The 230686-nt window shown below is 71.2% G+C and carries 203 protein-coding genes, 2 tRNA genes, 3 pseudogenes and 1 riboswitch (2 of these 209 cut by a window edge); of the genes and pseudogenes, 91 read left to right on the top strand and 117 right to left on the bottom strand.

The annotated features are described in order from the left end of the window. Together PZB75_RS22330 and PZB75_RS22325 are read left to right on the top strand one after the other, a co-directional pair. Positions 1-882 carry the end of a PQQ-binding-like beta-propeller repeat protein gene (locus PZB75_RS22330; protein ID WP_275537070.1) on the top strand. 1686 nt of this gene lie to the left of the window's left edge, so the window shows 882 of its 2568 coding nt (coding positions 1687-2568); the start codon falls outside the window, past its left edge; the stop codon is at positions 880-882. Positions 883-1114: 232 nt separating this feature from the next. Continuing rightward, positions 1115-2407 carry a C40 family peptidase gene (locus tag PZB75_RS22325; RefSeq protein WP_275537069.1) on the top strand — a complete coding sequence of 431 codons (1293 nt, stop codon included), beginning with the start codon at positions 1115-1117 and terminating at the stop codon, positions 2405-2407. A 109-nt stretch (positions 2408-2516) separates the two neighbouring features. On the opposite strand, the gene PZB75_RS22320 is transcribed toward PZB75_RS22325, so the two are convergent. From PZB75_RS22320 to PZB75_RS22300, 5 genes are read right to left on the bottom strand one after another with little or no spacing between them, the layout of a single operon-like run. Next, a complete protein-coding gene (locus PZB75_RS22320; RefSeq protein ID WP_275537068.1) occupies positions 2517-3761 on the bottom strand; it encodes a styrene monooxygenase/indole monooxygenase family protein in 1245 nt (414 codons plus the stop codon). A 13-nt stretch (positions 3762-3774) separates the two neighbouring features. Further along, the gene (locus PZB75_RS22315; protein ID WP_275537067.1) at positions 3775-4464 is read right to left on the bottom strand and encodes an ATP/GTP-binding protein; all 690 of its coding nucleotides are present in this window, start codon (positions 4462-4464) and stop codon (positions 3775-3777) included. After that, positions 4445-4858, bottom strand: a complete 414-nt coding sequence (locus PZB75_RS22310) for a DUF742 domain-containing protein (RefSeq protein ID WP_275537066.1) — start codon at positions 4856-4858, stop codon at positions 4445-4447. Before PZB75_RS22310 ends, PZB75_RS22315 begins: the two co-directional genes overlap by 20 nt. Beyond that, positions 4855-5337: a roadblock/LC7 domain-containing protein gene (locus PZB75_RS22305; RefSeq protein WP_275537065.1), complete on the bottom strand. Its 483-nt coding sequence runs from the start codon at positions 5335-5337 to the stop codon at positions 4855-4857. Before PZB75_RS22305 ends, PZB75_RS22310 begins: the two co-directional genes overlap by 4 nt. After that, a complete protein-coding gene (locus PZB75_RS22300) occupies positions 5334-8621 on the bottom strand; it encodes a nitrate- and nitrite sensing domain-containing protein (RefSeq protein WP_275538819.1) in 3288 nt (1095 codons plus the stop codon). The genes PZB75_RS22305 and PZB75_RS22300 overlap by 4 nt, the downstream gene beginning before the upstream one ends. Positions 8622-8979: 358 nt before the next feature. Here PZB75_RS22300 and PZB75_RS22295 point away from each other — a divergent pair, with 358 nt between their 5' ends. Further along, entirely contained in the window at positions 8980-9765 is a 786-nt protein-coding gene (locus tag PZB75_RS22295; protein ID WP_275537064.1) for a protein phosphatase 2C domain-containing protein, read from the top strand. Positions 9766-9930: 165 nt separating this feature from the next. Here the strand turns inward: PZB75_RS22295 and PZB75_RS22290 are convergent, their stop codons facing one another. After that, a complete protein-coding gene (locus PZB75_RS22290) occupies positions 9931-10413 on the bottom strand; it encodes a MarR family transcriptional regulator (RefSeq protein WP_275537063.1) in 483 nt (160 codons plus the stop codon). A gap of 245 nt (positions 10414-10658) precedes the next feature. Here PZB75_RS22290 and PZB75_RS22285 point away from each other — a divergent pair, with 245 nt between their 5' ends. The 7 genes from PZB75_RS22285 to PZB75_RS22255 all read left to right on the top strand — a co-directional run bounded on the left by PZB75_RS22285 (position 10659) and on the right by PZB75_RS22255 (position 17223). Next, complete coding sequence (locus tag PZB75_RS22285) at positions 10659-11498, top strand: lysozyme (protein WP_275537062.1); 840 nt, start codon at positions 10659-10661, stop codon at positions 11496-11498. 328 nt (positions 11499-11826) lie between these two features. Beyond that, positions 11827-12507, top strand: a complete 681-nt coding sequence (locus tag PZB75_RS22280) for a polysaccharide deacetylase family protein (RefSeq protein ID WP_275538818.1) — start codon at positions 11827-11829, stop codon at positions 12505-12507. Positions 12508-12863: 356 nt separating this feature from the next. Next, entirely contained in the window at positions 12864-13052 is a 189-nt protein-coding gene (locus PZB75_RS22275) for a hypothetical protein (protein WP_275537061.1), read from the top strand. A 10-nt stretch (positions 13053-13062) separates the two neighbouring features. Next, a complete protein-coding gene (locus PZB75_RS22270; RefSeq protein ID WP_275537060.1) occupies positions 13063-13896 on the top strand; it encodes a hypothetical protein in 834 nt (277 codons plus the stop codon). Next, entirely contained in the window at positions 13893-15053 is a 1161-nt protein-coding gene (locus PZB75_RS22265; RefSeq protein WP_275537059.1) for a hypothetical protein, read from the top strand. Before PZB75_RS22270 ends, PZB75_RS22265 begins: the two co-directional genes overlap by 4 nt. Continuing rightward, complete coding sequence (locus PZB75_RS22260) at positions 15050-15976, top strand: hypothetical protein (RefSeq protein ID WP_275537058.1); 927 nt, start codon at positions 15050-15052, stop codon at positions 15974-15976. The genes PZB75_RS22265 and PZB75_RS22260 overlap by 4 nt, the downstream gene beginning before the upstream one ends. Continuing rightward, on the top strand, positions 15973-17223 hold the full coding sequence (locus PZB75_RS22255) for a serine hydrolase domain-containing protein (protein WP_275537057.1): 1251 nt from the start codon (positions 15973-15975) through the stop codon (positions 17221-17223). Before PZB75_RS22260 ends, PZB75_RS22255 begins: the two co-directional genes overlap by 4 nt. A 99-nt stretch (positions 17224-17322) precedes the next feature. On the opposite strand, the gene lon is transcribed toward PZB75_RS22255, so the two are convergent. Then, positions 17323-19746: an endopeptidase La gene (lon, locus tag PZB75_RS22250; protein WP_275537056.1), complete on the bottom strand. Its 2424-nt coding sequence runs from the start codon at positions 19744-19746 to the stop codon at positions 17323-17325. A gap of 477 nt (positions 19747-20223) precedes the next feature. On the opposite strand from lon, the gene PZB75_RS22245 reads away from it, so the two are divergent. Beyond that, positions 20224-20883 carry a zinc ribbon domain-containing protein gene (locus PZB75_RS22245; protein WP_275537055.1) on the top strand — a complete coding sequence of 220 codons (660 nt, stop codon included), beginning with the start codon at positions 20224-20226 and terminating at the stop codon, positions 20881-20883. A 204-nt stretch (positions 20884-21087) separates the two neighbouring features. Here PZB75_RS22245 and PZB75_RS32075 read toward each other — a convergent pair whose 3' ends face one another. Continuing rightward, positions 21088-22173: a rhomboid-like protein gene (locus tag PZB75_RS32075; RefSeq protein ID WP_343286257.1), complete on the bottom strand. Its 1086-nt coding sequence runs from the start codon at positions 22171-22173 to the stop codon at positions 21088-21090. 202 nt (positions 22174-22375) lie between these two features. Here PZB75_RS32075 and PZB75_RS22235 point away from each other — a divergent pair, with 202 nt between their 5' ends. The 5 genes from PZB75_RS22235 (at position 22376) to PZB75_RS22215 (ending at position 29552) form a co-directional block, all read left to right on the top strand. Continuing rightward, the gene (locus tag PZB75_RS22235; RefSeq protein ID WP_275537054.1) at positions 22376-23065 is read left to right on the top strand and encodes a spermidine synthase; all 690 of its coding nucleotides are present in this window, start codon (positions 22376-22378) and stop codon (positions 23063-23065) included. Between the two features lie 222 nt (positions 23066-23287). Next, on the top strand, positions 23288-24025 hold the full coding sequence (locus PZB75_RS22230; protein WP_275537053.1) for a response regulator transcription factor: 738 nt from the start codon (positions 23288-23290) through the stop codon (positions 24023-24025). Beyond that, positions 24022-25098 carry a HAMP domain-containing sensor histidine kinase gene (locus PZB75_RS22225; protein ID WP_275537052.1) on the top strand — a complete coding sequence of 359 codons (1077 nt, stop codon included), beginning with the start codon at positions 24022-24024 and terminating at the stop codon, positions 25096-25098. The genes PZB75_RS22230 and PZB75_RS22225 overlap by 4 nt, the downstream gene beginning before the upstream one ends. 257 nt (positions 25099-25355) lie before the next feature. Then, the gene (locus PZB75_RS22220; protein ID WP_275537051.1) at positions 25356-29210 is read left to right on the top strand and encodes a multifunctional oxoglutarate decarboxylase/oxoglutarate dehydrogenase thiamine pyrophosphate-binding subunit/dihydrolipoyllysine-residue succinyltransferase subunit; all 3855 of its coding nucleotides are present in this window, start codon (positions 25356-25358) and stop codon (positions 29208-29210) included. Between the two features lie 159 nt (positions 29211-29369). After that, complete coding sequence (locus PZB75_RS22215; protein ID WP_019075209.1) at positions 29370-29552, top strand: DUF6104 family protein; 183 nt, start codon at positions 29370-29372, stop codon at positions 29550-29552. 76 nt (positions 29553-29628) lie between these two features. On the opposite strand, the gene PZB75_RS22210 is transcribed toward PZB75_RS22215, so the two are convergent. Then, entirely contained in the window at positions 29629-30600 is a 972-nt protein-coding gene (locus PZB75_RS22210) for a hypothetical protein (protein WP_275537050.1), read from the bottom strand. Positions 30601-30751: 151 nt separating this feature from the next. Here PZB75_RS22210 and PZB75_RS22205 point away from each other — a divergent pair, with 151 nt between their 5' ends. Next, the gene (locus PZB75_RS22205) at positions 30752-31609 is read left to right on the top strand and encodes a DUF4097 family beta strand repeat-containing protein (RefSeq protein WP_275537049.1); all 858 of its coding nucleotides are present in this window, start codon (positions 30752-30754) and stop codon (positions 31607-31609) included. A gap of 1 nt (position 31610) precedes the next feature. Next, positions 31611-32633 (top strand): PadR family transcriptional regulator, encoded by a 1023-nt coding sequence (locus PZB75_RS22200; RefSeq protein ID WP_275537048.1) that lies wholly within the window; start codon positions 31611-31613, stop codon positions 32631-32633. Positions 32634-33428: 795 nt separating this feature from the next. On the opposite strand, the gene PZB75_RS22195 is transcribed toward PZB75_RS22200, so the two are convergent. The 4 genes from PZB75_RS22195 to PZB75_RS22180 all read right to left on the bottom strand — a co-directional run bounded on the left by PZB75_RS22195 (position 33429) and on the right by PZB75_RS22180 (position 36655). Beyond that, positions 33429-34007, bottom strand: a complete 579-nt coding sequence (locus PZB75_RS22195) for a Clp protease N-terminal domain-containing protein (RefSeq protein WP_275538817.1) — start codon at positions 34005-34007, stop codon at positions 33429-33431. Continuing rightward, positions 34007-34216 carry a helix-turn-helix domain-containing protein gene (locus tag PZB75_RS22190; protein ID WP_275537047.1) on the bottom strand — a complete coding sequence of 70 codons (210 nt, stop codon included), beginning with the start codon at positions 34214-34216 and terminating at the stop codon, positions 34007-34009. The genes PZB75_RS22195 and PZB75_RS22190 overlap by 1 nt, the downstream gene beginning before the upstream one ends. A 93-nt stretch (positions 34217-34309) precedes the next feature. Continuing rightward, positions 34310-35275: a zinc-binding dehydrogenase gene (locus tag PZB75_RS22185; protein WP_275537046.1), complete on the bottom strand. Its 966-nt coding sequence runs from the start codon at positions 35273-35275 to the stop codon at positions 34310-34312. Positions 35276-35374: 99 nt separating this feature from the next. Then, on the bottom strand, positions 35375-36655 hold the full coding sequence (locus PZB75_RS22180) for an NADP-dependent malic enzyme (RefSeq protein ID WP_275537045.1): 1281 nt from the start codon (positions 36653-36655) through the stop codon (positions 35375-35377). 536 nt (positions 36656-37191) lie between these two features. On the opposite strand from PZB75_RS22180, the gene PZB75_RS22175 reads away from it, so the two are divergent. From PZB75_RS22175 to PZB75_RS22160, 4 genes are all read left to right on the top strand, one after another. Next, positions 37192-38163, top strand: a complete 972-nt coding sequence (locus PZB75_RS22175; RefSeq protein WP_275537044.1) for an ABC transporter substrate-binding protein — start codon at positions 37192-37194, stop codon at positions 38161-38163. A gap of 35 nt (positions 38164-38198) precedes the next feature. After that, positions 38199-39134, top strand: coding sequence for an amino acid ABC transporter permease (locus PZB75_RS22170; RefSeq protein WP_275537043.1), 936 nt, complete (start codon positions 38199-38201; stop codon positions 39132-39134). After that, a complete protein-coding gene (locus tag PZB75_RS22165) occupies positions 39131-39898 on the top strand; it encodes an amino acid ABC transporter ATP-binding protein (protein WP_275537042.1) in 768 nt (255 codons plus the stop codon). The genes PZB75_RS22170 and PZB75_RS22165 overlap by 4 nt, the downstream gene beginning before the upstream one ends. 220 nt (positions 39899-40118) lie before the next feature. Then, positions 40119-40769, top strand: coding sequence for a TetR/AcrR family transcriptional regulator (locus PZB75_RS22160; protein WP_275537041.1), 651 nt, complete (start codon positions 40119-40121; stop codon positions 40767-40769). 37 nt (positions 40770-40806) lie between these two features. On the opposite strand, the gene PZB75_RS22155 is transcribed toward PZB75_RS22160, so the two are convergent. Continuing rightward, positions 40807-41568, bottom strand: coding sequence for a class I SAM-dependent methyltransferase (locus PZB75_RS22155; RefSeq protein WP_275537040.1), 762 nt, complete (start codon positions 41566-41568; stop codon positions 40807-40809). A 94-nt stretch (positions 41569-41662) separates the two neighbouring features. On the opposite strand from PZB75_RS22155, the gene PZB75_RS22150 reads away from it, so the two are divergent. Continuing rightward, positions 41663-42313, top strand: a complete 651-nt coding sequence (locus PZB75_RS22150; RefSeq protein WP_275537039.1) for a CGNR zinc finger domain-containing protein — start codon at positions 41663-41665, stop codon at positions 42311-42313. Here PZB75_RS22150 and sodX read toward each other — a convergent pair. Then, positions 42196-42633 carry a nickel-type superoxide dismutase maturation protease gene (gene sodX / locus PZB75_RS22145; protein ID WP_275537038.1) on the bottom strand — a complete coding sequence of 146 codons (438 nt, stop codon included), beginning with the start codon at positions 42631-42633 and terminating at the stop codon, positions 42196-42198. The genes PZB75_RS22150 and sodX overlap by 118 nt on opposite strands. Before the next feature lie 176 nt (positions 42634-42809). Here sodX and sodN point away from each other — a divergent pair, with 176 nt between their 5' ends. After that, positions 42810-43205 carry a superoxide dismutase, Ni gene (gene sodN / locus PZB75_RS22140; protein ID WP_136203216.1) on the top strand — a complete coding sequence of 132 codons (396 nt, stop codon included), beginning with the start codon at positions 42810-42812 and terminating at the stop codon, positions 43203-43205. A 1-nt stretch (position 43206) separates the two neighbouring features. Here the strand turns inward: sodN and PZB75_RS32070 are convergent. After that, positions 43207-43356: pseudogene (locus tag PZB75_RS32070) on the bottom strand (site-specific integrase); the annotation flags it as partial. Between the two features lie 654 nt (positions 43357-44010). Here PZB75_RS32070 and PZB75_RS22135 point away from each other — a divergent pair. From PZB75_RS22135 to PZB75_RS22125, 3 genes and pseudogenes are all read left to right on the top strand, one after another. After that, a complete protein-coding gene (locus tag PZB75_RS22135; RefSeq protein ID WP_275537037.1) occupies positions 44011-44550 on the top strand; it encodes a hypothetical protein in 540 nt (179 codons plus the stop codon). A gap of 367 nt (positions 44551-44917) precedes the next feature. Further along, positions 44918-46458, top strand: a pseudogene (locus PZB75_RS22130) (ISL3 family transposase). A 68-nt stretch (positions 46459-46526) separates the two neighbouring features. Continuing rightward, a complete protein-coding gene (locus PZB75_RS22125; protein ID WP_275537036.1) occupies positions 46527-47024 on the top strand; it encodes an NUDIX domain-containing protein in 498 nt (165 codons plus the stop codon). A gap of 123 nt (positions 47025-47147) precedes the next feature. Here the strand turns inward: PZB75_RS22125 and PZB75_RS22120 are convergent, their stop codons facing one another. Both PZB75_RS22120 and PZB75_RS22115 read right to left on the bottom strand, forming a co-directional pair. Beyond that, a complete protein-coding gene (locus tag PZB75_RS22120; RefSeq protein WP_275537035.1) occupies positions 47148-48239 on the bottom strand; it encodes a macro domain-containing protein in 1092 nt (363 codons plus the stop codon). A gap of 11 nt (positions 48240-48250) precedes the next feature. Further along, complete coding sequence (locus PZB75_RS22115) at positions 48251-48898, bottom strand: DUF4433 domain-containing protein (RefSeq protein WP_275537034.1); 648 nt, start codon at positions 48896-48898, stop codon at positions 48251-48253. A gap of 709 nt (positions 48899-49607) precedes the next feature. Between PZB75_RS22115 and PZB75_RS22110 the strand changes: the two are divergent. Next, a pseudogene (locus PZB75_RS22110) lies at positions 49608-50213 on the top strand (GNAT family N-acetyltransferase); the annotation flags it as partial. Between the two features lie 247 nt (positions 50214-50460). On the opposite strand, the gene PZB75_RS22105 reads toward PZB75_RS22110, so the two are convergent. The 3 genes from PZB75_RS22105 to PZB75_RS22095 form a co-directional block, all read right to left on the bottom strand. Beyond that, positions 50461-51486, bottom strand: a complete 1026-nt coding sequence (locus PZB75_RS22105; protein WP_275537033.1) for a hypothetical protein — start codon at positions 51484-51486, stop codon at positions 50461-50463. Beyond that, the gene (locus PZB75_RS22100; RefSeq protein ID WP_275537032.1) at positions 51483-52952 is read right to left on the bottom strand and encodes a phenylacetate--CoA ligase family protein; all 1470 of its coding nucleotides are present in this window, start codon (positions 52950-52952) and stop codon (positions 51483-51485) included. The genes PZB75_RS22105 and PZB75_RS22100 overlap by 4 nt, the downstream gene beginning before the upstream one ends. Before the next feature lie 61 nt (positions 52953-53013). Beyond that, positions 53014-53148 carry a hypothetical protein gene (locus tag PZB75_RS22095; RefSeq protein ID WP_275537031.1) on the bottom strand — a complete coding sequence of 45 codons (135 nt, stop codon included), beginning with the start codon at positions 53146-53148 and terminating at the stop codon, positions 53014-53016. Between the two features lie 393 nt (positions 53149-53541). Between PZB75_RS22095 and PZB75_RS22090 the strand changes: the two genes are divergently transcribed. Together PZB75_RS22090 and PZB75_RS22085 are read left to right on the top strand one after the other, a co-directional pair. Continuing rightward, on the top strand, positions 53542-53715 hold the full coding sequence (locus PZB75_RS22090) for a hypothetical protein (RefSeq protein ID WP_275538936.1): 174 nt from the start codon (positions 53542-53544) through the stop codon (positions 53713-53715). A 208-nt stretch (positions 53716-53923) separates the two neighbouring features. After that, positions 53924-54868, top strand: a complete 945-nt coding sequence (locus PZB75_RS22085; RefSeq protein WP_275537030.1) for a trypsin-like peptidase domain-containing protein — start codon at positions 53924-53926, stop codon at positions 54866-54868. A gap of 29 nt (positions 54869-54897) precedes the next feature. Here the strand turns inward: PZB75_RS22085 and PZB75_RS22080 are convergent, their stop codons facing one another. The 4 genes from PZB75_RS22080 to PZB75_RS22065 form a co-directional block, all read right to left on the bottom strand. Then, entirely contained in the window at positions 54898-55791 is an 894-nt protein-coding gene (locus tag PZB75_RS22080) for an SDR family oxidoreductase (RefSeq protein ID WP_275538816.1), read from the bottom strand. Positions 55792-56179: 388 nt separating this feature from the next. Further along, complete coding sequence (locus PZB75_RS22075; RefSeq protein WP_343286256.1) at positions 56180-57454, bottom strand: choice-of-anchor A family protein; 1275 nt, start codon at positions 57452-57454, stop codon at positions 56180-56182. Positions 57455-57603: 149 nt separating this feature from the next. Continuing rightward, positions 57604-58674, bottom strand: a complete 1071-nt coding sequence (locus PZB75_RS22070; RefSeq protein WP_275537028.1) for an NAD-dependent epimerase/dehydratase family protein — start codon at positions 58672-58674, stop codon at positions 57604-57606. 290 nt (positions 58675-58964) lie between these two features. Further along, on the bottom strand, positions 58965-59951 hold the full coding sequence (locus PZB75_RS22065) for a LysR family transcriptional regulator (protein ID WP_275537027.1): 987 nt from the start codon (positions 59949-59951) through the stop codon (positions 58965-58967). Positions 59952-60179: 228 nt separating this feature from the next. Here PZB75_RS22065 and snpA point away from each other — a divergent pair, with 228 nt between their 5' ends. Beyond that, positions 60180-60872, top strand: a complete 693-nt coding sequence (gene snpA, locus PZB75_RS22060) for a snapalysin (protein ID WP_275537026.1) — start codon at positions 60180-60182, stop codon at positions 60870-60872. A 179-nt stretch (positions 60873-61051) separates the two neighbouring features. Here snpA and PZB75_RS22055 read toward each other — a convergent pair whose 3' ends face one another. The 6 genes from PZB75_RS22055 to PZB75_RS22030 all read right to left on the bottom strand — a co-directional run bounded on the left by PZB75_RS22055 (position 61052) and on the right by PZB75_RS22030 (position 67147). Beyond that, positions 61052-61414, bottom strand: coding sequence for a GntR family transcriptional regulator (locus PZB75_RS22055; RefSeq protein WP_275537025.1), 363 nt, complete (start codon positions 61412-61414; stop codon positions 61052-61054). 2 nt (positions 61415-61416) lie between these two features. Then, positions 61417-62385 (bottom strand): DUF1648 domain-containing protein, encoded by a 969-nt coding sequence (locus PZB75_RS22050; RefSeq protein WP_275537024.1) that lies wholly within the window; start codon positions 62383-62385, stop codon positions 61417-61419. A 628-nt stretch (positions 62386-63013) separates the two neighbouring features. Then, a complete protein-coding gene (locus tag PZB75_RS22045) occupies positions 63014-63682 on the bottom strand; it encodes a DUF6304 family protein (RefSeq protein ID WP_275537023.1) in 669 nt (222 codons plus the stop codon). A gap of 159 nt (positions 63683-63841) precedes the next feature. After that, positions 63842-64438 carry a GNAT family N-acetyltransferase gene (locus PZB75_RS22040; protein WP_275537022.1) on the bottom strand — a complete coding sequence of 199 codons (597 nt, stop codon included), beginning with the start codon at positions 64436-64438 and terminating at the stop codon, positions 63842-63844. 100 nt (positions 64439-64538) lie between these two features. Continuing rightward, positions 64539-65582, bottom strand: coding sequence for a family 2 encapsulin nanocompartment cargo protein polyprenyl transferase (locus tag PZB75_RS22035; RefSeq protein WP_275538815.1), 1044 nt, complete (start codon positions 65580-65582; stop codon positions 64539-64541). Positions 65583-65740: 158 nt separating this feature from the next. Further along, on the bottom strand, positions 65741-67147 hold the full coding sequence (locus PZB75_RS22030) for a family 2B encapsulin nanocompartment shell protein (RefSeq protein WP_275537021.1): 1407 nt from the start codon (positions 67145-67147) through the stop codon (positions 65741-65743). Between the two features lie 184 nt (positions 67148-67331). On the opposite strand from PZB75_RS22030, the gene PZB75_RS22025 reads away from it, so the two are divergent. From PZB75_RS22025 to PZB75_RS22010, 4 genes are all read left to right on the top strand, one after another. Further along, positions 67332-67781 carry an Rrf2 family transcriptional regulator gene (locus PZB75_RS22025; protein ID WP_275537020.1) on the top strand — a complete coding sequence of 150 codons (450 nt, stop codon included), beginning with the start codon at positions 67332-67334 and terminating at the stop codon, positions 67779-67781. 211 nt (positions 67782-67992) lie between these two features. Then, the gene (locus tag PZB75_RS22020) at positions 67993-69189 is read left to right on the top strand and encodes a globin domain-containing protein (protein WP_275537019.1); all 1197 of its coding nucleotides are present in this window, start codon (positions 67993-67995) and stop codon (positions 69187-69189) included. A gap of 192 nt (positions 69190-69381) precedes the next feature. Continuing rightward, the gene (locus PZB75_RS22015; protein ID WP_275537018.1) at positions 69382-69972 is read left to right on the top strand and encodes an N-acetylmuramoyl-L-alanine amidase; all 591 of its coding nucleotides are present in this window, start codon (positions 69382-69384) and stop codon (positions 69970-69972) included. 64 nt (positions 69973-70036) lie between these two features. Next, positions 70037-70951, top strand: coding sequence for a pyridoxal-phosphate dependent enzyme (locus PZB75_RS22010; RefSeq protein WP_275537017.1), 915 nt, complete (start codon positions 70037-70039; stop codon positions 70949-70951). A 19-nt stretch (positions 70952-70970) separates the two neighbouring features. Here the strand turns inward: PZB75_RS22010 and PZB75_RS22005 are convergent, their stop codons facing one another. Continuing rightward, positions 70971-72578: a Na+/H+ antiporter gene (locus PZB75_RS22005; protein WP_275537016.1), complete on the bottom strand. Its 1608-nt coding sequence runs from the start codon at positions 72576-72578 to the stop codon at positions 70971-70973. A 35-nt stretch (positions 72579-72613) separates the two neighbouring features. Here PZB75_RS22005 and PZB75_RS22000 point away from each other — a divergent pair, with 35 nt between their 5' ends. The 3 genes from PZB75_RS22000 to PZB75_RS21990 all read left to right on the top strand — a co-directional run bounded on the left by PZB75_RS22000 (position 72614) and on the right by PZB75_RS21990 (position 74473). After that, a complete protein-coding gene (locus PZB75_RS22000) occupies positions 72614-72874 on the top strand; it encodes a UBP-type zinc finger domain-containing protein (protein ID WP_275537015.1) in 261 nt (86 codons plus the stop codon). Positions 72875-73106: 232 nt separating this feature from the next. Beyond that, positions 73107-73520: an anti-sigma regulatory factor gene (locus tag PZB75_RS21995; RefSeq protein ID WP_275537014.1), complete on the top strand. Its 414-nt coding sequence runs from the start codon at positions 73107-73109 to the stop codon at positions 73518-73520. A gap of 23 nt (positions 73521-73543) precedes the next feature. Further along, complete coding sequence (locus tag PZB75_RS21990) at positions 73544-74473, top strand: RNA polymerase sigma factor SigF (protein ID WP_275538814.1); 930 nt, start codon at positions 73544-73546, stop codon at positions 74471-74473. A gap of 71 nt (positions 74474-74544) precedes the next feature. Here the strand turns inward: PZB75_RS21990 and PZB75_RS21985 are convergent, their stop codons facing one another. Beyond that, complete coding sequence (locus PZB75_RS21985; protein ID WP_275537013.1) at positions 74545-74997, bottom strand: hypothetical protein; 453 nt, start codon at positions 74995-74997, stop codon at positions 74545-74547. A 174-nt stretch (positions 74998-75171) separates the two neighbouring features. On the opposite strand from PZB75_RS21985, the gene PZB75_RS21980 reads away from it, so the two are divergent. Together PZB75_RS21980 and PZB75_RS21975 are read left to right on the top strand one after the other, a co-directional pair. Further along, positions 75172-76140, top strand: a complete 969-nt coding sequence (locus tag PZB75_RS21980; protein WP_275537012.1) for a diacylglycerol kinase family protein — start codon at positions 75172-75174, stop codon at positions 76138-76140. Positions 76141-76457: 317 nt separating this feature from the next. Next, on the top strand, positions 76458-76715 hold the full coding sequence (locus PZB75_RS21975; RefSeq protein ID WP_003953983.1) for a WhiB family transcriptional regulator: 258 nt from the start codon (positions 76458-76460) through the stop codon (positions 76713-76715). Between the two features lie 204 nt (positions 76716-76919). Here PZB75_RS21975 and PZB75_RS21970 read toward each other — a convergent pair whose 3' ends face one another. After that, on the bottom strand, positions 76920-78386 hold the full coding sequence (locus PZB75_RS21970; protein WP_275538813.1) for a PAS domain-containing sensor histidine kinase: 1467 nt from the start codon (positions 78384-78386) through the stop codon (positions 76920-76922). 389 nt (positions 78387-78775) lie between these two features. Next, positions 78776-79846 (bottom strand): SIS domain-containing protein, encoded by a 1071-nt coding sequence (locus tag PZB75_RS21965; RefSeq protein WP_275537011.1) that lies wholly within the window; start codon positions 79844-79846, stop codon positions 78776-78778. A gap of 211 nt (positions 79847-80057) precedes the next feature. Here PZB75_RS21965 and nagB point away from each other — a divergent pair, with 211 nt between their 5' ends. Continuing rightward, positions 80058-80843, top strand: coding sequence for a glucosamine-6-phosphate deaminase (gene nagB / locus PZB75_RS21960; protein ID WP_275537010.1), 786 nt, complete (start codon positions 80058-80060; stop codon positions 80841-80843). Between the two features lie 203 nt (positions 80844-81046). On the opposite strand, the gene PZB75_RS21955 is transcribed toward nagB, so the two are convergent. The 4 genes from PZB75_RS21955 to PZB75_RS21940 all read right to left on the bottom strand — a co-directional run bounded on the left by PZB75_RS21955 (position 81047) and on the right by PZB75_RS21940 (position 85766). Next, the gene (locus PZB75_RS21955; RefSeq protein ID WP_275537009.1) at positions 81047-82570 is read right to left on the bottom strand and encodes a glycoside hydrolase family 3 protein; all 1524 of its coding nucleotides are present in this window, start codon (positions 82568-82570) and stop codon (positions 81047-81049) included. Between the two features lie 10 nt (positions 82571-82580). Next, positions 82581-83411 (bottom strand): carbohydrate ABC transporter permease, encoded by an 831-nt coding sequence (locus PZB75_RS21950; RefSeq protein ID WP_275537008.1) that lies wholly within the window; start codon positions 83409-83411, stop codon positions 82581-82583. Continuing rightward, the gene (locus tag PZB75_RS21945) at positions 83408-84388 is read right to left on the bottom strand and encodes a sugar ABC transporter permease (protein WP_275537007.1); all 981 of its coding nucleotides are present in this window, start codon (positions 84386-84388) and stop codon (positions 83408-83410) included. Before PZB75_RS21945 ends, PZB75_RS21950 begins: the two co-directional genes overlap by 4 nt. A 91-nt stretch (positions 84389-84479) precedes the next feature. Beyond that, positions 84480-85766, bottom strand: coding sequence for an extracellular solute-binding protein (locus PZB75_RS21940; protein WP_275537006.1), 1287 nt, complete (start codon positions 85764-85766; stop codon positions 84480-84482). Between the two features lie 282 nt (positions 85767-86048). Here PZB75_RS21940 and PZB75_RS21935 point away from each other — a divergent pair, with 282 nt between their 5' ends. The 5 genes from PZB75_RS21935 to PZB75_RS21915 all read left to right on the top strand — a co-directional run bounded on the left by PZB75_RS21935 (position 86049) and on the right by PZB75_RS21915 (position 92881). Beyond that, complete coding sequence (locus PZB75_RS21935; protein WP_275538812.1) at positions 86049-86813, top strand: GntR family transcriptional regulator; 765 nt, start codon at positions 86049-86051, stop codon at positions 86811-86813. Positions 86814-87118: 305 nt separating this feature from the next. Next, on the top strand, positions 87119-87385 hold the full coding sequence (locus PZB75_RS21930; protein ID WP_275537005.1) for a DUF3311 domain-containing protein: 267 nt from the start codon (positions 87119-87121) through the stop codon (positions 87383-87385). Then, a complete protein-coding gene (locus PZB75_RS21925) occupies positions 87382-89016 on the top strand; it encodes a sodium:solute symporter family protein (RefSeq protein WP_275537004.1) in 1635 nt (544 codons plus the stop codon). The genes PZB75_RS21930 and PZB75_RS21925 overlap by 4 nt, the downstream gene beginning before the upstream one ends. Before the next feature lie 141 nt (positions 89017-89157). Continuing rightward, positions 89158-89300, top strand: a riboswitch (cobalamin riboswitch). Between the two features lie 144 nt (positions 89301-89444). Further along, the gene (locus PZB75_RS21920; protein WP_275538811.1) at positions 89445-91856 is read left to right on the top strand and encodes a ribonucleoside-diphosphate reductase subunit alpha; all 2412 of its coding nucleotides are present in this window, start codon (positions 89445-89447) and stop codon (positions 91854-91856) included. Beyond that, positions 91856-92881, top strand: a complete 1026-nt coding sequence (locus tag PZB75_RS21915) for a ribonucleotide-diphosphate reductase subunit beta (RefSeq protein WP_275537003.1) — start codon at positions 91856-91858, stop codon at positions 92879-92881. Before PZB75_RS21920 ends, PZB75_RS21915 begins: the two co-directional genes overlap by 1 nt. Here the strand turns inward: PZB75_RS21915 and PZB75_RS21910 are convergent. Then, complete coding sequence (locus PZB75_RS21910) at positions 92833-93090, bottom strand: hypothetical protein (RefSeq protein WP_275537002.1); 258 nt, start codon at positions 93088-93090, stop codon at positions 92833-92835. The genes PZB75_RS21915 and PZB75_RS21910 overlap by 49 nt on opposite strands. 82 nt (positions 93091-93172) lie before the next feature. On the opposite strand from PZB75_RS21910, the gene PZB75_RS21905 reads away from it, so the two are divergent. Next, positions 93173-94171, top strand: a complete 999-nt coding sequence (locus tag PZB75_RS21905; protein ID WP_275537001.1) for a helix-turn-helix domain-containing protein — start codon at positions 93173-93175, stop codon at positions 94169-94171. A 9-nt stretch (positions 94172-94180) separates the two neighbouring features. On the opposite strand, the gene def is transcribed toward PZB75_RS21905, so the two are convergent. The 7 genes from def to PZB75_RS21870 form a co-directional block, all read right to left on the bottom strand. After that, positions 94181-94819: a peptide deformylase gene (gene def / locus PZB75_RS21900; RefSeq protein ID WP_275537000.1), complete on the bottom strand. Its 639-nt coding sequence runs from the start codon at positions 94817-94819 to the stop codon at positions 94181-94183. An 83-nt stretch (positions 94820-94902) separates the two neighbouring features. After that, complete coding sequence (locus tag PZB75_RS21895) at positions 94903-95895, bottom strand: hypothetical protein (RefSeq protein WP_275536999.1); 993 nt, start codon at positions 95893-95895, stop codon at positions 94903-94905. Positions 95896-95986: 91 nt separating this feature from the next. After that, a complete protein-coding gene (locus PZB75_RS21890; protein WP_275536998.1) occupies positions 95987-96232 on the bottom strand; it encodes a hypothetical protein in 246 nt (81 codons plus the stop codon). Positions 96233-97184: 952 nt separating this feature from the next. Beyond that, the gene (gene rsrA, locus PZB75_RS21885; RefSeq protein WP_275536997.1) at positions 97185-97511 is read right to left on the bottom strand and encodes a mycothiol system anti-sigma-R factor; all 327 of its coding nucleotides are present in this window, start codon (positions 97509-97511) and stop codon (positions 97185-97187) included. Further along, positions 97508-98164, bottom strand: coding sequence for a sigma-70 family RNA polymerase sigma factor (locus PZB75_RS21880; RefSeq protein ID WP_275536996.1), 657 nt, complete (start codon positions 98162-98164; stop codon positions 97508-97510). Before PZB75_RS21880 ends, rsrA begins: the two co-directional genes overlap by 4 nt. A 522-nt stretch (positions 98165-98686) precedes the next feature. Further along, entirely contained in the window at positions 98687-99301 is a 615-nt protein-coding gene (locus PZB75_RS21875) for an alpha/beta family hydrolase (RefSeq protein WP_275538810.1), read from the bottom strand. A 109-nt stretch (positions 99302-99410) separates the two neighbouring features. Beyond that, positions 99411-100226 carry an SOS response-associated peptidase gene (locus PZB75_RS21870; RefSeq protein ID WP_275536995.1) on the bottom strand — a complete coding sequence of 272 codons (816 nt, stop codon included), beginning with the start codon at positions 100224-100226 and terminating at the stop codon, positions 99411-99413. A gap of 53 nt (positions 100227-100279) precedes the next feature. On the opposite strand from PZB75_RS21870, the gene PZB75_RS21865 reads away from it, so the two are divergent. From PZB75_RS21865 to hisN, 5 genes are all read left to right on the top strand, one after another. Next, the gene (locus tag PZB75_RS21865) at positions 100280-100993 is read left to right on the top strand and encodes a M50 family metallopeptidase (RefSeq protein WP_275536994.1); all 714 of its coding nucleotides are present in this window, start codon (positions 100280-100282) and stop codon (positions 100991-100993) included. A 96-nt stretch (positions 100994-101089) separates the two neighbouring features. After that, complete coding sequence (aroA, locus tag PZB75_RS21860) at positions 101090-102406, top strand: 3-phosphoshikimate 1-carboxyvinyltransferase (RefSeq protein ID WP_275536993.1); 1317 nt, start codon at positions 101090-101092, stop codon at positions 102404-102406. 4 nt (positions 102407-102410) lie between these two features. Continuing rightward, entirely contained in the window at positions 102411-103427 is a 1017-nt protein-coding gene (rsgA, locus tag PZB75_RS21855; RefSeq protein WP_275536992.1) for a ribosome small subunit-dependent GTPase A, read from the top strand. A 129-nt stretch (positions 103428-103556) separates the two neighbouring features. Next, complete coding sequence (locus PZB75_RS21850) at positions 103557-103880, top strand: multidrug efflux SMR transporter (RefSeq protein WP_275536991.1); 324 nt, start codon at positions 103557-103559, stop codon at positions 103878-103880. A 96-nt stretch (positions 103881-103976) separates the two neighbouring features. Continuing rightward, positions 103977-104777, top strand: coding sequence for a histidinol-phosphatase (gene hisN / locus PZB75_RS21845; RefSeq protein ID WP_275536990.1), 801 nt, complete (start codon positions 103977-103979; stop codon positions 104775-104777). A 37-nt stretch (positions 104778-104814) separates the two neighbouring features. On the opposite strand, the gene PZB75_RS21840 is transcribed toward hisN, so the two are convergent. From PZB75_RS21840 to PZB75_RS21820, 5 genes are all read right to left on the bottom strand, one after another. After that, the gene (locus PZB75_RS21840) at positions 104815-106047 is read right to left on the bottom strand and encodes a site-specific integrase (protein WP_275536989.1); all 1233 of its coding nucleotides are present in this window, start codon (positions 106045-106047) and stop codon (positions 104815-104817) included. A gap of 520 nt (positions 106048-106567) precedes the next feature. Continuing rightward, positions 106568-106789: a helix-turn-helix domain-containing protein gene (locus PZB75_RS21835; protein ID WP_275536988.1), complete on the bottom strand. Its 222-nt coding sequence runs from the start codon at positions 106787-106789 to the stop codon at positions 106568-106570. A 251-nt stretch (positions 106790-107040) separates the two neighbouring features. Beyond that, on the bottom strand, positions 107041-108717 hold the full coding sequence (locus PZB75_RS21830) for an ATP-binding protein (protein ID WP_275536987.1): 1677 nt from the start codon (positions 108715-108717) through the stop codon (positions 107041-107043). Continuing rightward, positions 108714-109298 carry an HNH endonuclease signature motif containing protein gene (locus PZB75_RS21825; protein ID WP_275536986.1) on the bottom strand — a complete coding sequence of 195 codons (585 nt, stop codon included), beginning with the start codon at positions 109296-109298 and terminating at the stop codon, positions 108714-108716. Before PZB75_RS21825 ends, PZB75_RS21830 begins: the two co-directional genes overlap by 4 nt. Continuing rightward, positions 109295-110065 (bottom strand): sigma-70 family RNA polymerase sigma factor, encoded by a 771-nt coding sequence (locus PZB75_RS21820; RefSeq protein WP_275536985.1) that lies wholly within the window; start codon positions 110063-110065, stop codon positions 109295-109297. The genes PZB75_RS21825 and PZB75_RS21820 overlap by 4 nt, the downstream gene beginning before the upstream one ends. Before the next feature lie 471 nt (positions 110066-110536). Between PZB75_RS21820 and PZB75_RS21815 the strand changes: the two genes are divergently transcribed. Further along, a complete protein-coding gene (locus PZB75_RS21815; protein WP_275536984.1) occupies positions 110537-111667 on the top strand; it encodes an XRE family transcriptional regulator in 1131 nt (376 codons plus the stop codon). Here the strand turns inward: PZB75_RS21815 and PZB75_RS21810 are convergent. Next, entirely contained in the window at positions 111651-112454 is an 804-nt protein-coding gene (locus PZB75_RS21810; RefSeq protein ID WP_275538809.1) for an NUDIX domain-containing protein, read from the bottom strand. The genes PZB75_RS21815 and PZB75_RS21810 overlap by 17 nt on opposite strands. A 679-nt stretch (positions 112455-113133) precedes the next feature. Continuing rightward, positions 113134-113472 (bottom strand): bifunctional DNA primase/polymerase, encoded by a 339-nt coding sequence (locus tag PZB75_RS32065; protein ID WP_343286254.1) that lies wholly within the window; start codon positions 113470-113472, stop codon positions 113134-113136. A gap of 898 nt (positions 113473-114370) precedes the next feature. Between PZB75_RS32065 and PZB75_RS21805 the strand changes: the two genes are divergently transcribed. Continuing rightward, positions 114371-114772 carry a CBS domain-containing protein gene (locus tag PZB75_RS21805; protein WP_275536983.1) on the top strand — a complete coding sequence of 134 codons (402 nt, stop codon included), beginning with the start codon at positions 114371-114373 and terminating at the stop codon, positions 114770-114772. A gap of 78 nt (positions 114773-114850) precedes the next feature. Here PZB75_RS21805 and PZB75_RS21800 read toward each other — a convergent pair whose 3' ends face one another. After that, positions 114851-116302, bottom strand: a complete 1452-nt coding sequence (locus PZB75_RS21800) for a catalase (protein WP_275536982.1) — start codon at positions 116300-116302, stop codon at positions 114851-114853. Positions 116303-116446: 144 nt separating this feature from the next. On the opposite strand from PZB75_RS21800, the gene PZB75_RS21795 reads away from it, so the two are divergent. Continuing rightward, on the top strand, positions 116447-116866 hold the full coding sequence (locus tag PZB75_RS21795) for a Fur family transcriptional regulator (RefSeq protein ID WP_275536981.1): 420 nt from the start codon (positions 116447-116449) through the stop codon (positions 116864-116866). 140 nt (positions 116867-117006) lie between these two features. On the opposite strand, the gene PZB75_RS21790 is transcribed toward PZB75_RS21795, so the two are convergent. The 4 genes from PZB75_RS21790 to PZB75_RS21775 all read right to left on the bottom strand — a co-directional run bounded on the left by PZB75_RS21790 (position 117007) and on the right by PZB75_RS21775 (position 122599). Beyond that, positions 117007-117080, bottom strand: a tRNA-Met gene (locus PZB75_RS21790). A gap of 56 nt (positions 117081-117136) precedes the next feature. After that, on the bottom strand, positions 117137-119281 hold the full coding sequence (locus PZB75_RS21785) for a tetratricopeptide repeat protein (protein ID WP_275536980.1): 2145 nt from the start codon (positions 119279-119281) through the stop codon (positions 117137-117139). Positions 119282-119495: 214 nt separating this feature from the next. Beyond that, a tRNA-Met gene (locus PZB75_RS21780) sits at positions 119496-119569 on the bottom strand. Positions 119570-119611: 42 nt separating this feature from the next. Further along, positions 119612-122599 carry a UPF0182 family protein gene (locus tag PZB75_RS21775; protein WP_275538808.1) on the bottom strand — a complete coding sequence of 996 codons (2988 nt, stop codon included), beginning with the start codon at positions 122597-122599 and terminating at the stop codon, positions 119612-119614. A gap of 136 nt (positions 122600-122735) precedes the next feature. Between PZB75_RS21775 and PZB75_RS21770 the strand changes: the two genes are divergently transcribed. Then, entirely contained in the window at positions 122736-123296 is a 561-nt protein-coding gene (locus PZB75_RS21770) for a PPA1309 family protein (RefSeq protein WP_275538807.1), read from the top strand. A gap of 46 nt (positions 123297-123342) precedes the next feature. Here the strand turns inward: PZB75_RS21770 and PZB75_RS21765 are convergent, their stop codons facing one another. The 4 genes from PZB75_RS21765 to PZB75_RS21750 form a co-directional block, all read right to left on the bottom strand. Then, positions 123343-124431 (bottom strand): PDZ domain-containing protein, encoded by a 1089-nt coding sequence (locus PZB75_RS21765; RefSeq protein ID WP_275536979.1) that lies wholly within the window; start codon positions 124429-124431, stop codon positions 123343-123345. Positions 124432-124701: 270 nt separating this feature from the next. After that, positions 124702-124872: a hypothetical protein gene (locus PZB75_RS21760; RefSeq protein WP_275536978.1), complete on the bottom strand. Its 171-nt coding sequence runs from the start codon at positions 124870-124872 to the stop codon at positions 124702-124704. 173 nt (positions 124873-125045) lie between these two features. Continuing rightward, on the bottom strand, positions 125046-125507 hold the full coding sequence (locus PZB75_RS21755; protein WP_275536977.1) for a molybdenum cofactor biosynthesis protein MoaE: 462 nt from the start codon (positions 125505-125507) through the stop codon (positions 125046-125048). Positions 125508-125588: 81 nt separating this feature from the next. Then, positions 125589-126749, bottom strand: coding sequence for an SDR family oxidoreductase (locus PZB75_RS21750; RefSeq protein ID WP_275536976.1), 1161 nt, complete (start codon positions 126747-126749; stop codon positions 125589-125591). A gap of 192 nt (positions 126750-126941) precedes the next feature. On the opposite strand from PZB75_RS21750, the gene PZB75_RS21745 reads away from it, so the two are divergent. Together PZB75_RS21745 and PZB75_RS21740 are read left to right on the top strand one after the other, a co-directional pair. Further along, positions 126942-128492, top strand: coding sequence for a zinc-dependent metalloprotease (locus tag PZB75_RS21745; protein ID WP_275536975.1), 1551 nt, complete (start codon positions 126942-126944; stop codon positions 128490-128492). Beyond that, positions 128489-129079 (top strand): NUDIX hydrolase, encoded by a 591-nt coding sequence (locus tag PZB75_RS21740; RefSeq protein WP_275536974.1) that lies wholly within the window; start codon positions 128489-128491, stop codon positions 129077-129079. The genes PZB75_RS21745 and PZB75_RS21740 overlap by 4 nt, the downstream gene beginning before the upstream one ends. A 152-nt stretch (positions 129080-129231) precedes the next feature. Here PZB75_RS21740 and PZB75_RS21735 read toward each other — a convergent pair whose 3' ends face one another. The 4 genes from PZB75_RS21735 to PZB75_RS21720 all read right to left on the bottom strand — a co-directional run bounded on the left by PZB75_RS21735 (position 129232) and on the right by PZB75_RS21720 (position 133084). Continuing rightward, positions 129232-129987 carry an AIM24 family protein gene (locus PZB75_RS21735; protein WP_275536973.1) on the bottom strand — a complete coding sequence of 252 codons (756 nt, stop codon included), beginning with the start codon at positions 129985-129987 and terminating at the stop codon, positions 129232-129234. A 19-nt stretch (positions 129988-130006) separates the two neighbouring features. After that, positions 130007-130687 carry an AIM24 family protein gene (locus PZB75_RS21730; RefSeq protein ID WP_275536972.1) on the bottom strand — a complete coding sequence of 227 codons (681 nt, stop codon included), beginning with the start codon at positions 130685-130687 and terminating at the stop codon, positions 130007-130009. Positions 130688-130698: 11 nt separating this feature from the next. After that, entirely contained in the window at positions 130699-132354 is a 1656-nt protein-coding gene (locus PZB75_RS21725; protein ID WP_275536971.1) for a TerD family protein, read from the bottom strand. Between the two features lie 106 nt (positions 132355-132460). Then, positions 132461-133084 carry a M48 family metallopeptidase gene (locus PZB75_RS21720; RefSeq protein WP_275536970.1) on the bottom strand — a complete coding sequence of 208 codons (624 nt, stop codon included), beginning with the start codon at positions 133082-133084 and terminating at the stop codon, positions 132461-132463. A gap of 283 nt (positions 133085-133367) precedes the next feature. Here PZB75_RS21720 and PZB75_RS21715 point away from each other — a divergent pair, with 283 nt between their 5' ends. Together PZB75_RS21715 and PZB75_RS21710 are read left to right on the top strand one after the other, a co-directional pair. After that, complete coding sequence (locus PZB75_RS21715) at positions 133368-134513, top strand: ThiF family adenylyltransferase (protein ID WP_275536969.1); 1146 nt, start codon at positions 133368-133370, stop codon at positions 134511-134513. 41 nt (positions 134514-134554) lie between these two features. Then, a complete protein-coding gene (locus tag PZB75_RS21710; RefSeq protein WP_275536968.1) occupies positions 134555-136228 on the top strand; it encodes an AarF/ABC1/UbiB kinase family protein in 1674 nt (557 codons plus the stop codon). A 135-nt stretch (positions 136229-136363) separates the two neighbouring features. On the opposite strand, the gene PZB75_RS21705 is transcribed toward PZB75_RS21710, so the two are convergent. The 6 genes from PZB75_RS21705 to PZB75_RS21680 all read right to left on the bottom strand — a co-directional run bounded on the left by PZB75_RS21705 (position 136364) and on the right by PZB75_RS21680 (position 140559). Continuing rightward, complete coding sequence (locus tag PZB75_RS21705) at positions 136364-136567, bottom strand: hypothetical protein (protein ID WP_275536967.1); 204 nt, start codon at positions 136565-136567, stop codon at positions 136364-136366. 134 nt (positions 136568-136701) lie between these two features. Continuing rightward, positions 136702-137061 (bottom strand): hypothetical protein, encoded by a 360-nt coding sequence (locus PZB75_RS21700; RefSeq protein ID WP_275536966.1) that lies wholly within the window; start codon positions 137059-137061, stop codon positions 136702-136704. Next, a complete protein-coding gene (locus PZB75_RS21695; protein ID WP_275536965.1) occupies positions 137058-137426 on the bottom strand; it encodes a WhiB family transcriptional regulator in 369 nt (122 codons plus the stop codon). The genes PZB75_RS21700 and PZB75_RS21695 overlap by 4 nt, the downstream gene beginning before the upstream one ends. Positions 137427-137597: 171 nt before the next feature. Continuing rightward, positions 137598-137924, bottom strand: a complete 327-nt coding sequence (locus PZB75_RS21690) for a hypothetical protein (protein ID WP_275536964.1) — start codon at positions 137922-137924, stop codon at positions 137598-137600. A 165-nt stretch (positions 137925-138089) separates the two neighbouring features. Then, entirely contained in the window at positions 138090-140297 is a 2208-nt protein-coding gene (locus tag PZB75_RS21685) for an ATP-dependent DNA helicase UvrD2 (RefSeq protein ID WP_275536963.1), read from the bottom strand. 4 nt (positions 140298-140301) lie between these two features. Further along, positions 140302-140559 carry a hypothetical protein gene (locus tag PZB75_RS21680; RefSeq protein WP_275536962.1) on the bottom strand — a complete coding sequence of 86 codons (258 nt, stop codon included), beginning with the start codon at positions 140557-140559 and terminating at the stop codon, positions 140302-140304. Between PZB75_RS21680 and PZB75_RS21675 the strand changes: the two genes are divergently transcribed. Continuing rightward, a complete protein-coding gene (locus PZB75_RS21675) occupies positions 140558-140815 on the top strand; it encodes a glutaredoxin domain-containing protein (protein ID WP_275536961.1) in 258 nt (85 codons plus the stop codon). The two genes, PZB75_RS21680 and PZB75_RS21675, sit on opposite strands and share 2 nt — an antisense overlap. Before the next feature lie 410 nt (positions 140816-141225). Here the strand turns inward: PZB75_RS21675 and nudC are convergent, their stop codons facing one another. From nudC to PZB75_RS21660, 3 genes are read right to left on the bottom strand one after another with little or no spacing between them, the layout of a single operon-like run. Beyond that, positions 141226-142173, bottom strand: a complete 948-nt coding sequence (gene nudC, locus PZB75_RS21670) for an NAD(+) diphosphatase (protein WP_275536960.1) — start codon at positions 142171-142173, stop codon at positions 141226-141228. Between the two features lie 43 nt (positions 142174-142216). Further along, on the bottom strand, positions 142217-143611 hold the full coding sequence (locus PZB75_RS21665; protein ID WP_275536959.1) for a dipeptidase: 1395 nt from the start codon (positions 143609-143611) through the stop codon (positions 142217-142219). Positions 143612-143620: 9 nt separating this feature from the next. Continuing rightward, positions 143621-147298, bottom strand: coding sequence for a UvrD-helicase domain-containing protein (locus PZB75_RS21660; RefSeq protein WP_275536958.1), 3678 nt, complete (start codon positions 147296-147298; stop codon positions 143621-143623). A 242-nt stretch (positions 147299-147540) separates the two neighbouring features. On the opposite strand from PZB75_RS21660, the gene PZB75_RS21655 reads away from it, so the two are divergent. Continuing rightward, positions 147541-148506 carry an SAM-dependent methyltransferase gene (locus PZB75_RS21655; RefSeq protein ID WP_275536957.1) on the top strand — a complete coding sequence of 322 codons (966 nt, stop codon included), beginning with the start codon at positions 147541-147543 and terminating at the stop codon, positions 148504-148506. 51 nt (positions 148507-148557) lie between these two features. Here PZB75_RS21655 and PZB75_RS21650 read toward each other — a convergent pair whose 3' ends face one another. Continuing rightward, positions 148558-152289, bottom strand: a complete 3732-nt coding sequence (locus PZB75_RS21650) for a UvrD-helicase domain-containing protein (RefSeq protein ID WP_275536956.1) — start codon at positions 152287-152289, stop codon at positions 148558-148560. Positions 152290-152423: 134 nt separating this feature from the next. Beyond that, entirely contained in the window at positions 152424-152951 is a 528-nt protein-coding gene (locus PZB75_RS21645) for an MGMT family protein (RefSeq protein WP_343286253.1), read from the bottom strand. Between the two features lie 222 nt (positions 152952-153173). Here PZB75_RS21645 and PZB75_RS21640 point away from each other — a divergent pair, with 222 nt between their 5' ends. The 3 genes from PZB75_RS21640 (at position 153174) to PZB75_RS21630 (ending at position 159431) form a co-directional block, all read left to right on the top strand. After that, positions 153174-155993 (top strand): lysylphosphatidylglycerol synthase transmembrane domain-containing protein, encoded by a 2820-nt coding sequence (locus PZB75_RS21640; protein WP_275536954.1) that lies wholly within the window; start codon positions 153174-153176, stop codon positions 155991-155993. 192 nt (positions 155994-156185) lie between these two features. Further along, on the top strand, positions 156186-157784 hold the full coding sequence (locus tag PZB75_RS21635; protein ID WP_275536953.1) for an alpha/beta hydrolase: 1599 nt from the start codon (positions 156186-156188) through the stop codon (positions 157782-157784). A gap of 72 nt (positions 157785-157856) precedes the next feature. Beyond that, a complete protein-coding gene (locus tag PZB75_RS21630) occupies positions 157857-159431 on the top strand; it encodes an alpha/beta hydrolase (RefSeq protein WP_275536952.1) in 1575 nt (524 codons plus the stop codon). A 106-nt stretch (positions 159432-159537) separates the two neighbouring features. On the opposite strand, the gene moeZ is transcribed toward PZB75_RS21630, so the two are convergent. From moeZ to PZB75_RS21610, 4 genes are all read right to left on the bottom strand, one after another. Next, positions 159538-160716 carry an adenylyltransferase/sulfurtransferase MoeZ gene (gene moeZ / locus PZB75_RS21625; protein ID WP_275536951.1) on the bottom strand — a complete coding sequence of 393 codons (1179 nt, stop codon included), beginning with the start codon at positions 160714-160716 and terminating at the stop codon, positions 159538-159540. Between the two features lie 198 nt (positions 160717-160914). After that, on the bottom strand, positions 160915-161880 hold the full coding sequence (locus tag PZB75_RS21620) for an NAD-dependent epimerase/dehydratase (RefSeq protein WP_275536950.1): 966 nt from the start codon (positions 161878-161880) through the stop codon (positions 160915-160917). 713 nt (positions 161881-162593) lie between these two features. Then, positions 162594-164189 (bottom strand): DUF3152 domain-containing protein, encoded by a 1596-nt coding sequence (locus PZB75_RS21615; RefSeq protein ID WP_275536949.1) that lies wholly within the window; start codon positions 164187-164189, stop codon positions 162594-162596. Then, positions 164174-165139: an alpha/beta hydrolase gene (locus tag PZB75_RS21610; protein ID WP_275536948.1), complete on the bottom strand. Its 966-nt coding sequence runs from the start codon at positions 165137-165139 to the stop codon at positions 164174-164176. Before PZB75_RS21610 ends, PZB75_RS21615 begins: the two co-directional genes overlap by 16 nt. Before the next feature lie 233 nt (positions 165140-165372). Here PZB75_RS21610 and PZB75_RS21605 point away from each other — a divergent pair, with 233 nt between their 5' ends. From PZB75_RS21605 to PZB75_RS21590, 4 genes are all read left to right on the top strand, one after another. Beyond that, positions 165373-165588, top strand: coding sequence for a hypothetical protein (locus PZB75_RS21605; RefSeq protein ID WP_275536947.1), 216 nt, complete (start codon positions 165373-165375; stop codon positions 165586-165588). 167 nt (positions 165589-165755) lie between these two features. Beyond that, on the top strand, positions 165756-166397 hold the full coding sequence (locus PZB75_RS21600) for a TetR/AcrR family transcriptional regulator (protein WP_275536946.1): 642 nt from the start codon (positions 165756-165758) through the stop codon (positions 166395-166397). Between the two features lie 156 nt (positions 166398-166553). Continuing rightward, a complete protein-coding gene (locus tag PZB75_RS21595; protein ID WP_275536945.1) occupies positions 166554-166781 on the top strand; it encodes a DUF3107 domain-containing protein in 228 nt (75 codons plus the stop codon). 317 nt (positions 166782-167098) lie between these two features. Further along, positions 167099-167368 (top strand): hypothetical protein, encoded by a 270-nt coding sequence (locus tag PZB75_RS21590; protein WP_275536944.1) that lies wholly within the window; start codon positions 167099-167101, stop codon positions 167366-167368. A gap of 59 nt (positions 167369-167427) precedes the next feature. On the opposite strand, the gene PZB75_RS21585 is transcribed toward PZB75_RS21590, so the two are convergent. Next, complete coding sequence (locus PZB75_RS21585; protein WP_275536943.1) at positions 167428-168174, bottom strand: ferritin-like fold-containing protein; 747 nt, start codon at positions 168172-168174, stop codon at positions 167428-167430. Positions 168175-168649: 475 nt separating this feature from the next. Here PZB75_RS21585 and PZB75_RS21580 point away from each other — a divergent pair, with 475 nt between their 5' ends. Both PZB75_RS21580 and PZB75_RS21575 read left to right on the top strand, forming a co-directional pair. Then, entirely contained in the window at positions 168650-170767 is a 2118-nt protein-coding gene (locus PZB75_RS21580) for a DEAD/DEAH box helicase (RefSeq protein WP_275536942.1), read from the top strand. A gap of 170 nt (positions 170768-170937) precedes the next feature. Then, positions 170938-171864: an alpha/beta hydrolase gene (locus PZB75_RS21575; RefSeq protein WP_275536941.1), complete on the top strand. Its 927-nt coding sequence runs from the start codon at positions 170938-170940 to the stop codon at positions 171862-171864. A gap of 227 nt (positions 171865-172091) precedes the next feature. Here the strand turns inward: PZB75_RS21575 and PZB75_RS21570 are convergent, their stop codons facing one another. Then, on the bottom strand, positions 172092-172979 hold the full coding sequence (locus PZB75_RS21570) for an NYN domain-containing protein (RefSeq protein WP_275536940.1): 888 nt from the start codon (positions 172977-172979) through the stop codon (positions 172092-172094). A gap of 209 nt (positions 172980-173188) precedes the next feature. Here PZB75_RS21570 and PZB75_RS21565 point away from each other — a divergent pair, with 209 nt between their 5' ends. Then, complete coding sequence (locus PZB75_RS21565) at positions 173189-173341, top strand: hypothetical protein (RefSeq protein ID WP_275536939.1); 153 nt, start codon at positions 173189-173191, stop codon at positions 173339-173341. A 120-nt stretch (positions 173342-173461) separates the two neighbouring features. On the opposite strand, the gene PZB75_RS21560 is transcribed toward PZB75_RS21565, so the two are convergent. From PZB75_RS21560 to PZB75_RS21550, 3 genes are all read right to left on the bottom strand, one after another. Beyond that, complete coding sequence (locus tag PZB75_RS21560) at positions 173462-174067, bottom strand: MarC family protein (RefSeq protein ID WP_275536938.1); 606 nt, start codon at positions 174065-174067, stop codon at positions 173462-173464. 135 nt (positions 174068-174202) lie between these two features. After that, the gene (locus PZB75_RS21555) at positions 174203-175069 is read right to left on the bottom strand and encodes a PHP domain-containing protein (protein ID WP_275536937.1); all 867 of its coding nucleotides are present in this window, start codon (positions 175067-175069) and stop codon (positions 174203-174205) included. A gap of 108 nt (positions 175070-175177) precedes the next feature. After that, positions 175178-175828 (bottom strand): DUF6758 family protein, encoded by a 651-nt coding sequence (locus PZB75_RS21550; protein WP_275536936.1) that lies wholly within the window; start codon positions 175826-175828, stop codon positions 175178-175180. A gap of 167 nt (positions 175829-175995) precedes the next feature. Here PZB75_RS21550 and PZB75_RS21545 point away from each other — a divergent pair, with 167 nt between their 5' ends. Further along, the gene (locus PZB75_RS21545; RefSeq protein ID WP_275536935.1) at positions 175996-177228 is read left to right on the top strand and encodes an MFS transporter; all 1233 of its coding nucleotides are present in this window, start codon (positions 175996-175998) and stop codon (positions 177226-177228) included. A gap of 199 nt (positions 177229-177427) precedes the next feature. Here the strand turns inward: PZB75_RS21545 and PZB75_RS21540 are convergent, their stop codons facing one another. After that, a complete protein-coding gene (locus tag PZB75_RS21540; RefSeq protein ID WP_275536934.1) occupies positions 177428-178012 on the bottom strand; it encodes a suppressor of fused domain protein in 585 nt (194 codons plus the stop codon). 424 nt (positions 178013-178436) lie between these two features. On the opposite strand from PZB75_RS21540, the gene PZB75_RS21535 reads away from it, so the two are divergent. Together PZB75_RS21535 and PZB75_RS21530 are read left to right on the top strand one after the other, a co-directional pair. Continuing rightward, positions 178437-179552, top strand: a complete 1116-nt coding sequence (locus tag PZB75_RS21535; protein ID WP_275536933.1) for a magnesium and cobalt transport protein CorA — start codon at positions 178437-178439, stop codon at positions 179550-179552. Between the two features lie 189 nt (positions 179553-179741). Then, the gene (locus tag PZB75_RS21530) at positions 179742-180284 is read left to right on the top strand and encodes a hypothetical protein (RefSeq protein ID WP_275536932.1); all 543 of its coding nucleotides are present in this window, start codon (positions 179742-179744) and stop codon (positions 180282-180284) included. A 485-nt stretch (positions 180285-180769) separates the two neighbouring features. On the opposite strand, the gene PZB75_RS21525 is transcribed toward PZB75_RS21530, so the two are convergent. Beyond that, positions 180770-181525: a hypothetical protein gene (locus PZB75_RS21525; RefSeq protein ID WP_275536931.1), complete on the bottom strand. Its 756-nt coding sequence runs from the start codon at positions 181523-181525 to the stop codon at positions 180770-180772. A 224-nt stretch (positions 181526-181749) separates the two neighbouring features. Here PZB75_RS21525 and PZB75_RS21520 point away from each other — a divergent pair, with 224 nt between their 5' ends. The 3 genes from PZB75_RS21520 to PZB75_RS21510 all read left to right on the top strand — a co-directional run bounded on the left by PZB75_RS21520 (position 181750) and on the right by PZB75_RS21510 (position 184784). After that, positions 181750-183024, top strand: a complete 1275-nt coding sequence (locus PZB75_RS21520) for a CBS domain-containing protein (RefSeq protein WP_275536930.1) — start codon at positions 181750-181752, stop codon at positions 183022-183024. A gap of 70 nt (positions 183025-183094) precedes the next feature. Further along, positions 183095-183607, top strand: coding sequence for a DUF1003 domain-containing protein (locus tag PZB75_RS21515; RefSeq protein ID WP_275538806.1), 513 nt, complete (start codon positions 183095-183097; stop codon positions 183605-183607). 43 nt (positions 183608-183650) lie between these two features. Further along, entirely contained in the window at positions 183651-184784 is a 1134-nt protein-coding gene (locus PZB75_RS21510) for an Mrp/NBP35 family ATP-binding protein (protein WP_275536929.1), read from the top strand. Positions 184785-184967: 183 nt separating this feature from the next. On the opposite strand, the gene PZB75_RS21505 is transcribed toward PZB75_RS21510, so the two are convergent. The 5 genes from PZB75_RS21505 to sigE all read right to left on the bottom strand — a co-directional run bounded on the left by PZB75_RS21505 (position 184968) and on the right by sigE (position 190069). Further along, positions 184968-185627, bottom strand: a complete 660-nt coding sequence (locus PZB75_RS21505) for a hypothetical protein (protein ID WP_275536928.1) — start codon at positions 185625-185627, stop codon at positions 184968-184970. Between the two features lie 122 nt (positions 185628-185749). Then, entirely contained in the window at positions 185750-186283 is a 534-nt protein-coding gene (locus tag PZB75_RS21500; protein WP_275536927.1) for a sec-independent translocase, read from the bottom strand. Between the two features lie 97 nt (positions 186284-186380). Further along, a complete protein-coding gene (locus tag PZB75_RS21495; protein WP_275536926.1) occupies positions 186381-188192 on the bottom strand; it encodes a trypsin-like peptidase domain-containing protein in 1812 nt (603 codons plus the stop codon). A 111-nt stretch (positions 188193-188303) separates the two neighbouring features. Then, positions 188304-189311 (bottom strand): zf-HC2 domain-containing protein, encoded by a 1008-nt coding sequence (locus PZB75_RS21490; RefSeq protein ID WP_275536925.1) that lies wholly within the window; start codon positions 189309-189311, stop codon positions 188304-188306. Next, positions 189308-190069 carry an RNA polymerase sigma factor SigE gene (sigE, locus tag PZB75_RS21485; protein ID WP_275536924.1) on the bottom strand — a complete coding sequence of 254 codons (762 nt, stop codon included), beginning with the start codon at positions 190067-190069 and terminating at the stop codon, positions 189308-189310. The genes PZB75_RS21490 and sigE overlap by 4 nt, the downstream gene beginning before the upstream one ends. A 185-nt stretch (positions 190070-190254) precedes the next feature. On the opposite strand from sigE, the gene PZB75_RS21480 reads away from it, so the two are divergent. Then, positions 190255-190920 carry an O-methyltransferase gene (locus PZB75_RS21480; protein ID WP_275536923.1) on the top strand — a complete coding sequence of 222 codons (666 nt, stop codon included), beginning with the start codon at positions 190255-190257 and terminating at the stop codon, positions 190918-190920. A 300-nt stretch (positions 190921-191220) separates the two neighbouring features. Here the strand turns inward: PZB75_RS21480 and PZB75_RS21475 are convergent, their stop codons facing one another. Beyond that, on the bottom strand, positions 191221-191388 hold the full coding sequence (locus PZB75_RS21475; protein WP_003966491.1) for a DUF3117 domain-containing protein: 168 nt from the start codon (positions 191386-191388) through the stop codon (positions 191221-191223). A 340-nt stretch (positions 191389-191728) separates the two neighbouring features. Between PZB75_RS21475 and PZB75_RS21470 the strand changes: the two genes are divergently transcribed. Beyond that, the gene (locus tag PZB75_RS21470) at positions 191729-192550 is read left to right on the top strand and encodes an enoyl-CoA hydratase-related protein (protein ID WP_275536922.1); all 822 of its coding nucleotides are present in this window, start codon (positions 191729-191731) and stop codon (positions 192548-192550) included. A 191-nt stretch (positions 192551-192741) separates the two neighbouring features. Here PZB75_RS21470 and PZB75_RS21465 read toward each other — a convergent pair whose 3' ends face one another. Both PZB75_RS21465 and PZB75_RS21460 read right to left on the bottom strand, forming a co-directional pair. Then, positions 192742-193338: a DNA-3-methyladenine glycosylase I gene (locus tag PZB75_RS21465; RefSeq protein WP_275536921.1), complete on the bottom strand. Its 597-nt coding sequence runs from the start codon at positions 193336-193338 to the stop codon at positions 192742-192744. Beyond that, entirely contained in the window at positions 193335-193835 is a 501-nt protein-coding gene (locus PZB75_RS21460; RefSeq protein ID WP_275536920.1) for a cell division protein DivIVA, read from the bottom strand. Before PZB75_RS21460 ends, PZB75_RS21465 begins: the two co-directional genes overlap by 4 nt. 130 nt (positions 193836-193965) lie before the next feature. Here PZB75_RS21460 and folP point away from each other — a divergent pair, with 130 nt between their 5' ends. Beyond that, complete coding sequence (gene folP, locus PZB75_RS21455; RefSeq protein ID WP_275536919.1) at positions 193966-194838, top strand: dihydropteroate synthase; 873 nt, start codon at positions 193966-193968, stop codon at positions 194836-194838. Positions 194839-194991: 153 nt separating this feature from the next. Here folP and PZB75_RS21450 read toward each other — a convergent pair whose 3' ends face one another. Next, the gene (locus tag PZB75_RS21450; protein WP_275536918.1) at positions 194992-195741 is read right to left on the bottom strand and encodes a TIGR00730 family Rossman fold protein; all 750 of its coding nucleotides are present in this window, start codon (positions 195739-195741) and stop codon (positions 194992-194994) included. 85 nt (positions 195742-195826) lie between these two features. After that, complete coding sequence (gene dapE / locus PZB75_RS21445; protein ID WP_275536917.1) at positions 195827-196906, bottom strand: succinyl-diaminopimelate desuccinylase; 1080 nt, start codon at positions 196904-196906, stop codon at positions 195827-195829. Between the two features lie 92 nt (positions 196907-196998). Here dapE and PZB75_RS21440 point away from each other — a divergent pair, with 92 nt between their 5' ends. Beyond that, positions 196999-198102 carry a hypothetical protein gene (locus tag PZB75_RS21440; RefSeq protein ID WP_275536916.1) on the top strand — a complete coding sequence of 368 codons (1104 nt, stop codon included), beginning with the start codon at positions 196999-197001 and terminating at the stop codon, positions 198100-198102. A 287-nt stretch (positions 198103-198389) separates the two neighbouring features. Beyond that, the gene (locus PZB75_RS21435; protein WP_275536915.1) at positions 198390-198791 is read left to right on the top strand and encodes an ATP-binding protein; all 402 of its coding nucleotides are present in this window, start codon (positions 198390-198392) and stop codon (positions 198789-198791) included. A 414-nt stretch (positions 198792-199205) separates the two neighbouring features. Here PZB75_RS21435 and dapC read toward each other — a convergent pair whose 3' ends face one another. After that, positions 199206-200312: a succinyldiaminopimelate transaminase gene (dapC, locus tag PZB75_RS21430; protein ID WP_275536914.1), complete on the bottom strand. Its 1107-nt coding sequence runs from the start codon at positions 200310-200312 to the stop codon at positions 199206-199208. Positions 200313-200428: 116 nt separating this feature from the next. Beyond that, a complete protein-coding gene (gene fdxA, locus PZB75_RS21425) occupies positions 200429-200749 on the bottom strand; it encodes a ferredoxin (RefSeq protein WP_014048159.1) in 321 nt (106 codons plus the stop codon). Positions 200750-200866: 117 nt separating this feature from the next. Here fdxA and PZB75_RS21420 point away from each other — a divergent pair, with 117 nt between their 5' ends. Continuing rightward, positions 200867-201883 (top strand): GNAT family N-acetyltransferase, encoded by a 1017-nt coding sequence (locus PZB75_RS21420; protein WP_275536913.1) that lies wholly within the window; start codon positions 200867-200869, stop codon positions 201881-201883. Further along, a complete protein-coding gene (locus tag PZB75_RS21415) occupies positions 201880-202962 on the top strand; it encodes a tetratricopeptide repeat protein (RefSeq protein WP_275536912.1) in 1083 nt (360 codons plus the stop codon). The genes PZB75_RS21420 and PZB75_RS21415 overlap by 4 nt, the downstream gene beginning before the upstream one ends. 288 nt (positions 202963-203250) lie before the next feature. Here PZB75_RS21415 and PZB75_RS21410 read toward each other — a convergent pair whose 3' ends face one another. Both PZB75_RS21410 and PZB75_RS21405 read right to left on the bottom strand, forming a co-directional pair. Beyond that, the gene (locus tag PZB75_RS21410) at positions 203251-205620 is read right to left on the bottom strand and encodes a helicase (RefSeq protein WP_275536911.1); all 2370 of its coding nucleotides are present in this window, start codon (positions 205618-205620) and stop codon (positions 203251-203253) included. 176 nt (positions 205621-205796) lie between these two features. Then, positions 205797-206300, bottom strand: coding sequence for a MarR family transcriptional regulator (locus tag PZB75_RS21405; RefSeq protein WP_275536910.1), 504 nt, complete (start codon positions 206298-206300; stop codon positions 205797-205799). 98 nt (positions 206301-206398) lie between these two features. Here PZB75_RS21405 and PZB75_RS21400 point away from each other — a divergent pair, with 98 nt between their 5' ends. Beyond that, positions 206399-207886, top strand: coding sequence for an MFS transporter (locus PZB75_RS21400; protein WP_275536909.1), 1488 nt, complete (start codon positions 206399-206401; stop codon positions 207884-207886). Positions 207887-207970: 84 nt separating this feature from the next. Here PZB75_RS21400 and PZB75_RS21395 read toward each other — a convergent pair whose 3' ends face one another. The 8 genes from PZB75_RS21395 to PZB75_RS21360 form a co-directional block, all read right to left on the bottom strand. Beyond that, entirely contained in the window at positions 207971-208582 is a 612-nt protein-coding gene (locus tag PZB75_RS21395; protein WP_275536908.1) for a response regulator transcription factor, read from the bottom strand. Between the two features lie 53 nt (positions 208583-208635). Continuing rightward, positions 208636-209811: a histidine kinase gene (locus tag PZB75_RS21390; protein ID WP_275536907.1), complete on the bottom strand. Its 1176-nt coding sequence runs from the start codon at positions 209809-209811 to the stop codon at positions 208636-208638. Then, the gene (locus PZB75_RS21385) at positions 209808-210563 is read right to left on the bottom strand and encodes an ABC transporter permease (RefSeq protein WP_275536906.1); all 756 of its coding nucleotides are present in this window, start codon (positions 210561-210563) and stop codon (positions 209808-209810) included. The genes PZB75_RS21390 and PZB75_RS21385 overlap by 4 nt, the downstream gene beginning before the upstream one ends. Further along, positions 210560-211495 carry an ABC transporter ATP-binding protein gene (locus PZB75_RS21380; protein WP_275536905.1) on the bottom strand — a complete coding sequence of 312 codons (936 nt, stop codon included), beginning with the start codon at positions 211493-211495 and terminating at the stop codon, positions 210560-210562. Before PZB75_RS21380 ends, PZB75_RS21385 begins: the two co-directional genes overlap by 4 nt. Before the next feature lie 172 nt (positions 211496-211667). Further along, positions 211668-213998: a hypothetical protein gene (locus PZB75_RS21375; protein ID WP_275536904.1), complete on the bottom strand. Its 2331-nt coding sequence runs from the start codon at positions 213996-213998 to the stop codon at positions 211668-211670. 430 nt (positions 213999-214428) lie between these two features. Next, positions 214429-214878: a DUF6113 family protein gene (locus PZB75_RS21370; protein WP_275536903.1), complete on the bottom strand. Its 450-nt coding sequence runs from the start codon at positions 214876-214878 to the stop codon at positions 214429-214431. After that, positions 214875-215984: an N-acetyl-1-D-myo-inositol-2-amino-2-deoxy-alpha-D-glucopyranoside deacetylase gene (gene mshB / locus PZB75_RS21365; protein WP_275536902.1), complete on the bottom strand. Its 1110-nt coding sequence runs from the start codon at positions 215982-215984 to the stop codon at positions 214875-214877. Before mshB ends, PZB75_RS21370 begins: the two co-directional genes overlap by 4 nt. A 154-nt stretch (positions 215985-216138) precedes the next feature. After that, positions 216139-216333: a hypothetical protein gene (locus tag PZB75_RS21360; protein WP_275536901.1), complete on the bottom strand. Its 195-nt coding sequence runs from the start codon at positions 216331-216333 to the stop codon at positions 216139-216141. 169 nt (positions 216334-216502) lie between these two features. Here PZB75_RS21360 and PZB75_RS21355 point away from each other — a divergent pair, with 169 nt between their 5' ends. Then, on the top strand, positions 216503-218641 hold the full coding sequence (locus PZB75_RS21355; RefSeq protein WP_275536900.1) for an alpha/beta fold hydrolase: 2139 nt from the start codon (positions 216503-216505) through the stop codon (positions 218639-218641). Between the two features lie 87 nt (positions 218642-218728). Here PZB75_RS21355 and PZB75_RS21350 read toward each other — a convergent pair whose 3' ends face one another. From PZB75_RS21350 to PZB75_RS21325, 6 genes are all read right to left on the bottom strand, one after another. Then, complete coding sequence (locus tag PZB75_RS21350; RefSeq protein ID WP_275536899.1) at positions 218729-219952, bottom strand: hypothetical protein; 1224 nt, start codon at positions 219950-219952, stop codon at positions 218729-218731. 102 nt (positions 219953-220054) lie between these two features. Next, positions 220055-221359: a dipeptide ABC transporter ATP-binding protein gene (locus tag PZB75_RS21345; protein ID WP_275536898.1), complete on the bottom strand. Its 1305-nt coding sequence runs from the start codon at positions 221357-221359 to the stop codon at positions 220055-220057. Further along, a complete protein-coding gene (locus tag PZB75_RS21340; RefSeq protein ID WP_275536897.1) occupies positions 221349-222326 on the bottom strand; it encodes an ABC transporter ATP-binding protein in 978 nt (325 codons plus the stop codon). The genes PZB75_RS21345 and PZB75_RS21340 overlap by 11 nt, the downstream gene beginning before the upstream one ends. 13 nt (positions 222327-222339) lie before the next feature. Then, on the bottom strand, positions 222340-223311 hold the full coding sequence (locus PZB75_RS21335) for an ABC transporter permease (RefSeq protein ID WP_275536896.1): 972 nt from the start codon (positions 223309-223311) through the stop codon (positions 222340-222342). After that, positions 223304-224227: an ABC transporter permease gene (locus tag PZB75_RS21330; RefSeq protein ID WP_275536895.1), complete on the bottom strand. Its 924-nt coding sequence runs from the start codon at positions 224225-224227 to the stop codon at positions 223304-223306. Before PZB75_RS21330 ends, PZB75_RS21335 begins: the two co-directional genes overlap by 8 nt. A 103-nt stretch (positions 224228-224330) precedes the next feature. Beyond that, positions 224331-225977, bottom strand: coding sequence for an ABC transporter substrate-binding protein (locus PZB75_RS21325; protein ID WP_275536894.1), 1647 nt, complete (start codon positions 225975-225977; stop codon positions 224331-224333). 384 nt (positions 225978-226361) lie between these two features. Here PZB75_RS21325 and PZB75_RS21320 point away from each other — a divergent pair, with 384 nt between their 5' ends. From PZB75_RS21320 to PZB75_RS21305, 4 genes are all read left to right on the top strand, one after another. Beyond that, positions 226362-227390, top strand: a complete 1029-nt coding sequence (locus PZB75_RS21320) for an ABC transporter permease (RefSeq protein ID WP_275536893.1) — start codon at positions 226362-226364, stop codon at positions 227388-227390. Positions 227391-227468: 78 nt separating this feature from the next. Next, on the top strand, positions 227469-229259 hold the full coding sequence (locus PZB75_RS21315) for an ABC transporter substrate-binding protein (RefSeq protein WP_275536892.1): 1791 nt from the start codon (positions 227469-227471) through the stop codon (positions 229257-229259). Positions 229260-229352: 93 nt separating this feature from the next. Continuing rightward, the gene (locus PZB75_RS21310; RefSeq protein WP_275536891.1) at positions 229353-230333 is read left to right on the top strand and encodes an ABC transporter permease; all 981 of its coding nucleotides are present in this window, start codon (positions 229353-229355) and stop codon (positions 230331-230333) included. Between the two features lie 10 nt (positions 230334-230343). Then, positions 230344-230686: the 5' portion of an ABC transporter ATP-binding protein gene (locus tag PZB75_RS21305; protein WP_275536890.1), read on the top strand. Its footprint extends 683 nt past the window's final position; the window shows 343 of its 1026 coding nt (coding positions 1-343); it begins with the start codon at positions 230344-230346; its stop codon lies beyond the right edge, outside the window.

Here is a 230686-nt window from a genome sequence, read left to right as displayed (position 1 = left end):
GACGGCCGGGTCGAGCACCGGGTCGGATACGCCGACCAGTTCGCCGGGGCTCTCGGCCTCCGGGTCGGCCCCCTCGCCGGCCGGTCCGGACCGGTCATCTGGTTCACCGGCTCGTATCCCGTCCCGGTCGCCGGGAAGCCCACCCTGACCTCGTACTTCTTCGCGTACGACATCGTGCGGCGCAAGGAGCTGTGGCGGGCCGCCGTGCCCAACGGCCGCGCCCCCTACACCCCCGGGTACGAGCTCGTCGCGGTCCGGCCCACCGACCTCGTCGTACGGCAGAACGCGGGGACGCTCACCCCGGCGGACGTCAAGGCGGCGAAGGGCCTGGCGTCCTTCCGCTGCTTCGACCGGCGGACGGGGAAGCCGCTCTGGCAGAAGCCGTTCGGCGCGCTGGCTCCCACCGGGGCCGCCCTGGGCGACGAGGAGGGGCGGCTGTTCGGCGCGGTGGGCGCCGGGCTCCAGGCGTTCCTGACGAGCACCGGCCGGCCGGTCTGGCAACTGACCGGCGCCGCCGGGTCCGTCTTCGGCCGGCCCGTGGCCGCCGGGCCGCTGCTCCACACCGTCAACCGTGCCCAGGAGGTCGGCGCTGTCGAGCGGGCCACCGGGCGGCCGGTCTGGCACCGCTCCACCGAGGTGGCCCCCTCGGCCACCGTCCCCGTACTCGGCGTGTCCACGACCGGCGCCACGGTGCTCGCCGCGGACACCGCGCAGGTCACCGCGTTCGCGGGGGCGGACGGACGGCGGCTGTGGAAGTTCCAGGACGCCGGGGCCCTGGACCCGAAGGGGCCGGACGTCGTCACGCCGTACCGGGTCCTCACCGCCGGGACCACGGCGGTCGTCCAGCGCGACCGCACCTTCTACGCGCTCCCGGTGACGTAACCCCGCCCCACCCGCCACGCCCCTCCGTACCCGTCGCGTCCTCCCGCGCTCCTCACACCCTCCGGGCCCGTCGCGCCCCGCCGTCCCGGGGCCGCCCACCCGCCTTTCGGGCGAACACGTGGGGCGCCACGCCGCGCGGTCCTTGCATCACCTGGCACCGAATGACCGGATTGAGCTGTTTCGCTCACTTGTGGGGTATTCGCATCATAGCCCCGATACCGGAGGTGATGACGTGTCAGGCAGAGTCTTGCGTACGGTCTGCGCGGCCACGCTCGCCGCGGCCGTCGCGACCTCTCCCGCCGTCGCCGAGCCCGCCGATCCCGCCGGCGCCCCGCCGCCGGCCGCCGGCTCGGGGACGGCGCCCGGCACGGACCGCACCGGGTCGCAGGACCCGGCCGCCGAGCCCGGCGCCGGACCGGGGACATCCCCCCTGAACGTCCTGCGAACGGACCGGGGGACGCCTCCCGTGGCCGGCCCCGCGGCCTCGGCGCCCAGGAGCGTCCACGAGCTGCTGACCCAGTTGCAGTCCCTCTACCGGCAGGCCGAGGAGGCCGGCGAGACCTACAACGGCACCGCCGAGCAGCTCAAGAAGCAGTCCGCCGAGGTGAAGCGGCTCACCCAGGACCTCACCCGGGCCCGGATCATCCTCGACCGCAGCCGGGGTGAGGCGGGGCGGCTGGCCCGCGCGCAGTACCGGGGCCGCTCCGATCTCTCCGCGTACATGCGGCTGCTGCTGGCCCGCGACCCCGAACGCGCCCTCAGCCAGGGCCATGTGATCCAGCACGCGGCGGAGAACCGGGCCGCGGTCGTCGCCCGGTACGCCGCCGCGGAGAAACACGCCGACGAGCTGGCGACCCGGTCCCGCAGGGCGCTGGACCAGCGGCAGGCGCTGGCCACGAAGCAGCGCCGCCAGCGCGACGCGGTACGGGCCCGGCTGAAGAGCGTCGAGAAGATGCTCGCCACCCTCTCCGCCGACCAGCTCGCCGAGCTGTCCCGGCTGGAGCAGAAGGGCGTGGACAGGGCTCAGCACGACCTCGTGGCGTCGGGCGCCCTCAGCTCGGTCCGGACGCCCTCCGAACAGGGCGCCGAGGCGGTGAGGTACGCGGTCAGGCAGGTCGGCAAGCCGTACGTGTGGGGCGCCCAGGGCCCGAACTCCTTCGACTGCTCGGGGCTGACCTCCCGGGCCTGGTCCACGGCGGGCCGGTCGATCCCGCGCACCTCGCAGGAGCAGTGGCGGCAGCTGCGGAAGGTCCCCGTGCGGGCGCTGCGCCCCGGGGACCTGGTCATCTACTTCCCGAAGGCCACGCATGTCGCCATGTACATCGGCAACGGGATGGTGGTGCAGGCGCCCCGGCCCGGGTCCCGGGTGAAGATCTCGCCGCTGGCGTCCAATCCGCTGCTGGGGGCCGTCCGGCCGGACCCGGAGAGCGCCCCGGTCGCCTCGTACAGGGGACCGAAGCTGCCGCGCGGCGCGTCGTCCGGATCGGACACCGGATACAGCTCCTCGTCGGCGCCCGGCGCGTAGGACGTCGTCCGGCCCGGAGCGCGTCCGCACCGGACGCGAAGCGGCCGGGCCTCCCCGGCGACGTACCGACGGGGTGGCCCGGCCGTCAGGTCCGGGCGCGGGAGGGCGATCAGCCCGCCGACGCGGCGGACACCCGCGCGAGGTACGCGTTCGTCCTCTCCGGTTCGAAGAAGAAGTTGTCGAAGTCCGCCGGATCGTCGAAGCCGTTGGCGAAGCGGTCCGCGACCGGCTGGAACTGACCGGCGGCGCCGATCAGGTTCAGCACGTGCTCCGGCGGCGCGCCGAGCATCGCGTTCGTCCACTTGACGACGTGCCGCGCGGTGTCCCAGTAACGGTCGAAGGCGGACTGCATCCAGTCGGCGTCGAACTCGCGGTCGCCGTGCTCGACGATCGACTCCAGATACGAGTGCGCGCACTTGGACGCGGAGTTGGAACCCTGCCCGGTGATCGGGTCGTTGGCGACGACCACGTCCGCGACACCGAGCACCAGGCCGCCGCCGGGCAGCCGGCCGATCGGCTTGCGGACGGTCGGTGCGTAACGGCCCGCCAGGGTGCCGTTGGCGTCGGTCAGTTCGACCTTCGTGGCGCGTGCGTACTCCCACGGGGTGAAGCGCTCCATGAGTTCGAGCGTCCTGGCCAGGTGCTCGGACGGGTCCTTGATGCCCTGGAAGACATCGAGCGGGCCGCCGGGGACGCCTTCCCAGAACAGGATGTCGGCGCGGCCCGAGACGGTCAGGGTCGGCATGACGAAGAGTTCGCCGACGCCCGGGACGAGATTGCAGCGGACGGCGTAGAAGTCGGGGTGCTCGGGGCGCGGGCCCATGCCGTGGACGTAGGCCACGGACAGTGCGCGCTGTGGGGCGTCGAACGGCGAACGTGAGGCGTCCCGGCCGAACATCGAGACCAGCTCGCCCTTGCCGGCCGAGACCAGCACCAGGTCGTACGCGCGGGAGAAGTAGTCGAGGTCGGAGACCGCCGCGCCGTGGATGACGAGCTGCCCGCCCCGCTGGGCGAACGTCTCCATCCAGCCGGCCATCTTCACGCGCTGGTCGACGGACTGGGCGATGCCGTCCAGCTTGCCGACCCAGTCGACGGCGCGCGAGGAGTCGGGGCCCGCGACCGAGACGCCCAGCCCCTCGATGCGCGGGGCCTGGGACTCCCAGAAGTTGAGCTGGAGGTCACGTTCGTGCTGGAGCGCGGTGTGGAACATGCACTGGGTCGACATGACCCGGCCGGTCCGGATCTCGTCCGCGGTGCGGTTGGACATCAGGGTGACTTCGTACCCTCCGGACTGAAGTCCGAGGGCGAGCTGGAGTCCGGACTGCCCGGCTCCGACTATGAGTATCTTCCGCATCACGGTTCTCCGTCTACGTGTACGTGGACATGGCGTGCCCGGTCCCCCCGGTCTGGGCCGGGGTGGCGTCGAGCGCGTGGGCCACCAGGGCCAGCAGCGAATCGACGACCGTGGTCCGGTCACGGGCGTCCATGATCACAACAGGTACCCGCGGGGCCACGGTCAGGGCCTCCCGGACGTCCTCGGGCTCGAACCCGGGCGTGCCCTCGAAGTGGTTCACGGCGACGACGTACGGCAGTCCGCAGCTCTCGAAGTAGTCGAGGGCGGGCCAGCAGTCGGCGAGCCGGCGGGTGTCGGCGAGGACGACCGCTCCGATCGCGCCGCGCACCAGGTCGTCCCACATGAACCAGAACCGCTGCTGTCCGGGGGTGCCGAACACGTACAGCACGAGATCGTCGTCGAGCGTCAGCCGGCCGAAGTCCATCGCGACGGTCGTGGTGACCTTGTCGGGCGTCGCGCTGAGGTCGTCGGTCTCCTCGCTGGCCTGCGTCATCAGGGCTTCGGTCCGGAGCGGGGTGATCTCGGAGACGGAACCGACGAAGGTCGTCTTGCCCACGCCGAACCCGCCCGCCACCACTATCTTGGTCGCGGTCGGTGCGCGCGTGTGGTCCAACTGCCACGCCTGCAACGACTCTTCGGCCTGATCCTGCGGTTCCGGCCGATGCGGTCCGGACAGGATCGGGTCAGAGACGGCGGAGTCCATTCAGCACCCTTTCGAGCAGTGCGCGGTCGGGCCGGCCGGTGTCGTGACCGGTGCCGTACACACGGATCTTTCCCTGGTCGGCCAGGTCGCTGAGCAGTACGCGAACCACGCCGAGCGGCATCTTCAGAAGGGCCGAGATCTCCGCGACCGTACGCATGCGGCGGCAGAGCTCGACGATGGCCTGGAGCTCCGGCATCACCCGCGAGGCGAGGTTGCCGTTGGTCAGCTCACGGCGCTCGTCCGGCGCCTCGATCGCGGCCACGAACGTCTCGACGAGGAGGACGTGGCCGAAGCGGGTGCGTCCGCCGGTCAGCGAGTACGGACGGACCCGGGCCGGCTTGCGGTCGGAACCTCGGACGGGCAGCCTGCGGGCGGGTTCAGCGGCGGGGGTCACTGGGCGCTCTCCATCGATTTGCGCAGTTCCCTGCGGAGTTCGGGGGTGAGTACGTGTCCGGCGCGGCCGACGAAGAGCGCCATGTGGTAGGCGACGACGCTCATGTCGCAGTCGGGCGTGGCGTGCACGCCGAGCAGTGAGCCGTCGCTGATCGACATGACGAAGACGCTGCCCTCGGTCATGGCGACCATGGTCTGTTTGACGCCGCCGCCGTCCATCAGCTTCGCGGCGCCGACGGTGAGGCTGCCGATGCCGGAGACGATGGTGGCCAGATCGGCGCTGGACCCCCTCGGGCCGCTCTCCTGTGCGTCGGCGGCCGGGGCGGTCAGCCGGCCGGGGTCGGAGGAGAGCAGCATCAGTCCGTCGGACGAGACGACGGTGACCGAGTGGACCCCTGGCACCTCCTCCACCAGATTGCTCAGCAACCAGTGAAGGTTACGGGCCTCGGAACTCAGCCCGAACGTGCTGGGCGCAGTCAACTGCGTGCCTCCTCGACTGTGTCCCCCGTCTCTTCGGTACGGCTGTCGGCGCGGCCATCGGTACGGCCACCCGGTTCAGTGTGCTCGGTCTCGGCGGTGCGTACACCGTGTTCGGCGATCCTGGTGTTCGCCGTGCTCTCGGCGATCTCGGCCTCGACGTCCCGGCGGCCGTCCTTCGCGCCCTGGTGGAAGCCCCCGAGGCGGCGCCTGAGCGCTTCCTTGTCCAGGACTCCGGCGGATTCGGTGCCGGACGCGGCGGCGGGGGCCACGATCCTGGGGGTCCGCTTGGGCAGACCCTTGTCGGTGACCCGCCCGGCCGGCTGCCGGGGCCCGGGGACGCAGCCGCCGTCCGGCTCGGAGCCGTCGGGCTCGGGCCCGGCGGGCCCAGGGGCGTCCACCGGGGCGGAGGCGTCCGAAGGAGCGGAGGCGGCTGGGGACGTGGGGTCCGCGGCGGGCGCGGCGGGCGCGGGCGCGGTGTCCGCGGCGGGCGGGGCGGTCGCCTCCGGCTCGGGGGCCGGCCGGGTGGGAGCCGGGACGGAGGACGGATCGGGGATCGATCCGGTGGACAGCTCGGGGATCGATCCGGTGGACGGCTCGGGGCGGGCGCCTGAGCGGGTGCCGGAGCCGATGTCGGGCGTGCGCTCATGGCGGTCCGGGCCGATGGCGTACGGGCCTGGGGCCTCGGGGGCCGGGACGACCCGGACCTGCATCGTGGTCTCGGCCTCGCGCTCGGTCGCCTCGGCCGTCGGGGGCACACCGGTCGTCGCCTTCTCGGCGCGGTCAGCGGTCGTCGGCCCCGGGACGTCGTCGACACCCGGGGCGGGCGCCTCCTCGACGTTCTCGACGTTCTCGACATCCTCGCGGCCTGCCTCGGCCGGGTGATCGGCGCTCGCCAGGTCACCGGCGCTCGCCGGTTCTTCGGCGGTCACGGTGTCCTCGTCCGCGCCCGCGCCGTTCCCGGACTCGCGCAGAGTCCGCTCGGCCGCCGTGATCAGCGGGTCTCCCGAGGGGGTGGACGCGCGTGGCGGCAGGGCGTTGGAGTTGGCCTCGGCCACCGAACCCGGCAGGTTCAGCGTCGGCGAGTCGCCGCCCTTCGGCGCCGCGCCCGTGGTGGGCACGGACGGCGGGGTGGCCGTGGGCAGCAGGGTCTGCGGCAGGACGACGACCACCGTCACCCCACTGCCCTTCTGCTCGCGCAACTGGATGCGCACCCCGTGCCGGGCGGCGAGCAGCGACGCGACCTGGAGTCCCAGACCGGCCCCGTCCGCGCTCTCCGCGCCCGCCTCGAACGAGGCGGGGTCCGCGAGCCGGGCGTTCAGCTCGTCCATCCGTACCGACGACATCCCGATGCCCTGGTCCTGCACGGACAGCATCACCTCGCCGGTCTCCAGCAGCCAGCCGGAGAGTTCCACCTGGGAGTCGGGCGGCGAGAAGGCGGTCGCGTTCTCCAGGAGTTCGGCGACCAGATGGCTGAGGTCGTCGGCGGCGAACCCGGCGATCTGGACGTGCGGCGGCAGGGACTGGATGGTGACCCGCTCGTACCGCTCGATCTCACTGACGGCCGCGCGCGCGACGTCGACCAGCGGGATCGGTCCCGCGTGGCCGTGGCCGTGCTCGGCGCCCGCGAGGACCAGCATGTTCTCGCTGTGGCGGCGCATGACGGTGGCCATGTGGTCGAGCTTGAAGAGCGTGCCGAGCCGTTCCGGGTCCTGCTCGCGTTCCTCCAGGCCCTCGATGACCCCGAGCTGCCGCTCGACCAGGCCGAGGGTACGCAGCGAGAGGTTGACGAAGGTGTGGTCGACGGAGTTCTTCAGTTGTTCCAGCCGGGCGGCGAGGTCGGCGGTGTGGGCCTGGAGTTCGGCGCGCTCGGCGGCGAGCGCGTCGCGTTCCGCGGTCAGCGCCTCACGCTCGCCGTGCGCGTTCCTCGACCGGGTGTCGACGTCGTCGAGCAGACCGCGCAGCTTGCCGTGCAGGGCGTTGACGGACCGTACGACCTGGGCGAACTCGTCGTTGCGGCCGGTGTAGCGGACCGGTTCGGCGCTCCTCGGGTCGGCGGCGAGGCGGCCCGCACCGATCCGCAGCACGGCGAGCGGCTGGGTGAGCGTCCGGGCGACGGCGGTGGAGACGGCGACGGCGATCAGCAGACAGCCGCCGAGCAGCGCGATCCGCAGTTCGAGCGCGGTGACGTCGTCGTCGCGCAGTTGCTCCAGGCGCTGTACCTGACCGGCGCCGAGTGCGGACTCCACCCCGCGCATCCGGTCGATCCGGGCGGACAGCGCGGCCCCGACCTTCTTCTTGCTGCTCTTGAGGTCCGCCTTGGACAGCTCGGGCCGGTCGGTCAGGCGGGAGAGGTACGTGTCCGCGCTGTTGACCTCGGGCCCGGTGACAGTCGAGGAGAGCTTCTCGCGGGCGGCGGGGTCGGCCGCCTGGTCGAAGTCGCCGAGTGCGGCCAGCTCACGGACCCGGGCCAGCTGGGCGGCGGCGCTCAGCTCGTCGCGGGCCCTGCCGCCGTCGGCCTTGTCGTCGTTCCCGTCCTCGGTCCGCACGGGCAGCCCGGTGTCCGGGTCCACCTCGGTGCCGTCGGTGGTGTCGGAGTTCCCAGCGTTCCCGTCACTCCCGGAGTTGCCGGTGTTCTTCCCTTGCACGGACAGCGCGGCGAGGAGCAGTCCGCGGGTGGCGGACGCCTGCTCGACGGCGCGGCCGAGCGCGAGGGGCGCCCGGGTGTCAGCGGTGGCCCGGGGCGGGGTCTTGTCCGCGAGTTCGTCGGCGAGACCCTGGAGCTTGGCGATGACCTCGGTGTACGCCTGGTGGGCCTCCAGCGCCGAGCCCTTGCCGCTCAGCGCGTCGCGGCGCAGCGCGGGGACCGTGCTGAGGTCGCGGCGCAGCGCGGCGGGCGCCGCCGCGTCGATCTCGTCGATCTGCTGGTCGACGCGGGCGCTGCCGCTGCCCGGACCGTTCTCCTTGTCGTTCTTCGCCTCCTCGTCGCGGCCCGCCGCGATGTAGGCGGTGACGTCGTCGCGCTCGTCGGCGAGCGAGTGCGCGAGCACGACGGCCTGCTGGTTCAGCTCGGCGAGCGTGACGAGTCGCTGGGACTCGGTCAGGTCGGAGGACGCGCCGAGGGCCGCGGGAGCACCCGCGGCGATGACGATGACGCCGACGACGGCGACGCCCGCCACCAGTCGGGTCCGCACCCGCACGGTGCGCCCGCCCGTCTCCGGCGCCACGGGCACCGCCCCGGAACCGTCGCGCTCAGGGCCCTTGCTCCGAGGCCGCTTCTTCTGCACCGGTGCTCGCAATCTTGATTCGTCCACCCATGAAGCAGAGGTGACGCGCGGTCACATGAGGCGGCGCTCCCCTGGTACGGCTTCCGACCATTCCAGTGCTTTTGAGAGGGGAGCGTGCATCAAGCGCTGCGCCACCCGAACGAGTGAACATCACTCTGGAGTTGACGAACAAGTCTCCCCACGCACACTGTCGGCCATGCCTCGGACGCCGGGTGGAACTTCCGTCCAGCCTTTGGCAAGATGCCCGCCCGCAGGTCCCCCGGAGCCGATCGTTCCTCCGCGAGCACCCCGCTGACCTGCTGGTACCGGCCAATGGCCGAAACGTGTGGGCGCCGTGAAGGTCATGCAGACTGGCCGTATGCGCATCGAACTGGCCACGGTTCCCGGCAGCCGGGAACGGCCCAACGAGGACTGGGCGGTCACCGCCCTTCCCGCTTCCGGACAGGGCGGAACAGCGATCCTCCTCGACGGGGTGACGCCACCACCGGGCGCGTACGGCTGTGAGCATTCCGTGCCGTGGTTCACCGCCCGGCTCGGCGGGGCCCTGGTCGAACTGTCGGTTTCGCAGCGAGATCTGACACTTGGCGAGATCCTGGCGGAGGCCATCCGACGCACCGGGGACACACACCGTTCCCTGTGTGACCTTTCTCACGTGCGCACGCCTCAGGCGACCGTCGTCATGGCACGTTGGGACGACCAGGAGATCGAACACCTGGTGCTCTCCGACTCGGTGCTGCTGTTCGAGGCGCCCGACGGGACGGTCCGTCCGCTGCTCGACGACCGGCTCGACCGGCTGCCACCCGGCTCGCTGGCCTCCGACGAGATCGCCGACTCGCTCGCACGCAACAAGGAGGGCGGCTTCTTCACGGCCGCCGCCGATCCGGCCGTGGCGGACCGCGCGGTGACGGGCCGCACACCGCTCTCCGAGGTACGGGCGCTGGCCGCGCTGACGGACGGGGCGGGGCGCTGGACGGAGATGTTCCGCGAGGGCGACTGGACGGACTGCTTCGCCGTGCTCCGCGAGGAGGGACCGCGGGGTCTGATCGACCGGGTACGGGCCCTGGAGGACGCGGACACCGAGCGCGTACATCTGGGGCGGGGCAAGGCACATGACGACGCCACAGCACTTCTGGTCGAGCTGTGACCGACGCGGCGCGGCGGCGGGTCCGGGGCCGCCGTCGCGCCCCGGCGCGCGGAAGCCGGGCGCCGGGGCACGGACCCACTCCCCCGCGCGGGCGCCGAACCCGGCCCAGTCCTCCGTACGGGCGTTGAACCCGACTCGGTCCCCCGCGCGGGCGCCGAACCCGGCTCAGTCCTCCGCACGGGCGTTGAAGTGGTGCAGCAGCCGGGCCAGTTCGGCCACCTCACGCCGGTCCCAGTCGGCCAGTTTGCGCACGTACGTCTCGCGCCGGGCGTCCCGGACCCGGCGGAAGCGGGCCAGCCCCTCACCGGTGAGCCGCACGAGCGAAGCGCGGCCGTCGGCCGGGTCGGGTTCCCGCGCCACCAGCCCGAGGTCCTCCAGGGCCCGGAGTTGACGGCTCACCGTCGCCTTGCCGACTCCGAAGTACGCGGCGAGATCGGTGGCGCGCTGCCGGCCCGCCGACTCCAGCCGTACGAGCAGTCCATAGGCGGACGCCTCCAGCTCGGGATGGACCTCACGCGCCATCTCCCCCGAGTTGGCCCGCGCCCGGCGCAGGAAAACAGCCAACTCACGTTCCAGCGCCAGGAATTCGTGGTCCACACCACTCGTCCCCGACACGCCGGGTTCACTCACGCTTTCGCTCCCGTGCACGTCAGCACCCCTCAAAGCTTTCCCGCCGCTGAAAGTTTCCTTCACCACGGGCCATCGCCGCAGCTCCGCCAGTATTTCGCAGGCGTAGACCAACGGCGGCTCACCGGGGACCTTCCCGGTACGGGTCTACGTGCGTAGCGTCATGAGTGTCATGGTTGGCATGTTCACACCATGACGGGCCGGCCGGGAGCGTACCCACACGCTGCCCGTTCAGCGAATCCCCCCTCACGCCTCGGAGGCACGCGATGTCCGTGCACAGGTCCGGTTTTCCCCGAATCCCCCACCTCCTCCTTCGCCGCTCGACGGCGGCGGCCGCCCTTCTCGCCGCCCTCTCGCTCCTGCTCACCCTGCCCGTCCCCGCCACCGCCGCCGGTACACCCGCCCGCGGCTCGGCCAGGATGGGCATGGGTGTCGTCGCCCACGACGGCCAGGGCGGGCAGCCCGTCCCCGTCCTCGCCACCCAGACCGAGGGAGTGGACGTGAGCGGCCATCAGGGCAACGTCGACTGGACGACCCTCCGGAACAGCGGCGTGCGATGGGCCTACACGAAGGCCACCGAGGGGACGTACTACACGAACCCCTCCTTCGCGCAGCAGTACAACGGCTCCTACAACGTGGGCATGATCCGGGGCGCGTACCACTTCGCCACCCCCGACACGACGAGCGGCGCCGCCCAGGCGAACTACTTCGTGGACCACGGCGGCGGCTGGTCGAGGGACGGGAAGACGCTGCCCGGCGTGCTGGACATCGAATGGAATCCGTACGGCGCCCAGTGCTACGGGCTGAGCCAGACCGGCATGGTCAACTGGATACGCGACTTCGCGAACACGTACCGCGCCCGCACCGGGCGCGACGCGGTCATCTACACCGCGACCAGCTGGTGGCAGAGCTGCACCGGCGACAACGCGGGCTTCGCGAACACCAATCCCCTCTGGATCGCCCGCTACAACAGCACCGTCGGAGAGCTGCCGGCCGGCTGGGGCTTCCACACGATCTGGCAGTACACCTCGTCCGGCCCGTACGTCGGCGACCACGACCGCTTCAACGGCGCCTACGACCGCGTACAGGCCCTCGCGAACGGCTGAGAATCCCCGCACGCGCACCCCGTGTCCCCGCGTGCGGCCACCGCGCTCCCGCGACGGCGCCCCGGCCCCCAGCTCCACGGCCGGGGCACCACCGTGAACGGAAGTCGCCGCGGTCCCTCGCCCTCGCGAGCTGTGCGTCCGTGCCCCCGCGCACACCGACCCCCTATACACCGCGTGTATACGCCATGTGTACATTCTTCGGAGTGCCGCACGGACGTGTGCGCCCTCAGCCACGAAGGAGTGACCTGCCTTGTCCAGGAAGACGAAGACGTTCGGTACGGGGTTGGCCGCGGCCCTGGTGGCGGTGGTCACTCTCGCCGGGTGCTCGATGGACACCACGGCGCCGGGGTCGGCGCGCGGCAAGGCCCCTTCCGACGCCAAGGGCGAGTTCGGTCCCGTGGACTGCCGCGAGGCCAAGTGCATAGCCCTCACCTTCGACGCGGGTCCGGGTGAGGACACCCCGAAGCTGCTGGACATCCTCAAGGAGAAGAAGGTGCACGCCACCTTCTTCCTGCTGGGAAAGAACCACGTGGTCGAACACCCCGACACCGTCCGCAGGCTCGCGGCCGAGGGGCACGAGGTGGCCAACCACACCTGGTCGCACGAGATCCTGACGGACAAGAAGCCGGCCGAGATACGTGCCGAGCTGGAGAAGACGCAGGACGCGATAGCGAAGATCACCGGCAAGAAGCCGCGGCTGATGCGCCCGCCGCAGGGCCGCACCGACGACACCGTCTCCGAGATCAGCAAGGATCTCGGGCTCTCCCAGATCCTGTGGAGCACCACCGCCAAGGACTACTCCACGAACGACTCCGCGCTGATCGAGAAGCGGACCCTGGACCAGGCGGGCAAGGACGGCATCATCCTGCTGCACGACATCTACAAGGGGACCGTGCCGGCCGTGCCGGGCATCATCGACGCCTTGAAGGAGCGCGGCTACACCTTCGTGACGGTGCCTCAGCTCATGGCCCCCGCCGAGCCGGTACCGGGCACCATCTACCGCCCCTGATACGGCCCTTCCCCGGCCTGGGGCGCGGGACCGGTCCTCCCCACGGATGTCACGCCTGCGCCGCGCACCCCTCGCGCCCGTCCCCATTCCGGCTGTCGCCGATTCCGGCCGTCTCCCGATTCCGGCCGTTTTCCGCGAACCGAGGGATGTCGAGAGCCCCGTGCCGTGCGGTAAAGCCGAGGTCTCCCGTCGCGAACCCACCCGAGAACCCGGGCTCCGAATGAATTCAAGGTTCAATTGAAGAATTGAGCTTTTACGTCCCGCATGACGCCGTTCCTCCTTTTGCGCGAATGCCCGTCCCGGGTTTCACTGAGATGGCAAGGAAGAAACTGACCCCCACAGGATGGGACGGCGTCATGTATTCGACTGAACCCCTGACCGACAGCGTGGCCACCGACCTCGACATCGACATCGAGGCAGCTCTGAACCCGGGCGAAGCCGAAGGCTTCTACCGCGACTCTCGCGAGTGCGCGTTCCTCGCGCTGTTCGCAGGGGGCGGCGCACTGCTGCTCTCCCCGCCGACTCCTCGCCCCAAGAAGGCGTAGCCAGTCGCACATGGACCAGTCAAACACGTCGTCCCGCCTCGCGGGTGCGGTGCGAGATCTGGCCTCAGAGGTGGTCTTCGCTCTTCGGAGCGGAGACCACTTCGCCACGGTCTGCGGCGCCGCCGGAATCGGCGAGGACGACAGAACGGGAATCGCGGCGGTACGGGTCATCGGGGCCGACCTGCTGCTGCCGAGCATTCTGTACGGACGTGTTCCGCACCCCGGTGACATGGCGGTGCTCCAGCGGGCGGTACGGGAATTCCCGCCCCGGGCCGACGGGCCCGCGGCGACCGCGTGGAGCCATTGGGCCATGACGTCGGCACTGCACCGGCTGACCCGGCCGGAAACCTCCCCTGTCACCGGCACGGCGGAAACTCCCGAGACCGCCGCGTTCACCGGCACGACAGCGTCCGAGGGAATCACCCGAGCCGGTGGGACGGCCGGGAATTCGGTGTTCCCGGACAATCCCACGGCTCTGGGAATCACGGTGGAACCCGGAAACGAACCCGATGTCGGCTGGCTCGAAGAAGCGCCCTGGCAGTCACTGACCCATCAGCTGTCGATCCTCGCCCCGCTCGCCGTGCCCGGTGGCGCGTCGGCGGTCCAGCGGGCCGCCGACCGCCGGTCGGTCGACGTGGCGCGCGGTTTCGTCCGCGCCGTCCGCAGACGCGACTGGCTCCAGGCCGCCGGCGCGGGCCGGTGGCTGACCGTGCTCCACTCGGTGCCGGACACGCTCGGCCTGGACACCGGACTGGAGTTCGTACAGCTCATGGGCGGCCAGGACCCCCGGGTCGCCCTGCATCTGCGGGCGGCCGGGCTGATCAGGTCCGGGACGCCGAGGTGACGGCCCGCCTGGACGAGGGAGCGGCGTCGGCGGCCGTGGCCGGACCCGGTGCGCTCCTGCGCGACGTGGCGGGAGCGGCCCTGGGCTGGGTGCACGACAACCGGTCCGGGTTCCGGCTCCCCGACGACGTACTGGAACCGCACGTCGACGTCAACAGCACCCTGAAACCGCTCGGTGAGCTGGTCCAGCTCTGCTCCACGGTCCGCCGCCGCACCCTCCCCGGCGACCCCCACCACGAGATCGCGACCGCGCTCGTGCGGTACGCGTGGGAGGAGACCCGCGAGGGCGACCTGCTGCTGGACCTGCTGCGCGGGGAGCCCTTCGCCACGTACCCGTTCGAGATCTACGCGGCCTTCGCCGGGGACGGGATGCGCCACGCCGGATTCGAGGGTCTGGCGTCGGTCGTGGCCTCCACCCGCAGCTGGGCGCTGACCGAACAGCACGCCAACCGCGAACTCGGGCTGCTCAACTGCGAACGGCGGGTGGGACTGCCGCGGCACACGGACCCCGGCCCGGCGCTGCGCCGCACCTGGCTCGGCGGGCTGCCCGAACCCTGGACCTTCGAGCGCGCGTCCGGGTACTCCCTGACCCACGTCGTCTACCACCTCACCGACTGGGGCAACACGCCGCGTCTCGTGCCGCCGGACGTCGCGGAGTACCTCTCCGTCTGGCTGCCCTGCTGGGTGGACGGCTGTCTGGAGAACGGGCAGTGGGACCTGGCGGCCGAGCTGCTGGCCGTCGGGGCGTGTCTGCCCGAGCCGCCGCCCGCGGCCCTCGTGACGGCCCCCTGGACGATGATCGCCGCCGTGCAGGACCGTACGGGGGCGGTCCCCGAGACGGGCCCGGTGCCCACCTCGGCCCGTACGGCGAGCGGGCCTCCGCCGGGCGCCGGTCCGGGCCGTCCGCAGCACGGGCCGGGCCCCGCCGAGGGCGCCACGAACGGGGACGGCAAGACCGAGGACGGTACGACCGGGGACCCGTTCGGTGCGGAGACGTCCGCCTCCGGCTCCCGTGCCCCGTACCCCTTCCTGCACTGCTACCACTCGACGCTGGTGACGGCGTTCGCGGCGTCCCTGACGCTCGCCCGGCTCCGCCCCGGCCCCCCGCCGGACGGGGACCGGCAACCGGCCGGCCGACAGGACGGAGACACCGCATGACCGCGATCCAGCAGATCCACGAGGTGGGAGCACGCGCGCTGGAATGGCTGCACACCCACCGGGACGGCTTCCGGCTGGAGGACGATCCGGACCCGGAGGTCGGCATGCTGGAGCGTTTCAAACCGCTCGGCGAGCTGGCCATCATCGGGAAGGTCATCTTCCGGGAGGGCGTCGCGGGATCGAGGCAGGCCGCCACGGCCCGGAAGCTCCTGGATCACGCCTGGCACGAACTGCTCGGCTCCGGCGCCAAACTGATGGAGGGTCAGCGACGCGAGCCGCTGTCCCCGGTGCCGCTTGAGGTGTACGTACCGTTCAAGGAGATCGGCTACGACGTGCCCGACTTCGAAGCCGCGGCGCGCCTCAACCACCGGCTCGGCAGCTGGGCGGCCGTGGAGGTCCTGCCGGTGCGACGGCTGGGGATCTCCGCGATCGAGCGGCGTTTCGGTGTCCGGCCCAGCGTTCCGGAGGCGGAGGTGGCCGGCCGCACCTGGCTCGCCCACCGGCCCGAGCCGTGGACGGTCGAGGGTCACATCGGCTACGACATCACCCACACGGTGTTCCATCTGACCGACTGGGGCGAGAACCCGGCCGGTCTGCCGCCGGAGATCGCGGACTATCTGGCCACCTGGCTGCCGGTCTGGCTGGACGACTGGCTCGACCTCCGACGGTGGGACCTGCTGGGCGAGTTGCTGGTGGTGGACGCCTGCCTGCCGCACCCCACGCTGGACCCGGCGGCCTGGCAGGGTTTCGCCGCGGCCCAGCAGCGGGACGGCGCGATGCCCGTCCGGGCGGAGATGCCCGAGGGTGACGAGGAGGAGATCTTCGACCTCGTCTACCACCCCACGCTGGTCGCGGCGTTCGCCTCCACCCTGGCGGTCTCCCGGGCCATGACGGATCTGACCACCGCGCCGACCCCGGCATGACGGCCGACGACACCGCCCCGGGGGCCGGGCGGGCCCTCCGGTCCGGCGCCCCGGCCCCGCCCCGCCCCGGACCCGCGGCACCTCCCGCACACATCCACGCGCGGAGGGCCGGCACGCGGATCGCCGAGCGGCTGGCGGACGCCGCCGACGCGCTCGGCGCCCCCGACATCGTCCTCGCGGTCAGCCGCCGGGGCCACCGCACGGTCCACTGCGGGGGCGTCGCTCAGCCGCCCCGGGGTGTCCCCCGTGACCAGTGGCGTTACGAGATCGGCTCGGCGTCCAAGACGTTCACCGGACTCCTGCTCGCCGACCTGGTCGCGGCGGGCCGGTTCGCGTACGACGATGTCGCGGCCACCCGTCTGGCACCCCACCGGCCCGCCGGTCCGCCCGGGAATCCGGCGACCCTGCTGCACCTGATCACCCACACGTCGGGGCTGCCCGCCTTCCCCGCCGACTTCTATCCGCAGGCACTCCCCCACTGGTCCACCGCACCGTACGCGGGCTATTCCGCCGAACGCGTCGTCGCCGCGTACCTCCGCGCCCGGCCGCGTCACCGGCCTGGCACCCGCTGGCACTACTCCAACTTCGGTGCGTCCGTGCTCGGCCACACCCTGGCCGCCGCCACCGAAACCCCCTGGGAAGACCTGATCGGCCACCATGTGCTGGCCCCGCTCGGCCTGACCGGCGTCCGGCTGCACCCGTGCGCGGAGCGCCCGGCGACCCCGACTTCCCCTTCCGCTCCCACCTCCGGGCATCCCTTCGCACCCGCTCCCACGCCTGCTCCCGGTGCGGACACCTCGCACGCCGCCGAGGCCCACGCCTCCGCCGAGGCCATCGCCGACGCACGCGGGTACCGCCGGGACGGCGTCACGCCCGTGCCCGCCCTCCGCATGGGCGGCTTCCAGGCGGCGGGCGCCGTCCGGGCCACCCCCGGGGATCTGCTCAGCTATCTGGAAGCCCACCTGGACCCGTCCCGCACCCCGCTGTCCGCCGCCCTGGAGGCCGTTCGCCGGCCCCTGCTGCGGCGGGGCCGGGGTCACCGGCACGTCCACACCCTGACCTGGTTCCAGCACCTCTCGTCGCGCGGGCCCCTCTACTTCCACGGCGGCGCCACCCCCGGTCAGCAGGCGTTCCTCGGCTTCCGCCCGGCCACCGGGACGGCGGTGGTGGCGCTCGCGACCCGCCGGGTCAGCCTCCGGGACCCGTTCATCGCGACGGCGTACGCCCTGCTCGACGAGATGGAGTGACGCCGGGCGGACCCGGGACCGCACACGCGGGACGGCCCGCCCGCCCCGGGAGGGGGCGAACGGGCCGCGAACAGGTCGGACGAGGAGCCGGACGGCCGCTCAGGCCGCCGCGGCCGGAACCCGCTCCCCGGCCCGGGACGAGGCGGGCGCGAGGGCGATCTCCAGCACCTGGCGGACATCCGTCACCGGGTGCACCTCCAGCTTGTCCAGGATCTCGGCGGGGACGTCGTCCAGGTCGGCCTCGTTCCGCTTGGGGATCACCACGGTGGTGATCCCCGCCCGGTGCGCGGCCAGCAGCTTCTGCTTCAGACCGCCGATCGGCAGCACCCGCCCGGTCAGCGACACCTCACCGGTCATCGCCACGTCCGTGCGGACCAGCTGGCCCGACAGCAGCGAGGCCAGCGCCGTCGTCATCGTGACCCCGGCGCTCGGGCCGTCCTTGGGAACCGAGCCCGCCGGGAAGTGGATGTGCGCGCCCCGGTCCTTGAGATCGGCGACGGGCAGCTCCAGTTCAGCGCCGTGCGACCGCAGGAAGCTCAGCGCGATCTGGGCGGACTCCTTCATCACGTCACCGAGCTGACCGGTCAGGGTCAGTCCGGACGCGCCGGTCTCCGGATCGGCGAGCGACGCCTCCACGAAGAGCACGTCACCGCCGGCCCCGGTGACCGCGAGCCCGGTGGCCACCCCGGGCACCGCTGTACGGCGCTCGGCCGGGTCCTGCGCCGACTCGGGCACATGGTGCGGCCGTCCGACGAGAGCGCGCAGGTCCCCGTCCGTGACGGTGAACGGGAGTTCGCGGTCACCCATCTCGTGCTGGGCCGCGATCTTCCGCAGCAGCCGGGCGACGGACCGCTCCAGGTTCCGTACGCCCGCCTCACGGGTGTACTCACCGGCCAGCTTGCGCAGCGCGGACTCGTCGAGCGTCACCTCGTCGGTTTCGAGCCCGGCCCGCTCCAACTGGCGCGGGAGCAGGTGGTCGCGGGCGATGACGACCTTCTCGTCCTCGGTGTAGCCGTCGAGCCTGACCAGCTCCATCCGGTCGAGCAGGGCTTCCGGGACGGCCTCCAGGACGTTGGCGGTGGCGAGGAAGACGACATCGCTGAGGTCCAGCTCGACTTCCAGGTAGTGGTCACGGAACGTGTGGTTCTGCGCCGGGTCGAGGACTTCGAGGAGCGCCGCGGCCGGGTCGCCCCGGAAGTCGGAGCCCACCTTGTCGATCTCGTCGAGGAGGATCACCGGGTTCATCGAGCCGGCCTCCTTGATGGCGCGGACGATGCGTCCGGGGAGCGCGCCGACGTATGTACGCCGGTGGCCCCGGATCTCCGCCTCGTCCCGTACACCGCCGAGCGCCACCCGCACGAACTCGCGTCCCATGGCGTGCGCGACGCTCTCGCCCAACGAGGTCTTCCCGACCCCGGGGGGCCCGACGAGCGCGAGGACCGCGCCGCCGCGCCGGCCCCCGACGACCCCGAGACCCCGGTCGGCGCGCCGCTTGCGCACCGCGAGGTATTCGGTGATGCGTTCCTTCACGTCCTCCAGACCCGCGTGCTCGGCGTCGAGGACGCGCCGGGCTCCGGGGATGTCGTACGCGTCCTCGGTCCTTTCGTTCCAGGGCAGTTCGAGGACGGTGTCGAGCCAGGTCCTGATCCAGGAACCCTCCGGGCTCTGGTCGGAGGCGCGTTCCAGCTTCTCGACCTCCTTGAGGGCGGCCGCGCGGACGTGTCCGGGGAGGTCGGCGGCCTCGACGCGGCTCCGGTAGTCGTCGGACTCGTCGTCCGGGTCGCCGTTGAGCTCCGACAGCTCCTTGCGCACCGCTTCGAGCTGACGCCGCAACAGGAACTCGCGCTGCTGCTTGTCGACGCCCTCCTGGACATCCTTGGCGATGGACTCGGCGACGTCCTGTTCGGCCAGGTGCTCCCCGAGCCACTGGATCGCGAGCCGCAGCCGGGCGACGGTGTCGGGGGTCTCCAGGAGCTGGAGCTTCTGGGCGGTGGTGAGGAAGGGGAAGTAGCCGGAGTTGTCGGCGAGCGCGGAGAGGTCGTCGATCTGCTGCACCCGGTCCACGACCTGCCAGGCACCGCGCTTCTTCAGCCAGCTGGTGGCGAGGGCCTTGTACTCCTTGGCGAGTTCGACGGCCGCGCCGGGCGGCGGCTCGGGCAGCGATACGTCGACCGGGGTCCCCTCCACCCAGAGGGCCGCGCCGGGCCCGCTGGTCCCGGCCCCGATCCGCACCCGGCCCCTGCCCCGGATGAGCGCGCCCGGGTCCCCGTCGGAGAGCCGGCCGACCTGCTCGACGACACCGAGCACACCGGTCCCCGCGTACGTCCCGTCGATCCTCGGCACGAGCAGCAGCTCGGGCTTGCCCCCACCGCTCCGCACGGCGGCCTGAGCGGCCTCGACGGCGGCTCGCACCTCGGCGTCGGACAGATCCAGGGGCACCACCATCCCGGGCAGCACCACTTCGTCGTCGAGCGGCAACACGGGCAGGGCGAGCGGTGTGAACGGCTTGGACTCAGTAGCCATGATCTCCCCTTCGGCAGTCAAGTTGAGTTATACCGACTCAATGCTCCTGAGCCCTCGAATGTTCCCCCCAGGGTGTTCGCTCTGAGCGATCAACTTGGGCCCGCGTCAGGCTGTCCGTGACTCCGCATGGGCACGACCGGCGGACGAGGACCGGAGACGGGGACTCGCGCTCTCATGAACGGGGAGGCGTCCCGGAACCTCGGGCGGCGCCAGACGACCGCTGAGCATGTCGGGGGCGGACCACGCCACCGCGCAGGGACCGACTGGGGACCGCGCGTCGGATACGACGCGTTCCGGCAAGGGACGACAAGACCGCCGATGTCGTACGAGCAGGCCGGCGGCGGATTCTCCACGGTGAGCGGCGAGTTCGCGATCACGACCGACCGGGTCCGAACCGTGACCCACTCCGGATCACAAAGCGACTGATCATTGCCATCATACGAGGCGAAATTCCGATCGTACGAACGAGGTTCAGACGTGAGCGACGAGATCTACTTCAGCAACAACCACAGCGATCTGTCCCAGCAGCACGGAACCGGGGCCGGGTTCCAGTTCGAGTTCCGGTGCTCCCGCTGCTCGGACACCTGGCGCTCACCGTTCGAACCGTTCAGATCCGGCCAGGCGGCCAGTTGGGTGGGCAAGGGGGTCAACGCCGCCTGGGGGCTCCTGGGCGGCAGCGCCAACACCATCGGCACCGCGGTCGACGGGGTGGCCGGTGCCACCTGGGGAGGGGCCAGGGACACGGCGTTCAAGCGCGCGATCGGCAACGCGCAGGGCCACTTCAACCGCTGCGCCCGCTGCACCTCGTACGTCTGTGGACGGTGCTGGAACGCCGACATGGGGCTCTGTCTCCAGTGCGCCCCCGACACCGCCGCCGAGGCGGAGGCGGCTCGTCGGCGCGGGCTCAACGCCTTTGTGACGGATCAGGCGTATGCCGCCGGGCAGAGTGCCGGGCAGGGCTACGACGTCGGGACGGCGCGGCAGTTGGTCTGTCCCCAGTGCCGTACCGAGACCCATGGTGGCGCGTTCTGCCCGGGATGCGGCCACCAGCTCGCCCGGAACCCGCAGTGCGGGTCGTGCGGCGCGGCCGTGCCACAAGGGTCCGCGTTCTGTCCGGGATGTGGAACGCGGCAGTAGAAAGCAGTAGGAAACCCGGGGAACCCGCCACCGGGCGGCGGGACGCGGAACGGCGGAACGGCCCAGGCCGGACGAGCGAGTCGGCCGGGCCGCGCCGGGCCCCCAGCGCCCAGGGCGCTGCCGCAGGGCGTGCGGGCGGACCGCCGGACCGCGGCACGGCGGCCCTGCTCGCTGCTCATGGGCCGGTACCGCGCGCCCACGCCGTCATGAGCAACCACGCCCGGGGGCAGGGTCCAGCCGCGCGCTCCGCGCCCGGACGCCCCTCCTGAGGAACGGCCCGCAGGCCAGCCCCGCCAGCAGGGCCAGCGGATGCCCCCAGTCGGTCAGCGGATCGGCCAGGGCCACCAGGTCATGGAGCAGCATCACGCCGATCACGGCCGGCACGAGGACGCGGGGCAACGGGGCCAGGAACGCCGCGAGCGCGCCCACACTGGCCAGCAGGCCGAAGCTGATGCCGTAGTCGAGCCGGTGCAGCGACGAGTCGGGCAGATGCCCGGTCGCCACGGAGAGGCCGATGGGCAGTTCGGTGCCGAGGGTCGCCGTGACATGTCCGAAGAGGAACACCCCGGCCGCGCGCCAGGCCCCGACGCGACGTTCCAGCGCCGTGAGGACGAGGGCGAAGGCCAGGGCGTACGGGGAGGTGAGGCCGCCCGCGATCCACAGAGCGCTGGCGACCAGGACCAGCGCCGGGCGCTCGGCCAGATGGGCGACATCGGTACTCGAACCGCGCAGGAGGGCGGAGACGGTGGCCTGGTCGCCGTACGCGGCGTAGAGGGAGGTGCCCAGGAGCACCAGGAGGTAGCCGAAGGTGAACGGCGTACCCCGGGGCGTCGGAAACGCCTGACGCCGGAAACCGGCCGATGAACGGGCCCAGCGGGTCGAGATCCGGGCCGAGGCACGATCCGAGGCGGGCGCCGGGGTACGGGCCGGGCGGGCCGGTGTACGGGCCGGTGTACGGGCCGAGCGGGCCGGACACGCCAGGGGACGGTCCGCGAAGAGGCCCCGCCTTCCGGCCCCGCCCCCCGGGCGGACGTCGCCGGCGGCCGGGCGCGGCCGTGGGGCTGCGGGCGGGCGGCGGGTGTCCGCCCCGCGCCGCTGGCACGGCACGGCGGACAGCAGCGAAGGGGACTCGCTCCCGGCTGGACCCGGCCCCGGACCCGAAACCGGAGCCTGGGGCTGAGCCTCCGGCTGGGGCCGGTCCGAAGCCGAAGCCGAAGCCGCAGCCGCGGCCGGAGCCGGTATCCGTATACGGGCCTCGCCGTCGGGCCCCTCGCGTCGTCCGTCCACCATGCGGGGACCCTTCCGTTCAACCCCCGAAACGATCAGTTCCGAAGCACGCCCCGTCGTCCGTGATCAGATCCGCACCGGCCGGCACAGGTCCCACGCGGCCGGACGCGGCCGTGGTGACGAACTCGTTTGTCCGGTGTCGTGCCGCCCGGCCAGGATGGCCGGGAGAGCGTCTGTCAGCCACCGGAGAACGGAGTACGCCGCCATGCCCGATCATCCTCCCTACGCCTACGCCCCCGTCACACTCGACCGGCGCGAGGGACCGTACGGCGAGGTCGTCCTCCGGGAGCGTGGGGCCGACTTCGAGATCATCGCCAACGGCTGTTTCCTGATGGACACCTCCGACGGCCGCTCGGAGCGGCTGCTGATCGACGCGGCGCTCGACGCGCTGCCCGCGACGAGACCGGCTCCGGCCGTCCTGATCGGTGGGCTCGGGGTCGGGTTCTCGCTCGTACGGGCCGCCGAGGAGCCCCGGTGGGGGCGTATCCATGTCGTCGAGCGGGAACCGGCCATTGTCGACTGGCATCTGGACGGGCCGCTGGCCGCGATCTCCGGTGCGGCGCTCGCCGATCCCAGGACCGCGATCCTCCGCGCGGATCTGGTCGCCCACCTCCGTACCACTACGGAGCGTTACGACGCACTGTGTCTGGACATCGACAACGGCCCGGACTGGACCGTCACCGAGGACAACAACAGCCTCTACTCCCCCGCCGGTCTCGCGGACTGTCTGCGTCGGCTCGCGCCGGGCGGCGTGCTCGCCGTCTGGTCCGCGCGGCCGTCCACCGCCTTCGAGCAGGCGCTGCGGGACGCCGGATTCGACGGGGTACGTACGGAAGAGATCGCCGTTGCCCGAGGTGTGCCCGATGTCGTGCATCTCGCGCTCCGGCCGCTCTGAGCGGACCGCCGGACGCGCCCCCGCGCGGGACGTTCGAGGCCGAGCGGCGCAGAGGGCCGTGCGGGACGGCCGGCTCCGATCGCCCCGCACCCTGCGTAGCCGGGACCCGTCCGCTGCCTCTACGCTGCTGATCTGCACAGCTGATCATCCACGGAAATCCACCAGAGAAGTCCGTGCGTTCCGGGGGGAGTGACCCCCGCGAAAACGGGCAGGGGCGGGGCGATGGAACAAACACACACCACCCAGAACGGCGTCGCGGCCACTCCGGGCGCCCAGCGGCGCGTGCTGGTGGTCGAGGACGACACGACGATCGTCGACGCCATCTCCGCCCGGCTGCGGGCCGAGGGATTCCTGGTGCAGACCGCGCTCGACGGCCCCGCGGCCGTCGACGCGGCCGACGCGTGGCAGCCCGATCTGATGGTCCTCGACATCATGCTCCCGGGCTTCGACGGTCTGGAGGTGTGCCGCCGGGTGCAGGCCCGGCGGCCGGTGCCGGTGCTGATGCTCACGGCGCGTGACGACGAGACCGACATGCTGGTGGGCCTCGGGGTCGGTGCCGACGACTACATGACCAAACCGTTCTCCATGCGGGAGCTGGCCGCCCGGGTCCATGTCCTGCTGCGCCGGGTGGAGCGGGCCGCACTGGCCGCCGTGACGCCTCGCAGCGGCATCCTGCGCCTCGGGGAGCTGGAGATCGATCACGCGCAGCGCCGGGTCCGGGTGCGCGCCGACGACGTGCATCTGACGCCGACCGAGTTCGATCTGCTGGTCTGTCTGGCCAACACCCCACGGGCGGTGCTGTCCCGTGAGCAGCTGCTGGCGGAGGTGTGGGACTGGGCGGACGCCTCGGGCACCCGGACCGTCGACAGTCACATCAAGGCACTGCGCCGGAAGATCGGCGCGGAGCGCATCCGTACGGTGCACGGCGTCGGGTACGCCCTGGAGACACCCGCTCCATGACCCCGCCCCGGTCGGGACTGCGGCCCTTCTCCATCAAGGCCAAGCTGGGCACGCTCGTCGTGGTCTCGGTGTTCATCACCACCGGATTGCTGATGGTGGCCGTGCGGACCCGGACGGAGCTTCGGTTCATCACCGTCTTCTCGGTGATCGCCACCCTGCTCATCACCCAGTTCGTGGCGCACGGGCTGACCGCGCCGCTGGACGAGATGACGACCGTGGCGCGCTCCATCTCGCACGGGGACTACACCAGACGGGTGAGCGGCGCGGACCGGCGCGACGAGCTGGGCGACCTCGCGCAGACGATCAACCGCATGGCGGACGATCTGGAGGCCGTGGACCGGCACCGCAAGGAGCTGGTCGCGAACGTCTCGCACGAGTTGCGCACACCCATCGCGGCGCTGAGAGCCGTACTGGAGAACGTGGTGGACGGGGTGTCCGCCGCTGATCCGGAGACGATGCGGACGGCGCTGAAGCAGACGGAACGGCTGGGCAGGCTGGTGGAGACGCTGCTGGACCTGTCCCGTATCGACAGCGGCGTGATGCCGTTGAAGGCCCGCCGCTTCGAGGTGTGGCCCTATCTGTCGGGGGTGCTGAAGGAGGCGAACCTCGCCGCCGCGCACCGCCGGCTGTCCTCGGGTTCGGGGAACCACACCCGTACGGATGTTCATCTGCATCTGGACGTCTCACCGCCCGAGCTGACCGCGCACGCGGACGCGGAACGGCTGCACCAGGTGGTCGCGAACCTGATCGACAACGCCGTCAAGCACAGCCCGCCGCACGGCCGGGTGACGGTGAGGGCCCGGCGCGGGCCGCGTCCGGAGTCGCTGGACCTGGAGGTGGTGGACGAGGGTCCGGGCATTCCGGAGGCCGAGCGGCACCGGGTCTTCGAGCGTTTCAACCGCGGTGACGAGCAGTCCCCGCACGGTCCCGGCAGCGACGGCGGTACGGGACTCGGCCTGGCCATCGCCCGCTGGGCGGTCGATCTGCACGGCGGACGCATCGGGGTGGCCGAATCCTCGCGCGGCTGCCGCATCCAGGTCACCCTTCCGGGGATTCCGCAGCCTCGCGGTTGACATAGGGTTCGAACCGGAAGGGCACGTTCTGCGTGTCGTCCCTCATGGAGACGGTCCACCGGGCCGTAACCGTGGTGTCGTGTACCCGAAGCAAAGCGGAACCCCGCTTGTTTCCCGCCATTTCCCGCACCGAAACCCTTCTTCAGATGTGACTTGCGCGACGAAGAGCGGCCCGGCCTGCGTGGAACGGTCGGGGAGGCGTAGCCTTGATTTCCGCTGTCCATCACCTTGTGAAGCGGAAGAGGGCGGTTGCCGCCGTGTCGTCTCAGTCCCCCAGTAACTCGAGCATCTCGACCGACCAAACGGGGCAGGGGAACAACCCTGCTGCCGCTTTCGGCCCCAATGAGTGGCTAGTCGACGAGATCTACCAGCAGTACCTCCAGGACCCCAATTCGGTCGACCGCGCCTGGTGGGACTTCTTCGCCGACTACAAGCCGGGTAAGACCGGCACGGCGGACAAGCCCACGGTCACAGGAGCCGCGGTGACCCCGGCCCCGGCCGCAGCCGCACCGACCACCACCCCTGCCGCACCGCCCGCCCAGGCACCGGCGCCCGCCGCGGCCCGGCCCGCGGCCGCCGCTGCCGCACCCGTGCGGGCCACCGCCGCCGCCCCGGCGGCTCCGGCGAAGGCCGCCGCCGCTCCGGCCGCGCCCGCGCCCGCCAAGGCTGCCGCCCCCGCCGCGCAGCCGGCGGAACCCGCCAAGGCCGCCCCGGCCAAGGAGGCTCCGGCCACCGAGGCCCCGGCGGGCCCGGAGTACGTGACGCTGCGCGGCCCCTCGGCCGCCGTCGCGAAGAACATGAACGCCTCGCTGGAGCTGCCCACGGCCACGTCCGTGCGCGCCGTCCCGGTGAAGCTGCTCTTCGACAACCGCATCGTCATCAACAACCACCTCAAGCGCGCCCGGGGCGGGAAGATCTCCTTCACGCACCTCATCGGGTACGCGATGGTGCAGGCCCTCAAGGCCATGCCGGGGATGAACCACTCCTTCGCGCTGAAGGACGGCAAGCCGACCCTGGTCAAGCCGGAGCACGTGAACCTCGGTCTGGCCATCGACCTGGTGAAGCCCAACGGCGACCGCCAGCTCGTCGTCGCGGCCATCAAGAAGGCCGAGACGCTCAACTTCTTCGAGTTCTGGCAGGCGTACGAGGACATCGTCCGCCGCGCCCGCAACGGCAAGCTCGGCATGGACGACTTCACCGGCGTCACCGCCTCGCTGACCAACCCCGGCGGGATCGGCACCGTCCACTCGGTGCCCCGTCTGATGCCCGGACAGGGCCTCATCGTGGGCGTCGGCGCGATGGACTACCCGGCGGAGTTCCAGGGCACGTCCCAGGACACCCTGAACAAGCTGGGCATCTCGAAGGTCATGACCCTGACCTCGACGTACGACCACCGGGTCATCCAGGGCGCCGCGTCCGGCGAGTTCCTGCGCATCCTCAGCCAGCTCCTCCTCGGCGAGAACGACTTCTACGACGAGATCTTCAAGGCGCTGCGCATCCCCTACGAGCCGGTCCGCTGGCTCAAGGACATCGACGCCTCGCACGACGACGACGTCACCAAGGCCGCGCGGGTCTTCGAGCTGATCCACTCCTACCGGGTCCGCGGCCACGTCATGGCCGACACCGACCCGCTGGAGTACCGCCAGCGCAAGCACCCCGACCTGGACATCACCGAGCACGGCCTCACCCTCTGGGACCTGGAGCGGGACTTCGCGGTCGGCGGGTTCGCCGGCAAGACGCTGATGAAGCTCCGCGACATCCTCGGTGTGCTGCGTGAGTCGTACTGCCGCACCACCGGCATCGAGTTCATGCACATCCAGGACCCGAAGGAGCGCAGGTGGCTCCAGGACCGGGTGGAGCGCCCGCGTCCCGCGCCCGAGCGTGAGGAGCAGCTGCGCATCCTGCGCCGCCTCAACGCCGCCGAGGCGTTCGAGACCTTCCTCCAGACGAAGTACGTCGGTCAGAAGCGGTTCTCGCTGGAGGGCGGCGAGTCCGTCATCCCGCTGCTCGACGCCGTGCTCGACTCGGCCGCCGAGGCCCGTCTCGACGAGGTCGTCATCGGCATGGCCCACCGCGGCCGGCTGAACGTCCTGGCGAACATCGTCGGCAAGTCGTACGCGCAGATCTTCCGCGAGTTCGAGGGCAATCTCGACCCGCGGTCGATGCACGGTTCCGGCGACGTGAAGTACCACCTGGGCGCCGACGGCACCTTCACCGGTCTGGACGGCGAGCAGATCAAGGTCTCGCTGGCCGCCAACCCCTCGCACCTGGAGGCGGTCGACCCGGTCCTGGAGGGCATCGCCCGCGCCAAGCAGGACATCATCAACAAGGCGGGCACGGACTTCACGGTCCTGCCCGTGGCGCTCCACGGCGACGCGGCCTTCGCGGGCCAGGGCGTCGTCGCCGAGACGCTGAACATGTCGCAGCTGCGCGGCTACCGCACCGGCGGCACCGTGCACGTCGTCATCAACAACCAGGTCGGCTTCACCGCCGCCCCCGAGGCGTCCCGCTCCTCGATGTACGCCACGGACGTGGCGCGCATGATCGAGGCGCCGATCATCCACGTCAACGGCGACGACCCCGAGGCCGTGGTCCGGGTCGCGCGGCTGGCCTTCGAGTACCGGCAGACGTTCAACAAGGACGTCGTCATCGACCTCATCTGCTACCGCCGCCGCGGTCACAACGAGGGCGACAACCCGGAGTTCACCAACCCGCAGATGTACACCCTGATCGACAAGAAGCGCTCGGTGCGCAAGCTCTACACCGAGTCCCTGATCGGTCGCGGTGACATCACGCTGGAGGAGGCCGAGCAGGCGCTCCAGGACTTCCAGGGGCAGCTGGAGAAGGTCTTCGCGGAGGTCCGCGAGGCGACCTCGCACCCGGGCCAGACCCACGTCCCGGACGCGCAGGCGCAGTTCCCGGTGGCGGTCACCACCGCGGTCTCCGAGGAGGTCGTGAAGCGGATCGCCGAGTCCCAGGTCAACATCCCCGAGCAGATCACGGTCCACCCGCGTCTGATGCCGCAGATGCAGCGCCGCGCGGCCTCGGTGGAGAACGGCACGATCGACTGGGGCATGGGCGAGACCCTGGCCATCGGTTCACTGCTGATGGAGGGCACCCCGGTCCGGCTCGCCGGCCAGGACACCCGCCGCGGCACGTTCGGCCAGCGGCACGCGGTCCTCGTCGACCAGGTGACCGGCGAGGACTACACCCCGCTGCTCTACCTCTCCGACGAGCAGGCCCGCTACAACGTCTACGACTCGCTGCTCAGCGAGTACGCGGCGATGGGCTTCGAGTACGGCTACTCGCTGGCCCGTCCGGAGTCCCTGGTCATCTGGGAGGCCCAGTTCGGTGACTTCGTCAACGGCGCGCAGACCGTCGTGGACGAGTTCATCTCCTCGGCCGAGCAGAAGTGGGGCCAGACGTCCGGCGTCACCCTGCTGCTGCCGCACGGTTACGAGGGCCAGGGCCCGGACCACTCGTCCGCCCGCCCGGAGCGTTTCCTCACCCTGTGCGCGCAGAACAACATGACGGTGGCCATGCCGACCCTGCCGTCGAACTACTTCCACCTCCTGCGGTGGCAGGTGCACAACCCGCACCACAAGCCGCTGGTGGTCTTCACCCCGAAGTCGATGCTGCGCCTCAAGGCCGCCGCGTCGAAGGTGGAGGAGTTCACCCAGGGCGGTTTCCGTCCGGTCATCGGCGACGAGTCGGTCAAGGCGGAGGACGTCCGCAAGGTCGTCTTCTGCGCGGGCAAGCTCTACTACGACCTGGACGCCGAGCGGCAGAAGCGTGGCGACACGGAGACCGCGATCATCCGTCTGGAGCGTCTGTACCCGCTGCCGGGTGCCGAGATCCAGGCCGAGATCGCCAAGTACCCGAACGCCGCGAAGTACCTGTGGGCCCAGGAGGAGCCGGCGAACCAGGGTGCCTGGCCGTTCATCGCGCTCAACCTGATCGACCACCTGGACCTGGCCGTCGGCGCCGACGTCCCGCACGGTGAGCGGCTGCGGCGCATCTCGCGTCCGCACGGCTCGTCGCCCGCGGTCGGCTCCGCCAAGCGCCACCAGGCCGAGCAGGCGCAGCTGGTCACCGAGGTCTTCGAGGCCTGACCGGCGGTTGTACGCACGAAGGGTCCGGCCCCCGCGGTGATCGCGGGGGCCGGACCCTTCGGCGTGGCCGGCGCGGGCGCTGGGCCCGGAACGCCACCCGGCTCCCCGGCCGCCCGGCTCGGATGTCTTCCTCGCTCCCCCGGCGGATACGCTTCTGCCATGTACTTCACGGACCGTGGCATCGAGGAGCTGGAGAAGCGGCGCGGCGAGGAGGAGGTCACCTTCGAGTGGCTGGCCGAGCAGTTGCGGACGTTCGTCGATCTCAATCCCGACTTCGAGGTGCCGGTCGAGCGGCTGGCGACCTGGCTGGCCCGGCTGGACGACGAGGACGACGACGAGTAGTCGGCGGCCCCCTCCCCCGGCCGCGGCCCACGCGTGACGCCGTACCGCTCCCCTCGCCAGCCCCGTACCGACCCGGTCAGTACGACGTTCCGCCATGGCGCGCCCCGGCCGCCGTCGCGTCCTCCGGGCCGTCACCGCCCCGCATCCGGTCGTACGCGAGTCCGAGCGCTCCCTGCGCCAGCAGCAGCGCCCCCGCGAAGGCCCATCCGCCGCTGCGGCGACGGATGCCCCAGAGGGTGAGCGGCAGGCCCGCCGCGAGCTGTGCCGTGGCGACGGCTCGGGCCCTGGGACCCCGCATCCAGGGACCGGCCCTGCCGCTCTCGACGGCGTCGAGTTCGGTCCTCACCGCGTCGCGCCAGCCCGCCCAGGCGATCCGCCGGGTGTCGGGCAGCACGTCCGCGACGCTGTGCAGACGATCGGCGGACTCACCCGGAGTGAGACCCGTCGGGAGGGAGAGACCGGTGCCGGTGAGGAGCGCGAGCAGGGCGATCAGCCGGGCGCGGGCGTCGGTCCCGGGGTCGGGACGGGTCAGCACTTCGAGGGCCTGGACGTCGAGCACCGGATCGAGGCCGAGCCGGGCCGCGAAGGTCCGCATGGCCTCGTCCTCGCCGACCGGGGTGCCGTCGGTGAGCCAGACGTAGCCGACCGGGCGGCGGAATCCGGCGGCGAGGGTGAAGCCCGCCCGGTCGGCGTCCCACCACAGGGCCAGGACCGGCCAGGTGGAGCCGACCGCGAGTGCGGTGGCCCAGCCGCCGAGGACCCGGTCGACCGGGTCCGCGACTCCGTCACCGGCCCGGCCGTCCCCGTACCCGCCGTTCCCAGCGCCGCCGCTCACGTCACCGCCGTGCCGGGGCCGCGCTTCGGGGGCGGCCTGCCAGGGCTTGCCCCCGGAGGTGTCCTGCCAGGGTTTTCCCTCGGGGACGAGCACGCTCCACCCGTCACCCGCCCGCGCGAGCAGCATCGGCTCGCGCAGCAGATGGGCCACGGGCCGCACGGCCTCGGGTGCGGCCCGGCACAGCAGCAGTGCTCCCACGGGTGTCGCGTTCATGCCTCACACGCTAGGGCACTTTGTGCGTATATGACGTAATTCGATCGGCCGACGGGTTCACGTTCGCCTTGACTTCCCCTATCCGCGATATATCGTGTTCGAGAAGAGACGCGATATGTTGCGTCACGTCCGCTCTCCGGAGGTCAGTTCCATGCCTGTGTCGACGTGGGCCGTCGCCGTGCCTCAGAAGCTCACCTTCGATGACCCTGTGACGACGCTGAACGTGCGGATCGTCAACGGTACGGTCAACGTCGTGGGCACCGAGGAACCGACCGCCCGGCTGGAGGTCTCCGAGATCGACGGCCCACCGCTGATCGTGACCCAGCAGGACGGTGTCCTCACGGTCTCCTACGAGGACCTGCCCTGGCAGGGCTTCCTCAAGTGGCTGGAGGGCAAGGGGCGTCTCCGGAGTGCCGTCGTCTCGCTCACCGTGCCGGCCGGCGCGGCGGTGGAGGTCGGAGTCGTCGGCGCCGGAGCGGTGATCTCCGGCATCCATGGCCGTACTGCCGTACGCGGCGTCACCGGCGACACCGCCCTCGTCGGGCTCTCGGGCGAGGTCCGGGCCGACACGGTCTCCGGGAACCTGGAGGCGCAGTCCGTCACGGGCGACCTCCGCTTCAAGTCGGTCTCCGGCGATCTGACGGTCGTCGAGGGGTCGGCCGCCTCCCTGCGGGCCGAGTCGGTCAGCGGCAGCATGGTGCTCGACCTGGGACCGGACGGCGGGCCCACGGACATCCGGCTGACCACGGTCTCCGGGGAGATCGCCATCCGGCTGCCGCACCCGGCGGACGCGAAGGTCGAGGCGAACACCGCGAGCGGTTCCGTCTCCAACGCGTTCGAGGACCTTCGGGTGGGCGGCCAGTGGGGCGCGAAGAAGATCACCGGCACGCTCGGGGCCGGGACCGGGGCGCTCCGGGCGACGACGGTCTCCGGTTCGATCGCCCTGCTGCGCCGCCCACCGACCGAGGAAGATCCGCGACCGGCCGAGCCGACCGGAAAGGTGCTCTGACATGCCCCCCGTATTCGCCCATGGGCGCCTGCGCCTGTATCTGCTCAAACTGCTCGACGAGGCCCCCCGCCACGGGTACGAGGTGATCCGGCTGCTGGAGGAGCGCTTCCAGGGCCTGTACGCGCCTTCGGCGGGCACGGTGTACCCCCGCCTGGCCAAGCTGGAGGCGGAGGGCCTGGTCACCCACGCCACCGAGGGCGGCCGGAAGGTCTACTCGATCACCGATGCCGGACGGGCCGAACTGGCCGGAAGGAGCGGCGAGCTGGCCGACCTCGAACTGGAGATCCGCGAGTCGGTGTCGGAGCTGGCCGCCGAGATCCGCGACGACGTGCGCGGCGCGGCGGGCAAGCTGCGCAGCGAGATGCGGGCGGCGGCGACGGAGACCCGGCAGACGGCCGACGGCTCCCGGTCCGCCGACTCCGGCTCCGGCTCCGGCTCCGGCTCCGGCAAGAAGGGGGAACGTACGTCGCCCTTCGCCGACTTCCCCGACTTCACCGAGCACGAGGCGTGGCGGACGGCGAAGGAGGAGCTGCGCCGGGCCAGGCAGGAGTGGAAGGAGCAGGCCCGCCGGGCGAAGGACGAGTCCCGGCGCGCCCGCGAGGACGCCCAGCGGGCCCGCCGCCAGGCCAAGGAGGCCCAGGAGAAGGCGCGCGAGCAGATGCAGCACGTCGCCCAGCAGGTGCAGGAGCACTTCGCACGGGGCGACTGGCCGGCCGGGGTGCGGGAGGGGCTGGCCGAGATCGGCGGTCAGCTCGGCGGCTTCGCCCGGACGGGCACCTGGCCGCCGTACGCCAAGCCGGAGCCCGCCGACGCGGCCCCGGAGTGGGCCGCCGACACGGCGTCCACCGGCGATCCGGCCCGCGACCTGGACCGGCTGCTCGACCGCTTCCGGGACGACATCCGGGACGCGGCGCGGGACCGGGGCGTCACCGAGGAGCAGATGACGGAGGCCCGGAACCACCTCGCGACCGCGGCGGCCCGGATCGACGCGCTGCTGCGCCGGGACGACGACGGCGAGAGGTGACCCGCGAGGAGGTCCGCACTCCTGGGCCTCCTGGCCGAGGGAGGGCGCTCGCGCACCCGGGTCTCCTCACCGGGGAGCGCGCTCACGCCATCCGGGCCCCCTACCGCTGAGGGAGCGGGCCGGGCGGTGGCGCCACCCCGTGCGCCACCGCCCGGCCCGCTCCTCACCGCGCCTCACCCGGCCTTCACGTGATCGGCCACGCACCCGCACCCCGCCCCGGCAAGGGAACGGGCCCGGCAGAGCGCCGCCGCCCCGCACACCCACGCCCGGCCTGCGGTCTCCCCACTCCCGGCCGGACCCTCACCGCGCCTCACCCGGCCCGCAGGGGCCGGTCCACCACTCGGCCCCTCCCCGCACGGAGTCCGGTCCGGCGGAGCAGCGCCCCGCGTGCCCACGCCCGGTCCCCGGTCCGCCCCCGCCCGCACCTCACCTGGCCTTCGCCGACTGGCCACGCCCCGGACCCCGCCCCGGCAAGGAGCGGGCCCGGCGGAGCGTCGCCGCCTTGTACACCCACGCCTCGGCACGCGGTCTGCCCCGGTCACGCCCACGCCTCGCCCCGGCCCCGGCCCCGACCGGCCGGTCGCCCATCCGGCCCCCTCCCGCCACGGGGCCCGGTCCGGCGGAGCAGCGCCCCGTGCGCCCACGCCCGGTCCCCGGCCTGCCCACGCCTCACCCGGCCCTCGCCCGGCCCGGTCACGCACCCGCACCCCGCCCCGGCAAGGGAGCAGGCCCGGCGGAGCGCCGCCCCCGCACACCCACGCCCGGTCCCCGGCCTGCCCCCGCCCACGCCTCGCCTCATCCAGCCTTCGCCCGGCCCGCCGCGCCCCCGTCTCCGTACAGGGCGCGCTCCACCGTCGGGTAGGTCGCGTCGTGTTCGGCGAGCACGTCGGCGACCACCCCGCCCGGCCTGGCCGTGAGGGCCAGCAGGAGGTGTTCGTCGCCGATCGACCGGTCCCCGCGTCCCACGGCGATGCGCAGCGACTTCTCCAGGACCTTCTTCGCGTCCCGGGTGAACGGGCGGCGGCCGGACCCGCGCGGCGCCGCTGCCCCCGCGTCCCGGAGCGCGCCCTCGCCGTGCGCCTCCTCGACGCGGGCGACGATCTCGGAGACATCGATGCCGAACTCGGCGAGGGCCTCGGTGTCGGCGTCGGTCAGCCCACCGCGTCTGCGCGTCCGCGCGAGGGCGGCCTCCACCGAGGCGCGGCGGTCGGTGATGCCCAGGGCCGTGAGGGCGAACGCGGCGCGGGTGCCCTCGCGGTCGAGCAGGGCGAGCAGCAGGTGCTCCTCGCCGACCGTGCCGGAACCCGCCCGCTCGGTGTGGCCCACGGCTCCGGTGACGACGGCCCGGGCGGCCCGGGTGAATCGCTCGAACATCATTGCCTCCCGTACTTCTTGTGCGCCGCCTGGCGGCTGACGCCCAACTCGGCCGCGATCTCCTGCCACGACCACCCCTGGGCGCGGGCGCTTCTGACGTGTACCGCCTCCAGCCGCTCCAGCAGCCGCCGCAGCGCGGCGACGGCGCGCAGCCCGGTCCGGGGATCACGGTCACCGGCACGTGCGGCGAGATCCGTTGCATCGGTCATGACGTCAACGTACGTTGACAGTTCGGTTACGTCAATCCAAGTTGACAGGAGGTCGGGGGCGAGCCGCCGAGGGCGGGTCCGTCGCGCGTCCGCTCACACCGAGGTCAGCACGATCTTCCCGAAGTGGTCGCCCGACGCCAGCCGTTCGAAGCCCTCGCGGGCCCGGTCCAGCGGCAGCACCTCGTCGATGACGGGCCGCACCCCGGTCGTCGCGCAGAACGCCAGCAGATCCTCCAGCTCGTCCTTGGTGCCCATCGTCGAGCCGACGACCCTCAGCTCCAGGAAGAAGATCCGGGTCAGTTCCGCGTGCGAGGGGCGGTCACCGCTGGTCGCGCCGGAGATCACCAGGGTGCCACCGGGGCGCAGGGACTTGACGGAGTGCGACCAGGTCGCGGCGCCGACGGTCTCGATGACGGCGTCCACCCGCCGGGGCAGCCGCGCGCCGGGCTCGTACGCCTCGATCGCGCCCAGTTCCACGGCCCGTTCGCGCTTGGTCTCGTCCCGGCTGGTCGCGTACATCCGCAGGCCCGCCGCACGGCCGAGCATGATCGCGGCGGTGGCCACCCCGCCACCCGCGCCCTGCACGAGGACCGAATCCCCGGGGCGGACACCGGCGTTGGTGAAGAGCATCCGGTACGCGGTCAGCCAGGCGGTGGGCAGACAGGCCGCCTGCTCGAAGGTCAGCTCGCGGGGCTTGGGCAGGACGTTCCAGGACGGTACGGTCACCCGTTCGGCGAAGGTGCCCTGGTAGCGCTCGGTGAGGATGGAGCGGGGCTCGTCCGGGCCGACGCCGTGCCCGGTCTGTCCGATGACGGAGTGCAGGACGACCTCGTTGCCGTCCTCGTCGGTCCCGGCGGCGTCACAGCCGAGGATCATCGGCAGCCGGTCCTCGGTGAGGCCGACGCCGCGCAGGGACCAGAGGTCGTGGTGGTTGAGGGAGGCGGCCCTGACGTCGACGGTGGTCCAGCCGGGGCGTGAACCGGGCGCGGGGCGCTCGCCCAGCTCAAGGCCGTCGAGGGGCTGGTCGCGGTCGATACGGGCGGCGTAGGCGGCGAACATGCCACCGACCATAGGGCGGCCGGACGTCCCGCGGAACCGCCCCGCGGTGTGACACGCGCCGCGGGGCGGGAGCCGGACCCGTCCGGCTCCCGCGTGGCGTCAGCGCCGCGCGACACCCTCCGCGCGGGCGGCGGCGGCGACCGCCGCCGTGACCGCCGGGGCGACGCGCTCGTCGAACGGCGACGGGATCACGTAGTCCGCGGCCAGCTCGTCGCCCACGACGTCCGCGAGCGCGTTCGCCGCGGCGATCTTCATGCCCTCGGTGATCCGCGAGGCCCTGACCTGGAGGGCGCCCGCGAAGATGCCCGGGAAGGCGAGGACGTTGTTGATCTGGTTCGGGTAGTCCGAACGCCCGGTCGCCACGACCGCCGCGTACTTGTGCGCGATGTCGGGCTGGACCTCGGGGTTCGGATTGGCCATGGCGAAGACGTACGCGCCGGGTGCCATCGAGGCGACGGCGGCCTCCGGGACCGTACCGCCGGAGACCCCGATGAAGACGTCGGCGCCGGCCAGCGCCGACTCCAACGAGCCGGAGAGGCCCGCCTTGTTGGTCAGCTCGGCCAGCTCGCGCTTGACGTCCGTCAGGTCGCCCCGGTCCCGGCTGACGATGCCCTTGCGGTCGGCCACGGCGACATCGCCGATGCCCGCCGCCAGCAGGAACTTGGCGATGGCGACGCCGGCCGCTCCCGCACCGGAGATGACACCGCGCAGCTCGCCCAGGGTCCGCCCGGAGAGCTTCGCCGCGTTGCGCAGCGCCGCCAGGGTGACGACGGCCGTGCCGTGCTGGTCGTCGTGGAACACCGGGATGTCCAGGCGCTCCTGGAGCCTGCGCTCGATCTCGAAGCAGCGCGGCGCCGAGATGTCCTCCAGGTTGACGCCCCCGAAGGACGGCGCGAGCCGCACGACGGTCTCGACGATCTCGTCCGCGTCGGTGGTGGCGAGCGCGATCGGCACCGCGTCGACGCCACCGAACTGCTTGAAGAGGATCGCCTTGCCCTCCATCACCGGGAGCGACGCCTCGGGGCCGATGTCGCCGAGGCCGAGCACCGCGGTGCCGTCCGTCACGACGGCGACGACCTGTGACTTCCAGGTGTAGTCGTGGACCAGCTCCGGGTTCTCGGCGATCGCGCTGCACACCTTCGCGACCCCGGGCGTGTAGGCGAGGGACAGGTCATCCTTGTCGCGCACGGGCACGGTGGCCTGGATCGCCATCTTCCCGCCGCGGTGGAGGGCGAAGGCCGGATCGAAGGGCTCGTCCGGAGCCCCGCCCACGCGGACCGGCCCCGTACCGGCGCTCAGGTCCGCCGCGCTCACGCTGTTCGCACCGTCCGCGTATGTCGTTTCACTGTCGCTGCGAGGATTGACGATCTCCGCTGCCATGGTGTGTAACCCCTTAAGTCTTCAATGATTGAGGGTGGCCGCTCCTGGTCGAGGAGGGGTGGGCGGGCACCGCGTCCGCGTCCCGTCCGGCCGATCGGCTCGCCGGGCGGCGGGAAGGACACGCACGCGCGGACGCGCCGCACACGCGTCCTGGGCCCCGGGTGAGGGGTGTAAGGATCTTTCTTACCCGAAGGACCGTGTCATGGACGAGTCCATAATGAGTCGATCGCATGACAGTGGCATGGCTCATAGTCGACTTGTCGCGACAAGTCGACCGAGAGGCTGCAAAGTCGTCCACCGCCCGGGACGTCCCGGAAGATCTTGCGTCGATCACGCGAAAGCCGACAGATGATCCGGTCCTGGTCCACCGGGTCCTGAGGTTCGGGGGTCGCCCGTTATCCGATTTTGACATGGTCAGCCCCTTGGAAGAGCCCGTCCGAATGGCAAGATGCCCTAATCACACCAGGTGGCGGGCGCACGAAGGCGCGTACCCGCCCCACCGGCAACGTCTCCCTCACCCGCGGAGGAACCCGACCATGACCGCAAGCACCAGGCGTCACACGGCCGCGAAGTCACGGATAGCAGCGGTCGGCGCGATCGCGGTCGCCGGCACCATGCTGCTGACCGCCTGCGGCGACCAGACGAAGAGCGGTTCCCCGGACTCCGGCTCGGTGTCCAGCTCCGGCAAGGCATCCGCCCAGGGCGCCCCGCTGGCCGATCTGCTGCCTCCCGAGATCAAGGCGAAGGGCGTCGTCAAGGTCGGTTCGGACATCGCGTACGCGCCGGTCGAGTTCAAGGACGACAGCGGCAAGACCGTCGGCATCGACCCCGATGTGGCCGATGCCCTCGGCAAGCAGCTCGGCGTGCGGTTCGAGTTCGAGAAGGGCACCTTCGACGCGCTGCTGACCGGCCTGCGGTCCAAGCGCTACGACGTGGCCATGTCGGCGATGACCGACACGGCGGCCCGCCAGAACGGCGTCGACGCCGACACCGGCAAGAAGGTCGGCGAGGGTGTCGACTTCGTCGACTACTTCCACGCCGGGGTGTCGCTCTACACCCTCAAGGGGAAGACCCGGTCCATCCAGGGCTGGGACGACCTCTGCGGCAAGAAGATCGTCGTCCAGCGCGCCACGATCTCGCACGACATGGCCAAGGAGCAGGCCAAGAAGTGCGGTGCGAAGAAGCTCTCCATCGAGCCGTTCGACGACGACCAGCAGGCCCAGACCCGGCTGCGCGGCGGCGGCGCCGACGTCGGCTCCTCCGACTTCCCGGTCGCCGCGTACGCGGTCAAGACCTCGGGCGGCGGCAAGGACTTCGAGATCGTCGGCGACCAGGTCCAGGCCGCCCCCTACGGCATGGCGGTCAGCAAGTCGAACACCAAGCTGCGGGACGCCATCAAGGCCGCGCTCGACGCGATCATCAAGAACGGCGAGTACGGCAAGATCGTCACCAAATGGGGTGTCGAGGCCGGAGCGGTGACCGAGGCCGCCGTCAACGGCGGCAAGTGACCGGACCCGTACCGCGTCACTGAAAGGCAGTACCCGTGTCTGTTGACATCACCGAACGGGACCCGGAAGGCACCCCGAGCGCCGGACCGGCGGTCATCAAGGCCGTCCCGGTCCGGCACTACGGGCGATACCTCTCCGCGGTCATCGCCATCGCCGCTCTCGTCGCGATCGTCTACGCCTTCGGGCAGGGCAAGATCAACTGGGGGGCGGTCCCCGACTACTTCTTCGACGACCGGATCGTCAAGGGCGTCGGCCAGACCCTGCTGCTGACCGTGCTGTCCATGGTCATCGGCGTGGTCGGCGGCATCCTGCTGGCCGTCATGCGGCTGTCGAAGAACCCGGTCACGGCGTCGATCGCCTGGTCGTACATCTGGTTCTTCCGCGGCACCCCGGTCCTGGTCCAGCTGTTCGTCTGGTTCAACCTGGGCCTGGTCTTCGAGTACATCAACCTCGGTCCGATCTACAAGGACTACTGGTCGAGCTTCATGACGCCGCTCCTGACGGCGCTGCTCGGCCTCGGCCTCAACGAGGCCGCGTACATGGCGGAGATCTGCCGGGCCGGTCTCCTCTCGGTCGACGAGGGCCAGACCGAGGCGTCGCACGCGCTCGGCATGAGCCACGGCAGGACGCTGCGCCGCATCGTGATCCCGCAGGCCATGCGCGTCATCGTGCCCCCGACGGGCAACGAGGTCATCAACATGCTGAAGACGACCTCGCTCGTCTCGGCGGTGCAGTTCTCCGAACTCTTCAGATACGCCCAGGACATCGGCCAGACGTCCGGGGCCCCGGTGGAGATGTACTTCCTCGCCGCGGCCTGGTACCTCGTCATGACCTCGGTGCTGAGCGTCGGCCAGTTCTATCTGGAGCGGTACTACGCACGCGGTTCGAGCCGGAGCCTGCCGCTGACCCCGCTGCAGCGGATCAGGGCCGGCGTGTTCTCGCTGGGCCGTCCGAAGGGAGGGATGGCATGACCACCACCGCCATGGTGAAGGCCGAGGGCGTCCACAAGTCCTTCGGGGCCGCGCACATCCTCAAGGGCATCGACCTGGAGGTCGCCCCGCGTGAGGTCTTCTGTCTGATCGGCCCGTCCGGTTCCGGCAAGTCGACCTTCCTGCGGTGCATCAACCACCTGGAGAAGATCAACGCCGGGCGGCTGTACGTCGACGGCGAGCTGGTCGGCTACCGCCAGAAGGGCGACAAGCTGTACGAGCTGAAGGACAGCGAGGTCTCCCTGAAGCGCCGGGACATCGGCATGGTCTTCCAGCGCTTCAACCTCTTCCCGCACATGACGGCGATCGAGAACGTCATGGAGGCCCCGGTCCAGGTCAAGCGCGAGGCGAGGGCCGTCGCCAGGGCCCGCGCGGAGCGGTTGCTGGACCGGGTCGGTCTCGCCGACAAGGCGGCCAACTACCCGTCCCAGCTCTCCGGCGGCCAGCAGCAGCGGGTCGCCATCGCGCGGGCGCTGGCGATGGAGCCGAAGCTGATGCTCTTCGACGAGCCGACGTCGGCCCTCGACCCGGAGCTGGTCGGCGACGTCCTGGACGTCATGCGCGGACTCGCCGAGGACGGCATGACGATGATCGTCGTGACGCACGAGATGGGCTTCGCCCGTGAGGTCGGGGACGCGCTGGTCTTCATGGACGACGGCGTGGTGGTCGAATCGGGCCACCCGCGCGACGTACTGACCGATCCGCAGCACGAGCGGACGAAGTCGTTCCTGTCGAAGGTGCTGTAGCGGCACGGGACGGCCACCGGACACGGGCGCGCGAGTGGCGCGGGACGGGTGGTACGGACGTACGGGTCGCCCCGTACGTCCGTACCACCCGTCCCCGTATCCCCGCTCCTGTCCCCTTTCCCCGCCCGGCCGCGGCGCCCGCCACCGCACGTATATTGGGCCCCCGCCTAGAGCTACTAGGTTTTTTCGTCCGGGTTTCCCGGTGAAACGGAGGTGGGGCATGGCACGTGCCGGTCTTACGAGAGACCGTGTGGTGGAGGCCGCGGCGGACCTGGCGGACGCCGTGGGGTTCGACAACGTCACGGTGTCCGCCCTGGCGCGGGGCTTCGGCGTCAAGGACGCCAGCCTGTACTCGCACATCAGCAACCTGCGGGACCTGCGGACCGGGGTCGCGCTGCTGGCGTCCTCGGAGTTCGCCGACCGCATCTCAGCCGCCGTGGCGGGCCGGGCCGGCAAGGACGCCCTCGTGGCGTTCGCCGACGCCTACCGGGCGTTCGTACTGGAGCGGCCGGGACGGTACGCAGCGACCCAGTTCCCGGTCGACCCGGAGGTGGCCACGGCGTCCCCGGCCTACGCCAGGACCCTGGACGTCACGTACTCGATGATGCGCGCGTACGACCTGCCCGAGCCGGATCTGACGGACGCGGTACGGCTGCTGCGCAGCACCTTCCACGGCTACAGCGCCCTGGAGGCCAACGGCGCCTTCCACGACTCACGTGATGTGCGGGCGTCCTGGGAGCGGGGGGTCGAGGCCCTGCACGTACTGCTGGAGCACTGGCCCCCGGCACGGGAGTCCGCGCCGCCCGCGTCGCGCGTACCCGCCCCGCCGGCCCGGTCCACCCCCGTCCGGCGGCCGATGACCAGGAGATGACCCGACCGGCCGATGCCCCGGCAAGGACCCCGACCGGCTACTTGACGGCGAGTACGAGACTGTCGGACGGCGAGCTCCACACCGTCCGCGCCTCCGCGAACCCGGCCCCGCGCAGCGTCTCGGCGTGCCAGCGCACGGAGGGCATGTCCCCGTCGGCGTGCTCTCCGTAGATCTCGAACCGCTCGGCGGTCGGCCCGGCCAGCACCGGGTCCTCGGCGGCGAGCGCCCACCAGTCCGCCCAGTCGAGCGCGCCCCCCGCCTTGGCCCGGTCCATCACGGCGTGCCGGTGGGCGCGTTCGGCGGCGTTGATGCGGGGGGTCTCGGGGTCGATCATGTGGTCCGCGTTCATGAACACCCCACCGTCCCTGACCAGCCGCCCGATCCGGCGGTAGAGCCCGGCCAGCGGCTCGGCGTGCAGCCAGTGCAGCGCGGTGGCGGTGAGAACGGCGTCGTACGAGTCGTACGGCAGCCGCTCGGTCCAGTCGGGGTCCTTGAGATCGGCGGTGACGAAGGTGACCCGCCCGTCGCCGTCGAAGGAACCGCGCGCGATGGCGAGCAGCGCCGGGTCGAGGTCGACGCCGGTACTGGTGGCCCGGGGGAACCTCTTGAGCAGCCGGTCCGTGATACTTCCGGTACCGCACGCGAGATCGAGCACCCTGGGCTCGGGCCCCACGAGGGCTTCGACCATGTCCAGCATCACCCGGAACCGCTCCTCGCGGTCGGGCATGTACCACTCCTGCTGCCGGTCCCAGCTCTCCTGCCAGGACTGCCAGTTGGTGCCCTGCTCGGCTGCCGTCATCCGAAACCCTCCACAGCGTAATACTCTCGAAGCACAGTCGGCCGTTACAGCACCGATGGTACCGACTTTAGACCGACGCCCGTAAGGACTACAAGTGGAACTGGCCTATTACTCGGACTACGCCGTGCGCCTGGTCAACACCGAGGAGCCGGCCCGCGGCAAGGACTCCCTGACGTCCGTCGAGGCGGTCCGCGACCTGTTCGGCGCCAACCGCCAGGCGGCCCGGCGCACGACCGACTCGGACGTGACGCGCTTCCGGTCCGTACGGGGGCGGCTGCGCGCGGTCTTCGAGGCGGCCGACGCGGGCGACGAGACACTCGCCGTCGACCTGCTCAACTCACTGCTGCTGGAGTTCCCGGTCAGCCCGCAGATCTCCGGCCACGAGGTCCGCGACGACAACGGCAGACCCGACTGGCACATGCACCTGGCCGACCACCCGTCGAACGCGACGGCCGGGTACGCCGCCATCGCGGCGATGGGCCTGGCGTTCCATCTGACGACGCACGGCGTGAACCGGCTCGGCCTGTGCGAGGCGGCCCCGTGCCGCAACGCCTATCTGGACACCTCGACGAACCGCTCTCGCCGCTACTGCTCGGACCGCTGCGCGACCCGCGCCAATGTCGCCGCCTACCGGGCCCGCAAGCGTCTGGAGACGGAACGGTCGGCGAGCACCGGCCGCAGCGCCGACACCGCCCAGCCCAGCACCGCGCGCACCGACCGCCGGTCGGACGTCAGCGGCCGGTAGCGGACGCGCACCCGGGCCAGCACCAGTTCCTCCGGCACGGCCCCGTAGTCGGTGCTGTCCCCGCCCGCGAACGTGTTGTCGGCCAGCACCCACCAGCCGCCCTCCCGCCGCTCGGCGGCCCGCTTCACGACGAGCAGGTCCTGCTGGAACGGATGGCGCAGGATCACCACGTCACCCGGGCGCACCGGCGCCCCGTACTGCACCAGCAGCCGGTCCCCGTGGTAGAGCGTGGGCACCATGGACGGCCCCGTCACCTCCACCACCTGGAACGGCACTCGCCCCGCCAGCCCGCGTCGGGGCTCCTGCGTCAGCTCCGGCATCTCCGGCACCTCCCCGGTCCTTCGGTACATCCGTCCAGTACACCGTTGCGCACATCGCGCCTCTCAGTCCCTATCCGCCCCGGACTTTTGGCCTAAGCCCATGGGCCAGCCGCGAAAAGGCGTGCCTCACGGAGTAATGTCCCACCTGAGAAGACGATCACGAGGAAGGACAGCTCATGCTCTCCCGCCTGTTCGCCCCCAAGGTGAAGGTCAGCGCCCACTGCGACCTTCCCTGCGGCGTGTACGACCCGGCCCAGGCCCGCATCGAGGCGGAGTCCGTCAAGGCCGTCCAGGAGAAGTACCAGGCCAACGAGGACGCGGACTTCCGCACCCGCGCCATCCTGATCAAGGAACAGCGCGCGGAGCTCGCGAAGCACCACGTGTCGGTGCTCTGGAGCGACTACTTCAAGCCCCCGCACTTCGAGAAGTACCCGGAGCTGCACCAGCTGGTCAACGACACCCTGAAGGCGCTCTCCGCGGCCAAGGGCTCGAACGACCCGGCGACGGGCCAGAAGGCGCTCGACCTGATCGCGCAGATCGACAAGATCTTCTGGGAGACCAAGAAGGCTTGATCTATGGCCAGGCCGTCTGACCTGCGGTTTCGCTGATCAGATCGCCCACCTGTCCGCACCCGGTCCGCAGGCCGCCGAGAACGGCGTCCATGACGGAGCGGGTGCGGTCTTGTTCTCCCGGCCGCAGGTGCGCGTAGATCCGGAGGGTTATACCCACCTATTGCCTGGATACCGAACTCACCAGACGGACCGATCAGCCAGCATCATGCCGCATCAGCAACCAACCACGTGAGACATCCTCTTAGAACCACCACCCCGCAGAATCTGCTTCGGGCGATTCCGAATCGAGGCACTTGGAGCCTCTGTCGCACTGCGGTGTGGGCGGCAAGAGCAGACCGCCCCATCGCTCTCGTAGGCCACCAGTCGATCGATTACCACTGCTGGGATGTCCCGCTCAAGTCACCACGCCTGTGCCCCTCGACGGGACGAACGACGACACTGACGCCATGCGCGGCGACAAAGGATCGTGCTCGTCGGGTCAGTCCGTCGGGCACATCGTTGATATGAACATTCACCCGAGGGACGCTACCCAGTGGCCGCGGTGTGAGCATGCCCGGGACCAGCCTCCGTTCCCAGAAGCAGCCTCACCGGTCCACGACCCTGTTCCGCACGTCTGAGTGTCCGAAACTGCCGATAGACGATAGCGGACAAGCCCACGTGCTCCTCCGTACCCGGCCCACCGCCACCTATCCGCCGGGCACTGACACCAGCCGGTCTTCCGGTATCCGCACGCACTGCGACATCACAGTGCAATAGTTCTGCGACCTGATCAACGCACTCAAACCCGCCACACTTCGGAGCCGTCATGCGTAAGACCGCCCTGTCCGCTGTTGCCCTCGTCATCGCCTTGGCGGCCATGACGGCATGCGAGTCGGGGAGTGATCAGACGAACGACCAGTCGAAGAACACCACCACTGCAACCGCTGACGTCCCGACCAAGCCGGCAGCGAAGGAGCCCACGGCCAGCGACGCCTTCAAGGCCCTTTCCCACAAAGTCGCGTCCGCCAAGCTCTCGGGCGTTGTCACCGAGGACGACGACCCGAACCATCTCCTCGGCCGCCCCAACCAGTACACCAGCAAGGTCACGTTCACGGACCTCCGCATCAAGGTCGACGACGTCGCCGACGCGGAGCCCGGCAGCGTCGGGCTCGGCGGAGCGATCGAGGTCTTCACGACCGCAGCCGACTCCCAGGCCCGCGCCGACTACATCCAGAACGTCACCAAGGGCATGCCCACGCTCGCCGAGTACGATTTTGTCAGCGGCACCGTACTCATCCGCGTCAGCCACTACCTCACCCCGACCCAGGCTGCCGGCTACAAGGCCGCTGCCGCCGCCCTCGGGTAGGCGCCACCACGTCGGCGGACCTGCTGATCGCTCCCCGCCAGCCGGACACTGCAAGGAGCCCGAACCGTTCGTCGACACGACGGAGGCCGGCCCCGGCGGGCAATGGCCGACGAAGGCGGCGTCAGCTCCGACGGCTGATCACGGAAGCGGATACGCCCGGACACACTGGCATGGTGCAACTTCTTCCGTGGCGCAGGCGCGCCCAGAGCGCATCCCGATGCCCTCGCTGCTCGTGGCAGCGAGGGCATCATTCGTCAGACGGCGCGAGCTGTGAGTAACTGTGCGACCCACCTCGTGGCCTGGGTCTGTAAAACGTTCGGCTCTGTCTCACATTCGGTGGTGACTCTGCGTGGTGAGTGTCGTTGACATCGATGTGATGGATGTCAACCAGCTTGCGCAGATGGTATTTGCGGGGATATCTCCGCTGGTCATTGAGGATGTGGTCGACGAGGGCGAGCGGGTCGTGGTGAGGGCGCGGACTCCGCAGAAGACCGCGCCCTGCCCCGTGTGCGGGGCCTCGTCGGGGCGCGTTCACGGGTATCACTGGCGGACCGTGGCCGACGTACCGGTCGACGGCCGACGAGTGGTGGTCCGTGTACGGGTGCGGCGTCTGGTCTGTCCGACACACGGCTGCCGCCACACCTTCCGCGAGCAGGTGCCCGGGGTGCTGGAGCGTTATCAGCGACGCACCACCCGCCTGACCGCGCAGGTCAAGGCGGTAGTCAAGGAGTTAGCGGGCCGGGCAGGGACGCGCGTACTGGCGATACTCGCGGTAGGCCTGTCGCGTCACACGGCTCTGCGGGCCCTGTTGCGGATTCCGTTGCCCACGGGACGGGCGCCCCGCGTGATCGGCGTCGACGATTTCGCTCTGCGCCGGCGGCACCGCTATGCCACCGTGGTGATCGACGCCGAGACCCATGAGCGGATCGACGTGCTGCCCGACCGCACGGCTGACACTCTGGAAGCCTGGCTGCGCGAACATCGGAGCGTCGAGATCGTGTGCCGTGACGGCTCGGCGACCTACGCCGAGGCCATCCGCCGCGCTCTGCCCGATGCAGTGCAGGTCGGTGACCGCCGGCATTTATGGCACAACCTGTGCGAAGCCGCCCTGAGCGAGATCAAGGCGCACAGCACCTGCTGGGCCACCGTGCTGGAGGCGCCCCTGTATGACGGGCCCCGCGCACGGACCACCCTGGAGCGCTGGCACCAGATTCACGACCTCCTCGACCAGGGCGTGGGTCTCCTCGAGTGCGGCCGCCGTCTGCATCTGGCCCTGAATACCGTCAAACGCTATGCCCGAGCCGACCGGCCCGAGCGGATGCTCCGCGTCCCGAAATACCGCGCCAGCCTCGTCGATCCCTACCGCGAGCACCTGCGCAAACGCCGGGCTGACGACCCCGCCGTCCCCGTCCAGCACCTCTTCGGAGAGATCAAGGCCCTTGGCTTCACGGGCTGCCTCAACCTCCTGCACAAGTACATCAACCAAGGGCGCGCGGACGCCGACCGCAGCCATATCTCCGCACGCAGACTCGCCGGATGCTCCTCACCAGGCCCGACAACCTCAAGGCCGAGCACCACGACCTCCTGGCCCGGCTCACCGCCGCCTGCCCCGAGTTGACCCAACTGGCAACCCACATCCGGACCTTCGCTCTACTTCTGAAGCCTCAGCCAGAAAACGCCGATGCACTCGACCGATGGGTCGCCCAGGTCCGCGCGGCCGATCTGCCGTATCTGCACGCCTTCACCCGCGGTCTCGAGCGAGACCGCGACGCTGTGATCGCCGCATTCACACTCCCGTACAGCAACGGCCCGACCGAGGGCGTCAACACCAAGACCAAGCGGATTGCCCGCCAGATGCACGGACGAGCAGGCTTCACCCTCCTTCGCCACCGCATCCTCCTCGGATAACACCACGCAGAGTCACCACCGAATGTGAGACAGAGCCGAACGTTTTACAGACCCACGAAGGGAACCCCGTGGCTCAGCAGACCGACGACCAGCCGAAGGCGCTCAAGCCGGCCCTCGAATCCATGACCCTGCTGGTCGCCGCCGTCATCGTCCACGACAAGGCCACCAACCGAGTCGTCCTCCTCCAGCGCAGCGAGAACGCCAAGTTCGCCCAGGGCATGTGGGACCTCCCGGTCGGCAAGAGCGAACCAGGCGAGCCCATCACGGAAACCGCAGTCCGCGAGCTCTACGAGGAGACCGGCCTCACGGTGAAGCCCGAGTCCCTTAAGGTCGCGCACATCATTCACGGGGCCTGGGGCGTTGAGTCCCCCAATGGATTCCTCACGGTCGTATTCGCCACCCACGAATGGACCGGCGAACCCGAAAACCGCGAGCCCCGCGAGCACGCGCAGGTCCGGTGGGTCGACGCCGACGCAGTACCCGAGAATTTCGTCGACACCACGGCCAGTGCCCTCTACCGATACCTGGCGGGAGGCCCGGAAGTCTACCTCGACGGCTGGGATTAGAAACGTCAACTGCGGACCAACTGGCTGCCAGGATGGCCCTTCGCCATGATGGCGATGCGGCGAACGATAGTCATTGGTCTTTTGGTTGACGACTCAGCTTCCGCCGCCACTCATCTGGGCTACTCAGACAGAGAGCGCACCCAGCTGCTTCTCTTGCAGGCGCTTCCGGGCAATCGAAACGTGTCGTTCAGTAAAGATCTCCGCCTTACGGCGACTCCACTTCTGGAGCGTGTCAATTACGGCACTTTGTGGCGCATCAGCCCCCAGCTCATGAATGACCCAGTGCGTCGTGCACAGCAGTTCAAGGCCGTACGGAGAGGCAAATCCATCGATCACCTCAAGAACCTTATCGATAGATTCCTTGAGCTGCACATCGCGATGCTCTTCGATCCAAGAATCCGCAGATGCCTTTGCATCCCGCGTAAGCGTGACAGGATGAAAATCGAGCACGCGCTGAGTTCGGTCGCCATACCCTCGGACCAAATGGCCTTCCATACGCTGAAGCTGATGATTCAAATTCTCGGCGTAAGGTCCGTATTGCGCTTTCTCATAGCGCAGCCGCATAGGCGTTCCGACAGCCTGAAGCAGATACATGAGTTTCTGGAGTTCGAGCAGCGATGCTCCACCAGGGGCCTCAACACGCTCTGATCTCGCCTGCTCGACGTAGCCACTCAGTAGAGCCACTAGAGCGGCCCTTCCCCGGGTCATATTCGGTGCGCCGGTATGGACCGGCATCAAATCAGGCGCCGGTGCACCCGCTGGCGGGAACACCAGCACCTTAACCGTCGACAAGGGTTCAAAAGCAGCTTGGATCATGGGACGGACGTCGCCCCAATCAAGCCCACCATTCCCGCACCCCAAAGCGGGAACCGCAACGGATTCAATATTGTATTTCTTCACCACTTCAACCAGCGCATCGAGACCTGCTTGAATATCCTCGATGCGCGACTTACTGCGCCAGTGACGTTTCGTCGGGAAGTTCAGAACGTATCGACGGGGGCCTAGGTGGTGAGCGTCATGGACGAAAATTTCACCGACCCTCACTTCGCTTCGGTCACAGGCAGCCTTGTACTGCTTGAAATTCTCAGGGAAAGCCTGCTTGAACTGCAGGGCAATACCCTTCCCCATGACACCAACAGTATTGACAGTGTTAACGATGGCTTCCGCGTCCGCTTCAAGCAGGTTGCCTTGCGATTCCTGGATCACCGTCGCCACCCCTCCACTCATTAGTAGTACCACTCAGGATACACCACGACGGGAATTGAAACACCGCGTTCGGTGAGAATAGCCCGAGCTTCATCGGCCCGGCGCTCGTCATGAACAACTATTGAAGCCACGAGTGAGATTGGGAAGAATTTGTGCACTAGATATTCGGCCTGACGTCGACTCGCCCGGTTCGGATCTTCGGGTATGTCATTCCACCACTTCTGAGTCATCAGCTGCCAGTCGATGAGCTTCTCACAGAGTTCGACATCATCGGAATGGAAATCAACGAATGTAGCCCCTGCGTTCCCTTCGGTAAATACAGCAGGGAGGCCAGAGCTTCTTACTGCAGTTAGGCTTGAGGTCAAGTAGACGACCGGGTCTTGCCCCTCACGATAGGTCGGAACATTGCCGTAATTAATAGAGGCAAGCATGGGAGATCGATTGCAGAAATAAAATGGGACATAGTCTGCAGGCGTGCCTCCAGGTCCACAATCGACCGATGTTGTGCGTCGACGCTGCTTGATGCCAGGCATTCCGATATCCGTGTCGGTAAGGTTCTGCCGGGCAGCGGAATTGTCACTGAACAGCCCGCCTTGAGCGAGAATCCTTGGTAAGTTACGAATATGCGTGATGTGATAAATTGGCCTGTTCGGTACCGCATTTGGCACGTCCGCAACTCCTTTGGCCAACTGTCCGCCATGACCAGGTCATTCTACTACTTAGAGTGCAAGTCCCACCACGATCCGCAATACTCCATCCAAGGGGCTACGTGGCGCCCCATAGCCGTCCGAGTGGGGCCAGCACAGTCAAGGCGCCTGTGCGGCAATGTACTTGATGGCTCGGACATCGCTTCGGTTCGAGAACCGCCGAAGGGCACCGCGTCGGCAGACCCAGGGCCGTCCTTGGCTCGCTACCACTGCATACCCGTGACGACCACCAACAACGACCGGGTCGGCAACCGGTGAGGGCACATCCGTCGGAAAGCTGCTGGTGGCCGGGGCAGCAGCACAGGGGGGCTCTCATGGAGAACCGCCGCTTCGCCGAGCGTGAGGATTCCAACCGCCGCCGCACCGAAGCCCCAGAAGCCAGACTCAGCGCCCGCATCCGGGTACCCCTCTCCGACACTCAGCTCTCGCTCTCTGAGCCGGAACGAGTCCGCACATAGTCCGCAGGACACCTGATCAGGACCGTCAGGGCCCATCGCTGGCCAACGACAAAAGGCCAGGTCAGCGGCCCACAGGGAAGATCCCCGCAGGTCACCGACCCGGCCCATTACTTGGAGACCAAGAAGGCTTGATCGTCCCGCTCTGACGGCCTGGCTGCGCCGCAGGCCGCCGTGAACGAAGAGACCCGACCGCTTCGTGCGGCCAGGTCTCTTCGTTCACGGCGGCCGACACCGACCACCTGCTCGCACTGGACAACGACCACGCGGTCATGCGCTTCGTCAACGGTGGCCGTCCCACCAGCCGCCAGGCGATCGAGACGTGGACCCTGCCCCGGCTCCTGCACGATTACCCATGCTGGGAGACCTGCGGCTACTGGGCCGTCCCGGAGAAGGCCACCGGTACCTTCCTGGGCTGGTTCGCGTTCCGGCCGTTGGAGGAGCACAGCACAGCCGTAGTCGAACTCGGCTACCGGTTGCGCCAGGCAGCGTGGGGACATGGTTACGCCACCGAGGGGTCCCGGGCCTTGATCCACAAGGGGTTCACGGGTCCGGGAGTCGACCGGGTCACGGCGAACACGATGGCCGTCAACACCCGTTCTCGTCGCGTCATGGAGAAGTCGGGACTGTCCTTCGTCCGCCCCTTCACCGGTGACTGGCCGGAGGTGATCGAGGGCTCCGTGCACAGTGAAGTCGAGTACGAACTCACCCGGAACGAGTCGGAGCAGTCCCGATGGACGTCAACAGCACGATCCACAACCCTTGACGACTACTCCGGTCCGTACGAGGTGTTCGCGGGTGGGGAAGGGTCCGGGTTGTAGGGCGGCAGACAGCAGGAAGCGCCGTCGTACGGCTTCGCGTCACCGCCGTGGCCCACACGTACTGGATCGGCGGCATCCCCGCGTTGCGCCGGCAGGACCCCTCGCCTGACCGCCAGGACCACCAGGACTGGCAAGACCGGGCAGGACCGGGCAGGACAGGCAGGGCCGGCCGAGGATGCCCGGCCGTCACCCGCCCCATCCCCCCCGCGTCGCGGACGTCACTCGCGGAGCGGGCCCTGTGGGCGCGTCAGGTCTGTCGGACCACGGGCGGCACCTCCGTCTCGCGCAGTCCGGCGTCCCGGCGGGCGAGGCCCGGAGTGCTGCCCGTGCCGATGAGGCGGCCGTCGTTGACGGCCAGCCAGGTGCCCTCCGGCAGTTCCTCGGGCACGTTCACGGCCAGTGCAGCCGTGATCTGCGGGTCGGGGCGGCGGCGGTCCGGGCGGGTGGACGGGGTCGCTGAGCCGCTTCGCCAGGACGCCGTGGTGCGTTCGCCGCCCGTACGTCGTGTCCAGATCAGGTGCTGCACCACGATCAGCGGGCCGAGCACGGTCAGCAGGGGGAAGCCCGCCGTCAGCGTCCCGAGCGCGAACAGCAGACCGATCACGCTGGTCACGACCACTCCGACGCCCGCCGCGAGCAGTGCGGCCGGCCTGCCGAAAGCCTTGGCCGCGACCAGTGGGAAGACCAGGAGCAGCAGCAGGTCCCCGAGGCCCACGGCCACCGGAAGGCGGCCGCCCGTCAGGGCGAGCAGCGGGGCGAACGGCCGGTCCTGCACCTGGGTGACGAAGTCCGACGTGACGTGGGTGAGGGCGGTGGCCACCAGGTCGTAGCAGGAGAGGGCCGCCGCGAAGGCGGCCACGTGCGCCGAGCGCATCCCGCTCTGCGCCCACAGGTTGGCCACGCCCACCACGGCGACGGCGAGCAGGACGTCGGTGCACACGCGCACCGCGACGGGCCGGCCGACGAGGGCCACGGTCAGCGCCGTCGCAGCGAGGGCGACCCACCAGGCCCAGCGGTTTCCGCAGACCGGGGCCAGTGTGAACTGCGCGGCCAGACACAGGACCAGACCGAACAGGGCCGAGACCGCCAGCCCCGGCAGTGCCAGGTAGAGCAGCGGGGCCAGCACGACACAGACGCTCAGTACGGCGATGTCACCGGAGACGTACACACCCACCGGCGGTCTGGGCATGCGGACCCGGACCAGGTACCAGCCCGCGGCGGCCATCAGCGCGGCCGCGCAGCAGCTCAGTGCGACGAGCGCGATCACGTTCATGCGCCACTCCCCATCCGTGCGGCGGCCTGCGGAACCGGCTGGAAGGCGTGTTCGCGCAGATCCGCGCGGACCGGGCCGGTCGGCGGCATGGCCGACCGGTCGTCGTACAGCACGAGGCCGGTCACGGCCATCCCCGACGCCGCGATCCGCCCCTCCAGGGCCCGTCGCAGCGTCGCGGCGGGCAGGGTCCGGACCAGCAGATGCAGCAGTACGCCGCCGTCCGGCTCTTCGGTCAGGGTGTACCGGGCGGGCAGCGGAACGTCCGGTTCCGCCTCGATCACGTCGAGGACGTCCCTGGTCGGGACGGTGGCGCTGAGCGGTCCCGACCAACGGCCCAGGATGGTGGAGGTGGCCGGAAGGTGCGCCAGTTCGCAGTCCGGCTCCGCGTCGGGCAGGCGGACGAGGTCGCCGGTGGCGTACCGCAGCAGGAGTGTGCACTCCCGGTACGGGACGTACGGGGTGTGCACGACCATGCCTGTTCCGCCCGGTCCGGTCGGGCTCCAGGTCAGGGGGTCCAGCACTTCCAGGTGCCCGAACTCGGTGGTGTGGTGCAGATGGCCCCGGGAGCACGGGGTGCCGCTGGAGGGCAGTGTCTCGGTCATCAGGTAGGACGTCGACACGGGGGCGCCGAAGGCGGCCTCGGCCCGCTCGCGCAACGGTCCGGACAGCACCTCGCCGCCCACTCCGATGCTCTCCAGCCCGAAGTCGGCGGGGCGCCAGCCGTCCTGTTCGGCGTGCTGCACGAGCGCGGAGAGGTAGGACGCGGACGTGGTGAGGTGGGTGATCTGCGGGGCCTTGCCGGGCAGGCCGAGCGGCGCCGCGAGACGGTCGAGGGCGACCACGGGGTCGATCGTGCCGAACTGGACGAACGAGGCGCCGACCCGGGTGGTCGACTCCTCGGCGTTGATCAGCGGCAGGGTCGCTCTGGAGCAGCCCGCGTAGGCCATGGTGTGCCGGGGGCGCAGGCCGAGTCCCAGCGCGGCGGAGATGGTGCTGAAGGCGATCGTGGTGTCCAGTTCGGCGCGGGAGTACCAGACGGCGGTGGGGGTTCCGCTGGTTCCCGTGGTCAGCGCCATCAGGGCGGGTGTGGCGGCCGTGGAGACGAAAGCGGTCGGCAGTCCGCGCAGCGCCTTCTTCGGTGTGACGGGCACCTGCGACCAGGTCTCGGTGGTGAGGGAGTCGGGGTCGAGTCCGAGTTCACCGAAGATCCGGTGGTAGTAGGACGTGTGCCGGACGGCCGCGCGTGCGGTGGCCCGCAGGCTTCTCCTGGTGACGGTGCGGCGTATCTCGGGGTCGACCTGCCCGGCCTGGCCGGGGAGCAGCGCCGAGTCGGCCCCCGGTTCACCGAACTCGGCGAGGGTGGCGACCAGGTCGCGGGCGATCCGGTCGAGGTCCTGGGGGCGGATGCTCCGGTTGCGGAGGATCGCCATGCCGTAGCGGAGTTGACTCAGGGCGGTACCGAACAATGAGGGCTCCTGAAGCCTGGGCCGGTGATACGCACCCGGCCCAGGCCGGGGCCGGACGGGATCAGGCCATGCTGACGAACATGGCGGCGGTGAGCGTGCTCAGGGCGTACTTGAAGTAGTGCTTGACCATGGCGGTTCCCTCCCTCTGCGCGGTGGCGACGCTGCTGTCGAACGCGCGTGCCGATGGCGTGCCCACGGCCGAACTGGCCGTCGAGCAGCGGCAGTTTAGGGAAGCACCGACTCCCGCACCAGACTCTGCGCAACACCGTTTTTCCACACATATACGTGTGCGGTGGTCCGCCGGGTGGCCGGGGAAGCCGCCGTGACGCCCGGCCGGCGGGGGACGCGCAGGCCGGAGGGCGTACGGGTGCCGGAGGGCGTGGGTGGGGGCTCCGGGCCGGTACGTTCCGTGGGCGACGCGGCGTCCGTCGTCCGCACCACGCCGGTCGGTGGGTGTAGCGGGCTACACCCCCGAAACGGGAGCCGGCTCCGCTGTGCGCGGCCGGGGCTCCGAGGAGAGTGGAACACGCAAGCAAGGCCGCCCGCACAGGGCCGGCCGGTCACTTCCCCGCACAGGAGAACGTCCCCCGTGAAGCCCATGCTCTGGATTCTGCTCGTAGCCGCTCTCGCCGCGGGCCTCTACTTCACCAACTTCGCCGACCTCACCGGCACCACGTCGATCCTCGCCCGGGTGGGCAGCGGGGTCGTCGCGATCGGCGCCGGGGTCGGCCTGTGGCTGACGCGGAGCGACGAGCCGGCCTGACGGCGGCCCGCGGTGCGCCGATCGCGTGTGGTGTGTGGCCATCCGGGTCGTGTGCGCTGCGTCGCGGCCAGGGTTCGAGCGGCCGTCCGCATACAGTCCACTGAGCACCCGCTCGCCACTTCTCCGCACGTCCGAGCGCCCTGCCCGGCCCCGTCCGACCGCCCCGCCCGGCCCCGGCGGTCCCGCCGCGAAAGGCTTTCGTCCGCCCATGCGTCGTCGCTCCGCTTCCCGCCGCGCGGGGGTCGCGCTGTCCGTTGCCGCTCTGCTCGTGCTGGGGGCGGCCGGGTCACCCGCGCCCAGGGTGAGCCGTCCCGCGGATCTCGACCGCTGGTCGTCCGCCGACGCGACCGCGTACCTCACGGACGAACGGATGGCGACGGCGCGGGTCTGGCCGGGGAGCGAGAAGTCGGCCGTCGTGCGGTCCGGCGCCGCCGGGACGCCCAGTGGCCGGTCGGCGGGTCCGCCGTCCGTGGGAACGCTGTTCCGGGTGGAGCGGCGGAGCATCTACTTCTGCACCGCGAGCGTCGTGTCCAGCCCGGGACGGAATCTCGTCGTCACCGCCGCCCACTGCGTGACCGGGCACGAGAACGCCGAACGGCTCGCGTTCGCCCCGGGCCTGCGGAGGGACGGATCGGGCAGACTCGTCGCCCCGTACGGTCTGTTCACGGTGGTGCGGGACAGCGGCCGGGCGCGGGTCTGGATGGACGGGCGCTACCCGACCGACAAGCAGAGGTACGCCCAGTACGACGTGGCGTTCCTCCAAGTGGGACCGGGCGCCGACCACCGGCAGGTGGAGCGGACCGTGGGCGGCAACCGCCTCTGGACGGACACCGGGTTCCGGCACTCCGGGGTACGTCTGGTCGCCTACCCCGGCGCCGACCCACCGCCCAGGAACTGTACGAGCGGCACCCGGCCCGCGGCTTTCCCCGGCTGGCCGGGCACGTATCTGCGCATCGACTGCGACGGGTACAGCGGCGGTTCGTCCGGCGGTCCCTTCCTCGCCGACTTCGACGAACGGACCGGGAGCGGTGACCTCATCGGCGTGATCGGTGGCTACCGGACCGGCGGGCCCACCGACGACATCTCGTACAGCGCGTACTTCGGGCGGAACGTCAAGGCCCTGTACGAGTCCGCCGTCCGGGGCGTGCGCTGAGGCGTACGGGAGGGGCGGCTTCCCGGCGGTCAGCCCGAGGACGGCAGCAAGTGGGCGTAGCTGTCCGGGTTCTCCCGGAGGTACGTCGCCAGGTCCTTCGCCGGGCGGCCCGTCAGTCGGGGTACGGCGTCCGAGACCGTCGCCAACTCCCCCGCTCCGATGGCCTCGTAGGACGTGACCCAGCCGGCCAGCTCCCAGTCCGGTGCGCCGTGGCGCATCCGTGAACCGTACGCCTGCGGCCGGGTCTCCGCCTCGTAGCGGACCGGGCGTCCGGCGAACCGGCCGAGCACACCGGCCACTTCGTCCAGGGTCAGCGCCTCGGGTCCGGTCAGGTCGTACGTCCGCCCGTCGTGGCCCGTACCTCCGTCGGCGCGGTCCAGCAGCACCGCCGAGGCGGCGTCCGCGATGTCGTCGTGGGCCACGGCGGAGACCCTGCCGTCGCCCGCCGGTCCGCGCAGCACCCCGTCGGCGCCCGTCATCGCGGCGAGCGCGGCGAAGTAGAAGCTGTCGCGCAGGAAGGTGTGGCGCAGACCGGTGGCCCGGATGTGCTGTTCGGTGTACCAGTGGTCGCGGGCGAAGGTGAACGTGGCATCGGGCGCGGCGCCGAGGAACGACACGTACACGATGCGCTCGATGCCCGCCGCGACGGCGGCGTCCACGGCGACGGTGTGTTCGCGGACGCGGTCGGCACTCTCGCGCGCGGAGACCAGGAACAGGGTGTGCGCGTCTTCGAGTGCGGTGCGCATCGCCTTCGGGTCGGCGTAGGAGACGGGGGGCGCGGCGACCGCACCGGGCAGTTCGGGGAGCCGGGAGGGATCACGGCCGAGGAGGCGTACGGGGGCGCCGGCGCGGGTGATCCGCCGGGCGACCCGGCCGCCGATCCTGCCGCTCGCACCGGTCACCGCGATGACCGCGCTTTTCACGGGCTCGGGCCCGGGAGCCGGGGTGGGCGCGGGTGTGGGCACGGTCATGGGACGCTCCTCTCGCGGGTCCCGCCGCGGCACGGCGGAGCCGCGACGCGACGGGGGCGTGCCCGGCCGAGGTGTGGGCGCGGCCGGGGATTCCGTGGGGCGGCGGGGCTCTTTCCCCGTCCCGGGTGCCACGGCCCTTCGGACCCCCCACCGTACGGCGCGGGAGTGTCGGAGGCCGTACGGGGGCGGCGAAGGCGAAGCCGTACGGGGGCGGCCGGCGTGCCGGGACGCCGGCTCCCGTACGGGGAGAGCGGAGGCCGTAGGGGGACGAGGCGGGGGCGGCGACCCGGAAGTTCCGCGCCTCCGCCCCCGCCCCCGTACGGCCCCTCGATCACACTCGTCAGTGACGGCGGCGTACCCTTCGGGCCGCCATCGTCATCGCGGCGCCGCCCGCGAAGAGGGTCCCGGCGATGCCACCGAGAATCCATTCACCGTCGTGCGGCCCGGTGTCCGGGAGGCTCGGAGAGCTGTGGGTCGGGGTCGGGGTCACAGGGGGCGTCGGCGTCCCGTGCGTCGGCGTCGGTGTCGGGGTGGGCGTCTCGGTCGGGGTGGGAGTGGGGGTGGGGGTGGGGGTGGGCGATTCCGTGGGGGTCGGCGACGGGCTTGCCGCACAGCTCGGCAGATCGCCCTCGAAGGGATACGCGTGAAGTTCCGCGCCGCCGGACTGGCCGCTTGAGGTGTGGGTCAGCGAACCGGCCGTGTAGAAGCGGCCGTTGGTGCCGCTCATCGACAGTGATGTGACGCTCGACTGCTGGCCCACGAGCACGCTGCCCTGGAACTGGCCGCTGCCGGACAGACCGATCGAGGTGGCGTCCGGGAAGTTCCACAGCAGATGTTCGCGCAGACCGGCGTTGGGGAGGTTCCCCATGAAGGTCTTGATGTTGCGGTCACTGCCGTAGATGTTGACGAGCACGGTCGCGCCTGCCGGGATGGCGTCGAACTGGAAGCCCGCTTCCCCGTCCGCCGCCGACACCAGGTCGGCGTCGACGGAGAAGATCTGGATCGCCGACTGCCCGTCCCCGGTGAAGACGATGTCGGAACCGGTCCGCTGCCACGTACCGGTGGCCGCCCGGCGCTGGTTGCCGTCGTAGGCGTAGCAGTGGCTGGCCTCGGTCAGCTCAGGGCGCAGTGATGTGTACGGGGCGGCGGCGTCCGGGTCGTGGATGGCCGCCGGGATCACGGTCCCCGAGAGGTTCCCCCCGTATCTGACCACGCCGATGTTCGTCCCCTCCTCGGCGAGCAGCCGCTGGCCGGGTGCCACGGTCAGGTCGTCACCGACGATCAGGTAGTCGTCGTCGTTGGGCGGCGGAACGCGTGAACCCACTCCCGCGACGCCGACGTTGTAGATCATCGACGCGCCCGCGCGCTTGTTCATGTCGAACGAGCCGAGGGTGACGACCTTGCCCTCGGCCTCGGCGGCGGCCTCCCGTACCAGGAAGTCGCCGCCGACGAAGACGTTGACGTTGCTGTCGTGGTAGGTGACGGGCCCGTTGTTCGGGTCCGGCCAGACCGAGGGGCAGTTGCCGATGCAGGGCCCGAGACCACCGGGCAGCGGATCGGCGAGGGCGGTGGGCGCGAGCATGCCCACCAGTGCCGCGGCCGCCGCGACCGCCACCGCCGTTCTGGTTCCTTTGCCGCGCCTACGCGCTTGTGTTCCCATACAGCGCAATATGCATCTTATGTTCCCAATTCGTGCACATGCCACGCCGGGCGTCACCCATGCGTCCGCCTACTGTCCTCATGACGGGGCGTCATGAGAACGCGTCACGAGGGGGAAGGGCGACTGCGGGCGGACTCCCCCGTGCCCATCGCGTGACCAGTGACCGGACCGGCCAGCAGCCGCTCCTCCGTCCGCGGGTCGAGCCCCACCTGCGGCCGGTCGGGCCGCCGGGGCGCGGTGCCGCCCAGCGACATCAGCCAGTGCCAGGTGTCGGTGACCGTTTCCGTGACGGGCCGACAGGTCAGCCCGGCAGCCAGGGCCTTGTCGACGTTCCCCGCGTGGATGGTGTCGTACAGCTCCCCCGGCGGCAGCCAGACCGGCAGATCGGTCCATGGTTCGACGCCCGCCGCGAGGATCGGCTCGGGGTCCGTCCAGCACAGCTCGGCCCGTGATCCGGTGGCGTGCGCACAGGCGTCCAGCAACTCGCCCATGGTGGCGTGGCCCGGTGGACCGACCAGGTTGTACGGCCCGTGCAGCCCGTCCTCCGCGGCGCGCAGGACCCAGGCCGCGAGGTCGCGGACGTCGATGTACTGGAGGGCCGCCTCGCGCGGCCCCGGGGCCAGCACCCGGCCGCCGCGGGCGATCCGGGTCAGCCACCAGGGCAGCCTGCCGATGTTCTCGCCGGGGCCGAGGATCAGTCCGGCGCGGGCGAGGAGCGCCCGCTTCCCGAACGCGTCGAGCACGGCCAGTTCACCGCCTCGCTTGGCGAGCGCGTACGGAAGATCACCGGTGGCATCGGGGGAGGCGCCGCTCACCAGTGGCCCGTCCTCCGGCAGCCCGGCCGGGGCCGGGTGGTCGTACACGGAACGGCTGGAGATGTACGTGTAGTGCCCGACCCGTCCGGAGAGCAGCCGGGCGGCGTCCCGTACGGCTGAGGGGGCACCGCTCCAGGTGTCGACGGCCAGGTCCCAGGTCCCGGCGTCGCCGCGGCCGCCTCCCGGGGTGAGGGCGGCGAGGCCGTCGTCGGCGGTGCGGTCACCGCGCAGCGCCGTCACGCCCGGCGGCGCCGGGTGGTGGCCCCGGTGAAGGACCGTGACCTCCCAGCCTCGGGAGAGGGCGGATTCGGTGATCGCGCGACCGACGAATTCGGTTCCGCCGAGCATCAGGAGCTTCATGTGTCCGACCCTGCCCGGACCCGGGCCGCGCGGGAACGGTTCTCGCTGTCGGCGGAACGGTTCTCGCCCTCGGCGAAATGCCCTCGGCGGGACGCCCTCGGCGGAACTCCGCACAGGCGGGCGTGTCGGCCGGTCCGTCGCCGCCGGTCAGGCGCTGGACGTCATCCACAGGGGCCGATCCGTCGTCCACCGGTCAGGGGCCGGCCGTCGTCCGCCGCCGAGAGGCCGACCGGGCTGTCGGCCCCCTCGACCCCTGGCCGATACCGGTGCCGGTGCCGGCGCCGGTGCCGTCAGGGGCTGTACGCCGGGGACGGTGTCACGCCCGTCCCGGGGTCGGCGAGCGGGCTGCGGTGGCGCAGCAGCCACTGGTGGTACTCGGCCGCCCGCCGCGCCGCGTCCCGGTAGGCCGACTCCAACTCCCCGTACGCCACGTCGATGTCGGTCCCCGGCCGGGACACCAACAGCAGCCGTACGCCCAGCGGGTCGTCCCGCAGGGGGCGGATCGCCATGTCGTCGCGCGGCCCGGAGGTGGGCTGGCAGGGGGCCACCACCTCGCCGAGCACGACGAGGGAGGCCGCGGTGAGGTAGTCGCCGTGCAGCATGGTCGGGGCGAGGCCCGCCGCGCCGAGGACCCGGCGCAGGCCGTCCCATTCGCCGTCCACGGTGGGGTCGACCATCCACCGGTCGGTGGCCAGGTCACCGAGGTCGACCACCGGCAGGGAAGCGGCCGGGTGGTCCCGGGCCAGGGAGATGAACTGCGGTTCGCGGTCCACCAGTACGCGCTGTTCCAGTCCTTCCGGGATGGTGAGCGGACTGCCCTCCACCTCGTGCACGAACGCGACGTCGAGGCTGCCGACCTCGACCGTGCGCAGCAGGACGTGGGCGGAGACGTCGACGCGCAGCGAGATGTCCGTGCCGGGCAGCCGTGTGCGCAGCCGGCGCAGCCAGTCGCCGATGACCCGGCTCGCGGTCGAGCCGATGCGCAGCCGGGGGCCGCCGTCGCGCGCGCCGTCGGCCTCCGCCTTGGCCTCGCTGACCAGGGCGGTCATTCCGTCGACGAGGGGACGGGCACGGCTGAGGACGGCGCGGCCCAGGAGGGTCGGGCTGCAACCGGTCCGCTCGCGTCGGAACAGTTCGGCGCCGAGGGAATGCTCGATCCGGCGCAGTTGGGTGGTCAGGGAGGGCTGGCTCACGCCCAGCCTGCGGGCCGCTCGATGCAGGCTTCCCGCGTCGGCGATGGCGCAGAGCGCCCTGAGGTGCCTCACCTCAAGCTCCATGCCGCTGAGCCTAGGGCGGCCCGAGGCCGTCGCACCAGGGGCCACAATCGCACGAAACCCCACCAATTCATGGGCTGTTGGGGTGGGCGATACGGTTGTGTTATCGCGGGTTGGCATCATCCGCCGCGGCCGTATCTCCTCAACACTCTCTCCGTACCGCACCCGTACCGGGTCCGTTCACCGGACCTCACCCGGACGGGTTCATCGGATTGGTAGGAGAACCCCCACATGAGACACCCCAGGACAGTCCTGTCGGCCGTCGTCGGCCTCGGCCTCGGCCTCGCCGCCGCGCTGGGCACCACTCCCGCGATCGCCGCTCCGGCCCCTGCTGTGCCCGCTCCCTCCGTACCGGCTCCCCAGGCCGGTTACATACAGTCCGCCGGCTACACACAGACCGTCGGCTCCCGCGAGGACGCCGCCGCGAACGAGGCGTTCTTCCAGGCGGTCGTGAAGTCGGTCGCGCAGAAGCGCGCCGCGAACCCGGGCGCCCAGTCGGTCACGGTCGTCTACAGCTCGGCCAACGCGCCCAGCTTCCGGAGCCAGATAGCGAGCAGCGCGCAGATCTGGAACAGCTCGGTCTCCAACGTCCGTCTCCAGGAGGGGTCGAACGCCGACTTCCTCTACTACGAGGGCAACGACTCCCGTGGCTCGTACGCGAGCACGAACGGTCACGGTCGGGGCTACATCTTCCTCGACTACGCGCAGAACCGGCAGTACGACTCGGTCCGGGTCACCGCGCACGAGACCGGGCATGTGCTCGGTCTTCCGGACAACTACTCGGCGCCGTGCAGCAAGTTGATGTCCGGTGGCGGCCCCGGCCCGTCGTGCACCAACCGGTACCCGGACACGACCGAGCGCAACCAGGTGAACCGCCTGTGGCAGAACGGCTTCGCCGCGGCTCTCGCCAAGAGCCTGCGCTGACGCCACATCGGCCGACGTCGGCATGAGTACGCGAGGGGTCGCTCCGCGGCAGCGGGTGACCCCTCGCGGGTGTCGGCGGTACGGGTACGGGAGCGGGCCCGACGCGGACACGGGTACGGGCCGGGGGCGGCCGCCCCGGGTCGGTACGGCTCAGGCCCATCCGTTCAGTTCGGTACGGCTCAGGCCCGTCCGTTCAGTTCGGTACGGACCAGGGTCAGCAGCTCGTCCTCCGACATGCCCAGCTCCCGCGCGTCGGAGACCACGTCCCGTACCCGCTCCAGCAGCCGGGCCCGGTGCGGGGACGCCCCGCCGGTGACGACCGCGCCCCGGCCCCGGCGCAGTTCGATCAGCCCTTCCTCGCGCAGCCGCTGATAGCCGCGCAGGACCGTGTGCACGTTGACGCCCAGCGATTCGGCGAGCATCCGGGCCGCGGGCAGCCGCTCCCCGGGGATCACCGCGCCTTCGGCGACGGCCCGGCGGACGGAGGCCGCGATCTGGTCGCCGAGCGGCACGGTGGACGTGGGGTCGACGCGGAACAACATGGTCAGTGCCCCGCCCTGCGCCGGTCGACGAGGGTGTTGAGCAGCGCCGCGGCCGTCGCCGAGTCGTCGACCGTGACCGCGAAGTCCCGGCCGCTCTCCAGCCGTACGACCACTCCCTCGCCGGAGCGGATCATGACTCCCGAGCGGCCCGGTCGGACGCGGTATCCCCAACCCCCGTACTCAGCCAGGGCGTTGATGTCGCGGCTGACGGCTCCGTCGATCCGGTCGAGCGACACCCGGGCCCGCGGCCAGGGCAGCAGCCCGGAGACCGTGAGGCCCCGACGGTCCGCGCTCACGTGCAGGCGCACGAAGTTCAGCGTCAGCAGGCCGATGACCAGCGGTGCGAGCGCCGCGGCCCAGCCGGACACGAACAGGACGACGACCGCGACCGCGACGAGCGTCAGCGCCACGAGCGGCAGCCACCAGGCCCCCATGCTCCGGGTCCAGCCGGCGACCTCACCGTCCCGCAGGGTGATCCGTTCGGCGTCCCCCCGCTCGGGCTCGGGCGGCGGCTCCGGTACGGCGACCAGCCGGATCAGCAGGAGGCCCAGGCCCGTTCCGAGCGCGGCGGCGCCGACGGCCACGGCGATGTGCCACATCGGGAACTCGACATCCGCCGCGCCCTCGGGGGCGTCGAGGTTGGCGAGAAGCGTGGCGCCCATCAGATAGCCGAAGAACGCCGCGAAGGCGTATCCCCCGGCGAACATCCAGAGGTACGACCTGCCGTGGAACCTCCCCTTCGCGATCATGAGCGGCCACAGGGCCGCCATCGCGACGAGCGGCACGGTCGTGGTGACGACGAACGACGTGTGGCTCGCGTGGCCGTCCACCTGGCCGGTGCCCCCGAAGTGACTGGCCAGCCGGTCCGGCAACCGGTCCCCGAAGGCGACGAGGAGCGCGAGGTCGACGGCGAGCGCGAGCAGAAACGGCAGGGCGGCGAGGATCGCGCCACCGAGGTTCTTGCGGTTCATTGAAACCTCCATTGTTCGCATGTTAGTAGAACAATGAGACTGTGGCAATGTCGTGCGCACAGGGCAGGACGATCAGTGGAACGCCTTCCGGCCGCACGGACCGCCGCGCCCCGGACCGGGACCGGGGCCGGACGCCGGGCCACACTCCGGACCGGGCCCCGGGCCGGACACCGGGACGGACGCCGGGCCACGCTCCGGACCGCGACCCAGGCCGGACACCGGGCCACACTTCGGACCGGGCCCCGGGCCCCGGGCCGCGACCCCGGCCGGACGCCGGACCACACACCGGACCGCGACCCAGGCCGGACACCGGGCCACACACCGGACCGGGCCCCAGGCCGGACACCGGGCCACACTTCGGACCGGGCCCCGGGCCGCGACCCCGGCCGGACGCCGGACCCCTTCGCGGGCCGGACGCCGGACCTGATCGCGGGCCGTACGCCGCCGCGCTCACCGGCCGTGTCCGACGAACCCATGGACCGCCCGGTGGAATCACTCGTGGACGACCGCTCGTACGGCGGCCCGCTCCCGGGCCCTGACCGACGGTCATCCCTGGAGGGCGGGCGGCGCGGCTCGGAGCCGTCCGCGTGAGCTCATCGCGAGCTCATGGGGTCCGGGCCGTCACCCGTCAGACCGCTTCGAGGGGGAACGCCCCTCGGTGGCCGGTGCCCGCGCCCTCGTCGGGGCGGGGCTCGAACTCGCGGCAGCTCCAGATCTCCTGGACGAACCCGGTCCGCCGGTCCCACAGATCGAGGACGTCGTCCTCGCCCGCGGCGCCCCGGTAGGCGTCCTTCGCGCCCCGGAAGCAGGCCAGGCCGCCGGAGAGACCGCGGTCGGTGGCCGGGAAGTAGTCCGAGAAGGCGCAGGCGATGCAGGACTGGAGCCGGATACCGGGCGGAAGCACCCGCTGGATGGTGGCGAGCGCGGCGGCGAAGTCGCACTCGGCCCTGCGGGATTCGTACACGGCCCCCGCGAGATTCAGCGTGAGTCCGAGGTCCGGCTCCTCGCGGCGCAGGGAGAGCAGACAGCTGAGGGTCGCCTGGTGCACCAGACCGTCCACGACGACCGGGAGCGGCAGGTCCCACTCCAGTACGCAGTCGGTGAGCGCGCCGTCCGCCAGGGCGAACATTCCGCTCTCCGGGGGGATGCCGGCCACCGGTCCGAGATCGTCGAAGCTTTCGCCCTCGAAGTCGACACCGCGTATGCGGATGCTCAGTCGCTGTCCGTCTGTGGTGAGAATGACGGCATCGGAACCCTTGCGGTCCCGGTACCAGCCTGCCCATGACTCATCTGTCATGGGCACGGACTGTAGCTCGTGCCCCTGACAGTCCGGGGGTCGCCCTCCGCTTCCTCCCTCGCGCGTCCCCCGCTCCTCCCCCGCCCGTACGACGGCCCGGCCTTCGGGACGAGGCTGGCCCGGGGCCCCCGGATCGGGCCGGGCGGGGGCCGCGTCGGATCAGGCCGGGCGGGGCTCGCGCCACATCGGCCACATCGTGGGGCCCTCCGGCAGTTCGACGGTCCGGTCCATAAGGGCGAAGCCCAGCCGTTCGTAGAGTCCGCGGCTGCGCTCGCTGCTCGCCTCCAGATAGACGGGGACGCCCTCGCGGTCGCAGCGGTCGAGCACGTCGGCCATCAGCGCGACGCCGAGACCCTGGCCCTGCCGGCCGGGAAGGACACCGATCATGAGCAGGTACTCGTGGGCCCGGTGATGGGGATGGACCGCGCCCGTGAGCTTCCCGACCAGTTCGGCGCGCTCGTTGTCGGGATCGGCGGTCCGGCGCATCAGGGCCGGGGTCGGGTCCTCCTCCGTCGGCTCCCCCTCCGGCACCTGGAGCCAGAGCGCGGCGGCCGTGCCGTCCTCCAGCAGGTCGATGTGCCCCTCGGCGAGCGCCACGTCGACGAAGACGCCGAGGAACGCGCCGTGCACCGCCCGGCGGTGGATCTCGTCGGGGAACACCCAGCCGCTGACCGGATCGTCGTGGAACGCCTCTTCCAGGATGCGGACCACCTGCGCCCTGTCGCCCCGGTCCGCCCGTCGTGCCCGTACGCCCATGGCGTGGCTCCCGCCCTGTTGTGGCCGATGTCAACCGTCGTACGGAATCCTAGAGTTGACGGCCGTCCCGGCGAACGGGGGCCATGCTCACGACCCGCGCTCAGTGCGTCCTGCGGGTGACGAACTCGGCCAGTGCCAGCAGGTCCCCCGCCGCGGCGAGGTCCGGCACCGCCCTGGACAGATGGTGCACCGCGCGTGCCATCCGGTCCGCCGCGCCGGTCTGCGCCCAGTCCCGGCCCCCCGCCCGCTCGACCGCGTCGGCGGCGCGGGCGATCTCGCCGGGGGTGTCCATCGTGCCCCGGTAGAGCGTGGCGAGATCGGTGGCGGCCGGGGTGCCCGAGGTGAGCGCGGCGACGACCGGCAGCGACTTCTTGTGCGCCGCCAGATCGGCCCCGACCGGCTTCCCGGTCTGCGCGGGATCGCCCCAGATCCCGATCAGGTCGTCGATCAGCTGGAAGGCGAGGCCGGCCTCCCGGCCGAAACCGTCCATGGCCGTCACCGCCTCGTCCCCCGCGTCGGCGAAGAGGGCGCCGAGCGCGCAGGCGCATCCGAGGAGCGCGCCGGTCTTGGCGGTCGCCATGGTGAGGCATTCGTCCAGCGACACCTCCTCCGGTCCGCGTCGCTCGAACGCGCAGTCGGCCTGCTGTCCGGCGCAGAGTTCGACGACGCAGGAGGACAGCCGGGCGGACGCCCGCGCCGCCGCCGGATGGGGGTCGTCCGCGAGCAGCCGCTGGGCGAGGGCGAGCAGGGCGTCGCCCGTGATGATGGCGTCCGGGACGCCGAAGACCGTCCAGGCCGTGGGCCGGTGGCGGCGGGTCGGGTCCTCGTCGATGACGTCGTCGTGCAGCAGGGTGAAGTTGTGTACGAGTTCCACGGCGACGGCGGCCGTCACGGCACGGTCGGGGGCACCGCCCAGGGCGCCGCCCGCGGCGAGGACGAGCGCGGGTCTGATCGCCTTGCCGGACTGTCCGGTGGCCGGGGAGCCGTCCGCGTGCTCCCAGCCGAAGTGGTACATCGCGACCCGGCGCAGCGGGCCGGGCAGCGACTCCACGGCGGAGCGCAGCCGCGGGTCGACGAGGGTACGGGTCCGCTCCAGGAGGGCCGCGGCCTCATGGCCTTGGGCCGAGGCGTCCGTACGGGTCATGGTCACGTTCTGACTTCCTCCGGGCATGCGTGCGTGCTGCGGACGGGCGGGGCGGGGGCTGGGACCGGGCGGGGCGGTGGCTGGCGGGGCGGGGGCTGGGACCGGGCAGGGCGGGTCCGGGCGCACCGCGGTGTCACGACGCACCCGGACCCCTCGGCTCACCGCCAGCGGCTGACCTCGACGTTCTCCAGCACCCCGAGGGCGTCCGGCACGAGCACGGCCGCGGAGTAGTAGGCCGTCACCAGGTAGGAGATGATCGCCTGCTCGTCGATGCCCATGAAGCGCACGGAGAGGCTGGGCTCGATCTCGTCGGGGATGCCGCTCGCCTGGAGACCGATGACCCCCTGGTCCGCCTCGCCGGTCCTCATGCAGATGATCGAGGTGGTGCGGGCGTCACTGACCGGGATCTTGTTGGAGGGGAAGATCGGCACCCCGCGCCAGGCGGGCACACGGTGGCCGCCGACCTCCACGCTCTCCGGCACCAGCCCCCGCTTGTTGCATTCACGGCCGAACGCGGCGATGGCGCGTGGATGGGCGAGGAACAGCTTGGAGCCGCGCCGCCGCGAGAGCAGTTCGTCCATGTCGTCCGGGCCGGGCACGCCGTCGTGCGGCTGGAGACGCTGCCCGTAGTCGCAGTTGTTGAGCAGCCCGAACTCGCGGTTGTTGATCAGCTCGTGCTCCTGGCGCTCGCGCAGCGCCTCGACCGTGAGCCGCAACTGCTGCTCGGTCTGGTTCATCGGCTGGTTGTACAGGTCGGCGACCCGGCTGTGGACCTTGAGGACGGTCTGCGCGACGCTCAGCTCGTACTCCCGGGGCGCGGCCTCGTAGTCCACGAAGGTGTGCGGGACGACCGCCTCGCCGACATGCCCGGCGGACAGGTCGATCTCCGCCTCGCCGTACTTGTTCGTCCGCTGGTGCGGAATGGAGAGCAGTCCCGCCAGATGCGCGCGGAGGGAGTCGGCGCGCTCGGCGAGGTTGAACACATCGGCCCTGCTCAGGGTGAGCACCGTGCAGTCGGTGACGGCACGGACGGTGTACTCCCAGGTCGCGTCGGCGTCGATCAGGGAGTGATCGCCGAAGTAGGCGCCGTCCGCGAGCACCCCGAGGACCATCTCGCCCCCGTACGCCCCGGCGCCGAGCTTCTCGACCTTGCCGTGCGCCAGCAGGTGGACCCGGTCCGCCGTCTCCCCCGCGCCGGCCAGCACCTCCCCCGCCGCGACTTCCCGCTGCTCACACCGGCGCGCCAGTTCGGCGAGCGCCTCGTGGTCGCCGAAGTCACGCAGCGCGGGCAGCTCGCCGAGCTCGGCGGGGATGACCGTGACCCGGTCACCGGTCTGCACGAAGGTCACCCGGCCGTCCCCGACCTGATAGCTCAGCCGGCGGTTCACCCGGTACGTGCCGCCCTGCACCGGCACCCACGGCAGCATGCGCAGCAGCCACCGGGAGGTGATCTCCTGCATCTGCGGCACGGACTTCGTGGTCGTCGCGAGGTTCCTGGCCGCCGCCGTGCCAAGACTCTGCTGCGGCGGGACCTGTGTGTCACGAACCTCTTCACCAACGGACATCTGACGCCCTTTCGATCACTAGATCATCGGCTGGCCTGTGCGAAGAAGCCTTTCAGCGGGGGACCCCGGCACGCCATTACACAAAAGAGTGTGACTAATCGGCTTTGGGCTGGGCACTACGCTGCGCCATGTTGACCAGCCCCGTTAATTTGCATCGCTCATGCCACTTACTTACGGTGCCTCCATGCGGTTGACGAGATTCACGGATGTGGCGCTGCGGGTGCTGATGCGCCTCGCCGTCACGGAGACCGGTGCGCCGCCGACCACCCGGGAGGTCGCGGCGACCATGGAGGTCCCGTACACGCACGCCGCGAAGGTCGTCGCCAGGCTCCAGCACCTGGGCATGGTGGAGGCGCGCCGGGGCCGCGGGGGCGGACTCACCCTCACCGAGGCCGGCCGGTCCGCGTCGATCGGCGGGCTCGTGCGCACCCTGGAGGGTCCGGGTGACGTCGTCGACTGCGAGGGCAGCGCACCCTGCCCGCTGCGTTCCGCCTGCCGGCTGCGCGGCGCCCTGCGCGAGGCGGAGGAGGCCTTCTACGCCTCGCTCGACCCGCTCACCGTCGCCGGACTCGTCGCGTCCCCCACCGGGCCGCTGCTGATCAGCATCAGCAGGCGTCACCCGGACGCGGACTGACCGCCGCCGCCTCGACGCCTGCCCGCCCCGACGCCCGCCCACCCCAACGCCGCTCCCCTGCGGGGCCGTTGGCCATGCCACCCCCTGAGCCCGGCCCGGCCCCCGCGACAGAGGGACCACCGCGACGTCCCACCCCCCGCCCCCTCAGGGACATTTCGGACGGCACATAATATGAATGTCAGATACCAATTCACGATCCGAGGGGTTCCCTGTGCTCTCCGAGACCTCCACAGCCACCGTCCGCGCCACCCTCCCCGCCGTCGGAGCCGCCATCGGGGACATCGCCGACCTCTTCTACCGCAAGCTGTTCGACGCCCACCCCGAACTGCTCCGCGACTTCTTCAACCGGGGCAACCAGGCGTCCGGCGCCCAGCGCCGGGCACTCGCCGGCTCCATCGCCGCCTTCGCCACCCAACTGGTCGAACACCCCGGCATCCGGCCCGATGTGATGCTCGGTCGGATCGCCCACAAGCACGCCTCGCTCGGGGTGACCCCGGACCAGTACCCCGTCGTGCACACCCACCTCTTCGCCGCCATCGCCGAAGTCCTCGGCGACGCCGTCACCCCGGAGGTCGCCGCCGCCTGGGACGAGGTCTACTGGCTGATGGCCAACGCCCTCATCGCCATCGAGGAACGGCTGTACGCGCAGCAGGGCGTCGTGGCCGGTAACGTCTGGCGCGACTGGGAGGTGACCGGCCGGGTCGAGGAGACCGCGGACGTCGCCACCTTCCAGATCCGCCCCGCCGACGGCGCCCCCGCCCCCGCCTTCCGTCCCGGCCAGTACGTCTCCGTACAGCTGGAACTCCCCGACGGCGCCCACCAGATACGCCAGTACAGCCTCTCCTCCGCCCCCGGCTCCGAACTGCGCTCCATCACCGTCAAGCGGGTGCGCGGCGAGGGCACCCCCGACGGCGAGGTGTCGGCGCACCTGCACGCGCGCCTGCGCGCGGGCGACCGGCTGCGCGTCTCCGCCCCGTACGGCGACCTGGTCCTCAGCGACACCGAGGGTCCGTTGCTGCTGGCGTCGGCCGGGATCGGCTGCACCCCGATGCTGTCGATGCTGGAACACCTAGCGGCCACCGGCCACCGCGCCCCGGTCACCGTCGTGCACGGCGACCACTCCCCCGACGACCACGCCCTGCGCACCGACCACGCCCGGCTCACCGGCAAACTCCCGGACGCCACCGCGCACTTCTGGTACGAGACCCCGGCGCCCGGACAGCCCGCGGACCGCACCGGCCTGGTCGATCTGAGCGGCGTCCCGGTCGCGTCCGGCACCCACGCCTACCTCTGCGGACCGCTGCCCTTCATGCGGGCCGTCCGCACCCAGCTGCTGGCCAAGGGCGTCCCCGCGTCCGACATCCACTACGAGGTGTTCGGCCCCGACCTCTGGCTCGCCCAGGGCTGAGGCCACCCGGACCGTGGTACCGGGGCGCCCCCGTCGCCCCGGGACCACCACCCGCCACCCGGGCGGACCCGGCCAGGTGACCGGAACGACTCGCACACTGTCCGAACAAAAGACCAGAACATGGCCCGATGGCCGACATTCCGGTACAAGCGCAGTACAGGCAAGCCACCCTGACGCGCAAAGGAGCCGGTCATGTCCTCACCCATGTCCGCGAGCACGTTCCTCGACATCCTGAAGAGCGAAGGCCTCACCGTCGTCCAGGTCGGTGACTGGCGCACGCACAACCGCAACCAGGCGGGGGCCTGGGGCCCGGTGCACGGTGTGATGATCCACCACACGGTCACGCGGGGCACCGACACCACCGTCGAGCTCTGCCGCGACGGCCATCCGGACCTGCCCGGTCCGCTCTGTCACGGGGTGATCGCCAAGGACGGCCGGGTCCACCTCGTCGGCTACGGCCGCGCCAACCACGCCGGGCTCGGCGACGACGACGTACTGCGTGCCGTCATCGCCGAGAAGGGCCTCCCCAAGGACAACGAGGCCAACACCGACGGCAACTCCCACTTCTACGGCTTCGAGTGCGAGAACCTCGGCGACGGCAAGGACCCCTGGCCCGACGTCCAGATCCAGGCGATCGAGAAGGCGGCGGCCGCGATCTGCCGTCACCACGACTGGGGCGCCCGCTCGGTCATCGGCCACCTGGAGTGGCAGCCGGGCAAGTCCGATCCGCGCGGCTTCACCATGGACTCGCTGCGCGAGCGGATTCACAGCCGCCTCAAGTGACGGGCACCGGCGGGCCCCGCCCCCGGGAGGACGCCCCCGTCCCGCCCCCGGCGACAATGGAGCCATGCCCCACGAAGCGCCCGCTCCAGCCCCGCTGCGGCCGGTGGTCCCGTCACCCCTGCGACCGGCCGAGGACGAGCGCTTCGCGCGGTACGGCGTCCGCCTGCTGCTCAAGCGCGACGACCTGATCCACCCCGACCTGCCCGGCAACAAGTGGCGCAAGCTCTCCCCCAACCTGTCCGCCGCCTCCGGCCGAACCGTACTGACCTTCGGCGGGGCGTACTCCAACCATCTGCGGGCCACCGCCGCCGCGGGCCGGCTCCTCGGCTTCCCGACCGTCGGCGTCGTACGCGGCGACGAACTGGCGCACCGCCCGCTCAACCCCTCACTCGCCCGATGCGCCGCCGACGGCATGCGTCTGCACTTCGTGGACCGGGCGACCTACCGCGCGAAGGCCGACCCAGGGGTCCTGGCCGGGCTGCTGAGCGCCTTCGGGGACTGCCAGGTGATCCCGGAGGGCGGCAGCAACGCGCTCGCCGCACAGGGCTGTGCGGCGCTCGGCCGGGAACTGCGCGGCCGGGCCGACGTGGCCGCCGTCGCCTGCGGTACGGGCGGCACCCTCGCCGGCCTCGCGGCGGGCCTCGGCCCCGGGCAGCGCGCCCTCGGCGTCCCGGTGCTGCGCGGCGGCTTCCTGGGCGAGGCGGTCCGGGGGCTGCAACGGGACGCGTTCGGCGGCCCGGCGGGCCGGTGGTCCCTGGACGAGCGCTTCCACTTCGGCGGCTACGCCCGCACACCCCCCGGGCTGCACGCCTTCGCCGACGACTTCGAGGACCGGCACGGACTGGCCGTCGAGCGGCTGTACGTGGCCAAACTGCTGTACGGGCTCACCGCCCTCACCGCGGAGGGCGCCTTCGCCCCGGGCATCACGCTCGCTGCCGTGATCACGGCGGGGGGCGATCCCGAACGGTCCCGCGCCTGACGCGGCCGGGCCCGGCCCCTCAGTCCGACCGGTCCGGTTCCTCGCGGTAGGCCGCCGCCTCCTCCAGGTCCAGTCTGCGCAGCAGCGTCCGCAGCATCTCGTCGTCGATGCGCCGCTCGTCACGGAGCCGCACGAAGACCGAACGCTCGGTCTCGATCATTTCCCCGGCCAGCCGCCGGTACGTCTCGTCCGCGGACTCGCCGGTGACCGGGTTGGGCGCGCCGAGCCGTTCCCACACGGCGTTGCGACGGCGTTCCAGCACGGAGCGCAGCCGGTCGGTGAGCGGCGGCGGCAGCCGGTTGCGCTCCTCGTCCAGCAGCTCGTCCAGCCGCGCCTCGGCGGCCGTGGACGCCTCGCTCTGGGCCTGCGCCTCGGCCAGGGTCTCGGCCTGCGGGTCGCGGCCGGGGAGCTTCAGCACCCGGACCAGCAGCGGCAGGGTGAGCCCCTGGACCACCAGGGTGCCGATGACGGTCGTGAAGGTCAGGAACAGCAGCAGGCTGCGCGAGGGGAACGGTCCGCCGCCGTGCGTGACCAGCGGGATCGAGAAGGCGACGGCGAGCGAGACCACACCCCGCATCCCCGCCCAGCCGACGATCAGGGGCGAGGTCCAGTCGGTCCCCGGCTCGCGTTCCCTGATCCGCTTCGACAGCCATCTCGGCAGATACGTCGCCGGGTAGACCCAGAGGAAACGGACCACGACGACCGTGACGAAGACGGCGACCGCGTACCCGACGGCCTGTCCGGGGGTGTAGGCACCGAGGTCCTTCAGCACGACGGGCAGCTGGAGCCCGATGAGGGCGAAGACCGCCGACTCCAGCACGAAGGCGACCATCTTCCAGACGGCCGCCTCCTGGAGCCTGGTCGCGAAGTCGACCTGCCAGGAGCGGTGGCCCAGGTAGAGCGCGACGACGACCACGGCGAGCACCCCGGACGCGTGCACCCGTTCGGCCGCCGCGTACGCCACGAAGGGGATCAGCAGCGACAGGGTGTTCTGGAGCAGGGCCTCCTTGAGGTGGGTGCGGAGCCAGTGCAGCGGGACCATCAGCACCAGGCCGACCCCGACCCCGCCGAACGCGGCCAGCAGGAACTCCCCGATGCCCGCGCCCCAGCTCATCCCCTCGCCGACGGCTGCGGCCAGCGCCACCTTGTAGGCGGTGATCGCGGTGGCGTCGTTCACCAGGGACTCGCCCTGGAGGATCGTGGTCACCCGGGCGGGCAGTCCCACCCGTCGGGCGATCGCGGCGGCGGTGACCGCGTCCGGCGGGGCGACGACCGCGCCCAGCACCAGCGCCGCGGTGAGCGGCAGACCGGGCACGAACAGATACGCGAGCCAGCCGACCGCGAACGTCGCGAACAGGACATAGCCGACGGACAGCAGCGCGACCGGCCGGGCGTTGGCCCGCAGATCGAGGTACGAACTGTCCACGGCCGCCGTGTGGAGCAGGGGCGGCAGCAGCAGCGGCAGCACGATGCGCGCGTCGAGCGTGTACGCGGGTACGCCGGGCAGGTACCCGGCGACCAGCCCGGCCGCCACCAGCACGAGCGGGGCGGGCACGGGGGTCCGGCGGGCGGCCCCGGCGACCGCCGCACTGGCCGCCACCAGTGCCACCAGCGGCAGTGCGTCCATCCCGTGGCCCTCGCATCCGTCGTAACCTGGCCCTCATGAGTGAGTGCACGCATGTTCTCGCACTGCCGCGCCCCGAGCCCACTGCGCTGAGCGACACCTGCCCGGAGTGTCTGGCGGCCGGCAGCCATCCCGTGCAGCTGCGCCTCTGTCTGGTCTGCGGCCATGTCGGCTGCTGCGATTCCTCACCGATGAGGCACGCCACGGCGCACTTCCGGGAGACCGGACATCCGGTGATGCGGAGCTTCGAACCGGGTGAGACCTGGCGCTGGTGCTTCGAGGACGGTTCGATCGTCTGACGTCTGGGTACGTCAAACCGGCGCCGGTTCTTCGTAATTGAGCGACGCGGATCGTCGACCACGGTGTGTCGCGCACGGCTCTACCATGGGTGACACCCATGGGGGCGGGTCCCGACGACACGGCATCATGGGGAGCGATAGCGTCGCCGGACGAAGAACCGACGACGAACCGCATGGTTCCGGGGACTCTTCCCGGAACCTCGAAAGAGTTTGTGCCACCTTGGAGGTGAGGGTGTCCCAGATCGCAGGCGAGCCCGGGAATCAGGACTTCGTGGAAGTCCGGCTGCCCGCTGCGGGTGCCTACCTGTCGGTGTTGCGTACGGCCACGGCCGGTCTCGCAGCGCGTTTGGACTTCACTCTCGACGAGATCGAGGATCTTCGCATCGCGGTCGACGAGGCCTGCGCGATCCTGCTTCAGCAGGCCGTGCCGGGCTCCGTCCTCAGCTGCGTGTTCCGGCTCGTCGACGATTCCCTTGAGGTGACGGTCTCGGCCCCCACGACGGACGGCCGGGCACCGGAGCGCGACACCTTCGCCTGGACGGTGCTCTCCGCACTGGCCGGCAAGGTCGACTCCTCCGTCGCCGCTGACCGGACGGTCAGCATCAGCCTGTACAAGCAGCGCGGCGCGGGACCCGGGCCGGCGTGAGCGACGGGAACGGGGACGGGCCTGTGCGGGACGAGACGATCCGACCAGGGGCGGTGCCCGTATCGGGCATCCCGGAACAACAGGCCCTGCCGCACCCGGAGGGCGGGGCGGACGGGGCGGACGGCCGCGAGGGGCGGGCGGCCGTGGTGGAGCACGCGGAGCGGGCGAGCCGGATGAGTGAGCACGGGCACCACGACCCACATGACCGCAGCAACGCGCGCGCGCTGTTCGTGGAGTTGCGCGCGCTCCCCGACGGCTCACCCGAGCGGGCCGAGCTGCGCAACCGGCTGGTGCGGATGCACCTGCCGCTGGTGGAGCACCTGGCCCGCAGGTTCCGCAACCGGGGTGAGCCGCTGGACGACCTGACCCAGGTGGCGACGATCGGGCTGATCAAGTCCGTGGACCGGTTCGACCCGGAGCGCGGGGTCGAGTTCTCGACGTACGCCACCCCGACGGTCGTCGGCGAGATCAAGCGCCACTTCCGTGACAAGGGGTGGGCCGTCCGGGTGCCGCGGCGGCTTCAGGAGCTGCGGCTCTCGCTGACCACGGCCACCGCCGAGCTGTCGCAGCAGCACGGCCGCTCGCCGACCGTGCACGAGCTGGCGGAGCGGCTGGGCATCTCCGAGGAAGAGGTCCTGGAGGGGCTGGAATCGGCCAACGCCTACAGCACCCTCTCGCTGGACGTGCCGGACACCGACGACGAGTCCCCGGCGGTCGCGGACACGCTGGGCTCGGAGGACGAGGCGCTGGAGGGCGTCGAGTACCGGGAGTCGCTGAAGCCGCTGCTGGAGGACCTGCCGCCACGGGAGAAGCGGATTCTGCTGCTGCGCTTCTTCGGCAACATGACGCAGTCGCAGATCGCCCAGGAGGTGGGCATCTCGCAGATGCACGTCTCGCGACTGCTGGCCCGTACGCTCGCGCAGCTGCGCGAACGGCTGCTCATCGAGGAGTGATCCGGTGCCGGGGCGGCCGTCGGCCCGGCAGCCCCGGCGCACCGGACCGCCCGGCCCCCGCCCGGCCCCCGTCAGGCGTCGTCGCGGGGCGCGCCCGGGGCGCGGATGCCGAGCGCGGCGGTGGTGGTGGGGTTGATCAGCAGCACCAGGCCCGTGACGGCGACGACGGCGAGGACGATCCCGGCCGGGATCAGGGCGCCGTGCGACCGCAGCAGTGTCCACGCCACCGGCAGCGCGATGATCTGGGTGATGAGCGCCGGGCCCCGGCTCCAGGAGCGCCGCAGCAGCAGGCCCCTGGCCGCGAGCAGCGGGATGAGCCCGAGCGCGATGATGGTGATTCCGCCCATCTCCGCCTGCTGCGGACTGTCGGGGCGGCCGAGCAGTCCCATGACCAGCATGTAGATCCCGCCGACGGCGAGCGCCGCCCCTTCGAGGGCGTTGAGTCCGGCCACGAGGGTGATCCTGTCCCGTTTCGCCGGTCCGGCCGGGGCCGGCGCGGGGGACGCGTTCTGCTGAGTGCTCACCCTTGCAGGTTGGCATCCTCGGGCGGCGAACGCGAAGCCGGGGTCACTCCCCCGTGTGCCGCGCGCGGGTCGTGCCGCACCGGCGCGACCGATCCGTCACGGAGAGTAGGAGCCAGGGGGCGGGCTCGGGTCACCGCTTCGGGCACGTACCCCCCGGTGGGTAGTCTGGCGGTCATGCGCGCACTTCTCGTGGTCAACCCAGCTGCTACCACCACCAGTGCGCGGACCCGTGACGTACTCATCCACGCGCTGGCCAGCGAGATGAAGCTGGAGGCGGTGACCACGGAGTACCGGGGGCACGCCCGGGACCTGGGGCGGCGGGCCGCGGACTCCGACGACATCGACCTCGTCGTGGCCCTCGGCGGCGACGGCACGGTCAACGAGGTCGTGAACGGTCTGCTGCACCGGGGGCCCGACCTGGACCGGCTGCCGCGCCTCGCGGTGGTTCCCGGCGGCTCCACCAATGTCTTCGCACGGGCGCTCGGACTGCCCAACGACGCGGTGGAGGCGACCGGCGCGATCCTGGACGCGCTGGCCAACCGCAGCGAACGCACGGTCGGCCTCGGACTGGCAGCGGGCACCCCGGGAACCGAGGACGAGGCGGTCCCGGAGCGCTGGTTCACCTTCTGCGCGGGATACGGCTTCGACGCGGGCGTGATCGGCCGCGTCGAACAGCAGCGGGAACGCGGTAAACGGTCGACGCACGCGTTGTACGTACGCCAGGTGATCCGGCAATTCCTGAACGAGCCGCACCGCCGGCAGGGCACGATCACGCTGGACGTGCCGGGTCAGGAACCCGTCACCGATCTCGTGCTCTCCATAATCTGCAACACCGCGCCCTGGACCTACCTGGGGAATCGTCCGCTGTACACGTCTCCGCAGGCCTCTTTCGACAAGGCCCTGGGTTTCCTCGGACTGAAGCGTCTGTCCACCGCGGCGGTCACCCGGTACGCCACCCAGCTGCTCACTTCGAGCCCCGAAAAAGGGCTCCACGGCAAGCACGCGGTTTCACTCGACGACCTCACGGACTTCACCTTGCATTCAAAGGCCCCACTGCCCTTTCAGATGGACGGCGACCATCTGGGACTGCGTACGAGTGTGACGTTCACAGGCGTTCGCCGTGCACTGCGTGTGATTGTGTGAGTGGGAGGGCCTAAAGTCCTTTAACTCGAACGTTTGGGCTGGTTCCCACCCCATGGAAGTACGGCTGTGACCTACCCGACACCGAGGAATCAAAAAAAACTTTCCAGAAGGGGTTGTATCCGCAGCCCAGGTTTGCGAATCTCTACATGGCGATCGGGACGGCCCGCAACACCAGCCTCCACTGAGAGCCAGAACCCCTCCTCATGACACAGACCACACCCAGTTCATCTGGGCGTAGGCCTGTCACCTGCGGGGGGATTCGTGAAAGCGTTCACATTCACAAGCACCGTATGTAGTACCAAGGAGAGGTAGCAGCCATGGACTGGCGTCACAACGCCGTTTGTCGTGAGGAAGACCCCGAGCTGTTCTTCCCCATCGGCAACACCGGTCCTGCGCTGCTGCAGATCGAGGAAGCCAAGGCCGTCTGCCGTCGCTGCCCCGTCATGGAGCAGTGCCTGCAGTGGGCGCTCGAGTCCGGCCAGGACTCCGGCGTCTGGGGTGGCCTCAGCGAGGACGAGCGCCGCGCGATGAAGCGCCGCGCCGCCCGCAACCGGGCGCGTAACGCCAGCGCCTGACGACGCCCCCCGCGAAAAGCCTCAGCCCGGCGGCGCGTACGGAGTGTACGCACAACCCCGCCTTCGAGTCGCAGCGCGCAGTACCCCCGAAGCGCATCGCAACGTGAACACGCGGCGAGCCCGGACCGTCACCACGGTCCGGGCTCGCCGTCGTTCACGACCACACCCTCCGCGCTCCCCCGCGCCCGGACGCCGTGACGAGGACTACTTCACCGTGCGGACCGGGACGTCGAGCACCACCCGGGTGCCGCGCTCCGGTGCCGGAACCATGCCGAACGTCCCGCCCAGCTCACCCTCGACCAGGGTGCGGACGATCTGGAGCCCCAGATTGCCGGCGCGCTGCGGGTCGAAGCCCTCGGGCAGACCGCGCCCGTCGTCCTGAACGGTGATCAGCAGCCGTCCGTCGGTGCGCGAACCGCCGCGAACCGCCGAGACCTCGACCGTGCCCCGCTCGGCCACGGTGAAGGCGTGCTCCAGGGCGTTCTGCAGAACCTCCGTGAGCACCATCGCGAGCGGAGTGGCCACTTCCGCGTCCAGGATGCCGAACCGGCCGGTACGGCGGCAGACGACCTTGCCCGGTGAGATCTCGGCGACCATCGCGATGACCCGGTCGGCGATCTCGTCGAACTCGACCCGCTCGTCCAGATTCTGGGACAGCGTCTCATGGACGATCGCGATCGAACCGACGCGGCGTACCGCCTCGTTGAGCGCTTCGCGCCCCTGCTCGGAATCCATTCGCCGGGCCTGGAGACGCAACAGGGCCGCCACCGTCTGGAGGTTGTTCTTCACCCGGTGGTGGATCTCCCGGATGGTGGCGTCCTTGGTGATCAACTCCCGCTCCCGGCGACGGAGTTCGGTCACGTCACGGAGCAGGACCAGGGAGCCGATGCGCACGCCCTTCGGTTTGAGCGGGATCGCCCGGAGCTGGATCACCCCGCTCGCGCACTCGACCTCGAACTCCCGGGGCGCGTAGCCGCTGGCGACCGTGACCAGCGCCTCGTCCACCGGGCCCCTGGACGGGGCGAGTTCGGCGGTGGTACGGCCCAGGTGGTGGCCGACCAGGTCGGAGGCGAGGCCGAGGCGGTGGTACGCGGAGAGGCCGTTGGGGCTGGCGTACTGGACGACCCCGTCGGCGTCGAGCCTGATCAGTCCGTCGCCGACCCGGGGCGACGCGTCCATGTCGACCTGCTGGCCCGGGAACGGGAACGATCCGGCGGCGATCATCTGCGCCAGGTCGGAGGCCGACTGGAGGTAGGTGAGCTCCAGCCGGGACGGCGTACGGACCGTCAGGAGGTTCGTGTTGCGGGCGATGACGCCGAGGACGCGCCCCTCGCGGCGTACGGGGATCGACTCGACCCGTACCGGCACCTCCTCGCGCCACTCCGGGTCGCCCTCGCGCACGATCCGGCCCTCGTCCAGCGCGGCGTCCAGCAGCGGCCTGCGGCCACGCGGGACCAGATGGCCGACCATGTCGTCCTGGTAGGAGGTGGGGCCGGTGTTGGGCCGCATCTGGGCGACGGACACATAGCGGGTGCCGTCGCGGGTGGGGACCCACAGGACGAGGTCGGCGAAGGACAGGTCGGAGAGCAGCTGCCACTCCGACACCAGCAGGTGCAGCCACTCCAGGTCGGTGTCACCGAGGGCTGTGTGCTGGCGTACGAGGTCGTTCATGGAGGGCACAGGTGCGAGCGTACCCGTGGGCACCGGCATGGACACCGACAGGCACCGGACGGGGCGCCGGAGCCGGGCCCGCGGAGCGAGAAGGGCGGACGGGCCCGGAAAGTGCCGTCCCCACGGTGGACACGGGTGAATGGTCTAGTCCACAATGCTGAGGACACGAACTTCCGCTCTCCCCGCACAGGAGAGCGGATCGAGGCACCCCGCGCTCTCTGCCCTGACTGCGCCGGTGCCTCTCCTGGCCGGGGGCACCGCACACCGCCGGCCGCACGACTCCGGGCCGCGGCGCCGGACGGGCTGAGGGTCCCGTCCCGCGCCGCGGCCCGTGGGTTCTTCCGGGGCCGCCCCGCGAGAAGACGCGGGCAACGGCCCTCCTGGGTGTCTCAGCTGGTCTCGGTGACCTTGGCGAGAGCGCGGGGCGCGTCCGGGTCCTGGCCGCGGGCGATCGTCACCTCGTACGCCAGCAGTTGCAGCGGCAGGATCTCCAGCACCGGCTGCACCTCCTCCGCGACTCCCCCGGTGGGCAGCACGAAGCCCGCCGACGCCGCCTCCACCTGCGCCTTCGGGCCGACCACGAACAGATCCGCGCCACGGCCGCGCAGCCGGTCCAGGACGGGTTGCAGCGCCTCGCCGCCCCGCCCGTCGGTGACCACCGCGATCACCGGGGAGATGTTGTCGACCATGGCGAGCGGTCCGTGCAGCAGATCGGCGCCGGAGTAGGACAGCGCCGGGATGTAGCTGGTCTCCATGAGCTTCAGCGCCGCCTCCTTGGCCGTGGGATAGCCGTAGCCGCGCGAGGTGATGACCATGCGCTCGGCGAAGCGGTAGCGGGCCGCCAGGCCCCGCACCTCCTCCTGGCGGGCCAGTACCCGCTCCGCCAGATCGGGCAGCACGGCCGCCGCGGCCCCGTCGCCGCCCGCCATGCCCTCGACGAAGAGGTAGAGCGCCAGCAGTGAGGCGGTGTACGTCTTGGTGGCCGGGAGGGCCTTCTCCGGGCCCGCCAGGATGTCGATGTGGTACTCGGAGACCGCCGCGAGCGCCGAGTCCGGGTTGTTCGTGACCGCCAGGGTGATCGCTCCCGCCTGGCGGGCCGCCCGGGTCGACGCCACCACGTCGGGCGAGCCGCCGGACTGGCTGACGACGACGACCAGCACGTCCTCCAGCCGGGGCCGCGCCCCGTACGCCGTGGTGGTGGACATCGAGGTCAGCCCGCAGGGCAGGCCGAGCCGCACCTCCAGCAGGTACTTCGCGTAGAGCGCGGCGTTGTCGGACGAGCCACGGGCGGTCAGGAGCACGAACCGCGGCTTCCGTGCGGCGATCTCCTCGGCCACGGCCCGGATGACGGGCGTCCCGCGCTGGAGGACGCGTCGCAGCATCGCGGGCTGCTCGGCCATCTCGGCGGACATGACGCGTCCGGGCCGCTCGCTCTCGTCGGCCGGAAAGGTGGCGGACATGGGGCCTCCCATGGGGTGTCTCGGCGTACGTCCCGGAGCCTCGTTTCCTCAGTCGAACACGGCCTGCCGGGGGCTCGCCAGCGGGGCGGCACCCGGTGGGCCCCCGGCCGGGGACGGCCACCGGCCACCGGCGCGATACCCGGTTCTGCTAGATTGGGAGTTTGATTGGTCTATACCACATGATCCCACTTCTCAGATCGGCAGGCCCAGCGTGGAAGTTGTCATCGTCCCGGACGCCAAGGCAGGCGGCGAACTCATCGCGGAGGCCATCGGCGCCCTGCTGAGCCGCAAGCCCGACGCCCTTCTCGGCGTTGCCACCGGATCTACCCCGCTGCCCATCTACCAGGCGCTGGCGGCGAAGGTCCGCTCCGGCGCCGTGGACGCCTCGCGCGCCCGCATCTGCCAGCTCGACGAGTACGTCGGGCTGCCCGTCGGCCACCCGGAGTCGTACCGCTCCGTGGTGCTGCGCGAGGTCGTCGAACCGCTCGGTCTGTCCGAGGCGTCCTTCATGGGCCCCGACGGTTCCGCGGAGGATGTCCAGGCCGCCTGTGAGGTGTACGACAAGGCGCTCGCCGAGGCCGGCGGGGTGGACCTCCAGCTGCTCGGCATCGGCACCGACGGGCACATCGGGTTCAACGAGCCGTGCTCCTCGCTCGCCTCCCGCACCCGGATCAAGACGCTCACCGATCAGACCCGCGTCGACAACGCGCGCTTCTTCGACAACGACATCGACCAGGTGCCGCACCACGTCATCACCCAGGGCATCGGCACCATCCTGGAGTCCCGCCACCCGATCCTGCTGGCGACCGGCGAGGGCAAGGCGGACGCCGTGGCGCAGACGGTCGAGGGGCCGGTCGCCTCGGTCGTACCGGCGTCGGCGCTCCAGCTCCACCCGCACGCCACGGTCGTGGTCGACGAGGCCGCCGCGTCGAAGCTGAAGCTCGCGGACTACTTCCGCGCCACCTTCGCCGCCAAGCCCGCCTGGCAGGGCCTGTAGCGGCGCGACGGGCCCTGTCCCAGGCGGACGGGGCCCGGCCTCCGGCGCGTACGGCCACATCGGCCGCGGCACGCCGGACACCACGGTACGGACACAGCGCGACGGCCGGGACGCGCCCGATGAGGGGCGCGTCCCGGCCGTTGCGTCTTCCCGCCTCCGGTCCCGGCACGCGGCCGGGACCGGGGGCAGGGTGGTGCGTGGCGTCAGACGCCGGTGATGACCTCCGCCGCGGCGCGACCGCAGACGCGGGCGGCGCCGTGGGTCACGATGTACAGCGCGCCCCTCGGCTCCGACTGCGGGACGCCCATCTCGACCACGACGGTGTCGGGGCGCTCCGCCAGCAGGGCGTCGAGCGCGTCGGTCATCCAGGAGTGCCGGTGGGCGTCCCTGACGACCGCGACGATCCGGCGGTCGCCCGCCGCGCGCAGCACCTCGGCCGCGGGGGCCTCGGTGTCGCTGCCGTACATGACTCCCTCGGTGCCCGGCAGCAGCGCGGTCAGCTCGGCGGCGACACCCCAGGGGGTCTCGTCGCCGACCGCGATGTTCGGGACCGGGGTGAACGCGGCGACATAGGCCGGGCCGGTCAGCCGGTCGGCGGTGCCGGTGACGGTCACGGCGCGGCGCGCGGCCACCAGACCGATGTCGGAGCTGATGACGGTGCCGGGCGCGGTCCCCTCCTGCACTGCCGCGCCCGGCCCCGTGACAGCCCCCCTGGCCCCCTGCGCCCAGGACGCGAGGGCCCGTACCCGGGCGGCGGCGTCGGCCAGCCGCTCCTCGGGCAGTTCACCGCTGCGTACCGCCGCCACCAGGGCGTCGCGCAGCCGCAGTACGGTCCCCTCGTCCTCCAGGCCGCCGCCGACGCAGAGCGCGTCGGCGCCCGCGGCGATGGCGAGGACGGAACCGTGCTCGATGCCGTACGTCGACGAGATGGCCTGCATCTCGACGGCGTCGGTGACGATCAGCCCCTGGTAGCCCAGCTCCTCGCGCAGCAGACCGGTGAGGATCTGCGGGCTGAGGGTCGCGGGGCGGTCCGGGTCGAGGGCGGGCAGCAGGATGTGCGCGCTCATCATGGCCTTGGAACCCGCCGCGATGGCGGCCCGGAAGGGCACCAGCTCGCGGGCGTGCAGGGTTTCGAGGTCGACGTCGATGCGGGGCATCGCGTGGTGCGAGTCGACCGCGGTGTCGCCGTGCCCGGGGAAGTGCTTGGTGCAGGCGGCGACGCCGGAGGCCTGGAGGCCCTCGATGTACGCGGCGGTGTGCCGGGCGACGAGCTGGGTGTCCGCGCCGAACGACCGTACGCCGATGACCGGGTTGCCCGGGTCGGAGTTCACGTCGGCGGTGGGTGCCCAGTCGAAGTTGACGCCGCACTCGGCGAGCCTGCGGCCCAGCTCCTGCGCGACGGCGCGGGTCAGGTCCACGTCGTCGACGGAGCCCAGGGCGAGGTTGCCGGGGAACGACGACCCCTGGCGGACCTCCAGGCGGGTGACGTCGCCGCTCTCCTCGTCGATCGCGATGAGTACGTCGTCGCGCTCGGCCCGGATCTGGGCGGTGAGCGCGGCGAGCTGCTCGGGCGTCCGGACGTTGCGGCCGAACAGTCCGACGGAGGCGAGGCCCTCGCCGACTCTGCGCAGCAGCCAGTCGGGCGCGGTGGTGCCGGTGAACCCGGGCTGCAGGACGGCGAGTGCGTCGCGCGTCACGGTGTCCGTGGTGGAGACAAGGGTGGTCATAGGAACCGTGCTATCCCTTCACTGCACCGTCGGTCAGGCCGCTGACGGCCTTCCGCTGCAGGAAGACGAAGAGGATCAGGATCGGGATCGCGAAGAGCGTGGAGGCCGCCATCGTGGCGCCCCAGTCGCTGCCGAACTGCGTCTGGAACTGCGACAGCCACAGCGGCAGGGTCTGGAAGGCGGGGTCCTTGTTCAGTACCAGTACCAGCGGGAACTCGTTCCACGCGGTGATGAAACCGAACATCGAGGTCGACATCAGGCCGGGTGCCAGCAGCGGCAGGATGACCTTCACGAACGCCTGGCGGCGCGTGCAGCCGTCGACCATGGCCGACTCCTCCAGCTCCTTGGGCACCGCGGCGACGAATCCGCGCAGGGTGAGGAGCGTGAGGGGCAGCACCATGATCGTGTAGAAGCAGGTCAGCGGGATCAGGCTGTTGAGCATGTCCGCGTCGCGCACCAGCAGGTAGATCGCGATGACCATGACTTCCCAGGGCGCCATCTGGGCGAGCATGAAGCCGATGATGAAGCCGCGGCGGCCCTTGAAACGCATCCGGGCCAGGGCGAACGAGCCGGCGAGCGCGAGGACCAGGGAGAACACCACCGCGAGGATGGTGACCGTGAGCGAGTTGCGGACCAGCGTCCAGAAGTTCTCGGCGTTGATCGCGGTCTTGAAGTGCTCGAACGTGACGTCGGTCGGGAACCAGACCGGGTTGTCCGTGATGATGTCGCCGGTCGGCTTGAAGGCCGTGGCGAACATCCAGTAGACGGGGAAGACGAAGGCGATGACGAGCACGACGGCCGTCGCGTTGGGCCAGATACGGCCGAGCGGAGAGCGCTTCACAGCTCGTCCTCCTCTTGCTTGACAGTGATCCGGAGGTGGTACGCGGTGAGGCCGAGGATGATCACGATGGTGAGCATCGCGATCGCCGAGCCCATGCCGAAGTGCTGGTTGCCCATGCCTTCGATGAACGCGTAGACCGGAAGGATCTCGGTGAGCCGGTTCGGGCCACCGGCGTTGATCGCGTAGACCTGCACGAACGCCTTGAACACCCAGATGACTTCGAGGAACGTGGTCGCGTAGAGGAAGGGCCTCAGGAACGGCATGGTGACCGAGGTGAAGCTCTTCCAGACCCCGGCGCCGTCGAGCGAGGCGGCCTCGTACAGTTCCTTGGGGATGGTCGTCGTGGCGGCGTACAGGTTGAGCGCGACGAACGGGATCGACTGCCAGACGATCAGCACCGTGATCACGAAGAAGGTGGAGAACTGGCCGCCGACCCAGTTGTAGTCGGCCATGGAGTGGAAGCCGATCGCGTCCAGCATCCAGTTGACGACACCGAATCGCGAGGCGAAGAGCCACTGGTAGACGGTGGTCGCCGCGATGACGGGCATGGCCCAGGCGAGCACGATGCCGATCATCAGGGTGATCCGCATCCGCTTGCCGAGGCGGGCGAGCAGCAGACCGACCAGTGTCCCGAGGACCATGATCAGGACGACGTTGGTCCCGGCGAAGGCGATGGACCGGCCGGTGACCCGCCAGAAGTCCGAACCGCCGAGGACGTCCTTGTAGTTCTCGATGCCGTTCCACTCGGTGACATGCTGGATCAGCTGTCCCATGTTGAGGTTCTGGAACGACAACAGGGTGTTCTTGACCAACGGCCAGCCGAGGAACACCAGGGTCGCGGCCACCGGAGGCGCCAGCAGCAGATAGGGCGCGAGCGCCGTCTTTCTGCTTCTGCCCCCAGGCCCGCCCGGTCCGCCGCCGGACCTCTTTTCCACCTCTGCCGGCCCGGAGGGTGGCCGTTCGGTCTGCACGGTCATGCTCGCCATCTCTTCCTTGGCACCATGGGACACACAAATCGGCTGTCGGGGGATGGGCTCCTGGTGGAGCCCATCCCCCGACAGCACACCCTTACTGCTTCTGCGCGAGGCGCTTGTTGAGCTCGCCCTCGACCTGCTTGGCGGCATCGGCAGGCGACTTACCCTGCAGCACCAGCGTCATGTAGGTCTTGATCGGGTTCGGCGGGTTCTCGACCGGGGCCCACTCGGCGATCAGCGGGGTGGTGCCACCGGACTTGATGGCTGCCGGACCGGCGGCCTCCGCGGCGGGCTGACCCACGGCGTACTTCTGCATGGCCTCGGACTTCGGGGTCCAGCCGGCTTCCTTGACGAGCGCGCCGTCGTTCGCCTCGGAGAGCGCGATCTTCAGGAACTCCTTGGCCAGGTCCTGCTTCTTGCTGCCCGCGGCCACGGCGAAGTTGGAGCCGCCGAGGAAGACGCCCTCGGGCTTGTCGGCGGTCTCACCGGGGATGGTGAAGAAGCCGATGTCGTCCTTGATCTTCGGGTTGGCCTTGATGGCGGTGCCGGCCTCGTAGCCCATCGCGATGATCGCGCCGGTCTTGCCGTTGGCGAAGACGTCGGCCTGCTGCGGGGTGGCCTCGTCCTTGTCCTTGGGCGCCTTGGAGTAGGACTGGTACTGCTTGTAGACGTCCATGGCCGCGGCGACCTTCGGGTCGGCCATGTTGGAGACGTACTTGTCGCCTTCCTTCTTGACCGGCTCGACACCCTGACCGACGAGCAGACCGTCGAAGAAGTACCAGTTCTGGCCGGGCAGGTAGATCGGCTCGGCGTCGCCCTTGGCCTTGATGGCGTCGAACGCCTTGAAGAGCTCGGCGCGGGTCTTCGGCGTCTCGGTGATGCCGGCGTCCTTGAAGACCTTCTTGTTGTACATGACGACGCGGTTGCCGAAGTACCACGGAAGGGCGTACTGCTTGCCGTCGAAGACGGAGGGGGCGTTGATCGCGTCGGGCCAGGCGCCGCCGATCTCCTTCTTGAGGTCACCGAGCTCCGCGAGACCGCCGGTCTTCGCGTACGCCGGGGTCTGCGTGTTGCCGATCTCCAGGACGTCCGGCGGGTTGGACTCGGAGAGGGCCGTGGTGACCTTCTGCTGAATGCCGTTCCACGCCTGGACTTCGATCTTCAGCTTGGCCTGGGTCTTCTTCTCGAACTCCTCGGTGACCGTCTTGGTCCAGCCGTCGGGGTTCGAGCCGGACATCGTCCAGACGGTCAGGGTCTGCCCCTTGAAACCGTCCGCGCCCGCCTTCTTGCCTCCGTCGTCGTCAGACGAGGAACCACCACACGCGGCAATGCTGACCATCATGCCCGCGACGCCGATCGCCGCGATGAGCTTGCGCTTCACGCCAGACCCTCCTCAGGGTGCTTACAACCCCCGCCCACCGCGAAGACATCCGACGAAGTACTGCTGGGGCTGGGACCTGGTCTTTAATGGTTTAGACCAGTACCGGGAGCTTGGCCTAGACCTTTAGGGGTGTCAAGGGTGTATAAGAAGTGCACTCGCGTCCGTTATAGGACCGACACCTGAGGGAGGGCGACGAGCCGTGACCGGACCGTGCCACCATGTGAGCCGCGACAGACGGAGGAGCCGGTGACGGCAGCAACGCAGCAGTCGGGAAGGCGGGCCATGGGCGCCGACGGGGGTACGACGGAGAGCGAATCGGGCGCCGGGACACGCACCGCGCGGGTCCCGAAGTACTACCGCCTCAAGCGGCACCTCCTCGACATGACGGGCACCATGCCGCCCGGTACGCCCGTACCACCGGAGCGAACCCTGGCGGCCGAGTTCGACACCTCACGCACCACGGTGCGGCAGGCGCTCCAGGAGCTGGTCGTCGAGGGCCGGCTGGAGCGCATCCAGGGCAAGGGCACCTTCGTCGCCAAGCCGAAGGTCTCGCAGGCCCTGCAGCTGACCTCGTACACGGAGGACATGCGTGCCCAGGGGCTGGAACCGACTTCTCAGCTGCTGGACATCGGATACGTGACGGCGGACGACTCCCTGGCCGAGCTGCTGGACATCACCACGGGCGGCCGGGTGCTGCGCATCGAGCGTCTGCGGCTGGCCAGCGGGGAGCCGATGGCCATCGAGACCACCCATCTCTCCGCCAAGCGCTTTCCGGCGCTGCGGCGGTCGCTGGTGAAGTACACCTCCCTCTACACGGCGCTGGCCGAGGTGTACGACGTGCGGCTCGCCGAGGCCGAGGAGACCATCGAGACCTCGCTCGCCACCCCGCGCGAGGCCGGACTGCTCGGTACGGACGTGGGCCTGCCGATGCTGATGCTGTCCCGGCACTCGATCGACGGGCAGGGCGAACCCGTGGAGTGGGTGCGCTCGGTCTACCGGGGCGACCGGTACAAGTTCGTGGCGCGCCTCAAGCGCCCGGTCGACTGACCCCGTTCGGGGGGCTGTTGACCAACTTTTGACCCTCCGTCGGTCGCTCGCCGAAGGACGCCGGACGGACGTCGGCGCACCTCCGGCCGGCCGTCGGAGGGCCGCTGTACGGCTCGTACGAGCCAAATGCCCCATGTGCCCCCGGCGTCTCCCCGACGCCGGGGGCACACGCGTTCTCCACGGCCCCCTCCGGAACCCGGCGCCGGAGGACGGCGATTCGGAGAAGGGGGTGACGCCGCCCGAACTCCTCACCTAGATTTCGTGCCCGTCGCATCAGGTGATCAGCGAGGGGACGGAGTCGCCGCATGTCGCAAGCGCCCATGGAAGACCCAGCAGAGCGGCCACCCACGGTCACGCCCTTACGCGTGGTGATCGCGCTCTGTCTCGTCGCGCCGTTCGTGGCGATGCTCTGGGTCGGCTCGTACGCGAAGGTCGACCCGGCCTTCATCGGCATCCCGTTCTTCTACTGGTACCAGATGCTCTGGGTGCTCGTCTCGACCGCGCTCACCATGACCGCGTACCGGTTGTGGCAGCGTGACCAGCGCGCCCGCGAGGGAGGTGCGTCCGCGTGAAGGACGGTGTGAACGGCGTCGCCCTGGGCGTCTTCGTCTTCTTCTTCCTGGCCGTCACCGTCGTCGGCTTCATGGCCGCGCGCTGGCGCAGGGCCGAGAACGGGGCCAGTCTCGACGAGTGGGGCCTCGGCGGCCGGTCGTTCGGGACCTGGGTCACCTGGTTCCTGCTCGGCGGCGACCTCTACACGGCGTACACCTTCGTCGCCGTCCCGGCGGCGATCTACGCGGCGGGCGCGGCCGGCTTCTTCGCCGTCCCGTACACCATCCTGGTGTACCCGCTGATCTTCACCTTCCTGCCCCGGCTCTGGTCGGTGTCGCACAAGCACGGGTACGTCACCACGTCGGACTTCGTCCGCGGACGCTTCGGCTCCAAGGGGCTCTCACTGGCCGTCGCCGTCACCGGCATCCTCGCCACGATGCCGTACATCGCGCTGCAACTGGTCGGCATCCAGGCGGTGCTCGACGTCATGGGCGTCGGCGGCGGCGAGAACACCCACTGGTTCGTCAAGGACCTGCCGCTGCTGATCGCGTTCGCGGTGCTCGCCGCGTACACCTACTCCTCGGGGCTGCGCGCACCCGCGCTGATCGCGTTCGTCAAGGACGGACTGATCTACATCGTCATCCTGGTGGCGATCATCTACATCCCGATCAGGCTCGGCGGCTTCGACGACATCTTCGCCAAGGCGGGCGAGGCGTTCGCGCGGAAGAATCCGGCGACCGGCGCCCCGCGCGGGGCGCTCGTCCCCGGCGAGGCCGGGCAGTGGGGGTACGCCACCCTGGCCCTGGGCTCCGCGCTCGCGCTGTTCATGTATCCGCACTCGATCACCGCGACGCTCTCCAGCCGCAGCCGTGACGTGATCCGCCGCAACACCACGATCCTGCCGCTGTACTCGCTGATGCTGGGGCTGCTCGCGCTGCTCGGCTTCATGGCGATCGCCGCGGGGATCAAGGTGGACAACGGACAGCTGGCGATCCCCCAGCTCTTCGAGAACATGTTCCCCGACTGGTTCGCGGGCGTGGCCTTCGCCGCGATCGGCATCGGCGCCCTGGTGCCCGCCGCGATCATGTCGATCGCCGCGGCGAACCTCTTCACCCGCAACATCTACAAGGACTTCCTGAAACCGGACGCGACCCCGGAGCAGGAGACCCGGGTCTCCAAGCTCGTATCGCTGCTGGTGAAGGTGGGCGCGCTGGTCTTCGTCCTGGGCATGGACAAGACGGTGGCGATCAACTTCCAGCTGCTGGGCGGGATCTGGATACTCCAGACGATGCCCGCCCTGGTCGGCGGCCTGTTCACCCGCTGGTTCCACCGCTGGGCGCTGCTCGCGGGCTGGGCGGTCGGCATGGCGTACGGCACACTCGCCGCGTACGGTGTCGCGAGCCCGACCCAGAAGCACTTCGGCGGATCGTCGAAGGAGATTCCCGGGCTGGGTGAGATCGGTTACATCGGGCTGACGGCCTTCGTGCTGAACGTCGTGGTGACGCTGGTCCTGACCCTCGTCCTGAACGCGGTCAAGGCACCGGCCGGCACCGACGAGACGTCCGCCGCCGACTACACCGCGGACGCGGGTGACCCCGGCGTCCAGGAGGTCCTTCCTCCGGCCACCGCGGGCGCCCCCGGCGGTCACTGACCCCGCCGGGCCACCGGACCCGCCGCACGGGCCCCAGCGGCCCGCGAAGGCGTGGCGGGAGCCCGTTCCCGTCCTCCCGCCGCCTCCCTCCTTGCCCGGCGTTCGAGTGACCGCGACACAACATGTGGGGGCCGCTTCATGGAGCGGCCCCCACATGTATGCTCGTGCTCGCTGTCGTCGTAGGGGAATCCGGTGCGAATCCGGAACTGTCCCGCAACGGTGTGATCGGTGTGCTTTCGCGCACCCGTGAAGTCCGAGGACCTGCCGTCAGCGCATCCGGCTCGACCGAACCGGATTGCCGATACGTCCGGGCCTCGCGGAGGGCCGGTGGACGCCGTACGGAGTGCTGCCCGTCCCGGGCACCCCCCTGCCGGCCCCCGCCTCCCCACCGCGGCCCCGAGCCGAGCGAGGGAGAGCACCACGTGACCATCGCGCCAGCCGATCCGGCTTCAGTCGCGGAGATCCAGACCGACGGACCTGAGGGCGACGGGCCCGGAACCGTACTGCTGCGGCTCCTGACCGACCTCACCGCCGACCTTCCGGACACCGACCCCGGCCGCGTCGCCGCCGCCGCGCTGCGGGGCCGCAGCGCCCGGTCGGACGCGGCGGAGCTGCGCGGTCTGGCCACCGAGGCCGCCGCCGGTCTGATCTCCGAGGACCCGGCCTACTCCCGGCTCGCCGCCCGCCTCCTGTCCCGCAGCATCGCGGACGAGGCGGCCGGTCAGGGTGCGGTCTCGTTCTCCGCCTCGGTCGCCGTCGGTCACCGCGAGGGTCTGATCGGGGACCGTACGGCCGAGTTCGCCGCCTTCCACGCGGACGCCCTGGACGCCCTGGTCGGGCAGGCGCTCGCCGAGGGCGCGGACGACCGGTTCGGTTACTTCGGGCTGCGGACGCTGCACAGCCGCTACCTGCTGCGTCACCCGCTCACCCGTCAGGTCATCGAGACCCCGCAGCACTTCATGCTGCGCGTGGCCTCCGGGCTCGCCGAGGAGGCCACGCTCGACTCGGCCGCGGGGACCCGGGCGCTGGACGAGGTCGCCGCGCTGTACCGGCTGATGAGCCGGCTCGACTACCTGCCGTCCTCGCCGACGCTGTTCAACTCCGGGACCCGGCACCCGCAGATGTCGTCCTGCTATCTGCTGGACTCGCCGCTGGACGAGCTGGACTCGATCTACGACCGCTACCACCAGGTGGCCCGGCTCTCCAAGCACGCGGGCGGTATCGGTCTCTCGTACTCCCGCGTCCGCGCCCGCGGTTCGCTGATCCGGGGCACCAACGGGCACTCCAACGGCATCGTGCCGTTCCTCAAGACCCTCGACGCCTCGGTCGCCGCGGTCAACCAGGGCGGCCGGCGCAAGGGCGCCGCCGCCGTCTACCTGGAGACCTGGCACGCGGACATCGAGGAGTTCCTCGAACTGCGCGACAACACGGGCGAGGACCAGCGGCGCACGCACAACCTGAACCTGGCGCACTGGATTCCGGACGAGTTCATGCGCCGGGTCGACGCGGACGGCACCTGGTCGCTGTTCTCGCCCGCCGACGTGCCCGAGCTGGTCGACCTGTGGGGCGACGCGTTCGACGCCGCGTACCGGGCCGCCGAGGCCAAGGGGCTGGCCCGCAGGACGATCCCGGCCCGCGAGCTGTACGGCCGCATGATGCGCACCCTCGCGCAGACCGGACAGGGCTGGATGACGTTCAAGGACGCGTCCAACCGGACCGCGAACCAGACGGCCGAACCGGGCCGCGTGGTGCACTCGTCCAACCTCTGCACCGAGATCCTGGAGGTGACGGACGACGGCGAGACGGCCGTCTGCAACCTCGGTTCGGTCAACCTCGGCGCGTTCGTGGCGGACGGGACGATCGACTGGGAGCGGCTGGACGCCACCGTGCGTACCGCCGTGACCTTCCTCGACCGGGTCGTCGACATCAACTTCTACCCGACCGAGCAGGCCGGCCGGTCCAACTCCCGCTGGCGGCCGGTGGGTCTGGGCGCAATGGGCCTCCAGGACGTCTTCTTCCAGCTGCGGATGCCGTTCGACTCCCCCGAGGCGCGGGCGCTCTCCGCCCGGATCGCCGAGCGGATCATGCTCGCCGCGTACGAGGCGTCCTGCGACCTCGCCGAGCGGTCCGGACCGCTGCCCGCCTGGTCCGAGACCCGGGCCGCCCGTGGTGTGCTGCACCCCGACCACTACGACACCGAGCTGAACTGGCCGGAGCGGTGGACCGCGCTGCGGGCCCGGATCGCGACGACCGGGATGCGCAACTCGCTGCTGCTGGCCATCGCCCCGACCGCGACGATCGCCTCGATCGCCGGTGTGTACGAGTGCATCGAGCCGCAGGTCTCCAACCTCTTCAAGCGCGAGACGCTCAGCGGTGAGTTCCTCCAGGTCAACGCCTACCTGGTGAACGACCTGAAGCGGCTCGGCGTGTGGGACGCCCGCACCCGTGAGGCGCTGCGCGAGGCCAGCGGCTCGGTCCAGGGCTTCTCCTGGATTCCCGAGGAGATCCGGACCCTGTACCGCACGGCGTGGGAGATCCCGCAGCGCGGACTGATCGACATGGCGGCGGACCGCACGCCGTTCCTCGACCAGAGCCAGTCGCTGAACCTGTTCCTGGAGACGCCGACCATCGGAAAGCTCTCCTCGATGTACGCGTACGCCTGGAAGCGCGGGCTGAAGACGACGTACTACCTGCGGTCGCGTCCGGCGACGCGGATCGCCCGCGCGGCGTCCGGTCAGGCGCCGGCCGCCGCCACCGTCCCCGTACAAGCCGCGGTCGCCGATCCCGAGGCGATCGCCTGCTCCCTGGAAAACCCCGAGTCCTGCGAGGCCTGCCAGTAATGACCACCACACCGGAGAAGACCCAGAAGAACCTGCTCGACCCGGGCTTCGAACTGACCCTGCGTCCGATGCGCTACCCGGACTTCTACGAGCGCTACCGCAACGCGATCAAGAACAACTGGACGGTGGAGGAGGTCGACCTCCACTCGGACGTCGCGGACCTCGCCAAGCTGACGCCCGAAGAGCAGCACATGATCGGCCGGCTGATCGCGTTCTTCGCGACCGGTGACTCGATCGTCTCGAACAACCTCGTGCTGACGCTGTACAAGCACATCAACTCCCCCGAGGCGCGGCTGTACCTGTCGCGGCAGCTGTTCGAGGAGGCCGTGCACGTCCAGTTCTATCTGACGCTGCTCGACACCTATCTGCCCGACCCGGACGACCGCGCCGCGGCCTTCGACGCGGTGGAGAACATCCCGTCCATCAAGGAGAAGGCGCAGTTCTGCTTCCGCTGGATGGACTCGGTCGAGAAGATGGACCGGCTGGAGACGAAGGCCGACCGGCGCCGCTTCCTGCTGAACCTGATCTGCTTCGCGGCGTGCATCGAGGGGCTGTTCTTCTACGGGGCGTTCGCGTACGTCTACTGGTTCCGTTCGCGCGGTCTGCTGCACGGTCTCGCCACGGGCACCAACTGGGTGTTCCGTGACGAGACGATGCACATGTCGTTCGCGTTCGACGTGGTGGACACCGTCCGCAAGGAGGACCCGGAGCTGTTCGACGACGCCCTCCAGCAGCAGGTCACGGACATGCTGAAGGAGGCCGTGGAGGCGGAGCTGCAGTTCGGCCGCGATCTGTGCGGCGACGGGCTGCCCGGGATGAACACCGAGTCGATGCGCGAGTACCTGGAGTGCGTCGCCGACCAGCGGCTCGCCCGGCTCGGCTTCCCGACGGTGTACGGCTCGCAGAACCCGTTCTCGTTCATGGAGCTCCAGGGCGTGCAGGAGCTGACGAACTTCTTCGAGCGCCGCCCGTCCGCCTACCAGGTCGCGGTGGAGGGCTCGGTCGGCTTCGACGACGACTTCTGAGCCCGGCCGGTCACCGATGTCCTGACCGGAGCACGACGGACCACCGGGCGCGCGTCACTCGCCGCGCCCGGTGGTCCGTCGTCGCGTCCCTGTTCGGCGCGGCGCAGCGCGCGGTCGACGCGGAGGTCCCGTGCGGCGCCGATCAGGGCGGGCAGGGCGACCAGAGCGAAAAGCGCGAGTATGCCCAGGTAGTTCAGGAATGTGGTCATGCCGTCAACTCTCGTCGTCGGCGGCGAATTCGGGCAGTGGCAGGACTGTCATCAACCATCGAATTACTGCCACACTGTCCGGATGCTGAACAATGTGGCCGTCCTGCTGCTCGGCGAGGTCCATCCCTTCGAACTGGGTGTGCTGTGCGAGGTGTTCGGCCTCGACCGCAGTGGCGAGGGACTGCCGGTGCACGACTTCGCGGTGGTCTCCGGTGACGGCCCGGTGCTGTCCACCCACGCCGGGTTCTCGGTGTCCACGCCGTACGGGCTCGACCGGCTGGAGGAGGCCGACCTGATCGCCGTTCCGGCCGGCGGCGCCTTCAGGGACCGGGAGTACCCCGAGGAGGTGCTGGACGCGTTGCGCGCGGCGGTGGAGCGCGGGGCCCGGGTGCTCAGCGTGTGCACCGGCGCCTTCATGCTGGGCGCCGCGGGCCTGCTGGACGGCCGCCGCTGCACCACCCACTGGTCCCACGCGGCCGAGCTGGCCCGTCGCTTCCCCGGGGCCACCGTCGAGCCCGATGTGCTGTACGTGGACGACGGGCCGGTCATCACGTCGGCGGGCACCGCGGCCGGGATCGACGCCTGTCTGCATCTGCTCCGCCGGGCGCACGGCCCGGACGTCGCCAACTCCGTCGCCCGCCGCATGGTGGTGCCGCCGCACCGGGACGGCGGCCAGGCGCAGTACATCGAGCGCCCGCTGCCCCGGACCCGCTGCGACACGGTCGGCGGGACCCTGGCCTGGATGGAACGCCATCTCGACCGCGAGATGACCGTCGAACAGCTGGCGGACCGGGCGCACATGTCACCGCGCACCTTCGCGCGCCGCTTCCAGCAGGAGACCGGCACCACCCCGTACCGCTGGCTGCTGCGCCAGCGGGTGCTGCTGGCCCAGCACCTGCTGGAGACCTCGGACGAGACGGTGGACGCCGTGGCGGACCGGACCGGCTTCGGGACCGCGGCGGCGCTGCGTCATCAGTTCGTACGGGCGCTGGGCACCACGCCGAACGCGTACCGTCGCGCCTTCCGCGGTCCGGCCGAGCCGGTGACGGGTGGCGGCGCCACCACCCTGTCCACCAGGTGAGACGGATGCTCAGTCGTTGGGCACGGTCTCGTAGCGCGGCGTGTTCTCCTCCATCTGCCGCAGCGCGTCCTTGCGCTCCCGCTTCGAGAGCCGGTCGATGTAGAGGTAGCCGTAGAGGTGGTCCGTCTCGTGCTGGAGGCAGCGCGCGAAGTAGCCGTTGCCCCGGACCTTGACCGGGTTGCCCTTGGCGTCCTGGCCGCGCACCACGGCGCGGTCGGGGCGGGCCAGCGCGGCGTAGGCGGTCGGGACGGAGAGGCAGCCCTCGTTGGAGTCGTCGAGGTGACGCTCCTCGGGGGCCAGCTCCTCCAGCACCGGGTTGCAGATCGCGCCCACGTGCCGGACCCCGTCGTCGTCCGGGCAGTCGTAGACGAACACCTTCAGGTCCACGCCGATCTGGTTGGCGGCCAGGCCCACGCCCTCCGCCGTCCGCTGGCTGGCGAACATGTCGTCGATCAGCCGCGCCAGCTCGTCGTCGAACGAGGTGACGGTCCTGCACTCCTTGTGCAGCACCGGATTGCCCACGACCGTGATCGGGCGGGACGTGCCGCGCTCGCGATGTGCCGTCTCGCGCGCCTCACAGTCCTCGGTGTCCACGAGAAATCCCTCGTCGTCGACGCTGATCTGCTCGTCCGTCTCCTGCTGCGCCATGTCCGCCGTACGCCTTCCTGCAAAACCCTGAGAACCATGTGGACCGCACCGGAATCGGTGCGCGTACAGCCTACGGGCACCTGTCAGCAGACTTCTTCGAGATCGCGCCACTCCCGGCTGTCGGGGCTGTCCGCGACCCAGCCGTCCAGCAGCCCGCGCACCAGGCCCGGCGGCGCCGCCAGTCCGCACTCCCGCTCGGGCACCCACAGCTCACCGGCGGTGCGGTGGCCCAGCGGACCGGGGTGACCGGGTTCGCTGTGATCGTGCGGGTCCAGGTGCTCGCCGTCGCCCTCGTCGCTCTCCATGCTGCTCTCCGAACAGGACCGGCACAGCAGCCGCACCGAGGACGACCAGTCCTCGGCGGCGAATCCGGCGTCGGACGCCAGCTGCTCCAGGGCGTCGCGGTCCTCCTCGGTCGCGGCCTCCAGGAGCACCACCCAGGTGGGTACGGGCGACGGCGCCCACAGCTCGATCTCGTCGAAGACCGGGTAGGACGGGCCGGCCGCGGTGACCCGCTCGCCGTTCGGCACACCGTCGTGCAGGACGACCTCGCCCCAGCGCCTGCCCGAGGACGGCAGCGGGATCGACAGCACCTCGATCCTGGCCGGATCGAGTCTGCGGCCCCAGACGACCTCGGCCTCGCCCTCGGGCGACAGCCGCACGGCCGCGCTGCCGAGGTCCATGCCGACCGGCTCGGTGCGGGCCGACGCGGGGTGCTGCCCGGTGCCGGGCACGCTGAGCCCGTACGCCTGCCAGGCCCGCCGGGCGAGCGGCCAGTCCTGGAGCGCGGTGGCGGCGATCCCGACGTTCCACCAGTCGGGGGCGCCGGACTCCTTGCCGAGCAGGGCGACCGCCCTGAGGCCCGCGGCTCTCGCCTGTTCCCAGTCGTGCCGGAACTTGTGCAGCAGCGCGAGGTTGAACCAGGACTCGGAGAGCCAGGGTTCCAGGTCCGCCGCTCTGGTCAGCAGTGCTCCCGCGTCCTCGTACCGGCCGTCGCCGATCAGCGTGAACGCGCGGTCCGTGGCCTGCCGCCAAGAGGCGGAGGGCCGATGCCGTACCTTCCCGAAGATCCTCACGATTCCCGCCTGTCCCGACTGGACACCCTCGTTCCACGCCTACTTTCGCATCCAACCATGCCCGGCCGGACGCCCGCTCATTACCCATGGGTTACCCAGGCGGGACAGGGGTCAGACCGCCCCGCGCCAGGACTCTGGCGAGCGATTCCACGACCTCCGGCTGATGGTCTCGGCCGGTGCCGAGCCGTAGTCGCTCCAGTGCTGCCGACGACCCGCCGACACCTTCCCCGCAGAGGCCGTCGTATGCGTTGGCCGTCCGCACGACCCGGGCGGAGAGCGGCTGCTCATGGCACGGATCGGCCTGCCGCTCCACCACGACGGCGACGGCCGGTGTCACTCCGGTCCGCCGGTGCCACTCCGGTCCGCCGGACCACGGCCCCGCCGGGGAGCGCGATCCGGCGTTGTTCGGCCTCCGGCAGGGCCGGGCCGCTGCCGCGTGCCACGTGGGGCACACAGGCGACGAGCTGCACCCGCGACGAGGACGGCGACCACTGAGGGACGCCGTGGGTGCTGGGTTCGCCGCCGCTGCCGCCCAGCGGCGCGTACGCGAGTGCCCCGGCGGTGCCGAGGGGGGGTGGTTCTCGCTGGCCGGGGACGGACGAGCGTGCGGGCAGTTGTTCGGAAAACTGTTCGGGTGGCTGCGTGGACGGCCGTTGGCCCGGGAGTTCCCGCCCTGGGAGCGGTGCGGTGCCCGGCTCCGGGTCCTGTTCGGGGCACGAGGTGACGACCGGGCGGCCGGGAATTTCGCAGACCGGACAGACCGCCGTGAGGAGCGCGAACGCGGTTCGGGGCAGATCGTCGCCGGGGTGCGGCGCGGGCAGTGCGCACAGGACGAGCGCATCCGGCGACGGTCAGGATGTGGACGCGCGCCGCTCCACCAGGGAGTACGGGACAACCCTTGACTGGTTGGGCGGGCGCCGGAGGGGCGGAGGGCGGACGTTTCCGATTAGCACGTTCGGGTGAGGCGGGAGTGAACGCGGGCAGGGGGCGTGCCCGCGATGTCGCGGGGGCGGGGCGCTGTGTCGTGGCGGGGTGGGGTGGGGCCCCTCCGGGGTGTCTCCTCGGGCCGGGCGTGGCACCCCGGTTCGTGAGTGGGGCCCGGTTGTACGCCCGACCCTGCGGGGACCCCCCTGCACGGCCCCACCCCGGCCGGTTCGGCGGCTTCCGGCCGGGGGTGGGAGCTATGCGTGACCCCACTCGGCCGGTCGGCGGCTGCGAACACGCCTCCTGCCCGTACGACGTGGTCGTACGTCGCTTGTGGCGATCGGCGGCGCCCGTGGCGCCGGACGCTACTCCTTGGCGGAGGTCGGTACGTCGGCCTCGGCGACGGTGACCGTGACGTCGTGGTCGGGCACCGCCTGACCCGACCGGATCAGATCGATCCGGCTCATCACCTTGGACCGCAGATCGGCCGGTACGTCGTCATGACCGCAGCAACGCTTCACCAGCTTCTTGACGGCCTTCTCCAGGCCGTACTTCTCCAGGCACGGTGAGCACTCCTCGAAGTGCACCTGGAACTTGGTGCTGTCGCCCTCGGGCATCTCATGGTCGAGGAACTCGTAGAGATGATCGAGAACCTCTGAGCAATCCGTCTCGTGCGGCTCTCCGCAGCTCATGAGGCCGAGCCTTTCCTATCGTCCGACTCTCCGACGCCGGCGGGGACGAGTCCGCGGTCGCGGGCGTAGTCCTCCAGCATGCCGCGCAGCTGGCGGCGGCCCCGGTGCAGTCGGGACATCACCGTACCGATGGGTGTCCCCATGATGTCCGCGATCTCCTTGTAGGCAAAGCCCTCCACATCGGCGAGATACACCGCGATGCGGAACTCCTCGGGGATCGCCTGGAGCGCGGACTTCACGTCGGAGTCCGGCAGGTGGTCGAGGGCCTGGGACTCGGCGGAGCGCAGACCGGTCGACATGTGCGACTCGGCGCGTGCCAGCTGCCAGTCCTCGATCTCCTCGGCGGCACTGCGCTGAGGTTCACGCTGCTTCTTGCGGTACGAGTTGATGAAGGTGTTGGTGAGGATGCGGTACATCCACGCCTTGAGGTTGGTGCCCTCACGGAACTGGTGGAAGGAGCCGTACGCCTTGGCGTACGTCTCCTGGACCAGGTCCTCGGCATCGGCCGGGTTGCGCGTCATGCGCAGCGCGGCCGAGTACATCTGGTCGAGGAATCCGAGGGCGTCCCGCTCGAAGCGCGCGTTGCGCTCGGCGGTCGTCTCCTCCGCGCGGCCGTCGTCGGTCCCTGTGTCGGTCCCAGTGACCGGACCCACCTCCTCCAACGATGTGGCGGAGCCGAAACCGGACCCGCTCGAATCGGAGAATAGTCGACCTTGGTCCGGCGCGGGCTGTCGATCCGGTCCGATCGAGGCCCTGACGGAAGTGGTCCTGGCCGTGGGCAGCACCGTCCACTCCAGGTCAGTGGCGTTCGAGCGACTCGGGCAGATGGTCGAACCCATGCGACGGACTCCCTCTCCACATACGCGTTCCGTACCGATGCCACCGACAACAGTGGTCCCGCGCTCAACATTCCCGGGGCCCTGGACGGGGCCGGATCGGCGGGGCTCGTGGGCCGGGGTGGGTATGTGCCGGGCGAGTCGACGCCGGTCAGGACCAGGGCGCGGTGGGGCCTGCGGGCGGCGCCGGGTCGGCCGGACGTGCGGGGCGGGGTGGCGGAGCTCGCAGTTCCGGCACCGGGCCGGTGGGGGCGAGACGGCGGAGACCTCGGGCGGCGCCGGGACGGAGCGGCCGGGTGGTCGGGGCGGCAGGACCCGGACCGGACCCCGTGCCGCCCGTCAGCCCAGCCGGTCCAGCCAGACGGCGACCGCGTCCGTGAGCGTCTCCATCGCCCGGGTCTCCGTGGTCCCCGCCCGCTTCGGAACGGCGAAACCGTGATCGCCGTGCGCCACCTCGACCAGCTCGTACGCCCCCTCGGGGAACTCGGCGGGCCGGCCGAAGGGATCGTTGCCGCCCTGGACGACCAGGGTGGGGACCCCTGCCCCCAGCAGTTCGTCCGCGCGGGACCTCTCGGGCCGGCCGGGCGGGTGCAGGGGGAAGCTCAGGGCCAGGACGGCGTGGGCGCCCAGTTCGGCGGCCGTCCGGCAGGCGACGCGGGCCCCCGCGCTGCGGCCGCCCGCGACCACCGGCAGCCCGCGTCCCGTCAGCGCGGGCCACAGTCCGCGCCACCCGGTGTCCAACGTCTTCGGGGCGGGCGCGACCTTCTTCCCGGCGACCCGCCAGGGCTGCTCCACCAGGGCGACGGTCACTCCGCGCGGGGGCAGCGCGGCGGCCAGGGCTCGGAGGTCGCGCGCCTCGATGCCGCCGCCGGCGCCATGGCCGACGGCGAGGACCAGCCGGGCGTCCCGGGCGGACAGCCAGGTGATCCGGGCCTGACCGGCGTCGGTGTGCACGGCCTCCTGGTGCGCGGGCTCGTGGCGTGCGGGCCGTTCGTGCGTGGGCTCGTCGTGCGGTGTCTCTTCGCGGGTCACACCGCCCATCCTGCCCGGAGCCCCGCGGAAGTCAGAAGAGCGTGCTCTCCTCCGGCGCGGCCAGCTCCGTCAGCAGTTCCGGCCCGTTGTTGCGGACGTTGCTCACGGCGGTGGGCACCGGGTAGGCCCGCATCAGGCCCGCGGGCGGCGGGGTGAGCAGCGCCCGCAGTTCCTCGACGTCGGTGCGCGAGGGGTCCAGCCAGGCGTCCCAGCGGTCCGGGGTCAGCATCAGCGGCATCCGGGGATGGATGTCGGCGAGCGTGGCCGGTCCCTCGGCCGGGGCCACGGCGAGCGGCGTGGTCTCCGCCTCGGTGGTGATCACGGAGCAGGTCGCCCACCAGGCCCGCGGATGGTCGGCCGGCAGGGTCCGGTCCCGCCAGAACTCGTACAGACCGGCCATCGCGAACACCGATCCGTCGGCGGGTGTCACGAAGTACGGCTGTTTACGCGGCCGCTTCCTGCGCCCCTCGACCTCCAGCTCGCGCTCCGCCGCCCCGGTGACCCACTCGTAGTACCCGTCCGCGGGCAGGACGCAGCGGTGCGAGACGAAGGGACGCCGGAAGGACGGCTTCTCGTGGACGGTCTCGGCGCGGGCGTTGATCATGCGGGCGGCGCCCTCCGGGGACTTCGCCCAGGACGGTACGAGTCCCCACTTCAGCACCCGTAGCTGGCGAACCGGTCGCCCGTCACCGGCGTCCTTCACAGGACGCTCCAGGACGGCGTGGACCTCCTTGGTCGGCGCCACGTTCCAGTCGGGCGCGAGGGTCTCCGCCGGTTCCCACTTCTCTATCCCGAAGATCCCGGTCAGATCCTCGGGCCGGCGACTCGCCGCATACCGTCCGCACATGAGTGCCAGACTGCCACGACCCACCACCCCGAAGGCAAGGAGCCGCCCGCACCATGGACAGCACCGAACTGGGCGATCTGTGGGATCGCCTCTGCGGCACCCAGCCCGCGCCCGAGCAGTGGATCGTGGTGGTCACGGCCGTCGCCGCGCTCCTCGCCGTCGCGCCGAACGTCATATGGCGGCTCTCCCGCAACGCCGTCACCATCGCCCATGAGGGCGGCCACGGACTGATCGCCCTGGTCAGCGGGCGGCGGCTGGACGGTATCCGGCTGCACTCCGACACCAGCGGTCTGACCGTGAGCCGTGGCAGGCCCACCGGAATCGGCATGGTCCTGACCGCTGCGGCCGGTTACACCGCGCCGTCCCTGCTGGGGCTCGGCGGCGCCTGGCTGCTGACGAACGGCCGGATCACGCTGTTGCTCTGGCTGGCGACCGTCCTGCTCGTGGCGATGCTGGTGATGATCCGGAACGCGTACGGGGCGCTGACGGTCGTCGCGACCGGCGCGCTCTTCCTGCTGGTGTCCTGGCTGACCTCGCCGGACGTGCAGTCGGGGTTCGGGTACGCCGTGGTGTGGTTCCTGCTGCTGGGCGGGGTGCGTCCGGTGTTCGAGCTCCAGTCGAAGCGGCGGCACGGGGGCGCGCCCGACTCGGACGCGGATCAGCTGGCCCGGCTCACCCACGCGCCGGCCGCGCTGTGGCTGTTCCTCTTCCACGCCGTCTCGCTCTGCTCGCTGATCGGCGGCGGACGCTGGCTGCTCGGTCTGTGAGGCGACGGGGCACGGCCGAGGCGCCGCGCGCCGAGGGGGTCGCGGGGCGTAGGGAGCCCGCTCCCCGTCGTGAGCGACGCCGTTAAAGTAAGGGGCATGACCGAACGTTCCGTGCACCCCGCCCTCTGGCCCGCCCCCCACGCGAGTGGCGCCGTCGACGCGACCGTCACCGTGCCCGGCTCCAAATCGGTCACCAACCGCGCCCTGATCCTCGCCGCGCTCTCCTCGGAACCGGGCAGGCTGCGCCGTCCGCTGCGCTCCCGCGACACTCTGCTGATGGCCGAGGCGCTGCGTGCGATGGGTGTCGGCATCGAGGAAGGCGTGGGGCCGGACGGTTCCGGCGAGGTCTGGCGGATCATCCCGGCCGGACTGCACGGCGCGGCGCACGTCGACGTCGGCAACGCCGGTACGGTCATGCGCTTCCTGCCGCCGGTCGCCACCCTCGCCGAGGGAGCGGTCCACTTCGACGGCGACCCCCGTTCGTACGAGCGCCCGCTGACCGGTGTGATCGACGCGCTGCGGGCGCTCGGCGCCCGGATCGACGACGAGGGGCGGGGCTCGCTGCCGCTGACCGTGCACGGGAGCGGCGCGCTGGACGGTGGCACGGTGAAGATCGACGCCTCGTCCTCGTCCCAGTTCGTCTCGGCGCTGCTGCTGTCCGCACCACGGTTCAACCAGGGCGTGGAAGTACGTCACACCGGCTCCGCGCTCCCCTCCATGCCGCACATCAGGATGACCGTCGGCATGCTGCGGGCGGTCGGCGCGCAGGTGGACGAGCCGGAGTCCGGCGGTGAACCGAACACCTGGCGGGTCTCCCCCTCGGCGCTGCTGGGCCGCGATCTGACGGTCGAGCCAGATCTCTCCAACGCGCAGCCGTTCCTCGCCGCCGCGCTGGTCACCGGTGGGCGGGTCACCGTCCCCGACTGGCCCGAACGCACCACCCAGCCCGGTGACGCACTGCGGGAGATCTTCACCGCGATGGGCGGCGGCTGCGAGCTGTCCGACCGGGGGCTGGTGTTCACCGGCTCGGGCCGTATCCACGGCATCGACATCGATCTGAGCGAGGTCGGCGAGCTGACCCCGGGCATCGCGGCGGTCGCCGCGCTCGCCGACTCCCCGTCCACCCTGCGCGGGGTCGCCCATCTGCGGCTCCACGAGACGGACCGGCTGGCGGCGCTCACCAAGGAGATCAACGGGCTCGGCGGCGACGTCACCGAGACCGCGGACGGCCTGCGCATCCGGCCACGGCCGCTGCACGGCGGTACCTTCCATACCTACGACGACCACCGGATGGCGACCGCCGGCTCGATCATCGGCCTCGCCGTACCGGGAGTGGAGATCGAGAACGTGGCGACGACCGCCAAGACCCTGCCCGACTTCCCGCGGATGTGGACCGGAATGCTCGGGGCCTGAGAACATGCGCCGCTACGGCAAGAACCCCGACGAGGACGACATCCGCGTCCGCCCGAACCGCAAGGGCAACCGCCCCCGTACCCATATCCGCCCCAAGCACGAGGACGCCGAGGAGGGCATGGTCCTCACCGTCGACCGGGGACGGCTCACCTGCCTCGTCGAGGGCCGTACGGTGATGGCCATGAAGGCCCGCGAGCTGGGCCGGAAGGCCGCCGTGGTCGGCGACACCGTCTCCATCGTCGGCGACCTCTCGGGCGACAAGGACACCCTGGCCCGGATCGTCCGCATCGGCGAGCGCCGCTCGGTGCTGCGCAGGACGGCCGACGACGACGATCCGTACGAGCGGGTGGTCGTCGCCAACGCCGACCAGCTGGCCATCGTCACCGCGCTCGCCGACCCCGAACCGCGTCCGCGCATGATCGACCGCTGTCTCGTCGCCGCGTACGACGGCGGGCTGACCCCCCTGCTGGTCCTCACCAAGTCCGACCTGGCCTCGCCGGACAAGCTCCTGGAGGCGTACACGCCGCTGGGCGTCCCGTACATCGTCACCAACCGCGACGAGCTGGCGAGCGGTGACGCGGCGGACCGGGTCAGGGAGCAGCTGAACGACCGGGTCACGGCCTTCGTCGGGCACTCCGGGGTCGGCAAGACCACACTGGTCAACGCCCTGGTCCCGAAGGACAGACGGCGGACGACCGGTGTGGTCAACGCGGTCACCGGGCGCGGCCGGCACACCACGACGTCGGCGCTGGCGCTGCCGTTGCCGGACGGCCGGGGCTGGGTGGTCGACACCCCGGGCGTGCGCTCGTTCGGTCTGCACCACGTCGATCCGTCCCGGGTCATCAACGCGTTCCCCGATCTGCGGCCGGGCACGGAGAACTGCCCGCGCGGCTGCACGCATGAGGAGAACGCGCCGGAGTGCGCTCTCGACGCCTGGGTGGCGCAGGGGCACGCCGATCCGGCGCGGCTCGACTCGCTGCGGCGGCTGTTCTCGACCCGGGAGCGACGCGAGGGGGACTGACCGGGGCACCTGTGCGAACTCCCGTCGGCGCCGCGTGCATAATCGCACCGAGCGGTACGCGATGGAATGATCGTGTACGGATGAGTCGAACGGTACGGAGCGGTCACCTACGCGGGGAGGGCACTGACGATGGCGTGGCTGCTGGTCGTGGTGGCAGGACTTCTGGAGACCGGTTTCGCGGTCTGTCTGAAGCTCTCGCACGGCTTCACCCGGCTCTGGCCGACCGTCGCTTTCTGTGCCTTCGCACTGGGCAGTTTCGGTCTGCTGACGCTTTCGCTGAAGCGGCTCGACGTCGGGCCCGCGTACGCGGTGTGGACCGGCATCGGCGCGGCGGGCACCGCGATCTACGGGATGGTCTTCCTCGACGACGTGGTGTCCGTCCTCAAGCTGGTCTCGATCTCGCTGGTGATCATCGGTGTGATCGGACTCCAGATCTCCGGTTCCGCGCACTGAGGCGGGCGCGGCGGGCGCCGGTTCACCGTCTCGTGGTGTTCGAACGGGTCAGGGGTGACGTGGCCCGTACGGCGCGCGGGTCGATACTGTGACGCCATGTCCGACTACCACGATGATCTCCGCCTCGCCCATGTGCTGGCGGACGCCGCCGACGCGACGACGATGGACCGGTTCAAGGCCCTGGACCTCAAGGTCGAGACCAAGCCGGACATGACGCCGGTGAGCGAGGCCGACAAGGCCGCCGAAGAACTGATCCGGGGTCATCTCCACCGCGCCAGGCCCCGGGACGCGATCCTGGGCGAGGAGTTCGGCGTGGAGGGGACCGGGCCCAGGCGCTGGGTGATCGACCCGATCGACGGCACGAAGAACTACGTGCGCGGGGTGCCGGTCTGGGCAACGCTGATCTCGCTGATGGAGGCCGGCGAGCACGGCTTCCAGCCGGTGGTCGGCGTGGTCTCGGCGCCCGCGCTGGGCCGCCGCTGGTGGGCTGCGAAGGGCGGCGGCGCGTACTCCGGCCGCAGCCTGACGTCCGCGACGCCGCTGAGGGTGTCGAAGGTCGAGCAGATCTCCGACGCGTCGTTCGCGTACGCCTCGCTGAGCGGCTGGGAGGAACAGGGCCGGCTCGACGGCTTCCTCGATCTGACCCGGGCGTGCTGGCGCACACGTGGTTACGGCGACTTCTGGCCGTACATGATGGTCGCCGAGGGCTCGGTGGACATCTGCGCTGAGCCCGAGCTGTCGTTGTGGGACATGGCGGCGAACGCGATCATCGTCCAGGAGGCGGGCGGTGTCTTCACCGGCCTGGACGGGGTACCGGGTCCGGGAGGCGGCAACGCGGCGGCGTCCAACGGGCTGCTCCACGGCGAGCTGCTGGGGTATCTGAACCAGCGGTACTGAGGCCACTTGCGGTTTGACCTGGGCATCTCCTCCGTCCTCAACCCTCTTGGGCCGTCCTGGGGCCGTCATCGGCCTCCGGGCGCGCCTCGAACGCGCGGTTCACCGCCTCACGGGTGCGCTTCTCGCTGCTCGGCATGAGGTGCGTGTACGTCCGCAGTGTGAAACCGGGATCATGGTGCCCCAGGTACTCCGACAACGCCTTGATGCTCTCCCCCGCATCCAGCAGAACGGACGCGTAGAAGTGCCTCAGCGCGTGCATGCCGTTCTCCCTGCCGCGCGGGACACTCGCCTTATCGAGTGCCGGATGCCACGCCTTCTCGTTGAAGACAAAGCGATTTACCGCGCGCCCCTGAGTGTTGGGGAAGAGGAGAGACGACGTGACCGGTCGGCCGTCGACCAACCGCCACGGCAATGTCACAGCCAAGGGCGGCTGCTGCGCGATATGGGCCTCAAGGGCGCGAGCAACGCTCTCCGGGAGGGGGACCGTACGCGACTTGCCTCCCTTGGGAAGCGCGAACACTTGCTTCGCAGCAATGAGCTTGACCTGCCGGACGACGTGAACGACTCCTTCGGCAAAGTCCACATCGTTGACGGCCAGGCCGAGCACTTCTCCCTGTCGCATGCCGCACCCGCCAGCCAAGTCCACCATGGCCCGGTACCGCTTCGGGAGTGCAGAGCGAACGGCGAGCACACGCTCAGAGGTCCACGGCACGATCCGACGAGATTCCGGCTTGGGTGCTTTCACTGACGATGAACGGCACGGGTTGTGCGGGATCAGGCGATCGTCGACAGCCGCCGCCAGCATCGCGTTGAGGTTCGCGAAGATGACCCGTTGATAGGCGGGGGCCAATCCCCCGTCTTCGAGCTTCCTCAGCCACTCACGGATATGGATTGGCCTCAGCGTGTCGAGTGAGCGGCTACCCAGATGCGGCAGGGCGTGGAGACGGATGCGTGTCTCCGTGCTCACGAACGTGCTGGGGTCCATCGTGAGGGAAGCCAACCACCGTTCGGCGTGCTGCCGCACGGTGAGCCGACCGGCCCGAGGGTCGATGTACTGCCCGCGCGTCATGTCTGCCTCGATGCCGGACAGCCACTTCTCGGCAAGTCGCTTCTGCCCGTCCGGAAAGCTCTTGGACTTCTCCGTACCGTCCGGCCCGACGTAGCGGGCCCGGTAGCGAAGGCCCGAGCCGTGGCGGTAGGTCTTGACGCGGGTGGTCTTGCCGTCTGTGGTCTCGGTCTTGTACCAGCGGTCTTGGATGTGGCCAGCCATGGGACTGACTCCTCTCAGTGGTGTTGGTTCAGGGAGGGAGACAGGGGGTGTCGAGAACCGCTTTTCCCGGGGTGTTCCGGGTCCGCCTCCCTGCCTCCCTGAGCGGTTGTTGTTGCAGGTCAGGTCGTGGAGGTTGGGCCAGGGAGGCGGGTAGGGAGTTCTCCCTGCCTCCCTGGCCCGGAGGAGAATGCCTCCCTGGCTTGTGCGGTTCGGCGGGGAGGCAGGGACAGGGGGTCCGGGTGGCTGCTGAGGCCGGTTTCGGGGTGGGCTCCGGGGGTGCCTCCCCGCGCGGTGAGGGTGCACTTCCCCCGGTTCTGCGGGGGTGCCGGGCAGGGCGCTGGCACCCCCTTTACCGCCCTTACCTCGCAGGTGGGAGGCCCCTACCTGCCCCTCTACCGGGGTAAAGGGCCCCCGCTACCACCGGCCCCGGTGACGGGGTCCGACGGCGGCTGTTCCACGGGGGCTCACGGGGCCGGTGGTAGAGGGGGAGGGCTCTACCTCCCGCCCTGCGGGAGGCGGGTCAGGCTGCGTCGCGGGTGGCTTGCTCGGTGATCCAGTCGCGGACTGCGGCGGGGTCGTAGCGGATGTGCCGGCCGATGCGGAAGCCGGGCGGTCCGGTGCGGCGCTTGCGCCAGTGGTAGACGGTCTCGATCGGGACGGACAGCAGCGCGGCCAGGTCTTCGGGGGTGAGGTAGCGGTCCGGGAGTCCGGCGCGGAGGGTCGCGCGGGGGTCGGTGGCCATAGTGGTGGTGACTCCTCGTGTCCGGGGTGCGGTTCGCGGAGGGTGTACCGGGGTGCCGTCCTAGAGAGATGGTGCAATTCAGCGTCCGCAGCGTTCCAGCGTCCGCGCTCTCGCGTTTATGCAGGTGAATGGGGGTGTGGGGTGCGGACGCTGATGCGGACGCTGCGGACGCTGGACGGCGTCAGCGTCCGCAGCGGGTGACGCGTCCGGGCCGCTGTGCGGCGGCCCGGCCCGGAACGGTTCCGGTCGTGTCAGTACAGTTCAGGCGGCAAGTCGTCCAGGTCCGGCGGAGGTTCCTCCAGCCAGAGAGAGGCTTGATCGGGCTCGGAGAGTGCGGACGCTGACGTGTCCTCCGGGTCGGTCCGGGTGAGGATGAGGAGCTTGTGCCGAGTCCGGTCCCGACTACGTTGCGTGTCGTCCACGGTGATCCCGATGGATCGCAGGAGCGGGGCCAGGCGCTTGACCTTCCCGCCCGCGCGGGTGGCGTCCTTGGGCCAGTCCAACGGCCGCACACCGCCGGGCGGTTGCAGCTGTTCGAGGAGCTGCGCGGCGGTGCCGGTCCATGTCCCGGCCTGCTCCACCAGGGCGGCCACAGCGGAGCCGAAGGGGTCACCTTCCAGGGCGTCGCTGGCGACGTTCGAGGACGCGGCCAGGTAGTCCGGGAGGGTCTGCCATCCGGTGACCTGGTCGACGGCGGACAGGACGCGGGCGAAGTCGGCCATGCGCGGCATGGAGTCCAGCCGTACCGAGGGCAGCACTTCCAGTACCCCGGCCAGCAGATCCAGTAGCGCACCGAGAACCGCGGGGCGTGCGTCCGCGAACGCGGCGTCGAGTTCTTCCTCCGAGCGGCGCCGGTTGCCGTCGATGAGTTGCAGTTCCACCATCAGGACCCGTTCGGCCAGATCCCCCGCGAGAGCTCCCGCGTCGATGGTCGTCATGGCCAGCACCCTGCGGAAGGAGAGCACCACCACGTCGTCATCGGTGAACAGAGCCCGGTCTACGACCCCGTCACCGGTGACGGCCTTGCACAGGGTGTCCGACAGCCACCGGGGGATGGTGCTGATGTTGTCCAGGCAGAGCGCCCACGAGGTGAACGCCTGCCGGGACCATGCTTTCTCGTCGCGCGGTTGGCTGCGCCTGGCGGCCGGGGACGGGTCGATGAGGTTGATGGCCATCTGGGCCGTCATGGACTTGCCGGTGCCCTGTTCGCCCTTGCACGTCAGGATCGGGTGGGGGATGTCGGGCAGCCAAGCCGCCGCCATCCACGCGGCCATCTGACGGAACGCGCTCTCGTCCATGTTCAGCATGGAGTGAAAGCGGGCCAGGCCGTCCGGGGTGCGGACGGGCACGGGCATGGGTGCCATGGCTCCGGAGCGGCGGAAGAGAACCGGGGCTCGGTCCACCACTTCCCAGCGGCCGGCGGATACCACCACCGCGCGTCCGTCGGCGGTGCCGAGATCGACCACGACCCGCCCGTCCGGGGTGGAGCCGACCCGCAGATGCACGGGTACGGGGTCGTTGTCCTCCGCGATCCCCTCCAGCACCGTCATGGCGTCCGCAAGGGCCGACTGCGAGGCAACGTCCCCGTCGAACGTGTCGGCGTACAGGCGGGCCAGACGCTGCCGCACCCCAGCCTTCCCCCGCAGCGGGAGCGCGAGGTTCGGGCCGTCGATGGCGACCGCGTAGGGGCGGGCGTCGGTCGACATGACGAACGTGTACCGCTCCCGCGCCAACGAGACCAAGCGGGTCGCGGCCGACGGCTTCTTGCCCCCGTCGTCACCGGACTTCCCGCCCGACCGGCGAGTGTTCACGGTCGGGCGGCCGGTGTTCACGCCGGGCCGATCGATGTTCACGGGCGGCGGCCAGGTCGGGTTGGCGGGGTCGATCGGTCGGGGGTGACCGTTCACGTGCTGGATGTCGGTGTTCATGCGCTCACCCCTCGATCGCCCGACTGTTCACACGTGTTCAGTCGGGCGGTCCGCCGGGCGTGTTCGAGTCGACCGACCCGCACCGCACGACGAGCCGCTTTGCGATGTTTTGTCTGGTCAGGGGTCGACCGTTCACCGGCCGTACGGGCGTGAACGAGCCGGGCCAGCAGCAGCCAGCTCACCTCCCCCGGACCGAGCCGGATCGAGCCCGGTCGACTCGACTCGTCGGTGTCGGTGAACACCGACCGGTCGACCGTGAACGTGCCGTCGGTCGGCGCGGTGTGACGGGGGGTGTGACGCGTCTCGTCACGCAGGTCAGGCCCGTACGTCCAGACGATCAACAGCGCCATCGACAGCGGGAGCCGGTCCCCCTTGGCCTGGTTGCACGGTCGGCAGGCGAGCACGAGCGCGCCTACCGACCACGTCCGCAGCGCGGACACCGGCACGACGTGATCGAGGGTCGCCTCCCGCAGCGAGACGAACGGCAGCGCGCAGTAGGCGCACCGCTGACCGTCCCGGCGGGCGAGTTGTTCCTTGCGCTGCCGTCGGCGCGCAGAGTTGAGCGGGTGACCGTTCCTCATGCCGCCCGCTCCATGTCCTCGGCATCCAGAGCGCGCAGCACAGGGGCGCACACGGTCGCCCCCCTCACTCGCTCCCGGCTGACCCCCAGCCTCTTGGCGATCTCCCGCGTGGGCACCTCTCCGTTCAGCAGAAGCGCACCCCGGGCCACGCCGTCCAGCCGCAGGAGAACTTCCCGCTGCGCCGCGCTCTGTGCCGCCAGCGCGCGTTGCTCCCATTCCGGCAGCGACTCCATGGCCACCGGGGAGCAGGACAGCTCAGGGTTGTCGATCTGCAGGAGCAGGATCGCCGTCTTCGCGAGCCGGTCAGCGGTGGACTCGCTGCACCCCAGACGCTCGCCCATCACCTTGTGGGGCGTGCCGTCCAGCTTCAGCAGCAGCGCTTCCCGCTCTCGCTCCGGAAGCGCGGCCACCATCCTGGCCAGGTAGTCGGGCAGGTCGACCCAGGCGCACTGGTTGGGCAGCAGCGGGCACAGCGCGTTGCACGTGGCGGGCTCCGTCCAGTCCACCACCGTCTCGGAGGACCGCATCAGCGCGAAGTGCTCCGCAATCTCGCGCTTCACCCGGACGAACAGGACCTTGCGGGTCTCCGTCTCGGACCACTCCGGGTGACCCAGCACGTCGGACGCTCCACTGCGGGCCACCCGCACCCACATGGACTGAACGACATCCTCAGCCAGCGCCCACGCCTCGCCGTTTCCCATCCGGGTACCGCACAGCCGGGAGTAGGCGAACCGCACCAAACGGTCCCCGTAGGCATCGAACAGCACGGCAAGCCGATCGGACTGCTCGCCCGTCAGCGGGACGATCTCACCGCTCTCTAAGCGTCGACCCCCCGGGCCGCTGCCCGTGGCAGTTCCTGAGCTCCGACTCCTACGCTTCGCGACAGTTCCAGGCATGATGGATGTACCCCTTCGCGGGTTAGGGGAGCGGCTGACTGCTTGGCGGTAGGGAGCCGCTCCCCGGTGATGCGGGTCATGCGGCGTAAGCCCTCATGACCCGCTTTCGCGTTCCAATCTGGTGCGCACCAACAGTTTGCATCTGGTGCGCACCAGATGCAAGGCGACTGGATCACAATCTTGAGATCCGCTCCGCTCTGCATGCTTTGAGGAAAGCCCGGCCCGGCGGGTGGCGGTAGCCAACAGCCCTTAATAATCCGAGTGTTAACCCCCTGCCACCTGCGAGATTGGTGCATGCTGAGAGTGAGGATGCCGTCAGGACATCGGCTTGGGGTGTTGCGGATGAGCGCAGGGCTGAAAGATGCGAGGGCCGCGCGCGGCTGGTCGCAGGAACGGCTGGTGCGCGAGATCGAGCGCTACGCCCGAGAGCATGTGCTCGACGTACCGACGACGGCCAGCCTGCGTGTCTACGTCTCGGAGTGGGAGAACGGCAGGCGTCGCCTCTCGGCGCGGTTCGCGGCCATCCTGCGGCCACTCCTGGGTCTTACAGATGCCGAGTTGCTGGGGCCTGGCGAGTCCGATGTGGTGTCCCTAGTGGACGGATACGACGACCTGATCGGTCGCATCGACTCGGCCCGAGACGTCGGCCTCAGCATGGTGAAGACGTTCACGGATCAAACCGAGTTGTTGCGGACGATGGATCGCCAAATGGGCGCCGCTGGACTTGTGGATCAGATGACGGGTCACCTGGCCAGACTCGAAGAAGCACTCACCTTCGCGGTCCTTTCCGAGACGCGCCGGCCGATTGCACGGGCTCTGGCCGCCGCCGCCACCCTCGCCGCTTGGCAGGCTCTGGACGCCGGTGCTGTCGATCGAGCCTGGCGGAACTATGAACTCGCCAAGCGGGCCGCGCAGGAGGCAGGGGAGCCCATGTACCTCGCCCACGCCATGGCAGAACAGGCCTACGTGCTGTGCGACGCGGGCCGCCCAGAAACGGCGGTTGCCCTCGTACGGGAGGCTCAGCACTCCGGGGGTAGCCGAACGTCCCCACGACTCCAGGCGTGGCTGCACGCGGCCGAGGCGGAGTTGTGCGCGAAGGCCGGACTCCCCGACGACTGCCGACGGGCCCTAACCAAGGCTGCGGCTGTGCTGCCACCAGGTGAAGACGTCCGAGACCCGGACATGCTCAGCATCTTCCTGAACGGCGCACATCTGACGCGGTGGCGCGGAAACGCCTTGGCCCTGCTCGGTGATGACGATGCCGTGAGCAGCCTCTATGCAGCCCTCGACACCATGGATTCGACGTTCATCCGTGCTGAGTCCGGTCTGCGTTGCGACCTGGCGCAGGCACACCTTGCTCGTGGGGAGTACGACCAGGCGCAGGAGCAACTGCGCAACGCACGACGTCTGGCGAGCCGCACCGGATCGGTGCGGCAACGCCGTCGGATTGATCAGCTCACGCAGAGGTTGTAGCCGCTCCCCGGCGTGTGGCCAGGACATGCAGGAGGGCCACGAGCGTGCCAGAGCCCATGAGCTGCCCCCCGGCCATCAGGTCAGGGATATCCGCGAGAGGTACCCACTCCACCCGCCCGGCTTCCTCCACGTCGGTCGGGTCGCCAACGTGCTCAGCACCGGTTCCCACGAAGATCTCGTGAGGCGAGTCGACCATGCCGACCATGGGCTGATACGTGACGACGTGCTCAAGATTCGCGGGCCGCCAGCCGGTCTCTTCCTCGACCTCTCGCCGGGCACACGTGCTGGCGTCTTCTCCCGTATCCACGATGCCTCCCGGGAGCTCCCATCCCCACCGGTCGGGGACGAAGCGGTATCGCCACAGCATCAGGACCCGGTCCCGGTCATCCAGCACAGCCGTGATCGCGACATGCTGGAGTCGTACCACGTGGTGCTCAAAGCGTGGGACGCTGGGAGGCTCGACATCGACCAACTCCAGCTTGACCCAGCGGTTGTTATAGACCGGACGGCTTCCGTGGATCAGCCAGGGTTCCAGTTCGCCTGACGTCGTCGCGCCCCCGTGCGTTTGCTCGCCATCTGGAGCCGGAACACGGTACGAACTTCGGTTGCGCACTTCCAGTACGCCCTCAGCGACGAGCCGCGCGAGTACCTGCCTCAACGCCGTGCGCCCGATTCCGAGCTCCTCCACCAGGGCTCGCTCGGACGGCAGCTTGGCGCCCGGTGCCAGCTTGCCGCTCCCCATCCATTCGCGGATTGTGCGTTCCACCCGAGCCGTCTTGGTTTCCAGCATTTCCGCAGCACGCTCCCCGCTCGTTGACTGGTGCACACCAGAGTAGCTAACTGCTCTCACCATCGGCGGGGGGCGTCGCTCGTTACACATCGGCGCAGTGGTCGCCAGGAAGGGCGAAAGAGCGAGCGGCAAGCCGCACGACCTTGGGCAGCTCGCTACGCGAGCGCGCGAGATGCGCCGTCCGGCCGCGACATCGTGGCGCGGCGCGGGTGCTCCTCTTGCTTGTGCGTGCGAAACGGAATCCTCGCAACGGGTGAGACGCGTGCCCCGATGGAGAGGTCAGCGTCCGCAATGCCTCTCCTTAAGAGCCGTCTTGACCTGCGGTGATGCTCTTGGCGGTCGGGGGCTTGCGGACGCTGCGGACGCTGGCGGACGCTATACATTTTGTTTAGCGTCCGCAGAGAAAGACCAGGTCAGAGGGTGCGTCTGACAGGTCGCGGACGCTGCGGACGCTATTTCCTCTCAACTCTCTAGTAAGAGGTGTAGTGAAAGTCAAGCGGAACACCTCCGCACCGCGCTGAAATGCCTCGGCGAGCCGTCCGAGAGAGGCGGGGGCCGGATGTCCTCAAGCACCGATGCCTTCTGCCGCTTCTGGATGGCTGTGGGCGGCATTTCAGGGGGGGCCTCTAGGCCGGGGCGGGGGCGTGCTCTTCTTGCTGGCCACGTGGTGAGGAGGTCACAGAGCCACGTGGGAGGGGGATCGGGTCCACCGCGTTGAGGACTTCGTACGGCCAGCGGTGACCACGCTGTCGGTGGCCACCACGTGCCTGCCCCAGGCGCGCGTGTCGACCTTCCACCCCAGACGCCCCGCGCTCCCACGTAGCCGCCTTCCCTCAGGGTGGCACCCACGTGCGGGAGGGAAGAGACCACGGCTCGGCGGCGGGGTGGTCTCTTCCCCGGGAGCGCCGCTGTGTGGGTCTGTGTGGGGTGTGGGGTCACACGGCTCACGGGAAGGCCGAGAGCCGGTTCCGCTCCGGTTTCCGGGCCTCTTTCGGCGGCGGATTGTGTGAGTCACACGCCCCACACATGCAGGTCAGTGACCTACACGCGGCTGTGTGACGCACACGGCGTGTGTGGGTCACCGCGTGAGGGCTGTGTGGGTCAGAGCAAGGCGCGAGGCGTCCGGTGTCCGCCTGCCCCATCACCTTGCCGCAGACGCCGAATAGCTCTGGGAGCTCCCGGCGTGGCCGACGAAGGGGCGTCCGTCCGGAGAGGTCCGCCGGCAGCGCGAGTCCTGGGGCGGTCATGTCGTGGGGCGAACTCGCCGGGCACAAAGTTGAGGATGCCTTCCAAAGGCGATGCGGCATGGGCACCCGGCCGCGTTCCCCCTTGGAAGGCCGTCCCCGACCGGCCACCGGCCTCCACCTCGCCAGGACGGCCGATACCCCATCGGGCAGTGGTGCGCCGAAGGTCGTCGGCCGTCAGGCCGTCCTCACAGCTCTTTCCTGCGCGCTTGTCGCTTGTCTTGTCGCTTGTCGCGAACGACGTCACTCGCGCCCTCCGCGGTACGGAAACCCCGTTTGACCTGGGTTCCGACAAGCGACAAGACAAGCGACAAGCCACAAGCAGTGCCCCACGGCCGGGCCGCCTGTGGGCCGTCAAAGGGTGGCCAGCGATCACCAACGTCCACCAACGCTGACCGCTCGACCGCAGGTCAGAAGGGGGTTCGAGCGCCCCGCCGCAGGTCACCTGACTCGATCATCAGTTCCAGCGGTACTGACGGGCGGTCGGCCCGGGAGGGCGTGCGGGGCGTATGTCATACGTATGCGTACGCCCCTTCTTCCCGTGGCGCACTCCACTCGACGGGCCTCGCCCCTTGTTGGCTCCACGCCCGGATGCCACTCTGGGGATCTCCCACTTGTGAACTTGTGAATCGGCACGTGCGGCCGCTTCACGAAGGAGGTGGCTCCCTCATGTTGGTCCGTGACGCCATGAGCACCGTGGTCCTCACCATCGGCCCGGCCCATACCCTCCGGCAGGCGGCCCGGCTGATGTCGGCCCGGCGGATCGGCTCGGCGGTCGTCCTCGATCCGGACACCAGCGGGCTCGGCATCCTCACCGAGCGCGACATCCTCGACGCGGTGGGCGCGGGGCTGAATCCCGACACCGAGACCGTGGCCTGCCACACCACCGACGACGTCCTCTTCGCCCTGCCGTCCTGGACGCTGGAGGAGGCCGCGACGGTCATGACCCAGGGCGGGTTCCGCCATCTGATCGTGCTGGACGAGCACGGGCCCGTGGGCGTCGTGTCCGTCCGCGACATCATCCGCTGCTGGTCGCGGGCCGGGCGGCGGCCCGCCGCGCTGGTGGGCTGAGGCACCGGGCCCTGACACGACCGGTGGGCCGGCTCCCCCGCGGGAAGCCGGCCCACCGGGCCACGACAAGCGTCCGGGTCAGCCGCGCAGGGCCTGGACCGCGGCGTCCAGCCGCTTGCCGAAGTCGGCGTCCGCCTGACGGAAGTTGTTGACCGCGCGCTCGGCGATGTCGTCCCGCGAGACCTTCGAGATGAACTGCGCGAGGTTGTCGACCAGACGGCTCTTCTCGTCCTCCGACAGCAGCCGGTAGAGGTCCCCCGCCTGCACGAAGTCGTCGTCCTCGGCATGCCGGGGCGCCTCGTGGAGACCCGCGTCCCCGGTGACCGGGGTGGGCTCCCACAGCGGGCGGCCGGTCTGGACCGGCCCGCCGAAGCTGTTCGGCTCGTAGTTCTTCGTACCCTTGTGACGGCCGTCGTAGAGGTAGCCGTCACGGCTGTTCGTCCGCGCCTCCGCGGCGTGCGGGCGGTTCACCGGCAGGTGGTCGGCGTTGATCCCGACGCGGTAGCGGTGGGCGTCTCCGTAGGCGAAGAGGCGGCCCTGGAGCATCCGGTCGGGGGACGGGCCGATGCCGGGCACGAAGTGCGCGGGGCTGAAGATGGACTGCTCGACCTCGGCGAAGATGTTCTCCGGGTTGCGGTTCAGCTCCAGCTTGCCGATCTCGATCGGCGGGTAGTCCGCGTGCGGCCACACCTTGGTGAGGTCGAACGGGTTGAAGCGGTACGTCGCCGCCTCGGCCGCCGGCATGATCTGCACCTGCACGGTCCAGGACGGGAAGTCGCCGCGCTCGATGGACTCGCGCAGATCGCGCTGGTGACTGTCCGGGTCGACACCGGAGAGGCGGTTGGCCTCGTCCGTGGTGAGGTTCTTGACGCCCTGGTCGGTCTTGAAGTGGTACTTGACCCAGAAGACCTCGCCGGCCTCATTGTTCCACTGGTACGTGTGCGAGCCGTACCCGTTCATGTGACGCAGCGTCGCCGGAATGCCCCGGTCACCGAAGAGCCAGGTGACCTGGTGGGTGGACTCGGGCGAGAGGCCCCAGAAGTCCCAGACGTTGTCCGCCTCCTGCGAGCCGGTGTACGGGTCGCGCTTCTGGGTGTGGATGAAGTCCGGGAACTTGATGGCGTCCTTGATGAAGAACACCGGGGTGTTGTTCCCGACGAGGTCGTAGTTGCCGTCCTCGGTGTAGAACTTCAGCGCGAAGCCCCGGGGGTCGCGCACCGCGTCGGCGGAGCCGAGGTTGCCCGCGACGGTGGAGAAGCGCAGGAAGGTCTCGGTCTGCTTGCCGACCTCGGAGAGGAACTTCGCCCGGGTCCACCGGGAGACGTCACGCGTCAGCGTGAACGTGCCGTACGCACCGGCGCCACGGGCGTGGACGACGCGCTCCGGAATGCGCTCGCGGTTGAAGTGGGCCAGCTTCTCCATCAGCGACTGGTCCTGGACCAGCACCGGACCGCCGGCGCCCGCGGTCTGACTGTTCTGGTTGTCGGCGACCGGGGCTCCGGCCTCCGTGGTCAGCGGTCCCTGCGTCACGTGCGCCTCCTGCGTCATCCCTGCGAATCCTGTTCCCTTGGCGTTTTCCGTGTCCGATCCTACAATGGACTTTGTCCAAGTCAAGCAAACATCCAAAGTCACACTCGTTCGGGACGCGGTCCCCTCACTGTTAGGCTTGTCCTCATGAGCGACCTTTTGGAACGACTCCGCGGACGCGGTTGGCGCATGACCGCGCAGCGGCGCGTCGTCGCCGAGGTCCTTGACGGTGAACATGTGCACCTGACGGCCGACGAGGTCCACGCGAGGGCCGTGGCGAAGCTGCCGGAGATCTCGCGCGCCACCGTCTACAACACGTTGGGTGAGATGGTCACGCTCGGCGAGGTCATGGAGGTCTCCACCGACCGCCGCGCCAAGCGGTACGACCCGAACGCCCACCGCCCCCACCACCACCTGGTGTGCGCGAGCTGCGGCGCCATCCGCGACGTGCACCCGTCGGGCAATCCGCTGGCGGACCTGCCGAGCGACGAGCGGTTCGGCTTCACGGTCTCCGACGTCGAGGTGACGTACCGCGGGATCTGTCCGAACTGCGCGGCCACCGTCTGACGCGACGGCACACGTTCGTCGAGGAGCCCGGCGCCCGATGGCGCCGGGCTCTTCGCGTACCGCCCGGCCGGGCGTACGAGACGCTGCACGCAGCACAGAGGGCCCGAATCCTCGAAAGGATTCGGACCCTCTGTGTTCAGTAGCGGGGACAGGATTTGAACCTGCGACCTCTGGGTTATGAGCCCAGCGAGCTACCGAGCTGCTCCACCCCGCGTCGTGAACACAACATTACGTCCCCCGGCCGACCAGCGCAAATCCGTTCCGGGGCCCTCAGGCGGTGAGCTCCTGGTGCAGCGCGTCGCGCAGTCGCGCCGCCCGTTCGGCGACCTCCGCGGGGCCCAGCTCCACGGCCCTCGCGCACCAGTGCTGCCCCTCCGCCAGCTCACCGCGCCGGGCGGCGAGCAGCGCGAGGCGCAGGGCGGCGCGGCCGTGGCCGTCGTTCGCGGCGCGGCCCCACCACAGCGACGCCTCGCGCTCGCTGCCCTCGCGCGCGAGGAGCAGTCCGAGGTTGAAGGCGCCGTTGCGGCTGCCGGCCTCGGCCGCCTCGCGGTACCAGCGGGCCGCGCTTTCCAGATCGCCACGGGCCGCCGCGAGCATCCCGACCCGCACCTGGGCGCGGCGGTGCCCCTGCTCGGCCGCCCGCTCGTACCACTCCTCGCACTCGGTCTTCTCCGGCATCGGCTCCCCCAGCGCGGGCGCCCCCGGCGGCGGCTGCCGCGAGTCCAGCACCCCGGCCAGCCGGAAGGCGGCCTCCGCGCTGCCGCCACCCGCCGCGCACCTCAGGTGGCGCTCGGCCTCCTGCTCCTCACCCTCGTGCAGCAGGGCCATGCCGACCTGGAGCGCGGCCTCGGTGTGGCCCGCCGCGGCGGCGCGCAGGTACCAGCCCAGGGCGGCCCGGTCCTCGTCGCGGCCCGCGTGCAGGATGCCGAGGTTGAAGGCGGCGTCCACGCTGCCGGCCTCGGCCGCCTTGGAGAACCACGGTTCGGCGCCGGTTGCGTCACCGGCCTGGAGCAGCAGGACGGCCAGCGCGTTGGCGGCCTCGCGGTGCCCGGCGTAGGCGGCGCGGCGGTACCACTGCTCGGCCTGCGCGGTACGGTCCTGGGCGGCGCAGAGCAGCCCCAGGTTGTACGCGCCGTTGACGTCGCCCGCGTCCATGGCGGCCCGGTACCAGCGCTCGGCGGTCTGCTGCTCGCCCCTGGCCGCGTGCAGGGCGCCGAGGGCGTTGGCGGCGTTCCCGTCACCGTCCTGGGCGGCACGCAGCCACCACACCGCGGCGCTCTCGGTGTCACCCGCGTCGCGCAGCAGGAAGCCGAGGGCGCAGGCGGCCCGTGAGTCACCGCCCTTGGCGGCGGTGAGGTACCAGCGGCCCGCCTCCTTCAGCTCGCCGCGCTGCTCCAGGATCGAGCCGAGGTGCAGCGCCGCTCGGTGGTGTCCGCGAGCGGCGGCCTGGCGGTACCACTGCTCGGCCTCGCCGCCCTGGCGCAGCCCGGTCCCGGTCGCGGGCCCCTTGCCGGGTCCGGACCCCTCGCCGGGGACGGCGGGCCCGGACCTGCCGGACGTGCGCGGGCCGGCCCCCCTGGCGGTGGCGGGGCGACCGGGGCCTGTGGCGGTGCGGCCGGTGAGCGTGTCGGTGCGGAGACCGACGCCGGTGTCCATGTCGGTGGCGGTGGCGGCGCCCCGGATGGTGGCCGACCGCCGGTGCGCTCCGGTGTCCCAGAGCGTGCGGGCATGGGGGCCGAGGCTGTGCACCCCGGTCTCCCAGAGGGTGTGCGCGTGGGGGCCGCGCCCCAGCGCGCCGAGGCCGAAGGCGTCGTGCGGGTCCTCGGCCGCGGCCCGCTCCAGGGCGCGCGCCAGCCGGTACGCGGCCTCCCGGTGGCCCTGTTCCGCGGCGGCGCGCAGCCAGCGCTCCGCGCCGACGTCACCGCGGTGTTCCAGCAGTTCGGCGAGGGCGTACGCCCCCAGCGCGTGTCCCTGCTCGGCGGACTGGCGCAGCCAGTACTCGGCGCCGGGCTCGTCACCGCGCTCGCGGTGGTGGCGGCCCAGGGCGTGGGCCGCGGCGGCGGAACCGGCGACGGCCGCGACGCGCCACCAGCCGGCCGCCTCGTCGGTGTAGCCGCGCTGGTGGAGGAGGACGCCGAGGTTGTTGGCGGCGGCCCGGTCGCCCTCCGCGGTGGCCCCGCGCAGATAGCGTTCGGCGCCGTCCAGGTCCCCCCGGCGCAGCAGCAGCGCGCCGAGGACGCTCATGGAGGTGGTGTCACCGGCGTCCGCGGCACGTCGGTGACGCGCCTCGGTCTCGGCGTTGTCCGTGGTGTCGGCGGCGAATGCCGCATCGGCCGCTTGTTCTGCCTTCTGGCCCTGATGCCGCACAAACCGCCCTGTCTCCAACAGAGTTGCCCTGTCCCCCATAAAAACCATCGTCGCACCACCCGCAACCCGCGTACACCGTGTATATCGCGGCCAGTGAGGTCACTACAGCGTTTTGTCGACATGCCCACAGAGAGATAAGTGAAACACGCTCGGACTCAACTCGTGCCCCACGAACCGCGCTTCACGCCCACTGCGGGAGAAAGGCGCCATGGCATGACGAAGGCCCGAATCTCTGTCAGAGATTCGGGCCTTCGTCTTTCAGTAGCGGGGACAGGATTTGAACCTGCGACCTCTGGGTTATGAGCCCAGCGAGCTACCGAGCTGCTCCACCCCGCGTCGTTGTGTTCAAACAGTACCACGACGCGGGGTGGGTTCCGCTCAGCTGCCCTGGTCGCCGGTCTTTCCGTCGGCCTTGTCGCCGGCGCTCGCCTTGTCCGCCGGCTTGTCCGCCGGCTTGTCGGCAGCCTTGTCCGCGCTCTTGTCGGGCGCGGGCTTGTCGGCCGCCTTCGGCTGGGCGTCCGCCGCCCGCTGGAGGGCGTCCTGGAGATCGGCCTGGGCCTTGCCGTAGGCCGCCCAGTCCTGCTTCTTCAGGGCCGCCTCACCCTCCGAGTACGCCTTCTGGGCATCCGCGATGGCCTTCTTCAGCGCGGCGTCACCCGTGCTCGGCGGGTTCGTGGTGTCCGGTGGCGGCTGGGTGGTGTCGCCCGGCGGCTCGGTGGTGTCGGAGCCCTCCACGCCGAAGACGGCGTTGAGCGCGTCACCGAGATTGTTCTCGAAGACGGTCGTGGAGCCGTACGAGGCGGCCACCTTGCGCAGCAGCGGGTAGTTCTGCGTACCACCGCGCGTGTACACCGGTTCGATGTAGAGGAAGCCCCCGTTGAGCGGCACCGTCAGCAGGTTGCCGTACTCGATGTCCGAGTCGGTGCCCTTGAGGTTGCGTACGAACTCGGCGACGTCGTCGTTGCCGTTGAGCTCGCTCTGTACCTGGCCGGGGCCCTTCACCGTACTGGTGACCCTCAGGAGTCTGATCGTCCCGTAGTCGTCACTGGCCGCGTCCGCGTCCACCGCCATGAACGCCCCCAGGTCGGGCCGTCCCTTCGGGGTGAACGTCGTGGTCAGCGAGAACTTCTGGGCCTTCTGGTCCGGCATCTTCAGGCTGAGGTAGTACGGCGGGACGGAGCCGGACTCCTTGTTGGTCGGGTCGTCCGGGACCTGCCACGCGTCACTGCCGCTGTAGAACTGCGCGGGGTCCTTGACGTGGTAGCGGGTCAGCAGCTCGCGCTGCACCTTGAAGAGGTCCTGCGGGTACCGCAGATGCGCCTGCAGATCGCTGGGGATCTCCGACCGGGACTTCACCGTGCCGGGGAACGCCTTGCGCCAGGTCTTGAGGATCGGGTCCTTGGTGTCCCACTCGTAGAGCGTGACCTTGCCGTCGTACGCGTCGACGGTGGCCTTCACCGAGTTGCGGATGTAGTTGACCTGGTTCTGCTGGGCGACGACCGCGCGCTGGTTGGTGGTCAGCGAGTCGGCCGTGGTGTCACCGAGCGTCGTACGGGAGGCGTACGGGTAGCCGTTGGTCGTGGTGTACGCGTCGACGATCCACTGGATGCGGCCGTTCACCACGGCCGGGTAGGCGTCGCCGTCGATGGTCAGCCACGGGGCGACCGCCTCGACGCGCTCCTTGGGCGTGCGGTTGTAGAGAATCCGCGAGCCCTCGCCGATGGCCCCCGAGTAGAGGATCTGCGGCTCGCTGAACGAGACCGCGTACGCGGCGCGGTTGAACGCGTTGGAGAGGCTGACGCCGCTCTTGCCCTGGTAGCTGGTGGTCTTCTCGCCGTCCTCCTCGTAGTCGAGCTCCTTCTGGGGCCCGCCGACGATGGAGTACTGCTCGGTCTTCTCCCCGTAGTAGATCTGCTGCTCGTACTTGCCGAGCTGACCTGTGGTCGGCAGACCGGACTCGGTGAAGTCCGGGGAGCCCGGCGGGTTCTTGCCCGTCGTGGTCCCCCGGGCCGCGATCGCTCCGTAACCGTGGGTGTAGGTGAAGTGGTCGTTGATCCAGTTGCGCTTGGGGATGCCTTCGAGGTTCAGCTCGCGCAGCCCGATGACCGTGTCCTGGTCCTTGCCCGCGGCGTCCTTGTACCGGTCGACGTCCAGCGTCTTCGGGAACTGGTAGTAGTTCCTCTTCTGCTGGAGCTGCTGGAAGGCCGGCGAGACGACGTTGGGGTCCATCACCCGGTAGCTGGCGGCCGCGTTGGCGTCCGCGCGGAGCTTCGTCGCGTCGTCCGTCGTGGTCTTTCCGGAGTAGTCGTCGACCTTCGCGTCGTCGATGCCGTACGCGTCCCGGGTCGCCTTGATGTTCTTCTGGATGAACGGGGCTTCCTTGGCCTGCTCGTTCGGCTGGACCTGGAACTTCTGCACGATCGCCGGGTAGAGGCCGCCGATCAGGATCGCCGAGAGCACCATCAGACCGAAGCCGATGACCGGCAGCTGCCAGGTGCGCCGCCACAGCGTGGCGAAGAACAGCAGGGCGCAGATCACCGCGATGCAGAACAGGATCGTCTTCGCCGGGAGGTAGGCGTTGGCGTCGACGTACCGCAGGCCCGTCCAGTTGTCCGTGGCCTTGAAGTCACTGGTCTTCACCGCCAGGCCGTACCGGTCGAGCCAGTACGCCACGGCCTTCAGCGAGACGAAGAGGCCGAGCAGCACCGACAGATGGCCGGTGGCCGCCCCCGTCGCCCGCGCGCCGGGACTGGTGATGCGCAGCCCGCCGTACAGGTAGTGGGTCAGCGCGGCGGCGATCAGCGAGAGCACCGCGGCGGCGAAGCCGAAGCCGAGCAGGAAGCGGTACCACGGCAGGTCGAAGGCGTAGAAGGCGACGTCCCGGTGGAACTGGGCGTCCTTCTGGCCGAACGGCACGCCGTTGACGTACATCAGCCAGGTACGCCACTGGCCCGAGGCCGAGGCTCCGGAGATCAGCCCGATGAGGGCGGTGATCGCGAGCAGCACCCACTTCTTGAACGGGGCGAGGCTCATCCGGTAGCGGTCCAGGCTCTGCTGTTCCACGGACATCGCGCTCAGCGGCGGCCGGAGCCGGTGCGCGAGCCAGATGTTCACGCCGACGGCGAGTGCCATCAGCACTCCGAAGACGAGGAACAGTCCGATCTTGGTCCACAGGGTGGTGGTGAAGACGGACGAATACGCGACCGACCTGTACCAGAGCCAGTCCGTCCAGAACCCGGCGAACATGACGAAGGCCATGGCGAGAATCGCCAGGACCCCCAGTGTCATGAGCAGGGTACGGACTCGCCGGGACGGGCGGCCGACTCTGATCCGTGGCCCGGTCGGGCCTCCGCCGCGGTCCGGCATCTGGAAAGCCAACGTGCGCACCTCGAAGTTCGCGGGTCGTATGGAACGGGCCCAGCGATCGTAGAGCCCACCTATGCAACTTACTGAGGCTTTACCTAGTTCCCGTTACCGGGGCGGAAGGAGGCAGGATGTGAGCATGCCCAACGTTTCCCCTTCAGGCCCTCCGATGGCCGCGAGCCCCCTCACCGTCGCCGTGCTCGAAATCGACGAATACGCCGCCGGTCTCGGCTGGGACCGGCCCGCCCGGCTGTTCGCCCTGGTCGACACCGCCCGGCTGCGCGTCCAGGAGCCCGGCCTCGCCGCCCAGCTCGGTCTCGACGAGGCGCAGTCGACGACCGCCGCTCTCACCCCGATCGAACAGGAGGAACTGCCCGCCGGCACCCCGCTCGACGAATTCCTCGCCACGATCGCCTGGCCCGACTCCGTGGCGGGCTGCGCCATGACGGTGGAACGGATGATGCTGCCGCCGTCCGCGGAGGCGTCCGTACCCGAGGGGCTGAACGACACGCAGCTGACCAAGTGGGTCGCCGGCCACCCGGACCGGCAGGAGGTGCGGATGACCGTGGCCGTGCTGCGGGACGGGGCGCGTGAGTCGGCCGTACGGCTGCGCGAGAAGGACTCGTCGACCGAGGTGCTGACCGGTGCCGGTCTGGTCCCCGGGCTGGCGGAGGCGCTGGCCGCCACCTTCGAGGGCTGACACCGGAGCACCGGGGCCCGGGGCCGCTCGCGACGGGCGCGAGCGGTCAGCTCTTCGAGCAGCCGGGCAGGTCGGCCGTCCTGTCCGTGCGGATCTTCTCCAGCGACTGCCGGGCGTCGGACAGGGTCTTCACCCGGACCAGGGTGAGCCCGCTCGGGGTGTCGGAGGCCGCCGCCGCGCAGTTCTCGTCCGGTGTCAGGAAGTACCTGGCGCCCGCGTCGCGCGCGCCGACCAGCTTCATGTTGATGCCGCCGATCGGGCCCACCTCGCCCTTGTCGTCGATGGTGCCGGTGCCCGCGACGAACTTCCCGCCCGTCAGGTCGGTCGGCGTCAGCTTGTCGATGATGCCGAGCGAGAACATCAGACCGGCGCTGGGTCCCCCCACATCGGCGAGCTTGATGTCGATGGTGAACGGGAAGGTGTGGTCGGTCCCGGCCTGGATGCCGACGATCGCCCGGTTCTCCTTGGGCGCCTTCTCGGTGACGATGGTGACCCGTTCGGTGCCCTCGGGCTGCTTGCCGGCCTTCTCGGCCGCGGCGGCGGCCCTGGCCGGGACGACCGTGAAGGTGACGTCCTGCCCCGGCTTGTGCTTGGTGACGAGCTTCGCCACGTCCTCGGGCTGCTCGACCGCCGTCCCGTCGACGTCCTTGATCACATCACCGGCGTGCAGTCTGTTCTCGGCGGGGCTGCCCTTGACGACCGTGGAGACCACCACGCGCGCGGTCACCGGGATGCCCAGCTCGGTCAGGGCGGCGACCTTGGCGCTCTCCTGGGACTGGCTGAACTCCTCGGCGTTCTCCTGCGTCGACTGCTCCTCGGTCTTGCCGTCCGGGTAGAGCGTGTCGTGCGGAACCACCACGCTGTCGTGGTCGAGCCAGCCGTAGACGGCCTCGACGAGGTTCATGCCGTAGTCCGCGCTGGTGACCCTGACCGTCGTCATGTTGAGGTGACCGGACGTCGGATAGGTCTTGTGGCCGGAGATCTGGAGCACGGGCTCCCCACCGGCGTTGCCGAGCGTGTTCACGGTCGGGCCGGGAGACATCTCCGCGTACGGCACTTTGAGCGGCACGCCCACGCAGAGCAGCACGATGAGGATCAAGGTCGAAGCGAGCATCGTCGCGGTGCGGCGTGGCATGGAACGACAGTACGGGAAGGGCCTGTGAGTGCACTGCCGGGGCATCCGTACGGGGGCTTCGGCCGGACGGACGAGGCGGTCGCGGCCGGAGGCCCGCCCGGCTCCGCGGAGGGGAGGTCCGGCACGGTCTCACGTGGGCCCGCGGCGCTCCTCGCGTCGGCCCGGCGGGCGGCCGGCGGGTCCGGGTCCCGTCGGTGGTGCGACGGCAGGCCGGTACGGTTCGCGCGGTGCGATTGGCGACCGCTTACGGTTCACGCGGTGTCTCCGGTGTCAGAGAACGCCGGAACCGGAGTCCGACTTCTCCATCGCCTCACGGAACCTGGCGTATCCGGCGAGTTCGGAGACGTCGCCGGTGGTGCGGTTGCGAGCGGCCCAGCTTCCCCATATCGCAGCACCGCAAGCAGCGAGAAGCGGAATCAACAACCAGGCGAGTGCTGCCATGACGACCTCCCGACCCCATGAGCGACCGCAACTGACCGAAGTCGACCGATCAGCAGATTAACCGTCTGTAGCAGCAACGCTCACGGCAGGGGGGTGGTTACGCAAATCGGGGGGACTGACGCCTGGTCAGGTTTGCGCTCGGCGAGCACCGACCCGCTCGGCCGGGTCCGCGCTCAGCAGGCGCCGACCCATTCCTCCGTACCGTCGGAGAATCGTTGGTGCTTCCAGATCGGGACCTCGTGCTTGAGGTCGTCGATCAGCTTCCGGCAGGCGGCGAAGGCGTCGCCCCGGTGCGGACAGGAGACGGCCACGACCACCGCTGTGTCCCCCACCTCCAGTTCACCCACACGGTGGACGGCCGCCAGGGCGCGGACCGGGAACTCCGCGACGACCTTCTCGGCCACCCGGCGCAACTCGTCCTCCGCCGACGGGTGACACGAATAGCCGAGCGCGTCGACGTCCTGCCCGCTGTCGTGGTTGCGCACCGTGCCGACGAAGAGAGCGGTCCCCCCCGCCGCGGCGTCGCCGACGGCACGGAAGACCTCGTCGACCGACAGCGCCGTGTCGCGGATCGCGAGCAGCCGGATCGGGTCCTGTGCCGCCTGCTCGCCGGGGTGGTCGTGGATGTCTGCCATGCGCCCCATCGTGCCGCACCCCGCCGGCATCCCCGGAATCGCCTGTCAGACCGGCGAGGCACACCGCGCGCGACGACGCGGTCAGATGCGCCGGCGCGCCTTGCGGGCCCTGCGCACCAGGGCCGCCGTACCGAGCAGGGCGACGGTCGCGCCCGCGGCGCCCGCGGCGGTGGCGTCCTTGCGGCCGAGGCGGCGCCCGGCGACCGTGTGCCGGCCCTCGACCTCTTCGAGGAGCGCGCCGAGCACTTCCTCGTTGGTCCACCGGGGACGCCAGCCCGCGTCGTGCAGCCGGCTCACACTGACCACCCAGGGATGCATGGTGTACGCGAGGTCCCCGGCCGGGGACGGGGTGAGACCGATCCGGTGCAGCCGGGCGGCGGCGCCGAGGGCGACGGCCGACGGCAGTTCCATCCGGCGGACCCCGCTCAGCTCCTCGACCTCCTCCTGCTCCAGCCAGCCGTCGCAGCCGACCGCGAACTCACCGTCGATCTTCTCCAGCGCCGCGTACTCAAGAGCGGTGACCAGATCGTCGACATGGCAGAACTGCCAGGTGGGGCGCGATCCGGCGACCACGAGCAGGCGCGGTGACTCGAAGTACCTCGTCAGGGCCGTGTCCGTGCCGCCGACGAGGACGGTGGGACGGACCACGGTGACGTGCAGACCGGGGTGGGCACGCGGGGCCCGGCGGCCGAGCCGTTCGATCTCCAGGAGGTCGCCGACCCCGGTGGCCTCGGCGGTGGCGCGCAGTTCCGCGTCCTCGGAGAGCGGGATGTCGTTGTCGGGCAGCGCCCCGTACACCATGGCGGAGGTGCACAGCACGACCCGGTGGACGCCGACGGCAGCGGCGGCGGTCAGCACGGTCTGGGTGCCGCGGACGTTGTACGCGGTCCGGGTCGCCGGATCGGTGTCGAGGCCGAGGTCGAGTGCCAGGTGGACGACGACGTCGGCGCCGCGGAGCTTCTCCACGATGGCGGGGTCGCGCACGTCCAGGATGTGCCACGTCGCGTCGGCGACCTCACCGCGGCGCTCGTCGATGGCGATGACCCGCTTGATCTCCTCGGAGGCCGCGAGGCGGGCGGTGAGCAGATCGCCGACACCGGTCGCGGCTCCGGTGACCGCGACGACGGGGCCCCGCTTCCTGGAGCGGGGCCCGGAGGGTTCGGCGGATGTGCGGGGGTTGATCTCGGGCGGGGCTTCGGTCGGGTTTCGCGCTGCGCGAACCTGCGGATCTGGGGAACTCACCGGGCGTCTCCAGCGGTTGTCTTCAGTGCGTACGCGAATGACGCGTGCGTACCAGGTGGCGTCCATCCTGCCGCAGGCCGGGAGCCGGCGGAGCACTGAGGCCGTGAGCGGGCTTCGGTGTCTACGCTGGAAGGTGATGTCGGGCAGCCGCCGTCGGTTCCGAGCCGGCGGCCCAACGAGCCGAGGAAACCCGTGAGTGACACCCCATTCGGATTCGGCCTTCCGCCGGAGGAGCCGGACGACGGCGACGAGGGCAAGAAGAAGGACCCCACCGGAAGCGGGCGGGGGCCCGGTGACCCGGCGAGCCCGTTCGGCTTCGGACCGGGCGCGGGCGGCGACAACCCGTTCGCGGCGATGTTCGGCAGCATGAACCCCAACGACCTCGGTGCCGCCTTCCAGCAGCTCGGCCAGATGCTGAGTTACGAGGGCGGTCCCGTGAACTGGGACATGGCGAAGCAGATCGCCCGCCAGACGGTCTCGCAGGGGACCCCGGACGGCACCAAGGACGCCAGTGTGGGGCCCTCGGAGCGGTCCGCCGTCGACGAGGCGCTGCGGCTGGCCGATCTCTGGCTGGACGGTGTGACCTCGCTGCCCTCCGGTTCGGTGTCGACCGTGGCGTGGAGCCGCGCGGAGTGGGTGGAGGCGTGCCTCCCCGCGTGGCAGCAGCTGGTCGACCCGGTGGCCGAGCGCGTCGGTCTGGCCATGGGCGAGGTTCTGCCGGAGGAGATGCAGGCCATGGCGGGCCCGCTGATCGGCATGATGAGGTCGATGGGCGGGGCGATGTTCGGTCAGCAGATCGGACAGGCCGTCGGGGTGCTGGCGGGCGAGGTGGTCGGTTCGACCGACATCGGCCTGCCGCTGGGCCCGGCGGGCAGGGCCGCGCTGCTTCCGCTGAACATCGCGCAGTTCGGCAAGGACCTCGGCGTGCCGCAGGACGAGGTCCGGCTGTACCTGGCGCTGCGCGAGGCCGCGCACCAGCGGCTGTTCGCCCATGTGCCGTGGCTGCGCTCGCACCTCTTCGGTGCGGTCGAGGCGTACGCACGCGGTATCAAGGTCGACACCAGCAAGCTGGAGGACGTCGTCGGCCAGTTCGACCCGACGCACCCCGAGCAGCTGCAGGACGCCCTTCAGCAGGGCATGTTCCAGCCGGAGGACACACCGGAGCAGAAGGCGTCGCTGGCCCGGCTGGAGACGGCGCTCGCGCTGGTCGAGGGCTGGGTGGACGCCGTGGTCCACGAGGCGGCGAAGTCGCGGCTGACCTCGGCGGACGCCCTGCGTGAGACGCTGCGCAGGCGGCGCGCTTCGGGTGGCCCGGCCGAGCAGACGTTCGCCACGCTCATCGGGCTCCAGCTGCGTCCGCGCAGGCTGCGGGACGCCTCGCGGCTGTGGGCCTCACTGACGGACGCGCGGGGCGTGGACGGGCGCGACGGTCTGTGGGAGCACCCGGACATGCTGCCGACCGCGCGGGACCTGGACGACCCGGACGGTTTCGTGCACCACGAGCAGATGGACTTCTCGGAGCTGGACAAGATGCTGGGCGAGGCGGCGTACGGCACGGGGAAGCCCGTGACGGACGGCGGCGAGGACGGCGAGAACGACAAGGCCGGGAGCGCAGGCGGCGGGGACGCCAAGGACGCCGGGAAGGGCGGGGACGCCGGGGCGGCCGGTCCCGGGGAGGACGGTGCGGGCGGCAAGGGCGGCAGCTCCGACGGCGAGGACGGCAGGGGGGACACGGACCGGTGAGCCTGCACGACGACGCCGTACTCGCGCTGAAGGAGTACGACACCGCCGGGGTGACCGGCCAGGACGAGCTGCGGGACGCCTACCTCGCCCATCTCGCGCGCCATCCGGACGCCATGTGGAAGGCGTGCGGGGCCGGGCATCTGACCGCCAGCGCGCTGGTGATCGACCCGGCCCGCGACCGGGTCCTGCTGACGCTGCACAGGAAGCTCCGGATGTGGCTCCAGATGGGCGGGCACTGCGAGCCGGAGGACACCTCGCTGGCCGCCGCCGCGCTGCGTGAGGCGACCGAGGAGTCCGGTATCGGCGGTCTCACGCTGCTCGCCCCGGCGCCGGGCGCGTCGGGCACGGTCGGCGCCGGGCCGGCCGCCGGACCGGTGCGGCTGGACCGGCATCCGATTCCTGCGCCCTGTCACTGGCACTTCGACGTGCAGTACGCGGCGCTGGCCCCGGCCGGTGCGAGCGAGCGGATCAGCGACGAATCGCTGGACCTGCGCTGGTTCGCGTACGACGAGGTGGCCGGGGTGGCCGACGAGTCGGTCGTGCGTCTGCTGGACCGCACGCGTGCGGCACTGGGCCTGCCTCGCTGATCCGGTTCCCGTGTCTGATCATTCGCCCGGTTGCGTGACGGGTGGCTGAGGGCGGCCTCTCCTCGACGCGTCGAGGGAGGCCGCCCTCGGCCGTGACCGGACGAGGGGACGAGGACGGGGGACGCGAGTGGACGGGGGACGAATGGACGGGGTCAGTTCCAGGCGTTGTTCTGGTTCTGGCCGTGGGCGCCCTGCTGCCCCACGCCGAACTGTGCCCGGATGCCCTGCCCGATCTCCGCGCCCTGCGGTGGCAGCACCTCGCTCGGCTGGACGAGCGCGAAGCCCTGGCCCAGGAAGCTCAGCTCCCAGCCCTCGCCGGTGCTGCCGCGCCGTCGCAGCACGCCCGACGAATGCGTCTGCGCCTGCATCTGCACACGCAGTGAGGTGGACCAGGCGACGATCGCGTCGGCGTCCGCGCTGACGTACTTCTCGGGCGTGACCTGCATCGTCAGCGGCTGCCCCGACGTCATCAGCGCGACCTTGCCGGAGCCGGAGATGTTGAGCTGGTACTTCCCCGTGCCGGAGACCCCGTACTGGCTGTCCACGGCGATGATCTCGGTGTGCAGCGACGAGTCGAGCGCCAGGACGTAGGCGCTGTCCACCGTGATGCCGTCGTGGTCGACGTCCAGGACGTGGACGTACTGAGCGAGGTTGGCGAAGTAGACCGTGCCCTGCCCGGAGCAGCGCATCAGCTCAAGACCCTCACCGGTCGTCGCGTGGGCGCGGCGGCGGCCGTGCGACTGGTACTCCCCGTCGAACTCCATCAGCCCCTGGTAGGCGACCATGGCTCCCTTGCGGGCCAGCACGTCGTCACTGCCGGTCAGCGCGACCCGCAGGAGCTGCGGGTTCTGCAGGGTGTAGCGGTCCTGGGACTGCTGTTCCGTGTAGTTGAAAAGCGGGCTCTGCATGATGTGTTCTCGCTCCCCCTCAGTTCCGGACCCGCATGCGATCGGTACTGTCCTCGCTCGGCTGTACGACGACGATGCCCTGTCCGGAGAACGCCATCTGGTACGCCTCCCCGCTGCCCCGCCCGATGAGCGAGCCCGCCTTGAAGCTGCGCTTGCCCTTCACCTTGAGGTTGGGGGACCACGCGACCAGCGCGTCCGGATCGACATAGGTCTCGTCCTCGCCGCTTCCGCAGTCGACGACGATCGGTGTGCCGCGCGAGGTGATCGCGACCCATCCGGTGCCGCGCACCGCGACGTTCCACAGGCCCTGGCCGGCGAACTTGGCGAGGCCCTTGACCCGCTCCACGCCCCAGGTGAGATGGCTGTCGAAGGCGAGCAGATTGGTCCCGTTGACCGAGAGGGCGTCGTCGTTGAGGTTGATGACGACCACGTCGGCGCCGTAGTCGGCGAGGTAGAGGAGCCCGTCGCCGGAGCACTTCATGAGGGGCGTGCCCTCCCCGGTGATCCACTGGGAGGCGATCTGACGGACGGCGGGCGGGTTCGGCTCGTACTGGATGAAGCCCTCGTAGGCCACCATCGAGCCGGCGCGTGCGTACAGGTCCTGGCCGGTGGCCATGGCGACCTTCAGCATCGAGTGGCCGTGGTTCTCCATCCGGGCGGTGACCGGGGTCGGGGCGTAGCCCGCGAGTTGCTGGTTCATGACGGGCTCCCTCAGACCTCGTAGGGCTGGACGACGATGAAGTTGCCGGGTGCTCCCCGGAACTGGAGGTTCACGGTCTCCCCGCTGTGCCCCGGATACGCGTTGCGGCGCAGCCGGACCTGGCTGGAGATGATCACCTGGGAGCCCGACGACCAGGCGACCACGGCATTGCAGTCGGCGAAGGTGGTCGGGGTGACCGGCAGGACGACCGGGACGCCGTGGGTCTTGACGACGACCGTGCCGGTGCCCTGGAACTGCATGGTGAACAGGGCACCGCCGGGGATGCCGTGCCCGTCGATCCTGCGCACCTCGTGCTGAAGGGTCTCGTCGAACGCCAGGACGTTCTCCGCGGAGACGCAGATCCCGTCGCCCTGGAGCTCGATGGTGTGCAGATGGGCTCCCTCGTCGGCGAGGAAGACCTGGCCCCGGCCGGTACAGCGCATCAGCTGCATCTCCTGGCCGGTGGCGTTCCCGACGACGCGGCCCATGAACCCGGCGCCCTTGTAGCCGAAGTCGACCTTGCCCTGGTACATCACCATGCTGCCCTGGCGGGCCAGCACCGGTGTGCCCTCCACGGTCAGGTCGACCCGCATGAGCTGCTGGTTCTGCGGAGTCCAGCGCAGACCGGTCGGCGCCTCCTTGTACAGCTGAAGGGCGGCCTGGAGACCGGCTCCCGTCGGCGGGGCGCCCTGGGGCACTCCCTGGTGCCCGCCGGGCGGCATGCCCAGGGGCGGGCCCGGGGGCTGCTGTCCGTACGGGGGCGGCGCGGCCTGGCCCGGGACCTGCCCGAACTGCGGCGGCTGCTGTTGCTGCGGCATGCCGTACGGAGGCGGGGCGGGCTGCGGGGGCGGCACCGCGCCCGCGGGCGGCACGAGCGGCGCCACGATGGTCGGCGCGGCGTGCATCTGGGGGCTGAGGGGCGGGGCGGGCGCGGGCGGAGCGACGGGGGCACCGAAGGACGGGGCGGGCTGCGGCGCCTGAGGCATGTGAGGTGCTGGGGGCGCCTGGGGCGGTCCGGCGGGCGCACCGAAGGACGGGGCGGGCTGCGGGGCCGCGGGGGGTGCGAAGGCGGGAGCGGGTGCGGCGGGCGGGGCGAAGGCCGGGGCCGCCGGCTCGGGCTGCGGGGCCGCGGGCTCGTCCTCGGCGACCTCGCCGCCGAAGTTCCGCAGCAGCGCTTCCAGGCCGCCGTCGAAGCCCTGTCCGACGGCGGCGAACCGCCAGACGTCCTTCAGATAGATGTCCCCCAGCATCACGGCGCGCTCGGTGGTGAACTCCGATCCGGTGAACGCGTACCGGGCGACTTCCTCACCGCCCGCGACGATCCGGATGTACCCGGGGCCGACCTGTGACATCTGGCCCGCGCCGTCGATGGTCGCGGTGAACGAGAGCTTGTGGATGTTCGCGGGGATGCGGTCGAGCGTGACCCGGAACGACTCCGTGTCGCCGGCCTGGGCGCCGAGCAGCTGGATGGACTCCTCGGGCGATTTCACCTGGTTGAAGAAGATGAAATAACGGTCGTCCGACAACTGCTCGGCGGCGTCGAGGCCGAAACAGCTGATGTCGAAGGTCAGTCCAGGACCTGCGATCTGCACACCCACGTACAGATCCGTCCCCGGCGTGAGGTCACTGATCTTGGCCTTGTGGCCGCGTTGGAATTCCTTGGCCATGCGTAACGACCGTCCCCCATCCCGAAGGTGAATACGTCGCGTCAGGCTAACCGCAAACGCCGACAGCGGGTGAAGTCGGTACACATCCGGTACAGAACGCCGGACCTCACTCTTCCCTGGCGGCGGGCAGGTGCGGGAGCCGGTCGGCCGCCACCACGCCCTCCAGGTAGCCACGGGCCCGTTCGGTACGCGGATAGGCGTCGAGGAGCCGCCAGAAACGCGGGCCGTGCCCGGGGACGAGCAGATGCGCGAGTTCATGGAGGAGTACGTAGTCGACCACGTACTCCGGCATGCCCTGGAGCCGGTGCGAGAGGCGGATGCTGCCCTCGGCGGGGGTGCAGGAGCCCCAGCGGGTGTTCTGGTTCGTGACCCAGCGCACGGACGCCGGACGTGCCCGGCCCCCGAAATACTGGGCGGACAGCCGCTCGGCGCGTTCCGCCAGTTCGCTGTCGCCGAGCAGCCGTTTGCTCTCCTGGGCCGCCAGCTTGTCGAGCATGACGTTCACCCAGCGCTGTTCCTCGGCCTCCGACATCCGGGCGGGAATCAGCACGATCGTACGGTCGCCCTCGCGGTACGCGGAGACCGTCCTGCTGCGGCGGTTGCTTCTGCGTACCTCGACCGCGCTCGTCGCGGAAGCGCGCGGCGGATGGCTTGCCGCACTGCGCTGGCTTTTTCCGGGGCGGCGCGAGGGAGTCCCCCCGGCGAGGCCGGATGACGGGTCGGCGGGCACGCCTCGACGTTACCCGCTGTCAGTGGGGGAAGTCCCGCCTCCGGCGCGGTTCGGCCTTGATCCACTTCATGACATGCACCATTTGAACGACTAATACCGTCCCCTGTGGATAACTTTCCGCACGGTTCGCCACCGTCGGCGCATTCTGGCAACGGACCGGAGAACGGCCGACGAACACGCCTTGAGGCGCGTTCCTGGACGGCTTCCGAGCAGTTGTCGACCGGCTCCGGAACAGGATCTTTCGGATCGCGGGCCACGGCCCGCTCACGGACGGGGAGCAGTCATGCATCCGATGTTGAAGCCCGCCCTCCGCCGGGCCTGGCGCGGACGGCACACCGTGCAGTTCGGGGTCACCCCGGCCCACGCGGTGACGTTCGGCCCGCTCGACATCGCCACCGGAAGTTTCCTGGACCTGCTCGACGGGACGCGCGGTCCTCAGTTGTTGCGCGAGGAGGCGCGGGCCCTGGACCTGTCGGACCGGCACGTGGAGACGCTGGTGGCGCGTCTGTCGGCGGCGGGTCTGGTCGACGACCCGAGGGCGGGCGGCCCGGAGGCGGAGGCCCTGCGGAACAGAACCGGCGCGATGGACCGGCTGCGCCCCGATCTCGCCTCGCTCTCCGTGGTGCAGCCGGAGCCGGGCGGAGGACTGCGGCGACTGGCCGCCCGGCGTGCCATGCGGGTGCAGGTGAGAGGTGCGGGACGGGTCGGTGCCGCTGTGGCGGCGCTGCTGTCCGGTTCCGGGGTGGGCCGGGTCGAGGTGCTGGACGGGGGCCGGGTCGAGCAGTGGGACGTCGCGCCGGGCGGGCTCCCCGCGTCGACAGTCGGTGAGCGCAGGGACACAGCGGCCCGGCAGCTGGTGCGCCGGTCCGCGCCGGCCGGGCTCCCGAGGACGGACGAGGTCGGCTGCGGGCCCGCGTCCGCCGAGCCGGGAGTGTCACTGATCGTGGTCGCCCCGAGGGACGGGCTCGCGGTGTACGCACCCGATGTGGCCGTCGCGGAACCCTGGATCACCTCCGGCACTCCTCATCTGTACGCGGGAGTCGTCGAGGCGACCGGGATGGTCGGCCCGTTGGTCCTGCCGGGTGGTACGGCCTGTGCGGGCTGTCTGGATCTCGGCCGCGCGGACCGGGACCCGCAGTGGACGCGAATGCTCTCCCAGTGGCGGTCCGGCCGACGGGAAGCCGTACAGGCCTGCGACCTGGGGCTGGCGGCGACAGTGGCCGGCCTGGCGGCGGCTCACGCGCTGTCCTTCCTCGACGGCGAACTGCCCACCAGTACCGGGACCCGCTGGGAGACCGCTCTGCCGCTGTTGGACTGGCGCGCGGAGCGGATCGCGGCACACGACGGCTGTTCCTGCCACGCGGGTGTGCACACTGAGAGAAAGCGCACCCCCGGGGTCGGTGCGGCGCGCGACACAATGGCTGGGTAACCGCCGCGTGCGGCACGGCAGTCTGGGAATTGGAGGGGCTCATGTCTGATCTTCCCCGGAAAGCGGTCACCCGTACCGCGAAGTTGGCCGCGCTGCCACTGAGCTTCGCCGGCCGCGCCACCTGGGGCCTGGGCAAACGGATCGGCGGCAAGCCCGCCGAGATCGTGGCCCGTGAGCTGCAACAGCGCACCGCGGACCAGTTGTTCAAGGTGCTCGGTGAGCTCAAGGGCGGGGCGATGAAGCTCGGGCAGGCGCTGTCCGTCTTCGAGTCCGCGCTGCCCGAGGAGGTGGCCGGGCCCTACCGTGCGGCGTTGACCAAACTCCAGGAGGCGGCGCCTCCGATGCCGACCCGCACCGTGCACGCGGTCCTGGCGGAGCGGCTGGGCGATCAGTGGCGAGAGCTGTTCCTCGAATTCCAGGACAAGCCGGCCGCCGCCGCCTCCATCGGGCAGGTGCACCGGGCGGTCTGGCACGACGGCCGGGACGTCGCGGTGAAGGTGCAGTATCCGGGGGCCGGTGACGCGCTGCTCTCGGACCTGGCCCAGCTGAGCAGGTTCGCGAGGGTGCTCGGTCCGCTGATGCCGGGGATGGACGTCAAGCCCCTGATCACGGAGTTGCGGGACCGGGTGTCGGAGGAGCTGGACTACGCCCTGGAGGCGCAGGCGCAGAGCGAGCACAGGGAGGAGTTCGCGGACGATCCGGACGTGGTGATCCCGGCCGTGGTCCATCACTGCGACCAGGTGCTGGTGACGGAGTGGATGGACGGAATTCCGCTGGCCGACGTCATCACGGACGGCACTCAGCCGCAGCGGGACCGGGCGGGCCAGCTCCTGGCACGTTTCCTGTTCTCCGGCCCCGCCCGCACCGGCCTGCTCCACGCGGACCCGCACCCGGGCAACTTCCGGCTGCTGCCGGCGACCGGCACCGAGGACGACACGGCGGACTCCGCGAGTGCGGCGGACGACGACGGCACGCGGTGGCGGCTGGGGGTGCTCGACTTCGGGACCGTGGACCGGTTGCCGGGCGGGCTGCCTCAGCCGATCGGTGACTCGCTGCGGCTGACGCTGGAGCGGGACGCCGGGGCGGTGTACGGGAGACTGCGCGCGGAAGGCTTCGTCAAGGAATCGATCGACCTGGACCCGGAGGCGGTGCTGGACTACCTCCTGCCGATCATCGAACCGGCACAGGCGGAGGAGTTCACGTTCAGCCGGAGCTGGCTGCGCAGTCAGGCGGCCCGGATAGCGGACCCCCGGTCACCGGCCCATCAGCTGGGCAAACAGCTGAATCTGCCGCCCTCCTACCTGCTGATACACCGGGTGACGCTCAGCACGATCGGGGTGCTCTGCCAGTTGGGCGCGACGGTACGGCTGCGCGACGAACTGGAGGCATGGCTTCCCGGATTCCTTCCGGGCCTTCCGGGCCTTCCGGGCCTTCCGGACGAAGGCACTGGGGAAGGCGAGGGACACGAGCCGCGCGAGCGGGGCGGGGAGGCCGGGTCGCACATGGCTGGGACGGAGGCAGAGCCGGAGCCGAAGGCGCAGTCTGGCTCGGAGACGGAATCGAAGCCGGAATCGGCCCTGGAGACAAGCTCGGGCTCGGAGACGGGCTCGGAGACAGTGCGAAAACCCGGGTCGGAGGCGGAAGCCGGCTCGGGACCCCAGCGAGGACCGGCCGAGGGGACGGCCTCCGAGGGGAAGGCGACGGTGACACAGTGACCAGGCGGACGCGTACCGGCACGGCTGCCGAAGCGCAGGGCGTCGGACCCTGGTCGGCCGTTGGTCCGGCAGCGGCCATACGGGTGGGCAAGGGACGTCCCGGGGACATGCTCGGTCGGTGAGTGGTGTGGTTCGTCACCACCAGGCCGGGTCCAGTCGGCCCTCGATGGCTCTGAGGTGGGCCCGGCCGCAGGCGTCGCAGAGGTACCGGCGATCACCGTTCTCCATGGAGCAGACCCACGTCGCCGGCGGGGTCCCGGCGTCGGGGGCCGCACCACACCGGGCGCAGACCACACCGTCGGTGTCCGGCCGGTCCGGCTGATCAGTCTCCTCGTCCATCCGGTGACCGTAACCCCGCGGTGGCGCCGCCGCGGGCGGAACGCACCGCGGGGCCGGTCCGAGTGGACCGGCCCCGCGGATGAGACATGGCATGCCGACCGGGCAGAGCGGTTGCCCGGCGGCGCACCGTCTTCTCAGTGCATGACCGCCATGGCCAGTGCACGGCGGGCACGCAGAGAGGCGCGTTCGGCGCGACGCTGCATGCGGCGAGCGGCGACCAGGCGCACGGCCTGGCGTTCCGCGTCCGCTTGCCTGAGGCGATCGTGCATATGCGCACGCGCCATGGCTTCTGGGATGAGTTGCATCTCACGGGTCCTGTTCTGGCGCGAATCGTTCGCGCCGATGATGGTGACGTCCTGGGTCGCGGAGCCGGCAGGCTCGCTGGTGGGGAGGGTCATCGGTGTCTGCTTTCGGGGATCGTGGGTGAGGGGACGGTCGATGGTTCCGATACGTCTCAGGAGCTGGGGGGCCGAGGCTCCCAGGCCGGAGGTCACGCCGCGACCGGGTTCTTGCGCGGACGGCCACGAGGCCGCTTCCGGGCGACGACGACGCCCTGGATGAACAGTTCGCCACCCCAGACGCCCCACGGCTCGCGCCGCTCCTTGGCGCCCGCGAGACATGCCTCCATGAGCGGACAGGTACGGCAGAGCGACTTGGCGTACTCGACGTCCGCCGGCGACTCCGCGAAGAAGACCTCCGGGTCGTAGGAGCGGCAGGGAACGGGAACGCCGAGGTTCTCGATGGCGTCGTCGAGCGCGGTGAGCGCGGTGAGGGGGAGCAAGGTGGAGTCCTCCGTGGGGCCGGGCGGGGTGATCGTTTCGGAAGGCGGTACGGACGGGGCGTGCGCTTCGAGTTGCACGGTGGTGATGTCCTCGTCTGGTCGTCCCGGCTTGTCGCCGGGTGGCGGCTGGTACCCGGTGCTGCTGGTCCCGAGGCTCCTTCGCTTCGTCTCATCCGTTCGGACAAAACAAAAGGGCCGCGAATCCCGGGTGGGGTTCCGCGGCCCTGAAGGCGCCGGCCTGATTCTCGATCAGGCTGGATCACTCCAGGGTTCAGGCCCACGGAAGGCCCACATCGTGTGGTGCTGTGTCGTCTGCTTCGTGGCTCCGGCACCGACGGCCGCAAAGGCATAGGCCGCCTGGGCCTGTCCCTTCACTACTGCTGCTGCCGGTGCCTCGGTCGGTCGCTCATTGCGCTTCCGCTCGGGGAAGCTCGCCAGGGACAGCGGGCTGCCGACGGAGAGGCCGGACACACCGGTGCCACGAAGAGCGGATTCCGAGGAACGCAGGAGGCCGAGCGAGCAGGCGGAGACGACCGAGAGATCGGTCATTTTGTCGGTCTTGATGATGCTGATCACAGGAATCGCCTCCTCTCGGCGTCTCAGGGGACCGGCCGGAGCCGGTCCTGCGTATTCGGATAAGTACAGCACGGAACAGGACTTCGGAGAAGCCGCTGTTGCCGTGGTTAAGAACCTATGGTGATGACTGGGGCGGGCGCAAACTATTTTTCCGACGAGTTTTCCTCACACGCCGTCGGCATCGCCACCAACCTCCTCACCTGCGCAAATGGTCAGCACATCGGCGCCGAACCGGGTCAGCTTGCGGCTGCCGACCCCGGCGATCCCTGCCAGCTCCCCCTCGCTGCCCGGGACCGCTTCGGCGATGGCCATCAACGTTTTGTCGGTGAACACGCAATAGGCGGGCTGTCCCAGCAGCTTCGCCTGGCCCGCACGCCACTCGCGCAGCCTCTCGTGCAGCGCCTCGTCCATGTCGGACGGACAGTCCTCGCACCGCATCAGCTTCATCTCGCCGGCATCCGTGAGGGTCTGCCCGCAGACCCGGCAACGGACGGGGCCGCGGCGCTTGCGCCTGATCCCCGCCGCTGTGCGCTCCGGGCCACCGCCACCCACACCGCCTGCTCCGGCGTTGAAGGCTCCACCGGTGCCCCGCGCGCCCACGGCGGCCGATCCCGGGCGCAGTCCGCTGAGAAAACGCGTCGGACGCCTGCCGCCACGCCCGCCCGGTGAGCGGGAAAGGGACCAGGAGAGCGAGAGGTGGAAGCGGGCACGGGTGACACCGACGTAGAGCAGACGGCGCTCCTCCTCGATCTGCTCGTCGGTCTTGGCGTACGCGATCGGCATCATGCCCTCGGTCAGGCCGACCAGGAACACGGCGTCCCACTCCAGGCCCTTCGCCGAATGCAGGGAGGCCAGCGTGACGCCCTGGACGGTGGGGGCGTGCTGGGCGGCGGCGCGCTCGTCCAGCTCCGCCACCAGGTCGGACAAAGTCGCGCCGGGCTTGGCCTGTTCGAAGTCCTCGGCGAGGCGCACCAGTGCGGCCAGCGACTCCCACCGGTCCCGCACGGCCCCGGAGCCGGTGGGCGGCTCGGTGGTCCATCCCTTGGTGGACAGCACCGCGCGCACCTGGGAGGGCAGTCCCTGGGCGTCGTCGAGCAAGGAGTCGTTGCCCCCGGCGCGGGCCGCTCCGCGCAGGGCGACGCCCGCCTCGCGTACCTCCGCGCGCTCGAAGAAGCGCTCGGCGCCCCGTAGCTGGTAGGGCACACCCGCGTCGGCCAGCGCCTGCTCGTACACCTCCGACTGGGAGTTCACCCGGTAGAGCACGGCGATCTCACCGGCCGGGACACCCGCGGCGATCAGGTCGCGGATGCGGCGGGCGGTGCCCTCTGCCTCGGCGGGCTCGTCCGGGTATTCGAGGTAGCCGGGCTCGGGGCCCCGGTCGCGCTGGGAGACGAGTTCCAGCCGGTGTTCGGCCGCGCGCCCCCTGGCCTGACTGAGCAGCCCGTTGGCCAGGTGGACCACCTGGGGCGTGGAGCGGTAGTCCCGGACGAGCTTGACCATGGTCGCGTCCGGGTGACGGGTGCGGAAGTTCAGCAGGTGATCCGGGGTGGCTCCGGTGAACGAGTAGATCGTCTGGCTCGCGTCACCGACGACGCACAGGCTGTCCCGCTCGCCCAGCCAGAGGTCGAGCAGCCGCTGCTGGAGCGGGCTCACGTCCTGGTACTCGTCGACCACGAAGTGCTGGTACTGGCTGCGGACGTGTTCGGCGATGTCGTGCCGGTCCTGGAGGATGGCGACGGTGAGGAGCAGTACGTCCTCGAAGTCGATCACCGACCGGTCGCGCTTCAGCTGTTCGTACGTCGCGTAGATCTGGGAGGTCTCGGCGGGGTCGCGCGGGGCGTCCCTGCGGGTCTTGGCGACGACGGCCGGGTAATCGGCGGGGACGGTCTGGGTGACCTTGGCCCATTCGATCTCGCTCGTGACGTCCCTGAGCTCGTTGCGGTCGAGCCGGACACGGCAGCGCGCCGCGGCCTCCGCGACCAGCTGGACCTTGCGCTCCAGCAGCCGGGGCAGCTCTCCACCGACCGCTTTCGGCCAGAAGTACTGGAGCTGGCGCAGAGCGGCGGAGTGGAAGGTCCGCGCCTGCACCCCGCCCGCACCGAGCTGGCGCAACCGTCCGCGCATCTCGCCCGCCGCCCGGTTGGTGAACGTGACGGCGAGCACGCTCGTCGGCTGGAGAATCCCGGCCCGCACCCCGTAGGCGATGCGGTGCGTGATCGCCCGCGTCTTGCCCGTGCCGGCTCCCGCGAGCACGCACACCGGACCGTGCAGGGCCGTGGCGACCGCGCGCTGCTCGGGATCGAGCCCGTCGAGGACGGCGTCGGCGGAGTCGGGGACCTGCGGGACGAGGGTGGAATGCGTTGCTGCTGTCACCCCTTCATGCTGCCAGGTCGGAAGGGACCGCCGACGGGTCCGTCCACAGGGACGGTATGACTGTCGTATCGATACCCACGTCGATACCCATGTCGATACCCGTATCGATGCCGGTCGGCCGGAGCGGGACGGGAATGGCTGCCAGGTCCCGTACGTTCGTCTGGGTGCGGGAACGCGTAGGCGACACCCGCTGAAGCACTTCTTCGGTTTGCACGGCTTCGGCTTGTGCAGCGAGACGGACGAGACAGAGGACGAGAGACATGCCGGGCACTGTGACGATGTACAGCACCACGTGGTGCGGCTACTGCCGTCGGCTCAAGGGGCAGATGGACCGCGAGGGCATCCCCTACACCGAGATCAACATCGAGCACGACCCGGCGTCCGCCGCCTTCGTCGAGAAGGCCAACGGGGGCAACCAGACCGTTCCGACGCTCCGGATCGTGCCCTCCGGCGGCGGCCCTGAGGTCGTCATGACCAACCCGAGCCTGGCCCAGGTGAAGCAGGCCCTCGGCGCCTGAGTTCGAGCACTCGGAACGGCCGACCTCGTACGGACCGAGTGCGGATCGCGGTCGGACCGAGGTCGGACCGCGATACGGGATCGAGCGCGGGAATCGACCGCCGGGGTCGACCGTACGGGCCGGACCGGTGCGACGACGTGACGAGGAGGGGCCCCGGACGTTTCCGGGGCCCCTCCTCATGTCCGGAGCCTGGCGCGGATTCACCCAGGGACGAGCGCGACTCAGCGGAGTCGGGCGCGGATCGGCGGAGTCGGGCGCGGATCGGCGGAGCCGGGCGCGAATTCACCAGGAACAAGCGCGGATCGGCAGGGTCGGGCGCTGTTCGACCGGGGACGAGCACGGACTGGCCGGAGGCGGCGCGGGCTGTCCGGGGCCGGGCGCGGAGCCCTGCGCGAGTGACGTCGGCCGTCTCAGCCGTTCGCACCGGGACGTGGCAGCGGCTTGCCGTACCAGAGCTCGATCAGCCGGGAGGCGATCGAGATGCCGAACGGGGGCAGGACCTCGCCCGACTCGAAGGCCGCCTTCAGGTCCTCGCGCGAGAACCAGCGCGCCTCCTCGATCTCCTCGCCGTCCACATTGATCTCCGACGTCGTCGCCCGCGCCATGAAGCCGAGCATCAGGCTGGACGGGAACGGCCAGGGCTGGCTGGCGACATACTCCACCTCGCCGACGACGATGCCCGCCTCCTCGAAGACCTCCCGTGCTACGGACTGCTCGATCGACTCCCCCGGTTCGACGAAGCCCGCGAGAGTCGAGAAGCGGCCCTCCGGCCAGTGCACCTGGCGGCCGAGCAGCGCGCGGTCCTGGTCGTCCGTGACGAGCATGATCACCGCGGGGTCGGTACGGGGGTAGTGCTCGGCCCCGCATGCCTGGCAGCGACGGATGTGTCCGGCCGCCGCGATGACCGTGCGCTCGCCGCAGCGCGAGCAGAAGCGGTGCAGACGCTGCCAGTTCTCCAGGGCCACCGCGTGCGCCATCAGACCGGCGTCCCGGGCGCCCAGCAGCAGCCCGGCCTCCCGCAGCCCCGCCGGACGGGCCGGCTGGTCCATGCGGCCCGGCAGGGTGTCCTTCTGGAGAGCGAAGTAGCGGACGCCGTCCTCGTCCGTGCCGAGGAAGTACCGGTGGGTCTCGGTGAGCGGGGCCTCGAACGCGGGGGTCATGACGATCGCGGTGTCGCCGTCCGCGCGTTCGTCGATCAGCACCTGCCCGCCGGAGACGACGAAGACCCTGGTCGTGGGGTGGCTCCAGGCGGCGGCCAGCCATGCCTCGTCGAGACGGTGGTGGGCGGAGCGATCGATTCCGCTGGGCGCGGTAAGACCGATCGGACGGTCTGCGGTGACGTTGTCGAAGGTACTCACAGGTGCTTCCCACTCCCCCAGGACGGTTCGGGTGTTCGAGAATTCAGCGGAGTGCCGCGGCCAGCTCGCCCCACAGATGGGCGGTGGTCTCCACGCCCTTCATGAGCAGGCCGATCTCGACCTTCTCGTCGGGGGCGTGCCAGCCGTCGGACGGTACGGAGATGCCCAGGAAGAGGACAGGTGCGCCGAGCACGTCCTGGAGATCGGCGGCGGGGCCGGAACCGCCCTCCCTGGTGAAGAGGATCTTCCGGTCGAAGACGCGCCCCATGGCGCGGGCCACCGCCTGGAGCGCGGGGTGGTCGAGCGGGGTCAGACAGGGCCGGGTGGCGGCGGAGAAGGTGATCCGGTGGCGGATTCCCGCCGGGACCCGGTCCTCGGCCCATCGGAGGACCGACCGTTCGATGTGCTCCGGGTCCTGGCCCGCGACCAGCCGGAAGCTCAGCTTCAGCACGGCGGAGGACGGGACGATCGTCTTGCTGCCCGGTCCCTGGTAGCCGCCGCCGATGCCGTTGACCTCGGCGGTGGGACGGGCCCAGACGCGTTCGAGCGTGGTGTGGCCGGCCTCGCCCGCCGTGGCGTGCGACCTGGCCGTACGCAGCCAGGCCGCCTCGTCGAACGGCAGCTCGGCGAAGAGCGCCCGCTCGGCGTCGGTGAGTTCGGCCACACCGTCGTAGAAACCGGGTATCGCCACCCGCTCGTCCGCGTCGTGCATCGCGGCGACGAGCCGGGCCGCGGCCGTCGCCGGGTTGGGAACCGCGCCGCCGAACGAACCGGAGTGGATGTCCTGATCGGGGCCGTACAGCTCGATCTCGCACTCGGCGAGACCGCGCATCCCGGTGCAGACCGTGGGGGTCGTCTCGTCCCACATGCCGGTGTCGGAGACGATCACGGCATCGGCGGCGAGCCTGGCGGCCCGCTCCTCGACGAGGGCCCGGAAGTGCGGGGAACCCGACTCCTCCTCGCCCTCGATCAGAAGCTTGAGGTGCACGGCCGGAGCGGTACGGCCGGTGACGGCGAGGTGCGCGCGGACGCCGAGGGTGTGGAAGAACACCTGCCCCTTGTCGTCGGCGGCGCCCCGCCCGTACATCCGGCCGTCACGGATCACCGGCTCGAACGGGTCGGTGGCCCAGCCGTCCTCACGGGCCGCGGGCTGCACGTCGTGGTGACCGTACACAAGGACCGTCGGCGCCCCCGGGTCGTCGGACGGCCACTCGGCGAACACCGCGGGAGCGCCCGGGGTGTCCCAGATCTCGGTGACGGGGAACCCGGTCTCCTTCAGCTTGCCGGAGAGCCATTCGGCGCTGCGCCGTACGTCTCCGTCGTGCTCCGGCTGGGCCGAGACGGACGGAATGCGCAGCCATTCGGCGAGGTCGTCCAGGAAGGCTGCGCGGTGCTGCTCCACGTACGTACGGACGACGCTGTCCGGGGTCTCACTCATGCTTCGAGCCTATCGGCCCCGGCGGGGTGGCTCGTCCAGCAGAAGCCGCTCCAGCTCCGCCCGCCCCGGCAGCCGTGCGGGGCGGACGGTCTCGCCGCTGCGTACGTACACGAACGTTGCCGTGACGGCGTCGACGGGCACCGCGTGCAGCTCGGCCCAGGCGAGCCGGTAGACGGCGAGCTGGAGCGGATCGGCGGTCTGCTCGCGGCCGGTCTTCCAGTCGACGATCTCGTACGCCTCCCCGGTGCGGTACACCGCGTCGATCCTGCCCCGGACCACCCGGCCCGCGAGGGTGATCTGGAAGGGCGCCTCGACGCGGTACGGGGTACGGCGGGCGTACGGGGTCCGCTCGAACGCCTCCTTGAGCGCCGCCAGATCGCGTTCGTCGGCGATCTCGGTGTCGGTGCCGTCACCTCCGGGGAGCTCGTCCGGTCCGAGCATGGGCAGCGGCAGTTCGTCGAAGCGGGACTCCACCCAGGCATGGAAACGGGTGCCGCGACGGGCCGCCCGCTGCGGCGGGCGTGGCATGGGGCGGGCCAGCTCCTGGGCGAAGGCGTCGGGGTCCTCGGCCAGGCGCAGCAGCTGGGTCGCGGAGAGCGCGGCGGGGACGACGACGTCACGCACGGTGGCGCGGGCGCGGCGCAGCTCGCCGGTGAGGGCGTCGAGGTCGCGGTCCCAGGAGGCGAGGGTGCGGATCTCCTCCGGGGCGAGATCGTCTGGGAGCGGAGACGGGGGCGGAGACGGGAGCGAGGCCGGGGCCGGGATCTGGGCCTCGGGCTCGCGGTCCTGAGGGTCGTGCCGGGCCCCGGGGTTCTGGGCTCCGAGGTCCTGAGGGTCATGCTGGGCCCCGGCCTCCCGGGGGTCGTGCGGCTCCTGGGCCTCAGGGTCCTGGGCGTCGTGCGGTTCCGACGGCTGAGGCTGCCGGGGCTGGTGGGACTGGTGGGGCTGGCTGGGGCGAATCCGGTGCGGAGGCACGTCCCGCCGCGACTGGTGCGGGACGGCTGTGGCTGTGGCTGTGGCTGTGGCTGTGGCTGTGGCTGTGGCTGTGGCTGTGGCTGTGGTCAGGGTGTCCAGGTGGGCCAGCACCGTGTCACGGGCCTCGCGGCGCCTGGCGAGGGCGGTCTCGTCCAGCGGGAGCGGCCAGGCGTGATCGGCCGCCGACTCGCCGAGGGCGGGGTTCTCCTCGTCCTCGGCGGGTTCGTCCGCCCATGCCTCCACCTCGCCGTACCCGGCCGCGCAGTGCTCGTACAGCGCCCGGAGGAAGTCGGAGGGCCCACGGGTCCTCTTCTGGGAGGGGCCCCACCAGTGGCCGGACCCGAACAGCATGGTGCGGGGCCGGGTGAAGGTGACGTAACCGAGACGCAGCTCCTCGATGTGCTGGTGCTCCTTCATGTCCTCCTTGAAGCCCTTGAGGCCCTTGGCGTCCCAGGAGTGGACGACGGGAAGCGTGTCCGCGTCGCCGCGCAGGGCGTGCGGGAGGACCTTCGACTGGGAGGTCCAGGCGTCCCGGGACTGGCCGCTCGGGAACTGTCCGACGACCAGTCCGGGCACGGCGACGACGTCCCACTCCAGGCCCTTGGACTTGTGGGCGGTGAGCACCTTGACGGTGTTCTCCCCGCCGGGCAGCGCGTTGTCCAGCCCCTTCTCGTACTGCGCGGCGGTGCGCAGGAAGCCGAGGAACGCGAGGAGCGTGGCCTCGCCGTCGACGGCCGCGAAACCGGCCGCGACATCGAGGAAGTTGGCGAGGGTCTCGCGGCGGCGGGCGGCGAGGGCGTGCGGCGACGCGGACAGTTCGACCTCAAGGCCGGTGGTGGCGAGAACCCGGTGCAGCACGTCCATGAGCGGGTCGGCGAGGGACCGGCGCAGATCGCGGAGTTCGGTGGCGAGACGGGCGAAGCGGACGCGGGCCTCCGTGGAGAACGGCAGCCCGTCGTCCTCGGCGCCGCCCGCCTCCAGGAAGGTGTCGAGGGCGTCCGCGAGCGAGATCACCTCGGCCGGGTCGACACCTTCGACGGCCTCGGCGAGCCGGCGGTCGGGGTCGAAGTCCTCGTCGTCGCCGTGGGAGCCCCGGTGGACGAGCAGGCGTGCCCTGCGGCCCAGGAGGGCGAGATCGCGGGGGCCGATACGCCAGCGCGGGCCGGTGAGGAGCCGGACCAGCGACGCGTTCGCCCCCGGGTCCTGGAGGACGTCGCAGACCGCCACCAGGTCGGCCACCTCGGGTAGGTGCAGCAGCCCGGACAGGCCGACGACCTCGACCGGGACGTCCCGGGCGACAAGGGCTGCCTGGATCTCCGGGAAGTCCCCCGCGGTACGGCACAGGACGGCGATCTCACCGGGCGCCTTCCCGGTCCGTACGAGATGGGCGAGCGAGTCGGCCAGCCACTCGATCTCCTCCGTGTGCGTCCGGAGCAGCGCGCAGCGCACCACGCCGTCGCGTTCGGCGCCGGGAGCGGGGCGCAGGGCCTCGACGCCCTCGTGCATCGCGCGCAGGGGTTCGGCGAGACCGTTGGCGAGATGCAGGAGCCGGCCACCGCTCCGGCGGTTCTCGCTGAGGGAGTGGCGGGTGGCGGGGGTGCCGTCGGCGTGCGGGAAGTGGAGCGGGAAGTCGTCGAGGTTGGCGACGGACGCCCCGCGCCAGCCGTAGATCGCCTGGCAGGGGTCGCCCACGGCGGTGACCGCGTGTCCGGTGGGTTCGGTGGGGCGAGGCTCAGGAGCGGAGGCGGAGGGGGCGGACGGGCCGGAGGCGGCGGCGGCCGCCGTCATGGATCTCCCGTCCGGGTCCGCCCCTCCGCCTCCGGACGGCCCCGGTGCCGGGGCGCGGCCGAAGAGGGCCGAGAGCAGAAGGCGCTGGGCGACGGACGTGTCCTGGTATTCGTCGAGCAGCACCACCCGGAACTCGTCACGCAGGATCGCGCCGACCTCCGGCCGGGTGAGGGCCAGCTCGGCGGAGAGCGCGATCTGGTCACCGAAGTCGAGGAGGTCACGGCTCCGCTTCGCCTCTCGGTACCGCCGGGTCAGATCGAGGAGTTCGCGGCGGGCGCCGGCGGTCTCCGGGATCTTGCGGAGCTCGGCGTTGGTGAGCTTCGCCGTCTCCAGCGTGCGGAGCAGATCGGTGTCGTACGCCGCGAGCCGTTCGGGCCGGACGAGGTGCTCGGCCAGCTCGGCGTCGAGCGCCAGCAGATCACTGACCAGGGTGGGGAACGATCTGGTCAGTGCCGGGTAGGGGCCGGGGGCCTCGCGGAGCACCCGGGCGGCGAGCTGGTAGCGGGTGGCGTCGGCGAGGAGGCGGGTGGTGGGTTCCAGCCCTATGCGCAGGCCGTGTTCGCTCAGCAGCCGGCCGGCGAAGGCGTGGTACGTGGAAATACTGGGTTCGCCCGGGGGGTGGTCCGGGTCGATGGTGTCGGGATCGGTGACCCCGGCCGCGACGAGCGCCTTGCGGACGCGCTCGGCCAGCTCGCCCGCGGCCTTGTTGGTGAACGTCAGACCGAGGACCTGTTCGGGCGCGACCTGTCCGGTCCCGACCAGCCAGACCACCCGCGCCGCCATCACGGTGGTCTTTCCGGACCCGGCTCCGGCCACGATCACCTGCGGGGCGGGCGGCGCCGTGATGCAAGCCGTCTGCTCCGGGGTGAAGGGGACCCTGAGGAGTTCCTTCAACTGCTCGGGGTCGGTGATACGTGAGGCCACGCAACAGAGGCTAACCGTGCCCACTGACAATGCCCGACGGCACAGGCAGTGGGGCAGGGCGGGGCACCTGCCCCCCCCATGGCCGGGGTGTCCGGAAGGGGCGACTCCCCGCGTTCCAGCACCGCTCCCGGCATCAGTGGCCCGGAAGTACCTCGTCCGAGGTGCCCGCCCGTCGTAGGTTGATCGGTGATCACACCGAGTTGACCGATGATCACATCACTCAGTCTTTCGAGGACGACCCCATGAGCCCTACCGCCCCCGTCCCCGCCCCCGGCTCGCCCTCCGGCCCCCGTTCCGCCCGGAATTCCGCCCCCGTTCCCGCCCCCGTCCCCGCCGGGTCGAGGCGGCGCATCGACACGTCGAAGGCCCACCCGGCCCGGGTCTACGACGTCTTCCTCGGCGGCAAGGACAACTATCCGGCCGATCGGGACGCCGCTGCCGCCGCGCTCACTGCCAACCCGCGCGGGCACCTCGACGTCCGGCACAACCGCGACTTCATGCGCCGCGCGGTGAAGCTCGCCGCCGAAGCCGGAATCCGGCAGTTCCTGGACATCGGCACCGGCCTGCCCACCCAGCAGAACGTCCACGAGATCGCCCAGCGCATCGCCCCGGACACCCGGGTCGTCTACGTGGACAACGACCCCGTGGTCCTGGTCCACGCGCAGGCGCTGCTCACCAGCGGCCCCGAAGGGCGCACCGACTACGTCGAGGCCGACCTCCGCGATCCCGCCGCCATCCTCACCGAGGCCCGCCGCACCCTCGACTTCGACCGGCCCGTGGCCCTCGTACTCGCCGCCGTCCTCCACTTCATCGAGGACGACGAGGCGTACGGCATCGTCGAACAACTCCTCGGCGCCCTTCCCAGCGGCAGCCACCTCGTCCTCAGCCACCTCAGCGCCGACATGAACCCGGTGCCGATCGGAAAGGTCGCGGACACCTTCCGGAAGCGCGGGTTCTCCTTCGTACTGCGTCCGCGTGCCGCGATCGAGCGGTTCGTGACCGGCAACGGTCTGGAACCGCTGGCGCCCGGCGTCGTCGCCGTGCACCGCTGGCGGCCCGATCATGTGCCGGACACGGCCAGGACCGAGGCACCGGACGCGACGTTCGTGGCAGGTCTGGAGGAGCTGGACCGGACTCGTTACGCGGACATCGGCGAGGTCACGGACCGGGACATCAACGTGTACGCAGTCGTGGCCCGCAAGCCCTGACGCGTTCCCCGGTACGCACACACCCACCCGCTCGGTGCGGCCGCCGGCGCCTCACTCCAGGATCTGCCGGCCTTCCGGCTGGGCGCTGCACGAGGCACGGAACGCGCACTGGGCGCACTGCCGGCCGGTGGTGGGGGTGAACCGTTCGTCCAGGACCCGCCCGGCCGCCGTGGCCAGCAGGTCGGAGACCCAGTCGCCCGCCTCACCGTCCGGACCGCCGGAACCCGCCGGCTCCCCGTCCGGTCCGCCGGGACCCATCGGCAGAGGCTCCTGCGCCTGGACCTTGGGCAGGGTTTCGTGGCCCTTCCTCGTGGAGGCGGGCTGGCGCAGATGTACGAGTTCGGCGCCGCCCGGCACGGGGCGCCGACCGTCGAGTACGTCGTCGACGGCTCCTTCCCGGACGGCCAGCTGGTACACGGCCAGCTGAGGGTGACGGGCCACCTCGTCCTTGGTCGGCACCTGTTTGCCGGTCTTGAAGTCGACGACGTACGCCCGGCCGTCGGCGTCCGTCTCGACGCGGTCCATGGAGCCCCTGATCCGTACCTCGTACTCCCCCGCTCCGAGCGTCACGTCGAAGTCGTGCTCGCTGGCGACGGTGGCCCGGCCCGCGCGGTCCATGACGTGCCAGCGCAGGAAGCGTTCCAGGGCGACGCGGGCGTTCTCCTTCTCCTGCTGGGACTTCCAGGGCGCGTCGAAGGCGAGGCCGTCCCAGACCGAGTCGAGGCGTGCCATCAGAACGTCCAGGTCCGCGGGGGTACGGCCGGAGGCGACCTCGTCGGCGAGTACGTGCACCACGTTGCCGAACCCCTGCGCGGCCGTCGCCGGGGCGTCGGCCTTCACCTCGCGTCCGAGGAACCACTGCAACGCGCAGGCGTTGGCGAGCTGGTCGAGCGCGCTGCCGGACAGCGCGACGGGGTGGTCGCGGTCGCGCAGCGGCACCTGTGAACGGGTCGGCTCGAACAGACCCCACCAGCGGTCGGGATGGGCGGCCGGGACGAGTGGCTGGCCCTCCTCGTCGGTGAGGGCGGCCAGGACGGCGAGGCGGTGGGCGGCGGCCTCGCGCAGGGCGTCGGAGACGGCTGGATCGACGGTGGTGGCGCGCAGCTCGGCGACGAGCGAGGCGACCGCGAGGGGGCGCCGGGGGCGTCCGGTGACATCGCGCGGCTCGACACCCAGCTCGGTGAGGAAGCGGGACGGCTGGTCCCCGTCGTCGGCGGGCGCCTTGACGGCGGTGACGACGAGGCGTTCCCGGGCCCGGGTAGCGGCGACGTAGAAGAGCCGGCGCTCCTCCGCGAGGAGGGCGCCGGGGGTGAGCGGTTCGGCGAGACCGTCCCTGCCGATCCGGTCCGCTTCCAGGAGCGAACCGCGGCGGCGCAGGTCCGGCCACAGTCCCTCCTGCACGCCCGCGACGACGACCAGTCGCCACTCCAGGCCCTTCGACCGGTGCGCGGTCATCAGCCGTACGGCGTCGGGGCGCACCGCGCGCTTCGAGAGCGTGTCGGCGGCGATGTCCTGGGCGTCGACCTCTTCGAGGAAGTTGAGGGCCCCGCGTCCGCCGGTCCGCTCCTCCGCGCGGGCGGCGGCGTCGAAGAGCGCGCAGACGGCGTCGAGGTCGCGGTCGGCGTTGCGCCCGCCGGCGCCGCCGCGCAGCGCGGCGCGTTCGAGCCTCCCCGGCCAGGGGGTGCCGGACCAGAGTTCCCACAGGGCTTCTTCGGCGGTGCCACCGCCTTCGAGGAGTTCACGGGCCTTGCGCAGGAGCGCACCGAGCCGCTGTGCGCCCCGGGCGTACGCGGGATCGTGGGTGACGAGACGTTCCGGTTCGGCGAGCGCGCGGGCCAGCAGTTCGCCCGAGGGCGGGGGTACGCGGTTCCCGGCGGCGCGCTCCTCGTCCCTGAGCGCCCGGCCCAGACGGCGCAGATCCGCGGCGTCCATGCCGCCGAGCGGGGAGGTGAGGAGGGTGTGAGCGGTCTCGGTGTCGAGCCAGGAGGCCACCACTGCGGGGAGGGGGGCCGGGGACTCCGGAGGGAGTGAAACCAGGGACTCCGGAGTGCCGGGGGTCGCCGGAGTGCCGGCGGGCTCGGGGTTCTCGGCGGTCTCCGGTTCCGGCTGCGGTTCCGGCACATCTCCGCCCGGTTCCGTAGCCTCCCCGCCCGGTTCCGTAGCCTCCCCGCCCGGTTCCGGAGCCTCCCCGGCCGTTCCCGGAGCCTCCCCGGCCGTTCCCGGAGCGCCACCGTCCCTGTCCAGCACATTCCCGTCCAGGCCCGGCGCATCCGCGCCCGCATCCGCGTCCCCGTCCCCGTCCGGGCCCGGCGTGCGCCGCTTCGGCCGCAGGGCCGCCGTCGCCACCGTGCGGAGCGCGGTCAGCAGCGGGGCGACCGCCGGTTCGTGGCGCAGGGGCAGATCCTCGCCGTCCACTTCCAGAGGCACGCCGGCGGAGGTGAGCGCACGGCGCACGGCGGGGATCGTGCGCCCCCCGGCGCGTACCAGAACCGCCATCTCGTTCCACGGCACCCCGTCCTCCAGGTGCGCGCGCCGGAGCAGGTCGGCGATGTTCTCCAGCTCGGTGGACGCGGTCGGGTAGGTGTACGCCGACACCCTGCCGCCCTCGCGGACGGCGCCCAGCTCGCGGTGGGCGCGCACCTTGTCCGAGGGCAGACGGGTCAGCGGCATCCGGCGGGTGAGCAGCCGGGTCGCCGCGAGGAGCTGCGCACCGGAGCGGCGGGACGTGGTGAGGACGCCGACCGGGGCCGGTCCGCCATCCGCCCGCCGGAAGGTGTCCGGGAAGTCGAGGATGCCGTTCACGTCGGCGCCGCGGAACGCGTAGATGGACTGGTCCGGGTCGCCGAACGCGATCAGTGTCCTGCCACCGCCAGGCCCGTCCACGGCACCCCCGCCGCTCCGGCGGGAGCCGCCCGCCTCCCCCTGGTTCCCGGCGAGCGCGTGGAGCAGCCGTACCTGCGCCGGGTCCGTGTCCTGGTACTCGTCGACGAACACCGCGTCGTACTGCCCGGCGAGCCGGGCCGCCACCTCGGGCCGCTCCGCGAGCAGCACCGCGCGGTGCACCAGCTCCGCGTAGTCCAGCACCCCCTGGGCGTCCAGCACGTCCAGGTACTCGGCGAGGAACTTCGCGGCGGCGCCCCAGTCGGGCCGGCCGGTGCGGCGGGCGAAGTCCGCGAGGGCGTCCGCACCGAGGCCCAGCTCCCGGCTGCGGGCGAGCACCGCGCGCACCTCGTCGGCGAAACCGCGGGTGGTCAGACAGGCCCGCAGCTCGTCCGGCCAGCGGATGTACGCGCGGCCGTCCCGTTCCAGCTCCAGCTGACCGGCGAGCAGGTCACGGACGGTGACGTCCTGTTCCGGACCCGAGAGCAGCCGCAGTGGATCGGCGAAGAGGTCGGCGTCCTGGTGGGCGCGGACCAGGGCGTAACAGTAGGAGTGGAAGGTGGTGGCCTGCGGGCCGCGTGCGGCGCCGAGCCGCGTCGCCATCCGGTCGCGCAGCTCGACCGCGGCCTTGCGGCTGAAGGTGAGGACCAGGATGCGGGCCGGGTCCGCGCCCCGGGCGACCCGTGCCGCGACCGCTTCGACGAGCGTCGTCGTCTTGCCGGTGCCCGGTCCCGCGAGCACCAGCAGGGGGCCGCCGGCGTGGTCAACCACGGCGTGCTGCGCCGCGTCCAGGAGAGGGGGGTCCACGGAGCCCGGCGGGGTGCGCACCAGTCGGTACGCACCCGGGGTCCGCTGCCGTGCCTGGCGGTGCGGACTGTTCCGGGTGAAAGGGGATGAGCTCACGTGGGTCGCCGGTCCTGGTGGGTGTGCTGGTGATGAGGGGGCGGAGCGTGCCGCGTACCGACGACGCTACGCCGACGGCGCCGAAGCCGTACGGGCCCGGCGCCGTACGCCGTACCGCCGGATGGCCCAGGCTGTCAGATGTGTTTCCTCTCGTTCTTCATCACGGTCTCGTCACTCACCGCGCTGTCGTCACTCACCGGGCTGTCGGCGCTCCGGCGTCCGTCGGCCCCGGTGGTCGCGTGGGGCGCCTCGGGACCGTGTGTCCCCTCGGCACCGTCCCATCGTGCCCGCTTCATGTCGATGCGCGGCAGATGCCCGTCCGCCTGGCGCGACGCCCCGCGCAGCGGTGTGCCCTCCTCGCGGTAGCGGTCCAGCGCGCGCAGCTCGTGCCCCGGCAGCAGCGCGCCGTCCGAGCGGACCACGCGCCACCAGGGCACCGCCCCGCCGTACAGCGCCATGACCCGGCCCACCTGGCGCGGGCCGCCGTCGCCCAGCCACTCCGCGATGTCCCCGTAGGTCATGACCCGGCCGGGCGGGATCAGCTCGCTGACGTCGAGCACCCGTTCCGCGTACTCCGGCAGTTCACCGCCCGAACCGCCCGAACCGCCCGCGCCCGTCCCCGCGTCGTCCGGCCCGCGACTGGCCGTCCGGTCTTCGCTCATCCGATACATACTGCCGTACGTCACCGACACCCGGGACAGGTGCCGTGTCCGCCCGAGTACGGAGTGTGCGGCCGGAAGCAAAGGAGCGTATCTTGCGCATCGCGCACCCGCCCAGCACACCCTGATACCTTCCTCCGTCCACAGGTCGTGCCACCATCATGCGGGCGGTGACCGGTGATACGAGAACACGAAGACCAATCAGAGGCGACGAAGGAGCAGGGCGTGCAGCCACCGAAGGCGGCCGACGCCTCTGATGCCGAGCCGCACCAGAACGGATCGGGCACTTCCGGCACACCCGCGCACGGATCGGACACCACCGGCACCGACCGCACCTCCGGCCCCGGTACCGGTACCGGTCGCCCGAAGGCCGACCCCACCACCGGTCCCGAACACCTGGCGGGCTCCACCCTCGCCGCCACCGAGGACACCTGGGTCGACCGGGTATCCGGGGACGAGCCGCTGCTCCCCGCCCGGGTGCACCGCCCCTCAGACCTGCTGCGGCTGCTCATCGGCGTCCTGGCGATCGTCGTACTGTTCACGGTCGCCGCCTTCGCCCAGGGCACCGCCGCCGGTCTCGAAGAGGACATCAACAACGGCACCGGCCAGGCTCCCGATCTGCTGATCAAGCTCGCCGGGCTCGTGTCGAGCATCGCCGTGCTGCTCGTACCGGTCGCCTTCGCCATCGAGCGCCTGATCAAACGCGACGGCCTGCGGATCGCGGACGGTGTGCTCGCCGCCGTGCTCGCGCACGGCGTCACCCTCGCCACCGACCTCTGGGTCGCCAAATCGGCCCCCGGCACCATCCAGAACGCCCTGACCCAGCCGCAGCCCGGTGACGCCCTCACCGATCCCGTACACGGCTATCTCGCGCCCGTCATCGCCTACATGACCGCCGTCGGCATGGCCAGACGGCCACGGTGGCGGGTCGTGCTCTGGGTGGTGCTGCTGCTCGACGCGTTCGCGATGCTGGTCGGCGGCTACACCACGGCGTTCTCGATCGTCCTGACCGTGCTGATCGGCTGGAGCGTGGCGTACGGCACGCTGTACGCGGTCGGCTCGCCGAACGTCCGGCCGACCGGTCAGCACCTGATGGCCGGTCTGCGCCACGTCGGGTTCCGGCCGGTCAACGCGATGCGCGCCGAGGACCTTCCCGACTCGCCCGACCAGAACGACCGCGGCAGGCGCTACCAGGTCACCCTGGAGGACGGGCCACCGCTCGACGTCACGGTCGTCGACCGTGAACAACAGGCGCAGGGCTTCTTCTACCGGGTGTGGCGCAGACTCACCCTGCGCGGCATCACCCAGAGCCGGTCCATCCAGTCGCTGCGCCAGGCCCTCGAACAGGAAGCGCTCCTCGCGTACGCGGCGATCGCCGCCGGGGCCAACGCCCCCAAGCTGATCGCCACCTCCGAGCTGGGTCCGGACGCCGTCATGCTGGTGTACGAACACATCGGCGGACGCTCCCTCGACGCGCTGACCGACGAGGACATCACCGACGATCTGGTGCGCGGCGCCTGGCGGCAGGTGAAGGCACTCCAGTCGCGACGGATCGCGCACCGCAGACTCACCGGGGACGCGATCCTGGTGGATCGTTCCGGCAAGGTCTTCGTCACCGATCTGCGGGGCGGCGAGATCGCCGCGGGCGATCTGATCCTGCGGATGGACGTCGCCCAGCTCCTCACGACGACCGGTCTGCGGATCGGCCCCGAGCGTGCCGTCGCCGCCGCGCTGAAGGTCCTCGGGCCGGACGCCGTCGCCGACTGTCTGCCGCTGCTCCAGCCGATCGCGCTCAGCCGGTCCACCCGGGCCGCCCTGCGCAGGCTCGCCCGTGAGCGGTCGCAGCGCGAGCGTGAGGCGGTGCTCGACGCCTCGCAGGCCATCAAGCGCGCCAAGGCGGAGGAGTCGGCCCCGGCGGGCTCCACCCTCGCTTCCCGGGGGCCGGACGACGCGATCTCCCGCAAGTCCGTCCGCACCGAGAAACAGGCCGAGAAGCGGGCCATAGACGACGCGCTGGACGAGGCCCGCGAGGAGGACCTGCTCTCCCAGATCCGCCAGCAGGTGCTGCTGATCCGGCCGCAGGCGCCGGTGGAACCCGTCCGGCTCGAACGGATCAAGCCCCGTACCCTCTTCAGTTTCATCGCGGGTGCCATCGCCGCGTACTTCCTGATCTCCCAGGTCACCCAGGCCGACTTCGGCGCCGTCGTCGAACAGGCCGAGTGGGGCTGGGTGGCCGCCGCCGTGGGCTTCTCGGCGCTCAGCTACGTCGCGGCGGCGATGAGCCTGCTGGGCTTCGTGCCGGAGCGGGTGCCCTTCGGCAAGACCGTGCTGGCGCAGGTCGCCGGGTCCTTCGTGAAGATCGTCGCGCCGGCGGCGGTCGGCGGAGTGGCCCTGAACACGCGGTTCCTCCAGCGTTCCGGGGTGCGACCGGGGCTCGCCGTCGCGAGCGTCGGCGCCTCCCAGCTCTTCGGTCTGGGCTGCCACACCCTGCTGCTGGCCGCCTTCGGCTATCTGACCGGGACCGAGAAGACCCCGTCCTCGCTCACCCCGTCCAGGACGGTGATCGCCGGGCTGCTGACGGTGGCGGTGCTGGTGCTGGTGGTGACGGCGGTGCCGTTCCTGCGGAAGTTCGTGGTGACCCGGGTGCGCTCGCTGTTCGCGGGGGTCGTCCCCCGGATGCTCGACGTCGTGCAGCGCCCGCACAAGCTGCTCACCGGCATCGGCGGCATGCTCCTGCTGACCGGGCTCTTCGTGATGTGCCTGGACGCCTCGGTACGGGCGTTCAGCGGACCGGACGTACCGCACCTCAGCTACGCCAGCGTCGCGGTCGTCTTCCTCGCGGGCAACGCCCTGGGCTCGGCCGCGCCGACCCCCGGCGGCATGGGCGCGGTCGAGGGTGCGCTGACACTCGGTCTGATCGCGGTCGGACTGCCGAAGGAGGTCGCGGCACCCGCCGTGCTGCTCTACCGGCTGCTGACCCTGTGGCTGCCGGTCCTGCCCGGCTGGATCTGCTTCAACCACCTGACCCGCAAGGGCGCTCTCTGACCGCGCGACGGCCGCAGGACACCACCGCGGCCGGGACGGCACACGTCCGCACCCGTCAGTGACGCGCGGTCCACACCCGCGGGCCACACGCGCGGGCCGCCGCACCCGCCGGGCAAACCCCCGGCGGGTGCGCGCCACCCACATGGACCGGCGCCCCGCGCGCCCGTGTGCGCCCCGCCGCAGGATGGGCCCATGAGGACCACCCCCGCCGTACGTACCGCTGCCCTCGCCGCCACCGTCGTGCTGCTCCCGCTCGCCGCCTGCTCGGACCCCGGCAGCGGTACGGACCCGGGCCGGCCGCGAACGGCCCCCGCCTCGAACGCCCCCGGCGCCGCGAACGCCGGCTTCCTGGCCGCCCAGAAGCCGCAGTGGAAGCCGTGCGGCGCCCCGGCCGACTCCCAGGGCGGCGGCACCTCCCCGTCCCCGCTGCCCGGCGGCGCGCTCTGGGAGTGCGCGTCGATGCGCGTCCCGCTCGACTACGCGAAGCGCGACGGCGACACCATCGAACTCGCCCTCGTCCGCGCCAAGGCGGCGAACCCCAGGAAGCGGATCGGCTCCCTCGTCTTCAACTTCGGCGGGCCCGGCGCCTCCGGCGTCGCCACCCTGCCCGCGTTCGGCACGGACTACGACGCCCTGCGCACCCGCTACGACCTGGTGAGCTTCGACCCGCGCGGGGTCGGCCGCAGCAAGGGCGTGAAGTGCATGAGCGACAAACAGCTCGACGCCCACTTCGAACAGGACGCCACCCCCGACGACCCCGCCGAGGAGAAGGCCGTCGCCCGGGACATGAAGGCGTACGTGGCGGCGTGCGAGCGGCATTCGGGCACCGAACTCCCCTACGTCGGCACCGAGAACGCCGCCCGCGACCTGGACCTGCTGCGCCAGGTGCTCGGCGACGACAAGCTGAACTACTTCGGCATCTCGTACGGCACCGAACTGGGCGGCGTCTACGCCCACCTGTTCCCGAAGAAGGTCGGCAGGGCGGTCCTCGACGCGGTCGTCGATCCCACCGAGGACAGCGAACAGTCGTCCCTCGCACAGGCCAGGGGCTTCCAGCTCGCCCTCGACAACTTCACCGAGGACTGCGCGCACCGGGGCGACTCCTGCAAGCTCCCCGGCTCCTCGGGGAAGGAGGTCGAGGCATGGATCGCCGATCTCCTCGGCAAGCTGGAGGAGCGGCCGGTCCCGGGGCTCGAAGCCCGTCGGCTGACCCAGACCCAGGCCACCACCGGCATCGCGTCCGCGCTCTACTCCAAGGAGAGCTGGCCGCTGCTCGAACAGGGCCTCGACGAGGCGGACGGCGGCAACGGCGCCCTGCTCCTCGCCCTCGCCGACTCGCTGAACGGCCGCTCCGAGGACGGCCGTTACGACAACTCGCAGGCGGCCAACACCGCGATCAACTGCGCCGACTCCAAACAGCGGTTCACCCTCGAACAGACCAGGGCGAAGCTCCCGGAATTCCGCAAGGCGTCCCCCCTCTTCGGCGACTACCTGGGCTGGGGCCTGATGTCGTGCACCGGCTGGCCGGTAGCGGGCGCCTGGGACACCCCGGACGTCAGCGCGCCGGGCGCCGCCCCCATCCTGGTGATCGGCAACACCGGCGACCCGGCGACCCCGTACAAGGGCGCGAAGGCGATGGCCGACGAACTGGGCAAGGGTGTCGGCGTCGAGATGACGTACAAGGGCGAGGGCCACGGCGCGTACAACAGCGGCAACGCCTGCGTGCAGAAGGCGGTCGGCCGGTATCTGCTCGACGGTGACGTCCCGGTGGCCGGCACGGTCTGTCGGTAGGGGCCACCAGGGAATGGGACAGCCTTTAGCATGGGCCGCTCAGCACAGGTGCCTGGTCAGGGGGACACACACGTGGTCGCACATGTACGCGCGGGAGCGCTGGCCGTCTCGGCGCTGTTGCTGGCGGGGGTCCTCGCGGGCTGCGACAGCGGTACGGGGGAGGGCGCGTCCTCCCCCCGGGCCGGCGCGGAGCGGGGCGCGGGGAGCGGTCCCGACGCCGATCCGCCCACCGGCTCCCCCGGGCTGCCCGCGTCGCTCACCTCCCAGCGGCCGGACTGGCGGCGCTGCGCCGCCCCCGAGCGGGGCGACGCGCCGGACTCCTCCTGGACGTGCGCCTCGGTCAAGGTGCCGCTGGACTACGCCGAGCCGGCCGGCGAGACGATCGGGATCGCGCTGATCCGCAAGAAGGCCCGTGACGAGGACCGCCGGATCGGCTCGATGCTCTTCAACTTCGGCGGTCCCGGCGGTTCGGGCGTCGACACCCTGCCGAACGCCGCGCACCGGTACGGGAAGCTCAACGCCCGCTACGACCTGGTGAGTTTCGACCCGCGCGGGGTCGCCAGGAGCGCCGGGGTCGACTGCCGCACCGACGAGGAGCAGGAGGCCGCCAACCGGACGATCGACATGACCCCGGACACGGCGGCGGAGGAGAAGGCGTTCCTGGCCGATGGTGCGGCCTTCGGCGCGGGCTGCGAGCGTCGCTCGGGCAAGGTGCTGCCGTACGTCGGCACGACGAACGCCGCCCGTGACCTGGACCTGATCCGGCAGGTGCTGGGCGACCGGAGACTGACGTACTTCGGCATCTCGTACGGTACGGAGCTGGGCGGGACATACGCGCACCTCTTCCCGAAGAACGTGGGGCGCGCGGTCCTGGACGCGGTCGTCGATCCGACGGCGGACACGGTGGGCCACGCCCGCAACCAGGCGACCGGCTTCCAGCGGGCACTGGAGAACTACTTCGAGGACCGCGGCCAGGACCCGGCGGCGGGCACCCGGCGGATCGCCGAGCTGCTGGCACGGATGGACCGGCGGCCGCTGCCGACCTCCTCGGGCCGCGAACTCACCGAGTCGCTGGCCATCACCGGCATCGTGATGCCGCTCTACTCCAAGAGCAACTGGCCCTATCTGACCGAGGCGCTGGACGAGGCCGAGCAGCACGGCACGGGAGACGCGCTGCTGCGGCTGGCCGACGCGTACAACGACCGTGACGAGAAGGGGCATTACAGCACCGCCAGCCATGCGCAGCGCGCCATCTCCTGCGCGGACAGCAGGCCCAGGCCGACCGCCGCCGAGGCGCGGGCGCTGCTGCCGGAGTTCCGGAAGGTGTCCCCGGTCTTCGGCCCGTTCCTGGCGTGGGACACGGCGGGCTGGTGTGCGAAGTGGCCGGTCGAGGGCGAGCACACCGATCCCGAGGTGAGCGCGCCCGGCGCGGGCCCGGTCCTGGTCGTCGGCACGACCGGCGATCCCGCGACGCCGTACGAGGGCGCCCGCAAGATGGCCGACGAGCTGGGCGGGGGCGTCGGCGTCCTGATCACCAACAAGGGCGAGGGGCACGGCTCGTACGGTGTGAGCGGGTGTGTGACGTCGACCGTGGACGCGTACTTCCTGGACGGGAAGGTACCGGCGGACGGCACGATCTGTTCATGACCGCGTGACATGGGACGACGAAGGGACGGGCCCGCTGGCGCGGACCCGTCCCTTCGTGTGTTCCGTTCCCGGCCGACCGCGCCGGTCATGGAACTGAGCGCTCGGCTCAGTACACCGGCTTCTCGGGCTCGATCTGGTTGACCCAGCCGATCACACCGCCGCCGACGTGCACCGCGTCGGCGAAGCCCGCCGACTTGAGGACCGCGAGGACCTCGGCGCTACGGACACCGGTCTTGCAGTTCAGGACGATGCGCCTGTCCTGCGGCAGGTCCTGGAGGGCGTTGCCCATCAGGAACTCGTTCTTCGGGATCAGCCGGGAGCCGGGGATCGAGACGATCTCGTACTCGTTCGGCTCGCGGACGTCGATGATCTCGATCTTCTCGTCCGCGTCGATCCACTCCTTGAGCTGCTTGGGAGTGATCGTCGAACCGGCGGCCGCCTCCTGCGCCTCCTCGGACACGACGCCGCAGAAGGCCTCGTAGTCGATGAGTTCGGTGACGGTCGGGTTCTCGCCGCAGACCGCGCAGTCGGGGTCCTTGCGGACCTTCACCTGGCGGTACGACATCTCCAGCGCGTCGTAGATCATCAGCCGGCCGACCAGCGGGTCACCGATGCCGGCGAGCAGCTTGATGGCCTCGTTGACCTGGATGGCGCCGATGGACCCGCAGAGCACGCCCAGCACGCCGCCCTCGGCGCAGGAGGGGACCATGCCGGGGGGCGGCGGCTCCGGGTAAAGGCAGCGGTAGCAGGGACCGTGCTCCGCCCAGAAGACCGACGCCTGGCCGTCGAAGCGGTAGATGGACCCCCATACGTACGGCTTGTTCAGCAGTACCGCGGCGTCGTTGACGAGATAGCGGGTGGCGAAGTTGTCCGTGCCGTCCACGATCAGGTCGTACTGGGCGAATATGTCCTTCACGTTGTCGGCTTCGAGCCGCTCCTCGTGCAGGACCACGTTCACCAGCGGATTGATGCCGAGGACCGTGTCCTTGGCGGACTGGGCCTTGGACCGGCCGATGTCCGCCTGGCTGTGGATGATCTGGCGTTGCAGGTTCGACTCGTCGACCTCGTCGAACTCGACGATGCCGAGCGTGCCGACGCCGGCCGCGGCCATGTACATCAGACCCGGTGAGCCGAGTCCGCCGGCGCCGACGCAGAGCACTTTCGCGTTCTTCAGCCGCTTCTGCCCGTCCATCCCGACATCCGGGATGATCAGGTGGCGGGAGTACCTGCGGACCTCGTCGACGGTGAGCTCAGCAGCTGGCTCGACCAGGGGTGGCAGCGACACAGGAACCTCAACAATGCAGGTGGTCGGATTCTACGTACTTCAGCTACGTACGGTTGTTCTTCCGGTAACACTGCCACGCCCTTTCTCATTCCGAGATAGCGGGTCCGATCCGCGAGACATTTTCGTCCCAGTATTCGGGCAGTGTCGCGAATGGGGCGGTATGCCCGCCGCCGATGCCCCGGCCGGTCCGGACGGTGGTCAGATCCGGCACGCGGCCTCCATCCAGATATCTGCGAGCGATTCCTCCAGATTGATCCGGGGACGCCAGCCGAGTCGGTCGCGGGCGGTCCGCACATCGGCCTGCTGCCAGGCACCGCAGCCGTCGGGATACGGGGACGGCGTCGCCGAGAGGTGTTCGATGACCGACTCGGGGGAGGTCCGGGGGGCGCCGATGGTCACCCGGCCGGGGGGCGTGTCGAGTTCGTGGAGCGCGCCCGCGTATCCGGCGACCCTGGCCAGGACGGCGGCGGTGTCCCGGAGGCGCACGGCGCGTCCGGTACCGATGTTGACGACGCCCTGCGCCGCGGAGAGCGACGCGGCGTGGACGGCGCGGGCGACGTCCCGTACGTCGACGAAGTCGCGCTGCACGCCGAGTCCGCTGAGCTTCAGCTCGCCGTCGCCCGACTGCATGGCGCGGCGCATCGCCTCGGCGAGCCGGCCGAGCGGGGAGCCCGCCGGGGTGCCGGGGCCGACCGGCGAGAAGACCCGCAGGACGACGGCGTCGAGGCCGGAGCCGAGGACGAGTTCGGTGGCGGCGAGCTTGCTCACGCCGTACGGACCGCCGGGACGCGGCACCGCGTCCTCCGCCGTCGACGAACCGGGCTGCGAGGGCCCGTACTCCGACGCGCAGCCGACCTGGACGAGACGGGCGCTGCAGGTGCTGCGGCGCATGGCCTCGCAGACGGTGGCGACGGCGACGGTGTTGTGGCGGGTCAGGTCGCGCGCGCCGCCCCGGGTCGCGCCGGCGCAGTTGACGATGACTCCGGGATGGACGGCGTCCAGGAAGCGGGTGAGCGCTCCGGGACTGCCCCCGGCGAGGTCGAACCGCACATCGGCGTCGTCCCCCCGGCCGAGCGCCGTGAGGTGGACCGCCGGGTCGGCGAGCAGCCGGTCGGCGACGAACCGGCCGAGGAAGCCGTTGGCTCCGAGCAGCAGCACCCTCATCGCGCGCCCCCTGAGTGCCGACGGCGGGCTGCCGGTACTGGGGATTGGGGGGTCATGTCCGGTGTCTCCTTGGGTGTCGGGTGTGATGGGTCGGGCCCACGGCGTCGGCTCCGCGGGGCGTCATGGTCAGAGGGTGGGCCGGGCGGATGCCCGGCTCGGGGGAAGGGCGGCGTGGACCGCGCGCGGCTCGGTCCGGCCGGCGTCGCACCGCTCCCGTCGGCGCCGGGCGCGGGTACGGCCCGTGGTGACGCCGGCGGCGGCAGTGGCACTCCGGAGAAGCGTTTGGCCAGGAGGCCGGGCGGGGCGGCGGTGCGAGCCGGTACGGCACGGCCCGGACCGCTCCGGGCCGGACTCGCGCCGCGACAGCCCGCGCACCGGCCGGTCGCACCGGCACCCGGTCTCACCGGTCGCGTACGGACGACCACCATGAGTGAGGAGTCCGTTCCGCACGAGCACACCCCCGATCTCCCTTGTGGACGGCCACCGTCGGTACGGCGACTCGCGGCGGGACGACCGTAAGCGCATACGACGGTGGTGCGACGGACGGTTGTCCGTCGCACCACCGAAAGGGGTGAACCGGCGTAACTTTCCCGCCTCAGCGGCGTTTGGCTGCGCCAAGGGGACCGGCGATCACGGTCGGTCACCCGCCGCTGACGCGTCGACGGCAGGCCGACGGCGCGTCAGAGCACCGGCCCGCCGTCGACGGCCCGCCCTCAACTCCCCGGGTACACCCAGGGGTTGGGCAGGCACTTGATGCCGTCGATGTCCAGGGACTTGGTCTGCTGCTGCATCACGGGCGCCGGCTGCCCCGCCGTACCGCAGCTCTGGTGGTTGTGCCCCAGCCGGTGACCGACCTCGTGGTTGATCAGCATCTGCCGGTAGGCCAGCAGCTTCTCCGGGCCGAACGTGGCCGATCCCTGCGCCCAGCGATAGGCGTTGATCATCACCCGGGCGGTCGCCGCGGAATCGCACGAGACATTGTCCACAGTGGTGTCCAGACCCGATTTCTCGCACCACTCCCCGGTGGTTCCGGGGCTCGCCAGAGTAATCACGAAATCGGGTTCGCCCGAGGAGATCCGTTCGAAGGTCTTGGCTCCGTTGTGCGCCCAACTACGGTTGTCGTTCAGGGTTTTCTGGACCGCCTCGGCGAAAAGGCCGACATCGAGACCGAGCCCCTTCTCGGCATCGATCCGATAGCGGTACTTACGCCCCTTGCCGGGTGCCCTCGCCGCTCCCGGAACCACCTCGAACGCGCCCGGCCCCTTGAGCTTCGGGTCCAGCGGATAGGGCGTGGCCATCTTCTCCTCGTACGAGAGCGGCTTGGCCTCCGCAGGCTTGGTGTCCGGGGTGTGCCGGGCCGACCGGGAGGCCGGATCGGCGTCGTCCCGGTCGACGCCCGCCGCCGTCGTGACGGACCGCCCGTTCGCGTCATGGGCGACCTGACCGGCCACGACGACCGCGAGAACGGTCGTGACGGCGGCAGCGGCGATCCCCGTGAACGTGCGCCCCAGCGTCCCCTTGCCGGCCCCCTTGGCGGCGGCCCCGGGGCGCTCGCCGGGCGGCCGGCGGGCCGCCCCCGGGGGTTGTCCGGCGCCGGGCGGCCGCCCGGCGTCCCCGGAGGAGGGCTCCCCGGCCGCTTCGGTCCGGTCGGCGGGCTCCGTGCCGAACGCCTCGACGAACTCACGCCGGGGGCCGGGTATCAGCGCACCGGCGCCGGGCTGGCGGACTTTCGCCGCCGGGTCCTTCGGTTCCCGCCCGGAAGCGGTTTCCTGACCGTGCCCCACACCCTGTCCGGGCACCGAGCCCTGACCGGGCACCGGCACCCGGCCGGCCCCCGCGTCCTGACCGGGCGTCCGCTGACGACCGGTCCGCGGACCGGCGGTCCGCCGCTCGTCCGTCCCCCGGTCACGGGTCTGCCGCTCGTCCGCTCGGTCCCCGGTCCGCCGCTCGGCCGCCCCCCGGCCGCCGTCCCGCTGTTCGGGCAGCCGAGGACCGGCCGACGGTGTCCCGGCCCCCGCCCGCGCCTGTCCGTCCTGAGGCGGGGCGGCCGGTCCGGCCCCCCAGCCGCCGCCCGGTTCGCGCTGTTCGGGGTGCCCGCCGCGTACCTCGGGCGCACCGCTGAACGGCGTGTCTCCGCCCCCGTCGGTCGCCCCTTCGGCCGCTCGTCCGCGTCGACCGACGCCGGACTCCGGCCGGGCCGCCCCGCGTTCGGCGCCCGCTGTCGCGGTGGCCGCCTCTCCCTCGGGGCCCTTGGTCCCGGCGCCTTTTCGGCTGTGTCGTCCCACGCCCCGGATCAGCTCCCGCCGCATTCGTCCAGCAGTTCCCGGAACGCCTGCGCGACCGCTTCCGGGTACTCCATCATCGCCACGTGCCCGGCGTCGGGCAGCGTCAGCAGTCGCGCGTCGCGGAAGGCCGCGGACGCCCTGCGTGCCATCCGGTACGAGACGAGCTGGTCCCGTCCGCCGTACACGAGTTGGGTCGGGGCGAGCACCCGCTCGGCCTGTCGCCACAGCCCGTGCTGCCCACCCAGTGTGTACGCATCGACAATGCCACGTGCCGAGCGGGTCATCACATCCCAGAAGTACGGCAGTTCCAGCCGCCGCTCCATTTCGGCCACCGCGTCACGGAAGCCCTCCTCGGCCACCCGGCCCGGATCTCCGTAACAGAGCGCCATGACACCGCGCGTGCGATCCTCCGCTGTCCAGTTTTCGGTCATCCGGGCGAACAGGGAAGCGACCCCCGGCAGGGCGAGCAGTCCGGTGGGCAGTGCGGGCCGCTGCACCCGGATCTCGGGCAGCGCGGGCGAGATCAGGGTGAGCGTGCGCACCAGGTCAGGACGGGCGGCGGCGACCCTGGTGGCGATCGCGCCACCGAGCGAGTTGCCGATGAGATGGACCGGCCCGCGCCGCTCGGCGTCGAGGAACCTGACCACCGTGCGGGCCTGTCCGGCGATCGAGTAGTTACCGTCGTCCGGTGGCGGCGAGTGGCCGAAACCCGGCAGGTCGAGCGCTTCGACGCGCACCACGTCGTCCAGCAGCGGCATCAGGGCCGACCAGTTCTGCGAGGAGCCGCCGAGACCGTGCAGACAGAGGGCGGGCGGCAGTCCGGTGCTGTCCGCACGGGGGGCACGGACCACCAGTGTCGCCCCGGGGAGCGTGACGGTGCGAAAGCTCTCCGCCTCGCCCGCTCCGACAGGACTCACCGTGGGGGCCGAAGCGGCGGCGACGGCTTGTACGCCCGGCAGATCGGTCGAGGACATGCCGCAATGTTACGAGAGGATCACACCCCGGCTCGTGTGTTCGCCGTCACAGATCGCATCGCGGCTTCACGGGGTACCTCCTAGGCTCGAACCGGGCCCGGAACAGGCCCGGAGCAAGTCCGTCCCGGAGTGCACCCGCGTACGCGTCCCCCGTGTACGGCCACACATCGCGGCGCCCCGACGCACACTCGAAGCAGACGGCACACCCGAGGCAGAAGAGAGAGGGAGCCACCATGACGGTCGACCCCAGCGATCCGGAGACCTTCGAGGACATCCAGCCGGACGAGCGGGACCAGGAGACACCCGAGGCCGACGCCGCGGAACAGGACACCGAGGTGCGGCCGGAGAGCGACGACCCGCAGTCCGGGACCGAACCGGCCGAGGCGAACGAGGCGGATGTGGCGGAACAGTCGCGCGCGGTGCCCCAGGACGAGGACGAATACCGCTGATATGCGCCGGTTCGCGGCCCCTCATGGGGGTCCGTGGCTGTCGCTGCCGTCCGGTACGTGAAATTCTGCGTCCGCGCCGCGCGCACCCGGGTTACCGAAAAGTACGATGGCAGTACGGCGCAGCGTGTACCGAACAGCTGTGCTTGATCACGAACTTGGGAGGCGGCGTGACAGCCATCGAGCAGACAGAGGCGGCGCGCCCGCGGGGCACCCGGCTGCCCCGCCGCGCCCGTCGCAACCAGCTGCTGGGCGCTGCGCAGGAGGTCTTCGTCGCGCAGGGCTACCACTCCGCCGCGATGGACGACATCGCGGAGCGGGCCGGTGTCAGCAAGCCGGTGCTGTACCAGCACTTCCCGGGAAAGCTGGAGCTCTATCTGGCGCTGCTGGACCAGCACTGCGAGTCGCTGCTCCAGGCGGTCCGCACGGCACTCGCCTCGACGACGGACAACAAGCTGCGCGTCGAGGCGACGATGGACGCCTATTTCGCGTACGTGGAGGACGAGGGCGGCGCCTTCCGTCTGGTCTTCGAGTCCGACCTGACCAACGAGCCCGCGGTGCGCGAGCGGGTCGAGCGGGTCTCGCTCCAGTGCGCGGAGGCCATTTCCGACGTCATCGCGGGCGACACCGGGCTGTCCAAGGACGAGTCCATGCTGCTGGCGGTCGCGCTGGGCGGTGTCTCCCAGGTGGTCGCCCGTTACTGGCTGTCCAGCGGTTCCAGCATCCCGCGCGACACGGCCGTGCAGCTGCTGACCTCGCTGGCCTGGCGGGGCATCGCGGGCTTCCCGCTGAACGGCCCCGAACAGCACTGAGCGCGGCGCGCGCCGGTAGCCGGTGTCCGCGTCCCCGGTCCGTGTTCGCTGCGGGCGTTGCCGGTCCGCCCGTGATCGATCCCCGCACCGGGCTAATGTGTGGTGCGTACGGCGCGGTTCACCGCGCAGGGAACTGACCGTCGGAGGGACATAGCCGTGGAGGTCAAGATCGGCGTGCAGCACGCACCCCGGGAGATCGTTCTTGAGAGCGGACTTTCCGCCGATGAGGTCGAGAGCGCGGTCGCCGAAGCGCTCACCGGTAAGGCGCAGCTGCTCAGTCTCACGGACGACAAGGGCCGCAAGGTCCTCGTGCCGGCCGACCGGGTCGCATACGTGGAGATCGGTGAGCCCAGCACGCGGCGCGTGGGGTTCGGCGCGCTGTAACAACCGGGTGGCGGTGCCACCCGGGGTGTGCGGCGAAGCCGGCGAGAAGCGGTCCCGTGGGTGTTTCCCGCCGGGCCGCTTCTTCGTGTGCGCCGCGCCCCCGCGCCCGCCGCGTTTCCCGAGCCGGTTTCCTTCCGTGCCCCTCCGCCCCCGCCCCCACCCGCACGCCCGTCCGGCGGAGTGCCCGCTGGTCCGGTGCCGGCCCGCCGCTGGTTCTCCAGGGGGGAATGCCGGTACGCAGGGTTGTCGTACGCGACCTTCGGGTAGTACGACCTACGACCTTTTGCCCGCCGCGCAACTTCGCGAGGTGATCGCCTGTGATCTGGGAAGCTCTTGGTTCCGTCGTGCTCGGACTCGCCCTTTCCTGGGCGTCGCTCCGCTCGCTCCCGAACCGCCTGCCGACCCGCCGTACGGTCTTCGCGACCGGGCCGCTGGGTGCGTTGTTCGGTCTGTTCCTGATGCACTCGGTGCTGGGCCCCGGTCATGTCCCGGCGAACCTGGTGGGTGCCGCGCTGGTCGGGGCGGTGACGCTGTCGCTGCTGGTCCGTCCGCGTGGCCGCCGCCCGGTCCGGTCGGCGGCGGCCTGAGGGCCGGGCCCTCCGGCGCCGCTCTCCGTCCGGGACGGGCGGCAGGTCTCTCCGTCGGGTCAGGCGGCCAGTCCGAGCGCGGCCATCCGCTTGGTGTGCGCCTCGGTGATCCGTGAGAACATCCGGCCCACCTCGGCCAGGTCGAAGCCGTCGGCGACCCCGCCGACCAGCATCGTGGAGAGCGCGTCGCGGTCCGCGACCACGCGCTGGGCCTGGGACAGCGCCTCGCCCATGAGACGCCGGGCCCACAGCGCGAGCCGGCCGCCGAGCCGGGGGTCGGCGTCGATCGCGGCGCGTACCTTCTCCACGGCGAAGTTCCCGTGCCCGGTGTCGTCGAGCACCGCGAGGACCAGCGAACGGGTGTCGGTGTCCAGCCGGGCCGCGACCTCGCGGTAGAAGTCACTGGCGATCGAGTCGCCGACGTACGCCTTGACCAGGCCCTCCAGCCAGTCGGACGGGGCGGTCTGGCGGTGGAAGTCGTCGAGCGCCTTGGCGAACGGTTCCATCGCGGCCGTCGGCTCCTCACCGATGGCGGTGAGCTGGTCCGTCAACTTCTCGAAGTGCTGGAATTCGGCGGACGCCATCTTCGCCAGGGCCGCCTTGTCGGCCAGGGTCGGTGCCAGTTTGGCGTCCTCCGCGAGCCGTTCGAAGGCCGCCAGTTCGCCGTAGGCGAGAGCTCCCAGCAGGTCCACGACCGCCGCGCGGTACTGCGGTTCCGCCGAGGCGGTGGCCCAGTCCTGGGCGGCGATTCCGGTGCGCGCGGGTGCTTCGGCGGTTGTGGCAGTGGCGTTGTCAGGCGTCTCCATGAACGGCACAATAGCCCGCCCGGAGGCAGGGGTAAGGCCGCGGTGGGCGGCCGTCCACGGCCCCGGCACGCAACCGATGTCACACCGTTCCAACGAATTCGCCCAACACACATGCGCGAATCCGGGGTACAGTGGTAATGCGCTTACTGAGCATTTTCCTTGTGTCCGGTGCGCGAAATTGAATGAGGATGCCCGGTCGGTGGCCCGATCGGCTCCGACCCGACAGCCCTCCACGCGGGGCGTACGTTCCCGTACGACCGCAGATGAGGGGCCCCCTCAGCGGCACGAGCGCTCGAGCGACGGCAGTGGTCCCGCGCCACCCGGCCCATCCACGGCCGGATGACCAACCCCGGCACGGTACGACCCCCAGCGTTCGCCTCGCACCGCGTCTCACAGAAGAGGCAGCACCCTGACTACGTTCCGAGACCTTGGGATTCTTCCCGAGACGGCCGAAGCCCTTGAGGCGGTCGGCATCGTGTCCCCGTTCCCCATCCAGGAGCTCACGCTCCCCGTCGCGCTCTCCGGCTCCGACGTCATCGGCCAGGCCAAGACCGGCACCGGCAAGACGCTCGGTTTCGGCCTGCCGCTCCTTGAGCGCGTGACCGTTCCCGCCGACGTCGAGGCCGGCCGGGCCACCCCGGACAAGCTGACCGAGGCGCCTCAGGCGCTGGTCGTCGTCCCCACCCGTGAGCTGTGCCAGCAGGTCACCAACGACCTGCTCACCGCGGGCAAGGTCCGTAACGTCCGCGTGCTCGCGATCTACGGCGGCCGGGCCTACGAGCCGCAGGTCGAGGCCCTGAAGAAGGGCGTCGACGTGATCGTCGGCACCCCGGGCCGACTGCTCGACCTGGCCGGTCAGCGCAAGCTCGACCTCTCGCACGTGCGCTCGCTCGTCCTCGACGAGGCCGACGAGATGCTCGACCTGGGCTTCCTGCCCGACGTCGAGAAGATCATGAAGATGCTTCCGCCGAAGCGCCAGACGATGCTGTTCTCGGCCACCATGCCGGGCGCCGTCATCGGTCTCGCCCGCCGCTACATGTCGCAGCCCACGCACATCCGCGCCACCTCGCCCGACGACGAGGGCGCGACCGTCGCGAACACCTCGCAGCACGTCTTCCGCGCCCACTCGATGGACAAGCCCGAGCTGGTCGCGCGCATCCTCCAGGCCAACGGCCGCGGGCTCGCGATGGTCTTCTGCCGTACGAAGCGGACGGCGGCCGACATCGCCGAGCAGCTGGAGCGCCGCGGTTTCGCCTCCGGCGCGGTCCACGGCGACCTCGGCCAGGGTGCCCGCGAGCAGGCGCTGCGCGCGTTCCGCAACGGCAAGGTCGACGTCCTCGTCTGCACCGACGTCGCGGCCCGTGGGATCGATGTCGAGGGTGTGACCCACGTCATCAACTACCAGTCGCCCGAGGACGAGAAGACGTACCTCCACCGCATCGGCCGTACCGGCCGCGCGGGCGCCAAGGGCATCGCGGTCACACTGGTCGACTGGGACGACATCCCCCGCTGGCAGCTGATCAACAAGGCGCTCGACCTGAAGCACCCGGACCCGGTCGAGACGTACTCGACGTCGCCGCACCTCTTCGAGGAGCTGGACATCCCGGCGGGCACCAAGGGCGTCCTGCCGCGTGCCGAGCGGACCCGTGCGGGTCTGCGTGCCGAAGAGGTCGAGGACCTCGGCGAGACGGGCGGCCGTGGCCGCAAGTCCGCCGCCGCGCCCGCGCCGGTCCGTGAGGAGCGTCCGGTCCGTACGCCGCGCCAGCGCCGTCGCACCCGCGGTGGCACGGCCGCCGAAGAGGGCGCCTCCGTGGCCGCCCCGGTGCCCGCGCCCGCCGCTGAGGCGGTCGCCGAGCCGGCGGAGCCGCGTACCCCGCGCCGCCGTCGGCGTACCCGCCTCGGCGCGTCCGACGCCGTCGCCGACGCCGGGGGGACCGTCACCGAAACGGCCGAGAGGCCGGTGGCCGAGACGCCGGTCACCACCGCTCCGGTCGCCGTGGCGCAGGTCCCGGCAGCCGTCGGGACCGCGGCGCCGGTGGAGACCGCGGTGGCGGACGAGGCCACCGAGGCCAAGCCGCGCCGTCGTCGTTCCCGGGCCGCCGCCAAGCCGGCCGAGGCCGTCGCCACGGCGACCGAGGCGGGGTTCCAGACGGCGTCCGTCGTCGAGGAGTCCGCGGTCCCGGCCGTCACCAAGCCGCGCCGCCGCGCCCGGGTGGTCAGGCCCGCCGAGGACGAGGTCGACTTCCAGATCGCGCCCGCCGCCGAGCCCGAGCCGGAGACCAGGCCGCGCCGCCGTCCGGCCGCCCGTACCGCCGCCAAGCCGGTCACCGAGAAGGCGACCGAGAGGGCGGCCACGGCCAAGGCGGCGAAGGCCACGAAGAGCGTGAAGGCCGACAAGGCCGTCGAGATCCCCGCCGAGGGCGAGGAGAAGCCCCGCCGCCGTCGTGCCCGCACCACCACCGCGAAGGCGGAGGCCGGTGTGGTCGCCGAGGCGGTGGCCGTCACCGAGGCCGCGTCCGCCGACGCGGAGGCCCCGGCGAAGCCGCGCCGCCGCCGTGCCCGAGCGGCGACGGCCACGTCGTCCGAAGGCTGATCGCCGACCGGACCCCGCACCACCCGCACCACCACTGAACGGCCCCGGTCGTACCGCGCACGGCGGTACGACCGGGGCCGTTCGGCCGTACGGTGCCCGGCCCCGTCACCGCCTGCCGCGTCACCGCCCGCCCCGCCGTCCCGCGCCCGGACAACCGATAGCCTGATCGTATGAGTCGGCCGCACACCTTTGCCCCGCCCCCCTGCGCCCGCGCCCATCGGCTCCGTACCCCGCGCGGCGACTTCGCCGTCCTGGACGCCACGCCGGACACCCCGCCACGCGCGACCGCACTCCTGCTGCCCGGGTACCTCGGCAGCAAGGAGGACTTCATCGCGATGCTGGAACCGCTCACCGCGGCCGGCTACCGGGCGGTCGCCGTCGACGGCCGCGGCCAGTACGAGACGGAGGGGACGGGCCGTCAGGAGGCGTACAGCCAGGGCGAGTTGGCGCGGGATGTGCTGGCCCAGGCGATCGCGCTCGGCGCGACGGACGGCGACGCGGACGGTGACGCCGACGACGACGCAGCGGTCAGCGGCACGAAGGACAGCGGCGCGGCCACCGGGCCCGTCCGTCCGCCCGTCCATCTGCTCGGCCACTCGCTCGGCGGTCTGATCGCCCGCGCCGCCGTACTGCTCGACGCCTCGCCGTTCCGTTCGCTCACCCTGATGTCCTCGGGCCCCGCGCGGGTGGTCCCGGTCCAGCAGGAGCGGGTACGGATGCTCAGCGACGCGCTCACCACGATGACCATGGCCGAGGTGTGGCAGGTGATGCAGGCACTGGACCCGCCGCAGGACGCCTCCCCGGACGGTGACGCCCTGCGCCGCCGCTGGCTGCGCCACGACCGCGCCCAGCTGATCGCCACCGGTCGTCAGCTGGCGACCGAGCCCGACCGGGTGGTCGAACTGGCCGCCGTGGGGCTGCCCGTGCACGTGGTGTCGGGCGTCCACGACGACACCTGGCCGGTGCCGTCGCTCGACGCCATGGCGGAGCGGCTGGGCGCGCGCCGCACCACGATCGAGGGTGCCCAGCACTCCCCCAACACGGACCGCCCGGAGCGGACGGTCGAGGCGCTGGTCTCCTTCTGGGACGGCCTGTAGGCGGACGCCCCGCGAACCCGGGCGGACCCGGGGAGACCCGATGAACCCCGGCGCACCCCACCCGGCGGGACACCCGCCGAACACGGTGCGGCGGCTCGCCGCACCCGGCAGGCCCCCGCGGGAAGCGCGTCCGGCTCCGGCCTCCCCCCGTCCGGCCCGTCCGCCCCGCCGCGCCTGATCCCGGCCCGGTCGGGGCCCCCGGCACCGGGTCCGCGCCCCGCCCCACGTCAGTACTGGGACTGGAGGTGCTGCCAGAAACCGTCCCTCAGCGCCCGTCGCAGATGGGCGTGGCCGCGCAGCGAGTGCTGGAGCAGCCGTTCCGCCTCGACCAGCAGGTCCTGGTCGACGGAACCGGGGAGATAGGGATGCCCCGGCAGCAGATCGGCGAGGGACTCCCGGCCCCGGGACGAGAGCCAGGTCGCCGCGATCTGCGCGCCGACGAAGCGGACGTCGTCGCGCGACGGCGCCGGGGTGTCGTCCTCGTACGTGGTGACGGGCCGACGGGTGACGTACGGGCGGCAGAAGTCGAGGTCGAAGGTGCGCTGGCTGTCGACCTCCCAGAGCAGCGGTTCCGCCTGGTTGCGCCCCTCCCCCGCCTCGATGCCCCACAGATGGACCCGGGCGCCGTACCCCTGCGCCGCCTCGACGGCCGATACCAGGTCCTCGTCGCCGCCGACGAGCGCGGCGTCACTGATCGCCCGGTGCCGGGCGAGTGATTCCAGATCGGTGCGGATGAGTGAGTCGACGCCCTTCTGCTGGTTGTTGGCGTTGAGGTTGCCCAGTCGGACCTTGACGTCCGGTAGTTCGGCGATGGACTGCTGCTCGACCGTGTGGATACGGCGCCTGGCTCCGTCGTACCAGTAGACGCGCAGGAGCCTGCTGTCCGCGAAGATCGTGCGGGCCTTGTCGATGAAGGCCTCGATCAGCCCTTCCGCGTCGAGGTCGAAGGAGCGGCGGTCCTCGGTGCCGGTGACGAGGAGTCCCGCCGCCGCGTACACATAGCCCGCGTCGACGAAGATCGCGTGGGTAGAAGGTGTCTTGGAGACCTCGGCGAGCACGCGTTGCAGCAGCTCGTTGGTGCGGTCGAGATGGTCACGGACGTCGACGTCGTTCATACGGACCTCGTGGTCCGCGTATGCGCGAGTGACGGCTGGTGCTTAGACATCCAAAAAATTTCCTTAGCGTAGGGAATGATTGCAGGAGGCAAGCCGTTGTACCCCCTGGGAGCGAGGGACCTCCGTGTCTCGCGCTCCTCATCCTCGCGGACGGGTTCACCCGTCCTTCAGTAGTTCTCCAGCAGGAGGATCAGACGAAGGGAAGCCATATGCGCTTCGAGATCATGCGACTGGACGATGTCGACGGTACCGCCGTCGACAGCACGGTCGTGGACGCCGCCTCCGTCAAGCGGATCGTGCAGCAGGCCGCCTCGGTGGGCCAGCGCATCTACATCCGCCCGGCCGACACCTCGGCTTCGTAACACCTGGTGACGGGGGGACGCAAGGACGCTCCGGCGTTCCCCGTGGACGTATAAGACGAAGCGCCCCCGCACGGTCCGACCGTGCGGGGGCGCTGTGGTGCCGGGGCGCCGCGCGGTGTCTCAGGCGTTCCGGATGACCTGGGTGACACCGTTGATGATCTGCTGTACGGCGATGGCGGAGAGCATCATCCCGGCGAGCCGGGTGACCAGCACGACGCCACCGTCCTTGATCACCCGGATGATCAGCAGCGAGTAGCGCATGGTCAGCCAGAGCACGACGTGCATGGCGATGATCGCGGACCAGACGGAGATCTGGGAGCCCACGCCGTCGGCGTGCTGCACCGCCAGAATCACCGAAACGATGGCACCGGGACCGGCGAGCAGCGGCATCCCCAGGGGTACGAGCGCGACGTTGACGTCCTTGGTCTGCGTCGGCTCGTCGGTCTTGCCGGTCAGCAGATCGAGCGCGATCAGCAGCAGGAGCAGCCCGCCCGCGATCATCAGGGCGGGGACGGAGACGTGCAGGTAGTCGAGGATCTGCTGGCCGAGCACGCCGAAGACGGCGATCACGCCGAACGCGACGGCGACGGCCTGCAACGCCATCCGCCGCTGCGTCTTCGCGGGACGGCCCGCGGTGAGGGCGAGGAAGATCGGGGTGATCCCGGGCGGGTCCATAATCACAAATAGCGTGAGAAAGAGGGACCCGAAGACAGCAACGTCGAACACAGTGTGGCCTTGCGATGAGAGAGCGGGGCGAGACGAGGTGCGCGCCCGCGGACTGAACGCCGCGCGGGCGCGCGGGAGTGTGACGGGTGGAGCGGTACGGGGACGGGCGTGCGGCGGCGGGCACCGCGCGAGGTGTTACGGGTGGCGGACTCCGCCGGCACCCGGCACCGGGAAGGCTCCCGTGGCCCGCCGGGTGATCTCCCCGTAGATCTCGGGGTCGGTGACGCACTCGCCGAGCCGGACGGTCTTCCGGCTGCCGTGGTAGTCGCTGGCTCCGGTGACGAGCAGGCCGAGTTCGCGGGCGAGGGCGCGCAGCCGGGCCCTGGTGGGCTCGTCGTGGTCCGTGTGGTCGACCTCGATGCCGTCGAGTCCGGCCGCCGCGAGCCGCGCTATGGACGACTCGGGCAGCACCTCGCCGCGCTTCACGGCGAGCGGGTGGGCGAAGACGGTGACGCCCCCGGCGGCCTTGACCAGCCGGATGGCGTCGAAGGGGTCGAGTTCGTGTTTGCCCGCGTACGCCCGGCCGCCGTCGGCCAGCCACTCGGGGGTGAAGGCGTCGGAGACGGTCGCGACGACACCCAGTTCGACGAGGGCGCTGGCGATGTGCGGACGTCCGACGGAGCCGTCCCCGGCGATCCGGGCGACCTGCTCCCAGGTGACGGGGACGCCCAGTCGGCGGAGCTTGTCGACCATGGCGCGGGCGCGGGGCACCCGGTCGTCCCGGACCAGCTCGCGTTCCCGGGCGAACTCGGGCTCGTCGGGGTCGAAGAGGTACGCGAGCATGTGGAGGCCCACGCCGTCGAGCCGGCAGGACAGCTCGGCGCCGGTGACGAGGGTGAGTCCTCCGGGCAGCGCGGCGGCGGCCTCGGCATGTCCCCGTACGGTGTCGTGGTCGGTGAGCGCGACGACGTCCAGCCCCGCGGCGGCGGCGTTGCGCACCAGCTCGGCGGGGGTGTCGGTGCCGTCCGACGCGGTGGAGTGGGTGTGCAGGTCGATGCGCACGACTCGGACTCCAGTGCTCGCGGCCGGACAGGGGACTCTCAAGGATAACCGGCCTTCGTATGATCATCCGTCACCCCCGACCTGCGGCGATGCCCGTGGTGACGCGCCTCAGCCCTCCGGCCGGTCGATCAGGCGCGGGGTCAGCGCCCCGCAGGGTACGAGGTCGACCTCGCCGCCCGCGTCCCGCAGGTCGGTCAGCACGAGTTCGTCGTACATCAGCAGCCCCGACCGCTCGGGCCAGACGATCGCCCAGAGCCACAGCCCGCACGCCTCGCCCGCGAAGACCGCGCGGTCGGCGGGCGCGCCCCGCACCTGCCAGAGCGGGGTGGGCCGCCCGGCGGCCAGCACCTTGGCGTCCGGCGGGCCGTCGACGCCGAGGTACGGGCCCGGGTCGAGGCCGCTCACCCCGGCGTACCGCGCGCCGAGTCCGACGCTCAGTTCCTCCGCGACCAGCAGCAGTTCACCGATGCCGCCGAGCGGTCCGGGGCCCGAGCAGGCGACGGCGGTGGCCCGGCCGCCGGTACGGTCGTCGCCCGCGTACGCCACTCCCGTGAACAGCCAGCCGACGGGCAGTGGCCAGGGCATCCACACCGGGACCCGGGCGCGGTGCACGACCACGCCGAGCGCTTCGACGCTGGGCGGGATCACGGGCTGCTGCGGGTGGACATCACCGTGTGCGGGGCACTGCCAGGAGTCGGCGAACAGACCGGGCGCGCTGACCCGGCCTCCGCACCTCGGGCAACTGGGTTCACCCCTCATACCGCCCCACGGTCCTCCCCGGGTGTCCCCACGTCAAGGACGATCACCCGTCCGCCGTGCGCCGCTCCCCCGTCGGCGGCCGGGAAGGTAGATGTAGCTTGCATTTATTAGATTGTCTAACTTATTCTGTGCACATCACCACGAGCCGAGGGAGAGCGGGAGCACTCATGCAAGGAGAGGATTCGTTCGACGAGGGTGCCGGCAGCATCCTGCGCCAGCCGAAGGCCGTCTGGGCCACGGCGGGCGCCTCCGTCGTCGCGTTCATGGGAATCGGGCTGGTCGACCCGATCCTGCCGTCCATCGCCAAGGGCCTGGAGGCGACGCCCAGTCAGGTGTCCCTCCTCTTCACCTCGTACTTCCTGATCACCGCGGTGGCGATGCTCGTCACCGGTTTCGTCTCCAGCCGCATCGGCGGCCGCAAGACGCTCCTCGCCGGTCTGGCGCTCGTCGTGGTCTTCGCGGCGCTGTCCGGCACCTCGTCGTCCGTCGGTGAGCTGGTCGGCTTCCGCGCCGGCTGGGGCCTCGGCAACGCCCTCTTCGTGTCGACCGCGCTCGCCGTCATCGTCGGCGCGGCGGCGGGCGGCAGTGCGGCGGCGATCCTGCTGTACGAGTCGGCGCTCGGCCTCGGCATGGCGTGCGGTCCGCTCCTCGGCGCCCTGCTCGGCAACGCCAGCTGGCGCTACCCGTTCTTCGGCACCGCCGCGCTGATGGCGATCGGATTCGTCTGCATCACGGCGTTCCTGCGCGAACAGCCCAGGCCGGCCCGGAAGACCTCCCTGCTCGACCCGCTCAGGGCGCTCGGCCACCGCGGCCTCGCCTCGGTCGCCGCGTCGGCGTTCTTCTACAACTACGCGTTCTTCACGATCCTGGCGTTCACCCCGTTCGTGCTGAACATGACGCCGTACAAGTCGGGTGCCGTCTTCTTCGCCTGGGGGCTGCTGCTCGCGGTCTTCTCGGTGCTCGTGGCACCCCGGTTGCAGAGGCGGTTCGGCTCGCTCACGGTGCTCGGCGGCTCACTGCTGCTGCTCGCCGCCGACCTGCTGGTGCTGGGGTACGGGAATCACACGACGGCGATCGTCTGCACCGTCGTCTCGGGGGCCTTCATCGGCATGAACAACACCGTCTACACGGAGCTGGCACTCGGCGTCTCCGACGCGCCGCGCCCGGTGGCGAGCGCCGGGTACAACTTCGTCCGGTGGTTCGCCGCCGCCGCCGCGCCGTTCCTCGCCCCGAAGATCGAGGAGTGGAGCGACATCCACATCCCGTTCGTCGTCGCCGCGGTCGCGGCGGTGACCGGCGCCGTCGTCGTCCGGATCAGGCGGACGGCGCTGACGCACCGGGCGGAGGAGCTGCTGCCGAAGCACGCCACCGAGGACGGCGTCACGGTCTTCGCCGACTGACCGACCGGTCCGGCCCTAAGGGCTGTCCCGCCCCGGCGCTCCCCCTCGCCGCGGGCGGGGCTTCCCCGTACCCGTACCGCCGCACACGCTCCACGCCCCCGTCGCCGCGGCCCCGCGCGTGAACGCGGTCGAACCGCACGGCCCCGCGACCGCCCACGATCAGTCGCGACCACCCTCGATCGCTCGCGATCACCCACGATCAGTCCAGCGGTACGGACCCCCGCAGCGGGTCCCGCAGATCCGTGCCGTGCGACAGCCACCGCTCCCGCAGCTCCCGCGCCCCCCTGACCCGTTTCCACGCGGCCTCGTTGCGCGTCATGGGCAGCAGGGGCAGGAACCGCACCGGCTCCATCGGGGCGTCCAGCTCCATGTCCTCGACCAGACCGCCCGGTTCGGCGACCAGCACCGAGTCGAACGGCGCGTCCGGCCACAGCGGCGCGCCGAGGTCCAGCGAGGCACCCGGCGCCACGATCACCCCTTCGACCTGGGGCGAGGCGGCCAGCACGGCCAGCGGGCGCAGCACCTGGTCGGTGTCGGCGAGCCCGGCCCGCACGCTGAGCACCAGCTCGGCGCGCGGTCCCTTCACCGGGTCGGCGAGGGTCGCGGTGGGGTCGGACATCGGCCGGGCGGACATCCCCAGCGTGGCGTAGCGCACCAGATCACCGTCGCGGAAGCGGAGCACCTCGACGCGGTCGGTGCCGAGAAAGGTGACCGCGGCGCGTGCGTCCGGGTCACCGAGGGCGGTCGACAACCGGGCCTCGACCAGTGCAAGAACTTCTCCCATGGAGCGAGCATAGATCGCCTATGGAATGGGCAAAGTAAGGGATTGGCCCATAGGCGGCTGATAGTCTTGGCAGCTGGTCGGGGCAGCACGCAGAAGCGTCGCTCTCAGCCCCGATGACACGTCGTCCCCCACGGGGGACCGGCCGGAGGAGGTGGGGCTGCGGTGGATCGAAGTCGGCCGTGCAGTAGCACCCGCTCTTCCGAAGGACGTCTTTCCTCTGTGATCTGAGGCCCGCCCGGTCAGGGCCCGAGGCATTTCGCACGACGGAAGAGCACCTCGTTTTTGCCTCTGTGTTTTTGCCTGTCTGTAGCGAACGCCGTCATCGCGCTGCCGCGGTGCCGCCCGCTTTGCGGACGTAGCGACACGTCCCCATTCCGGGCTGTTCCACGCCCCCGCCCGACGGCCCTCCGTGAAGGAGTCAGCCATGTCGATGATTCGTCTGCGCGCCGTGGTACGCCCGTCCCTGCGCAAGAGCAGCACCCCCTACAGCGGCGGCTACGACACCACCCGCGATCCGTCCGCGTGCAGCGCGGTGGTCGACTGCGCGGTCTACCGCGACGGCCGCCGGGTGGAGGACGACACCTGCCAGACGCCGCACGAGGCGATGCTGCGGGTACGGGAGGAGGGGGGCTTCGCCTGGATCGGCCTCCATGAGCCGACCGAGGAGGAATTCGCCGGTATCGCAAGGGAGTTCGGGCTGCACCCGCTCGCCGTGGAGGACGCGGTCCACGCCCACCAGCGGCCGAAGCTGGAACGCTACGACGACACGCTGTTCACCGTCTTCAAGACCATCCACTACGTGGAGCACGCGGAACTGACCGCGACCAGCGAGGTCGTGGAGACCGGTGAGGTCATGTGCTTCACCGGCCGGGACTTCGTCATCACCGTGCGGCACGGCGGTCACGGTTCGCTGCGCGCGCTCCGGCAGCGGCTCCAGGACGACGCGGAACTGCTGGCGAAGGGCCCGTCGGCCGTGCTGCACTCGATCGCCGACCATGTCGTCGACGGCTACATCGCGGTGGCCGCGGCTCTCCAGGACGACATCGACGAGGTGGAGATCGGGGTCTTCTCCGCACCGTCGAAGGGCGCCACGCGCGGCGCGGACGCGGGCCGGATCTATCAACTGAAGCGCGAGGTACTGGAGTTCAAGCGGGCCGTCTCACCGCTGCTGCGTCCGATGCAGTTGCTCAGCGAGCGGCCGATGCGGCTGATCGACCCCGACATCCAGAAGTACTTCCGCGATGTCGCCGACCACCTGGCACGGGTGCAGGAGGAGGTCGTCGGCTACGACGAGCTGCTGAACTCGATCCTCCAGGCGAATCTGGCACAGGCGACGGTCGCGCAGAACGAGGACATGCGCAAGATCACTTCGTGGGCGGCCATCGTCGCCGTGCCGACGATGATCTGCGGGGTGTACGGCATGAACTTCGAGAACATGCCGGAGACCAAGTGGACGTACGGCTACCCACTGGTGCTGGCCCTCATCGGAGGCGTCTGCTTCTCCATCCACCGCACCCTCAAGCGCAACGGCTGGCTCTGACCGGATCGTGTACGCGGCGTCCCGCCGTGCGCCCGGAGGGTGGGGTCCTCGGCGCCCGGTGCGTGCGATCGCGAGGCGGGGTTCCGGCCGCGCACCGGACGTACCGGGCCGGCGCGGCAACGCGGCGGGCCGAGTCGCGGGGCGCCGGGAGCCCGCTGCCTGGCGTGGGAGAGGTCGTAAGCTGCCGCCATGACTGCTGACCTGCGGGGCCCCGCTCTTGACGACACGGCGACCGCCGACCTGGCCCTGGTCGAGGAGGCCACCAAGAAGTCCGGCCTCGTCTGGGTGCGGGGCACCGGTCCCGCGCGGGCTCTGTGGCACCTCTGGCACGAGGGCGCGGCGCTGCTCGTGGGCGACGGCCCCGGCGAACAGCCGCTCCCGGCGGGGCTCGACGCCGGGGCCACCGCGGAGGTTACCGTGCGCAGCAAGGACAAGGGCGGCCGGCTGATCGCCTGGGCGGCCGCCGTGGCGGTGCTCGAACCGCGCTCCGAGGCGTGGGAGGCGGCGGTCGCCGAACTCAAGGGCAAGCGGCTGAACACACCGGACGCCGACAGGGTCACCGACCGGTGGGCGCGCGAGTGCCGGGTGCTGCGGCTGACGCCCGTGGCGTCCCGTACGGAGCTGCCCGACGGCTCGCTCGCCGCCGTGCCGCTCCCGACGACGGTGACCACCCGTCACCCGATCCCCGCCGGTCTGCCCCGCCTGCTGCTGAAGCGCCGCAAGCGCGGCTGAGGGCGGGGGGTCGGAGGGTGGCGTCGGGAGCGCGGTCGTACGGCCCTGAGCCGGGGCGCGCGGACGCGCGGGCGCGAAGCCCGGGTCCGCGCCGGTTCTGAAGCCCGGGAAGCGAGGACGGGCGGGCGCGAAGCCCGGGTCCGCGTGCCGGTTCTGAAGCCTGGGACGCGCGGGCGCCAAGCGCGAACGGGCGAGCGCAAGGCCCGGAAGCGCGCCGGACCTCAAGCGCGGACGCGCGGGCGCGTGGCCCGAAGTCCGGACGCTCGGGCGCGAGGTCCGGAAGCCGCGCCGTCCTGAAGCGCGGACGCGCGGGCGCGTGACCAAAGCCCGGACACTCGGGCGCCAGGCGCGGGGCAGGGCAGTTCCGCGCCCCACGCGCCTCGCCGCGCTCCGGAACGCGGTCCGCCGGTGCCCCGTGCGCCCCCGCGGCGCTCCGGAACGCGGGCCCCCCGCCGGCATCCCGCGCCCCGCCGCCCCGCGCCGCCTCAGTCCTCGGACTTCGGCAGCTGGCCGCCGTAGTCGACGGTCTCCGCCTTGGTGGGGGCCGTCAGTGTGAAGTCGTGACCCCAGTCGGCCAGCGTCACGGTGCCTCCGCCGCCGCCCCGGGCGACGCGCAACGGATACGGCTCGCCCTCCAGCGACACGTCGAGCGCCCCGCCCTCACCCTTGCCGCCGACGACCTGGATCGTGCGGACGTCGGCGATCGTGTCCCGGGCGCCCTTGCCGACCTCGCCGTGCAGCGTGAGCAGCCCGTCCAGCAGGACCTTCTTGTCGGTGAAGCCGCGCAGCTGCTTGTACGTGGGGTCGTCCTCGGGGACCTTCACGTACTTGCCCTGGAGCTTGTCGGCCGCCGCCCCGTCGGACGCGGTGCTCCCCCCGGCCGGGTTCCAGAAGTCGGCGCCCGCCCGCAGGAAGAGGTCGTCGCCGATCCTCAGCAGCTCGAAGGTGCTCTTCCTCGACGTGACGGAGCCTGCGCCGCCCGCCGCCTTGAGCCGCATGTTCAGCTTGTACGTGCCGCCCTTGCTGACCAGGGTGCCCGCCAGCCGCACCGCGTCCGCCGAGTCCGCCGCCGTCCGCGCCTTCTGCTCCACCTCCGAGGCGGAGAGCTTGCCGATGCCGTTGGTTCCCTTGTCCGGATCGTCTCCCGCGCAGGCCGCGAGGCCGAGACCGAGTCCGGTGCAGAGAACGGCGGCGAGAGCGGCCCGGTGATACTTCCGGATCGCCGGGGCAAAAGAGGTCACGAGCACACTGCCTCTCGTCTGCGTGTGGGGGCAGACGGCAGCGTACCGGTGTCGGCTACACGTTCCGGCGGGGAGCCGTACGGATGGTCCGCCGGGGCGCCACGGAGTGGTACGGGCTAGCCTGAACCACGCATAACGGTGGATCAGCCGCTTATCGGATTTCGCGTGGACCGCGGGGCGGCCGGAGCCATGGACATCACGCACGGACGGAGGAGGCGCACGGTATGGCGGCAGGCATCCCCCGGGTCTTCGTCTCGCACCTGTCCGGTGTGCCGGTCTTCGACCCGAACGGCGACCAGGTCGGCCGCGTCCGCGATCTGGTCGCGATGCTGCGGGTCGGCGGACGGCCGCCCCGGCTGCTCGGGATGGTCGTCGAGGTGGTCAGCAGGCGCCGGATCTTCCTGCCCATGACCCGGGTGACCGGTGTGGAGTCGGGCCAGGTCATCACGACCGGCGTGGTCAACATGCGGCGCTTCGAGCAGCGCCCGACCGAACGTCTGGTCCTCGGCGAGTTCCTGGACCGGCGGGTCCGACTCGTCGAGACGGACGAGGAGGTCACCGTCCTCGACGTGGCGATCCAGCAGCTCCCGGCCCGCCGTGACTGGGAGATCGACAAGTACTTCGTCCGCAAGGGCCGGGGCGGGGCACTGCGCCGCAAGGGCGAGACGCTGACCGTCGAGTGGTCGGCCGTCCGGGGTTTCTCGCTGGAGGAGCACGGTCAGGGCGCCGAGAACCTGGTCGCCACCTTCGAACGGCTGCGCCCCACCGATGTCGCCAACGCCCTGCACCATCTGTCGCCGAAGCGGCGCGCGGAGGTGGCCGCCGCGCTCGACGACGAACGGCTCGCCGACGTCCTGGAGGAGCTGCCCGGCGACGACAAGGTGGAGATCATCGGCAAGCTCCAGGAGGATCGCGCGGCCGACGTGCTGGAGGCGATGGACCCGGACGACGCGGCCGACCTGCTGTCGGAGCTGCCGGAGGAGGACAAGGAACGGCTGCTCGCCCTGATGCGGCCGGACGACGCGGCCGACGTGCGGCGGCTGATGTCGTACGAGGAGCGCACGGCGGGCGGTCTGATGACGACCGAGCCGATCGTCCTGCGCCCGGACGCCACGGTCGCGGACGCGCTGGCCCGGGTGCGGCAGGCGGACCTGTCCGCGGCGCTGGCCGCGCAGGTGTACGTGTGCCGGCCGCCCGACGAGACGCCGACCGGCAAGTACCTCGGCACGGTGCACTTCCAGCGGCTGCTGCGCGATCCGCCGTTCACCCTGGTGAGCGCGCTCCTCGACAGCGATCTCGTACCACTGGCGCCGGACACCCCGCTGTCGGCGGTGACCAGCTATCTGGCGGCGTACAACATGGTGTCGGTGCCGGTCGTGGACGAGAGCGGGTCGCTGCTCGGCGCGGTCACCGTGGACGACGTCCTCGACCACCTGCTGCCCGAGGACTGGCGCGAGACCGACTACCAAGGCGAGGAGGGGATCGCGGGTGGCCGGTGAGGACCGCGCGAAGGGACCGGGGCACGGCCACGGCACGGGCCACGGTGCGGGGGCGAGCGGCGCCACGGCGATGACACGCGCGCCCAGGACCAGGATCGACCAGCCGAAGGCGCCCCGGCGGCGGCTGCTTCCGGAGTACGACCCCGAGGCGTTCGGCCGGTTCTCCGAGAAGATCGCCCGCTTCCTCGGCACCGGGCGCTTCATCGTCTGGATGACCCTGATCATCATCCTGTGGGTGGTCTGGAACATCGTCGCGCCGACGCCGCTGCGCTTCGACGAGTACCCGTTCATCTTCCTGACCCTGGCCCTGTCGCTCCAGGCGTCGTACGCGGCCCCGCTGATCCTCCTCGCGCAGAACCGCCAGGACGACCGCGACCGGGTCACCCACGAGCAGGACCGCAAGCAGAACGAGCGCTCCATCGCCGACACCGAGTACCTCACCCGGGAGATCGCCGCGCTGCGGATGGGCCTGGGCGAGGTCGCCACCCGTGACTGGCTGCGCTCCGAACTCCAGGACCTGGTGAGGGATCTGGAGGAGCGACGGGTGCTGTTCCCCGCCGAGAGTGACGAAGCCGACCGCTGACATGTCTTCCCGCTCACGGAGGCGGGCGCCGTACCATCTCCGTATGGCTACGGAAGACGCGGTGCGTGAAGCACTGGCGACAGTGAACGACCCGGAGATCCACCGACCGATCACCGAGCTGGGCATGGTGAAGTCCGTCGACATCGGTGCGGACGGTGCGGTGGCTGTCACGGTGTACCTCACCGTCTCCGGATGTCCGATGCGCGAGACCATCACGAACAACGTGACCGAGGCCGTCACCCGGGTCGAGGGCGTGACCCGGGTCGACGTCACGCTCGACGTGATGAGCGACGAGCAGCGCAAGGAACTGGCGTCCTCGCTGCGCGGTGGCACCGCCGAGCGCGAGGTGCCGTTCGCCCAGCCGGGCTCGCTGACCCGGGTCTACGCGGTGGCGTCCGGCAAGGGCGGCGTCGGCAAGTCGTCGGTGACGGTGAACCTCGCCGCGGCGATGGCGGCCGACGGGCTCAAGGTGGGTGTCGTGGACGCGGACATCTACGGGCACAGCGTGCCCCGGATGCTCGGTGTGGAGGGCAAGCCGACCCAGGTCGAGAACATGATCATGCCGCCGTCCTCGCACGGCGTGAAGGTCATCTCGATCGGCATGTTCACTCCGGGCAACGCCCCGGTGGTGTGGCGCGGGCCGATGCTGCACCGCGCGCTCCAGCAGTTCCTCGCCGATGTGTACTGGGGCGATCTGGACGTCCTGCTGCTCGACCTGCCGCCGGGCACGGGTGACATCGCGATCTCCGTGGCGCAGCTCGTGCCGAACGCGGAGATCCTGGTCGTCACGACCCCGCAGCAGGCGGCGGCCGAGGTCGCCGAGCGGGCCGGTTCGATCGCCGTGCAGACCCACCAGAAGATCGTCGGTGTCGTCGAGAACATGTCGGGCATGCCGTGCCCGCACTGCGACGAGATCGTCGAGGTGTTCGGCTCGGGCGGCGGCCAGCGGGTGGCCGACGGACTGACGAAGACGGTCGGTGCGGCGGTGCCGGTGCTCGGCTCGATCCCGATCGATGTCCGACTGCGCGAGGGCGGCGACGACGGCAGGCCCGTGGTCCTGTCCGCCCCGGACTCACCGGCCGGCCGCGCGCTGCGGGACATCGCGGGCAAGCTGGGCGGCCGTCAGCGCGGTCTGTCGGGGATGTCGCTGGGGATCACCCCGCGCAACAAGTTCTGAGCCGTCCGCACCCCGTTGGCGTACGCCGAGGGGTGGCCTCCCACGGAGACCACCCCTCGGACGCTCCCCGTCACGTACAGGCCGAGCCGGGCAGATGAGATGACCGGTCCCGGGCGCGCGGACCGGCGGCGCGGGGAACGCGTCCACCCCCGGTCGCGGTGCCCGGCCGTGCGGAGACCGGGTCTACGTGTACGAGGTGATGTCGCCGACCACCGAGAAGGCCAGCCCGTACGCACTCATACCCCGCCCGTACGCCCCGATGTGCACCCCGTCCCGCGCCGAGCCCGCCAGCACCCAGCCGAACTCGGTCTCGCGGTAGCGGAACGGCATCGGGACCCCGTCCACGGGCAGTGACAGCGCCGACCAGACCGGGCCCTCCAGATCGTCGGCGAGCGCGAACGCCGTCTCGGTCTGCTGGTCCACCCACTCGTCGCGCAGCACATGGTCGAGCTGCGGGGGCCAGGTGTAGGACAGCAGCCCCGAGCCGGCCAGCCAGGCGGCGGAGGAGGCCGTGGTGGCCTCCAGGACTCCCGTACCGTCACCGCTGTGCCGCACGGGGCTGTTCCCCACGGTCACCACGACCGCGAAGCGCTCCTTCTCGATCCCCATGTCGGCGTGGACCGACGGTTCGTCGCCGTGGCCGACCGCGCCGTGCCGCACGGTGCCGTCCGCCGTGGTGCCGACCTGCATCAGCCAGCGCGCCCCGGTGAACGCCTCGTCCAGTCCGTACCAGGGGAACGCCGCGCGCAGATAGCCGTCGACCGTACGCCGGGCCCCCGGCACCTCTTCCGCGGTGGCTGTGGTGGGCGCACCTTCCGCCCCTGCCCGACTCGTGGTCTCCATCTGGCCGGCCGCCTCCCTCGATCTGTGGGTCCGGGCGGCCCGCCCCCGTTTCGGGCGTCCTCGCGACCGGACAACAGATGGAGAATAGCCATACGGCCCCGACGAGTCGGGATTGACCGGGGTCAGGTGGCGTCGGCGTCGAACGGCGGGCGGTCGGCCGCGGCGGGACCTTCCCGCTTCGTGAGCGGGTCGGAAGCGGTCTTGCGCAAGGGATCGGGGGCCGTCTTCGCGAGCGGGTCGGAGGCGCCCTTCTTCAGCAGGTCGGCCCCGCCGGACGACCCGTTCGCCGCACTCACGGCGTCGGTGGTGTCGGTGGCGCGGGAGGCTTCGCGGCCGTGCACCGCGTCCGTCACCTCGGACAGGTCCTTGCGGAGGTCGAAGCTCTCGCGGATCTCCCTCAGACCCAGCGCGTCCTCGCCTTCCATGAGCTGCTTGCGGACGAAGGTCTTGGGGTTCAGGTCCTCGAACTCGAAGTCCTTGAACTCCGGTCCCAGCTCGGTGCGGATGTCCTGCTTGGCGCTCTCGGAGAACTCACGGACCTTGCGGATGAAACGCGAAGCGTCCTGAATGACCTTCGGCAGCTTGTCCGGACCGAAGATCAGCATGGCGAGGACCACGAGCGTCACCAGCTCGAGCACGCCTATGTCATTGAACACCTTGGGGCTCCTCGTGTTCTCCGTGACCAGGACGGGTGGGTCCGGACCGCTCCACGGTACCCGGCGGAGCTGTCCGCACGGTACCTGCGGTCGCCCGTCATGTGCCGCTCGCGGAGCCGAGGGTCAAAGTCATGGCCAGGTCTTTACCCCCACGGGACAGCACGATGTCCAGCCGGTCGCCGGGCCGGTGCGCGCGGATCTTGATGATCAGTTCCTCGCCGTTGTGCACCCGGCGGCCGTCCACCCGCTTGATGACGTCACCCGGCCGGATGCCCGCCTTGGCCCCGGGGCCGCCCTCGGTCACGGCGGGCTTGCCGTCCGCGCCCCGCGCGCCGACCTTGGCGCCGTCCCCGGTGTAGGCCATGTCGAGTGTGACGCCTATCACCGGGTGGGTGGCCCGGCCCGTGTTGATCAGCTCCTCGGCGACCCGTTTGCCCTGGTTGATCGGAATGGCGAAGCCGAGACCGATCGAGCCCGACTGGCCGTCCTCGGAGTCGGAGCCACTGCCCGCGGCGCGGATGGCGCTGTTGATGCCGATGACACGGGCGTGGGTGTCGACGAGCGGACCGCCCGAGTTGCCGGGGTTGATCGGGGCGTCGGTCTGGAGCGCGTCGACATAGCTGACGTCGCTGCCGTCGCCTTTCTCACCGCCCGCGGTGATCGGCCGGTCCTTGGCGCTGATGATGCCGGAGGTGACGGTGTTGGAGAGGTCGAAGGGAGCCCCGATGGCCACCACCGGGTCGCCGACCCGCACGTTGTCCGAGTTGCCCAGGGGCAGTGGCCTGAGTCCGGAGACCCCGGTGACCTTGACCACCGCGAGGTCGTAGCCGCTGTCCTTGCCGACGATCTCGGCCGCCGCCGTCTCACCGCCGCTGAACGTGACCGAGATCTCCCCGTCGGAGCCGGCCGGGGCGACGACGTGGTTGTTGGTCAGGATGTGGCCCTGCTTGTCCAGGACGAAGCCGGTACCCGTACCGGACTCGGAGTCGCCGCTGACATGGAGGGTGACGACGCTCGGCAGGGCGCTCGCGGCGATGCCCGCGACGCTGTCGGGGGCCCGGCCGCCGCTGTCCCGTCCGGCCTGCGGGAGCTCGACGGTGGTGATGCCCCCGTTGCGCTCGACGTAGGCGCCGACACCGCCACCGATCCCGCCCGCGACCAGGGCGAGCAGCAACGCGCCCACCAGGAGCGCGCCACGCCGGTTCTTCTTCGGCCCGGCGCCGGGCCCGAGCGGGACGCCCGGCCGGGACAGCGGCTGCCGGGCAGTGGACCACGGGTCGTACTGGAGCCACCGCGACGACGGCTGGGACGGGTCGTACGGGGAGGACGGGTGCGGGAGCTGGGGCCCGGTCATGGGAGGGTGCCCGGTCTGATGGGACTGGGGCTGGGGCGGGACCGGTGGCGCGAAGCCGGGGCCGCCGGGCCCCGTGTACGGCGGGGGTACGGCCGTCCCGTGCGCCGGGGAGCCGGGTACGTCGGCGCCGTACGCGGGAGGCACGGATACGCCGGTGCCGTGTGCGGGGGTCGGGACCGGGTGCTGTACGGGCGGGGCAGGTGCCCAGGGCCCGGGGCCGCCGTAGGGCGGAGTGCTGTACGGGTCCGGCTCGTGCAGCGGGCGGGCCGGCGGCGCGGCGTCCTGCGGAGGAGCGGAAGGCGGGGCGGGCGCCGGGTCCGGAGCGGCCGCACGGGCCGGGGTTTCGGGCCCCGCGTGCGGAGGGGGTGCGTCGGTGCCGTGCGCCGGGGACGGGACGGTGGCCGTGGCGGGGACTCCGGTCGACGCGTCGTCGGCCGACGGGTCTCCCGTCGACGCCGGTGCCGAAGGTCCTGACAGCGGTGTCTCGGGGGCGCCGTCCTGCGGGGTGCGGCTCCACCACTTCGCCTTGGGTCCGGTGGGCTTGCCGTCGTCCATGCTCTCCCCGCAACTGGCCGCTGCGCGCCCCCAGGCGCGCGCCTGCCGGAATTCAACCAGGTTCGCCGGGGTCCGGGCGCGCGGGCCGGGCCCTGGCGCGCACAGCCGCGATCAGCGCCTGGGAAGCAGCGGCAGGCCGTGGTGTCCGGTGGGGGCCGAGGGGGCCGCTGTGGCCGCTGCGTTCGGAGCCGGGGCGGGCGTCGATCCGACGCCGAAGACCTTGGCGAGCAGCGGGGTGGTGAGGTTCGGGCGTATCAGCGGCGAAGCCGACGCGTCGGCCGACAGCAGGGGCAGCGCGAACGGCCGGTTCACGAACGGCCGGTCCGTGAGCTGGTGGTGGGAGCGGAGCAGCGCGGGGGCACTGGAGAGTGCGGCGGGGACGGAGGGTGTCCCGTCCGAGGCCAGGGCGGCGAGGCGGCCGTTCACCCCGGTGAGCGACGGGTGGTCGCCGCCGCTCCGCCGGCTGACGGTGCTACCGCCGCCCGACCGGCTCTCGGCGTGCAGCGGACTGAAGGTGTTCCCCCCGCCCTCGGCGCGCGGTGGCGGGTCCGCCACCGTGTCCGACGGGAGTGTGGCGCCCAGCGCGATGGCCGCGAGCGACACGGCACCCGCCGCGGCGAACGCGAGCCTCCGGCCGCGCCACGGTGAACGGTCGCCCTCCCGGCCCGCCTCATGGATGCGGAGCCCGGAGCCGGCCGTGGCGCCCGGCAGGACGGAGGCCGGACCGTGCGTGGTGGGGAGGTAGTCGAAGCGGTCCAGCGGCGAGGCGGGAGGCGGTGTGCCGGGGCGTCCGACGGGCTGCCGCAGCACGGGGAAGATCCCGTCACCGAAGCGGTCGTCGTCGCCGAAGGGTCTTCCCCGCGCCGGGGCGTCGCCTCCGGGACCGCCTGGAAGGCCCTGCAGCCGGGCGAGGAAGCCCTCGGACGGCGAGGGCGGGGCGGACTCGGCGAAGACGCTCTTGAGCCGCCGCTGGGCGTCGGCCTCGGCCTTGCACTTGGCACAGGTGGCCAGATGGGCCAGCACCCGCTCGCGGGCATCGTGTTTCAGCTCACCGTCGACGAGCGCGGCGAGCCGGTCCCCCAGATGCTGCTCCGCGGGGGTCGGACCTGTGCCACTCACGCCGCTCCGCCCTCCCCCGCCAGGACCGCGCCCGCCAGGGAACGCTGCTCGGCGCGGGCCTCGGGCGAACGGTGCCGCAGCGCCTTGCGCAGATGTGAGCGGCCGCGGTGGATTCGGCTGCGCACGGTGCCGAGCTTCACGCCGAGGGTCGCCGCGATCTCCTCGTACGAGAGTCCCTCGATGTCGCAGAGCACGACCGCGGCGCGGAACTCGGGCGCGAGGGTGTCCAGCGCCTGCTGGACGTCCGCGTCGAAATGGGTGTCGTTGAAGACCTGCTGCGGGGACGGCTCACGGCTGGGCAGCCGCTCGGCCGCGTCGTCCCCGAGGGAGTCGAAACGGATTCGCTGCTTGCGGCGGACCATGTCCAGGAAGAGGTTCGTCGTGATGCGGTGCAGCCAGCCCTCGAACGTGCCGGGCGTGTACGTCGACAGCGAGCGGAAGACACGGACGAAGACCTCCTGGGTGAGGTCCTCGGCATCGTGCTGGTTGCCCGTCAGACGATAGGCAAGGCGGTAGACACGACCGCTGTGCGTGCTGACGATCTCTTCCCATGAGGGCGGTGTCCACGCCTGCGAGTCCGCGTCGGAGGCGAAGGTCGCGGTCGGTGCGGAGTTCTTGGAAGAACGGTCAGCGATGTTGGTCACGGATTTCGGCTCACCCGCCGACCTGAGAAGACGCCGCAGCACTCCTCCCCGATCCACAGGCGCAGCCGCACCTCCCCTATCGGCTCTGGTGGTGTCCAGTGGAGCCCCTACCATAGCCACCTCGCCCGTTAGCTCCGGATAAGCCTTTTTCCTGCTGGGGCCGGGGATGTACGTCCCCGGAGACCAACCGCCCACCGTTCAGGGCCCGATCCGCGGGCCGGCCCGATGCGCTTTTCCCTCTGCCCTCACAACGCCCGGTCCCATCTGCGGGTTCCCGGGTCCAGCGGATACAGTCACCGTTGCGCCAACTACGGGGACAGGAGAGGGTCATTACCGCCAACCGGCAGACGAGCTGGGCATTCGCCGACGCCTTTGTCCCCGAGGACGAAGCACTGCGCTGGGCCAGGGACCGGGCCGAGGACGCAGGGCTTCGCTCGGTGTCCCCCGGGACCGGGGCCGCGCTGCGCCTGCTCGCTGCCACCGCGGACGCCAAAGCGGTGGCCGAGATCGGCACCGGGACCGGCGTCTCCGGCATCTATCTGCTGCACGGGATGCGGCCGGACGGCGTGCTGACCACGGTCGACCCGGAACCCGAGTGCCAGCAGATCGCCCGCGAGGCGTTCCGGGCGGCGGGGTTCGCCGCGAACCGGGCCCGCTTCATCCCCGGACGCGCCCTGGACGTACTGCCCAGGCTCGCCGACGGCGGCTACGACCTGGTCTTCTGCGACGGCGACCGCATGGAGAGCCTCGACTGCCTCGCTGAATCGTTGCGGCTGCTGCGACCGGGCGGGCTGGTCTGCTTCGAGGGTGTCTTCGCCGACGGCCGTACGGTCGACTCCGCCGCCCAGCCCGCCGAGGTGCTGCGACTGCGTGAGCTGCTGCGGGCCGTGCGCGAGAGCCAGGAGCTGATGGCGACGCTGCTGCCGGTGGGGGACGGGCTGCTCTGCGCCGTGCGGCTCGGCTGACCGCACCGCACCGCCCGGCCCGACGCCCGCACCCGCACCCGCACCCGCACCCGCACCCGCACCACGCCCACGCGGCCGGAGCGTCCGCGAATCCCCCGCATTCCCCGCATTCCCCGCATTCCCCGCCCCGAGCGTCCCGGCCGGCTCGGGCGCGTCCCTGGTATCCCGGGCAGCGCGGGCATCAGTGACGCGGAACACACACCGTGTCCCGCGATCCCGACGTTCCCGTACCCCCGGAGAACGCCTCTGCCCCGGCACGGGTTACCGTGCCGGGGCAGAGCTGGAAGGTGGGCGCCTGTGTCAGCCGACGACCTTCTTGAGGGCATCGCCGAGTGCGTCGGCCTCGTCCGGAGTCAGCTCCACGACAAGCCGACCGCCGCCTTCGAGCGGAACGCGCATGACGATGCCCCGCCCCTCCTTTGTCACCTCGAGCGGGCCGTCGCCCGTCCGCGGCTTCATGGCCGCCATGCTCGTTCCCCTTCCTGAAACCAGCTCATCGCAACCGGCGGCCCCATGACAGGCGCTGTGTCACCGGCGTCGAACACGTTGCTTCGATGTCATTATCCCGCATCAAAGACCCCAATGACCAACATCGCTCTGCATCGCTTGCGCAACGCGCTCTCTCAAAACCACCCAATTCGGCGATCCGGCTGCGATACTGCGTCGTTTCACCGCCCTCGATGGGGTCCATTTATTTGACGCAGGTCACATGTTCGGCCCTGGTGGGTCTCCGACATGCTTGCCTGGACAGGCAACCGCCGGAGTCGTGGAACGAGCCGCTGAACCAGCGGCGAAAGGGGGCATCACCATGGCCGACCAGCCGGCAGGGACCGCGCTCACCGTGCTCTACGAAGTGAGTGACGGACTCGCGACGATCACGCTCAACCGTCCTGACGCGATGAACGCCCTGAACACCGAGGCCAAGGTCGCCCTCCGGGACGCGCTGACCGCCGCCGCGGCCGACGACGCCGTGCACGCGGTGCTGCTCACCGCGACCGGGCGGGCGTTCTGCGTCGGCCAGGACCTCAAGGAGCACATCGCCACTCTGAACGCGGTCCGGGACGCGGGCTCCGGCAACGCGCTCAGCACCGTGCGCGAGCACTACAACCCCATCGTGCGGGCCATCGCGGGGATGCCGAAGCCCGTGGTGGCGGGGGTCAACGGTGTGGCGGCCGGGGCCGGGTTCGGTTTCGCGCTCGCCGCGGACCACCGGGTGGTCGCGGACACGGCGACGTTCAACACGTCGTTCGCCGGTGTCGCCCTCACCGCCGACTCGGGGGTCTCCTGGACCCTCCCCCGGCTGATCGGGCGGAGCCGGGCCGCCGATCTGCTGCTGTTCCCCCGCTCGGTCCCGGCGCGGGAGGCGTACGAGCTGGGCATCGCGAACAAGGTGGTGCCCGCCGCCGAGCTCGCCGCGGAGGCCCTGTCCGTGGCCCGCACCCTGGCCGCGGGCCCGACGGTGGCGTACGCGGCGCTGAAGGAGTCCCTGGCGTACGGCGCCGGGCACACGCTGAGCGAGGCACTGGACAAGGAGGAGGAGGGCCAGACCAGGGCGGGCGCGTCGCAGGACCACGCCATCGCCGTGCGGGCGTTCCTGGACAAGGAGCGGCCGAAGTACCTCGGCAGCTGAGCGGGGAGCAGGTGACGGGCGCGGGCGGTGGAAGGCCGGGGGCGGGGCCCTCGGGGCCGTCGTCCGATGAAGGGACGCCGGGGCCGGGCGCGGGGACCAGAGGTCCGTCAGCGCCCTGGGGCCGGGGAACCGTCCCCGCGACCGCCCCAGCACGTCGGAGGTCCCCCACCCGACCGCCTACCGGGCTGCTGCTACCGCTCCCCGCCGCGCGCCACGCAGTCCACGAGATGGTCGTCGACCAGGCCGCATGCCTGCATCAGGGCGTAGGCCGTGGTGGGCCCGACGAACCGGATGCCGCGCCTCTTGAGCTCCTTGGCGAGCGCCGTGGACTCCGGGGTGACGGCGGGCACGTCGCTCAGGGTGCGCGGGGCCGGGCGGGTCGCCGGATCGGGGGCGTACGACCAGATCAGCGCCTCCAGCTCACCGGCCGGCCAGTCGGCGAGCACCTTGGCGTTCGCCAGGGTCGCGTCGATCTTCGCCCGGTTACGGATGATCCCGGCGTCGCCCAGGAGGCGTTCCCGGTCGGCCTCGGTGAACTTCGCCACCACGGGGATCGCGAACCCGGCGAACGCCGTGCGGAACCCCTCGCGGCGGCGCAGGATCGTCAGCCAGGACAGCCCGGACTGGAACGCCTCCAGACAGAGCCGTTCGAAGAGGGCGTCGTCGCCGTGGACCGGACGGCCCCATTCGGTGTCGTGATAGACGAGGTAGTCCTCGGTGGCCAGCCCCCACGGACAGCGCGGACCACCGTCGGCTGCGGGCTCGGCACGCCTCTCGGGAGCGCTCACCGTCCCGCCTCCTCGTCCACGGAAGACCCCTCGCCCCCGGGACGGTCCCCGTCCCCTGCCCGCTCCCCGTCCCCGTCCCCAGGGGCGTTCTCCCCCGCCGGAGGTTCCTCGGCGGCGGTCCGCTCTTCAGGACCCTCCGTCCGTGGGTCCGGTGCCCCGGCCGGCTTGAACAGGCTCGGCCCGGCCACCGCCGTGGCCTGGACCCCGGCGAGCACCGACTCCAGCTCCGCGATCCTGGCGTCCCGCTCGGCGAGCTCGGCGCCCAGCCTGCCCAGCGCCTCGTCGACGTCGACCATGCGGTATCCCCGGGCCGCGACCGGGAGCCGCAGCGCCTCGACGTCCGCGCGTCCGACCGGCCGGTTCTCCGGCAGCGGATCGACCAGTTGCTCGGGAGCGACGTCCTGGAGGACGGCACTCCTGCCTCCGCCGACCACCGCGAGAGTGACCGCGGCCACCACCACCACCATCGTGAGCAGCAAGAACCAGAACACGCGCATCTCCCCGGGAGCGGAAACCTGACCGTGTCCGATCGTGCCATGCGGGACCGACGGTTAGGGTCTTTCGTTCGGCCTGGACGAAAGACCCTGGGGTCTCAGGCTCAGCCGACCTACTGAGGAGGAACAAGGGATGCGAAGCGGTGCGCTCAGGCTCGGGCGCCGGGAATTCGGGGAGCACGAGCCGGTGATCATGGCGATCGTGAACCGGACCCCGGACTCCTTCTACGACCAGGGCGCGACCTTCCGGGACGAGCCCGCGCTCGCCCGGGTCGAGCGGGCGGTCGCGGAGGGGGCCGCGATCATCGACATCGGCGGGGTGAAGGCGGGCCCCGGCGAGGAGGTGTCCGCGCGGGAGGAGATCCGGCGCACGGCCGGGTTCGTCGCCGAGGTGCGCCGCCGTCACCCGGACGTGGTGATCAGCGTCGACACCTGGCGGCACGATGTCGGCGAGGCGGTCTGCGAGGCCGGGGCGGACGTGCTGAACGACGCCTGGGGCGGTGTCGACCCGAAGCTCGCGGAGGTCGCCGCGCGGCACGGCGCCGGGCTGGTCTGCACCCACGCGGGCGGCGCCGAACCCCGGACCAGACCGCACCGGGTCGCGTACGACGACGTCATGGCGGACATCCTGCGGTTGACGGTCGGGCTGGCCGAACGCGCCGTGGGACTGGGGGTCCGCCCGGACGGCGTCATGATCGACCCCGGCCATGACTTCGGGAAGAACACCCGGCACTCGCTGGAGGCGACCCGCAGGCTCACCGAGATGACGGAGACCGGCTGGCCGGTCCTGGTCTCGCTGTCCAACAAGGACTTCGTCGGTGAGACCCTCGACAGGCCGGTCAAGGAGCGGCTGCTGGGCACCCTGGCGACGACCGCCGTCTCGGCCTGGCTCGGCGCGCGGGTCTACCGGGTCCACGAGGTGGCGGAGACCCGGCAGGTGCTGGACATGGTGGCGTCGATCGCGGGACACCGTGAGCCGGCGGTGGCACGCCGGGGCCTGGCGTAGGAAGCCGGGGCCAGCAACCGACGACCGGGAGGCTGGTGCGGGAGCCGGGTGCGGGAGTACGGCGACGGGGTCGCCCCGGGCGTCCCGCACCTCGCGGCCCCCGTCCCGTACGGGTACGGCTCCGGGCCGGCCGTGTCGGTGCCGGGAGCGGTACTACCCCTCGACCTCCTTGGACACCAGCCGTACCGCCTCTTCCACGTCGTCCGTCACGTGGAACAGCAGCAGATCGCGCTCGGACGCCTTCCCCTGGGCCACCACGGTGTCCCGCAGCCAGTCGACCAGCCCGCCCCAGTACCGGCTGCCGAACAGCACGATCGGGAAGCTCGTCACCTTGCCGGTCTGGACGAGGGTCATCGCCTCGAAGAGTTCGTCCAGGGTGCCGAGCCCGCCCGGCAGCACCACGAACCCCTGGGCGTACTTCACGAACATCGTCTTGCGGACGAAGAAGTAGCGGAAGTTGACCCCGATGTCGACATGCGGGTTGAGCCCCGACTCGAAGGGCAGCTCGATACCGAGGCCGACGGAGACGCCGTCCGCCTCGCGCGCCCCCTTGTTCGCCGCCTCCATCGCGCCGGGGCCACCGCCCGTGATCACCGCGAAACCGGCCTTGACGAGGCCCTTGCCGATCTGGACGCCCGCCTCGTACTCCGGCCCGTCGGCCGGGGTGCGGGCCGATCCGAAGACGCTGATCGCTCTGGGGAGTTCGGCGAGGGCTCCGAACCCCTCCACGAACTCCGACTGGATGCGCATGACCCGCCAGGGGTCCGTGTGCACCCACTCGGAGTCGCCCTCGGTGTCCAGCAGCCGCTGGTCCGTGGTGCCGGGCTGTACCTGGTCCCTGCGGCGCAGTACCGGACCGAGCCGCTGCTCCTCGGGGACCGGCAATCCCTCTGGGTTGCTCATGACCTGCTCCCTCCGCCGACGTTCACTGTCCGGTCAGCGTAGATCCACAGAGGCGACGGGCGGGACAACACGGGGCGTACGTGGGTCAGCCGGTGAGCCAGGAGCGGAGCCGGTCCTCGCACCGGACGATCCGGTCGACCACCACGTGCTCGTCCCGCTTGTGCGCGAAGAGCGGGTCGCCGGGCCCGTAGTTCACCGCGGGCACCCCGAGGGAACCGAAGCGTGAGACGTCCGTCCAGCCGAACTTGGGCCGGGCCGTGCCGCCGACCGCGTCCATGAACGCCTTCGCCGCCGGGTGCGAGAGGCCGGGCATGGCCGCCCCCGAGTGGTCGTCGACGGTGAACTCGACGACTCCGCAGTCCGCGAACACCTCCCGGACATGGGCGAGCGCGTCCTCCGCGGCGCGGTCCGGCGCGTAGCGGTAGTTGATCACCACGGTGCAGGCGTCGGGGATGACGTTGTTGGCGACGCCGCCCTCGATCCGTACCGCGTTGAGCCCCTCGCGGTACTCAAGGCCGTCGATGACCGGCCGGCGCGGCTCGTACGCGGCGAGGCGGGCCAGGATCGGGGCGGCGGCGTGGATCGCGTTGGACCCCATCCAGCCGCGCGCGGAGTGCGCCCGCTCGCCCTCGGTGCGCAGCAGCACCCGCAGGGTGCCCTGGCAGCCGCCCTCGACCTGGGCGTCGGACCCTTCGAGGAGCACGGCGAAGTCGCCCTCCAGCCAGTCCGGGTGGGCGTCGGCGATGTGCCCGAGGCCGTTGAGGTGCGCGGCGACCTCCTCGTTGTCGTAGAAGACGAACGTGAGGTCGCGGTTGGGCTCGGGGACCGTGGCGGCGATCCGGAGCTGGACGGCGACACCCGACTTCATGTCAGTGGTCCCACAGCCCCACAGGACACCGTTGTCGTCGAGCCGGGACGGCAGGTTGTCGGCGATCGGCACGGTGTCGATGTGTCCGGCCAGCACGACACGCTCGGCGCGCCCCAGATCCGTACGGGCCACGACGTTGTTGCCGTGCCGGTCGACGGTCAGGTGCGGGAGGGCTCGCAGGGCGTCCTCGATCGCGTCGGCGAGGACTTTCTCGTTCCCGCTGACTGACGGGAGATCGACCAGCCGGGCGGTGAGCGCCGGGCCGTCCAGGGTGAGGTCAAGCGTGCTATCGGCCATGGTCACGACCCTAAGGGGTGTCCCGTGACCCCCGGCGGGCGGGCGACGAGCGGAACGCCCTCCCGGCCGAGCGCTCAAGTACGGTGGGGCCCGTGCCCAGGACCGCGCATTCAGCCCCCCGCCGCGGCCGCCTCCTCCGCACCGCGGCGGCCTTCGTCGTGCTCCTCGCGCTGGTGGGGTATCTGACCGTGCAGTACATCACCGGGAGCGGGGGCACCCAGGGCTGTGTCGTGCGGGCCACCGGCTCGGACGGTGACGGCCGTACGTACCGGATGAGTACCGAGCAGGCCGCGAACGCCGCGACGATCTCCGCGGTCGGCACCACGCGCGGGATGCCCGAGCGGGCGGTCACGATCGCGCTGGCGACCGCGATCCAGGAGTCCGGACTGCGCAACATCCGGCACGGCGACCGGGATTCCCTGGGCCTCTTCCAGCAGCGTCCGTCGCAGGGCTGGGGGGACGCGAAGCAGATCCTGGACCCGGTGTACTCCGCGGGGAGGTTCTACGAACGGCTGGCCGAGATCCCCGGTTACTCCCGGCTGCCGCTGACCGCCGCCGCGCAGCGCGTCCAGCGCAGCGGATTCCCGCAGGCGTACGCGAAGCACGAGCCGGACGCCGCGCTGCTGGCCGCCGCGCTGACCGGGCGGGTGCCCGCCGCGCTGACGTGCGCCCCGTCGGACGGGACGATCACGGGCCCGGGGGATGTGGCGAAGGTACGGGCGGCGCTGGTGCGCGACTTCGGCAAGGGAGTGCTGCCCGGGACGAGGACGGCGGCGGTCGGCGACGGCCCGGCTGCCGGCACGCCCACGGGACCGGCCTCCGGGCCGACCGGCGCGACGACCGGTGCCGAGGACACGCACAGCTCCTCGGACGTGGTTCCCCCGGACGCCCTGGACGTGCCGGTGCGGGCGCCCGCGCGCGGCGGCGCCGAGGCCGAGCAGCGCGGGTGGGAACTCGCGCACTGGGCGGTCGCGCGGGCCGAGGCGTTGCGGATCGACCGGGTCAGCTACGCGGGCCGGGTGTGGGACGCCGGGTCCGGCTGGCGGGCGGAGCCCGACAGCGCCGGGAATCGCGAGGAGTCCGCGAGCCTCGGAAATGGCGAAGACCCCAAGAACCCCGAGAACCCCGAGAACCCCGAGAACCCCGAAAAATCGAACACCGGCACCGCCGAGGTCCGGATACAGCTCGTGCGGTAGTACGAACAGTCCCCTGTACGGGCCATTCGGCCGTCCGGACGGCCCTCACCGCACGATGCCCCGAAAATCGCCGGAGAACGCGCCGATTTCCTTGTGCGCAAAGGGAAGTGACGGCCCATCGGGTTTTTGCGGAATGCAATGTTTGCCCGGGTTCTTCCACTGCGGATTATGTGACGCATTACCCACTCTTTACGTCGGCGCCCCGCAACCTCCCCCGGCCCACAAGCGGTTGTCATGGCGTCCGGTCACCCGGGCAGACAGTTTCCTCACCCCGTCGAAGGAGCATCATGTCCCTCCCCCTGACCCGTCGGATCGCCCGCGCCGCACTGCTGATCGCGGCGGGCGCCACGCCCGTGCTGGGTGCGGCCGGCGCGGCGGGTGCCGCGGAGCTGCCGCAGGCACCGGACCTCGGCGCTGTGACCGCGCTGGACGGCGCCGGGCTCGGCAACACCATCGACGGAGCGTCGACGCAGAGCACGCAGGCCGTGGGCGAGACCGGCGGCAGGCTCGTCGGCACGGCCGTCCCGGCCGCCGGCAAGACCGTCGGCAAGGCGGGCGCCAAGGTGGCCCCCGCCGCCCAGAAGACCGTCGGGCAGGCGGCCGGCGGTGCCGGAGAGCTCGTCGGCGGCGCCGCCAAGGGCGGTCTGCCGATCGGTGGACTGCCGACGCAGGGCCTGCCGATCGGCTGACGCCACGACCGGCATCACGGCTGATTCCACGACCGGTGCGACGGCCGACGTGTTGGGTCGACGACGGGCCGGCGCGCGTGGCCGTGGGAAGGCCGGGAGGGGCCCCGGGGTGCACCCCGGGGCCCCTCCCGCATGTCCGCGTATGTCCGCCGTACGGCCGCGCGTGGCCGGCGTGACGGGGACGGCGTGCCGACGTGACGGGGACCGCGTCACGTGGTCGACGAGGCCGCCCACTCGCGAGCGGCGGGCGCGTGTCCGCCGTGAGGACGGCGTGACGCGTGACGCGCACCACCGTTCCCGCAGTCCCCGACCGGCCCGCACCGCCCCCGCGCCGTCCCCGCACCGGCTCACCCCGCGACCGCCCACCGACCGGCCGTTCCGCCTCCGCCGGGAATGCCCGGCCGCCCCGCCCCCTCAGGAAAGCCGCTCGACCGCCGCCGCCACCCGTTCGTCCGTCGCCGTGACGGCCACCCGCACGAACCGGTCACCGGCCGGTCCGTAGAAGTCGCCCGGCGCCACCAGGATTCCGAGCCCGGCCAGATGGGCCACGGAGTCCCAGCACGGTTCGTCGCGCGTCGCCCACAGGTACAGACCGGCCTCGCTGTGCTCGATCCGGAAGCCATGGGCCTCCAGCGCCGCGCGCAGGGCCGTCCGCCGGGCCGCGTACCGGGCCCGCTGCTCCGCCACGTGCGTGTCGTCACCGAGCGCCACGACCGTGGCCGCCTGGACCGGCGCGGGTGTGATCATCCCGCCGTGCTTGCGGATCAGCAGCAGCTCGGCGAGCACGGCCGCGTCGCCCGCGATGAACGCCGCGCGGTACCCGGCGAGGTTTGAGCGCTTGGACAGCGAGTGGACGGCGACGACGCCCTCGTACGTACCCCCGCAGACGTCCGGGTGCAGCACGGAGACCGGTTCGGCGTCCCAGCCCAGCTCCAGGTAGCACTCGTCGCTGAAGACCAGCACCCCGTGCTCGCGTGCCCAGGCGACCACCCGGATCAGCTCGTCCCTGGGCAGGACCCGGCCGGTCGGGTTGGACGGCGAGTTGAGCCAGAGCAGCTTCAGCCCGGCCGGGTCGAGATCGGTCGGATCGTCGTACGCCACCGGCTCGGCGCCGCAGAGCCGCGCGCCGACCTCGTACGTCGGGTACGCGAGCCGGGGGTACGCCACCCGGTCGCCCGCGCCGAGGCCGAGCTGGGTCGGCAGCCAGGCCACCAGCTCCTTGGAGCCGACGACCGGCAGGACGTTCTCGTGCGCCACCGCGACCGCGCCCAGGCGCCGCTCCACCCAGCCGGTGAGGGCGTTCCGCAGCTCGGCGGTGCCCCAGACCGCCGGATAGCCGGGGCTGTCCGCCGCGGCGACGAGCGCCCGCCGGATCAGCTCGGGCACCGGGTCGACGGGCGTACCGACGGACAGGTCCACGATGCCGCCCGGGTGGGCGGAGGCCGTCGACTTGTACGACGTGAGCCGGTCCCAGGGAAAGACCGGGAGGCGGGAGGAGACTGCTGCGGACACGGATTTCACTCTTTCGTTCAGGGCAGGGCCGTCCGGCGCCACGATGACGCGCGCGCCGGGAAACGACTCGGTCCCGCACGGGGACGAGCCGTACGGGACCGGGCGGCGCACGTGCCGACCGCTACCTACTGGTTCTGCGGCGGCAGTGCGGCGACGAACGGGTGGTCGCGCTCGATGAGACCCAGCTTGGAGGCACCACCGGGCGAGCCGAGGTCGTCGAAGAACTCGACGTTCGCCTTGTAGTAGTCCTTCCACTCCTCCGGGGTGTCGTCCTCGTAGAAGATCGCCTCGACCGGGCAGACCGGTTCGCAGGCTCCACAGTCGACGCACTCGTCCGGGTGGATGTACAAGGACCGCTGGCCCTCATAGATGCAGTCGACGGGGCACTCTTCGATGCAGGCCTTGTCCTTTACGTCGACACAAGGCTGCGCGATGACGTAGGTCACGCTGTCGTTCCTCCTCGGTAGGGCGTTGGCTCTCGCGCGGGAGCGCGGCGTCGTCGATGCCCGCCCCTAGTATCTCCGTTCCCGGGCATGAACCGAACAGGAGGGGCGGACAGAGCTGTGGAATTCACCATCGGCGGACGGCTTGAGGTCCGAATTACACCTGCTGACGTGGGCAAACGGGTATCAGTCCGGCGCCGCTCGAACACTGACGGAGCGTCCGCGCAATTCACCGACACGGTCGGCGTTCTCACATCGTGGGATCATGGTGTGCTCTCCATCACACCCAGGAGCGGAGTGGCGGTCCGGATCGGGGAATCCGCGCTCGTGGCGGGGAAAGTGGTCCCGGCCGCGCCGGCCAGGCGCCGTGGCCCCGCCGCCTCCTTCCCGGAGCTCGCCCGGGTCTCCGCCCGCGCCTGGCCGCCCGTGGAGAGCGAGCCGCTGGGCGACTGGCTGCTGCGCGCCGCCGGAGGGTTCACCCGGCGGGCCAACTCGGTCCTGCCGCTCGGCGATCCGGGTACGCCGCTGGACGACGCGCTGACGCGGGTGCGGCGGTGGTACGCGGACCGGGGGCTGCCCCCGTACATCCAGGCCACCACCGGGGCCGAGGGCGCCCAGGAGCGGCTGTGCGCGGAGCTGGAGCGGCGCGGCTGGCGGCGCGAGGTGTCGGCGGAGCTGCGGATCGCCGCGCTGGCGCCGATCGGTGATCTGGCGGCGGAGGTGTCCGGGGTGCGGCTGAGCCGGGAGGCCGACGCGGGGTGGCTGTCGCGGTACCAGCGCCTCACCTCCTCGGGGGCGTCCGGTCCGCCTGGACCGCAGGTGCTGGAAGTGCTGGCCGGTGGCCCCTCGGTGTGGTTCGCGTCCGTGCCGGGCGAGCGCCCGGACGAGCCGCCCGCGGCGATCGGCCGGTGTGTGGTGGACGGGCGCTGGGCCGGGTTCATGGCCGTCGAGGTGGCTCCCACGCACCGGCGCCGTGGGCTGGCCACCACGGTGATGACCGCGCTGGCCCGCCGGGCCCTGGACGAGGGCGCCTCGGCGGCCTGGCTCCAGGTGGAGGCGGACAACGCGGGCGCGCGCGCCCTGTACACGGGCATGGACTTCACGGTCCACCACCACTACCACCACTTCCGCCCGTGACGGCCGGGGGCGGGAGCGGAGGCGGCGCCGGGGCAACCGGGAGCGGAGGCGGCGCCGGAGGTGGGTACGGAAACGGTGACCGGGACGGAGACGGCGCCGGGACGGGAAGCGGGAGCGGGACGGGAAGCGGGAGCGGGACGGGGGCCGGAGGCGGCAGCCGGGGCGGGGGCGGCCGGGGCGGGGGCGGCCGGGGCGGGACCGGGAGGGGGGCCGGAGGCGGCAGCCGGGCCGGGGACGGCCGGGACGGCTTCCTCGCGCGGTTCGCCGAGGAGGCGCGGTCCGACCAGCCCGACCTCGCGCTGCTCTGTCTGCTGATGGGCGCGGTGGCCGATCCCACGCTCGGTCAGGACGGCATCGACGCCGCGCAGATCGAGCTGGACCGGCTGGCGGGGCTGCTGCCGTACGCGCCGCGCGGGACCGCCCCCGGGGCGCGGGCCGCCCGCGCCTGGGCGACGGCCCTGGCCGAGCTGCTGGGTGAACGCTGCGGTTTCGAAGGCTCGGCCGAGGACTACCGCCGGCTGGACTCGTCGCTGCTGCACCGGGTGCTGCGGCGTCGGCGGGGACTGCCGATCCTGCTGTCGGTGGTCTGGATCGAGGTCGCCCGGCGAGCCGGGGCACGGGTGTACGGCGTGGGGCTGCCCGGCCATTTCGTGGTCGGTTTCGGTGATCCGGCGGACCGGGTGCTGGCCGATCCGTTTCACAGCGGCAGGCCGCTGTCCGAGGAGGACGCGGAGCTGCTGGTGGCGGGCGCGACCGGTGAGGCGGTGACCCGGTCGCTGCCGGCGCCCGCGCGACCGCTGGAGGTCGTGCTGCGCGTCCTGAACAACGTACGGGCCTGGGCGGCGGCCCACCCCGAGCGGACGGACGTGGCGCTGTGGGCCGTGGAGCTGTCGCTGCTGCTGCCCGCGCATCCCGCGCGGCTGCGGTACGAGCGGGCCCAGCTCCTCGTGGCGCAGGGCGACTTCCTGCGGGGCGCGGCGGAGATGGAGCGGTACGCGGAGGTCGTGGAACCGGTCGAGCCGACGGCCGCGGAGGTGATCCGCCACCACGCGCGGGCCGCCCGCGCCCGCCTCAACTGACGCGCCGGACCGGAAGCCGCCCCGTCCCGGCGACCGCACGTTCCCCGGTCCACCACCACACACGGACACCCTGGCCCACCCCAACTGACGCGCCACGAACCGAAGGACACCCGGCCCCGGCGACCCCACGTTCCCCGATCCACCACCACACGCGAGCCACCCCCGCCCGCACCAACTGACGCGCCACGGACCGGAAGTCGCCCCGCCCCGGCGACCGCACGTTCCCCGGTCCACCACCACCCGCGAGCCACCCCCGCCCGCCCCAGCCGACGCGCCACGGACCAGGGATCACCCGGTCCCGGCGACCGCGCGCTCCAGTACGGCGGGGGCCGGGCCCCGGTGGACGATGCCCAGGCGCCGGGTCGCGCGGGTCAGGGCCACGTACAGGTCGTTGAGGCCGCGTGCCGAGCCGTCGATGATGCCGGCCGGGTCCGCGACCAGCACCGAGTCGAACTCCAGCCCCTTCGTCTGGCGTACGCCCAGGACCACGACCCGCCGCTCCAGGTCGGGCTCGGCCCCGTACACGGCCCCCGGGACGGCTTCGGCGACAGCCGCGCCCAGTTCGGCCAGGCGGCCGTCGGGGACGATCACCGCGAGCCGTCCCTCGTCGAGCGACGCCGCCTCCTTCGCGGTCGCCTCCGCGAGGGCGCGGGCCTCGTCGTCGGTGCGCAGCCGCCAGGGTGCGACGCCCGTCTCCCGTACGGACCGCGGCGGTTCCAGGCCGGGCCCGAGCGCGGCGAGCAGATCGGTGGTGGCCGCCATGATCTCGGCGGGCGTGCGGTAGTTGACGCTGAGCGTCACCTGCCGCCACCGGTCGCCGACGTGCGGTCCGAGCGCGGACGCCCACGACGTGGCACCCGCCGCGTCACCGGTCTGCGCGACATCGCCGACCAGGGTCATCGAGCGGGTCGGGCAGCGCCGCATCAGCAGCCGCCACGCCATCTGGGACAGCTCCTGTGCCTCGTCGACGATGATGTGCCCGAAGACCCAGCTCCGGTCGGCGAAGGCCCGTTCGGCGACCGTCAGGGCGGTGCGTTCCTCGTGCCGGTCGGCGAGCGTGCCCGCGTCCACCATCGCGACCAGGCGACCCTCGTCGTCCTCTCCGTCCTCGTCCCCGGTGGCGAGGTCCAGGACGCCCTGCGCGTACGCGACGTTCTCGGCCCGCTCCGCCGCGGCGGCGGCCTCCTCGGCCCGGGTGTCACGGCCGAGGAGTTCGGCGGCCTCGTCGAGCAGCGGGACATCGGCCGCGGTCCATCCGTCGCCGGTCCGGTGCAGCAGGTCCCGCTCACGCGGGGTGAGTCCGGGCGCCGACGCGGCCAGGAGGTCCGGGCGCGCGTACAGGTCGGCGAGCAGCCGGGGGGCGGTGAGCGGCGGCCACAGCTCGTCGAGCGCGGCCCGTACGTCGGCGTCGGCGGTGAGCAGTCGCCGCGCGTCGGCGACGTCCTGCGCGTCGGTGCGGTCCCGTCCGGCCGCCGAGTCGTCGTCGCCGAGCAGCCCCGGGAGCGCGTCGAGGTCGGCCCGTACGGCCCGGTCGAGGTCCGCGTCGGCCAGCACCTGGGCGATCTCCCGCTCCAGCCGGTCGGCGAGGTCGCGGGTCGCGGCGACGGACCGCCGGGCGAGTTCGGTGACGATCTCGCGCCGGAAGACGGGCGCGGCCTGGTTGTGCGGCAGCCGGGTCGCCCGCGCGGTGTCGGCGGCACGCACGCACGTGTCGTGGTCGAGCCGGACCGTGCCGCCGTCGAACTCGACCTCGATGCCCCGGCCGCTCGGTACCTGTCGGGCGCGTACCGCCGCCGCGATCACGTCGGCCATCGCGGTCCGGCCCTTGAGTTCGGCGGTCTCGGGCGGTTCGGCGCGGTCGGCGGTGACGCCCGGGTACAGCTCGCCGACGGTGGACAGCAGCACGCTGTTCTCGCCGAGACCGGGCAGCACCTGCCCGATGTACCCGATGAAGGTCGGGTTGGGGCCGACCACCAGGACACCGCGCGCCGTCAGCCGCTGGTGGGTGTAGAGGAGGTAGGCGGCGCGGTGCAGCGCGACCGCGGTCTTCCCGGTGCCGGGACCGCCCTGCACGACGAGCACCCCGCGGTGGTCGGCGCGGATGACGGCGTCCTGCTCGGCCTGGAGGGTGGCGACGATGTCGTGCATCCTGCCGGTGCGCCCGGCGCCCAGCGAGGCGAGCAGGGCGGCCTCGCCGGTGAGTTCGGCGGCCGGGACGCCGTCCGCGTCCAGCAGTTCGTCGTCGATCCGGACGACCCGGTCGCCGCGGGTGGCGATGTGACGCCGCCTGCGGACGCCGTGCGGGGCGGCCGGTGTGGCCACGTAGAACGGGCGGGCGGCGGGGGCCCGCCAGTCCAGCAGCAGCGGGTCGTCGTCGGGGGACTCGGCGGGCAGCCCGACGCGTCCGATGTAGTACCGGTCGCCGGTACGCAGGTCGAGCCGCCCGAAGCAGAGGCCGTTGCGCGCGGCGTCGTACCTGGCCACCTGGGCGGCGTAGCGGGTGGCCGCCGCCTCGCGTTCCAGTCGGCCCTGCCGGGTGCCGCCGGTCTCCCGCAGGACGGCGGCCAGTTGGTGGTGTGCGTCCTCGCGCAGGGCTTCCGCGCGGGCCTGAAGCGTGTCGAGATGGTCCTGCTCGTATGCGATCTCACTGCTGGACAACGGTGTACTGACTCCCTGCGGGCGCGGTGGTGGGCGGCAGCCAAGGGTGCCGCACATCGCGCCGGAACGGGAGTCCCGTGACGGCACGACGCCACGGGAACGGCGCGATCGCCTGCCCGCCGTCCCCGCCACCGGCCCGTCACGTGGTGAGGCCGGTTCCCGCGCCGCCTGCCGTCTCAGGGCGGCGTCGCCCGGTCGTAGGCGTCGACGACCCGCCCCAGGAAAGCCGCCACGGTGGCCTGCTCCCGCGGCGTCAGGGCGTCGGCGGCCTCGGCGATGCCGTCGATGAGAGGGGCCACGTGCTGGTGGGCGGCCGATTCCCAGGTGTCGGCGGGGGTGACGATCACCTTGCGGCGGTCGGTGGGGTGCGGCTGCCGGTACGCGTGTCCCCCGGCCACCAGCCGGTCGATCACCAGGGTCGTCGCGGCGGTCGAGGCGTCCAGCCTGCGGGCGAGGTCGGTGGGGGTGGTCGGCCCGACGTTGACGAGGTGGTCCATCACGGCCAGCCCGGCCGCGTCGGCGTGGAGTTGCCGGCCCAGATACCGCTCGAACCGTTGCTGACGCCACGTCAGATTGCGGAGCCGGTCCCGGATGGCACCCGCACCGTCCGGGGCTTCCGTCCCGGACCGGCTCGCGGGCCGGTCCGACGGATGGTCCGAGGAGGGCTCCGACGAAGGCACCGGGGAAGCGTCGGCAGGCCGTTTGACATCCATGGAGCGAAGGATACCCTCGATATCGCCAATAATATTGGTAACCAATGAACTGAGGTAACAGTACGATGAGCACGAACCAGGCCGCCGGACCCCCGTACCGATGGCGATGGCTGATCCTGGTGGTGATGCTCGTCGCGGAGATCATGGATCTGCTCGACGCGTCGATCGTCAACGTCGCCGGGCCCTCGCTGGAGAAGTCGCTGGGGGCGACCCCGGTCGGGCTCCAGTGGGTGATCGGCGGGTACGCGCTCACGCTGGGCGCCGGACTGATCCTGGGCGGCCGGCTCGGCGACCGTTACGGGCGGCGCCGGATGTTCCTGCTCGGCCTCGGCTCGTTCACCGCCACCTCCCTGCTCTGCGCCCTCGCCCCGAACATCGAGTCCCTGATCGCCTTCCGGCTGCTCCAGGGGACCGCCGGGGCGATGCTGCTCCCCCAGGGGCTCGGACTGCTGCGGGAGAACTTCTCCGGCGCCGAGCTGACCAAGGTGTTCGGGATCTTCGGTCCCGTCCTGGGGCTGGGCGGCATCATCGGCCCGGTGCTGGGCGGCGGGCTGATCCAGGGCGACCTCCTCGGGCTCGGCTGGCGGCTGGTGTTCCTGGTCAACCTGCCGATCGGCATCGCCGCGCTGATCGTCGCCGCGAAGTTCGTCCCCAGGAAACAAGGGGACCGCACGGTGGTCGTCGACGGTGTGGGCGCGGCCCTGGTCGCGGCGTCCTGCGCGCTGCTGGTCCTGCCCCTCAACCAGGGACAGGAGTCGGGCTGGCCGCTGTGGACCTGGCTGTGCATGGCCGCGTCGGTCCTCGGGTTCGCGGCCTTCGCCGCGCAGCAGCGTCGTACGGCGGCGGCCGGGCGTGAGCCGCTGGTGACCCCCGCCCTGCTGCGCAAGCCCGCGTTCACCGTGGGACTCGGCGGGATCGCGCTGTTCTTCGGCGGGCTCGTCGGCACCCAGCTCGTGCTGACGCTCTACCTCCAGATCGGCCGGCACTTCACGGCCGGTGAGGCCGGGCTCGGCAACCTGCCACTGGCCCTGGGCACCGCCGTGGGCGGTGCGGTGAGCGGCGCCTTCCTCGCGGACCGGATCGGCCGCGCGGTGCTCCAGATCGGGCCGCTCGTCCAGCTCGCGGGGGCGGCCCTGCTCTGGTCCGAACTGGACGGCTCGCGGTCCTTCTCGATCTGGGACATCGCGCCCGGTGTGGCCGTGTCGGGAATCGGTGCGGGCATGGTCATCGCCGCGCTGTTCAGCTTCATCCTCGCCGCCGTCGACGACGACGAGATCGGCTCGGCCTCCGGAGTGCTGTCCGCCGTGCAGTCCATCGGCGGCTCGATCGGGGTGGCCGTCTTCGGCTCGGTGTTCTTCGCCCGCGCCGAGGACGGCGACTTCGCGACCGGGTTCCGGCACGCGCTGATCGCACAGGCGTGTCTGCTGGTGGCCTTCCTCGCCATCACCTTCCTGCTGCCCAGGAAGGGGCGCCCCGAGGGCGACGAGTTCGCGGACCCGGCGGGGGCCTCCGACGCCCCGGCCACCACCGCGCACGAGGGCGCCACCGTGTGAGAGGAGGGGGCGGACGGACCGCACACGAGGGGCCGGGTCTGCTCCGGCGGCTCCCCGTCCCGGTGTTCCCCGGTCCCCATCCCGCTACAGCCAGCCCTTCTCGCGGGCGATCCGCACCGCCTCCGCCCGGTTGCGGGCGGCCATCTTCTGGATCGCCGTCGAGAGGTAGTTGCGTACCGTCCCCTGCGAGAGGTGCAGCGACCGCGCGATCTCCGCGTTGGTGGAGCCGTCCGCCGCGCTCCGCAGCACCTCGCTCTCGCGGTCGGTCAGCGGGTTCGCCCCGTCCGCGAGGGCGGCGGCCGCCAGGGTGGGGTCGATGACACGCTCCCCGGCGAGCACCCGCCGTACCGCGTCGGCGAGTTGGGCCGCCGGGGCGTCCTTGACCAGGAAGGCGTCCGCGCCCGACTCCATGGCCCGGCGCAGATAGCCGGGGCGGCCGAACGTCGTGACGACGACGACCTTCACCCCGGGCAGCTCGCGGTGGAGCGCGGCGGCGGCCTCGATGCCCGTCATGCCCGGCATCTCGATGTCGAGGAGCGCGACGTCGACCCGGTGCTCACGGGCCGCGTCCAGCACCTCGTCACCACGGGAGACCTGGGCCACCACTTCGATGTCGGGTTCGAGGCCGAGCAGTGCCGCCAGCGCCTCGCGCACCATGGACTGGTCCTCGGCGAGGAGAAGTCTGATCATGCTCATTCCACGGATGGTACTGCCGTGACCGGCGGTGTCCGCCCGGCACGGGACGGTCCTCAGGCCCCGGACGGAGGTTCGCCGGGCGCTGCCGGCACGCGGAGGGTGAGGACGAAGCCCCGGCCCCCGCCGCCCGCCCCGGTCGTGAGCGTGCCGCCGACCGCGCCGAGGCGTTCGGTGAGGCCGGTGAGTCCGTTGCCCGGCGCGGCGCCCACCGCGCCACGCCCGTCGTCGGCCACGGTGAGTTCGGCGACCGGCCCGTCGAGGGTGTGTCGCGGGGCGAGGGTGACCGTGCAGCGCCGCGCGCCACTGTGCCGTACGACGTTGGTGACGGCTTCCCGCAGCCCCCAGGCGAGGACCTCCTCCTGCTTCTCCGGGATGTCCTCCGGGGCCTCGGCCGGGATGTCGGCGGTGATGCCCGCAGCGGCGAACGCCGTACGGGCCCCGGCCAGTTCGCCCGGGAGGGTGGGGCGGCGGTAGCCGGTCACCGCGCCGCGCACGTCGACCAGGGCCTGGCGGCCGACCCGTTCGATGTCGGCGACCTGGAGGGCCGCCCGCTCCGGGTCGTCCGGCAGCATCCGCCCCGCCAGTTCGCTCTTGAGCGTGATCAGCGAGAGGGAGTGGCCCAGCAGGTCGTGCAGATCGCGGGCCAGCCGCAGCCGTTCCTCGTTGGCGGCGAGCTGGGCGACGGTCGCGCGGGCCTCGCGCAGCTCGATCGTCGTACGGACCATCTGCCGTACGCCGATCAGCGCGAACCCGCCGAGGAGGGCGGGGAAGACCAGCGCCGTGATGATCTCGCGGGCGTGTTCGGCGGTCAGGCCGATCCCCACCATCACCGCGGTGATCGCGGGGATCAGCGCCGAGGCCGTACGGGTGGGCAGGGTCGCCCCCGTCGCCACCGACACGTACACGAACAGCACCAGCCACGGCGTGCCGAGCGTCAGGGAGAGAACGACGGCGAGGGCGCAGAGGAACGCCAGCGCTCCGACGACCGGCGGGCGGGTCAGCGCCTTGGAGGTGTGCCGGAAGACCAGGACCAGATAGGCGGCGACGAACGTCACCAGGCCGAGCCCGGCCCACACCCGGACCTCGGTGGTGTGCTCGCCGTCGAACACGTCCTGGACGGGGGCGCCCATGAACGCGAGCCAGATGCCGATCCACAGCAGCTTGGCGAAGAACTGCCGGCGGTCTTCCGGCGGACGCCCGATCGGTACGTACCTCGCGTCGTCGCTCACGCCTTCAAGGTGTCCTTCCGGTAGAGCCAGGCCGCTCCGCCCGCGAAGAGGAGGAAGTAGCCGCAGAGGATCGCGACGTCCTTGGCGTGCGGCGAACCGCCCATCTCGACGGCCTGGCCGAGAGCAGCGTACGCGTGGGTGGGCAGCCATTCGGAGATGTTCCCGAGCCACTGCGGGAAGGCCGCGGTGGGCATCCAGAGACCGCCCAGGATGGACAGCCCGAAGTAGATGATCATCGTGACGGGGCGGACGGCGTCACCACTGGTGACGTAGCCGATGGCCACGCCGAGCGCGGCGAAGACGAGGGAGCCGGCCCAGATGACCCCGGTCAGGGCGAGCCACTGCCAGGCGTCGAACCGCACGCCCTTGACGGTCGCCGCGACGAGGAACACGACCACGATGCAGGGCAGGGTGACGATGGCGGCGCCGGCGATCTTCGACAGGACGTACCCGTGGCTGGGCAGTGCGGTGAGGCGGAGCTGGCGGACCCAGCCCTTCTCGCGCTCCTTGGCGATGCGTTCGCTGTTGCCCATCAGGACGGCGGTCAGGGCGCCGAAGGAGGCCATGGAGACCATGAAGAACGCCTGGATCGAGAGACCGGTGCGCCCGACCGGTTCGGTGGTGTTCTGGGTGCCGGAGATCAGCAGGTAGATCATCGACGGGTAGACGACCGAGAAGAACATGAACTTCTTGTTCCGCAGGGTGCGGGTCACTTCGAGCCTGGTGAGCGCCCACGAAGAGTTGGTGATCATGCGGTCCTGGCCTCCTCGGCCTCGGTGATGGCGACGAAGGCCTGTTCCAGGCCGAGTCCGGACACCTCGATCTCGCGGGGGTAGAGGCCGAGACCGTAGAGGGCGTGGACGGTCGCGTCGGCGTCGTGCGACTGGATACGGACCCGGCCGCCGCCGATGTCCAGGGTGGAGAGAGAGGGCAGCGCGCGCAGGACCGACGCGTCGACCGGGCCGTCCAGCGCGAAGGAGATGTGGCGGGCTCCGGCCTTCGCCTTGATCTCGGCGGCGGTTCCGTCGGCGAGGAGGCGGCCCTTGTGGAGGACGAGGACACGGTCGGCGATCGCGTCGGCCTCTTCGAGGTAGTGGGTGGCGAAGAGGACCGTACGGCCCTGCTCGGCCTGTTCGCGCATGGTGGCCCAGAACGCCTGGCGGGCGGTGACGTCCATGCCGGTGGTCGGCTCGTCGAGGACGATCAGGTCGTTGGCCCCCGCGGTGGCGAGCGCGAACCGCACGCGTTGTTCCTGGCCGCCGGACAGCTTGTCGACCATGCGGCCGGCGATCCGGTCGATGCCCGCGCGGGCCATCACCTCGTCCCTGGGGTACGGCCGGGGGTGCATGGCGCAGACCAGGCCGACGAGTTCCTGGACGGTGACGTTCTCCATCAGCCCGCCGCTCTGGAGCATGGCGCCGACCCGGCCCGCGGCGATGGCGGCCTGCGGGGTGGTGCCGAAGAGCCGGACCGAGCCGGTGTCCGGGGTCCGCAGACCGAGGAGCAGATCCAGGGTGGAGGACTTCCCGGCGCCGTTCGGGCCGAGGAGGGCCACGGTCTCGCCGGGGTGCAGATCGAGGGTGAGGCCGGTCACGGCGCGTACGTCTCCGTACGCCTTGCTGACCTGCGCGAAACTCACCACGGCGGCTTCCGTGGCGGTCGGTGCGGCGGCTGTTGTCGTCATGCGTACAGCCTGGCCGGAAAGGCTGGTCCGGCGGCAGGGTCGCGGGTCGTGCGTCCGGGATGACAGATGTCACGCGGCGGACATGACGCCGCCCCTGACCGGGGTACGGACAGGGGCGGGCGGCTGGTGCGCGGGCGGACGGCCGGTCGCGGTGATCAGCGGCCGGCCGCGGTCACTCGCCTTCGAGCTTGATCGTGACGGTCCGCTCGGCGGGGGTCTTGCCGAGCAGCGCGCTCTGCATCGCGTGGGCCACGTCGTCGGAGCTGAGCTGGTGCTTCTTCCCGTCACCCTTGGTGATCATGACGCCGTCGAAGACACCGTCACAGAGCTCGTCGATCGCCTTCTTGTCGTAGACCTCGACCAGCTTCCCGTCGATCGCCTTCATGGAGAGGATCTTCGGCAGCGACCGGGCGGGACCGAACTGGATCTGCTTGGTCCCGGCCTTGACGGTGATCAGGCCCGACATGGCGGGTTCCGCGAACTCCTTCATCGCCCGGTCCAGTTCGGCCTGGGTGACGGTGGGTTCACGGGTGGCGACCGGCAACTGGACGGTGGACTTGCGGCCGGTCTGAACCTGGGTGCGGTACGCGTCCTTGACCGAGAGCATCGACCGGTCGACGTCCAGCGTCCTGCCGGGTTTGCCCGGCACGGCGACGGCCTTGTCCGGCTCGAACCGGATCGTGCCCTCGTTGGCGGAGCCGGAGACGCCCGCCAGATCGGCGAGCGCGACGCTCAGTTTCTCCTCGTCGACCGGGATCACCGGGTCGGCGACGCGTTCGCCGCCGAAGAGGGAGCCGATCACGGAGACCGGGTTGTAGTCGCTGCCGGCCGCGCCGCGCACGGTCGCCTGACTGTCCAGGCTCAGCCCGGCCTTGTCGGGGACGAGCTGTGCCTGCTTGCCGTCGACGGCGAGCAGGAGCGGGGCGGCGGCCCGCTTGCCGAGGGCCGCGTCGAGCTTGTTGACCGCCTGCTCCTTGGTGCCGCCGCCGATGTCGACGCCGAGGACGGTGGTGCCCTTGGGGACCTCGGAGTGGTTCATCAACAGCCCGGCCCCGTAGGCGATCCCGAGCAGGGTGACGGCGGCGACGGCGAGCAGGACCAGCTTGGAGCGGCCCTTCTTCTTCGCGGGAGCCGCCGGAGCCGCGGGCGCCGGTGCGGTCGCCCGGTCCGGTCCCTCGTCCCCGGGCCGGTCCGGGTGACCGGCTCCGGGAGCGTCCGGGTACGGCGCGGAGGGGTCGGACGGGACGACGGGGACACCGCCGTGGAGGGTGTCACCGGACAGCTGACCGCCGGGGCCGCCGGGACCGGGACCGGACCCCGCGAACTGCGGGGTGAGTACGGCGGTGTCGTCGGACATCCGGGGGGCGCCGGGGGCGAAGGGACCGGAGGCGTGGGCATGCACCTCGGGCCCGGCGTGACCGGGGCCGGGGTGGCCGCCGGGGCCGCCGTTCATCGCGCCGGGGGCGCTGAGGGGATTGGGGCCGCCCGGAGCGCCCGGACCCGCCAACGGGCCGGGACCGGACAGCGGGTTGGGGCCGGTCAACGGGTCGGGACCCGTGCGGGGGCCGGGGTCGCCGCCGTCCGGCCGGCCCTGGGGACCGGGGCGGCCGCCGGGAGCACCCGGCCCGCCCGGACCACCCGGTCCACCGGGACGCGCCTGACCTCCCGGACCCCCGGGGCCTCCCGGACCTCCGGGGCCTGCCTGGCCGCCGGGACCGCCCGGAGCACCCTGGGTGCCCGGACCCGCCTGACCGCCCCGCTGCCCGGGACCTGGCCGTCCGTTCCGACCGGGCTGCCCCTGGCCTCGCGGACCGCCGGGGCCGCCGAAGGTGTCCGGGCCCGACCCGCCACCGTGACCGTTCGCGTCCCGGCCGAAACGGGCCTGGGCGGCGTCGATGTTCGGGGTGAGGGGCGACGCGCCGGTCACCGGGCCCGTGGTGGGGCCGCTCGGGCCCTGGGGACGGGCCCCGGAGTCCGGCACGGGACGGCCCGCGGTCCCCGTCGGGGAGTCGAACTCGTCGAACGCGCTGCGCGGGGCGGCGGAACCGGCCGCACCGTTCCCGGCCGCAGCGTTCCCAGGCCCGTCCGAGAAGTAGGGCAGATCGGCGCGGGGCGCGGCGGGCGCGCCACCACGGCCGGCACCGTTCGCCGAAGTACCCGCACCCGCGCCGTTCGCGGACGCGCTACCACCGGCACCGTTCACACCCGCGCCACCACCCGGACCGGTGCCGTCGCCGGCCGAGGTGCCCGCCGGTGCCTTGCGCGGGGCGAACCAGTCGCCGGTCGGCTTGTCCCTGGCGGGCCTCTCGCCGGCCGTGTCATCGGCCGAGCCGCCGTCCCTGGCGCTCGGTACGGACCCGTTCGGACCCGTACCGTCCGCGACCGCCGGGGCGCCCGGACCCGCCGGGCCCGTACTCCCGTCACGGCCGGGGCCCGCCGGACGCGGGACGCCGCCCGTACGTTCGGCCCCGCCCCGCCGGTCCGCGGCGTCGATGTCGCTCATCGGCGTCCGCATCACGACCGGTGGGATGGGACGCGAGCCCGGGATGTTGATCCGAATCCGCGTCGTCAGCGTCGTCTCGGTCCTCGGCTCCTCGGGCCGCGGCGGTTCCGCGGGTTCCGGGGCCGGCTCCGGGGCGTCCTGCGAGGGGTGCGGCGCCGGATACTGGCGCGATCCGTACGGCGGCGTACCCGACGGGTACGCGGCTCCGCCGCGCCCCTGGGGCCCGGAGGACGAACTGTCAGTTTCACGACTCAAAGCAGGTTCTCCCGATTGGCTCCGCCGCCCGTACTTCCCCCGTGCCGCAGGCCAGGGGACGGCTCGGCGCGCGCACCACCATACTGGCCGCCGCCGACGGACACCTCGCGACGGTGCGGCGCCGGGGCGTGCGCCACGGGGCCGGCGGAGGCGTCCCGGTCATGGACGTGCCACATCAGGTGCCCGCCCGGCCCGTGTTGACGTCCGGCCGTGGCAACCGCGACATCGTGGCACACATCACAGCGATGGCCGCCCCGCCCAGCATGAAGAGCGCCAGACCGAGTTCGTCACCGAACACGTAGTCGCCCTCGGGGCGTCCGCCGAGCAGCACCATGACCGAGACGAGCCAGCCCGCCGCGGGCGTCAGCGCGCCGAACTGCGTGCCGGTGAGCCTGCGTCCGCCGAGGAACAGTCCGGCCGCGGCGGCCAGCGCGAGCAGCAGACCGCCGGGGAACCACGCCGCTTGGACGAGCGCGCCCGCCAGACCGACCAACGCCCCGAGGACGAGGAGGCCCACGTGGGCCGCGATCCGGCCGAAGTCCGGCGGGGCGGCGGGGCCGGTGGGCCGGGCGCCCGTGGGGGGCGCGCCGGCGCTCCGCGCGCGCGGCCTGTCGTCACTGCTCATGTCTGTGCTCCCGGTGCGCCCGAACCGTCCGGCCGATCCCATATCCCCGCCGCACTCGACGCGTCCGTCGCGTGGGCCGCTCCCGGCGCACGCGCCGGGTCCGGCACGTCCGACGCGGAAGGCGCGGAAGGCGCGGGAGGCGCGGAAGGCGCGGAAGGTACGAGTGGCACGGAGGATACGGGTGATACGTCCGCGAAGAGATCGCGTTCCCGCTCACCGGCCGCCGAACCCCCCGCACCCGCCCGGCCGGAACCCCTGGGCCCGCGCACCAGTTGGTACCACTCGGTGGTGAGGACCGGCTGTCCCAGTCCGTTCGAGAGCGCGAAGAACGGCCCGTCCACGGCGATCTGGGTGGCGTGCGCCCGCATGGCGGCGGTCTTGGCCGCCGCGTGGGCCGTTCCGTCGATCTCCGTGGTGATCAGGGAGTCGTCCACCACGCCCGGTACGTCGTCCACGGCGGCGATGCCGGGGAACGCCGCCGGGGCGGCGGCCCGCAGCCGGGCGAAGGCCGCTTCGGCGTCGGAGCGCGGCACCCGGTTCCAGTAGATCTTCGCGATCGTGTGCGGCGCGCCGGAGCCGTCCGGTTCCGGGCCGGGCCGGTGGGCGGGGTCGGCGGCGAGTTCCGCGGCCCGCGTCGCGACGCGATGGGCCTGGATGTGGTCCGGATGCCCGTAACCGCCGTCGGGGTCGTACGTGACGAGGACCTGGGGACGGACCTCACGGATCACCCGTACGAGATGTCCGGCCGCCTCGTCCACGTCGGCGGCCCAGAAGGCTCCGGGCCGGTGGTTCTGTTCGGCGCCCATCATCCCGGAGTCGCGGAACCGGCCGGCCCCGCCCAGGAAGCGGTGGTCGGTGACCCCGAGTTCCCTCATCGCGGCGGCGAGTTCACCGACGCGGTACGGGCCCAGGGTGTCGTCCCGGTCCGCGGCGAGCCGTGCGAGACCGGGCGGGATGACCTCGCCCTCCTCGCCCAGCGTGCACGTCACCAGCGTGATGTGGACGCCCTCGGCCGCGTACCTGGCCATGGTGGCGCCGTTGTTGATCGACTCGTCGTCGGGGTGCGCGTGCACCAGAAGCAGACGACGGGCGGGAAGGTCCGTCATGGGACCACCCTACGAGCAGCCCGGCCCGCGCGACGGCCCGCACACCCGTCCCGCCCGTCACGCCCCGCCTCGGACCCGTCCGTCCGTCACCTCCTCGGCCGCTCCGGTGAGCGCCGGGGCCGAGTGCCGGAAGACGGGTGCCCGCGACCTGATGTCAGAACTTGATGCCCCCGATCATGCCGGCCACGTTCGAGGTCACCTCCGAGATGGTCGGTGCGATGGACGAGCTCGCGAGATAGAAACCGAGCAGCGCGCAGACCACCGCATGTCCGCCCTTCAGTCCGGATTTCCGGATCAGCAGGAAGACCACGATCGCCAGCAGCACCACCGCCGAAATCGAGAGTGCCACGGCGGTTCACCTCCATCAGTACAGTCGGGGACGGGCAGCACACATGGAGCCAGCAGGCTTTTCATACCCACCGAGCGCTACGGATCATAACTATCCGTGCCAAGGCATTGATCGGAGCACGGCAGCACGAGGGGCGCACGGAACGGCTCCTGGCGTTAGGTTCAGGGCCATGACCTCGCAGAAGCTCTCGTTTCCACGTCAGCACGCCAGAACTCAGCGATTCACTCTCGGCGCACCCCGGGCGTTCACCGTCTCACCAGATGGGACGAGGATCGCCTTCCTCAGGTCGTCCTCCGGCACCGACCGGACGAACCGGCTCTGGGTGCTGGACCTTTCGGACGGTGGGACCGGGGAACGGCTCGTCGCGGACCCCGAGGCGCTGCTGGGGGGCTCGACGGAGAAGTTGTCGCCGCAGGAGCGGGCGCGGCGCGAGCGGAGCCGCGAGGGCTCCTCGGGCATCGTCGGCTACGCGGTCGACGCGGCGGCCGAGTCGGCCGCCTTCGCCCTCTCCGGCAAGGTGTACGTCGCCGATCTGCGGGCCGGGTCCGCGCGGGCGCTGCCGGTGCCCGGACCGGTGCTCGATCCCCGCCCCTCCCCCGACGGCCGTCATGTCGCCTACGTGGCGAAGGGCGCGCTGCGCGTCGTGGGGGCCGGGGGCGACGGGGACCGGGCGGTCGCCGAGCCGGAGGGCGCCGGAGTGACGTACGGCCTCGCGGAGTTCGTCGCGGCCGAGGAGATGGACCGCTCGCGGGGTTTCTGGTGGTCGCCGGAGTCCGACCGGCTGCTGGTCGCCCGGGTCGACGACAGCCCCGTACAGCGGTGGTGGATCGCCGATCCGGCGAACCCGGGGCACCGGCCCGCCGAGGTGGCGTACCCGGCGGCGGGCACCGGCAACGCCGAGGTGCGCCTCTTCGTGCTGGGGCTCGACGGAAGCCGGACCGAGGTCGAGTGGGACCGGGCGCGGTACCCGTACCTCGCCCGGGTCCACTGGTCGTCGGCGGGCGCTCCGCTGCTGCTCGTCCAGGCCAGGGACCAGCGCGCGCAGCGCTGTCTGGCCGTGGACCCGGAGACCGGCGCGACGCGGACCGTGCACGTCGACGAGGACCCGGCGTGGCTGGATCTCTTCCCCGGTGTGCCCGCGTGGACGCCGGACGGGCGGCTGGTCCGGATCGCGGACGAGGGCGGGGCCCGGGTGCTGGCGGTCGGCGACCGGCTGCTGACCGGGGCTCAGCTCCAGGTCCGGGCGGTCCTGGACATCGGCGACTCGGACATCCTGGTGTCGGCGGTGGCGGGCGAGGAGGCCGCCGCGCCGGAGGTCGGTGAGAGCCATGTCTACCGGGTCAACGAGCTGGGAACAGAACGCGTTTCCGAAGGGGTGGGTGTGCACTCCGCGGTCCGCGGCGGCGGGGTGACCGTGCTCGTCTCGGCGCGTCCGGACCGGCCCGGCGGCTCGGTCGAGGTACTGCGGGACGGCAAGCGGGTCGCGACCGTCACCTCGTACGCGCAGGAGCCGGTGCTGTCGGCCCGGGTGACGCTCACCGAGGGGGGCGCACGGCGGATTCCGTGCGCCGTGCTGCTCCCCACCGGCTACACCGAGGCCGACGGTCCGCTCCCGGTCCTGATGGACCCGTACGGCGGCCCGCACGGCCGGCGGGTGCTCGCCTCCCACAACGCGCACCTGACGTCCCAGTGGTTCGCCGACCACGGGTTCGCGGTGATCGTCGCCGACGGCCGGGGCGCCCCGGGCCGCTCGCCCGCCTGGGAGAAGGCGATCAGGGACGATTTCGTCCTCACGCTGGACGACCAGGTGGACGCGCTGCACGCGCTGGCCGAGCGGTTCCCGCTGGATCTCGGCAGGGTCGCGATGCGCGGCTGGTCGTACGGCGGCTACCTCTCGGCACTGGCGGTGCTGCGCAGGCCCGAGGTGTTCCACGCGGCGGTGGTGGGGGCCCCGGTGACGGACTGGCGGCTGTACGACACCCACTACACCGAGCGCTACCTCGGCGACCCGGCGGAGCGGCCCGAGGTGTACGCGTACAACGCGCTGATGACCGACGACGGTCTCTCGAACCCGGCGCGGCAGGTACGGCCGATGATGATCGTGCACGGCCTGGCGGACGACAACGTGGTGGTCGCGCACTCGCTGCGGCTCTCCTCCGCGCTGCTCGCGGCGGGCCGCCCCCATGAGGTGCTGCCGCTGAGCGGGGTGACGCACATGACTCCGCAGGAACAGGTGGCGGAGAACCTGCTGCTGCTCCAGGTCGACTTCCTCAAGCGCTCGCTGGGGATGGGCGGTTCCGCGGAGTAGGACCCGCGTCGAGTCGTGGGCCGGGCTCGCGCCGCCCGCCGTGACGTCACCGGCCGGACGGCGGCGGGGGCGGCCGCCTCCGCCTCCTCACCGGCCGGGCGGCGGCTCGGAGGGTGGTGGCGGCGGGCCGAATCCGCCGGGCCGGCCGTCGCCGCCGTCGCCGCTCGGCGGTTCGCCGCCGTACCCCCACCGACCCCGGTCCGGGCCGGGCGCGGAGCCCGTCCCCGGCGGGTACCCGTGGGCGGGCGGGTATCCGGGCGCGTGGCCGGGTGGCTGCCCCGGTGCGTAGCCGGGCGGGTACGGCGCTCTGGCGGGCCCGCCGCCCGTCCCGTGACCCTGCCAGGGGCCGGGCGCCCGGTCCGGGCCGTACCCCTGCCACGCGCCGTACCCGGCATACGGCTCGGACGGTCGGCCCCGCGTCCCGCCGGCGGCCGTCACGAGCAGCACCACCACTCCCGCGCCCGCCTCGAACAGCCAGGTGGCCACGGTGAGTTGGGCCTCCGTCCGGAAGTCGGAGAAGTGGTCGAGCAGGTCGTACCTCACGATCCGGGTGATCCCCAGCAGACCGGCGTTCAGCACCAGTCCCGAGGCGAACAGGGCGAGCGGCCTGGCGTGGCCGGCGCGGACGAGCCCGCTCACCGCCGCGACCAGGCAGAGCAGGGCGATGGTGACGCCGGTCCAGCCGGCCGGTGCGTCGATCAGCGGCTGGTGGACCCGTCGGCCGCCGATCAGCCAGTCCGGGTACGCCTCCGGGGTCAGCGTGGCCTGGCGGATCTCCCAGGCGATGCCCACCGCGCCCGCCAGGCCCAGCAGCGGGAAGGCCACCGCCGAGGCGCCCGGACCCGCCCGGGTGGGCAGGGGTTCGTACGCGTCGCGCGGCGCCCTGCGGCCCGCGAGCACGGTGACGACCAGTGCCGCACCGACCGCGAGCGCCACGCAGGCGCAGCCGAGTGCCCGGGTGCGGAGCTGGTCCGTGGCCCGGTCCTCCGCCCAGGAGGCGCCGATGGTCCACAGCCCGGGGAGCCGGACCACCAGGGTGAGCGCTCCGGCACCGACCAGGGCGGACGCGGCCACCGGCGAACGCCGCGCGGTGAGCGCGACGACGAGGTACGCCACCAGCAGCACCACGTCCAGGGACGAGGTGGTGGGGACGAACGTCGGCTGTGCGGCGTAGTCGCCCGACCAGGACCGCCACAGCCCGCCGGGCCCGTCGGCCGCTCCGAGGTCCCGCGCGACCCAGGCCCCGGTCAGCACCGCGAGCACACCGCAGAGGACGGCGCCGGTCACACGCGCGCCGCGGGTAAGTATCACGCGAGCGATACTCCACCGCGCCCGGCCACCGGACAAGAGGGCGTCAGGACCGGAACCGCATCATCATGACGGCCCGTCAGCTGCCGTGCTCCTGCGGGCGATTCAGTCGGCAGCGGTGCTTCCCGTACCGGACGGGGGCGGTCCGCCGTCGCTCCCGGCGGCACCCGCGCCCCCCGCCGGGGCCGCACCCTCCGGCCGGTCCTCGCCGCCCCCCGGTCGCGCGGTGGCCGCGTCCGGCGCGTCCGGGGCCCCCTCCGGCCGGCGCGGCGGTCCCGGCGGCGCCGTGTCCGGCACCACCATCCGCTTCTCCTCCGCGAAGTGGCACGCGGAGTCGTGCCGGGCCGGGCTGTCCGTGTCCCGGAAGACCGCCGGGACCGCCAGCAGCGGCACCTCCAGCGCGCACCGCTCCTGGGCCTTCCAGCAGCGGGTGCGGAAGCGGCAGCCGGACGGGATGTTGGCCGGGGACGGCACGTCGCCGGTGAGGATGATCCGTTCGCGGGAGTCGCGGGCGCTCGGGTCGGGCACCGGGACCGCCGACAGCAGCGCCTGGGTGTACGGGTGCGTCGGGTGGTCGTAGATCTCCTCGTCCGTGCCGGTCTCCACGATCCGGCCCAGGTACATCACGCCGATCCGGTCGGAGATGTGCCGGACGATCGACAGGTCGTGCGCGATGAAGACGTACGACAGGCCGAACTCCGCCTGGAGCCGGTCGAGCAGATTGACGACCTGGGCCTGGACGGAGACGTCGAGGGCCGAGACCGGTTCGTCCGCGACGATGATCTCCGGGTTGAGCGCGAGGCCGCGGGCGATGCCGATGCGCTGGCGCTGACCGCCGGAGAACTGGTGCGGGTAGCGGTTGATGTACTCCGGGTTGAGCCCGACCACGTCCAGCAGTTCCCTGACCCGGCGGCGCCGGTCGCCCTTCGGGGCCACCTCGGAGTGGATCTCGTACGGCTCGCCGATGATGTCGCCGACCGTCATCCTCGGGTTGAGCGAGGTGTACGGGTCCTGGAACACCATCTGGATGTTGCGGCGCACGGCCTTCATCGCCCGGCCGGACAGCTTGGTGATGTCCTCGCCCTTGTACCGGATCGCACCCGCCGTCGGCTGCTCCAGATGCACCAGCAGCCGCGCGACGGTGGACTTGCCGCAACCCGACTCGCCCACGATGCCGAGGGTCTCACCGGCCGCCAGGTCGAAGGAGACCCCGTCGACCGCCTTCACCGCGCCGACCTGCCTCTTGATCAGGATGCCCTGGGTCAGCGGGTAGTGCTTGACGAGGTCGCGGACCTCCAGGATGGGTTCGCGTCCGGCGTACGCGGTCTGCTGCCGCGACCTGGCCAGCAGATCACGCGCCGCGTCGCCCTCCTCGCGCGCCTGCCTGCGCCCCGAGTGGTCAGCGTGCATCGAGGGTCTCCTTCCAGAAGTGGCAGGCGCTCCTGCGGTGCGCGTCGACCTCGTACAGCGGCGGCACATCGGTACGGCACACGTCGCGGGCCTGTGGGCAGCGGGGGTTGAACGCGCAGCCGGGCGGGATGTGCAGCAGGTTGGGCGGCAGGCCCTTGATCGCGTACAGCTCCCGCCCCTTCTGGTCCAGGCGCGGGATCGAGGCGAGCAGGCCCTTGGTGTACGGGTGGGCGGGGGCCCGGTAGATCTCGTGGACGGGGGCGGACTCGACGATGCGGCCGGCGTACATCACGGCGATCTTGTCGGCGACGTCGGCCACCACACCCAGGTCGTGGGTGATCAGGATGAGGCCCATGTTCAGTTCCCGCTGGAGTTCCGCGAGCAGGTCCATCACCTGGGCCTGGACGGTCACGTCGAGCGCGGTGGTCGGCTCGTCCGCGATGATCAGGTCCGGCTCCAGGGCCAGCGCCATGGCGATCATGATGCGCTGGCGCATACCGCCGGAGAACTGGTGCGGATAGTTCCCGACCCGTTCCTTGGCGGCCGGGATGCGGACCCGGTCCATCAGCTCGACCGACTTCCTCCTGGCGTCCCCGCGGGACATCCCCCGGTGCACGGTGAACATCTCGCCGAGCTGGTCGCCGACACTGATCACGGGGTTCAGGGAGGACAGCGCGTCCTGGAAGATCATGGCCATCTCCTGGCCGCGTACCTTGCGCCGTTCCTCGTTCCTGAGCTTCAGCAGATCGCGGCCCTTGAACAGGATCTCGCCGCCGCTGATCCTGCCGGGCGGTACGTCGAGGATGCCCATGACGGCCTGGGCGGTGACGGACTTGCCCGAGCCGGACTCGCCGAGCACGGCGAGGGTCTCCCCCTCGGCCACCGAGTAGTTGACCCCGTTGACGGCCTTGGCGACTCCGTCCCGGGTGTGGAACTCCACGTGCAGATCGCGCACTTCGAGCAGCATGGCGACGGCCTCCTCAGCGCAGCTTGGGGTCGAGGGCGTCGCGCACCGCGTCGCCGAGCATGATGAACGCGAGGACCGTCACGGCCAGCGCCCCGGCGGGCCAGAGCAGCATGTGCGGGGCGTTGCGGATGTACGGGGAGGCGGCGGAGATGTCGATGCCCCAGGAGACGGCGGGCGGTTTCAGCCCGACTCCGAGGTACGACAGGGTCGCTTCGAGCGCGATGTAGGTGCCGAGCGCGATGGTCGCGACGACGATGACGGGGGCGATCGCGTTGGGCGCGATGTGCCGCAGCAGCATCCGTGAGTTGGAGGAGCCCAGGGCCCGCGCGGCCTGTACGTAGTCGTTCTGTTTGGCGGTGATCACCGAGCCGCGGGCGATGCGGGCGATCTGCGGCCAGCCCAGCAGGACGATGAAGCCGATCACCGGCCAGACGGTGGAGCTGGTGATCACGGACAGGAAGACCAGGCCGCCGAGGACCACCGGGATGCCGAAGAAGACGTCGGTGATGCGGGAGAGGATGGCGTCCCACCAGCCTCCGAAGAAGCCGGCGAGACCGCCGAGCACGCTGCCGAGCAGCGACACCCCGACGGTGGCGCAGACGCCGACGGTGACGGAGGCGCGTGCGCCGTGGACGGTACGGGTGTAGACGTCGCAGCCCTGTCCGTCGAAGCCGAAGGGGTGGCCGGACCGGGAGCCCTGCTGGGCCTTGTCGAGGTCGCAGGCGAGCGGGTCGCCGTCGGCGATCAGCGAGGGCCAGATCGAGATGATCACCAGGAACAGGATGATCAGCGCGGAGATGATGAAGACGGGGTTGCGGCGCAGGTCCGCCCAGGCGTCGGACCACAGGCTGTGCGGCTTGCCGGTGGGGCCCGAGCCGTCGCCGCCGGTACCCTCCAGGGTCTGCCCCTCCCCCATGGCGAGGTCCGTCGCGCCGCCGGCCCCGGCCGGGGAGATCGCTCCGTCCGATGGCTGCGGCTCAGGCATAGCGAATCCTCGGGTCGAGTACGGCGTACAGGAGGTCGACGATCAGGTTCGCCGCCAGGAAGACGAGGACCAGGATGGTGACGAACCCGACGACGGTCTGGGAGTTCTGGCGCAGGATGCCCTGGTAGAGCTGGTAGCCGACGCCGTGGATGTTGAAGATGCGCTCGGTGACGATCGCGCCGCCCATCAGGGCGCCCACGTCGGTGCCGATGAAGGTGACGACGGGGATCAGCGAGTTCCGCAGCAGGTGACGGAGGATCACCCGGCGCCGGGGCAGTCCCTTGGCGGTGGCCGTCCGGACGTAGTCGGCGCGGGCGTTCTCGGCGATCGACGACCGGGTCAGGCGGGCGACGTAGGCGAGGGACACCGAGGCGAGGACGAGGCCCGGCACGATGAGTTCGTCGACGGGCGCCTCGGGCGACACCGATGGTTTCATGACGCCCCACTCGACGCCGAGCAGGAGCTGGAGCAGCAGACCGGTGACGAAGGTCGGCACGGAGATGACGATCAGGGTCAGGATCAGCACGGTGGTGTCGACGGGGCGGCCCCGGCGCAGTCCGGTGACGACGCCGAGGCTGATGCCGATCACGATCTCGAAGACGATGGCGACGATGGTGAGCCGGATGGTGATGGGGAAGGCGGTGCCCATCAGCTCGGTGACCTTCTGGCCGTTGAACGCGGTCCCGAAGTCACCCGTGAAGACGTTGCCCATGTACGTCGCGTACTGCTGCCAGACCGGCTTGTCGAGGCCGAACTCGGTGCGCAGCTGGGCGGCGGTCGACGGGTCGCACTGGCGGTCGCCGCAGAGACCGGCGATGGGGTCACCCATCACGTTCACCATGAGGAAGATCAACAGCGTGGCGCCGAAGAAGACCGGGATCATCTGCAGCAGCCGCCGGATCACATAACGTCCCATGAAGGGCTCCGGGGGTCGCGGGGTCGGGGGCTCGGTTCCGGGGAACGGCCGAGGCCGGGTGGCCGGTGCGCTGCCCGCACACCGGCCACCCGGCCTCAGCGGGTCACTTGACCTTGATCTGCTCGTACACCGGGACGCTGAACTGGTTCAGCGAGACGTCCGAGATCCGGTCCGAGTAGCCGGCGCTGCCGTTCTGGTACCAGAGCGGGATGACGGGCATCTGGTCGGCGAGGACCCGCTCGGCGTCCTGGAAGGTGGTGATGGCCTTGGCCTTGTCGGACTCGGCGTTGGCCTTGTCGACGAGTCCGTCGAACTTCTTGTTGCTCCACTTGCCGTCGTTGGAGGAGGCGTTGGTGTAGTAGAGCGGCTGGAGGAAGTTCTGGATCAGCGGGTAGTCCATCTGCCAGCCCGCGCGCCAGGGGCCGGTGAGCTTCTGCTGGGTGACCTGGTTGCGGAAGTCGGCGAAGGTGCCGACGGGCCCGCCGACGCAGGCCCTGTTGTTGCCCATGACGTTGTTGATGCTGTTGCAGATGGCGTCCACCCACTCCTTGTGGGAGCCGGTGTCCGCGTTGTACGTGATCTTCAGCTGGCCGCCGGGGATGCCGCCGCCCTCCTGGATCAGCTTCTTGGCCTGCGCCTTGTCGTACTCGCAGGGGGCGCCGCAGAGGCCCTTCTTGAAGCCGCCCTCCTCGCCGAGGACCGGGGAGGTCCAGTCGGACGCGGGGGTGCGGGTCTTCTGGAAGATCTGGCTGGTGATCTGGTCGCGGTTGATGGCCATCGAGAGGCCCTGACGGACCTTGACCGCCTTGTCCGTGTCCCACTTCTTGTCGTAGAAGGGGAAGGCCAGGGTCTGGATGATGCCTGCCGGGGTGTTGATGTACCGGCCGCCGAGGTCGGACTTGACGTTCTTCAGCTGGGAGGCGGGGACGTCGTCGACGAGGTCGAGGTTGCCCGCGGTCAGGTCGGTGTAGGCGGTGTTGTTGTCGGTGTAGACCTTGAGGTCGACGCCGCCGTTGCGCGCCTTGTCCTCGCCGGGGTACTTGTCCCACTTGCGGAGCTTCATCGAGGAGCCCTTGGCGTACTTCTGGATGGCGTAGGGGCCGTTGCCGACCGGCTTGGAGAGCCAGCCGGCGTGGTCGGTGAAGAACGTCCTGGGCAGCGGGGCGAAGGCCGGGTAGCCGAGGGTGTCGGGCCACAGCGAGAACTTCTGCGAGAGCTTCGCCGTGAAGGTCCTGTCGTTGACGACCTTGAGTCCGGAGAGGGTGTCGGCGGAGGCCTTGCCCGTCTCGGGGTGGACCTTGTCGTATCCCTCGATGTAGCCGAAGAAGTAGGCGTTCTTCTGGTTGTTCTTGAGCGCCGCGCCGTAGTTCCAGGCGTCCACGAAGGACTTCGCGGTGACCTTCTCGCCGTTGCTGAAGGTCCAGCCGTCCTTCAGGGTGATCGTGAAGTTCTGCGCGTCGGTCGACTCGATCTTCTCGGCGAGCATGTTCTTCGCCTCGCCGGTCTTCGGGTCGTACCGCTTGAGTCCGCGGAACACCATGTCGAGGACCTTGCCGCCCTGCACCTCATTGGTGTTGGCGGGCTCCAGGGGGTTCTGCGGGTCGCCCCAGGAGGAGCTGACGATCCCGTCGGCACCGCCGCCGCCACCACCGCCACCACCGCCGCTGTCGTCCCCACCACCGCAGGCCGTCGCCGTCAGGGCGACGGCCACCGCACATGCGGCCCATCTGGCCTGTGTGGCTCCACGCATGGAGTGCCTCCTCAGAGCGCTCGGTCTCACTTAGGCCCAAATATCACCTCATAACAACTGTTGCGCATATTTACTCCCGCCATCCGGGTGCGGGCATGACGGGAACCGGTCGGCCGGATGGCCGGATGTACGCATTCCGAGATGTTCACATCCGGATATCGGAATCAATGGCGGATTCGCCCCCCGGCGGGCGGAACATCCCCCACTTTTGATCATGCACAGGTAAAGAGCGCGTCCGTCTACGGTCATGTACTGGTCAATAACCCAAAGAACGGTTCAAGGCCCCCCGCCGCGCATTGACCCTGTCCGAGCCACGTTGACAAGGTCCGCGTAGCCCGTAGGTGTGTCCTGCGGAGTCCTCAGACCCTCCGGGCCAGGAGCACCATGACGCAATCAACTCCCCATGCGGCTGCCCCGTTCGAGGTGGTCGAAGCGGACGTACCCGCACTGCCGGACATCTCGGCGCCCAAGGGCGGCGAGGGCCGCTCCCCGGGCAGGCTCGCCTGGCGGCGGTTCAAGCGCGACCGCACCGGGGTCCTCTCGGCCTACGTGGTCCTCTTCTTCTTCGCCGTGGCACTCTGCGCGCCACTGATCTCCAAGCTGTACGGCAAGGACCCGTACACGACGTACGGGCAGGACTCCGACGGCCTGCTCAACGACTTCGGGTTCCCGATCAAGCCCAACGGCGGTATCAGCGGCGACTTCTGGTTCGGCATCGAGCCCCAGCTGGGCCGCGACCTCTTCACCTTCCTGATCTACGGCATCCGCAACTCGCTGTTCATCGCGGGCGTCACCGCGGTCCTGGTGACCGTGCTCGGCATCGTCATCGGCATCACGGCCGGCTACCTCGGCGGGAAGACGGACTACTTCATCGGCCGGATCATCGACATCCTGCTGGCCTTCCCGTCCACGCTGTTCTTCATCGCGTTCTGGCCGGTGCTGATCTCGATCCTGGTCTCCCCCGAGGAGGCCACCCCGCTGTGGCTCACGATCACCAGCCTCATCCTCGTGATGACCGCCTTCGGCTGGGCGTCCATCGCGCGTCTGCTGCGCGGCGAGGTACTGGCCCTGCGGGAGCGGGAGTTCGTCGAGGCCGCGAAGGTGACGGGCGCCTCGCCGGCCCGGATCATCTTCAAGGAGCTGCTGCCCAACCTGTGGACGCCGATCCTCATCCAGGCGACCCTCGCGCTCCCCATGTTCGTGACGGCCGAGGCCGGACTCGCCTTCCTGGGCGTCGGACTGACCCAGAAGACGCCCGACTGGGGCGTGATGCTGCAACGCGGCGCCGACGTCTACCAGGACGACATCACCTTCATGCTCTTCCCCGGCCTGACCATGGTGATCTTCGTCCTCGCGTTCAACCTCCTCGGCGACTCGATCCGCGACGCGCTCGACCCGAAGACCAAGCGCTGACCGTTCCACCGGCCCGGAGCCACGGGGCTCCGCCGGACCCGTTCCGTCTCCTTTCCGCACCGATCAGGGCAGGTTGCCATGTCTCTCTCCCGCAGAAACTTCGTCATCGCCACATCCCTCGCGGCGGGCGGCTCCATCGTTCTCTCCGCGTGCAGCAGTGGTGACGCGGGCGGGAGCGGGGGCAAGAGCGGCACCCCGGAAGCGGGCGCCACCAAGTACACCGGCTCGACCGTCACGATCGGCACCAAGGCCGACTCGACCGGTCCGGCCCCCGAGATCCCGGGCGCCAAGAAGGGCGGCACGATCTACGGCGTCTCCGAGGACGACTTCTCGCACCTGGACCCGCAGCGCATCTACTTCGCGTTCAACTCCAGCGCCGCGCTCCTCTTCGCACGCTGCCTCACCGGTTACCGGATCGACGACAAGGGCGCCCTGACCCTCGTCGGCGACCTCGCCACCGACACCGGCACCGCGTCCCCCGACAACAAGTCCTGGACCTTCACGCTGAAGGACGGGCTGAAGTGGCAGGACGGCAGCGAGCTGACCGTCGAGGACGTGCGCCACGGCATCGAGCGCGCGTGGGCCCCGTTCATCACCGAGGGGGCGGCCTACGTCCAGCAGGCGCTGACCGGCAAGGGCGACTGGCGCAAGGGCTACGAGGGCCCGTACGGCGGCAAGCACCTGGAGCAGATCGTCACCGACAAGGCCAAGAAGACGATCACCTTCAACCTGAAGGAGGCCCGCCCGGACTTCAACTTCACGCTGGCCATGCACTCGTACGCCGCCACGCCACTGAAGCTGGACACCAAGGAGAAGTACGACAAGCAGCCGGTCTCCTGCGGCCCGTACATCGTCAAGCACCGCTCCATCGACAAGTCGATGACGCTGACGCGCAACAAGCACTGGGACCCGGCGACCGACTCGATCCGCAACGCCTACCCGGACACCTTCGAGTTCGAGTTCGGCCCCTCCTCGCTGGAGTCCGCGGACCGGTTCATCGCGGACCAGGGCAAGGACCAGCAGATGGTCTCCATCTACAAGGCCGTCCCCGCCGAGCGCATCCAGAAGGTGCTCACGGACCCGGAGCTGAAGAAGCGCAGCTTCAACGGCCTGCTCACCGGCACGTACTACTACGCCATCAACTGCCGCCGGATCACCGACGTCCAGGTGCGCAAGGCGCTCAACATCGCCTGGCCGCTGGAGCAGATCCGCAAGATCTACGGCGGCCCCTCCGCCGGTGACTACGCCACCACGCTCCTCAGCCCCGACATCCTGGGCCGGGAGAAGTTCGACCTCTACGGCAAGCTGAAGACGCCGCAGGGCGACCCGGAGGCGGCCAAGGCGATCCTGGAGAAGGCCGGCAAGGCCGGCCAGAAGATCGTCTACACGTACCCGCAGAGCCCGACGTACGACAAGACGGCCGTCGTCGTCGAGAACGCGCTGAAGAAGGCCGGCTTCACGCCCGTCATGAAGCCCGTCGACTCGACGTCGTACTACGACCAGATCCAGCAGACCGACAACAGCTTCGACGTCATGTGGTTCGGCTGGTCGCCGGACTGGCCGACCGCCTACACGATGATCCAGCCGCTCCTGGACAGCGCCTCCATCGGCAACGGGCAGAACAACGTCTCCCAGGCCAAGGTCGACTGGATCGACGCCGCCATCAAGGAGAACGTCGTCATCTCCGACCAGCAGAAGGCCGGCGCCGCCTGGACCGCCCTGGACAAGCGGATCATGGACGAGGTCGTCCCGATCATCCCGGAGACGTACCAGCGCCGCTTCTACCAGTTCGGCTCCAAGGTCGGCGGCGCCATGATGGACCCGCTGTTCTCGGCCACCCTGCTCTACAGGACGTACGTCAAGGCCTGACGACCGGCCCCCGCGGCGCGGTGGGCGGCTTCCCGGTGACGGGGAGCCGCCCCTCCCCCATCTCCCTTCCGGCATCCGTCAGGAACACCCACCATGCTCCGCTTCCTCCTGCGCCGTACCGTCGGCGCCGCGGTCATCCTGCTGATCATCAGCGCCCTCGTCTTCGTCCTCTTCTACGCCGCCCCGCGCGACCCCGCCCGGGTCGCCTGCGGCAAGGTCTGCACCCCCGAGACGCTGGCGCTGGTCCGGCAGAATCTCGGCATCGCCGATCCGATCCCGGTGCAGTACTGGCACTGGCTGCAGGGGCTGTTCGTCGGCCGCGAGTACGCGTCGTACGGGCACTGCCCGGCGCCGTGCCTGGGGTATTCGTTCATCAACCGGGAGCCGGTCTTCGGCACCATCGTCGACCGCTTCCCGACCACCCTCTCGCTCTCGGTGGGCAGCGCGGCCGTCTTCGTCCTGTTCGGCGTCGGCACCGGCATGCTGGCCGCCGTCAAGCAGGGCAAGTGGCTCGACAAGCTCGCGTCGTCCGCGTCGCTGGTCGGCTCCTCGCTCCAGATCTACATCGTCGGCGTGGTCGCCATGTACTTCCTGACCGACCAGCTGCACCTGCTGGACCGGCCCACGTACACGCCGTTCACCGAGAACCCGGCCGCCTGGTTCTCCGGGCTGCTGCTTCCGTGGCTGGTGCTCTCCATCATCTTCACCGCCAACTACACCCGCATGGCGCGTTCCCAGTTGGTGGAGACCCTCAGTGAGGACTACGTCCGCACGGCCCGCGCCAAGGGGCTGTCCCAACGGACGGTCTTCTTCCGGTTCGCCTGGCGGGGCGCCATGGGCCCGATCGTCACGATCTTCGGCCTCGACCTCGGGGTGCTGCTCGGCGGCGCGATCATCACCGAGAAGACGTTCAGCCTCCAGGGCATCGGGGCGCTCTCGATCAAGGCCGTCTCCACCAACGACCTGCCGACCCTGCTCGGCGTGATGATGGTGGCGGCGACCGCGATCGTGGTCCTCAACATCGTCGTCGATGCCGTGTACGCCCTCATCGACCCCCGTGTCCGCCTCGCCTAGGGAGAGACCCATGAGCACCCCCTTCCTCTCCGTACGCGATCTGCGCGTCCACTTCTCCACCGAGGACGGCATGGTCAAGGCCGTCGACGGCCTCTCCTTCGACCTGGAGCGGGGCAGGACCCTCGGTATCGTCGGCGAGTCCGGCTCCGGGAAGTCCGTCACCAACCTCGCGATCCTCGGCCTCCACCACCCCGAACACACCGCGATCGGCGGGGAGATCGAGCTGGACGGACAGAGCCTGCTGACCGCGACCGAGCGTCAGCTGGAACGGCTGCGCGGCAACAGGATGGCCATGATCTTCCAGGACGCCCTGGCCTCCCTCTCGCCGTACCACACCATCGGCCGGCAGATCG

Origin of the sequence: Streptomyces sp. AM 4-1-1 (assembly GCF_029167625.1) — a bacterium.
GTDB lineage: Bacteria > Actinomycetota > Actinomycetes > Streptomycetales > Streptomycetaceae > Streptomyces.
This window is presented reverse-complemented; position numbering and strand designations above follow the sequence as displayed.

Bases quoted from the DNA above. Each gene is read 5' to 3' on its own strand.
- PZB75_RS22055 (WP_275537025.1), bottom strand. From the start codon at position 61,414: ATGTTGTTCCGCGTCGACCCCACGTCCACCGTGCCGCTCGGCGACCAG.
- PZB75_RS21335 (WP_275536896.1), bottom strand. From the start codon at position 223,311: ATGCCTGAGCCGCAGCCATCGGACGGAGCGATCTCCCCGGCCGGGGCC.
- PZB75_RS21930 (WP_275537005.1), top strand. From the start codon at position 87,119: ATGTCGCAAGCGCCCATGGAAGACCCAGCAGAGCGGCCACCCACGGTC.
- PZB75_RS21515 (WP_275538806.1), top strand. From the start codon at position 183,095: ATGACACGCGCGCCCAGGACCAGGATCGACCAGCCGAAGGCGCCCCGG.
- PZB75_RS22165 (WP_275537042.1), top strand. From the start codon at position 39,131: ATGACCACCACCGCCATGGTGAAGGCCGAGGGCGTCCACAAGTCCTTC.
- PZB75_RS21535 (WP_275536933.1), top strand. From the start codon at position 178,437: ATGTCGATGATTCGTCTGCGCGCCGTGGTACGCCCGTCCCTGCGCAAG.
- PZB75_RS21610 (WP_275536948.1), bottom strand. From the start codon at position 165,139: ATGTCCTCGACCGATCTGCCGGGCGTACAAGCCGTCGCCGCCGCTTCG.
- PZB75_RS21975 (WP_003953983.1), top strand. From the start codon at position 76,458: ATGGACTGGCGTCACAACGCCGTTTGTCGTGAGGAAGACCCCGAGCTG.
- PZB75_RS21380 (WP_275536905.1), bottom strand. From the start codon at position 211,495: ATGACGACAACAGCCGCCGCACCGACCGCCACGGAAGCCGCCGTGGTG.
- PZB75_RS21850 (WP_275536991.1), top strand. From the start codon at position 103,557: ATGGCGTGGCTGCTGGTCGTGGTGGCAGGACTTCTGGAGACCGGTTTC.
- PZB75_RS21825 (WP_275536986.1), bottom strand. From the start codon at position 109,298: ATGAGGAACGGTCACCCGCTCAACTCTGCGCGCCGACGGCAGCGCAAG.
- PZB75_RS21865 (WP_275536994.1), top strand. From the start codon at position 100,280: ATGGACAGCACCGAACTGGGCGATCTGTGGGATCGCCTCTGCGGCACC.
- PZB75_RS22040 (WP_275537022.1), bottom strand. From the start codon at position 64,438: ATGGGCGTACGGGCACGACGGGCGGACCGGGGCGACAGGGCGCAGGTG.
- PZB75_RS21510 (WP_275536929.1), top strand. From the start codon at position 183,651: ATGGCTACGGAAGACGCGGTGCGTGAAGCACTGGCGACAGTGAACGAC.
- PZB75_RS21795 (WP_275536981.1), top strand. From the start codon at position 116,447: ATGAGCGACCTTTTGGAACGACTCCGCGGACGCGGTTGGCGCATGACC.
- PZB75_RS22215 (WP_019075209.1), top strand. From the start codon at position 29,370: ATGTACTTCACGGACCGTGGCATCGAGGAGCTGGAGAAGCGGCGCGGC.
- PZB75_RS21330 (WP_275536895.1), bottom strand. From the start codon at position 224,227: ATGGGACGTTATGTGATCCGGCGGCTGCTGCAGATGATCCCGGTCTTC.
- PZB75_RS21400 (WP_275536909.1), top strand. From the start codon at position 206,399: ATGAGCACGAACCAGGCCGCCGGACCCCCGTACCGATGGCGATGGCTG.
- PZB75_RS21830 (WP_275536987.1), bottom strand. From the start codon at position 108,717: ATGAACACCGACATCCAGCACGTGAACGGTCACCCCCGACCGATCGAC.
- PZB75_RS21435 (WP_275536915.1), top strand. From the start codon at position 198,390: ATGTCCCTCCCCCTGACCCGTCGGATCGCCCGCGCCGCACTGCTGATC.
- PZB75_RS21635 (WP_275536953.1), top strand. From the start codon at position 156,186: ATGAGGACCACCCCCGCCGTACGTACCGCTGCCCTCGCCGCCACCGTC.
- hisN (WP_275536990.1), top strand. From the start codon at position 103,977: ATGTCCGACTACCACGATGATCTCCGCCTCGCCCATGTGCTGGCGGAC.
- PZB75_RS22015 (WP_275537018.1), top strand. From the start codon at position 69,382: ATGTCCTCACCCATGTCCGCGAGCACGTTCCTCGACATCCTGAAGAGC.
- PZB75_RS21755 (WP_275536977.1), bottom strand. From the start codon at position 125,507: ATGGCAGACATCCACGACCACCCCGGCGAGCAGGCGGCACAGGACCCG.
- PZB75_RS21655 (WP_275536957.1), top strand. From the start codon at position 147,541: ATGAGCCCTACCGCCCCCGTCCCCGCCCCCGGCTCGCCCTCCGGCCCC.
- PZB75_RS22260 (WP_275537058.1), top strand. From the start codon at position 15,050: ATGACCGCGATCCAGCAGATCCACGAGGTGGGAGCACGCGCGCTGGAA.
- PZB75_RS22005 (WP_275537016.1), bottom strand. From the start codon at position 72,578: ATGGACGCACTGCCGCTGGTGGCACTGGTGGCGGCCAGTGCGGCGGTC.
- PZB75_RS21905 (WP_275537001.1), top strand. From the start codon at position 93,173: ATGCTGAACAATGTGGCCGTCCTGCTGCTCGGCGAGGTCCATCCCTTC.
- PZB75_RS21545 (WP_275536935.1), top strand. From the start codon at position 175,996: ATGCAAGGAGAGGATTCGTTCGACGAGGGTGCCGGCAGCATCCTGCGC.
- PZB75_RS21870 (WP_275536995.1), bottom strand. From the start codon at position 100,226: ATGTGCGGACGGTATGCGGCGAGTCGCCGGCCCGAGGATCTGACCGGG.
- PZB75_RS21675 (WP_275536961.1), top strand. From the start codon at position 140,558: ATGCCGGGCACTGTGACGATGTACAGCACCACGTGGTGCGGCTACTGC.
- PZB75_RS22205 (WP_275537049.1), top strand. From the start codon at position 30,752: ATGCCTGTGTCGACGTGGGCCGTCGCCGTGCCTCAGAAGCTCACCTTC.
- PZB75_RS21955 (WP_275537009.1), bottom strand. From the start codon at position 82,570: ATGACCACCCTTGTCTCCACCACGGACACCGTGACGCGCGACGCACTC.
- PZB75_RS21570 (WP_275536940.1), bottom strand. From the start codon at position 172,979: ATGAACGACGTCGACGTCCGTGACCATCTCGACCGCACCAACGAGCTG.
- PZB75_RS21540 (WP_275536934.1), bottom strand. From the start codon at position 178,012: ATGGGAGAAGTTCTTGCACTGGTCGAGGCCCGGTTGTCGACCGCCCTC.
- PZB75_RS21615 (WP_275536949.1), bottom strand. From the start codon at position 164,189: ATGCGGCGGGAGCTGATCCGGGGCGTGGGACGACACAGCCGAAAAGGC.
- PZB75_RS21835 (WP_275536988.1), bottom strand. From the start codon at position 106,789: ATGGCCACCGACCCCCGCGCGACCCTCCGCGCCGGACTCCCGGACCGC.
- PZB75_RS21910 (WP_275537002.1), bottom strand. From the start codon at position 93,090: ATGACCACATTCCTGAACTACCTGGGCATACTCGCGCTTTTCGCTCTG.
- mshB (WP_275536902.1), bottom strand. From the start codon at position 215,984: ATGACGGACCTTCCCGCCCGTCGTCTGCTTCTGGTGCACGCGCACCCC.
- PZB75_RS21665 (WP_275536959.1), bottom strand. From the start codon at position 143,611: ATGAGTGAGACCCCGGACAGCGTCGTCCGTACGTACGTGGAGCAGCAC.
- PZB75_RS22180 (WP_275537045.1), bottom strand. From the start codon at position 36,655: ATGGCAGCGGAGATCGTCAATCCTCGCAGCGACAGTGAAACGACATAC.
- PZB75_RS22010 (WP_275537017.1), top strand. From the start codon at position 70,037: ATGCCCCACGAAGCGCCCGCTCCAGCCCCGCTGCGGCCGGTGGTCCCG.
- PZB75_RS21320 (WP_275536893.1), top strand. From the start codon at position 226,362: ATGACGCAATCAACTCCCCATGCGGCTGCCCCGTTCGAGGTGGTCGAA.
- def (WP_275537000.1), bottom strand. From the start codon at position 94,819: ATGGCGCAGCAGGAGACGGACGAGCAGATCAGCGTCGACGACGAGGGA.
- PZB75_RS22160 (WP_275537041.1), top strand. From the start codon at position 40,119: ATGGCACGTGCCGGTCTTACGAGAGACCGTGTGGTGGAGGCCGCGGCG.
- PZB75_RS22025 (WP_275537020.1), top strand. From the start codon at position 67,332: ATGCGGTTGACGAGATTCACGGATGTGGCGCTGCGGGTGCTGATGCGC.
- PZB75_RS22065 (WP_275537027.1), bottom strand. From the start codon at position 59,951: ATGGAGCTTGAGGTGAGGCACCTCAGGGCGCTCTGCGCCATCGCCGAC.
- PZB75_RS21805 (WP_275536983.1), top strand. From the start codon at position 114,371: ATGTTGGTCCGTGACGCCATGAGCACCGTGGTCCTCACCATCGGCCCG.
- PZB75_RS22200 (WP_275537048.1), top strand. From the start codon at position 31,611: ATGCCCCCCGTATTCGCCCATGGGCGCCTGCGCCTGTATCTGCTCAAA.
- rsgA (WP_275536992.1), top strand. From the start codon at position 102,411: ATGCGCCGCTACGGCAAGAACCCCGACGAGGACGACATCCGCGTCCGC.
- PZB75_RS22195 (WP_275538817.1), bottom strand. From the start codon at position 34,007: ATGTTCGAGCGATTCACCCGGGCCGCCCGGGCCGTCGTCACCGGAGCC.
- PZB75_RS21470 (WP_275536922.1), top strand. From the start codon at position 191,729: ATGGCCGACCAGCCGGCAGGGACCGCGCTCACCGTGCTCTACGAAGTG.
- PZB75_RS21605 (WP_275536947.1), top strand. From the start codon at position 165,373: ATGACGGTCGACCCCAGCGATCCGGAGACCTTCGAGGACATCCAGCCG.
- PZB75_RS21915 (WP_275537003.1), top strand. From the start codon at position 91,856: ATGACCACCACACCGGAGAAGACCCAGAAGAACCTGCTCGACCCGGGC.
- PZB75_RS22285 (WP_275537062.1), top strand. From the start codon at position 10,659: ATGTCCGTGCACAGGTCCGGTTTTCCCCGAATCCCCCACCTCCTCCTT.
- PZB75_RS21620 (WP_275536950.1), bottom strand. From the start codon at position 161,880: ATGAGGGTGCTGCTGCTCGGAGCCAACGGCTTCCTCGGCCGGTTCGTC.
- PZB75_RS22295 (WP_275537064.1), top strand. From the start codon at position 8,980: ATGCGCATCGAACTGGCCACGGTTCCCGGCAGCCGGGAACGGCCCAAC.
- PZB75_RS21505 (WP_275536928.1), bottom strand. From the start codon at position 185,627: ATGGAGACCACGAGTCGGGCAGGGGCGGAAGGTGCGCCCACCACAGCC.
- PZB75_RS22000 (WP_275537015.1), top strand. From the start codon at position 72,614: ATGAGTGAGTGCACGCATGTTCTCGCACTGCCGCGCCCCGAGCCCACT.
- snpA (WP_275537026.1), top strand. From the start codon at position 60,180: ATGAGACACCCCAGGACAGTCCTGTCGGCCGTCGTCGGCCTCGGCCTC.
- PZB75_RS21945 (WP_275537007.1), bottom strand. From the start codon at position 84,388: ATGACCGTGCAGACCGAACGGCCACCCTCCGGGCCGGCAGAGGTGGAA.
- PZB75_RS21370 (WP_275536903.1), bottom strand. From the start codon at position 214,878: ATGAGCAGTGACGACAGGCCGCGCGCGCGGAGCGCCGGCGCGCCCCCC.
- PZB75_RS21460 (WP_275536920.1), bottom strand. From the start codon at position 193,835: ATGCGCGTGTTCTGGTTCTTGCTGCTCACGATGGTGGTGGTGGTGGCC.
- folP (WP_275536919.1), top strand. From the start codon at position 193,966: ATGCGAAGCGGTGCGCTCAGGCTCGGGCGCCGGGAATTCGGGGAGCAC.
- PZB75_RS21775 (WP_275538808.1), bottom strand. From the start codon at position 122,599: ATGCCGGACCGCGGCGGAGGCCCGACCGGGCCACGGATCAGAGTCGGC.
- PZB75_RS22190 (WP_275537047.1), bottom strand. From the start codon at position 34,216: ATGACCGATGCAACGGATCTCGCCGCACGTGCCGGTGACCGTGATCCC.
- PZB75_RS22255 (WP_275537057.1), top strand. From the start codon at position 15,973: ATGACGGCCGACGACACCGCCCCGGGGGCCGGGCGGGCCCTCCGGTCC.
- PZB75_RS22035 (WP_275538815.1), bottom strand. From the start codon at position 65,582: ATGACCCGTACGGACGCCTCGGCCCAAGGCCATGAGGCCGCGGCCCTC.
- PZB75_RS21770 (WP_275538807.1), top strand. From the start codon at position 122,736: ATGCCCAACGTTTCCCCTTCAGGCCCTCCGATGGCCGCGAGCCCCCTC.
- PZB75_RS21980 (WP_275537012.1), top strand. From the start codon at position 75,172: ATGCGCGCACTTCTCGTGGTCAACCCAGCTGCTACCACCACCAGTGCG.
- PZB75_RS21315 (WP_275536892.1), top strand. From the start codon at position 227,469: ATGTCTCTCTCCCGCAGAAACTTCGTCATCGCCACATCCCTCGCGGCG.
- PZB75_RS21385 (WP_275536906.1), bottom strand. From the start codon at position 210,563: ATGATCACCAACTCTTCGTGGGCGCTCACCAGGCTCGAAGTGACCCGC.
- PZB75_RS21520 (WP_275536930.1), top strand. From the start codon at position 181,750: ATGGCGGCAGGCATCCCCCGGGTCTTCGTCTCGCACCTGTCCGGTGTG.
- PZB75_RS22070 (WP_275537028.1), bottom strand. From the start codon at position 58,674: ATGAAGCTCCTGATGCTCGGCGGAACCGAATTCGTCGGTCGCGCGATC.
- PZB75_RS21815 (WP_275536984.1), top strand. From the start codon at position 110,537: ATGAGCGCAGGGCTGAAAGATGCGAGGGCCGCGCGCGGCTGGTCGCAG.
- PZB75_RS22320 (WP_275537068.1), bottom strand. From the start codon at position 3,761: ATGCGGAAGATACTCATAGTCGGAGCCGGGCAGTCCGGACTCCAGCTC.
- PZB75_RS21530 (WP_275536932.1), top strand. From the start codon at position 179,742: ATGACTGCTGACCTGCGGGGCCCCGCTCTTGACGACACGGCGACCGCC.
- PZB75_RS21475 (WP_003966491.1), bottom strand. From the start codon at position 191,388: ATGGCGGCCATGAAGCCGCGGACGGGCGACGGCCCGCTCGAGGTGACA.
- PZB75_RS22030 (WP_275537021.1), bottom strand. From the start codon at position 67,147: ATGTCCGTTGGTGAAGAGGTTCGTGACACACAGGTCCCGCCGCAGCAG.
- PZB75_RS22045 (WP_275537023.1), bottom strand. From the start codon at position 63,682: ATGACAGATGAGTCATGGGCAGGCTGGTACCGGGACCGCAAGGGTTCC.
- PZB75_RS21550 (WP_275536936.1), bottom strand. From the start codon at position 175,828: ATGAGGGGTGAACCCAGTTGCCCGAGGTGCGGAGGCCGGGTCAGCGCG.
- PZB75_RS21970 (WP_275538813.1), bottom strand. From the start codon at position 78,386: ATGAACGACCTCGTACGCCAGCACACAGCCCTCGGTGACACCGACCTG.
- PZB75_RS22155 (WP_275537040.1), bottom strand. From the start codon at position 41,568: ATGACGGCAGCCGAGCAGGGCACCAACTGGCAGTCCTGGCAGGAGAGC.
- PZB75_RS21310 (WP_275536891.1), top strand. From the start codon at position 229,353: ATGCTCCGCTTCCTCCTGCGCCGTACCGTCGGCGCCGCGGTCATCCTG.
- PZB75_RS21715 (WP_275536969.1), top strand. From the start codon at position 133,368: ATGCATCCGATGTTGAAGCCCGCCCTCCGCCGGGCCTGGCGCGGACGG.
- PZB75_RS21785 (WP_275536980.1), bottom strand. From the start codon at position 119,281: ATGGTTTTTATGGGGGACAGGGCAACTCTGTTGGAGACAGGGCGGTTT.
- PZB75_RS21725 (WP_275536971.1), bottom strand. From the start codon at position 132,354: ATGGCCAAGGAATTCCAACGCGGCCACAAGGCCAAGATCAGTGACCTC.
- PZB75_RS32075 (WP_343286257.1), bottom strand. From the start codon at position 22,173: ATGGTGGACGGACGACGCGAGGGGCCCGACGGCGAGGCCCGTATACGG.
- lon (WP_275537056.1), bottom strand. From the start codon at position 19,746: ATGGCTACTGAGTCCAAGCCGTTCACACCGCTCGCCCTGCCCGTGTTG.
- PZB75_RS21565 (WP_275536939.1), top strand. From the start codon at position 173,189: ATGCGCTTCGAGATCATGCGACTGGACGATGTCGACGGTACCGCCGTC.
- sodX (WP_275537038.1), bottom strand. From the start codon at position 42,633: ATGCCGGAGCTGACGCAGGAGCCCCGACGCGGGCTGGCGGGGCGAGTG.
- PZB75_RS22235 (WP_275537054.1), top strand. From the start codon at position 22,376: ATGCCCGATCATCCTCCCTACGCCTACGCCCCCGTCACACTCGACCGG.
- PZB75_RS21965 (WP_275537011.1), bottom strand. From the start codon at position 79,846: ATGTCCGCCACCTTTCCGGCCGACGAGAGCGAGCGGCCCGGACGCGTC.
- aroA (WP_275536993.1), top strand. From the start codon at position 101,090: ATGACCGAACGTTCCGTGCACCCCGCCCTCTGGCCCGCCCCCCACGCG.
- PZB75_RS21355 (WP_275536900.1), top strand. From the start codon at position 216,503: ATGACCTCGCAGAAGCTCTCGTTTCCACGTCAGCACGCCAGAACTCAG.
- PZB75_RS22175 (WP_275537044.1), top strand. From the start codon at position 37,192: ATGACCGCAAGCACCAGGCGTCACACGGCCGCGAAGTCACGGATAGCA.
- PZB75_RS22210 (WP_275537050.1), bottom strand. From the start codon at position 30,600: ATGAACGCGACACCCGTGGGAGCACTGCTGCTGTGCCGGGCCGCACCC.
- PZB75_RS21345 (WP_275536898.1), bottom strand. From the start codon at position 221,359: ATGCACGCTGACCACTCGGGGCGCAGGCAGGCGCGCGAGGAGGGCGAC.
- PZB75_RS22085 (WP_275537030.1), top strand. From the start codon at position 53,924: ATGCGTCGTCGCTCCGCTTCCCGCCGCGCGGGGGTCGCGCTGTCCGTT.
- PZB75_RS21730 (WP_275536972.1), bottom strand. From the start codon at position 130,687: ATGAACCAGCAACTCGCGGGCTACGCCCCGACCCCGGTCACCGCCCGG.
- PZB75_RS21735 (WP_275536973.1), bottom strand. From the start codon at position 129,987: ATGCAGAGCCCGCTTTTCAACTACACGGAACAGCAGTCCCAGGACCGC.
- PZB75_RS21585 (WP_275536943.1), bottom strand. From the start codon at position 168,174: ATGGAGACGCCTGACAACGCCACTGCCACAACCGCCGAAGCACCCGCG.
- PZB75_RS21495 (WP_275536926.1), bottom strand. From the start codon at position 188,192: ATGGACGACGGCAAGCCCACCGGACCCAAGGCGAAGTGGTGGAGCCGC.
- PZB75_RS22185 (WP_275537046.1), bottom strand. From the start codon at position 35,275: ATGTTCGCCGCCTACGCCGCCCGTATCGACCGCGACCAGCCCCTCGAC.
- PZB75_RS22270 (WP_275537060.1), top strand. From the start codon at position 13,063: ATGGACCAGTCAAACACGTCGTCCCGCCTCGCGGGTGCGGTGCGAGAT.
- rsrA (WP_275536997.1), bottom strand. From the start codon at position 97,511: ATGAGCTGCGGAGAGCCGCACGAGACGGATTGCTCAGAGGTTCTCGAT.
- dapE (WP_275536917.1), bottom strand. From the start codon at position 196,906: ATGGCCGATAGCACGCTTGACCTCACCCTGGACGGCCCGGCGCTCACC.
- PZB75_RS22315 (WP_275537067.1), bottom strand. From the start codon at position 4,464: ATGGACTCCGCCGTCTCTGACCCGATCCTGTCCGGACCGCATCGGCCG.
- PZB75_RS21325 (WP_275536894.1), bottom strand. From the start codon at position 225,977: ATGCGTGGAGCCACACAGGCCAGATGGGCCGCATGTGCGGTGGCCGTC.
- PZB75_RS22105 (WP_275537033.1), bottom strand. From the start codon at position 51,486: ATGAACGTGATCGCGCTCGTCGCACTGAGCTGCTGCGCGGCCGCGCTG.
- PZB75_RS21575 (WP_275536941.1), top strand. From the start codon at position 170,938: ATGAGTCGGCCGCACACCTTTGCCCCGCCCCCCTGCGCCCGCGCCCAT.
- PZB75_RS21450 (WP_275536918.1), bottom strand. From the start codon at position 195,741: ATGAGCAACCCAGAGGGATTGCCGGTCCCCGAGGAGCAGCGGCTCGGT.
- sodN (WP_136203216.1), top strand. From the start codon at position 42,810: ATGCTCTCCCGCCTGTTCGCCCCCAAGGTGAAGGTCAGCGCCCACTGC.
- PZB75_RS22230 (WP_275537053.1), top strand. From the start codon at position 23,288: ATGGAACAAACACACACCACCCAGAACGGCGTCGCGGCCACTCCGGGC.
- PZB75_RS21765 (WP_275536979.1), bottom strand. From the start codon at position 124,431: ATGCCACGCCGCACCGCGACGATGCTCGCTTCGACCTTGATCCTCATC.
- PZB75_RS21705 (WP_275536967.1), bottom strand. From the start codon at position 136,567: ATGGACGAGGAGACTGATCAGCCGGACCGGCCGGACACCGACGGTGTG.
- PZB75_RS21710 (WP_275536968.1), top strand. From the start codon at position 134,555: ATGTCTGATCTTCCCCGGAAAGCGGTCACCCGTACCGCGAAGTTGGCC.
- PZB75_RS21645 (WP_343286253.1), bottom strand. From the start codon at position 152,951: ATGAGCGAAGACCGGACGGCCAGTCGCGGGCCGGACGACGCGGGGACG.
- sigE (WP_275536924.1), bottom strand. From the start codon at position 190,069: ATGGTAGGGGCTCCACTGGACACCACCAGAGCCGATAGGGGAGGTGCG.
- PZB75_RS21680 (WP_275536962.1), bottom strand. From the start codon at position 140,559: ATGTCTCTCGTCCTCTGTCTCGTCCGTCTCGCTGCACAAGCCGAAGCC.
- PZB75_RS22275 (WP_275537061.1), top strand. From the start codon at position 12,864: ATGTATTCGACTGAACCCCTGACCGACAGCGTGGCCACCGACCTCGAC.
- PZB75_RS22050 (WP_275537024.1), bottom strand. From the start codon at position 62,385: ATGAACCGCAAGAACCTCGGTGGCGCGATCCTCGCCGCCCTGCCGTTT.
- PZB75_RS21935 (WP_275538812.1), top strand. From the start codon at position 86,049: ATGGGCGCCGACGGGGGTACGACGGAGAGCGAATCGGGCGCCGGGACA.
- PZB75_RS22280 (WP_275538818.1), top strand. From the start codon at position 11,827: ATGGACACCACGGCGCCGGGGTCGGCGCGCGGCAAGGCCCCTTCCGAC.
- PZB75_RS21395 (WP_275536908.1), bottom strand. From the start codon at position 208,582: ATGAGCATGATCAGACTTCTCCTCGCCGAGGACCAGTCCATGGTGCGC.
- PZB75_RS21840 (WP_275536989.1), bottom strand. From the start codon at position 106,047: ATGGCTGGCCACATCCAAGACCGCTGGTACAAGACCGAGACCACAGAC.
- PZB75_RS21375 (WP_275536904.1), bottom strand. From the start codon at position 213,998: ATGAGCGACATCGACGCCGCGGACCGGCGGGGCGGGGCCGAACGTACG.
- PZB75_RS22225 (WP_275537052.1), top strand. From the start codon at position 24,022: ATGACCCCGCCCCGGTCGGGACTGCGGCCCTTCTCCATCAAGGCCAAG.
- PZB75_RS21340 (WP_275536897.1), bottom strand. From the start codon at position 222,326: ATGCTGCTCGAAGTGCGCGATCTGCACGTGGAGTTCCACACCCGGGAC.
- PZB75_RS22135 (WP_275537037.1), top strand. From the start codon at position 44,011: ATGCGTAAGACCGCCCTGTCCGCTGTTGCCCTCGTCATCGCCTTGGCG.
- PZB75_RS21760 (WP_275536978.1), bottom strand. From the start codon at position 124,872: ATGGCAGCACTCGCCTGGTTGTTGATTCCGCTTCTCGCTGCTTGCGGT.